Raw genomic sequence first — 224,746 nt, 5'->3', positions numbered from 1 at the left:
CGGCAACAAGCTGATCATCCGCCTGCAGCCGGACGAAGGTATTTCGCTGCGGGTGATGACCAAGGAGCAGGGCCTGGACAAGGGCATGCAACTGCGCAGCGGCCCGCTGCAACTGAATTTTTCCGACACCTGGCGCAGTGCGCGGATTCCGGATGCCTACGAGCGCTTGCTGCTGGAAGTGATGCGCGGCAACCAGAACCTGTTCGTGCGCAAGGATGAAATCGAATATGCCTGGAAGTGGTGCGATCAGCTGATCGCTGGCTGGAAAAACGCCGGTGACGCGCCCAAGCCCTATGCGGCCGGTTCATGGGGGCCGATGAGCTCGATTGCACTGATTACACGTGATGGGAGGTCATGGTATGGCGATATCTGAACTGCAACTGCCAAGCGTCGTCACGACGCACCAACTGGCTGATGCCAAGGCGTTGGCTGCACGCCTGGCGGCGGATGTCGCCGAGCGTCTGCGCCAGGCCATTGCCAGTAGAGACCAGGCCTGCCTGGTGTTGTCTGGCGGGCGTAGCCCCGTGCCGTTTCTCGAACAGCTGGCCAGCGCCGAGCTGGACTGGAGCAAAGTCACCGTCAGCCTCGCCGACGAGCGCTGGGTGCCGGTCGAGCATGCCGACAGCAATGCTGGCCTGTTGGCCCGGCACCTGTTCAAAGGCCCGGCGGCCAAGGCCCGTTTCATCGGCCTGTATCAAAACGCCGGCAACCTTGAGGCCGCCGCCGAGCAGGCCGATCAAGCCCTCGCCGAGTTGCCGCCGATCGACGTACTGGTGCTGGGCATGGGTGACGATGGCCATACCGCCTCGCTGTTCCCGGCCAGCCCGTTGTTGCGCCAGGGCCTGGCCAAGGTCGGGGAGCAGCGAGTGTTGCCGATGCTTGCGCCCAGCGTCCCGCATCAGCGCCTGAGCATGACCCGCGCCTTGCTGGCCAGCGCTGCCTTTACTGCTTTGTCTGTGCAGGGGGCCGGCAAGCTGGCGACCCTGCGCGCCGCGCTGGCGGGCGATGACCCCAGCGAAATGCCGATTCGCGCCTTTCTTCACGACCCCCTGAGCATCTACTGGTGCCCATGAGCCAAGGATCCACTGTCATGACCACCCTTGAACGCCCCCAGCCTTTGCTGTCGATGGCCGAAAAAACCGCGCGGATCGATGTGATCTGCGCCGCTGCACGGATCCTGCCGGTGATTACCATCGCCCGTGAGCAGGACATCCTGCCGCTGGCCGATGCGCTGGCCGCTGGCGGCATTCGCACGCTGGAAGTAACCCTGCGCTCGCAGCATGGCTTGAAGGCCATTGAAGTGCTGCGCGAGCAGCGCCCGGAACTGTGCATCGGCGCCGGCACTGTGCTCGATCGCGGTATGTTCACTGCTGTCCAGGCCGCAGGCGCGCAGTTTGTGGTGACCCCGGGGATCACTGCCGACATTCTCGCTGCCGGTGTAGAGAGTGACATTCCGCTGTTGCCAGGCATCAGCACGCCGTCGGAGATCATGCAGGGCTACGCCCTCGGTTACCGCCGCTTCAAGCTGTTCCCGGCCGAAATCAGCGGTGGCGTGGCAGCGATCAAGGCCTTTGGCGGGCCGTTTGGCGATATCCGCTTCTGCCCAACCGGCGGCGTCAATCCAGGCAATGTGCGCAACTACATGGCGCTGAACAACGTGATGTGCGTGGGTGGCACCTGGATGCTTGACAGCAGCTGGATCAAGAACGGCGACTGGAACCGCATTACCGAATGCAGCGCCGAGGCGCTGGCATTGTTCGACTGATTGAATTCGTTGTGTGCTGCACGGCTTATGGGGCGCTTGGTCAGCGCCCCTTTTTTTTGGGCCGAACGGCTGTGTAGGAGCGGCCTTGCGTCGCGAAAGGCGCGCGTAGCGTGCCCAGCAATCTCGCGGCGCTGCACAAATCGAGGGGCCGCTGCGCAGCCCTTTCGCGACACAAGGCCGCTCCTACAGGCGGATTGGTCAGGCCAGGCGGAAGCGGCTGACCAGTTGCTGCTGATGCTCGGCCAGGCGCGCCAGTTCCTGGCTGGTGACGGCGGTCTGCTGGGCGCCGGCGCTGACCTGGATGACCAGGTCGTTGATCTCGTTGACGTTGCGGCTGATGTCTTCCGAGACCGCACTCTGCTCTTCAGCGGCCGAGGCGATCTGGATAGTACGGTCGTTGATGGTGGCCACGCCTTCGGCGATATTGCCGAGCAATTCGCCGGCCCGACCGATACGTTCGGCGCCTGACTGCGCCTTGCTCAGGGTCTCCAGCATCGAGGCGTTGGCGCGGTCCGAGCCTGCCTGCAGGTTGCTGATCATCTGCTGGATATTGCCAGTCGACTCCTGAGTGCGCTGAGCGAGCGTGCGCACTTCCGAGGCGACGACAGCAAAGCCACGGCCATGGTCGCCGGCGCGGGCGGCCTCGATGGCGGCGTTGAGGGCGAGCAGGTTGGTTTGCTCGGCGATGCCGCGAATCACGTCCAGCACCGAGGTGATGGCGTCGCTTTCGTCCTTGAGCTCATCGATGATGGTGGCGGTCTGCTGGGCCTGGCTGGACAACTCGCGGATCAGCGTGATGGTGGTTTCGATCTCCTCGCGGCCCACCACGGTGCTGCCATGGATCTGCTGGGAAAGGTTGGCTGCATCGCTGGTGCTCTGGGCCACGTCGCGCACGGTGGCGCTCATTTCATTGATCGCGGTGGCGACCAGTTCGGTGCTCTGGCGTTGCTGTTCGACGCTGCGGCTGGTTTGCAGGGTGACGGCCGACGACTCTTCGGCAGCCGTGGCCACCTGAGCAGTCGCGCTGCCGATCTCCTGGACGATCTCGGTGATCTCCTGGGCCATGCGGTTGAGGTTGGCGGCGATCTGGCCGAATTCGTCCTGGCTGCGATAGTGGGTGCGTGCGGTCAGATCGCGGCCGGCCAGGGCATTCAGGGTGGCGTTGATGTCATGCACCGCCCGGCCCATGCTGCGGATGATCAGCGATGCCAGTAGAGCCACGCAGAATAGCGCCAGCGCTGCACCAATAGCGGTCAGCCAGAGCGCGCGGGCGGCGCCGCTGCGGGCCTGCTCGGCAAGTTGGCCGACGGTCTGCGCCAGGCTGGTTTCGACTTCGCTCATTTGGTCGATGCGTTGGGTCGCAAGTTCAAACCAGGCTTCAGGCTTGGTATTCAGAGGCTGGCCCAGCGGTACGTCGAAACCCAGTTTCTGCAGTTTTGACACTTCCAGAGCTGCCGGGCTTTGCAGAGCGTTCTGGTATTGGCTCAATACGCCGGCGGGTGCCTTGCGCATAAAACCTTCGCTATAAGCGGTGAATTCACCCAGGTTACGGCTAAAGCGCGATAACAGTGCCGCATCGAAGTGATCCTGATTGAATGCCAGGCCGAGGATAACGCGCTCACGGCCCGCGCGCTCCTTGAGTTCGATAAATTGATTGAGCGCGCTGAGCGCTTGTACCACGGCAGTATCGGTGACGCGGTTTTCCAATGAATGGGTATAGCCGATCAGCTGTTGAATAAGTTCGGTATAACGCAGACTGGATTGCGTGCTGTCGATGCTCAAACCGTCGACCTGGCCACGCAGCGCTGAAAGTTGCTCGAGGCTGCTTAGTGTCTGGCTCAACTCAGCGGATTTTTCCGGCAGGTTGCGCAGTGTTTCCAGTGCAGCGCTGCTGTCCTGGCGAAACTGACCAAGGCGATCGCCCATGTTCTTGCCCTGGCTACCGATGAACACGCCGCTGGCGCCACGCTCGCGTTGCAGGCGGGTGATCAGCTGGCTGATCGACTGGGCGGTGCCGCTGGCGCTGACCGTGGCCTGCATGTCCCGCAGGGTGCGCAGGTTGTCGTTCAGAAACAGGCCGGCTAGCACCAGAAAGCCGAGCAGGGGGAACAGCAATATCAACAACAGTTTCTGGCGTAGCGGTGCGTTGGTCAACATTGGCTTTGGCCTCGATATACTTGTGAGCAGAAGTAAATATGGCGAGTGCCGAAGCTGTTGTTGTCATTGGTGGCACGCAGCCACTATGTTAAATGTTTAATAAAATAAAGCGAAGGTAATAAGCGACGTATTTCGTCGGAGAATTTGCTGCCCAGCTTTAGTGCAATAAACAAAGTGTTGATCCATGTCAGTGCATGTTCAGTTAGTTGCGACATAAAGATAATTAGTTCGAAAATCAACGTTTGCCCCGCCGTGCGCGCATCCCCGTAGGAGCGGCCTTGTGTCGCGAAAGGCCCGCACAGCGGGCCCGGCTATGTCAGCGGCGAAGCTGAAAATATGGGGGCGCTTCGCACCCCTTTCGCGACACAAGGCCGCTCCTACCGACAGCGCTGAAATGCTCGACAAAAAAAAACCGCATCCTTGGATGCGGTTTTTTATGGGCCGGCGGTGAGTTAAGCCGCCTTGGCCTCTTCCTGGCTCAGCGAGCGGTTCAGGGCACTGAACAGCGCCTTGAAGCTTGCGGTAGTGATGTTTTCATCGATACCCACACCATGCACCGGGCGGCCACCGGCAACGCGCAGCTCGATGTAGGCGGCAGCCTTGGCGTTGGTGCCGGCACCGATGGCATGCTCGTTGTAGTCCATGATTTCTACCGCAACCGGCATGCAGGCCGCCAGCGCTTCCAGCGCGCCGTTGCCCTTGCCGTGCCAGTGCAGGTTGGTTTCGCCTTCACCGGCTACTTCCACTTCGACCTTGCTGCTGCCGTTTTCTTCCTGCAGGCGGTGGCTGACCAGGGCGTACGGGGCGTTGGCCTGGAGGTACTCCTTGTGCAGCAGCTTGTAGATCTGCTGGGCGGTCATTTCCAGGCCCAGGCGGTCGGTTTCACCCTGTACGACCTGGCTGAACTCGATCTGCATGCGGCGTGGCAGGCTGATGCCGTACTCCTGCTCGAGCAGGTAGGTGATGCCGCCTTTGCCCGACTGGCTGTTGACGCGGATCACCGCCTCGTAGCTGCGGCCAATGTCGGCCGGGTCGATCGGCAAGTACGGTACTTCCCACAGCTCGCCTTCCTGCTGCTTGCTGAAACCTTTGCGAATGGCGTCCTGGTGCGAGCCGGAGAACGCAGTGTGAACCAGGTCGCCGACGTACGGGTGACGCGGGTGCACCGGCAGCTGGTTGCACTCCTCGACGACCTTGCGTACGCCGTCGATGTCGGAGAAGTCCAGCTGTGGGTCGATACCCTGGGTGTAGAGGTTCAGCGCCAGGGTCACCAGGTCGACGTTGCCGGTGCGCTCGCCGTTGCCGAACAGGCAGCCTTCGGCGCGGTCGGCACCGGCCATCAGGCCCAGCTCGGTGGCAGCAATGCCAGTGCCACGGTCGTTGTGGCAGTGCAGGCTGATGATCACGCTGTCGCGGCGATTGACGTTGCGGCAGAACCATTCGATCTGGTCGGCGTAGATATTCGGCGTGGCCACTTCAACGGTAGCTGGCAGGTTGAAGATGATCTTGTGCTCAGGCGTCGGGTTCCACACTTCGGTCACGGCGTCGCAGACTTCCTTGGCGAACTCCAGTTCGGTGGCGCTGAAGGTCTCTGGCGAGTACTGGAAGGTCCAGTGCGTCTCGGGCTGCTGCGCTGCGTATTTGACGAACAGCTTGGCGGCGTTGACGGCGATGTCCTTGACGCCTTGCTTGTCCTGGTTGAAGACAATGCGGCGGAACGACGGGCTGGTGGCGTTGTACAGGTGGACGATGGCCTTTTTCGCCCCACGCAGCGACTCGAAGGTGCGTGCGATCAGGTCTTCGCGGGCCTGGGTCAGTACCTGGATGGTGGTGTCATCCGGGATGTGGCCGCCTTCGATCAAGGTACGCACGAAGTCGAAATCAGTCTGCGAGGCAGACGGGAACGACGCTTCGATTTCTTTCACGCCAACCTGCACCAGCGTCTTCCAGAAACGCAGCTTCTTCTCCGCGTCCATCGGCTCGATCAGCGACTGGTTGCCATCACGCAGGTCCGAGCTGCACCAGATCGGCGCTTCGGTGATGGTCTTGGACGGCCAGGTGCGGTCGGGCAAATCGATGGTGGGGAAGGCGCGATATTTCTTCGACGGGTCTTTGAGCATGGTCATGCGAATAATCCTTTTGGGTGCGGCCGAGATCGGGCCTGCCGGACGATAACGAGATGAATAGGCGAGGCGACGCGATTCACCCTGGTAGTCGGGCACTGACCAGGCAGAGGCTGCGGTGTTGGCGGAGCAAAATGAGGGTGCTAGAGGTTTTCATGGCTTCAACCCTAACCACAGCGGTGAGGGTTGGCAAGCCTTGAAAAAAAATTGAGATAAATGTTCAAGAATGTGCAGTTGGCGAGATTGAATCGCCGCGATCAAATTCAGAACCCGATTAAATTGCGCAGTACATTTCATCAGCGCAAGAGCTTCCCGGTAGCAGGGGAGCTCTTGCCTGGCCTGCGCTCAGGGTTGGAATGCCCCGATGAAAATCGCCGGATCAACCCGCGCATCGTTCAGGCTGACGTTCCAGTGCATGTGCGGGCCGGTGGCGCGACCGGTCGCGCCGACCCGGCCAACCACGTCGCCACGGCGCAGCTGCTGGCCATTCTTCACATCGATTTTCGACATGTGGCAGAACATGCTGATAAAGCCTTGGCCGTGGTCGACGAACACGGTCTGGCCATTGAAGAAGTAGTTACCGATCAGGATCACCGTACCATTGGCCGGGGTCTTGATCGGCGTCCCGGCGGGTACGGCAAAGTCCAGCCCGGCATGCGGATTGCGCTCTTCACCGTTGAAGAAGCGGCGCACGCCAAACTTGCTAGACAGCGGCCCGTTGACCGGTTTGTCGAGGATCAGGTTGCTCGGCAGGGCCGGGCTGAAGCTGCGGTAGGCCTTGATCTGCTCGGCCAGCTCGCGGTCGATGCGCTTGAGGTCGGCCGGGTCTGGGTTGACCTGGCGCTTGTTCTTCAGGGTGATGTGCTGCTCGGGGTACTTCTTGCTGCCGACGGTGAACGGCAGGCTGCGGTTGCCCTGGCTGAGGGTGGCAGTGCCGGGCTTCTGCGTCAGCGGGATGCCGACGATCGCCAGCCAGTTGTCCTGCTCCTTGACCACCAGCACCGGCTTGCCGTCAAAGCGCGCTTGTGGGGCGTTGGCAGCAGGGCCCAGGTCGACCACGGCGACGCCGCCCGGCACTGGCTTGTTGAGGGTGCGGGTGATGTAGCTGGCCTGGGCCGCAGTGGTCAGCAGCAGCAAGGACAGGGCAAGCAGCGGGGCGAGCAAACGAGGCATGTGTCAATCCAATAGCGAAAGGGTGACCGGAGTCTGGTGGTTGTCTTCGACCCGCACCTGCAGCTCACCTTCGTTGAGGCGAGCGGTCAGGCGTTGACCGTTGCGCGTCTGCGCCGCGCTGCGGATGGCCTGGCCGCGCTCATCCAGGAGGATGCTGTAGCCACGCGCCAGGGTCGCCAGCGGGCTGACCACCTGCAAGGTCTGCAACTGGGCCTGGAAGCGTTGGCGGCGGTCCTTGAGGGTTTCGCGCATGGCTCGTGGCAGGCGCTCGGCGAGGCTGTCCAGGCGCTGGCCGAGCAACTTCAGCGTGCGCCCCGGGTGCTGCGCGGCCAGGCGCGTGTCGAGGCGGCCGAGGCGCTCCTGACGTGCGCGCATGTTCAGCGCAAAGGCGCGGCGCAGGCGCATGTCCAGATCGTCCAGACGCTGCGCCTGTTGGCGCAGGCGTTCGCCGGGATGTCGCAGGCGGCGGGCCAGGCCTTCGACGCGCAGGCGGTCATGGCTCAGGCGGTTCTGCATCCGTAGCAACAGCCGCCGTTGCAGGCTCTCAAGGCGCAGTTGCAAACCGCTGCTGTCCGGGGCCAGCAGCTCGGCGGCAGCGGACGGCGTGGGTGCGCGCACGTCGGCGACGAAGTCACTGATCGAAACGTCGGTTTCATGGCCTACGGCACTGACGATGGGCGTCACGCAGGCGGCAATCGCACGCGCTACCGCTTCTTCGTTGAAGCACCAGAGGTCTTCCAGAGAACCGCCGCCACGGGCCAGGATCAGGGCGTCGAAGCCGCGGCTGTCGGCCAGGCGCAGGGCGCGCACGATCTGGTTGATCGCCTCGCGACCCTGCACGGCAGTCGGGATCAGGTTCAGCTCGACCTGCGGCGCGCGCCGGCCAAACACACTGATGATGTCGCGGATCACCGCGCCGGTCGGCGAGGTGATGATACCGATGCGTTGTGGGTGCGCCGGTAGTGGCTGCTTGCGCTCGGTGCTGAACAGGCCTTCGGCGCTGAGTTTCTCTTTCAGCGCTTCGAAGGCCAGGCGCAGGGCGCCGTCACCAGCCGGTTCGACCGTATCGAGGATCAGCTGATAGTCGCCACGCCCCTCGAACAGCGAGACCTTGCCGCGCACGCGCACTGCCAGGCCATCGCGCAGTGCCTGACGCACGCGCGTGGCGTTCTGCCGGAACAGCGCACAGCGCACCTGCGCGCCGCTGTCCTTGAGGGTGAAGTAGATGTGGCCAGAGGCGGGCCGGGCCAGGTTGGAAATCTCGCCCTCAACCCAGACGTTGCGGAACACGTCCTCGAGCAGCACGCGGGCGCGGCCGTTGAGTTGGCTGACGGTGAGGACCTCGCGGTCGAGGCCGAGTCGTTCGAAAGGGTCTTTGATCATGTTCGGCATCATAAAGGACAAGGCCAGCTTGTGCATCGCCCTCTGCACCGAGCATGCGCTGGAATGCTACCTTTGCGCATTGCCCAGGGAGGGACTTGCATGCTCGCTCAATTGCCGTTTACCGGCCTCGACTGGCTACCCGTGCTGCTCGCGGTCAGCGCGGCTTACATTGTGTTCGGCATTGCCGGCTTTGGTACGGCGTTGATTGCAGCGCCGGTGTTGATTCATTTCATGCCGCTGTCCAAGGTGGTGCCGCTGCTGGTGCTGCTCGACTTCATCGCGGCGTTCGGTAACTTGCTGCCGTCGCGCAAGGACGTCGCCCGCGCCGAGTTGCTGCGGCTGCTGCCGTTCATGGCCATCGGTTGCATTTTGGGCGTGGTGTTTTTGTTGCAGCTGAAATCAGACCTGCTGTTGCTGCTGATGGGCGTGTTTGTTACGGCCTATGCCATTTATGGCCTGGCGATCAAAACCCGGCCGACACGTCTGAATCCGCTCTGGGCGGTGCCCATGGGAACCGTCGGCGGGCTGTTCGGCGCCATGTTCGGCAGTGGTGGTTTCCTTTATGCGATCTACCTGAATGCACGGCTGGATTCCAAGGATGAGGCCCGCGCGACCCAGTGCGCCCTGATCAGCTGCAGCACCATCGTGCGCCTGTCGTTGTTCGTTATCGCCGGGGTGTATGCCGACCTAAGCCTGCTGTTGCTGGCGGCGTGCTTGCTGCCAGTGATGTTTCTGGGCACCTGGATTGGCCGTCGGTTGAGCTTCAAACTCTCCCGCGAAGCCTTCGTGCGGCTGGTGACCTGGCTGGTACTGGCCAGCGGTGTGGCCTTGATTGTTCGCTACCTGACGAGCTGAGCAGGGGGTAGAATTGGCCGATTATTGAAGTCCCAGGCCTGCCTTGTTCATGAACACCCAGAGCATCATCGTCCCCAAACTGTCCACCGTCCCGGTGCACGAGGCCCGCGCGCGGGCGATCCTGCGCTGGCTGGTCAGGGAGAAAATCGTCGAGGAGCAGTTGAGCACCTGTGGGCGCAGCGGCAACCGCATGGCCTACGCGCTGGCGCCAGGCGCGCGCAAGATCGCCCTGCGACCTGACCTGCTGCCGTTCGATCAGCCGGTCAACGGCCTGGAAGTCATGCTCAAGCGCTGCATCTATACGCCGACCGAAGGCTTTCTTGAAGAAGCCGGCTGCCCGGAGTGCCGGCGCGAAGTCGGCGAGCCGCTGTTCGACAGCCTGGAGGAGTGGATGCCGGGGGTGAGCGACAACTTCACCTGCCCGCTGTGCGCCTTCGAAGACGATATCAATGGCTTTCTATTCCTGCAGCCATGTGCCTTTTCCAACCTGGGGTTCATCTTCAACAACTGGGGCGAGGCCGGTTTTACCTCGACCTTCCTCGCCGCGTTTGCCGACTGGCTCGACCATCCGGTAGCCGTGGTGCAGGTAAAACTGCCACAGGCCTGACCGAAGGCCCTTATTTTGCATTGAGTGGCGCGCCGTGGATGAGTATAATGGCGCGCTTCCAATTTTCCCGCCCGGGAGCCCCCGCGATGCTGCGTATCAGCCAAGAAGCACTGACCTTCGACGACATTCTCCTTGTACCTGGTTATTCCGAGGTACTGCCCAATGAAGTCAGTCTCAAGACCCGTTTGACCCGTGGCATCGAGCTGAACATTCCGCTGGTATCCGCTGCCATGGACACCGTTACCGAAGCCCGCCTGGCCATCGCCATGGCGCAGGAAGGCGGTATCGGCATCATCCACAAGAACATGACCATCGAACAACAGGCCAGCGAAGTGCGCAAGGTCAAGAAGTTCGAGGCTGGCGTGGTCAAGGACCCGATCACCATCGAAGCCGACGCCACCGTGCGTGACCTGTTCGACCTGACCCGCCTGAACAACATCTCTGGTGTTCCGGTGCTGGCCAATGGCGACCTGGTCGGTATCGTCACTTCCCGTGACGTGCGCTTCGAGACCCGTCTGGACGCCAAGGTGCGTGATGTGATGACGCCAAAAGAGCGTCTGGTCACCGTCCGCGAAGGCGCCGACAAGAACGAAGTCCGCGAGCTGCTGCACAAGCACCGCCTGGAAAAAGTTTTGATCGTAGACGGCAACTTCAGCCTCAAGGGCATGATGACCGTCAAGGACATCGAAAAGGCCAAGGCCTACCCGCTGGCGAGCAAGGACGACCAGGGTCGTCTGCGCGTCGGCGCTGCGGTCGGCACCGGCAAGGACACCGGCGAGCGCGTTGCTGCGCTGGTTGCTGCCGGCGTTGACGTGGTGGTGGTCGACACCGCCCACGGTCACTCCAAAGGCGTGATCGACCGCGTTCGCTGGGTCAAGGAAACCTATCCGCACGTGCAGGTGATCGGCGGCAACATCGCCACTGGTGCTGCCGCCAAGGCCCTGGCTGACGCCGGCGCTGACGCAGTCAAGGTCGGTATCGGCCCAGGCTCGATCTGCACCACGCGTATCGTCGCTGGTGTCGGCGTGCCGCAGATCAGCGCTATCGCCAACGTTGCCGCTGCCCTCGAAGGCACCGGCGTACCACTGATCGCCGACGGCGGCATCCGCTTCTCCGGTGACCTGTCCAAGGCCATCGTCGCTGGCGCCTCGTGCGTGATGATGGGTTCGATGTTTGCCGGTACTGAAGAAGCGCCAGGCGAAGTCGAGCTGTTCCAGGGTCGTTCCTACAAGGCTTACCGCGGCATGGGTTCGCTCGGTGCAATGGCTCAGGCGCAAGGTTCGTCCGACCGTTACTTCCAGGATTCCTCGGCCGGCGCCGAGAAGCTGGTCCCGGAAGGCATCGAAGGCCGCGTACCGTACAAGGGCGCACTGGCTGCAATCATTCACCAGCTGATGGGCGGCCTGCGTTCGTCCATGGGCTACACCGGCAGTGCCACCATCGAAGAGATGCGCACCAAGCCTGAGTTTGTACGCATCACCGGTGCCGGCATGGCCGAGTCCCACGTGCATGACGTGCAGATCACCAAGGAAGCGCCAAACTACCGCGTAGGCTGAGGCTTCCAGCATCATTAGCAAGCGGGGCTGTTACGACAGCCCCGTGTTGTTTCCGATTTCCACTGACGAGATTGAGTCATGGCCCTCGACATTCACGCTCACCGCATCCTGATCCTCGACTTCGGTTCCCAGTACACCCAGCTGATCGCCCGCCGCGTGCGCGAGATCGGTGTCTACTGCGAGCTGCACCCGTTCGACATGGACGATGAAGCGATCCGCGAATTCAACCCGCGCGGCATCATCCTCGCTGGCGGCCCAGAGTCGGTCCACGAAGCCAACAGCCCGCGTGCACCGCAAGCGGTGTTCGACCTCAACGTACCAGTGCTGGGCATCTGCTACGGCATGCAGACCATGGCCGAGCAGATGGGCGGCAAGGTTGAAGGCTCCGAGCTGCGCGAATTCGGCTACGCCCGCGTTGACGTGGTCGGCAAGAGCCGCCTGCTCGACGGCATCGAAGACCATGTAGACGCCGACGGCGTATTCGGTCTCGATGTCTGGATGAGCCACGGTGACAAGGTCACCCGCATGCCAGAGAACTTCCACGTTCTGGCCAGCACCCCAAGCTGCCCGATCGCCGGCATGTTCGACGACAGCCGCGGCTACTACGGCGTGCAGTTCCACCCTGAAGTGACCCATACCAAGCAGGGCGGACGCATCCTGTCGCGCTTCATCCTCGACATCTGCGGCTGCGAAGCGCTGTGGACCTCGTCCAACATCGTTGAAGATGCCATCGCTCAGGTTCGCGCCCAGGTCGGCACTGCCAACGTTCTGCTCGGCCTGTCCGGCGGCGTCGACTCGTCGGTGGTTGCTGCGCTGCTGCACCGCGCCATTGGCGACCAGCTGACCTGCGTATTCGTCGACAACGGTCTGCTGCGCCTGCACGAAGGTGAGCAAGTGATGGCCATGTTCGCCGAGAACATGGGCGTCAAGGTGATCCGCGCCAACGCCGAAGCTCAGTTCCTGGGCAACCTGGAAGGCGAAGCCGACCCGGAGAAAAAACGCAAAATCATCGGCCGCACCTTCATCGACGTGTTCGATGCCGAAGCCAGCAAACTGGAAAACATCCAGTTCCTCGCCCAAGGCACCATCTACCCCGACGTGATTGAGTCGGCTGGCGCCAAGAGCGGCAAGGCCCACGTGATCAAGTCGCACCACAACGTCGGCGGCCTGCCAGAGGAAATGAACCTCAAGCTGGTCGAGCCACTGCGTGAGCTGTTCAAGGACGAAGTGCGCAAACTCGGCCTGGAACTCGGCCTGCCGTACGACATGGTCTACCGCCACCCGTTCCCAGGCCCGGGCCTGGGCGTACGTATCCTTGGTGAAGTGAAAAAGGAATACGCCGACATCCTCCGTCGCGCTGACCACATCTTCATCGAAGAACTGCGCAAAGCCGACTGGTACCACAAGACCAGCCAGGCCTTCGTAGTGTTCCAGCCGGTCAAGTCGGTTGGTGTGGTCGGTGACGGCCGTCGCTACGCCTGGGTCGTCGCCCTGCGCGCCGTCGAGACCGTGGACTTCATGACCGCACGTTGGGCACACCTGCCTTACGAGCTGCTGGAAACGGTCAGCGGGCGGATCATCAACGAGATCGAAGGCATCTCGCGCGTTACTTATGACGTGTCGAGCAAGCCGCCGGCGACGATTGAGTGGGAATGATCTGCTAGCGCAGCGATTGAGAAACCGGCTTAGGCCGGTTTTTCTCTATCTGCGGGCGGTAAGCGAGGGCTACGAAGCAGCCCTGGCGTCCTCAAGTCAACCACAGCCTGAAACGACAAAGCCCGCATTCGCGGGCTTTGTCGTTTCAAGCGCAGACCTCTATCAGAAGTCGTAACGCACGTTTGCGGTAAAGGTATCCGCGTCGAACCCACTGCTGGTCAGGTAGCTGTAGTTACCGCCCACGCTCCACGCGCCGACGCGGTAGTTGGCGCCCAGGCCCAGCTCGTAGCTATCACGCGCAGGTGTCGCACCGGTGGTGGTGAACGGCGTACCGCCGAGGACGAAGGTGGAAGTGGTGGCGGTCTTGTCGCCGATGAAGTCGTGCCAGGCCATCAGCTTGGCTTCTGGTTCCAGCGTGCCCACACCTACATCGAAGGCTGCTGCCAGGCGAGCGCCGAGGCCCATTTCGCCGATTTCGTAGCGTTGGCTGCCGACGTTGAGGGCGGCCGAGCTGCCTTTTTCACGGTACGAATCAATCGACACGTTGGCATAGCGTGCACCGACCTGAGGTTCCAGCAGCCATTGCTTGTCGAGCTGGAAGGTGTAGCCAGCCAGGGCGTTGACGCCGAAGATCTCACTGTCGAAGCTGGCCTTGGCGCGGGTGCCGGCAATGTAGCGTTTGGACTCGTTGTCGTTCCAGCCATACATCAGCGAGGTGTCGACGAAGAAGTTGTCGTGGGTCCAGTTGCCGTACAAGGTCAGTGCATGGCCTTCGACATCGGTTTTGCTGCCCAGGTCGGATTTGACGTCGCTGGTCAGGTAGCTGTAGGCCAGGCCCACGGTGGTGTCGGCGTTGAGCTTGCCGTCGGCACCCACGGCGATGCCGTTGGTGTTGGCGTCGTAGCCGTCGATACCGTGGCGGCGGTCCTGGTTGGCATCGCTGGTCAGCGCTTGCAGCCATACGCCTTGCTCGGCCAGCACGTCACCGGATGACAGACCGCTACGCGCCTTGCTGGCACGGCGGTTGATGGCACCGGCGACCAGGTTCTGGCTGTTGGTGGCGGCGTGGATTGCGCCACCGCTGACGTCTGGGGTCAGGGTTTCGGCCAGTTTGGCCAGCTCTTCGCTGGTGGCGGCGTTGGCGAAACGCTGGAACACCGGGTCGCTTTCGTCCAGTTGGCCCATGACGGTGTTCTTGAACGGCTTGATGGCGTTCACTGCGTTGCGCGAACCACGCGCTTCCAGCAGGTTTTCCGTGATCACCTCATCGCTGCGGGTGGCAACCAGAGCTTTCACATCCTGGCCTTCGATGCCGAAGTTCTTCACTTCAAGCAGCGCCGAGGAGGAGACCACCGAGAGGTTCTCTGGGTCTTCCCAAGTGCCGGAGTTGAGCAGGGTGTAGCGGGTGCCCTGGGCCGAAGTGCGGAAGTCGTCGGAGCGCGCCTGCAGTTCGATCTGGCTGCCGGCGGAGAAGAAGGTATTGCCGGTGACAGTCAGGATCGGCCTGTTCGGCAGGGTGTCGTTGTCCAGCAGCAGGCGCAGGCGGGCGGTGTCGCTGTCCATGTCGAGGTCGCCGTCAATCGTCGTCTGCGGGCGTAGCAGGGTCAGGCGGCCGCCGTCGATATCGACGAAGCCGGCGCGGATGGTCGAGCCATCGAACATCGCCTCGCCTTGCACCAGCACGCCACTCAAGCCCAGTACATCACCCTTTACCTGGCCGCCTTGCCAGTAAAAATACGATGGAGCTGCATCGTCATTGGCCTTGATTGCAGCCTCGCCGCCTTCGATCAGGCCAGCTGTCTGGGTGATGGCGAAGGTGTCGAAACCGGCAGCGGGATCCAGGCCGACGAAGTGAATGCCAAAGCCTTCGCCCGAGATGGTCCCGCTATTGTTGACGTCGGTCTTGAAGACGTCGGTGATCTGACCGGTGAACTGAGCGTGGTCGATCTCGATACCGGCGGAGTCGAGGCCGCGCGCGGTAATGATGCCGGTGTTGTTGATGCGTGCCTGAGTCGAGGTGATCATCATGCCGTTGGCGTTTTCACCCGTGACGTTGATGTTGCCGCTGTTGTTCACTTCACCGGCGATGACCGCTCTGTACAGATCCAAGCCCATCGCGCCGGGGCCGTCCACCGTGATGTTGCCCTGGTTTACCACGTCACCAGCGACGGTAGAACTCAGGGTCATGGAGATACCGCCCGCGTAGTCGGTCAGGCTCTTGGTTGTCAGGTTGATATTGCCCTGATTGACCAGATTGCCACCCAGGGTCACATCTTGCAGGTATACACCTGCGCCCGTCGACGTTCCGGTGAAAGTGGCGTTGCCAAAGGTCTCATCGATGCTGATGAATTGGCCGGTGCTCAGGTCGTAATTGACGTCGGCCACGGGAACGGCATTGGCTGCGGTAGTCGTGGTAGCCGCAATGGCGAGCGCGAGCAATGAGCGACGCATAGGAGAAATGTTCAAGGCAGTATCCTTACAGGGCAGAAACTGACATGGGAGGACCTACGCGTCAGCGTCTGTTTCAGGCATCCCTGCCAGCTTGTCAGTGAAGTGCTGAGTCAAGCGCGAGCGAATTTACACCAAACCATTAGAATGATTCATCCTTGATCGGGTTTTTTAAGGGGAAAAATCCAAGAAATGCGACCAGCTAGCTATTTTCTAGAGAAATACAGGATTAATCAGCAATAACCGGAACTTTGCCGTTCGTGAGATGGTCAACAGTAGTCTTTTTTTGCCAAGCCTCATTTTTCAGCGGAGTTTCAAGCCACTCAGACCATGCCGCTTCCCAGCCCTGGTCATGGCTGGCGCCGTCAATGCGGACTGTTTGGGAGAGTGGGGAATCAAGCGCTTGTTGGTATTTGTCAGCCAGAGTCGCTGGAATGATCTGGTCCGCTGTTCCAACCAGATGCCGCTGTGGAACAGAGGCGAGCTGAGACCGGTAGTCCAGTGGCTCCAGCGAACCGTCGAGTGGCGACAGGTTTTTCATTGCGACCCACAAGCGCGGGCTGAGATTGCCAGCCAGTGTCTGCACCTGGGTCACATCAGTCCGCTGGGCTGCCAACAGCAAGGCAAGCGCGGCGCCACCTGAATACCCCACCAGTTCGAATTCCTGGTTGCCATAGCGCTGTTTCAATTGGTCCAGCGCCTGGCTGAGGCGAGTGACCACGTCCTGAGAAAACCGTCTGTTGGTCCACAGTTCTGGGCGGCACGCCGCGCTCATGACGAACTGGCAAGGGCGTGCCAGGTAGGCGTTTGGTGCCGGGTCGGCCAGCGCCAGCCGGGCCACCAACAGATTGTGCGGGCTCGGATCCAGGCTGGGTTGGCTGGCCGTGGCCCAGGCATGGCCGTCGCCTTCGAGGTAGACGCGCAGGCGAGTCTGGTTGCCTGCAGCGTGCGGTGTCAGTACCAGCAGCGGGAAGGCGCGTCCCGGCAGCACCTCAACCTGGCGACCCTGTGCGTCAGCTAGGTGCTGCAACGCCTCGCGCGGCGATTGGCAGGCCACAAGCAGCGCGCTTATGACCACCAGCCAGGCTTTACCGAGGTAGACCAGTGCCTGAGAGTAGGGGGCGTATCTATTGCTCATCGGTTGTGGATTACCATGGCTGATATTTAATAGCTCGCCGGCGTCCAGATCGAGGTGGCCTCTGCAGTAGCCAAGATCTTGATACTTCTATGGTTGCTTGGAGTGGCAGTCTGGTTCGGTTGGTGCAAATTGCGCGACGTCTACCGATACTACAGAGCCAGATGATCCCTGGCACGCCAACACGCCCCGCTCAGGATTGAAATAAACAGCCCGCCACGGGCTTCAGGCTTGCTGGGAACGGTCGATAGCCTGACGATGCGCCCGCCGCGGCGATCGCAGCTCGTTCTCCCCCGTGCAGGTCCGTATATGAACTGGTTCCACGACGCCAAGATTTCAACCAAGTTGTATGTTGCATTCGCGCTATGCGCTTCCATCACGTTGATCGTTGGGATTATCGGTAGCCAGGGAATTGGCTCGTTGTCTACAAACTTGCAGTTGGTCTTCAGCAACAACCTGGTGTCGGTGGCCAAGACCGCAGAGGCGCGGTCCGATGCCATTGCCCAAAACCGCGATTTGTATCGTCTGCTGGCAGCTTCCATCGCAGGCAGCGACGCCGCTGAGCGCAGCGCCATTGTTGCTTCCATGAATGAAAACCGCCAAACCAGCGAGCGCGCCTTCGCCGTTTACCGCGCCACACCGCTGGCGGATGACGAGCGTGCCGCGGGCGATCGCATGGAAAAGGACTGGCCAGCGTATCAGGCCATCATTGAGCGTGTGGCGGCGACCATCGAGCGTGGTGATCTGGCCGCAGCCAAGCAGCTGATGGCTGGAGAAATGCACCAGGCGTATCGCACCGTGATGGACGAGATGGAGATCATGGTCAAGTCCAACAACCGGCAGATCGGTGAAGGTGCACAGGATGCTCGCGACAGCGAGGCTGCTGCCAAGCTCAACCTCTACCTTGGCATCGGTGCCTCCTTCATCACTGCGCTGCTGCTGGGTATTTTCATCAGCCGGGTGATCAGTGCGCCGATCGCATTGGCGGTTGGCAACGCGCAGCGAATTGCCGGTGGCGATCTGAGCAAAACCATTGAAAGCGGCCATCGTGACGAAGGCGGCCAGTTGCTCGCGGCGTTAGGCGCGATGCAAAGCGGGCTCAAGGGCACTATCCAGCAGATTGCCAGTGCGGCAGATCAACTGGCTTCGGCGGCCGAAGAGCTCAACGCGGTGACCGAAGAGAGCAGCCGCGGCCTGGTCCGTCAAAATGACGAAATCCAGCTGGCGGCTACCGCCGTCACCGAAATGAGCGCTGCGGTTGACGAAGTGGCGCGCAACGCCACATCGACCTCCGAGGCTTCCCGCCACACCAGCAATGAAGCAGCCAGCGGCCGCGATCAGGCGCGTGAGGCGGTCAAGGCGATCACCAGTGTGAATGCCGAGATCGGCCAGTCGACCGTGATTGTCGATGAGTTGGCAGGCAGCGTGCGCGATATCGCCAAAGTCCTTGACGTCATCCGTGGTATCGCCGAGCAGACCAACCTGCTCGCACTCAACGCGGCCATCGAGGCGGCGCGGGCAGGTGAGCAGGGCCGCGGTTTTGCTGTGGTGGCCGACGAAGTCAGAGCCCTGGCCGCGCGCACCCAAGCCTCCACCGGCGAGATCGAAGCGATGATCGCCAGCGTGCAATCGCGCGCCGACGACGCGGTCAAGGCCATGGGCAACAGCCGTGCCCTGGCCAGTAATACTCAGGAACTGGCCAAGGCCACTGGCGAATCGCTTGAGCGTATCGCTCAGAACATCGCTGGCATCAACGACCGCAACATGCTGATCGCCACCGCATCCGAAGAGCAGGCCAACGTCGCGCGGGAAGTGGATCGTAACCTGGTCAACATTCAGGATCTTTCCACCCAGACCGCAGCAGGCGCCAACCAGACCAGCGCATCCAGCCAGGAGCTGTCGCGCCTGGCGGTATCGTTCAATCAGCTGGTCAGCACCTTCAAGCTGTAAGCCGCGAACACTAGGGCTTGAGCTTTGCCAGTCACTTGCATGGAGGCATGCAGGTGACTGGCAAGCGCTTGTCGGCAGAGTTTTCAATTAAGCTTGAGCCGCCACTCCCTACCGGAACCCTCGCAATGACGCTGACAATCCGCCCTGCCGAGCGCGCCGATGCTGCGCTGATCCTGCGTTTTATCACTGAACTGGCGATCTATGAAAAGGCCGAACACGAGGTCAAGACCGACGTCGCCGGGATCGAGAGCAGCCTGTTCGGCGAGCACAGTACGACCCATGGCCTGATCTGCGAGCTGGACGGCGAGCCGATTGGTTTTGCCGTGTACTTCTTCAATTACTCGACCTGGCTGGGCAAGCACGGCTTGTATCTGGAGGACCTGTACGTGTCGCCGCAACAGCGTGGTGCAGGCGCGGGTAAAGCATTGCTGCGCCATCTGGCGAAGATGGCAGTGGCACGCGGGTGCGGACGCTTTGAATGGTCGGTGCTGGATTGGAATACCCCTGCGATCGAATTCTACGAAGCCATTGGCGCCAAGGCGCAGGATGAGTGGATTGGCTATCGCTTGAGCGGGGAGGCGTTGGTCGCGTTTGCCAGCGGTAGGCGGTCTGCGTAGCGGCCTCAGGATTTATGCAGCACCGTAAAATCGCCGGGCCCGCTTTGCGGGCCTTTCGCGACACAAGGCCGCTCCTACAGGGGACGGTGTGCAGGCATAAAATTTATTGTGGATTGTTATGTTATAACAACCGTAGAATCTCGCCTCGTCTTTAGCCGCACTTGTGCTCGATCAGGAGTTGTAATGAGAACCGCCCCGCTATCACTTGCCGCGCTGACCGCGCTGGTCATGACCGACCTTCATGCCAATCAAACCGGTAGCTCGGTCATCACCCTGGGCGAGATCAAGGTCTCGCAGGCAGCCGGCACCGCGCTGCGCACCGAGAACGTGCTGACCTCGGTCGATGTGCTGGGCGGCGATCAGGTCGAAGACAAGAACGTGATGAACAGCTGGCAGTTGCTCGGGCAGATGCCGGGCATCCAGTTGACTGAGACAGGGCAGGGCGCCGAGTCGGGCAAGGCGACTTTCCGCGCCTTCAACGGTGAGGGTTACATCAACGGCATCAAGATGCTCATCGATGGCATCCCGAGCAACGTCAACAGCGGCAACCAGCGCTTTGTCGACATGGTGTTCCCGCTCGACATCAGCTACATCGAAGTGGTCCGCGGTACCAACGACCCGCGCTACGGCCTGCACAACATCGGCGGCAACATCAACTACGTCACCCGCCAAGGTGGCAACTACATCGACAGCCGAGTCACTTACGGCAGTTTCGATACCCGTGAAGTACAGCTGGCGATCGGCCATGAAGAGGGCAACTTCGCCCAGAACTACATCCTGGCCAAGCAGGACTCGGACGGCTTTCGCGACAACAGCAACTCCAATAAATACGCCCTCGGCGGCAAATGGTTCGTTACTGATGACGAGCAGACCCTGCGCGTTGGCCTGATCGCCCGGCTGTATCACCACCAGGCCGAGGAGAGCGGGTTTCTCACCCGCGATGAGCTGCGCGCCAGCCGCACCCAGTCGCCCGCCAAGAACGCCAACGACGGCGACGACCGCGACATGAAGCAGCTGAGCCTGCACATGGACTGGCAACTCAGCGATCAATTGAGCATGAGCAACAAGCTCTACTACAACAGTTACAACGATGATCGCACCATCACCTTCACTGACTACCCGCTGGGCAACGCCCCGCGCCAGCGCCGCATGTGGGACGAGCAGCAGGCCGGCCTGCTGAGCACGCTGACCTGGCGCGCCAACGACCTGTTGACCCTGGACGGCGGTATTAACGTAGAAGAGCAGGACAACACTTATCGCCGGCAACGCTACAGCTTTGGCGTGCCGACCGATTTCGATGCAGCCCCCGCGCGCATTCAGGACGACGACCACTACACCTTGCGCAACCTCGGTGGCTATGTGCAGGCGATCATCCAGCCGACCGAGTCACTGAAGATCATCCCGGCCATGCGTGTCGACAAGTTCGACGGCAATACCACCACCCTCGGCGGCCAGAAGGCCTCGTTGCAGGACTACGGCTGGATCCAGCAGCCGAAGTTGAGCGTGGTCTACAGCGTCAGCGAAAGCGTCGACGTCTACGCCAACTGGGGCCGCACGTTCCAGATTCTTACCGGTAGCAGTTTCCCGGCCTACTTGAGCGCCGGCCAGGCCAGCTATGCCCCGTCGATCAATACCGGCAAAGAACTGGGGGTCAAGTTCCGCCCGTTCGACGGCGCTGAGGCGCGCGCTTCCGTGTGGCAGCAGGATGCTACCGATGAAGTGGCCAATATGCCGGCCACCGGCACCTCGGTGGGGCTTGGCGAAACCCGTCGGCGCGGCATCGACCTGCAGCTCAACGCGCAATTGAACGAACAGTGGACGTTGTGGGGCTCGCACTCGATTCAGGAGGCCAAGGTGGTCAAGGCCTTCGCCGCCACTGGCGAGTCGCTGGCGGGCAAGGAGGTGTTTTCGACGCCGCGTTACATCAGCAACCTCGGCGCCGACTACCAGTACAACGATGACTGGCGCTTTGGCCTGCAGGCCCGGGCCCAGGGCGACTACTACATCGATGCGCAGAATCAGCAAGGCAAGTACGGTGGCTTTGCCGTGCTGGATGCCAGCGTGCGCTACCGTATCTCCAGCGCGACCAGTGTCGATCTGCAATTGAAGAACCTTACCGATCGCGAGTACGAATACGTCTGGTACGACAACTTCTTCTGGGGCGGCGACGATCAGCCGATGTTTTCGCCAGCACCGGGCCGCTCGGCGTTTGTCTCGCTCAACATGAAGTTGTAAAGCCTGACCAGCTGGGGTTCGAAGGTTAAGACCATCAACACTTCACTTAATCTTTCGCATTTGCAGGTGTATCGTATTCGCCCTTCATTGCCAGCCCGGTGCTGGCAGACTGATCGCGTATAACGAGGTACCTGCACCGATGTCCTTTACCCGTCGACAAATGCTCAAGGGCCTGACTGGCCTGGTCGTGGTTGGCCTGGGCGCTGGAGGCGCAGCGCGCTACTGGCTGGGCAAGGTCGAGGACGACAACGCCGGACATGACTACGAGCTGATCGCCGCGCCGCTTGAAGTCGAGCTGGTAGCGGGCTTCAAGACCGAGGCCTGGGCCTTTGGCCCATCGGCGCCGGGCACCGAGCTGCGGGTCCGCCAGGGCACCTGGCTGCGGGTGCGCTTCATCAACCACCTGTCGGTCGAAACCACCATCCATTGGCACGGTATCCGCCTGCCGCTGGAAATGGACGGCGTGCCCTATGTCTCGCAACTGCCGGTCAAGCCCGGCGAGTACTTCGACTACAAGTTCCGCGTGCCGGACGCCGGCAGCTACTGGTATCACCCGCACGTGAGCAGCTCCGAGGAGCTTGGTCGGGGCCTGGTCGGCCCACTGATCGTCGAAGAGCGCGAGCCCACCGGCTTCAAGCATGAGCGCACGCTGAGCCTGAAAAACTGGCACGTCGACGAGCAGGGCGGGTGGCTGCCGTTCAGCATTCCTCGTGAAGCTGCGCGCAATGGCACCGCTGGGCGCTTGATCACCATCAACGGCCAGGCCGATTCGGTCACCGAGCTGCCGGCCGGGCAGGTCGTGCGCGTGCGCCTGCTCAACCTCGACAATACCTGGACCTACCGCATCAACCTGCGTGGCAACTGCGAGGCGATGATCTACGCCCTCGATGGCAACCCGGTCACGCCGCGGCCATTGGACGATGACTATTGGCTGGGCCCTGGCATGCGCATCTGCCTGGCGATCCGCATCCCTGAAGCCGGCGAGGAGATCTCCCTGCGCGACGGCTTTGTGCGCCTCGGCACCCTGCGCTCGGTTGCCAGCAGCGACGCCCCCGGCGAATGGCCGCCGGCATTACCGGCCAACCCGATCGCCGAACCAGACCTGGCCAACGCCGAGAAGATCAACTTCAATTTCGAGTGGGTCGGCAAGGTTTCGGTCGACACCGACAGCGGCCGCCCGCCAAGCCTGTGGCAGATCAACGGCAAGGCCTGGGACATTACCGACAAGACCTGCGCCGACCGCCCGATCGCCACATTGGAAAAGGGCAAGAGCTACATCTTCGAGCTGAAGAACATGACCCAGTACCAGCACCCGATTCACTTGCATGGCATGAGCTTCAAGGTGCTCAGTTCCAACCGGCACAAAATCACCGAGCCGTGGTTCACCGATACTTACCTGCTGGGCAAGAACGAGCGCGCCCAGGTGGCCCTGGTGGCTGATAACCCGGGTACCTGGATGTTCCATTGCCACGTCATCGACCACATGGAAACCGGCCTGATGGCCGCGATTGCGGTGGTCTGATGCGCGCGCAGATTATTGATCGCAGCCGTGATCAGGCTTTTATGCAGATGGCCCTGGAGCTGGCTGCGCAAGGTGCGGCGTTGGGCGAAGTGCCGGTTGGCGCGGTGCTGGTGCAGGGTGGCGAAGTGATCGGCAGCGGCTTCAACCGACCGATCACCGACAGCGATCCCAGCGCCCACGCCGAGATGGTCGCCATTCGCGCTGCAGCGCAGGCGGCCAGCAACTACCGGCTGCCCGGCAGCACGCTGTACGTGACCCTGGAGCCGTGCAGTATGTGCGCAGGTTTGATCGTTCATTCGCGGGTGGCGCGGGTGGTGTATGGGGCGCTGGAACCGAAAGCGGGGATCGTGCAGAGCCAGGGGCAGTTCTTTACCCAGGGCTTTCTCAACCATCGGGTGCTGTTCGAAGGTGGGGTGCTGGCGCAGGAATGCGGGCAGATACTCAGCGATTTCTTCAAGGCGCGGCGGGCAAAAGCCTCGAGCTGAGCCGGTTACATCGGCGGTGACTGTTCCGCTGGCTTGTCCTTGTTGACGCCTGGCACATGCAGGTTGCCTTCGGCGACCTGACCTTCGAGCTGCGGCTGGGTCACCCAGGTCAGGATGTCGTAGTAACGGCGGATGTTGGCGACAAAATGCACCGGCTCGCCGCCGCGGGCGTAGCCATAGCGGGTCTTGCTGTACCACTGCTTCTGCGACAGGCGCGGCAGCATCTTCTTTACGTCCAGCCATTTGTTCGGGTTCAGGCCTTCGCGCTTGGCCAGGGTGCGGGCGTCTTCCAGGTGGCCGCTGCCGACGTTGTAGCCGGCCAGGGCGAACCAGGTACGGTCCGGCTCCTTGATGCTGTCGTCGAGCTGTTCCTTGACCAGCATGAAGTACTTGGCGCCGCCGGTGATGCTCTGCTTGGCATCCAGCCGGTTGGACACGCCCATCGCCTGCGCGGTGCGCTGGGTCAGCATCATCAGCCCGCGCACGCCGGTCTTGGAGGTCACCTCAGGCTGCCACATCGACTCCTGATAGCCGATTGCCGCAAGCAGGCGCCAATCGACCTGCTCGACCTTGGCCGAGGCCTTGAAGTGCTTTTCATACTTGGGCAGGCGCTGCTGCAAATGCTGGGCGAAGGTGTAGGCGCCGACGTAACCGAGGACGTCGACGTGGCCGTAGTAACGATCCTTGAGGCGCTGCAGGGTGCCGTTCTTTTGCGCTTTGTCGAGAAACTCGTTGACCTCGTTGAGCAGGCTGTTGTCTTCGCCCGCGGCGACTGCCCAGCGCTGATCACGACTGTCGCCCAGGTCAAAGGCAACCCGTACATTGGGGAAGTACACCTGGTTCATCGCCAGCTCGTTGGAGTCGACCAGGGTCAGGTCGATCTGGCCTTCATCGACCATGCGCAGCAGGTCGACTACTTCAACGGCGTCGGATTCTTCGTATTCCAGGGTCGGGAACTGTTTTTTCAGCGCTGCCAGTTGCTCTGCATGGCTGCTGCCCTTGAGCACCATGATCTTCTTGCCGATCAGGCCCTTGGCCTGGGTCGGCCGCGAACGCCCATTGCGGTAGATGACCTGCGGGGTGACTTCGAGGTACGGATGCGAGAATTTTGCCTGGATGTTGCGCTTTTCGCTGCTGACCAGGCCCGCCGCTGCCAGCACCGGACCGGACGGTTTGCCCAGTTGATCGAACATTTCGTCGATATTGTCGGCGGTTTCGATCTCCAGCTTCACCCCCAGGTCATCGGCAAAACGCTTGACCAGCTCGTATTCGAAGCCGGTTTCGCCGTTGCGGTCCTGGAAGTAAGTGGCCGGGCTGTTGCGGGTAATCACGCGCAGCACGCCGTCTTCCTTGACGCGCTCGAGAGTGCTGGGTTTTTCAACACAGGCACCGAGCATCAGGAAGAGGCCGGTTGCGAAGAGCCATTGGGCGCAACGCTTGCGCAAAGCAGTGGGGGCGAACATAGCTTGCAGTATACGCAAAGGGCCGCAACTGCCATATCTCGACAACGCTGGGCAGGTCTGCTAGCAGATTGGCCAGGGATTTACTGATGGCCGAGCAAAACCGGCAAAAACCCCCGACTTTTCTGACCCCGGAGTCCGGTTCAGCCGCCCGGCAGCATTGCCTTGCAGCGGGTGCCCAATCGCGCGAATTACGCTAGAATGCACGGCCTCTAAGCACACCCCTTCCTGAGGCTGTCCCGACGATGTTGATCCTGCGCGGCGCTCCTGCCCTTTCTGCCTTTCGCCACGGTAAGCTACTCGAGCAACTGAGCCAGAAAGTCCCCGCTGTTACCGGCTTGTATGCCGAATTCGCCCACTTCGCCGACGTCGATGGTGAATTGACCGCCGACCAGCAGCAAGTGTTGGCCCGTCTGCTCAAGTACGGGCCGAGCGTGCCGGTACAAGAGCCGACTGGCCGCCTGTTCCTGGTAGTTCCGCGCCTGGGCACGATTTCGCCCTGGGCCAGCAAGGCCAGCGACATCGCCCACAACTGCGGCCTGCAGAGCATTCAGCGCCTGGAGCGCGGCATTGCCTTCTATGTGGCCGGCGACCTCAGTGAGGCCGACGCGCAAGAAGTTGCCGCCGCGCTGCATGACCGCATGACCCAGCGCGTGCTGACCCAACTGGAGCAGGCAGGCGATCTGTTCAGCCATGCCCAGCCCAAGCCGATGACCTCGGTCGACGTGCTCGGCGGTGGCCGTACAGCTCTGGCGCAGGCCAACATCGACCTCGGTCTGGCCCTGGCCGAAGACGAGATCGATTACCTGGTCAACGCCTTCCAGGGCCTCAAGCGTAACCCGAACGACATCGAACTGATGATGTTCGCCCAGGCCAACTCCGAGCATTGCCGACACAAGATCTTCAATGCCACCTGGGACATCGACGGCCAGGCGCAGGACAAGAGCCTGTTCGGCATGATCAAGAACACCTACCAGATGCACAGCGAAGGCGTGTTGTCGGCTTACAAGGACAACGCCTCGGTGATCGTCGGCAGCGTGGCCGGGCGCTTCTTCCCGAACCCTGAAACCCGCCAGTACGGCGCGGTGCAGGAGCCGGTGCACATCCTCATGAAGGTCGAGACGCACAACCACCCGACCGCCATTTCGCCATTCTCCGGCGCTTCCACCGGTTCTGGTGGCGAGATCCGTGACGAAGGCGCGACCGGTCGCGGCGCCAAGCCCAAGGCTGGCCTGACCGGCTTTACCGTGTCCAACCTGCGGATCCCAGGCTTCGAACAGCCGTGGGAGAAGCCATACGGCAAGCCAGAGCGCATCGTCAACGCCCTCGACATCATGGTCGAAGGCCCGCTCGGCGGCGCCGCGTTCAACAACGAATTCGGCCGTCCGGCCCTGACCGGCTATTTCCGTACCTTCGAGCAGTCGATCCAGACCCCGCACGGCGAAGAAGTGCGCGGCTACCACAAGCCGATCATGCTGGCCGGCGGCCTGGGCAACATCCGTGAAGATCACGTGCAAAAGGCCGAGATCACCGTTGGCGCCAAGCTGATCGTGCTCGGCGGCCCAGCCATGCTGATCGGCCTGGGTGGCGGCGCGGCGTCGTCGGTTGCCACCGGCGCCAGCTCGGCTGACCTCGATTTCGCTTCCGTTCAACGGGAAAACCCGGAAATGGAGCGCCGCTGCCAGGAAGTCATCGACCGCTGCTGGCAGCTGGGCGACGACAACCCGATCGCCTTCATCCATGACGTCGGCGCGGGCGGCATTTCCAACGCCTTCCCGGAACTGGTCAACGACGGTGGTCGTGGTGGCCGCTTCGAACTGCGCAACGTGCCCAACGACGAGCCGGGCATGGCCCCGCACGAAATCTGGAGCAACGAATCGCAAGAGCGTTACGTGATGGCGGTCGATGCGGCCAACTTCGAGCGTTTCAAAGCCATCTGCGAACGTGAGCGCTGCCCGTTTGCGGTGGTCGGCGAAGCCACTGCCGAACCGCACCTGACCGTTACCGACAGCCACTTCGGCAACACCCCGGTCGACATGCCGCTCGACGTCCTGCTCGGCAAGCCGCCGCGCATGCACCGTTCGGTCACTCGCGAAGAAGAGCTTGGCGATGAGTTCGACCCAAGCACGCTGGACCTGGCCGACTCGGTCGAGCGCGTGCTGCACCACCCGGCGGTGGCCAGCAAGAGCTTCCTGATCACCATCGGCGACCGCACCATCACCGGCCTGGTTGCACGCGACCAGATGGTCGGCCCATGGCAGGTTCCGGTAGCGGATTGCGCCGTGACCGCGACCAGCTTCGACGTCTACACCGGCGAAGCCATGGCGATGGGTGAGCGTACCCCGCTGGCCCTGCTGGATGCCCCGGCCTCCGGCCGCATGGCGGTCGGTGAGGCGCTGACCAACCTGGCTGCTGCGCGTATCGACAAGCTGTCCGACATCAAACTCTCGGCCAACTGGATGTCGGCAGCCGGCCACCCGGGTGAAGATGCCCGCCTGTTCGACGCCGTCCGAGCCGTAGGCATGGAACTTTGCCCTGAGCTGGGTCTGACCATTCCAGTGGGCAAGGACTCCATGTCGATGAAGACCCAGTGGAGCGAGCAGGGCGCGCAAAAAAGCGTGACTTCGCCGATGTCGCTGATCATCAGCGGCTTCGCCCCGGTGGTCGACGTACGCCAGACCCTGACCCCGCAACTGCGCATGGACAAGGGCGAAACCGACCTGATCCTGATCGACCTGGGCCGCGGCAAAAACCGCATGGGCGCGTCGATCCTGGCGCAGACCCACGGCAAGCTGGCTGCGCAAGCGCCGGACGTCGACGACGCTGAAGACCTCAAGGCCTTCTTCGCCGTGATCCAGGGCCTCAACGCCGATGGTCACCTGCTGGCCTACCACGACCGTTCCGACGGCGGCCTGCTGACCACCGTGCTGGAAATGGCCTTCGCCGGCCATTGCGGTCTGGACCTTGAACTCGACACCCTGACCAGCAAGCGCGAAAAAGTCGCGGCGATTCTCTTCAACGAAGAGCTCGGCGCGGTCATCCAGGTTCGCCAGGATGCCACCCCGGACGTGCTCGCGCAGTTCAGCGCTGCTGGCCTGGGCGAGGATTGCGTGGCCGTGATCGGTCAGCCGATCAACAACAGCGAAGTGCTGATCAAGCTCGCCGGCGAAGCGGTATTCACCGGTGATCGCGGCCAGCTGCAGCGCGAGTGGGCCAAGACCAGCTATCAGATCCAGCGCCTGCGTGACAACGTCGACTGCGCTGATCAGGAATACGCCGGCCTGCTGGTTGAAGACAACCCAGGCCTGAGCGTCAAGCTTGGTTTCGACGTCAACCATGACATCGCGGCGCCGTACATCAAAAAAGGCATCCGCCCGCAAGTGGCAGTCCTGCGTGAGCAGGGCGTCAACGGCCAGGTCGAGATGGCTGCGGCGTTCGACCGTGCCGGCTTCAACGCCGTCGACGTGCACATGAGCGATATCCTCGCCGGTCGTGTTGACCTGGAAGCGTTCAAAGGCCTGGTTGCCTGCGGCGGCTTCTCTTACGGTGACGTGCTCGGTGCCGGTGAGGGCTGGGCCAAGTCGGCGCTGTTCAACAGCCGCGCGCGGGATGCCTTCCAGGCATTCTTCGAGCGTGACGACAGCTTCACCCTGGGTGTGTGCAACGGTTGCCAGATGATGTCCAACCTGCACGAGCTGATCCCGGGCAGCGAGCTGTGGCCGCACTTCGTGCGTAACCGCTCCGAGCAGTTCGAAGCCCGTGTGGCGATGGTCGAGGTGCAGAAGTCCAACTCGATCTTCCTGCAGGGCATGGCCGGTTCGCATATGCCGATCGCCATCGCCCACGGTGAAGGCCACGCCGAGTTCGCCGACCCGGCCGCGCTGCTTGCAGCCGACCAGTCTGGCTGCGTGGCGCTGCGCTTTGTCGACAACCACGGCAAGGTCACCGAAGCCTACCCGGCCAACCCGAACGGCTCACCGCGTGGTATCACCGGTCTCACCAGCCGCGATGGCCGCGTGACGATCATGATGCCGCACCCTGAGCGGGTGTTCCGCGCAGTGCAGAACTCGTGGCGTCCAGACGACTGGCAGGAAGATGCGGCGTGGATGCGCATGTTCCGCAACGCGCGGGTGTGGGTGAACTAAGCGGTGTACAAGCTCGCCTTCTTCGTCCCGGCCAGCCATGTCGAAGTGGTCAAGGCCGCCGTGTTTGCCGCCGGTGGCGGCCGTATCGGTGGCTATGAGCACTGCGCCTGGCAGACCCTTGGCCAAGGCCAGTTCCGGCCGATGGCCGGCAGCCAGCCGTTTCTCGGGCAGGCTGGCGAGGTCGAGCAGGTCGAGGAGTGGAAGGTCGAGCTGGTGGTGGCCGACGAGCTGATTCAGCAGGTTGTCACTGCCTTGAAGCACAGCCACCCGTACGAAACGCCTGCTTATGAGGTTTGGCCGTTGGCTGACTTCTGAGCTGTTGTTGTCGCACCGTTACACGCGAAAAGCCCCGGCAGGCCACTGCCGGGGCTTTTCAATTTATAGTGACACGCTGCTGCACGTGCCTCAGTCGCCACTGCGCCTCGTGGGCAGCGAAGTGCAGGCCAACAGCCCGACTTCAAACAGGACCCACATCGGCACCGCCAGCATCGTCTGTGAGAACACATCCGGCGGCGTCAGGATCATCCCCACCACAAAGCAGCCGACGATCACGTAGGGCCGACTCTTGCGCAGCGTCGCCACATCGGTCAAACCGGCCCAGACCACGATGAAGGTCGCCACCGGGATCTCGAACGCCAGGCCAAACGCCAGGAACAGCGCCATGATGAAATCCAGATACAGGCTGATGTCGGTCATCATCGCCACGCCATCAGGCGTCACGCTGGCGAAAAAGCCGAACATCATCGGAAATACCAGAAAGAACGCGAAGGCCATGCCGCTGTAGAACAGGACGATGCTCGACAGCAGCAGTGGCAGGGCGATGCGCCGCTCGCGCTGGTACATGCCGGGCGCTATGAAGCCCCAGGCCTGATGCAGCAGCAACGGCATGGCCACGAACAACGCGCACATCGCGGTCAGCTTGAACGGCGTCAGAAACGGCGAGGTGACGCTGGTGGCAATCATGCTGGTGCCTTCCGGCAGGTACCGGCGCAGCGGCTCGGAAATCAGCGTGTACAGCGTCTGCGCAAACGGGAACAGCGCGGCGAACAGCAGGCCGATCATCAGCAGGGCGCGCAGCAGGCGTTTGCGCAGTTCGCGCAGATGCTCGGTGATCGGCATGCGAGGCTGCTCAGGCACAGCAATGCTCATGATGCATTCTCCTTGGCGATGACCGGCGCAGCGGCGTCATTGGCCGGCTGCGTGTCGAGGCGGATACCCTGGCGCAGGTCCTGTTCCAGGCGTTGCAGCGGCGCGCTGTCCAGTGCCGGCAGGTCGATCTCGCGTTCGACCTGGGTGCGCAGCGTGTGCATCGCGCGACGGGCCTGGCCCAGCACGCGGCCGACCGCGCGCGCCGCCACCGGCAGGCGCTCGGGGCCGAGCACCAGCAGGGCGACGATGCCGACCAGCATCAGCTCGGTGAAGCCGATCTCGAACATCAGGCCTGACGGTCCGTGTGCGCCTGCGGCACGCTCTGCCCGTTCAGCGTTGGCGCCTGCTCGGCCTGAACATTGGCAGCGTTGTTGGCATCGGTATCGCCGCCCATGGATTTGCGAAAGCCCTGGATCGCCTCGCCGACATCGCTGCCCAGGCCCTTGAGGCGCTTGGTGCCAAACAGCAGAAACACGATCAACAGCACGATCACCAGTTGCCAGATTCCAATACCACCCATGTCAGCGCACTCCTGTAAGGCCATGAAAAGAGAAGCAATCCTGCCTGTCCTAGATGACGCCTGGATGACGGTGGAACGGCTGCCATCTGCCTGCAACACGCACGGTGTTGACTGGCGGCTTTCGGTGATGAAAAGGCAGGCGGCAATGGGCGGTAAGCAACAGCAGGGCGCGGCACTGTTGATGGTCATGGTGGCGCTGGCGATGCTGGCTGCGGGCTTGACCTGGCTGGTCGAAGGTGGCCGTCGTCAGGTCGATGAAGTGCGCCTGCTGCAGCAGCGGGTGCAGGCGCGGGCGATGCAACAGGCCGGTCTGGCCTATGCCAAACAAGCCCTGCGCGATCCCGCTTGGCGGCTCAGCCCGCTGTTCTGGCAGGCCCTGCGCGGGCAGCCACTGAATTACGATTTTGCCGGCGGTACGGCGCAGTTGCGGGTACGCGATCAGCACACCTGCTTCAACGTCAATGCCCTGCTTGGCAACGACGCCGAGCGCGCCGAGCGCCAACTGCGCTACTTGCTGGGCGACAACATGGCGGCCGAACGGCTGGTGCACGGCCTGGCGGACTGGCTCGACAGTGACAGCGATGCCCGCCTGCAAGGCGCCGAAAGTGCCCAGTACCTGCGCCAGCAGCCACCGCGGCTGGCGGCCAATCAGCCGATGCTCGACAGCAGCGAGCTGAACCTGCTGCTGGAGCCGGACGCGACCCGCCAGCGCCGCTATCCGATGTTGTGTGCGATCGCGCAGACCAGTGGCTGGCGCTTGAACGCCAACGCCTTGGGCCTGGAACACCTGGAGCTGCTCGATGCGTTGTATGAAGGCAAGTATCCGCGTTCACTGCTCAGCCGCATTGTCAGTGGCCGGCCTGCGACCGGTTATGCCGATGCAGCGGATCTGCGCCAGGCGCTGGGTGCGGTCGATGATGAAACGTTCGAGCGCTTGAGTGAGGGCTTGCTGCTCAACAGCGGCCATTACCTGTTGCAGCTGTCGTTCGAGGAAGAGGGGCTGAGCTTGCGCAGTCAGTTGCAGGTCGAGGCTCTGGGTGTGGTGCAGTGGCATGCGCGGGTGCCGGCGCAGCAGGTGCGCGTCAGGGCGCGCGAACCGTTGTTGTGAGCCCACAATCGAGAACGCCCCGGTCGCAGTGCCAGGGCGGCGCTGCAACCGGGGCGTTGATCAGGTTTGATCAGGCAGTGCCGATCTCGCCGCCATCATTACGCTGAATGACTACCGTCGAAGCTCGCGGGCGCACCGTGGCACCTGCCGGAGTGGCGTCGGTAGCGACGTCGTTGTACGGCCAGTTGCCCGGATGCTGGATGTTGACGAACATCGACTTGTTGTCTGGGGCAAAGGCAATCCCGGTCACTTCACAGCCGTTCGGGCCGACGAAGAAACGGCGCAGGGCCGACTGGTTCTGCGCGTTCACCGGGACCTGCTTGCCGGCAGCATCGACCAGATCGGTCGGGATCACCGCCAGCAGCTGGTCGTTGGTGTAGTCGGTGAGGGTCGACTCGCCGTTGTCGGTTTCGATCCAGAGCACGCCGCGGCTGTCGAAGCTCATGCCATCGGGGCTGGCGAACTGGTTCAGTTCGGTCAAGCCGGAGCGGTTGATATCGGCAGTGCCGGCAGCGTTGGCGCCAAACACGAAGATGTCCCAGTTGAAGCTCAACTGGTCGTCGCTGTCGTGCCAGCGGATCACGTGGCCATGACGGTTCGGCCCGCGTGGGTTGGCAGCATCGACCTTGTCCGCAGTGCGCGCGCTGTTGTTGGTGAGGGTCAGGTAGACGTCACCGTTGACCGGGTGTACCGCGGTCCACTCGGGGCGGTCCATCGGCGTTGCACCAACGGCATCGGCGGCGCCGCGGGTATTGATGATGATCCCCGGCAGGTCACCGAACAGCGCGCCCAGGGTGCTGCCGCCGGTGGTGGCGGTGGCCACGTCGAGCAGCAGCCAGTTGCCGCTGCCGTCGGCATTGAAGCGAGCTACGTACAGCTTGCCTTGGTCCATGTACTTGGCACCGGTAGCCAGGCGGTCGGCCGGGGTGGCGTCCGCCGGGTCCCAGACCGCGTCGGAGACGAACTTGTACAGGTATTCGTTGTTGGAGTCGTCGCCGGTGTACCAGACCAACGGCTTGCCCGCGACCGGCAGGCCCGGGCAGCAGCCCTCGTGGCGGAAGCGGCCCAATGCGGTGCGCTTCACTGCCAGGGTGCTGGCGTTGTACGGGTCGATCTCGACGATGTAGCCGTAGGTGCTGGCTTCGTTGCGGTAGTCGTCAGTGGCGCTGGCGCCGCTTGGGGTGATGTTGAAACGGCCGAACTCATCGTCCACTTCGCTGGCATCACCGGCACAGGTTTCCCAGCGGTACTGGCCACGGGTGGCGCTGACGCCGATGCGCACTTGATCCGCCGGGCGGGTCGCAGTGTTGACGAAGATGCCTGGCCAGTTTTCTTCGCAGGTCAGGTAGGTGCCCCACGGCGTGTAGCCATTGCCGCAGTTGTTGTTGGTGCCGCGGCACTGGGTGCCGGCTGGGGAGAATTTGGTCTTGACATGGTCGCTGCCGCGCAGTGGTCCGGCGATATCCATCAGCGACACCGTGGTGAAGCGGCGGTTGAGCGGGTCGTTGTCGACCACCTGCCAGCGCCCGCTGACCTTGCTCAGGCGGACCACGCCGGCGCCGTGGGCGTTGATTTCCTTGCGTGCTTCTTCCACCGGGCGCTTGCCGCTGCCGTCGGTGGTGGGGCCGGCCGGGTGCAGTGCGGCGGCATCGATGTACTCGAAGTTGATCGCCAGCAGGCCGTCATCCGAGCTGCCGTTGATAGGGAAGAAGTGCATGCCGTCGTGGTGCATGCCCATCGCGTTGGCCTGGTCGGTGGAGGTGTTGCTGCCATCGGACTTCCACGGATTGGCGTTGCTGTTCAGCGGAGTGCCCCAGGGCGCCAGCACGTAGGCGCTGTAACCGGCAGCGACGACGCAGGCATCGGTGCGCGAGCCTGCGATGGAGTCGAAACCGAGCCTGAGCTTGACCGGCTCCGGGGTAGACGGCGAGTCGTTGTCGGAACCGCCACCACTGTCGAAACAGCCTGTCAGACCGGTGCCGGCGATCATTGCGATGGCTGCGCCAAGGCTGCCGCGCATCACGGTGCGACGGCTCAGGTAAGTGTCCATGACGCTGGCCATCGGCAGGTTGCCGCTTTGGTTGCGGTCCAGGTTGTCGCCGGTGTCTCGACTCATCAGGGTGTCCTTATAGTGGCTGAGTTGGAGGAAACCGCGACTGTAGTGCTCAAGTGTGATGATTCCTTGGCAGAAATATTAAGGTCTGCTTAAAACCAGCAGTTCTTACCAGTGCGTATTGACAGAACAGTCGGCGATTACTGTCGGATATCTGCCATGAAACTGTCATCTGAGCGCCGCAATATCCGAACCCCAACGTGAACTCGGAAAAGGATGCGGGCCTGATGGTTAGCAGTGTGGGCAGACGCGAGGTAATCAGCTGGATGGGTGTCGCGGCGTTGACGCCGTTGCTTGGCGCCTGCTCGGCGCTGCCCGGCCAGCGTGGCGGCGGTGCGCCGCTGGACCTGCTGTATCTCGCCGACACCCTGGATGCCCGCCAACCCGGCCAGGCGGTGGTGCCGGCGACGCGCCTGGGGCCGGTCAGCCACCTCGGCCGCGCGCCGTGGATGACCGGCGCCAGCGCCAGTGCCGCATCCCCGGAGCTTGCGCCTTTGCTGGATGCCAGCCAGAGCAGCCGCGCACAGCTGGGTGGGTACCCGGTGCTGGCCGCGTTGCTCGAGCAACTGCGCAACGAAGCCGGCGCAGACAACTGCCTGACCCTGGAGAACGGTCAGGGCTGGAATGGCAGCGGCCTGGCTTATCTGAGCCAGGGCGAAAGCGGCGTGCAGGGCAGCCAGCTACTGGGCAGCGATGTCCGCGTCAGCAGCGATGAACGTGTGCTCTGGCCACAGCGCTGTGCGGCGCTCTATCAGCAGTCTACCGCGGCGACACTGGGTGCAGGCCTGTCTGCCGAGCAGAGCAAGGCGCTCGGCATCGACAGCCTGCGGGTGTTCCAGCGCGCAGGTGTGCGGATTGCTGTGGTGGGGGTGACCGACCCTTATGCGCAGGATCAAAAAGCCTCTCTGAAGCAGTGGTATCAGTCACTGCAAGCGGTCTTTCAGCAGGCGCGACGCGAGGCTGATCTGGTCATTGCGCTGGCCGATGTCGGCACCGGCCCGGGCCTGTGGCTGGCCGAGCGCGTGGCTGAAATCGACGTGCTGCTATGCGCCCGTGGCCAGGACTTGTGGCCGGCGCCAGTGCTGGCCAGCCAGGCCAGCGGCCGGCAGGTGCCGGTGCTGTTCGCCGGTTGCCGTGGCAGCGGCGCGTTCCGTTTGCGTTGCCAGCAGGTGGCGGGTCAATGGCAGTTTCAGGCGCGTTTCTTTCCCGCCTTCGAGCAGCAGTTGACGCCCGCTGCCCAGGCGCGCGCCGCACAACTGCGCAGTGTGGTGCGGGCGCAGCGTGCCGGCCATGCCGCTTGGCTCGATCTACCGTTGGCGCGAGCGCCGCAAGCCCTGTGGCGGCGCGATACGCGCGGCGGCAGTTGGGATGCCTTGCTCCAGCAAGCGTTGTCTGACAGCAGCGCCATGCCGGTGTTGTTGCCGGGGCTGCGCTACGACTATCCGTTGGCAGGCGGTGAAATGATCACCCGCGAGCACCTGATAAGCCTTACCGGTGGCTACCCAGCGCCCGTGGTCGAGGCGCCGGCACGGCAGGTTGAACAGGTGCTGGAAAACGCCGCCGAGCAGTTGTTCGGCGACCCGCTGCTGCTCGACAACAGCCAGGATCTACCACGCTGGCAAGACCAGGCCTGGCGCGTCAGTTATAGCCCGCAAGGCAAGCGTATCGCTGACTTTGCGACCGTGCAGGGCCAGTGCCGCACCTTCGGCCTGCAGTTCGCCGCCGATGCCGGTGAGCCGCTGTGGCAAACCCTCGAAGCCTGGTTGCGTCGTCAGCCCAGCGACTGGCGCCTGGCACCGCTGCAGTTGCCTGAGGTGCGCTATGTACAGGGGCATCCCGGCTGGCACCCACGGCAGGCTAAGACGTGAGCTGGAGCAGTCGCCTCGGCGCCTTTTTGCTGTTGACCCTCGCCGGCTGGCTGGCGGCGCAATGTGTGCTGCAGCTTAGCCGTCAGCCGCAGCCGGCCACGACGGCGCAGCCTGAACACGCGGCCATTCCAGGGCTGATGGCGGGGCACTGGCAAGCCCCGCTCGACACCGGCGAGATCCCTCTGACCCGGCTGCCCTTGCAGTACCTCGGCGGGCTGCGTGCCCAGCCGCTGTCGGCGACGGTGGTGGTGCTGCGTTTCGGCGAGCAGATTCGCACCTTGGGCCGCGGCCAGCGGCTGGCGCCGGGGATCGTGCTGCAGGACATCGATGGCGCAGGCCTGATTATCGACAACCAGGGGCGGCGCGAACGCCTGCCCTGGCCGCCACGGCCCGCCGTGACCGGCTTCAAGCGGCAAGGATGAGTTGATGTTTGCTAGATACTGCGCAGCGGCTGCATTGAGCCTGAGCTTGTCATTGGCCTGGGCTGAAGAGCCCGAAGTGCTCGACGAAGGCGGCACGCCGATGTACGAAGTGAATTTCGTCGACACTGACCTGGTCGAGTTCATCGACAGCGTGTCGCGGATCACCGGCACTACGTTCATCGTCGACCCGCGGGTCAAAGGCAAGGTCACCGTGCGCACCGTCGACCGGCATGACGCTGACGCCATCTACGATATCTTCCTCGCCCAGCTGCGTGCGCAGGGTTACGCCGCCGTCGACCTGCCCAATGGCAGCGTCAAGATCGTCCCCGATCAAGCCGCGCGGCTCGAGCCGGTGCCGGTCGAGAACGCCGCCAGCAAGAATACCGGCAGCGATGGTGTCGCCACCCGCGTGTTCAATGTGCGCAATGCGGGCAGCGAGCAGATACTTGGCATCATCAAGCCGCTGATCGATCCCCGGGTGGGCGTGATCACGCCGTACCCTGCGGCCAATCTGCTGGTGGTAACCGACTGGCGCAGCAACCTCGAACGCATCGACAGCCTGCTGCGCGAGCTCGACCAGGTCAGCGAGGAGCCACTGCAGGTGATGAAACTGCAGCACGCCAGCGCTGCCGATACCGCCCAGTTGGTCACGCGGCTGCTGGCCAGTGAACAGGCCGCCGACCGTGCCCAGGTGGTGGCCGACCCGCGCAGCAATGCCTTGCTGGTGCGCGGCAGCGCCGACAGCCGTGAGCGCGTGCGCGCCTTGTTGGCGCAGCTGGATCGGCCCGGCGACAACCTGCACAGCAGCAATACCCAGGTGATCTACCTGCGCCACGCCAATGCCAGCGAAGTGGTCAAGGTCTTGCGCGGCCTGAGCCAGACCGGCGCGGTGCCGGCCGAAGGGCAGGGCGAGGGCAAGGATCAGCCGGTGGCGATGGCCAGTGACTCCGGTATTCGCCTGGAATACGAGGAGGGCACCAACGCTGTGGTGATGGTCGGCCCGGACAGCGAGCTGGCGGCCTATCGCAACATTGTCGAGCAGCTGGACATCCGTCGTGCGCAGGTGGTGGTCGAGGCGATCATTGCCGAGGTCTCGGACATTCAAGCCCAGGAGTTGGGTGTGCAGTGGCTGTTTGCTGACGAGAAGTTTGGCGCTGGCGTGGTCAACTTCGGCAGCAACGGAGTGAACATCGCTGGTATTGCCGGCGCGGCCGCCGAGGGCGATACCAGTGCGCTGGGCAAGCTGCTGTCGGCCACCACTGGGGTGACTGCCGGCATCGGCAACTTCGGCGGCGGCTTCAACTTCGCCATGTTGGTCAATGCACTCAAGGGCAAGAGCGGCTTCAATCTGCTGTCGACGCCAACCCTGCTGACTCTGGACAACGCCGAGGCGTCGATCCTGGTCGGTCAGGAGGTGCCATTCGTGACCGGCTCGGTAACCCAGAACAACGCCAACCCGTACCAGACCATCGAGCGCAAGGAGGTCGGGGTCAAGCTGCGGATCAAACCGCAGGTCAACGTCGACAACAGTGTGCGCCTGGATATCGTCCAGGAAGTTTCGTCGATTGCCGACAGCAGCAGCGCCAGTGACGTCATTACCAACAAGCGCGAGATCAAGACCAAGGTCATGGTCGAGGACAACGGCCTGGTGATTCTCGGTGGCCTGATCAGCGATGAATTGAGCACCAGCAACCAGCGTGTGCCGCTGCTTGGTGATGTCCCGGTGCTGGGCCGCTTGTTCCGCTCCGATGCCAGCCGCAATACCAAGCAGAACCTGATGGTGTTCATCCGCCCGCGCATCCTGCGTGACGGGCCAAGCCTCGCCGGTCTGAGCCAGGACAAGTACCGCAGCCTGCAGCAGAGCACGCCGCTGCAATTGCCAACGTTGGCCGAAGGCTCGCAGTTGTTGCAGGTGTTTCCGGCCAGCCGCGCGCGGCTCGAAGGCGGTAACTGGTGATGCTGCCCTATCGCCTGGCGCGCCAGTCCGGCCTGGCCCTGGCGCCACTCGCCGAAGGTTGGCAGCTGTGGCTGCGGGCCGACGCCGACAGCGCGCAGTTGCAGGAACTGCTGCGCGTGCACGGCCAGCCGGCAGCGGTCGAGTACCTGCCGGCGGCGGACTTCGATCAACGCCTCGGCCAGCTTTATCAAGCCGGCAGCGCGGCCAACCAGGCGTTGATCGAAGGCATCGGCGAGCAGGTCGATCTCGACAGCCTGATGAGCGAAATGCCACGCATCGAAGACCTGCTCGAAAGCGATGACGAAGCGCCGGTGATCCGCCTGATCAACGGCCTGTTCGGCCAGGCCATGCGCCTGCGTGCATCGGACATCCACATCGAAACCTTCGAGCAAAGCCTGGTGGTGCGCCTGCGCGTCGACGGCCACCTGCGCGAAGTGCTGCGCCCACCGCGGGCACTGTCGGCGATGCTGGTGTCGCGGATCAAGGTCATGGCCCGCCTCGATATCGCCGAAAAACGCCAGCCACAGGACGGCCGGATCACCCTGCGCGCAGCTGGTCGCGAGATCGATGTGCGGGTCTCGACCTTGCCTGGCATCCACGGTGAGCGGGTGGTGATGCGCGTGCTCGACAAGCAGGCCAGTCTGCTGGCGCTGGACAACCTGGGCATGCCCACCGCCGTGTTGCAGGGCTTGCGCAATTGCCTGGCGCGGCCCAATGGCATTGTCCTCAGTACCGGCCCGACCGGCTCGGGCAAGACCACCACCCTGTACGCCAGCCTCAACAGCCTCAACGACGGCAGCCGCAACATCCTCACCGTGGAAGACCCGGTCGAATATGCCATCGCCGGCATTGGCCAGACCGCGATCAACCCACGCGCCGGGCTGACCTTTGCCGCCGGCCTGCGGGCGATTCTGCGTCAGGACCCGGACGTGATCATGCTCGGCGAAATCCGCGACCAGGAGACTGCACAGATTGCCGTGCAGGCCAGCCTCACCGGCCACCTGGTGCTGTCGACCCTGCATACCAACAGCGCCGTGGGCGCCGTTACCCGTCTGCGCGACATGGGCATCGAGCCGTTTCTGATTGCCTCGTGCCTGCGTGGCGTATTGGCCCAGCGGCTGGTCCGGCAACTGTGCAGCTGTGCTGTCGCGCAGCCGCTGCAGGCCGCAGAAAAACAACTGTTCCCCGACCTGGGTGCGTTGCGCGAGACCTTTCACGCAGTCGGCTGCGAAGCCTGCCAGGGCAGCGGCTATGCCGGGCGGATGGGCCTGTACGAATTCGTTGAACTGGATGCCGGGCTGATTGCCTTGCTGTACGAGGGCGCCAGCGAAGTGGCCATGCACGCCTACCTGAGCGACCGTCGGCGCAGCCTGGTGAGCATGGCCAGTGACTGCCTGCAGCGCGGCCAGACCAGCCTTGCCGAAGTGTTGCGCGTGGTCCAGGGCTAACCTATGCCGACCTATCGCTACCAGGCCGTCGACCTTGCCGGCAAACGCCACGCCGCCACTTTGCAGGCCGACAGCGAGCGCCATGCACGGCAGTTGTTGCGCGAGCAGGGGTTGTTCGCCAAAGACCTCAAACGCCACGACAACGCGACCGGTCGCTCCCGTCACCAGCGCCTCAGCCGGGTGCAGCTGTGCGAGCTGACCCGCCAACTGGCAACCCTGACTGGCGCCGGTATCCCTCTGGTCGATGCCCTCGCCACACTGGAGCGGCAGTTGCGCCAGCCGGCGCTGCAAGCGGTATTGGTCGGTGTGCGCGGGGCGTTGGCCGAGGGCCTTGGGCTGGCCCGGAGTTTGGCAAGGCAGGGCGCGCCGTTCACTGGTCTCTACTGCGCGCTGGTCGAAGCCGGTGAGCGTTCCGGGCGGCTGGCGCAGGTGCTGACGCGGCTGGCAGATCACCTCGAACAGGTCCAGCGCCAGCAACACAAGGCGCGTACGGCGTTGATCTATCCGGCGGTGCTGATGGGTGTATCGCTGGCCGTAGTGGTCGGCCTGATGACCTTCGTGGTGCCCAAACTCACCGAACAATTTGCCCATTCCGGACAGAGCCTGCCGCTGGTGACCTCGATCCTCATCGGCCTCAGCCAAGGCCTGGTCAGCGCCGGGCCCTGGCTGTTGGCGGCGGTCCTGCTATTCAGCGTGATCAGCCGCTGGCTGCTGCGCAAAGCGCACTGGTGCCTGCGCCGGGATCAATGGCTGCTGCGCCTGCCGCGTGTCGGCGGCCTGCTGCAAGTGCTGGAAAGCGCGCGCCTGGCGCGCAGCCTGGCGATTCTCAGCAGCAGTGGCGTGGCCCTGCTCGAAGCGCTGCAGGTGGCCACCGAAACGGTTGGCAACCGGCGCATTCGCCAAGCCATGGAACAGGTCCGCCAGCAGGTCGAGGGCGGCACCAGCCTGCACCGGGCACTGGACGCCAGCCAACAGTTTCCGCCACTGCTGGTGAACATGGTCGGCAGCGGTGAGGCCAGCGGCACCCTGGCCGACATGCTCGAGCGCGTGGCCGACGACCAGGAGCGTGGCTTTGCCCGTCAGGTCGATACCGCGATGGCGCTGTTTGAACCTTTGATGATTCTGGTGATGGGCGGCGTGGTGCTGTTCATCGTACTGGCGGTCTTGCTGCCGATCATGCAACTCAACCAGGGCCTGCAACTGTGACAAGGAGAACCGGCAATGCAGCATCGACGTAAGCGCCAACAAGGCTTCACCCTGATGGAAATCATGGTGGTGATTTTCATCATCGGCCTGCTCATTGCCGTGGTCGCACCGAGCGTGCTGGGCAATCAGGACAAGGCCATGCGCCAGAAGGTCATGGCCGACCTGGCAACGCTCGAGCAGGCGCTGGACATGTATCGGCTCGACAACCTGCGCTTTCCCAGCAACGAGCAGGGCTTGGCGGCGCTGGTTACAAAACCGGTCGCCGAACCTGTCCCGCGGGCCTGGCGCAGCGACGGTTATATCCGCCGCTTGCCAGAAGACCCTTGGGGCACTCCGTACCAGTACCGCATGCCCGGCGAGCATGGTCGGGTCGACGTGTATTCGCTGGGTGCCGATGGCGTAGCGGGCGGCGAAGACCTGGATGCCGACCTGGGCAACTGGGCGCTGTGACCGATGCTCGCTCAGCGTGGCTTCAGCCTGATCGAACTGCTCGTGGTGCTGGCGATTGCCGGCTTGATGAGCGGCCTCAGTGTGGCCTGGCTCGACAGTGGCAACAGCAACGTCAGCCAGACGCTCGAGCGGCTGGCTGCACAGACCCGCGAGCAAGCTGCGCTGGCGCGCCATGCCGGGCAATTGCGCGGGCTGCGTTGGAACGGCCGGCAGCCGGAGTTTGTCCGCCGCGAGGGCGACGCCTGGGTGGTCGAACCGGTGCGCCTCGGCCAGTGGCCAAAGATGCTGCGCCCGGACTGGTCCGCCAGTGCTACGCCGCAATTGCTGTTCACTCCCGAGGGCTGGGCACAGCCCGGCACGCTGCTGTGGCGCTGGCCGCAAGGCAGCCAGCGCTGGCAGTGGGGGCGCGACGGTCGCTTGCTGACCCAGGCCGCGCCATGAAGTCGCGCCAGGTGGGCTTCACCTTGCTTGAGGTCGTGGTGGCGCTGGCCATCGCCTCGGTGCTGGCGGTGATCGCCAGTCAGGTCCTGCGCCAGCGCCTGGCGGTGCAGGAGACCGTCCAGCAGCATCGCCTCGGGCTGCTCTGCGCGCGTGAACTGCAGGCGCGCTTTGTCGTCGAGCAGTACTGGCCTGCGGCCAATCAGGGCAGCGGAGAATTGCAGCAGGGCGGGCAGACTTGCCATTGGCAACTGCAATTGCGCAGCACCGGTGTGCGTGACCTGCGCCGTGGCGAGCTGCAGTTGTTCGCAGACCGCGAGCAGCGCCTGCCGCTGGGTTTGTACAGCGTGTTTCTGGAGCGGCCATGAAGCGTCGCCAGGCAGGCTTGACCCTGATCGAGCTGATGGTCGCACTGGCCCTGACCGCCGTGCTCGGGATCATGCTCGCCGCGCTGGTCAACGGCTGGCTCAAAGTTCGCGAACGTCTCGACAGCACTAGCAACGAACGCGGTGTGCTGGAGTTTTGCCTGGCCCTGGAGCGGCGTTTCGACAGCCCGGTGCTGCGCCGGCTCTATGAGCAGCGCTTGCCCTTGGCCGTGCGCTGGCTCGATTGGCAACCGCAGGCGCAGCAGTTGCTCTGGGTGGCTGCCGCCGCCTGGCCACAGGCCGAGGGCGGCTCGCGGCTGCAACGTCAGCGCCTGCGCTTCGATCCGCGCGAGCAGCAGTTGCTGTTGGAAAGCTCGGCAGACCTGTATGCCGTCGGCATGCCGCATTGGGTCGTGCGCGAGCGGTTGCAGCGGGTCAGCAGTTGGAGCGTTGTCTATTACCAGGGCGGCCGCTGGCTGGCCTGGCCTTCCGATCAACCGGCACACCCCGGCGCCGGTGTACGGCTGCAACTGCAGCGTGATGGAGCACCTTATGTCTGCACGTTCGTCCTGCCCTGGGGGCTTTCATGAAGCGTGAATGGCGGTGGCGCTCGCCAGCGCGGCCTTGGTTGTTGGTGCGGCCTGTGGCTGATGGGCATTGGCACTGGTGCCTGCTGGACAACGGCGTGCTCCGTGACGAAGGGCAGGGGCCCCCGCCGCAGGGCCTCAACGCTCGGGTTGGCGTGGTGATACCGGGGGACGCATGCAGCCATTTTCAGGTGCCGGCGCCGCCCGGGCTCAAGCGTGAGGAATGGCCGCTGCTGTTGGAGGATCGCCTGCTGCAAGGAAGCGATGAGGTTGACTGTGCTTGCATCGGTCGCGCGACAGGGCAATTACGGCTGGTGGTGGTGGCACGTGATCGGCTCGATGACTGGTTGGCTCAGTGCGTGGAGTGGGGCCTGGAGGTGGAACGTTGCTGGTCGCAGTTTCAGCTCTTGCCGGCGCTCGAGCGGGGCTGTGGATGGCAATGGCGACAGGAGCAAGCGACCTTGTATGCGCGGGTCGATGAGGAGGGCTGCGAACACTGGCTGGCCTGGCCACAGGGGATGGGTGGTGCGCCTGCGCCATGGGGTACACAGCTATTTGCGCAGGTCGATGGACCCTGGCCGAAGCGGGTTGCGGATCTCGATGCAGCACCGGGGCTGCGGGAAATGCGCCGCCCGCGCAAATCGTTGAATGTCACGGCTCAGCACAAAGGCTTGATCGCTGCCTGCCTGGTGCTCGCCGCTGTCTGGGGCGCCCTGTGGTTAAGCCAGCAATGGCGTCAGGCCCAGCTCTATCGTGAGCAGGTACTGACGGTCACTGGCCCACAGGCCTCACCGCGTGAAGCGGCGCAGGAGCTCAAGCAGCTGCGTGCTGCCGACGGCGAGCGAGCCTTGCGCCTGCGCCGGCTCGATGGCTTGCAGGAGCAGTTGCAGGACTGGTTGCACGCGCATCCGCAGTGGCGTCTGCGCGCGGTGCGCTTCGATGGGCAGCGCTGGCATCTGCTCCTGGATGGCGAGGGCGCGCTGCCGCCGTGGGAGGAACTGGCCGCTGCGGTCGGCGCGACGGTACAGGTGCAGGCAGCGGGCGTGGTGTTCGATCTGGGGAGCAGTTCATGATCCGCGTACTTTCGCCCCGCCTGCGTATGCGCCTGGCCTTGGGGCTGATCGCGTTGTTGCTGGTCGTCATTCTGGTACGGGAGGTGAACGCACGCTGGGCCCAGATGAGCCAGTGGCGGGGGCTTGCCGAGGCGGCGGCCAGCCTTGAGCGCGGCCCTGGATTGAGCCTGGAGCGTTTGCGCCAATCCGCCCAGGCCCGGCATATCGAGCTGACCGAGGTCGAGTTGCAGGACGATGATTGGCACGTGCGCGGAGCGGTCGCCGACGAGCAGGCGCTGCTGGCGTGGTTGCAAGCGTTGCAGGCCGAGGGCGTGCAGCCGCTGCAATGGGGCATGGAGCAGGCTGGCAAGCAGTTGCGCTTCGACTTGCAGTTTCGGCCATGAGGGTGCGCGTGCTGTTGTGGCCGGCGCTGGTGTGTGCTGTAACCCTGCTTGTGGAGTTGCCCGCGAGCTGGTTGCTGCCAGGCAGGGTCGTCAGCGGCAGCCTCTGGCAGGGACAGGCCGAGCAGGTGGGCGATGTCGGGCCGCTGCGTTGGCAGTGGCGACCGTGGCGAATGCAGGCTGAGGTCCGTTTGGCTTATCAGGGGCAGGCTTGGCTGGCGCGGTTGAGCGGTTGGCCCTGGCGCTGGCGGGTGGAGGTCGAGGCGCTCGAAGCGGCGCCGAGTGTGCCGGTGGCTTATCGCCTGGCGGGGCAATGGCAGGGGCGTGTCAGTGTGACGGGTTCATGGCGACAGTGCGCCGGTACCGAGGGGCGTTTACAGGTGACCGACCTGGCGCTGGTATCGCCGTGGTCGCTGCAGTTAGGGCAGGGCTGGCTTGCAATGCACTGTGCGGGTGACTGGCGCTTGCAGGGTGCGCTGGCCCAGCAGAATCAACACCAGATTGATCTCGATGCGGACCTGCTCGCCCGCCGCGCGCGGGTCGCTTTTGAGGTTCAGCCAGAAGCCGCGCTGACGCCATTGTTACGTGGCGCCCAATGGCTGGGGCCGCAGGCTGGCAAGGGCGAGCGGCAGGTAAGGTGGTAGTTGCAGCGCACACTCGCGTAAGCCTGTTAACACCAAGTTAACAGGCTCTTACAGTTTCATTTGTTGGCGATTTTAGTGGGGACCTCAGGGTTAAGGCCCTGACTGGCTTCGTTATTGGCGGTTGGCGCGGGACAGGCCCGCGCCTGATTCATCTATCGGCGCCCGCCCTTGCCCCCGACACTCGATACCCACTCTTCACTGCGGCTATGCCCACTGGTACGCAGCAGGCCCAGGTCCAAGCCATTCTCGCCATCGGCGCGGACGCTGTTCTTGATCACGTCAAGCAAAGCCGTGCCCAGGTCGACCGGCGAATTTGACGCATCCACTGCGAAATCGCGGCGGTAGTCTCGGCCATATAGGGTCTGCTCGGTGACGGATGCAGCCTGCACCTCCACCTGGCCTTTGCCTGACTGCAGCTTGGCACCTTCCAGTTTCAGATTGCCGCCGACCTTGAGCTGGACTCCATCGCGTCCACTCAAACTCGCTTGCTCGCTGACGGTGTCGCGCTGAACCTGCGACACGTCCAGTTTCAGCGTAGGCGACAGGCTTGGGTCGACCTTGCTGACCTGCTTGCCGAACTTGCCGGTGAGCTTGTCGCCCGCGGGACCTGCCAACGCAGCCAGGGCATTGTTGAAGCCCTGCGGATTGCGCTCGCGGCTCAAGCGCGCATCAACATCGACGCTGAGGTTGTTGACTTGGTCCTTGCGGCTGGCGACCAGTAGGTCGCCACCGATGTCGGCGTCGATGCGTTCTGCATCCAGGCGCGCGCTCAGCAAGCGACTGTCGCCGCTGCTGGTCAGGACGATGTGGTCGGCGCGCAGGTTGCTGGTGTTCCAGGTCTGGTTGTCGCGTCGGTCGAGGTTGACCTTGACCCGGCCGTGCAGGCCTTGGCTGTCGAGGCTGCCGCTGGATTGGGCAAAGCCGGCGCCGGCAGTGACGGCGAGGTTGTCGCGCCGCTCGCTGTTCGATGAGCCTTCCAGCAGCAGGCCGCCGTTGTCTGCGGTAATCGCGATCTGCCCCGCCGTCGCCTGCAGCCCTTGCAGGTGCATGGCAGTTTCTTCGCGTGCGCTGCTGGCCAGGGCCAGCTTGCCGGTGGCGTCGATCTGCGCATCCACTGCCTGGCGCGAGGACTCATCCACACGACCACTGTTGAAGTGGCCGCCGACTGCGCCACCGCGGCTATCGCCTTGCTTGAGGGCCAATTCCAGGCCGCCGCCGAGGGCGTTGCCGTGGCCCTCGTGATTTGAGGTAGCGGCCTTGACCTGTAACAGCCCGGCGCTGTTCATATCGACGTTGGCGACCTTGGCCGCACGGCTGCCGATACGTGTGCCTTCCAGCAACAGGTCGCCAGCACTGCTCAGGCTGACATCGCCCTTGGCGTCGATCTGGGCCACCTGCGCAGTCGTATCGTCGAGCGAGCGTTGCTCGCTCTTGAGATAGCCGCGCACTTCACCCCCCGTGCTGCCGGGGCGGTTGCCGCCTTTGGCCCAGGCGTTGCCCTCGATGGCATTGATCTGCTCGCTGTGCCGATCAGTGGCCTGCACCAGGCTCAGTTGCCCGCCGCTGTGCAGGCTTACCCCCGCATCGCCACCGTCGAAGCGGCTGCCCTCATAGCGACCTTCGCTGCCCAACTGAACCTGAATGCCTTGCTTGCCGTAGAGGCTGCCTGGGCGGGCCGTGTCCTTGCTGACAAGACTTGCCAGTGAGTCACCCTTGGCCGAGGCGCGCACATTGATGTCTTCGCCAGTGCTGGTGTCGACTCGCAGGTCGCCGCCATAGGCCAGGCGGTCGACCTTGCTCTGCTGCTGATCAACCGCCGCCGCCATGTGATGATGGTCGGCATCGATCTGCAGGGTGCCGGTATTGGCTCGCCATGCCGTACCTTGATCATCGATGCGATCTGCCTTGACCACCACCGAGCCACCACTCAGCTCGCTGACCTGCGCATAGCCGCGGCGCTGGTTTTCCAAGCGTTTGAGGTGCTCCACAGTCATGTCGGCGCCGGCGCTCGGGGCGACCAGCGCATCCTCCACAGAGGCCTGCTGGAAGCGCTGACCCTCACCGCCTGCGATCAGTTGCTCGATCGGCCGGGTGAGCCCGCGGTATTCCAGGCTGCCACCCAGGCTGGCGCTCCAGTCGTTACGGTTGTGCTCGCGCACTTCAGTGTCATGCACCGCCCGATTGTCGATGTGCTCGGCATCGATTTGCAGAGTATCGCCGGCAGTCACCCGTGCGGCTTCGGTGACCAGTTGCTTGCTGTTGATATGAAGGTTGCCTGTGGCCGAGAGTTCGCTGCGCTGCACCTTGCTGTCCTTTTGCTGTTGCGTATCGCGGTTGTGGTGGCCTTCGAAGGCCGCACCGAGCTTGTCGATGCCGCCGCTCAACAGCAGACCGCCGCCGCTCTGGCTGGAGCTGTCGAGCGACTCGTACTGATTGTGGGTGGCGCTCAGGGTGGTTTGCTCTGCGTTGATGTTCAGGTCGCCGTGGGTGGCCTTGACCTGTGAGCCGTTGACTTGCAGGTGGGCATCGCTGCGCAGGTCGACGTTGCCGGCTTGCAGCTCACTGCCCAGCTGGGTGGTGTCTTGCTGCTCATGCTGGCTGTTGACTACCTGATAGCCCAGGCCCGCCTGGTACTGGTGCGAAGCAGGCTTGCCGTCCTCAGCCTCCTGGGTCTGCTTGGCAGATGCGGTGAGGCCGCGTTGATGAGTTGAAGCCTGCTGTCGGGATCGAGACTGGGCACTGTCGATCAGCAGATCGCCCTTGGCCTCGACCTTCAGCTGCTGGCCAGCCTTGAGCCTGGAGCCGTGAATGCGCATCTGCTCGGCGCTGGCCAGGTGCAGGTTGCTCTGGGCCTGCACTTCGCTGGCCTGGGCTTGTTCATGTTGCTCGGCGTCGTCCTTGCTCTTGCTTATGAGGCCGAACAACTTGCTGTCACGGCTGTGCGAGTTGGAGCTTGACTGCGCCTGCCCGCTGGTGACCTCAAGGCTTCCCAGGTCACTGTGCAGGACTGCCTCGCTCTGGCTATGCACTTCACTGCCGCGGACCCTGATCGCGCCGGTGGCACTGGCGCTGACCTGGCCAGCCTGAAGGCGGCTGCCGCGGGCGGTTTCCTGGTAGTCGTCGCGGTCACTGTCGCCATTCCACAGGTGCTTGCGATGGCGGATGCTCTGTTCGACCCGCTTGCTGTCGACACCGGCATCGATGTCCAGTTTGCCGCCGCTGACGAGGTTGATCTGGCCCGCGCTGGTGAGCGTTGCGGCGACCATGCGCAGGTCGCCGCCCGACTGCAACTGGACCGCTTCGTCAGCCTGCAAGGTGGTGCCTTGCAAAGTGCGCTCAGTGCTGGTGCGGTCGCGGTTGTAAGTTTCGGTGGTCACGAACCACCAGCCTTTATCCCAGTTCTCCTGCTCGCGGGCGATGGTTTCTCGGGTAGTGGTATCCAGGGTCAGCTGTTGCCCGGCCTTGGCTTCGATACGCTTGACCTGGCCATCAACAGCGCGCAGGGTCAAGTTGTCCCTGGCCTGCAGCGCCAACAGGCCCTGCTCGCTGCGTAACATGGCGGCCTGGCCGGGTTCACCGCTGATGAACAGATCGCCTGCCGAACCGATGCTGACGCCGTCGCGGCCGTTGACCTGCACCGCGCCAACGCGCACGCCGGCACCTTCGCCAGTACTGACTACCCGAATACGCCCTGCGTGCATCGCACCGAACAGCTGGGCGTCGATGCTCGAAGGCGTCGCAGCCAGGTGTTCGACGACGTTACCGGTCACCGCATCGATTCGATTGCGGCCAACGGTGATGTTGAGGTCGTCCTTGGCGCCGAGCTCGCCCGTGCTGTGAATCTGCGGTGCGATCAGGTCCAGCGCACCGCCGTCGTTGCGGTGGCCGCCGCTCAGCACCTGCAGCGAGCCGCTCGCCTGCAAGGTATCGAGCAGCTTCAACTGCTGGTCCTGGACCTCTGCAGTGCCGACCGCGAAGCCGGCCCGGGTGGTGTTGATGAAGCTGCCGCCGTTGAGGGTGATGCCGTTGGGGTTGGCGAGGATGTAGTTGGCCGCGCGACCGAAGATTTCCTGCGGGCCTTCGATCAGCGAGGCGTTGCGGCTGACCACCTCATTGAGGATGGTCGAAGCGGCCTGACCGTGAAACTGCGGGTTGGCCGCCAGGGCGCCGGCCAGTTGCGACTGGCCCGACTGCAGCGAGTTGTTGAGCACCAGCCCGGGCTTGCCGACGTTATAGTCGATGAACTGGTTGTGCGACAGGCCACTGGCATTTGGCGGGACGATTTCGATCACCGGCACGCCATGGGCCGGGTTGATTACGGGCGTTCCACCGGGGCCGCTGCTGGGCTGCAATGCGGGTTGGGCAAGGGCTGCGCCCGTGCAGAACAGGCCGACAAACACCGCCCAGCGCAGTGTGTCTGGTTGGATCAGGGGGAGTTGCGCAAGGTTTTTCATTATTGTTTTTCTCGTGGTGGTGGGTGAATCACAGGGACAGGCTCCAATCCAGCACCCAGAATCCCGGCTCGAGGGCCTGTCGAGAACGGTCACTGGCGTACAGCGGAAATTGATAGTCGAGGCGCAAACGGCTGCCCGGCAGGCTGACCTCGACGCCAGCGGCGGCGCCGGCCAGTCGTTGCCAGGGGCTGTCGCTGGTGAGGCGGGCCCAACCCAGGTCTAGGCTGAGTTGTGGGCGTAGCTGCAAGTTGAAGGGCAGGGGTATGGCCAAGGGTTGGCTAACGCTGTTGCGCCAGACCGCGCCGCTGGCGCCGGCGACGCTGTAGGCGCGAAAACCGCGTACCGCCGAGTCGTCGCTGAGCAGCAACTGTTCGATGGCCGGCAGCACATCGCGGCTGTACTGCAGATTGAGTTCGCTCTGCCAGCGCCAGGGGCTTTGCGCTGGCCCCTGACGCACATGCAGCAGATTTGCCCGGTACTTGAGAAACTGCGCTTGTGGATGCGCGGCTGCGCTAGCCGGTGGGTCTGCGCCAAACCAGGCCAAGCCGCGGGCAATGCCGAGGTAGCCGTGCCACAGGCCTGCCTCCAGCCACAGCAGATTGACCCCGGCGTCCAGCGTGGTCAGGGTCGGGCTCTGTAGTTGCAGCAGGCTGTCGTCGAGGCGGTTCTGCAGTTGCTTGTGGTCAAGCCGCGCGCTGGCGCTGAGCATGCCGTGCTGACCGCGCCAGAGCACGCGCTCGGCGCTCACGCCTTGGAAGCGGCTAGTGCCGTTACTGGTGTAACGGGTATCCGGGATCGGCGCTCGGTAGCTCAGCTGGCTGGCGTTGACGGCGAACGTCCACGGGCCGTAGGGCACGCTGTAATACAGGCTGGCGCCCTGGCTCTGCCCCGGTGCGTCGAATACGGCGGCGTTGAGGGTCAGGCGCAGGTCGTCGTTGACCTGCAGCGGGCTGTCGACGCCGAGGCCGAGGCTCAACCTGTGGCGACCGGTAAGGGGGCTGCCGCGGTTGTCCAGGCGGCTGTCCAGGTGCCAGCGCGAACCCACTGCGCGCGGCTCGATGAGTATCTGGGTGCCGCCCTGCAGGGTGCCCGGCAGCAGCGCGGCAGTCAGGTCGTAGGCGCGCAGCCGATTGAGTTGGTCGAGGCCTTGCTCCAGATCAGGCAAGTACAACGGCCGGCCCAGCAGATTGGGAAAGGCGCCGCGTAACGACAATGGCAGGTCGGGATCGGCAAGCCTGATCGACTCGACAAAGCCTTCGATGATGACCACCTCGAGTGGCTTGCCAGTCGCCGGTTGCCGGGCCAGGTACGGTCGACTGGCCGGATAACCGGCGCGTACATAGAGTTCGGTGATGGCCTTGAGTAGGCGATTGAGATCGGCCACGCCCGTGCAGGATGGCAGCAGCGGCCGCAGGTGTTGTTCAAGGTCGGCGCTGGAGATCTGTTTGTTGCCGGTGATGCGCACACCGGAGATCGCCCAGCACTGTTGATCAGGCGGGGCTGACGTGGTCGACTCGACAGTGCTGTCGACCCGCCCCCGGCGCTGCCACTGCTGCAAACGCTGGTGCTGCTCGATTTGCTGCAGCGCGCGTTGTTGATCACGTATCTGCTGGCTGGCGGGGTCGCTGGCGAGCGCCTCTACTGTGCCAAACAGGCCCAGCAAAAGGGCGCAAAGGATTAGTCGACCTACACGGGGCAGGCAAGTAGGCATGGTGAACTTCCGCAACTAGGGCACGGTTTGCGTGCTTCTTTGCGGAAATTCTAAGAAGTTGGCTATTGGAAAATATGCCGTACCTTGCTGACCGGAGCGTCAGACAAGTGCGCGAAGTGCGTAGGAAATTTCTTGTCAGGAGCCGGCCGCTTCAGGGCCGGATCTCGATCATGGTGCCATCCTTGACCATGCTCCATACCTCGCGCATATCGGCATTGCGCATGGCGATACAGCCCTCGGTCCAGTCCAGGGTATGGAAATACCACTCCGGGTATTCCTCATCCAGCGGCGTACCGTGGATCATGATCATGCTGCCGGCGGATACGCCTGCGCGGCGGGCTTTGGCGGCGTCGGTGATGTTTGGGTAGGAGATATGCATGGCCAGGTTGTAGCGGTCGCTGGCCTTGCGCCAATCGAGCCAGTAGAAACCTTCCGGGGTGCGTTTGTCGCCTTCGCGCTCCTTGGCGCCCTTGGGCTGCTTGCCCAGCGAGATGCGGTAGGTCTTGAGCGGCTCGCCGCGGCTGATCAGTTGCAGGCGGCGTTCGGACTTGAGCACCAACACCTTGTCGATCAGCGGTTGCTGGGTCTGCTGCTGTTGCTGCTGCTGCTGCTGCGCGGGCGCCTGGGTTTGCACCTGGCCCTGGGGCTTGCGAATGATGACTTCGGTAAACGCCGCTTGCGACACCGAAGCGACACCACAGCAGATAAGGGCTAGCAACCAACGCATGAAACGGTATCCCTGCAGACTAGGTAATGGGCGGCGCAACGGTCATCGGCGCCACGTATTCATGGCCTATGGGGAAGTGCTGCTCGATGCGGTCGCGATAATAGCATTCTAGTGTGCGTGCGACTGTGCGAAAAGCCAGATGGTCCCACGGGATCTCATGCTCCTCGAACAAACGCACCTCCAGGCTTTCGACGCCGACGGCATAGTCCAGATCGGCCAGTTCGGCGCGGAAGAACAGGTGTACCTGATTGATATGCGGCAGGTCGAACAGCTGATACAGCCTCATTTCGCCGACCCTGGCGCAGGCTTCTTCGACGGTTTCGCGACGAGCGGCCTGATCGATGGTCTCGCCGTTCTCCATGAAGCCTGCGGGCAGAGTCCAGAAGCCGCGGCGTGGCTCGATAGCGCGGCGGCACAGCAGCACCTGGCTGCCATGGGTCGGTAGCACCCCGGCGACGATGTTGGGGTTTTGGTAATGGATAGTCTGGCAATGATCGCAGACGTAGCGCAGGCGGCTGTCGCCGTCGGGGATGCGCTGGATGACCGGCTTGCCGCACGCGCTGCAGAAATTCATGCTTTGCTCCCTTTATATGCGCCTATCTTGGCGCGCCTTGCCGCCCGCCAGCAAGTGCCCGTCGGCCAGGGCTTGGGTGGCCCGCAGCTTTTGGTGCATCATGCACGGCAGGCCTTGCAATCGAGAGTGCGTATGCTGGACGAGCTGTTGCGCCGAATGAGCAACCATACCCCCGCGGCCATGGCGGGTGACCGTCGTTTTCCGGAAGCGGCGGTGCTGCTGCCCATCACCCGCAGCGATGAGCCCGAGCTGGTCTTGACCCTGCGGGCCAAGGGCCTGTCGACCCATGGCGGCGAAGTGGCGTTTCCCGGTGGACGGCGTGACCCGGAAGATCCGGATCTGGTGTTCACCGCGCTGCGCGAAGCCCATGAAGAGATCGGCCTGCCGCCGGGCCTGGTGGAAGTGATCGGGCCGCTCAGCCCGCTGATTTCGCTGCATGGCCTGAAGGTGACGCCGTTCGTCGGTTTGATCCCTGACTACGTCGAATATCGGCCCAACGACGCCGAGATTGCCGCGGTGTTCAGCGTGCCGCTGGAGTTCTTCCGTCAGGACCCGCGCGACCACACCCACCGCATCGATTATCAAGGCCGCAGTTGGTATGTGCCCAGCTATCGCTATGAGGGCTACAAGATCTGGGGTTTGTCGGCGATCATGATCGTCGAACTGGTCAACCTGTTGTATGACGCAGGTATCAGCCTGCATCAGCCGCCTGAGCGTTTCATCAATATCTGAGTGGGGTCGACCCCACCAAGCCGCCGACCGTGAGGAGCCAACCATGAAGTACCGCCTGGGTAACATGCACGTAGAGACCCATCCCACCAGCTGGACGGCACCGACTGCCACGCTGATCGGCAAGGTCCGCCTGCAGGCCGGGGCCAGCGTCTGGTTTGGCGCGGTGCTGCGCGGCGACAACGAGCTGATCGACATCGGCGAGGGCAGTAATGTCCAGGACGGCACCGTAATGCACACCGACATGGGCTCGCCGCTGACCATCGGCAAGGGCGTGACCATTGGCCACAACGCCATGCTGCATGGCTGCACGGTTGGCGACCACAGCCTGATCGGCATCAACGCGGTGGTGCTCAACGGCGCGCGTATCGGCAAACACTGCATCATCGGCGCCAATGCGCTGATTGCCGAAGGCAAGGAAATCCCTGACGGCTCGTTGGTGATGGGCTCGCCGGGCAAGGTCGTGCGCGAGCTTACCGATGCGCAGAAAACCATGCTCGAAGCCAGCGCCGCTCACTACGTGCACAACGCCGAGCGCTATGCCCGCGACCTGGCCGTGCAGGAAGACTGACATGAGCGAAGTCGAACGTCCGGTCAGCTCGCCCTGCGTGAACATCTGCGCGCTGGATGAGCAGGATATCTGCACCGGTTGCCAGCGCAGCGTGGCCGAGATCAGCCGCTGGGGGCGGATGGATAACGACGAACGTCGGCAGGTACTCAGGCTGTGCCATGAGCGGGCGCTGGCGTCCGGGATGATTGTTGGCCTGTGAGGCTGGCGTTGACTTGAAAATCAAGTAATCTGTGCGGCTTGCCCGAAGGTCGCTCACCATGTTCTATCTGCTCGCCTATATCAGCAGCGTAGTGCTGATCAACTACGCGTTTTCCAGCGCTCCGCATCTGGACGTGATCTGGTCCGCCTGGGGCGGGCTGGTGTTCATTCTGCGTGACATGGTGCAAACCCGCTTTGGCCACGGCGCGCTGGTGGCGATGCTGGCCGCGCTGGTGCTGTCATACATCACCTCGGAACCGGCCATCGCCCTGGCCAGCGCCACCGCGTTCTTTGTCTCCGAACTGATCGACTGGCTGGTGTTCAGCATCACCAAGCGGCCGCTGCGCGATCGCCTGTGGCTGAGTTCGGCGCTGAGCATTCCGGTGGACACCTTTATCTTCTTCGGCATGATCGGCGCGTTGACGCCGCTTGTGGTCGGCACCGCCATGGCCTCCAAGTTTGCCGGTGTCAGCGCCGTGTGGTTGGCGATGACCTGGCGCGCACGCAAGGCAGCGCTGCTGCGCTGAGCGCCGCGCCTGTTGTAGAATACCGGTCCTTTTTCAGCGGGTAGCGCTCAGCCTGACGCCGCCCCGCACGCCCACGAGGACCTGAAATGACCCGTATCGGAACTCCACTGTCGCCGACCGCGACCCGTGTACTGCTGTGCGGCTGCGGCGAGCTGGGCAAAGAAGTGGTGATCGAGCTGCAGCGCCTGGGCGTCGAAGTGATCGCCGTCGACCGCTACGCCAACGCGCCGGCCATGCAGGTCGCGCACCGTAGCCACGTCATCAACATGCTTGATGGGGTTGCGCTGCGGGCAGTGATCGAGGCAGAAAAACCGCATTACATCGTCCCTGAAATCGAAGCCATCGCCACCGCGACTCTGGTCGAGCTGGAAAACGAAGGCTTCAACGTGGTGCCAACCGCACGCGCGACTCAGCTGACCATGAACCGCGAAGGCATTCGTCGCCTGGCCGCCGAAGAGCTGGACCTGCCGACCTCGCCGTACCACTTCGCCGACACCTTTGAAGACTACGCCAGCGCCGTCAATGACCTCGGCTACCCGTGCGTGGTCAAGCCGGTGATGAGTTCGTCGGGCAAGGGCCAGAGCCTGCTGCGCAGCGCCGATGACCTGCAACAGGCCTGGGACTACGCCCAGGAAGGCGGCCGCGCCGGCAAAGGTCGGGTAATCGTCGAAGGCTTTATCGACTTTGAATACGAGATCACCCTGCTGACCGTGCGCCACGTCGGTGGCACCACCTTCCTTGCACCGGTCGGCCATCGTCAGGAGAAGGGTGACTATCAAGAGTCTTGGCAGCCACAGGCGATGAGCGCCAAGGCTTTGGCCGAGTCGCAGCGCGTCGCCCAGGCAGTCACCGATGCCCTCGGCGGGCGTGGCCTGTTTGGCGTCGAGCTGTTCGTCAAAGGCGATCAGGTGTGGTTCAGCGAAGTCTCGCCGCGCCCGCACGATACCGGCCTGGTCACCTTGATTTCCCAGGACCTGTCGCAGTTTGCCCTGCACGCACGGGCGATTCTCGGTCTGCCAATTCCACTGGTGCGTCAGTTTGGTCCGTCGGCGTCGGCGGTGATCCTGCCGCAAGGCAAGTCGCAGCAGACCAGCTTCGCCAACCTTGGCGCTGCCCTGAGCGAGCCTGACACGGCGATCCGCCTGTTCGGCAAGCCCGAAATCGACGGCCAGCGCCGCATGGGCGTGTGCCTGGCGCGTGACGAGTCGATCGAGGCCGCACGGGCCAAGGCGACCCGTTCAGCGCAGGCGGTCAAGGTCGAGTTCTGATTCAGCAATGGGGCTGCCTTGCAGCCCCAACTTCCATCAGAGGTGCGCGTTGCGCGTCTCCTTCAGGCACAGCACAGCCAGCAGGCTGATCAGCGCTGCCGCCGACACATACCCGCCAACCCAGCTCAAACCGCCCATGCTCACCAGCTTCTGGGCAAAGAACGGTGCCGCCGAGGCGCCGACAATACCGCCCAGGTTATACGCCGCCGACGCGCCGGTATAACGCACCTGAGTCGGGAACAGCTCGGGCAGCAACGCGCCCATCGGCGCGAAGGTCACGCCCATCAAGAACAGTTCGATCGCCAGAAACAGCGCCACGCCCGCGGTCGAGCCTGAGGTCAGCAGTGGCTCCATGGTAAAGCCCGATGCAATTGCCAGCAGTGCGCCGACGATCAGCACCGGTTTGCGCCCGTAGCGGTCGCTGAGCCAGGCCGACAGCGGCGTGGCCAAGGCCATGAACACCACTGCAAAGCACAGCAGGCCAAGGAAGGTCTCGCGGCTGTAGCCAAGGGTGCTCACGCCATAGCTGAGCGAGAATACCGTCGAAATGTAGAACAGCGCATAGCACACGACCATGGCCGCGGCGCCGAGCAGGGTTGGCCGCCAGTGTTTGGCAAAGACATCCACCACCGGCATCTTCACCCGCTGATTGTCGGCAATGGCCTTGGCGAACACCGGGCTCTCTTCAAGCTTGAGGCGCACATACAGACCAACCAGCACCAGTGCGGCGCTGAGCAGGAATGGGATGCGCCAGCCCCACGCGCGGAACTGCTCGTCACTCAGGCCCAGAGCGAGGCCGAGGAACAGCCCGTTGGCCGCCAGAAAACCAATCGACGGGCCAAGTTGCGGGAACATGCCGAACCAGGCGCGCTTGCCTGGCGGGGCGTTCTCTGTGGCCAGCAGTGCTGCGCCGCCCCATTCGCCACCCAGGCCCAGGCCTTGGCCAAAGCGCAGGATGCACAGGATGATCGGTGCCCACACGCCAATGCTGTCGTAGCCCGGCAGCACACCGATCAGCGTGGTCGACACGCCCATCAGCAGCAGCGAGGCAACCAGAGTCGATTTACGGCCGATGCGGTCGCCAAAATGGCCGAACAGGGCGGAACCCAGCGGCCGCGCCATGAAGGCGATGCCGAAAGTCAGAAACGCCGCGAGCATCTGCGCGGTGCCCGAGCCGGACGGGAAGAACACCGGGCCGATCACCAGCGCGGCGGCGGTGGCGTAGACATAGAAGTCGTAGAACTCGATCGCGGTGCCGATAAAGCTGGCGGTAGCCACCCTCGCTGGCGAGTTGACCGGTGCTGCCGGGGTCGAATCGGAATAGGTGCTGCTGGTGGTCATCTGTGTAGATCCCTGACAGTCGAAGCTCCATGGCCGGCGCAGGTCAGACAGGCAGCTGCGCGCGCACAGGCGCTGGAGCGAATGGTTGTGGGTCGCTCGACTGATCAAAGCCCTGGGGGTAGGCGAGGGGAGCGGGCCCTGTTCAGGATGGTGAGGCAGGCGCGCGGGGTACATCAGTGGAGCGGACTGGCCGTGTGGCGCCAAATGCGGATAGCGGGCGCGACGGCAGGGCTGGGTAAGCGTGACCCGAGTATAGCTAGCGGGTCACGGTCCAGACCAGTACCTTGCTCGCACAATTGTCTTCGGTTTCAAGGATTTCCAGCCGGTAGCGGCCAATCTTCAGGCACACGGCACTGGCCGGGATGCTTTCCAGTGCCTCGGTGACCAACCCGTTGAGGGTCTTCGGCCCGCCGTCACAGGGCAAATGCCAGCCCAGGCTGCGGTTGACCTCGCGCAGCGAGGCGGCGCCTTCGATGACGAAGCGGCCGTCGGCCTGCGGATGAATGTGCGGGTTCTGCGGGCTTTGCTCGTCCTCGAACTCGCCGACGATTTCTTCGAGGATGTCTTCCAGAGTGACGATGCCCAGCACTTCGCCGTATTCATCGACCACCACGCCAAGGCGCCGTTGCTGCTTGTGAAAGTTCAGCAGCTGCATCTGCAGTGGCGTGCTTTCGGGTACGAAGTAGGGCTCATAGCAGGCGGCGGCAATCGCCTCCAGGGTCAGCTCGGCGTGTGGCAGCAGATGGCTGATCAGCTTGGTGTTGAGGATTGCCTCGACCTGGTTGATGTCGTTGTGAAACACCGGCAGGCGGGTATGCCGGCTGACGATCAGTTGTTCGATGATGCGTTCGATAGGGTCGTCGAGATTGATCCCATCGACTTCGTTGCGTGGCACCAGAATGTCGTTGACGGTGATCTCGTCAAGTGAACGCAAACCATCGAGCAGGCCGTGGCGCTGGGCTTCGAACTCGTCCTGATCGTCATCGTCGTTATTCTGTGGGTGCAGCGCAACCGCAGTCGGCGCCGGGCGGAACGGGCGCAGGATGAGCTTGGCGATGCCGTCGAGCAGGCACGCCAGCGGTTGCAGCAGAGTCAGCGGCAACTTCAGCAGGTTGGCGCCAAGGCTGACGAACGCTTCCGGATTACGCCGTACCATTCGCCGCGGCAGGTATTCGGCCAGTACCAGCACCAAGACCGCAGCCATCAGACCGCCCAGCCAGAAGCCGTGCTCGCCGCTGTAGCGCTGACCCAACAGGCAGCCCAGGCCAAACACCAGTAGCTTGCCCAGGCTGGCGCCGAACACCAACGCCTGAGCCGGCAAGGCAGGTGCGGCAGGCTCTGTGCCACGTGGTTGCGCGTTGAGTTGTTGGCGGGCGCTATCGACCGCAGTGAACAATGCCGCCCACAGCAGCGCCAGGGCCAGGCAACCCAGCAGTGGCGCATGCAACTGGACGAACAGCGGCAGACTATCCATGGACCACCGTCAGATATGCAGGATGAATTCGCGTACCAGCTTGCTGCCGAAATAGGCCAGCATCAGCAGGCAGAAACCGGCCAGGGTCCAGCGGATCGCCTTGTGCCCGCGCCAGCCCAGGCGGGTGCGGCCCCACAGCAGCACGCTGAACACCACCCACGCCACGCAGGCGAGCAAGGTCTTGTGCACCAGGTGCTGGGCAAACAGGTTGTCGAGGAACAGCCAGCCCGAGATCAGTGACAGCGACAGCAGTGCCCAGCCGGCCCAGAGGAAGCCGAACAGCAGGCTTTCCATGGTTTGCAGCGGCGGGAAGTTGCGGATCAGCCCGGACGGGTGCTTGTGCTTGAGCTGGTAGTCCTGCAGCAACAGCAGCAGCGCCTGGAACACGGCGATGGTGAACAGCCCGTATGCCAGGATCGACAGCAGGATATGGGCAAGGATGCCCGGTTCTTCGTTGATCAGCGGCACTGTACCTGCGGGGGCGAACTGCGCCAGCAAGGCGGTGATCGCGCCGAGCGGGAACAGCAGGACCAGCAGGTTCTCCACCGGAATGCGCAGGCACGCCAGCAGGGTCAGGGCGATCACTGCGACGGCGATCAGGCTCGAGGCACTGAAGAAGTCCAGGCTCAGCCCCAACGGGGTGATCAACTGGAAGAACAGCGCGCCGGCCTGGGCGATGACCGCGATCGTGCCGAGCAGACCGAGCAGGCGCTTGTCGGCACGCGTGCCCTGGGCCAGGCGCATGCTGTGGTAGATCGCAGCGGCAATATAAAGGCCGGCGGCGAGCAGATTGGGGATGAGGCTGGGTGAAGAGAGCATAAGTCCTGATAGGCAAGCCCGGGAAGATCGCGAGTTTGGCATAGAACGCGGGTGCCAAGGAAGGCCGAAGCACGGCTCTGCCGTTGATCCAGCGCAGGCCTCGCGCTGCGGATGATTGGGCCGATGGTCCTGTACATGGTGTGCGCGGCGTCAAGTCTCCGCTATAATCGCCGGCTTGCTGTTCCCCGTGCGTGTCGATTACCGCCGGGGCGCCTGACAAATCGCGGCTTTGCCAAGCCTGAAAGGATCACCATGTTCGAAAACCTGACCGACCGCCTGTCACAGACGCTGCGCCATGTCACCGGCAAGGCCAAGCTGACCGAAGACAACATCAAGGACACGCTGCGCGAAGTGCGCATGGCGTTGCTCGAAGCCGACGTTGCGCTGCCGGTGGTCAAGGATTTCGTCAACAGCATCAAGGAACGCGCAATCGGCACCGAGGTGTCGCGCAGCCTGAGCCCGGGCCAGGCGTTCGTGAAGATCGTCCAGGCCGAACTCGAAAGCCTGATGGGCGCAGCCAACGAAGACCTTGCCCTGAACGCCGCCCCGCCCGCCGTGGTGCTGATGGCCGGCCTGCAGGGTGCGGGCAAGACCACCACCGCCGGCAAGCTGGCGCGCTTCCTTAAAGAGCGCAAGAAGAAGTCGGTAATGGTGGTGTCTGCCGACGTCTATCGTCCGGCGGCGATCAAACAGCTGGAGACCCTGGCAGGCGAAGTCGGCGTGACCTTCTTCCCGTCCGACATCAGCCAGAAGCCTGTGGCAATCGCTGAAGCGGCGATCCGCGAGGCCAAGCTCAAGTTCATCGACGTGGTCATCCTCGACACCGCCGGTCGTCTGCACATCGACAGCGACATGATGGACGAGATCAAGGCGCTGCACGCTGCGGTCAAGCCGGTCGAGACCCTGTTCGTGGTCGACGCCATGACCGGTCAGGATGCCGCCAATACCGCCAAGGCGTTTGGTGATGCGCTGCCGCTGACCGGCGTAGTGCTGACCAAAGTCGACGGTGACGCCCGTGGCGGTGCCGCGCTGTCGGTACGCTCGATCACCGGCAAGCCGATCAAGTTCATCGGTATGGGCGAGAAGAGCGACGCGCTCGAGCCGTTCCACCCTGACCGTATCGCCTCGCGCATCCTCGGCATGGGCGACGTGCTCAGCCTGATCGAGCAGGCCGAGCAGACCATCGACAAGGCCAAGGCCGACAAGCTGGCCAAGAAGCTGAAGAAGGGCAAGGGCTTCGACCTCGAAGACTTCCGCGACCAGCTGCAACAGATGAAGAACATGGGCGGCCTCGGCGGCTTGATGGACAAGCTGCCGAGCATCGGCGGGGTCAACCTGTCGCAGATGGGCAATGCCCAGGGCGCGGCCGAGAAGCAGTTCAAGCAGATGGAAGCGATGATCAACTCGATGACCCCGGCCGAGCGCCGCGATCCCGATTTGATCAGCGGTTCGCGCAAGCGCCGCATCGCCCTCGGCTCCGGCACTCAGGTGCAGGACGTCGGCCGGTTGATCAAGCAGCACAAGCAAATGCAGAAGATGATGAAGAAATTTTCCACCAAGGGCGGCATGTCGAAGATGATGCGCGGCCTTGGCGGCATGATGCCAGGTGGCGGCATGCCCAAGATGTAACCCTACTCAGGCCAGTGGCGCGAAGGCGCGGCTGGCCGGGATCCCGCTTCGGCGGGGACACCGCTGCCTTGCGAGAGGCAGCTTTATCGCAGATCGGCAGGCGGGTCTTTTTTCAGGGTGAACAACCCGGTGAAAAAAGGCATTTGCAAATGTCCGGATATTCCTTGAGAATATGCGGCCTTTCGGGCACCCGTGTGCCCGCTGTGCATCATGATTTGCAGCACCGACTACAGGAACGATGTTCAATGCTTACCATTCGTCTTGCCCGTGGCGGCTCCAAAAAGCGCCCGTTCTACCAACTGACCGTAACCGACTCGCGTAACCCGCGTGACGGCTCCCACATCGAACAGGTTGGCTTCTTCAACCCAGTCGCTCGTGGTCAGGAAGTTCGTCTGTCCGTTAAACAAGACCGCGTTGCTCACTGGTTGAGCGTTGGCGCACAGCCGTCTGAGCGTGTTGCTCAGCTGCTGAAGGAAGCTGCCAAGGCTGCTGCCTGAACAGTATGAACGCGACGCCAGAAAAGGCTGACGACCTCATCGTCGTTGGCAAGATTTTTTCGGTACACGGCGTTCGCGGCGAGGTGAAGGTTTATTCCTTTACCGATCCGATTGAAAACCTGTTGGATTACCAGAACTGGACGCTTCGGCGCGAAGGGACGGTCAAGCAGGTCGAGCTGGTCAGTGGCCGTTCCAATAAAAAGGAGCTGGTCGCCAAGCTCAAGGGCCTCGACGATCGTGACGAAGCACGTCTTCTGAGCGGTTACGAGATTTGCATCTCGCGAAGCCTTTTGCCCAACCTGACTGACGACGAGTACTACTGGTACCAGTTGCAAGGTCTGAAAGTCATCAACCAGGACGAGCATCTGTTCGGCACGGTTGATCACCTGTTGGAGACCGGCGCGAACGATGTAATGGTGGTCAAGCCTTGTGCAGGCAGCCTGGATGACCGTGAGCGTCTGTTGCCCTATACGGCGCAATGCGTGCTTGCAGTCGACCTTGAAGCCGGCGTGATGCGGGTCGAATGGGACGCGGATTTCTAACTGATGGGTAACCTTCGCGTAGAAGTCATCACGTTGTTCCCCGAGATGTTCTCGGCCATTACTGAGTACGGCATTACCAGCCGCGCGGTGAAGCAGGGCTTGTTGCAAGTCACTTGCTGGAATCCGCGGGACTACACCACAGATCGTCACCATACGGTGGATGATCGGCCGTTTGGCGGTGGTCCGGGGATGGTGATGAAGATCAAGCCTCTGGAAGATGCACTGGCTAGCGCCAGGCAAGCGACCGGAGCAACGGCGAAGGTGATCTACCTCTCGCCACAGGGCCGCAAGCTGGATCAGCAGGCGGTTCAAGGCTTGGCCGAACAGGAATCTTTGATCCTGATCGCCGGCCGATACGAAGGCATTGACGAGCGCTTTATTGAGGCTCATGTCGATGAAGAGTGGTCGATTGGTGACTATGTACTTTCCGGTGGCGAGCTGCCGGCCATGGTACTGATCGATGCGGTTACGCGGCTGCTGCCCGGAGCTTTAGGGCATGTAGGCTCGGCGGAGGAAGATTCCTTCACCGATGGCTTGCTGGATTGCCCGCACTACACCCGACCTGAGGTGTATGCGGATCAGCGTGTACCCGACGTGTTGCTAAGTGGCAACCATGCACATATCCGGCGATGGCGGATGAAGCAGTCCCTTGGTAGGACCTTCGAACGTCGCGCCGATCTTCTGGAAAGTCGCTCACTTTCTGGAGAAGAGAAAAAGCTGCTCGAGGAATACCTCCGCGAGCGGAACGATAGTTAACGTATCGATGGTGGATCACGTTTTCCACCTTAGGAGCACAGCATGACTAACAAAATCATCCAGCAGCTCGAAGCAGAGCAGATGAGCAAGGAAATCCCTACCTTCGCACCAGGCGACACCATTGTCGTCCAGGTTAAAGTGAAGGAAGGTGATCGTTCCCGTCTGCAGGCATTCGAAGGCGTTGTTATCGCCAAGCGTAACCGCGGTCTGAACAGCGCCTTCACCGTGCGCAAGATCTCCAGCGGCGTTGGCGTTGAGCGTACCTTCCAGACCTACAGCCCGCAGATCGACAGCCTGGCCGTGAAACGTCGTGGTGACGTGCGTAAAGCCAAGCTGTACTACCTGCGTGACCTGTCCGGCAAAGCCGCTCGCATCAAAGAAAAACTGTCCTGAGTACAGTTTGACTGGCGGCTGCGGCCGCCATGCGAGAAAAAAAGCAGCCTTCGGGCTGCTTTTTTGCTTTCTGCAACCTTGCCTTAGTGATGTGACATAACCATGACCAATACCCGCGAGCAGGAAATCCAGCGCCGCACCGAACTGTCGATAACCCGCGTGACCAAGGCGGTGTTCCCCAACACCACCAACCACCACAACACCTTGTTTGGCGGCACCGCGCTGGCCTGGATGGATGAAGTGTCGTTCATCGCCGCAACGCGCTTTTGCCGCTTGCCGTTGGTGACCGTGTCGACCGATCGCATCGACTTCAAACACCCGATCCCGGCCGGAACCATCGTCGAGCTGGTCGGCACTGTGATCAAGGTGGGCAATACCAGCTTGCAGGTGCAGGTCGATGTGTTCGTCGAGAACATGTATCTGGATGGCCGCGAGCGCGCCATTCATGGGGTCTTCAGCTTTGTCGCCATCGACGAGGACAAACGCCCGGTGCCGGTGCTGGCCGGGTTCTGACGGCTGCAGCGCGGAGCGCCGATGACAGCGTGTCGGTGGCTGTGAAACACTCAGCCCATCTTCCCTGGATAGCGACTGTGCATGCCCGCCCTCGACCACCCTTTGATTGACCAGTTTCTCGATGCGCTATGGCTTGAGAAAGGCCTGTCCGACAACACCCGCGTGTCCTACCGCAGTGACCTTGCGCTGTTCAACGGCTGGCTGCAGGAGCATGGCGTTGCCCTGCCAGATGCTGGTCGCACGTTGATTCTCGATCACCTGGCCTGGCGCCTCGATCAGGGTTACAAACCGCGCTCGACGGCGCGTTTCATCTCCGGCCTGCGTGGCTTCTTTCGCTACCTGCTGCGGGAGAAGCTGATCGCGGTCGATCCCACCCTGCAGATCGACATGCCGCAACTGGGCAAGCCACTGCCCAAGTCGCTGTCGGAGGCTGACGTCGAGGCGTTGCTGCAGGCGCCGGATCTCAGCGAGGCTATTGGTCAGCGTGATCGGGCCATGCTCGAGGTGTTGTATGCCTGTGGTTTGCGCGTTACCGAACTGATCAGTCTGACCCTTGATCAGGTCAATCTGCGCCAGGGCGTGGTGCGGGTAATGGGCAAGGGTAGCAAGGAACGGCTGGTGCCAATGGGTGAGGAAGCTGTGCTGTGGCTGGAGCGCTATGTGCGTCATGGCCGCCCTGAGCTGCTCAACGAGCGCCCCAGCGACGTGCTGTTCCCCAGCCTGCGCGGCGAGCAGATGACCCGGCAGACCTTCTGGCACCGGATCAAGCACCAGGCCAAGGTTGCCGGAATCGACAAGGCCCTGTCGCCGCACACCCTGCGTCATGCCTTTGCCACGCACCTGCTCAATCACGGTGCAGACCTGCGCGTGGTGCAGATGCTGCTGGGCCACAGTGACCTGTCGACCACGCAGATCTACACCCATGTAGCCAAGGCTCGGCTGCAGCAGCTGCACGCACAGCACCATCCGCGTGGATGAAGCAAATTCATGTTGCGCCGAGCGGTCGCTGAGGGCTCATTCAGCACAGCCTGATGTGGTAGGCTTGGGCGGTTTGCACCAAGGGCCGCACGGTCGCCGCGGTTTTTTACCCGCAGGTGACGTCTTCGGCCCGGTCCGTCTTCAGGAGTACCCCATGCGCGTGACCCGTATCATTGCCGCCGCCGCCTTGGCGCTGGCCAGTACCTTTGCTGTGGCTGCAACCAGCGAAACCAACAATGGCGCCGAGCAGGCAATCCGCAAGAGCCTGCAGACCCTCGAGCTGGAAGTGCCGATCGAGAGCGTCGCCAGCAGCCCGCTCAATGGCCTCTATGAAGTCAAGCTGCAGGGCGGCCGCGTGCTCTACGCCAGCGCCGACGGCCAGTTCGTCATGCAGGGTTATCTGTTCCAGATCGCCGACGGCAAGCCGGTCAACCTGACCGAGAAGACCGAGCGCCAGGGTATCGCCAAGCTCATCAACGGCATTCCAGCTGCCGAGATGGTGGTTTATCCTGCCAAGGGCGAGACCAAGTCGCATATCACCGTGTTCACCGACACCACCTGCCCGTACTGCCACAAGCTGCACGCCGAAGTACCCGAGCTCAACCGTCGCGGTATCGAAGTGCGCTATGTCGCCTTCCCGCGCCAGGGCCTGGGTTCGACCGGTGACGAGCAGTTGCAGGCCGTCTGGTGCTCCAGCGACCGCCGCGCGGCGATGGACAAGATGGCCGATGGCAAGGACGTCAAAGCGGCCAAGTGCGTCAACCCGGTGGGCAAACAGTTCCAGTTGGGCCAGTCGATCGGTGTCAACGGTACGCCAGCCATCGTGCTCGAAAGCGGGCAGGTGATTCCTGGTTACCAGCCAGCCCCGCAAGTGGCCAAGCTGGCCCTGGCTGCCGGCAGCAAGTAATCCAATTCAGTGCGCCGTCGCCATGCGGCGGCGGTAGTTTTCACGGTCGGCCGAGTGCCGGCCGTCCTATGGGGAGTTCACAGTGAAACCGGTCAAAGTAGGCATCTGTGGGTTGGGGACCGTCGGTGGCGGTACCTTCAATGTACTTCAACGCAACGCCGAGGAGATTGCCCGTCGTGCCGGGCGCGGTATTGAAGTTGCTCAGATTGCCATGCGCTCGCAGAACCCGAACTGTCAGATTACCGGTACCCCCATTACCGCTGACGTGTTCGAGGTTGCCAGCAACCCGGAAATCGACGTCGTCATCGAACTGATCGGCGGCTACACCATTGCCCGTGACCTGGTCCTCAAGGCCATCGAAAACGGCAAACATGTGGTTACCGCGAACAAGGCGCTGATCGCCGTGCATGGCAACGAGATCTTTGCCAAGGCGCGCGAGAAGGGCGTTATCGTTGCTTTCGAAGCCGCCGTTGCCGGTGGTATTCCGGTGATCAAGGCGATCCGCGAAGGGCTTTCGGCCAACCGCATCAACTGGCTGGCCGGGATCATCAACGGCACCGGTAACTTCATCCTCACCGAAATGCGCGAAAAAGGCCGGGCGTTCCCCGATGTGCTGGCCGAAGCGCAGGCGTTGGGTTACGCCGAAGCCGATCCGACCTTCGACGTCGAAGGCATCGATGCAGCGCACAAGCTGACCATCCTGGCCTCGATTGCCTTTGGTATCCCGCTGCAGTTCGACAAGGCCTACACCGAAGGCATCACTCAGCTGACCACTGCTGACGTCAACTATGCCGAAGCACTGGGCTATCGCATCAAGCACCTGGGCGTGGCTCGTAGCACCGAAGCCGGTATCGAGCTGCGCGTGCACCCGACGCTGATCCCGAGCGACCGCCTGATCGCCAACGTCAATGGCGTGATGAACGCGGTCATGGTCAATGGCGATGCCGCGGGTTCCACGCTGTACTACGGCGCTGGCGCCGGCATGGAGCCGACTGCTTCGTCGGTGATCGCCGACCTTGTCGACGTGGTACGGGCGATGACCTGCGACCCGGAAAACCGCGTGCCGCACCTGGCCTTCCAGCCGGATTCGCTGTCGGCCCACCCGATCCTGCCGATCGAAGCCTGCCAGAGCGCCTACTACCTGCGCATCCAGGCCAAGGATCACCCCGGTGTGCTGGCTCAGGTCGCGAGCATCCTCTCCGAGCGCGGGATCAACATCGAGTCGATCATGCAGAAGGAAGCCGAGGAGCAGGACGGCCTGGTGCCGATGATCCTGGTCACTCATCGCGTGGTCGAGGAGCACATCAACGACGCGATCCTGGCTCTGGAGAGCCTGCAGGATGTAGTCGGCAAGGTCGTGCGCATCCGCGTCGAGCAGCTCAACTAATTTCGCCGTCGGGCCGCGTCTGCGGCCCGGGCCCCAGCATTGAAGGTTTGCACCATGCGCTATATCAGCACTCGCGGCCAGGCACCGGCCCTGAACTTCGAAGACGTCCTGCTTGCCGGTCTCGCCAGTGATGGCGGCCTGTATGTGCCGGAGAACCTGCCGCGTTTTACCCAGGAAGAAATCGCCTCGTGGGCCGGCCTGCCATACCACGAGCTGGCCTTCCGGGTGATGCGCCCGTTCGTGGCCGGCAGCATTGCCGACGCCGACTTCAAGAAGATCCTCGAAGAAACCTACGGCGCCTTCGCCCATGCGGCAGTGGCGCCGCTGCGTCAGCTTGGCTCCAATGAATGGGTACTGGAGTTGTTCCACGGCCCGACCCTGGCGTTCAAGGACTTTGCTCTGCAACTGCTCGGCCGCCTGCTCGATCACGTATTGGCCAAGCGCAACGAGCGCGTGGTGATCGTCGGTGCTACCAGCGGCGATACCGGCTCGGCAGCTATCGAAGGCTGCCGCCGTTGCGACAACGTCGACATCTTCATCCTGCACCCGCATCAGCGCGTATCGGAAGTGCAGCGCCGGCAGATGACCACCATCTTTGGCGAAAACATCCACAACATTGCCATCGAAGGCAACTTCGACGATTGCCAGGAGATGGTCAAGGCCAGCTTCGCCGACCAGTCGTTCCTCAAAGGCACGCGCCTGGTGGCAGTCAACTCGATCAACTGGGCGCGGATCATGGCCCAGATCGTCTACTACTTCCACGCCGCCCTGCAGTTGGGCGGGCCGGCGCGTTCGGTGGCGTTCTCGGTGCCGACCGGCAACTTCGGCGACATCTTCGCCGGTTACCTGGCGCGCAACATGGGCCTGCCGATCAGCCAGCTGATCGTCGCAACCAACCGTAACGACATCCTGCACCGCTTCATGAGCGGCAATCAGTACGTCAAGGAAACCCTGCACGCGACCCTGTCGCCGTCGATGGACATCATGGTTTCGTCCAACTTCGAGCGGCTGCTGTTCGACCTGCACGGGCGCAACGGTGCGGCGATTGCCGAGTTGATGGCCAACTTCAAGCAGGGTGGTGGTTTCAGCGTCGAGCAAGACCGCTGGACCGAGGCGCGCAAGCTGTTCGATTCGCTGGCGGTCAGTGACGAGCAGACCTGCACGACCATTGCCGAGGTGTTTGCCAGCACGGGTGAGGTGCTGGATCCGCACACGGCGATTGGCGTGCATGCTGCGCGTGAGTGCCGGCGCAGTCTGGATACGCCGATGGTGGTGTTGGGGACGGCGCATCCGGTCAAGTTCCCCGAGGCGGTGGAGAAGGCTGGGGTGGGCAAGGCGTTGGAATTGCCGGCGCACCTGACTGACCTGTTTGAGCGGGAAGAGCGGTGTACGGTGTTGGCCAATGACCTGAAAGTGGTGCAGGGGTTTGTTAGCCAGCATGGCAATCGCGGTAAGCCATTGTGATGGGGTAGCTGGGGGACGGTCCCCTCGCTCCGGTCTTGCTCCCGGGGGACCGCGCTGTACGGGCCATCCTGGCCCGCAGCGCTTGCCGGCCATCCATGGGCCGTCACCTCCCTTCGCAAGACCTGCGCTCGGCCTCCTGAGTCGCCGGTGGATCAACATCAAAAGCAGATCAAGATCAAAAGCACGCCTCGCTGCGCTGGCGCAGATTAACAGCGGGGCCGCTTCGCGGGTGAACCCGCTCCCACAGAGTTCGCGTTGCCAGGAGTGGTGTGCAGTATGGAAGCGAGGTTGCTGGAGCGTCGAACCAAAGGTCTGCTGAGAGCATCGCATCCTGTGGGAGCGGGTTCACCCGCGAAGGTCTGCGAAGCAGACCCCATTCACGGATTGTCCTGTTCGCACTTTCAGCCTTTTCCTATATCCCTCGCACTTGACCCTTTCTACAGTTGGCGCTACTTCAACCCGGGCGCGCGGCGCTCAGGAGCGCCCTATGTACCGGCTCAACGTCGTCATCTATCACACTCGTCCCGCCCAGCAGATCAGCCTGCATCAGGCTTGCAATGCTCAGGGCATATTCAATGTGCGCATCGCCGACAACCTGGTCATCGCCACAACCTTGCTGGCTCGCCGGCGTGCACCTGATCTGCTGATCATCGACCACGCCATGCCCAGTGCCGACGGCAAGGCGTTGCTGCAGCACCTGAGCTTGACCTGCCCATCTACGGCGTTGCTGTTGATCGGTCAGCCCCGTCCCGCGCATCTTGATATCGCCCAGCAGGCCCGGCAAAAAGGCTTGTGGGTGGTCAACGAACTGGCCTGGCCTTTGTCGATGCCAGCATTGCAACGAACGCTGCAGCGAGTAGGTGGCAGCCGCCATAAGCCTGCTGTGAGCGATTTTCAAACTGTCATGATGCGCGCGCATGCTCACTGAACCCCGCAGCAACGAACTTTCTGCGGCCGCCAAGGGTCAGTACCCATATAGCCAAAAAACAAGTGAGTGCGCCGGATGGAAAGAATTTGCAGACTGCTCAATGATGCTCTGACCCCTTACCAAGCTCACCTTGCCGCCGCCGATGCCAATGGCAATCGGCAACTGGTTCTGCGTGACCCTCAAGGCAATGTCACCCTGCAACGGGCTGTCACCTCGCGACAATTGCAGGAACAGAGCCTGCTGATAGATCTGGTCGATGGCCTGCATCGGGATGTGCAGATTGCCGAAGGACGTCTGCAGCCTTGTGTGATCGCTGCCCTGCAGCAGCGCCAACCGATTCACGGAACCTTTGCCAGCTGATTGCGTCTTATTTGCTAATGGCAGCCCAGCGGCGCTTTGCTCCGGTGACGTTGAGCTGCCACGGAAAGTCCAGATGACTTTCGCTTGACCCCGGTCGTCTTCCCCAGCGACCGGGGTTTCTTTTTTCTGGCTCAGGGCGTGGCGTAGGCCTGATCGTCGGCCAGCTCTGCGGCCCGCTGCATATACGCTTCGCGCTGCTCTGGATCTAGCCAGCGGGCATACAGATCCGGCAATGTGTCACGGCGCAGCGCCGGCAACAGTTTGTCGATATGGCCGATCGCCTCACGCCCGAGCGGTGTGTCGGAACAGGCGACATGCATTAGCTGGTAGGGCTGCACGCTCTGGATCGGATAAAAACGGTAACTGTGCGTATCCGCGCCTTGCTGATTGAGCAGGTAGCGCAACTCTGGCCAGTAACCCAGCACCAGCTGCAAACGGCCCAACTGCTGCATCTGCAGCAAGCTGGCGGTCGCTTCGGTGCCGTAGTGACGGTTGAAAGCGCTGTCGGGCAGTTGCCTGAGCAACTTATCGACCGAGGCGCTGTAACTGCGCTCGGCAACAATCCCGAGCTTCAACGTGCTCTGGGTCAGTAGGCGTTTGAGGTCGACGCTGTCGCCTTGCAGGTAAGGTTCGATCAGCGCCTGGTCCTCGTTGCGCACCAACAGGCCGCTGCTCAACGTGGCCATGGTCGGGCTGGAGAAATAAGCGTACTTGGCCCGCTCCGGGGTCCACAGCAGGGTAGGGTCGCAGGTGAAGGAGGGCTCTTGCAGCATCTGGATGCCGCGGGCGCGGTTGACCCGGACGATGCTGTGCTCGTACTCGGGCATCTGCGCGATCAGCAGCGGCAGCATGCGGTCGAGCACGCCCTGGCCTTGTTCAGGCCCTTCAAAGATCGTGAAGGGCGGCAGATCGCGGATCAGCCACAGCAGCTTTTCCTTGGCCGTGGCTACGCCGGGCAGCAGCGCGCAGCTAACTGCAAGCGTCAGCAGCCAGCGTAACTTGAGCCTGAACACCACGGCGGCGCGGTTCAGACCGCGCCGTCCTTGCGCAGCCGGGCAATGGCTGCAGCATCGTAGCCAAGCCCGCTGAGCAGCGCCGTGGTGTGTTCGCCCAGCGCCGGGCCAACCCATTCAGTCGAGCCTGGCGTGTCGGACAGCTTCGGCACGATGCCGGGCATCTTGAACGCTTTGCCATCGGGCAAGCGGCCCTGCAGGAACATTTCGCGGGCCAGAAACTGCGGGTCGCTGAACATGTCCTCTGCCGAGTAGATCCGGCTGGCCGGCACCTGCGCGGTGTTCAAAACCTCCAGTACCTGTTCCAGCGGCAAGCCATTGACCCAGCGATCGATCACGCCGTAAAGCTCGTCACGGCGCAGGTCGCGGCCGTCGTTGCTGGCCAGGGTTGGGTCATCGGCCAGGTCGTCGCGGCCGATTGCCTGCATGAAGCGCTTGAAGATCGCATCGCCGTTGGCGCCGATCTGCACATGCTTGCCGTCGGCGCTGGTGTGGATGCATGAGGGAGTGATGCCGGGCATGATGTTGCCGGTGCGCTCGCGGATAAAACCGAACACGTCGAATTCCGGCACCATGCTTTCCATCATGGCGAAGATCGCTTCATACAGCGCCACATCGACCACTTGCCCGGCACCACCATTGACCTCGCGGTGACGCAGCGCCATCAATGCACCGATCACGCCCCACAGGGCGGCAATCGAGTCGCCGATGGAGATACCGGTACGCACGGGCGGGCGATCATCGAAGCCGGTGATGTAACGCAAGCCACCCATCGATTCGCCGACCGCACCGAAGCCTGGCTGGTCTTTCATCGGCCCGGTCTGGCCGAAGCCCGACAGGCGCACCATGACCAGGCGCGGGTTCAGCGCATGCAGCACGTCCCAGCCCAGGCCGAGTTTTTCCAGCACGCCGGGGCGGAAGTTCTCGATCAGGATGTCGGCTTCGGCCAGTAGCCGCTTGAGGATCTCGCGACCTTCCTCGTGCTTGAGGTTCAGCGTCAGCGACTGTTTGTTGCGCGCCTGGACGAACCACCACAACGACGTGCCTTCATACAGCTTGCGCCATTTGCGCAGCGGATCACCGCCGTCGGGCGATTCGACCTTGATCACCTCGGCGCCGAATTCGGCGCAGATGCGCGACGCAAAGGGGCCGGCGATCAGGGTCCCGAGCTCGATGACTTTGAGGCCGGCGAGGGGTTTGCTGGGCGTGGGCATGGGGGCATCCGTGGCGGCAGAAACAAAGCGCTGGTTTTATCACAGCTCGCCTGCGGCAGATACTGTCGCGACGCAAGCAGGGCAGGATCAGTTAGACTAGCCGACTTTCTCCAGCTAGAAGCCCGTCACCCATGGCCCAGCCGTCCACCACCTACAAGTTCGAACTGAACCTGACCGACCTCGACCGCAACGTCTACGAAAGCGTCAAGCAGACCATCGCCCGCCACCCTTCGGAAACCGAAGAGCGCATGGCCGTGCGCCTGCTCGCCTACGCGCTCTGGTACAACGAGCAACTGTCGTTCGGCCGTGGTCTGTCGGACGTCGACGAGCCTGCGCTGTGGGAAAAGAGCCTGGATGATCGCGTCCTGCACTGGATCGAAGTCGGCCAGCCCGACGCTGATCGACTGACCTGGTGCTCGCGTCGCACCGAGCGCACCAGCCTGCTCGCCTATGGCAGCCTGCGCGTGTGGGAAACCAAAGTGCTCGGCGCGATCAAGAACCTGAAAAACGTCAACATCGCTGCCGTCCCGCAAGATGTGCTGGAAGTCATCGCCAAGGACATGCCGCGGGTGATCAAGTGGGATGTGATGATCAGCGAAGGCACGGTGTTCGTCACCGACGACCGCGGCCAGCACGAAGTGCAGCTGCAGTGGCTGCTCGGCGAGCGCGGCTGATTTCAACCTTTATAGACTGCTGAAGACCCCATGCGTATCGAACCCCGCCCGTTGCCGCCCACCCTGCCTTTTCTGGGTGCCTTGCCGCCGTTGCTGACCCGCCTGTACGCCGCTCGCGGCGTGCAATCGGAGGCTGAGCTGGACAAGAGCCTGGCCCGTCTGCTGCCGTATCAGCAGCTCAAGGGCATCGATGCGGCGGTCGATCTGCTGGTCGAGGCGCTGGACCAGCGCCAGCGTATCCTCATCGTCGGCGACTTCGATGCCGATGGCGCCACCGCCAGCACCGTTGGCGTGCTGGGCCTGCGGCTGCTGGGCGCGGCGCATGTCGACTATCTGGTGCCAAACCGCTTCGAGTACGGCTATGGCCTGACCCCGGAAATCGTCGAAGTCGCGCTGCAGCGCCAGCCGCAGCTGCTGGTCACCGTCGACAACGGTATTTCCAGTGTCGAGGGCGTTGCCGCTGCCAAGGCGGCCGGGCACAAGGTGCTGGTGACCGACCACCACTTGCCCGGCCAGCACTTGCCGGACGCCGACGCCATCGTCAACCCGAACCAGCCAGGCTGCGAGTTCCCCAGCAAGTCGCTGGCCGGGGTAGGGGTGATCTTCTACGTGCTGATGGCCTTGCGCGCGCGTTTGCGCAGCCTTGGCCGTTACCAGACCCAGGCGCAACCGAACATCGGCGAGCTGCTCGACCTGGTCGCGCTGGGCAGTGTCGCCGACGTGGTGCCGCTGGATGCCAATAACCGCATCCTGGTCCATCAGGGCCTCGAGCGAATTCGTGCCGGTCGCGCCCGCGCTGGCTTGAAGGCGATCCTGGAAGTCGCTCGCCGTGACTACCAGCGCATCACCTCGACCGATCTGGGCTTTATCCTCGGCCCGCGCCTGAACGCCGCAGGCCGGCTGGACGACATGAGCCTGGGCATCGAATGCCTGCTTTGTGACGACCCGGCGCTGGCCCGCGACATGGCCGAGCAGTTGGACGGCCTCAACCAGGACCGCAAGTCGATCGAGCAGGGCATGCAGCGCGAGGCGCTGGCCCAGCTTAAGGACCTGCCGCTGGAGTCGATGCCGTATGGCCTGTGCCTGTTCGATGCCCAGTGGCACCAGGGCGTGATCGGTATCCTCGCCTCGCGCCTGAAAGAACGTTACCACCGCCCGACCATTGCCTTTGCCGATGCGGGTGAGGGCGTGCTCAAGGGCTCGGCGCGTTCGGTGCCAGGCTTTCATATCCGCGATGCGCTGGATGCCGTGGCTGCGCGTCACCCGCAACTGATCAGCAAGTTTGGTGGTCACGCCATGGCCGCCGGTTTGTCGCTGCCGGCAGAGAACTTCCCGGCGTTTGCCGCCGCGTTCGACGAAGAAACCCGGCGTCAGCTCAATGAAGACGACCTGACCGGGCGGTTGCTGACCGACGGCACCCTTGCGGTTGAAGAATTCCACTTGGACCTGGCCCGCGCCCTGCGCAACGCCGGCCCGTGGGGCCAGCATTTTCCCGAGCCGCTGTTCCATGGTGTGTTCCAGCTGGTTGAGCAGCGTGTGGTCGGCGAGCGGCATTTGAAGGTGGTGCTCAAGAGCGAGTGCGGTGCGGTCAAGCTCGACGGTATTGCCTTCGGTATCGACCGCGAAGTCTGGCCCAACCCCACCGTGCGTTGGGTCGAGCTGGCCTACAAGCTGGACGTCAACGAGTTTCGCGGCAACGAAAGCGTGCAACTGATGATCGCGCACATCGAACCACGCTAACCGGCTGCTGCAGGGATACTCCTGCGACCGGGCTGAACCCTGGTCGCAGCAAACTGGTCTAGGCTCAAGAGAACCGGTACCAGGCCACGGCTGCACATCAGTGCCCGGGCCGGTCACCCATTTGGAGTCCCAGGGAGATCCCCCATGAGCCTGCTGTTAGAGCCCTACACCCTCCGCCAGTTGACCCTGCCCAACCGCATCGCCGTGTCGCCGATGTGCCAGTATTCGGCGGCCGATGGCTTGGCCAATGACTGGCATCTCGTGCACTTGGGCAGCCGTGCCGTAGGCGGGGCCGGGCTGGTCTTCACCGAAGCCGTGGCGGTCACTGCCGATGGTCGGATTACCGCTGAAGACCTCGGTCTGTGGGATGACCAGCAGATCGCGCCGCTGCAGCGCATCACCCGCTTTATCACTGCCCAGGGTTCGGTACCCGCCATTCAGCTGGCCCATGCCGGGCGCAAGGCCAGCACTCATCGGCCCTGGCTGGGCAAGCACGGCAGCATCAAACCGGAGGACGGCGGCTGGCAGCCGGTCGGCCCGTCGAAAATAGCCTTCGACCCGGAGCACACTGCACCGCGTGAGCTGAGTACCGGCGAGATCCAGGAGATCATCGACGCCTTCGTCAAAGCCGCCGAGCGCGCGCTCACTGCGGGTTTCAAGGTGGTCGAACTGCACGCTGCCCATGGCTACCTGCTGCATCAGTTTCTCTCGCCGCTGAGCAACCAGCGCCGCGATGAATACGGCAGCAGCTTCGAAAACCGCATTCGCTTTACCCTTCAGATTACCGAGGCTGTGCGTGCGGTATGGCCCAAAGAGCTGCCGCTGTTCGTCCGGGTGTCGGCCACCGATTGGGTCGAAGACGGCTGGAACCCTGACGAAACCGTCGAGCTGGCGCGCCGCCTGCGTGCGCTAGGGGTGGACTTGATCGACGTGTCGTCGGGCGGCACTTCGGTCAACGCCGAGATTCCCACCGGCCCGGGCTATCAAACGCGCTTTGCCGAGCGCGTGCGCAAAGAGGCGGAGATTGCCACCGGCACCGTCGGCATGATCACCGAACCCGCCCAGGCCGAGCACATTCTGCGCACGGGGCAGGCTGACCTGATCTTCCTCGCCCGTGAACTGCTGCGTGATCCGTACTGGCCGCTGCATGCCGACGACGATCTGGGTGGCAACAAGGCCACGTGGCCAGCGCAATACCAACGGGCAACCCACCGCGCCAACCCGATTCACGAGTCCGACCTGCGCGACGCCTGACGTTGATGTGGCTGCCTTGTCGTCGACAGAAGACGGCGACAAGGCAGCCAACACGGCTAGTGCTTGAACATCACATGGCGGACACAGGTGTAGTCCTCCAGCCCATACATCGACATATCCTTGCCGTAGCCCGATTGCTTCTGCCCGCCGTGGGGCATCTCGCTGATCAGCATGAAGTGCGTGTTGACCCAGGTGCAGCCGTATTGCAGGCGTGCGGCAAGGCGGTGCGCGCGGCCCACGTCAGTGGTCCACACCGATGAGGCCAGGCCGTACTCGGAGTCGTTGGCCCACTCCAGCGCCTGGGCTTCGTCGGCAAAGCGAGTGACGGTGACCACCGGGCCGAACACCTCATGACGGGCGATCTCGTCGTCCTGCAGCACGTCGGCCAGCAGGGTCGGCGCGTAGAAGAAGCCTGCACCCTCCAACACCTTGCCGCCAGTGACCAGGCGGATATGCGGCTGGTCGAGGGCGCGTTGCACCATGCCTGCTACCTTGTCGCGGTGTTGCGCACTGATCAGTGGGCCGAGTTCGGTGTCGGCCGCATCCTGAGGTCCTGGCTTGATGCTGGCGACAGCCTGGCCCAGGCGCTCGACGAAGTCATCGTAGATGGCGTCCTGCACATACAGCCGGCAGGCGGCGGTGCAGTCCTGGCCGGCATTGTAGAAACCAAAGCTGCGAATGCCAGCGACGGCCGCATCGAGATCGGCGTCATCGAAGATCAGCACTGGCGCCTTGCCGCCCAACTCCATGTGCATGCGCTTCACGCTGGCGGCAGTGGCGCCGATGATGTTCGCCCCGGTCGGGATCGAGCCGGTCAGCGATACCATGCGTACGCGCGGATGAGTGACCAGCGGCGTGCCCACAGTCGCGCCACGGCCAAACAAAATGTTCAACACACCGGCCGGGAAGATCTCGCGGGCCAGCTCGGCCAGGCGCAGCGCTGTCAGCGGGGTCAGCTCGGAGGGCTTGAGCACCACGGTGTTGCCTGCGGCCAGTGCCGGCGCGATCTTCCACGCGAGCATCATCAGCGGGTAGTTCCACGGCGCAATCGAGGCGACCACGCCCAATGGGTCACGCCGCACCATCGAGGTGTGCCCCGGCAGATACTCCCCTGCCGCCGAACCGCCCAGGCAGCGCGCCGCCCCGGCGAAATAGCGAAACACGTCGACAATGGCCGGGATCTCGTCATTGAGGGCGGCGGCGAGGGGCTTGCCGCAGTTCTGCGATTCGAGGCTGGCCAGTTCTTCGCCGTGTTGCTCAATGGCATCGGCCAGCGCCAGCAGGGCCAGCGAGCGGTCTTTCGGGCTGGTCTGCGACCAACTGGCAAAGGCGCTGTCGGCGGCGCGCACGGCGCTGTCGACCTGCGCCTCGCTGGCCTCGCTGATCTGCGCCAGGGCAGTGCCTGCGGCTGGGTCGAGTACGGTCCAGACTGGGCCTTCACCGGCCACCAGTTGGCCGTTGATCAGCATCTGGGTGTGCATGGGGCAATCCTCCGAGGCATTTGCGATGGTCGATAGCGTAGACCACTCACTGCAGCTCATTGGCTACCCGGCTGGTGACCTCGACGACCTGGCGTGCGCCGCGGCTGATTTCGTCCATCGCGTTGCCGGCCTGGCTGGCCAAGTCCTGCACCGCGCAGGCATGCTCGCGGCTGTTCTGAATGCCTTTGAAGGCGCCATCGGCCAGTTCTCGGTTCAGACGCACTACCTCGAAAATGTCCCGGGTGGCCTCGGTAGTGCGCGCGGCCAGGCGCCTGACTTCATCAGCAACCACAGCAAAGCCACGGCCCTGATCGCCGGCACGGGCGGCCTCGATGGCCGCATTGAGTGCCAGCAGGTTGGTCTGCGCCGCGATCCCGCCGATGATCTCGACGATCGCACCAATGTTCAGCGACTGCGCCTGCAGCGCTTGCATGTCCTGGCCAACGCTGGCCATTTCCCCGGCGATGGATTGCATGGCCGACGCGGCCTGCATGACTACTGTCAGGCCTTGCTGTGCGCTGTGCTCGGTGGTCAGCGAAACATCATGGGCGAGGTCGGCAGCGCGGCGCACGAGGTCGGCCTTTTCCACCTGTTCGGTTACCACATTGGCGAACTTGGCCACCTTGTAGAGGCGACCGTGCTGGTCCTTGATCGGGTTGTAGGTCGCTTCAAGCCATACGCTATTGCCGCGGGCGTCGATACGACGAAAGCGCCCCGCCACGAACTGCCCGCGATTGAGCGCTTGCCAGAACTGGGTGTAGTCGGCGCAGGCGGCGTCCTCGGCAGAGCAGAACATGCGGTGGTGCTTGCCGAGAATCTGCGTCAGGCCATAGCCCATGGTGTTGAGAAAGGCTTTGTTGGCGTCGAGCACCATGCCGTTGAGGTTGAACTGGATGATGGCGGTGGAATGGTCAAGGGCGTTGTACAACTCCAGCCCGTCCCGGTCACGGCGGCTGGTGCCGGGGCTGGCGCAGCCGTAGCCGTGATGTTGGCCCAGCGCGTCGCGCAACCAGCATAGCTGAAGTAGCACCGGGCGACCGTCGGCGCCCCGGCAACTGAGCGACGGCGAGCCTGTCAGTGGTGCCGGCAAACTGCAGCCTGGTTCAAGCAGGGCTTCGAGCTTGACCCCGAGCAGTTGCGCGGCGGAAAAGCCCAGCGCGTTGGCGAACGGCGCATTGACCTCGGTGAAGCAGCCGTTGGCATCGAGGCGAGCGCTGAGCAGTTGCTGTTCCAGTTGGGCGAGCAGGGCTTGCAGGCTGTCCAGTTGTTGTTGGCAAGCGAGCAGTGCCTGCGTGCAGCGGCGGTTGAACACGGCGAACTCCAGTAATTGTCAGGATAAAGGCTCGCCTGCACCGAAATGCACCCGGTCCTTGCCGGCGCGTTTGGCCTTGTACAGGCAGCGGTCGGCGTGGATAAGGATGTCGGCTAGGGCTTGATCGTGGCTGAAGGGCACCAGCCCAGCGCTGAAGGTGAAGCGGGCGGGAGCTTCGCGGCTGTTGCGGACCGCCTCCAGCAGGCGCTCGGCGATGGCCAGGGCGATGGCTGGGCTCTGGGTATCGATGATGACGCCGAATTCCTCACCACCCAGCCGCCCGGCACAATGGCTGCCGGCCATGTTGCGCAGACGTGCAGCGAGCACGCGCAGCACTTGATCGCCGGCAGCGTGGCCGAGTTGGTCGTTGATCCGCTTGAAGTCGTCGATATCGATCATCATGAAGAAACCGCCGCCGTGGCTTTCGATGACGCGCTCGAAGCGATCCATCAATGCTCGTCGGTTGTAAAGCGAAGTCAGGTAGTCGGTCTCCGACAGGGTGCGATAGTGCTGCTCGATCTGCAGTGTGATGCTCAGTGCGCGCAGGTAGGTGCGGCTGTTGATCCAGCCCAGGCTGATCGAGAAGGCAAAAAAAATAGCCAGATACCAGCGGTAGTCGCTCACCTCATCGTGACCGATGTGGGGCATCACCAGCACCCAGCTCAACACGGCGGCCAGCAGATAATCCATTGGCCCACGGATCAGCAGCGATGCGCCGACCACCGCCAGCACGGTCATGGCCAGAGAGAACTGGCGATGCAATGGCGGGTAGTCGAGAAAGATCAGCTTGAAGCCGAGCACCACCGTCAACATGAACAGCAAGCCCGAATACCGCCATACATTGTCCGAGTTTGTCCGTGTCTGGATGATGAACAGAGCTACCATCATCAATAGCGGTCCCCAGGCGCCGAGCGTGACGATGCGTTCGTCAAGCACCAGGTGAACGGCAAGCCAGCTGGCGATAACCAACAGTTGCACGGCGATGATGCCCTCGCGCAGCAGCAGCCTGATGCGCGGGCGATGATCAGCCGAGACATCCAGCTCCAGGCTGGGGTATTTCCGATTCAAGGGCATAACTACCAAGCTCCATGCTGACCCGCGTGACGGCGAAGTAGATCGCCATGGTGTGCCTGACCAGCTCGGCGAACGCCGGGCGCATCTCGACCAGTGATCCCTGGGTGCGGAAGTAGCCTTTGCTTTCGCCTTCCTTGACCAGCCGTGCCACGTGCATGGTGGATACCCCGAGCCGGGAGGACAGCTCGGCATAGCTGGAGACCTTGTAGCCGCCGTCGTTTGAGCGAAAGCCCCGGGTATCAAGGTACAAGCTCAGCATCGGCAGATGACCACCGTCGCGGTTCATGATCCACTTGGCCCCCGGCAGCAGCCCGTCCAGCAGCACGTCGGCATCCAGCAGGTGAGCGAATCCGCTGAAGTATTGACGCAGGAACGCCGTTGGCTCGGTACGCTGCCAAGGCTGGGCATCGGGTATCAGCTTCTGGGCCGGTATGAGGTATGCGCTGATCAGTTGTGTGGCCAGATCGATAGCGGTTTTGCTGGGTCTGTAGATGCGTTGCCGAGCATCATCCGGGTGGGGCGATACGTGCATATAGCCCGATATCAGGAAGAACGAGAAATACGACTCCAGGGTGTTGCGCGTCAGGTAGCCACGCCGCTCGCAAAATGCCTTGACCCGCGATAACGGTGTCATAGGGTCGTGGAAATGAAAGGCGAACAGCGACAGCACGACCATCAGGCGGTCGTATTTGAGCAAGCTCTTGAAGAAGAACGGTTTGCGCCGGTATTGCTCAAGCATCAACTGCAGGTGGTGGTCCAGCGCGGCATCGGAATCAAGCCGGTAGAAGTTGCTGATCGTCAAATGCAGGTAGTGCAGCAGTTCGGCTCGTTTCATGGCTAGCAACATCACCTAATATCAATGGCTGCACATGGCCATTATCGTTTCAGCGCCGATTATGCGGTCTCGCGGAGCAAATTCAGGATGGCCCCAAAAATGTTGCAAGGTTGACCGCTGGGCAAGGTTTGGCCATGCATGGTCGATGGAGCTGGACCCTTGGCGGCTATTCGATGATCAGGCCGAGCGTGCCGCCTTGCCAGCGCACTTGGTCGGCTTGTGCAACATCCCGAAGCAAATACTTCCATGGCGAACGACAGGCCAAGCCTTACTCTGGGTTTTCCTTTCTGTAGCGTGGAGACGTGCGCATGAACACCCGAGGTTTGCTCGATCAACTGTTCAAGACCGGCCAGGAAATGCTCAGCAAACAAACCGGTAAAAGCGCTGGCGGCAAGCCGTCGCTCGGTGCAGGCGGTCTCGGTGGGCTGCTCTCCGGGATGGGCGGCGGCGCCCTGGCAAGTGGCGCCATGGGCTTGTTGCTCGGTAACAAGAGCGCGCGCAAGTTCGGCGGCAAGGCGCTGACCTACGGCGGCCTGGCAGCGCTTGGGGTGATCGCCTACAAGGCCTTCAATAACTGGCAGGCGCAGCAGGCCACTGGCCAGGTGCGCGAGCCGCAGACGCTCGACCGGCTGCCACCGGCTGAAGCCGAGCTGCACAGCCAGGCCGTGCTGCGTGCGCTGGTCGCGGCAGCCAAGTCCGATGGCCATATCGATGAGCGTGAGCGTGAACTGATCGAAGGTGAATTCACCCGTCTGGACAGCGACCGCGAACTGCAGCAATGGCTGCACGCCGAGCTGAACAAACCGCTCGACCCGGCAGAAGTCGCCCGCGCCGCGCAAACCCCGGAAATGGCCGGCGAGATGTACCTGGCGAGCCTGATGATGGTCGATCAGGAAAACTTCATGGAGCGCGCCTACCTCGATGAGCTGTCGCGCCAGCTGCGCCTGGATCCGGCACTGCGCCAGGAGCTTGAAGCCCAAGCCAGGCTTGCCGCCGGTCAGTAATCTGGCTATTTGCCACCTTTGCCGGCAGGGATGCCGCAAACGCCGCTCATTCAGCTGAGAAACCCGGCTCATGCCTGGGCTATACTCGAGCGATTTCCCCGCTCGTACTGAATTCTTGAGGGCTGATTTTGAAAAACTGGACCATGCGCCAACGGATCCTGGCAAGTTTTGCCGTGATCATCGCCATCATGTTGTTGATGATCGTTGCAGCCTACTCAAGGTTGGTCGCCATTTCCGCGAGCGAGGAAGCGGTCGGTTCCGATGCCATCCCCGGCGTCTACTACAGCTCGATGATCCGCAGCGCCTGGGTCGACAGCTACGTCACCAGCCAGCAGTTGGTCGGCCTGAGCAAGCATCGCGATATCGCCTCTGCGGATATCGAACTGTTCAAGAGCTTTGAAGAGCGCCTGCGCCAGCACATGGCCAGTTATCAGGCAACCATTCGTAATACGGAAGACCAGACCAGCTTCGACGCCTTCGTCGACATGGAAAAACGTTACATCGCCGACATCGAACTGGTACTCGAGGCCTACCGGCAGAAGAACTACGCCGAAGCCGAGCGCTTGATCACCGACGTGCTGACGCCCGCCTGGGTTGAAGGGCGCAAGCACCTCAACACCGTGATCGAACGCAATCGGGAAGCGGCCGACGTAGCCACCAAAGACATCGTCAGCGCCGTGGCCACCGCCAAGGGCAGCATGATCGTTTCGCTGATCCTGGCCATCATCGCTGCCGGCATTTGCGGGCTGCTGTTGATGCGTGCGATCACCACGCCCATGCAACGCATCGTACATGCCCTCGATAAGCTGCGCTCGGGTGACTTGAGCATGCGCCTGGACCTGGACCGTAAGGACGAGTTTGGCGCCATCGAAACCGGCTTCAACGAAATGGCCGAATCCCTCGCCAGCCTGGTCGCCCAGGCCCAGCGCTCGTCGGTGCAGGTGACCACCTCGGTTACCGAAATCGCCGCCACCTCCAAGCAGCAGCAAGCCACGGCCACCGAAACCGCAGCCACTACCACCGAAATCGGCGCCACCTCGCGTGAGATCGCCGCCACGTCGCGTGATCTGGTGCGGACCATGACCGAGGTCACCTCGGCTGCTGACCAGGCCTCGATCCTCGCCGGCTCCGGCCAGCAAGGCCTGGCACGCATGGAAGAAACCATGCACCAGGTGATGGGCGCGGCCGATCTGGTCAACGCCAAGCTGAGCATCCTCAACGAGAAGGCCAGCAACATCAATCAGGTGGTGGTGACCATCGTCAAGGTTGCCGACCAGACCAACCTGCTGTCGCTGAACGCTGCGATCGAGGCCGAGAAGGCCGGCGAATACGGCCGCGGCTTCGCCGTGGTGGCCACTGAAGTGCGCCGCCTGGCCGACCAGACCGCCGTGGCGACCTACGATATCGAGCAGATGGTGCGCGAGATCCAGTCGTCGGTTTCGGCCGGGGTAATGGGCATGGACAAGTTTTCCGAAGAAGTCCGCCGCGGCATGTTCGAAGTGCAGCAGGTTGGCGAGCAACTCAGCCAGATCATCCATCAGGTCCAGGCGCTGGCGCCGCGGGTATTGATGGTCAACGACGGCATGCAGGCCCAGGCCACCGGTGCCGAGCAGATCAACCAGGCGCTCTCTCAGCTCAGCGACGCCAGCACCCAGACCGTCGAATCGCTGCGCCAGGCCAGTTTCGCCATCGATGAGCTGAGCCAGGTCGCGGCTGGCCTGCGTGGCGGTGTCTCGCGTTTCAGAGTCTGATGACAATCAAGGATCTACCTCAGCGCGAACCCACAGCCGGCTCCGGCAAAGGCGTGCTGTACCTGCAGTTTCGCCTCAACGACCAGCGCTTCGCCCTGGATGTGCGTGAGGTGGTGGAAGTGCTGGCGCTGCGTACGCTCAAGCCTATCGCTCAGGCCCCGGGGTGGGTGCGCGGGATTCTCAGCCATCGTGGTGCGCTGATCCCGGTGATCGACCTGGCCGCGCTGAGCTTTGCCAGGCCGGCCGCAGCACGCACCAGCACGCGGCTGGTGGTGGTGCGTTATCACCCGGCTGCCAGCGCTATCACGCTGCACCTGGGTTTGATCCTCGAGCAGGCCACCGAGACCCTGCGCTGCCAGCCTGACGAGTTCCAGCCGTATGGGCTGGACAACGGCGAGGCGCCCTATCTGGGCCCGGTGCGCCAGGATGCCCAAGGCATGTTGCAGCGCATCGAGATCGACCAGTTGCTCAGTGACGAGGTCCGTCGCTTGCTGTTCCCGGATGCGCCAGCGCAGGTGCCGGCATGATCGAACAGCAGTTTTTTCGATTCTTGCAAGAGCGCATCGGCCTGGATGTCGAGTCGGTCGGAGTGCCCATGGTCGAGCGTGCCCTGCGTCAGCGCAGTGCTGCGCTGGCAGCCCACGACTTGAACGATTACTGGCTGCTGCTGCAGCAATCGACGGCTGAACAGCAAGCGCTGATCGAGGCGGTGATCGTCCCGGAAACCTGGTTTTTCCGTTATCCCGAGTCGTTTGCCGCGTTGGCCGGCCTCGCGCACAAGCGCTTGGCCGAACTGGCCGGTGTGCGGCCGCTGCGCATCCTCAGCCTGCCGTGCTCGACCGGCGAAGAGCCGTATTCGATTGCCATGGCGCTGCTCGACAGCGGCATGAGCGCCGCCGCGTTCAGTGTCGATGGGCTGGACATCAGCCCCAACTCGGTCGCCCGTGGACGCCAGGCGCTGTACGGGCGCAATTCCTTTCGTGGCAGTGATGTGGCCTTTCGCGAGCGGCATTTCAGCGCTACCGGTGAGGGCCATCAGTTGCATGAGCGAGTCTGCCACCAGGTCGATCTGCAGGTCGGCAACGTGCTTGATCCAGCCCTGGCTAGTCGCAACGGGCATTATGACTTCGTGTTCTGTCGCAACCTGCTGATCTACTTCGACGTGCCCACCCAGCACCGGGTGTTTGCGGTGCTCAAGCAATTGCTGCATGCCCAGGGTGTGCTGTTCATTGGCCCCGCCGAAGGCAGCCTGTTGGCGCGCCTGGGCATGCGGCCATTGGGCATCCCGCAGTCGTTCGCCTATGTGCGCCAGCCGGAACAAGCCGTGCCCGTAGTTACCCCGACGCCTGCACGGCCGGCCCTGGCGTCTGCGCCATGGAGCCAGCCGCCTGTGCCGCGTAGCGTGCCGCCAGCGCCGCGGCACGTGCGCCCAGCGCCCGCCCCGTCGCTAGTGGCCACTGCCGGGCAGGCCGGCGAGAGCGAGCTGCTGGCGCAAATCGCCCGCCAGGCCAACGCCGGCGACAGTCAGGCCGCGCTGGCCAGTTGCGAGCGCTACCTGCGCCAGTTCGAACCCAAGGCGCAGCTGTACTACTGGCTGGGCCTGCTCAGCGACACCGCAGGCGACAGCCACAACGCCATTATCCATTACCGCAAGGCCGTGTACCTTGAGCCGCAACACCCCGAGGCGCTGCTGCAACTGGCCACGCTGCTCGCCGCACAAGGCGATGAGGCCGGTGCGCGGCGTCTGCAGGAACGCGCCGCGCGTGCCGGTCGGGAGCCGCAACGATGAGCGAGATTCATGAGCTGCTGCTGGTCAGCGAAGACCACGCGCCGATCGACGACTGCTGGAATCGCATCGGCGTGCATGGCAACAAACAATGCCCTTTGCTTGAACAGCATATTCACTGCCGCAACTGCGAAGTGCATGCCGCAGCCGCCACGCGCCTGCTCGATCGCTACGCCCTGCAGCAGGACCAAGAGCCTGTCGCCGCCGCGCCGCTGACCGAATGCACCGGGCGTTCGATGCTGGTGTTCCGCCTGGGTGAAGAATGGCTGGCGCTGGCGACTGCCAGCCTCGCCGAGATCGCTCCGGTGCAATCCGTGCATTCCCTGCCGCATCAGCGCTCGCGGGTACTGCAAGGTGTAGCCAATGTGCGCGGCGCCCTGGTGCCGTGCCTGTCACTGGCCGCGCTGCTGGGGGCCGACAGCCTGCCGGCCAGCCCCATCAATGGTCGGGTAATGCCACGCATGCTGATTCTGGCCGCCGAAGGCGGGCCGGTAGTTGCTCCAGTGGATGAAGTCGATGGCATTCATCGGCTTGATATCGATGCCTGTGAAGACGGCCAGGACACTGCGCGCTTCACTGCCGCCGTGCTGCAGTGGCGCGGGCGCAGCGTGCGCGTACTGGATTCGACCCACTTGCTATCGGCTGTCAAGCGGAGCCTGTCATGACCCCTGAGCAAATGCGTGATGCGTCTTTGCTGGAGCTGTTCAGCCTGGAGGCCGAAGCCCAGACCCAGGTGCTCAACACTGGCCTGATTGCGCTCGAGCGCAACCCGACCCAGGCCGATCAGCTCGAAGCCTGCATGCGTGCCGCGCACTCGCTCAAAGGCGCGGCGCGGATCGTCGGCGTCGACGCCGGGGTGAGCGTCGCCCACGTCATGGAAGACTGCCTGGTCGCGGCCCAGGAAGGTCGGCTACGTTTGCGTGGCGAACACATCGATGCCTTGCTGCAAGGCACCGACCTGCTGATGCGCATCGCTACGCCGGGCGATGCCGCCGGTGAGCTGGCAGTGCCGGGCTTTGTCGCGCAGATGACGGCGTTGCTCGACCCCGCTGCCGCTTTCAGTGCGGCGCCGCAGTTGGTTGCTGCAGCAGTGAGTGAGGCGTTGCTGGCCGCGCCGTCGGTGGCCAGCGCCGAAGTACCCGCGCTGGCCGCCCAGGCGCAAGCCGATGTCGAGCCTGCACCGCGGCCAGGCAAACGCAGCAGCCAGACCGGCGAGCGAGTATTGCGGGTGACGGCGGATCGCTTGAACAGCCTGCTCGACCTGTCCAGCAAGTCGCTGGTGGAAACCCAGCGGCTCAAGCCCTACCTGGCCAGCCTGCAGCGGCTCAAGCGCATGCACGGGCAGGGCATGCGTGCCCTCGACGGGCTGAAGAGCCAGCTTGAGAGCAGCGGCCAGAGCCCTGAAGTACTCGATGCGCTGGCCCAGACCCAACGCCTGCTCGGCGAAACCCAGGCCATCCTGCAACAGCAAGCAGCCGAGCTCGACGAGTTCGGCTGGCAAGCCAGCCAGCGCGCGCAAAACTTGTATGACACGGCGCTGGCCTGCCGCATGCGGCCATTCGCCGACGTGCTTACCGGGCAGAGCCGGATGGTCCGCGATCTGGGCCGCTCGTTGGGCAAACAGGTGCAGTTGCAGATCGAGGGCGAGAAAACCCAGGTCGATCGCGATGTCCTGGAAAAACTCGAAGCCCCGCTGATTCACCTGCTGCGCAACGCCGTCGACCATGGCATCGAACTGCCCGAACGACGCCTGTTGGCGGGCAAGCCCAGCGATGGCGTGATCCGCCTGCGTGCATCCCACCAGGCTGGGATGCTGATTGTCGAGCTGAGTGACGATGGCGCCGGCATCGACCTTGAGCAGCTGCGCTGCAGCATTGCCGAACGGGCCTTGTCACCGGCCGAGACCGTGGCGCAGATGAGCGAAGCCGAGCTGCTGACGTTCCTGTTCCTGCCCGGTTTCAGCATGCGCGATCGGGTCACCGAGGTATCCGGTCGCGGGGTGGGGTTGGACGCAGTGCAGCATATGGTGCGCGAGCTGCGCGGCTCGATCGAGCTGACCCAGGTTGCTGGCCAAGGCTGTTGCTTCCATCTGCAGGTGCCGCTGACCTTGTCGGTGGTACGCAGCCTGGTGGTTGAGGTCGGCGGCGAGGCGTATGCCTTTCCGCTGGCGCATATCGAGCGCACCCTTGACGTGCCCGCCGAGGCCATCGTCCAGATCGAAGGGCGTCAACACTTCTGGCACGAGGAGCGCCATATCGGCCTGGTCTCGGCCAATCAGTTGCTCAATCGCCCGCAAGGGCAGGGCGATGAGCGCAGCCTGCGGGTTGTGGTCATTCGCGAGCGCGAGCAGCTCTACGGGATTGCCGTCGAGCGCCTGATCGGCGAGCGCGTGCTGGTGGTCATGCCGCTCGATGCGCGCCTGGGCAAGGTTCAGGATATCTCTGCCGGAGCGTTGCTCGACGATGGCTCGGTGGTACTGATCGTCGACGTCGAAGACCTGCTGCGCTCGGTGGAAAAGCTGCTGACTACCGGCCGCCTGGAGCGCATCGAACGCAACGGCGCCAGTGCCAAAGGCGTCAGCCGCAAGCGCGTGCTGGTGGTGGACGACTCGCTGACGGTGCGTGAGCTGCAACGCAAGCTACTAAGCAATCGCGGCTACGACGTGGCCATTGCGGTGGATGGTATGGACGGCTGGAACGCCCTGCGCGGCGATGACTTCGACCTGCTGATCACCGACATCGACATGCCGCGCATGGACGGCATCGAGCTGGTCACCCTGGTGCGCCGCGACCAGCGCCTGCAAGGCTTGCCGGTGATGGTGGTGTCGTACAAGGACCGTGAAGAAGACCGCCGGCGTGGCCTGGATGCCGGCGCCGACTACTATTTGGCAAAGGCCAGCTTCCACGATGACGCGTTGCTGGATGCAGTGGTCGAGTTGATCGGAGGTGCACAAGGATGAAAATTGCCATCGTCAACGACATGCCCCTGGCCGTCGAGGCGCTGCGCCGGGCGCTTGCGCTGGAGCCGGCGCATGAGCTGATCTGGGTCGCCGGCAATGGCCAGGAGGCGGTCGAGCGCTGCGCCGCACAGATCCCGGACCTGATCCTCATGGACCTGATCATGCCGGTGATGGACGGCGTCGAGGCAACCCGGCGAATCATGGCGGTAACGCCCTGCGCTATCGTCATCGTCACGGTCGACCGCAAGCAGAACGTGCACCGCGTGTTCGAGGCCATGGGCCACGGCGCGCTGGACGTAGTCGATACGCCGGCGCTGGGCGCGGGTGATCCGCGCGAAGCGGCCGCGCCATTGTTGCGCAAGATCCTCAATATCGGCTGGCTGATCGGTCAGCAGCGCACTTCGGCGCCAAGCAGCGTGCCCGCCGCTGTGCGCGAAGTCTCGCAGCGTACCGGCCTGGTGGCGATTGGTTCGTCTGCTGGCGGCCCGGCCGCGCTTGAAGTTTTGCTCAAGGGCCTGCCCAAGCAGTTTCCGGCGGCCATCGTGCTGGTGCAGCATGTTGACCAAGTGTTTGCCGCAGGTATGGCCGACTGGCTCAGCAGTACCTGCGGCCAGGTCGTACGGCTTGCCCGCGAAGGCGAGCCGCCGCAGGCCGGGCAGGTATTGCTGGCAGGCACCAACCACCATATCCGCTTGCTGAAAAACGGCCAGCTCGCCTACACCGCCGAGCCGGTCAATGAAATCTACCGACCCTCGATCGATGTGTTTTTCGAGAGCGTGGCACGCCATTGGAATGCGCCCGGCGTGGGCGTTCTGCTCACCGGGATGGGCCGCGATGGCGCCCAGGGTTTGAAGATGATGCGCCAGCAGGGCTTTTTGACCCTTGCCCAGGACCAGCAGAGCAGTGCTGTATATGGCATGCCCAAGGCCGCTGCGGCGATTGATGCAGCGATGGAGATCCGCCCGCTCGAGCGCATTGCCGGGCGATTGACGGAGTTTTTTACCAAATGACATCAGCAATTGAGTCACACCGCCTGGACGGTCGTGACCAGGTGAACAGGCATGATTGATCTACCAAGCGCAGGTCTTGTGACCGCCAACGAAAACTCGGCGATGGTGCTGCTGGTGGACGATCAGGCAATGATCGGCGAAGCGGTGCGGCGTGGGCTGGCCCATGAAGAGAATATCGACTTCCACTTCTGTGCCGATCCGCATCAGGCCATCGCCCAGGCCATGCGCATCAAGCCGACGGTGATCCTCCAGGACCTGATCATGCCGGGCCTGGATGGCCTCACCCTGGTGCGCGAATACCGCAACCACCCGGCCACCCAGGACATCCCGATCATCGTCCTGTCGACCAAGGAAGACCCGTTGGTCAAGAGCGCCGCGTTTGCCGCCGGGGCGAATGATTACCTGGTCAAGCTGCCGGACACCATCGAACTGGTGGCGCGAATTCGCTACCACTCGCGCTCCTACATGACCCTGTTGCAGCGCGACGAGGCGTATCGCGCACTGCGCGTCAGCCAGCAGCAACTGCTCGACACCAATTTGATGCTGCAGAGCCTGATGAACTCCGATGGCTTGACCGGCTTGTCCAATCGCCGCCACTTCGACGAGTACCTGGAACTGGAGTGGCGCCGGGCCATGCGTGAGCAGCAGCAGCTGTCGCTGTTGATGATCGACGTCGACTACTTCAAGGCCTTCAACGACAGCTTCGGCCACCTGGCCGGTGACGAGGCGCTGCGCCAGGTGGCTGCAGCGATTCGCAATTCATGCTCACGGCCAAGCGACCTGCCGGCGCGCTACGGCGGCGAAGAGTTCGCTCTGGTGCTGCCTAACACCTCGCCGGGCGGCGCCCGCCTGATTGCCGAAAAACTGCGCCAGTCGGTCTACGCCCTGGGCATTGCCCACACCGCACCCGAGGCCGATGCGCGGCTGACCGTGAGCCTGGGCATCGCTACCTTGACCCCGGCCATCGGTAGCCATTGCCGGCAACTGATCTCGGCCGCCGACAAGGGCCTGTACCTGGCCAAGAATAATGGGCGCAATCAGGCCGGTATTGCCTGATAAGCGCCTTGCGCCTGCCCGGCGGGTCTGCCGCCGTGGCTCGGACTGGTTTATACTCACCGGCTTTTCACCGAATTCGCGCGAGTAGCCTGCCCAATGGAAATCCAACCGATCCTCAACACCATCAAAGACCTCACCGAACGTTCCGAATCGATTCGGGGGTATCTTTGACTACGATCTGAAAGCTGAGCGCCTGATCGAAGTCAACCGCGAGCTGGAAGACCCGGCCGTGTGGAACAAACCCGAGTACGCCCAGGAGCTGGGCCGCGAGCGCGCCATGCTGGCGCAGATCGTCGGCACCCTGGACGAGATGTCCAGTGGCCTGGCCGATTCGCGCGAGCTGCTCGACATGGCCGTCGAAGAAAACGACGAAGCGGCGGTCAACGACGTTGTCGAAGTGCTCGAAGGACTCGAAGAGTCCCTGGCCAAGCTGGAATTCCGTCGCATGTTCAGCGGCGAGATGGACATGAACAACGCCTACCTGGATATCCAGGCCGGTTCCGGCGGTACCGAAGCACAGGACTGGGCCAACATCCTCCTGCGCATGTACCTGCGCTGGGCCTCCAAGCGTGGCTTCGACGCCACCATCATGGAGCTGTCCGAAGGTGAAGTCGCCGGCATCAAAGGCGCCACCGTGCACATCAAGGGTGAGTACGCGTTCGGCTGGTTGCGTACCGAGATTGGCGTTCATCGCCTGGTGCGCAAGAGCCCGTTCGACTCCGGCGCGCGTCGTCATACCTCCTTCTCGGCAGTGTTCGTCTCGCCCGAGATCGACGACAAGGTCGAGATCGACATCAACCCGTCCGACCTGCGTATCGACACCTACCGCTCCTCGGGTGCCGGTGGTCAGCACGTCAACACCACCGACTCGGCGGTCCGGATCACTCACGTGCCGACCAACACCGTGGTCAGCTGCCAGAACGAACGTTCTCAGCACGCCAACAAGGACACCGCCATGAAAATGCTGCGGGCCAAGTTGTACGAGCTGGAAATGCAAAAGCGCAGCGCAGCCTCGCAGGCTCTGGAAGACAGCAAGTCGGACATCGGCTGGGGTCACCAGATTCGCTCGTACGTGCTCGACGCGTCGCGAATCAAAGACCTGCGCACCAACATCGAACGCAGCGACTGTGACAAGGTGCTGGACGGCGATATCGACGAATACCTCGAAGCGAGCCTCAAGCAAGGCCTGTAACTTCTCGGCTGCTGAGCTGCAAGACCCTCGCCTGCGGGCGAGGGCAATGAATCCTTGATGGAAAATCTGACGACATGAGCGATCTCAAACTCGACCCGCAAGACCTGCAACAGGAAGAAAACACCCTGATCGCGTTGCGCAAGGAAAAACTTGCCGCCGAGCGTGCCAAGGGCCAGGCCTTCCCCAACGACTTCCGTCGCGACAGCTACTGCAGCGACCTGCAGAAGCAGTATGTCGACAAGACCAAGGAAGAGCTGGAAGCTGCAGCGATCCCGGTCAAGGTTGCCGGTCGTATCATGCTCAACCGTGGCTCGTTCATGGTTATCCAGGACATGACCGGGCGCATCCAGGTCTACGTCAACCGCAAGACCCTGCCGGAAGAGACCCTGGCTGCGGTCAAGACCTGGGACTTGGGCGACATCATTGCCGCCGAAGGCACCCTGGCGCGTTCCGGCAAGGGCGACCTGTACGTCGAGATGACCAGCGTGCGTCTGCTGACCAAATCGCTGCGTCCGTTGCCGGACAAGCACCACGGCCTGACCGACACCGAGCAGCGCTATCGCCAGCGCTACGTTGACCTGATGGTCAACGAAGAGACCCGCCACACCTTCCGTGTGCGTTCGCAGGTGATCTCGCACATCCGCAGCTTCCTTGCCAAGCGCGACTTCCTCGAAGTGGAAACGCCGATGCTGCAGACCATCCCAGGCGGCGCGGCGGCCAAGCCCTTCGAAACCCACCACAACGCGCTGGATATGCAGATGTTCCTGCGGATCGCGCCTGAGCTGTACCTCAAGCGTCTGGTCGTGGGTGGCTTCGAGAAGGTCTTCGAGATCAACCGCAACTTCCGTAACGAAGGTGTTTCGACCCGGCACAACCCCGAGTTCACCATGCTCGAGTTCTACCAGGCCTACGCCGACTACGAAGACAACATGGACCTCACCGAAGAGCTGTTCCGCGAGCTGGCGCAGCTGGTGCTGGGCAGCACCGACGTGCCTTACGGCGACAAGGTGTTCCACTTCGGAGAGCCGTTCGTGCGCCTGTCGGTGTTCGACTCGATCCTCAAGTACAACCCCGAGCTGACCGCCGCCGACCTGCAGGACGTCGACAAGGCCCGCGCGATTGCCAAGCAGGCAGGTGCCAAGGTGCTCGGCCACGAAGGCCTGGGCAAGCTGCAGGTGATGATTTTCGAAGAGCTGGTCGAGCACAAGCTGGAGCAGCCGCACTTCATTACCGAGTACCCGTTCGAAGTGTCGCCGCTGGCCCGCCGCAACGACGCCAACCCGAACGTCACCGACCGCTTCGAGCTGTTCATCGGTGGCCGCGAAATCGCCAACGCCTACTCCGAGCTCAATGATGCCGAAGACCAGGCCGAGCGCTTCCTGGCCCAAGTGGCGGAGAAGGACGCCGGTGATGACGAAGCCATGCACTACGACGCCGACTTCGTCCGTGCGCTGGAATACGGCATGCCGCCGACTGCCGGTGAAGGCATCGGTATCGACCGCCTGGTGATGTTGCTGACCAACTCGCCGTCGATCCGTGATGTGATCCTGTTCCCGCATATGCGCCCACAGGCCTGAGTGCTGTGAACAAGCCGCCTTTCGAGGCGGCTTTTTCTTGGCTGTCATCCGCGGCTCGGCCGCTGGTTGACAGCAGTGCTGTACGACGATCAATTCCACGAGGTATTCAGCGTGAACCCAGCAATCGCCGAACAAGGCGCAGCCGGCGTAGCCAGCGCCGTTGCTGAAAGCGTGCAGTACCAAGGGCGCAAGACCAGCCGCCAGGGCAGTGAACAACGCCGCCAGCTGATTCTCGATGCAGCGATGCGCATCGTCGTCCGCGACGGCGTGCGCGGCGTGCGCCACCGCGCCGTAGCCGCCGAGGCCGGTGTGCCGCTGTCGGCCACCACCTACTACTTCAAGGACATCGAAGACCTGCTCACCGATACCTTTGCCCAGTACGTCGAGCGCAGCGCCGACTACATGGCCAAGCTGTGGGCGACCAGTGAAGGGGTGTTGCGCCAGTTGCTCGCGCAGGACGATGGCAGCGCCGCATCACGGACGCGGCTGGTCGATGAAATCGCGCGGATGACCGCCGACTACGTCAGCCGGCAACTGAGCAATCGGCGTGACTTTCTCATGGCCGAGCAGGCCTTCCGCCAGGAGGCCTTGCTCTGCCCGCGGCTGGCCGAGCTTGTGCGCGCGCACGAACGGATCCTCGCGCAAGGCGCGCGGCAGATGCTCCAGGTAATCGGCTCGCATCATCCCGAGCAGGACGCACAGATGTTGACGGCGATTATCGAGCAGATGGAATATCAAGGCCTGCTTGAACAAACGAACGGGCAGGCCGATGGGCAGATGCTCGCTATTCTTACCCGCTACCTGCACCTGGTGCTGGCATCGGTCTGAGCTGCGAGCGGTTTGCGCTGTCACCGATCTATCTAGGAGAGCCTGATGAAAGCCTGGCGTATGGTGTTGTTGACGTTGTCATTCCTGATGCTGGGCGGTTGTCTGGTGACCTTTGGCGACCCGCTGCCGGCCAACCAGACCGCACCCAAGGCGTTACTGGGCAAGTGGAGCAGCAAGGATGCCTGGGGTGAGCCGCTCAAGCTGAGCATCAGCCGCGCGGCTGGCAACAGCTACAAGGCGCTGGCCACTGCCAAAGGCAAGCCGGCTGAAGACTACGTGTTTACCGTTGCCCGTCATGGCAGCCGCTGGTACCTGTCGGCCGGGGTGCCAAAGCGCCTGGGCGGCAACTTCCTGATTGGCGGCTTCGAGGTCAGCGCCGACGGCAAGGAACTGGTGGTGTACAACCTGGACGTCGATCAGGTGCACGAGGCGCTCACGCGCAAGGAACTCAGCGGGCGCAGTATCGAGGTGCCGGAAGACAACGGTCCGGGCGTGTTGATCGACAGCCCGACCGAGCGAGTGCTGGCCTATCTGGATGACCCGGCCAACTCTGACCTGTTCGTCGAAGTGGCGCGCTTCCAGCGCGTCGGCAAGTAATAGCCGCTACAAGGAATTAGCCGTGGACGAGTATCAGCAGACCATTCGCGCGTTGTCCGACCGCATTGTCGTGGCGCAGACGCCGATCCGCGTGCTCGATGCGGTGAAGTGGGACGATAACATCCGCCAGGCCTTCATCAACGGCAAGGGCAAAGAGCCGCCTGCCGTGGACCGCGCCTATTACCAGTCGCGCCCCCTGGGCTTCGATTCGAGTGCATTGAAGGCCGAGTTTCAGAGCATCGAGCGCGATATCACTCGCCAGCTTGGCCAGTTCAACCCGGTCGGGCAGATCATGCGGCGCATGTGCCGCGAGTACCGCATGGTGGTGCGCATGCTGGAAGCGCGCGGCACCGAGGACTTCGGCCTGATTTCGCAGGAGCTGTATGGTGCAGCTTCCGATGCGTTTCATGCCGGCGACCCGACCCTGGCCGACCTTGGCCTGATGCTTTCTGATTACCTGAACAACATCGATGGCCGCGGCGATCTCAAGGACGAGCCGAAGAACCTCACGGCCAAGCAAGCGGTGGATATCCTCCAGCGCCGGCTGAATACGGTGTTCGGCGAGGCCGAAGGCACCATCCGCGTGTTCGAGTCCGACGGTATCGTGGCCGATGCAGCGGCGGGCGCCGACTACATCAAGGTGCGCGCCGATGCCATGTTCAACAGCCGTGATGTGCGTGCGCTGGAGGTTCATGAAGGGCTGGTGCATGTTGGTACCACGCTCAACGGGCTTAACCAGCCGATCTGCACCTTCCTCGCCAAGGGGCCGCCGTCGTCGACTGTGACCCAGGAAGGCCTGGCCATCCTTATGGAAGTGATCGCCTTTGCCTCGTACCCGAGTCGCCTGCGCAAGCTGACCAACCGCACGCGGGCCATTCACATGGTCGAGCAGGGCGCCGATTTCATGCAGGTGTATGAGTTCTTCCGTGGCCAGGGCTTCGAGATCGGCCAGAGCTACAGCAACGCCAGCCGAGTGTTCCGCGGCTCGGTGCCGAACGGCCTGCCATTCACCAAGGACTTGTCCTACCTCAAGGGCTTCATCATGGTTTACAACTACATTCAGTTGGCGGTGAAGAAGGGCAAACTTGAGCAGATCCCGTTGTTGTTCTGCGGCAAGACCACTCTGGAGGACATGCGCACCCTGCGTCAGCTGGTCGAAGAAGGCCTGGTCGAACCGCCCAAATACCTGCCCGAGCAGTTTCGCGACCTGAATGCGCTGTCTGCCTGGATGTGCTTCTCCAACTTCCTCAATCACCTGAGCCTTGATCGCATTGAAGCCGACTACGCGAACATTCTGTAAAGGCCTGGCGCTGACACTGGCGCTGACCCTCGGCGGCTGCAGCAGCCTGCTGTTCTATCCCGAGCCGGGCCAGGCATTCACCCCCGAGCGGGCCAAGCTGGCCTATCGCGATGTGACCCTGACCACCAGTGATGGCGTGCGCTTGCACGGCTGGTGGCTGCCGGCCAAGGATGGCGTCGAGGTCAAGGGTACGGTGCTGCACCTGCACGGCAACGGCGGCAACCTGCCTGGGCACCTCGGCGGCAGCTACTGGCTGCCGGAGCAGGGCTACCAGGTGTTGATGATCGACTATCGCGGTTATGGCCTGTCTGAAGGCAAGCCAAGCCTGCCTGAGGTGTACGAAGACATAGCTGCGGCCATGAGCTGGCTTGAACGGGCGCCTGAGGTGCAGGGCAAACCACTGGTGCTGCTGGGGCAGAGCCTGGGCGGAGCGATGGCGATTCATTACCTGGCGGGCCACCCTGAGCAGCGTCAGCGCTTCAGTGCGCTGGTGTTCGATGGCGTGCCGGCCAGTTATCGCTCGGTCGGGCGATACGCGCTGGGTACCGGTTGGCTGACCTGGCCGCTGCAGGTGCCGTTGTCATGGCTGGTGCCCGACGGCGACAGCGCGATCCGTTCGATCGAGCGCCTGGACAGCCCGCCGAAGTTGTTTTTCCACAGCATCGACGATGCCCTGGTGCCGCTGGAAAACGGTCTGGACTTGTACCGTCATGCGCCACCACCACGGGTGTTGCAACTGACCCGCGGCGGCCACGTGCAGACCTTTGCCGACCCGACCTGGCGCCAGGTGATGATCCGCTTCCTGGATGATCCGACCCATTTCAACGGCCTGCGGCGCTTGGCCGAAGTGCCTAATTTCCCTGATGAGAAGAACAAGCAATGAGTGAAGAACGCAACGCCATCCCGCTGATTCTGACCGGCGTCGGTAGCATCATCGTGACGGTAGGGGCCCTCTGGTATTACGGCTACCTGCATTTTGCCAAGCCTGAGGATGCCCTGTTGCTGCAGGACTTCACCATGCTCAAGACGGTGCCGGGCGAGGATTACAAGGTCTCGCTGGAGCCTGCGGCGCAGGTGGCGCAGTGCATGGATGGGGTGTTGGTATTGATCGATATGCAGCAGAAGGGCCTGACCGGTGTGCTGGTCGACAATCGCAAGCGTGCGGTGCGCTGTGTTGGCGAGGAGACGCCGCGGCAAGTGCAGTGAATCGCATCGGGGCCGCTGCTCGGCCCCAGCAATTCTGAAACTCCCGCCAAAGCAGAACACAAAAAAACCGCGTGAGCCCAAAGGCTTCACGCGGTTTTTGTTTGTCGCGACGGGGCTGCCAGGCAGCCCCGCTGGCAACCCTTACTGGTTGGCAGCAGTACGCGGTGCAACCGGCTGGTTGTCGTTGGAAATGGTTACTTCCACACGACGGTTCTGGGCACGGCCGGAGTTGCTGGTGTTGTCAGCAACCGGGTATTCCTTGCCATAGCCCTGCGAGACGATACGCGCTGGATCTACACCGGCACGTACCAGGGCCATGCGCACAGCGCCAGCACGACGCTCGGACAGGCTCTGGTTGTAGCTGGCCGAACCGACGCTGTCGGTGTAGCCCTCGACAATCACTTTACGCTCTGGGTTTTCAGCCAGGAACTGCGCCAGCTTGGTCACGTTGGGCAGGGCGCTGCTCTTCAGTTCAGCCTTGTTGAAGTCAAACAGCACGTCGCCGAAGGTCACCAGGGTGCCACGGTCGGTCTGTTTGGCGTTCAGGCTGTCCTGCAGCTTCTTGATCTGGGCGTCACGGGCATCCAGGCGAGCCTGGGCACGTTGCGCCGAAGCGTTCTTCAGCTCGCCTTCAGCAGCGCGCAGGGCGATGGTCTGCTTGGCGACTTCAACGCGCTGGCTGGTCAGGTAGGCCAGCTGGTCGACTTTCTTGGTGTCTTCGCGATCCATGTAGGCCTTGTCGGCCTTGTTCAGCCAATCCTGCGCGTCCTTGGTCTCAAGGGCGGCCAGTTTGGTCGACTGTGGATCGCTCTGCAGCGCTGAGAAGCTGGTGCGAGCAGACTCGAGGTTGGCGTTTGGATCATGCGAGCAAGCAGCAAGGCCAACACTCAGGGCCAGCAGAGCGGGGATCATGACGTAGTTGCGCATAGTGTTCTTCCTTTAATCAGTAACGAAGGCTGGGGGAGGCGGGCAGGCTTATTCAGCGCTGCGCAGGCCTTCCTCACGCAGTTCCTGGACGCCTTGGCGGGAGTCCTGCACGGCTTTTTGCGCTTTGGCAGCCTGTGCCTTGCGCTCTGCTACGCGGGCGTCCCACTCAGCCTGCTCGGCGAGCACCTTGGCTTCTTCGTACTTTTTGTCGTGCATGGCAATTTCAGCTTTCTTGAACTTGTCCTGCGCCGCTTTCATTTCCACCGCAGCGAACTCGGTACCACCGGAGCTCACCGCCGCGTTGACCGCAGATTGGGTCACGGCGTACTGCTCGGTTGGCGGCTTGCCGGCGCAACCAGCGAGGACAAACGTGCTGCCCAGGGCCAGCGCGGCCAGTTTCAGGCCATGCATGCGGGTGGATGATGTTGGCATAGTGCGGCTCTTCATGTTGGTCAGCTCCATTGGATCACTCCTGATGACAATGTCCGTGGCAGTCCATCGCTCGTTCCCTGACAGTGCGCGCTTCAGCTGAACTGTGCACTACCACTGTGTGCAGGGTTTTAGCGTGATGGCTATTGGCTCGGACTGGAGCGTTTTTCGAATAGTTCCGAAAAAAATAGCAAGCCGTTACAAGTATTTTCTGACTGAACGGTCAGCGAGAAACTGCGGAACTTTCAGCTCGCGCAGGGGTAGGGCAGGGTAACTGCGGCGGGGCGCACGGGCCCCCCCGCGGTCGTCAGCACGTTATTTGGCAGGGTCTTGATCGGTGCTTGTGAACGTCTGCAGATGCTGCCGCGACAGCGCCAGAAAGCGCGGCGTAGAGCCTACGTCTTCATACATGGGGTCGCCTTGCTCATCGGTGGCAATGACCTGCCGGCCCTGCACATAGGGGAAGCTCGCTTCCAGCTCTTCGAGGGCCGAGGCGACCAGTTCGCCGAGCAGTTCTTCGGCGGTGCGTTTGGGGAACATATCGATCAGCGCGGCCAGGCGCGCCTCCGATTCCAGGTCCAGATGCAGGATGTGGCTGGTCGGGCTCAGGCTGCCTGCGGCGTTCTGTTCCCAGTGTTGGGCGAGTTCGCGGATTTTCATGATGACCTCTGTGCAGCTTGGATAGGGCGTGATGCCATGCACTGATTGGGAGTGGCTCTGCTCAACTTTAGTTGCTTTGGCGGTGTCAGGCTTGCCTTGAGCGCGCTGCTGTGGGCACTCTTGGGGCTGCTGGTTCCTGAATGGATGCGCGGACGAGCCGCGCTGGAGAAAGGCCTGATGACCGATATCGATGTACGCTTGCGTGAGGATGTCCATCTGTTGGGGGAACTGCTGGGTGAAACCATTCGCCAGCAGCATGGCGATGCGTTTTTGCAGAAGATCGAAGCCATCCGCCACAGCGCCAAGGCCGACCGCCGCGGCGCGGCCGAGCAGCTCAGCTCGACCCTCGACGACCTCGCCGATGACGAGCTGTTGCCGGTGGCGCGGGCATTCAACCAGTTTCTCAACCTGGCCAACATCGCCGAGCAGTATCAGCTCATCCACCGCCGCGCTGCCGACCAGCCCGAGCCGTTCGAGAGCCGGGTTTTGCCCGAGCTGCTGGCCCGCCTGAAGCAGGAAGGGCACAGCGACGATGCCCTCGCTCGGCAGTTGGCCAAGCTCGATATCCAACTGGTGCTGACCGCGCATCCAACCGAGGTCGCGCGGCGCACCCTGATCCAGAAATACGACGCCATCGCCGCGCAATTGGCCGTGCAGGATCACCGCGACCTGACCCCCGCCGAGCGCGAGCAGGTGCGCGACAAGCTGCGCCGATTGATCGCCGAGGCCTGGCACACCGAGGAAATCCGCCGCACCCGGCCGACCCCGGTGGACGAAGCCAAATGGGGCTTCGCAGTCATTGAACATTCACTGTGGCAGGCCGTGCCCAGCCATCTGCGCAAAGTCGACAAGGCGCTGTTCGAGGCAACCGGCCTGCGCCTGCCGCTAGAGTCGGCGCCGGTCCGTTTCGCCTCGTGGATGGGCGGTGATCGTGATGGCAACCCCAACGTCACCGCCGCCGTGACCCGCGAGGTGCTGCTGCTGGCGCGCTGGATGGCCGCGGACCTGTTCCTGCGTGATATCGATAGCCTGGCCGCCGAACTGTCGATGCAGCAGGCCAGTGCTGAACTGCTCGAACAGGCAGGCGAGGGCGCTGAACCCTATCGCAGTGTGCTCAAGCAGCTGCGCGAGCGCCTGCGTGCGACTCGCAGCTGGGCCCAGGCCGCACTGACCAGCAACCAACCGCCTGGTGCCCAGGTACTCAGCGACAACCGCCAGCTGCTCGACCCGCTGGAGCTGTGCTACCGCTCGCTGCACGAGTGCGGCATGGGGGTGATCGCCGATGGCCCGCTGCTCGACTGCCTGCGCCGCGCGGTCACCTTTGGCTTGTTCCTGGTGCGCCTGGACGTGCGCCAGGACGCTGCTCGCCATCGCGATGCGATGAGCGAGATCACCGACTACCTCGGCCTTGGCCGTTATGCCGACTGGGATGAAGAGCAGCGCATCGAATTCCTCCAGGCTGAACTGAAAAATCGCCGGCCGTTGCTCCCGGCCCATTTCAAACCGCAGGCCGAGACCGCCGAGGTCCTCGATACCTGCCGCGAGGTGGCCGCCGCGCCGGCGGCGTCACTTGGCTCATACGTCATCTCCATGGCCGGCGCGGCATCGGATGTGCTGGCCGTGCAACTGCTGCTCAAGGAAGCCGGCCTGACCCGGCCAATGCGCGTGGTGCCGTTGTTCGAGACCCTGGCCGACCTGGACAACGCCGGCCCGGTCATGCAACGGCTGCTCGGCCTGCCGGGTTACCGCAGCGGCCTGCGCGGCCCGCAGGAAGTGATGATCGGTTACTCCGACTCGGCCAAGGACGCCGGCACCACGGCGGCGGCTTGGGCGCAGTATCGCGCCCAGGAAACCCTGGTGCAGATCTGCCGCGAGCATCAGGTCGAACTGCTGCTGTTCCACGGCCGTGGCGGCACCGTCGGCCGCGGCGGTGGCCCGGCCCATGCGGCGATCCTGTCGCAGCCACCCGGCTCGGTCGCCGGGCGCTTCCGTACCACCGAGCAGGGCGAGATGATCCGCTTCAAGTTCGGCTTGCCGGGCATCGCCGAGCAGAACCTCAACCTGTATCTGGCCGCCGTGCTCGAAGCCACCCTGCTGCCGCCACCGCCGCCTGAGCCGGCCTGGCGCGAGGTGATGGACCAACTCGCCGCCGATGGCGTCAAGGCCTATCGCGGGGTGGTGCGCGAGAACCCTGACTTCGTCGAGTACTTCCGCCAGTCGACTCCCGAGCAGGAGCTGGGCCGCCTGCCGCTGGGCAGTCGCCCGGCCAAGCGCCGCGCGGGCGGTATCGAAAGTCTACGGGCAATTCCATGGATCTTCGGCTGGACGCAGACACGGCTGATGCTGCCGGCCTGGCTTGGTTGGGAAAGCGCCCTGAACAATGCCTTGGCGCGCGGCCAGGGTGAGCTGTTGGCGCAGATGCGCGAGCAGTGGCCGTTCTTCCGCACCCGCATCGACATGCTCGAGATGGTCCTGGCCAAGGCCGATGCGCAAATTGCCGAGGCCTACGACCAACGTCTAGTGCAACCCGAGCTGCTGCCATTGGGTGCGCACCTGCGCGACCTATTGTCGCAGTCATGCCAGGTGGTATTGGGCCTGACCGGGCAGCCGGTGCTACTCGCACACAGCCCTGAGACCCTCGAATTCATTAGCCTGCGCAACACCTATCTGGACCCGCTGCATCGCCTTCAGGCCGAGCTGCTGGCGCGCTCGCGCAGCCGTGAAGCCGCTCTGGACAGCCCGCTGGAGCAGGCGCTGCTGGTCACTGTGGCAGGGATTGCCGCCGGCCTGCGCAACACCGGTTAGGGTGCCTCCAAAGGAGGCTCAGGTGGGCGGGGGCGGGCTACGATAGTGCACGGCAGAACAGGGTTGCACCGAGGGCAACCCTTGCCACGGCAGGTCGCAAGTGGCGGTTTATCGCAACTTTGGGACGCTTGTCTGGTCGCCGGGCGCTGTGTATCTTGATCAGCCTTTTGACCGATTTTCTGGTCGACACCTGATTTTCCGGACTTGGCCCTGACGCCGACTCCGTTGATTTGCATAAAAAAATATGAGGAGCACAAGATGCGCGTAATTCTGCTGGGAGCTCCCGGGGCCGGTAAAGGTACTCAGGCAAAATTCATCACCGAAAAGTTCTCGATCCCACAGATCTCCACCGGCGACATGTTGCGTGCCGCAGTGAAGGCTGGCACCCCCCTGGGCATCGAAGCCAAGGCGATCATGGACGCTGGCAAGCTGGTTTCCGACGAGCTGATCATCAACCTGGTCAAGGACCGTATCGCCCAGCCAGACTGCGCCAACGGTTTCCTCTTCGACGGCTTCCCGCGCACTATTCCGCAGGCTGAAGCGCTGGTCACTGCCGGCGTCGAGCTGGACGCTGTGGTCGAGATCGCTGTGGAAGATGAAGAGATCGTTCAGCGCATTGCTGGCCGTCGCGTCCACGAAGGCTCGGGTCGCGTCTATCACGTGGTCTACAACCCGCCAAAGGTTGCCGGCAAAGACGACGTGACTGGCGAAGATCTGGTCCAGCGTAAAGACGACACCGAAGAAACCGTGCGTCATCGCCTGTCGGTCTATCACGACCAGACCAAGCCATTGGTCAACTTCTACCAGAAGCTTGGCGCTGCCAACGGCAAGCCGAAGTACAGCCACATCGAAGGTGTCGGCTCGGTTGAAGCAATCACTGCCAAGGTCCTCGCAGCCCTGAGCTGATCGTTACCTTGCATACGACAACGGCCCGCTTGCGGGCCGTTGTCGTTTATACTGGCGCTCTTTTTCTTGCGTCTGGAAACCCGTTCGATGACCACCTTGCTGGCCCTGGATACCGCCACCGAAGCCTGTTCCGTTGCATTGCTGCATGACGGCAAGGTCACCAGCCACTATGAGGTCATCCCGCGTCTGCACGCGCAAAAGCTGCTGCCGATGATCAAGCAGTTGCTGGCCGACGCGGGCGTGGCGCTGAGCGCTGTCGACGCCATCGCCTTCGGTCGCGGCCCTGGCGCCTTCACCGGCGTGCGCATTGCCATTGGCGTGGTCCAGGGCCTGGCCTTCGCCCTGGAGCGGCCGGTGCTACCGGTTTCCAACCTCGCCGCGCTGGCCCAAGGCGTGTTGCGTGAGCGTGGCATCGCTCAGGTTGCCGCAGCCATCGATGCGCGCATGGATGAAGTCTACTGGGGCTGCTATCAGGCCACTGCTGGCGAGATGCGCCTGGTTGGCCGCGAAGCGGTGCTGCCGCCGGAGCGGGTAGCGCTGCCGGATGGTAGCAGCGGCGACTGGTTCGGCGCCGGCACTGGCTGGGTTTACCACGAGCGCCTGGCGGTACCGGTCAGCGCCATGGACACCAGCTTGCTACCCAGCGCGCTCGATGTGCTGAGCCTGGCCGGGTTTGCCTGGGCCCGCGGTGAAGCGGTCGCCGCCGACCAGGCGCAACCGGTTTATCTGCGCGATAACGTGGCCACGCCCAAGGCGGTTTAAGCGGCTGTTCGTCGGCTGCTTACTTTTGCGCTAAACCTTTGGTGAGAACTGTGGTCCAGTTATCACAACGGCATTAGCGATGGATCTCTGATGCTGCTAAATTGCCATCATTGATCCTGAGTGTTCATTTCATGCGTATCGACGGCTTCTCACCGCAGTCCTATCCGATCAAGCGCGCTCCGCGCAAGGCACCGGTGCGTGACGAAGCAGTCGAAGATGCCGAGCTGATCGAAGAGTCCGAGGTCGCGCAGGAGACCCGCACTCGCCGCAGCGCGGGTGGCTTGCCCGCCCGCCAGCAGGACATGGTTTTTCCCCGCGCCCGCGACCGGCGCACTGCAACCGCTCTGGCCAGCTACATGGCGACTGCAGGATTCACCGATTGGGATATGGAAGTGTTGGGGCTTGATCTGTACATTTGATGGATGAAGCCATCGCCCCTGCCATACTTTCTCGGTTGCCCGTCCTGGAGCGAAAGCGCCTGGCGCGACTATCTCTACCCCGCCGATGCCCGCGTCACTGACTACCTCGCGCTGTACAGCCAGGTCTTCAACGCCGTCGAAGGCAATACCACCTTTTATGCCAGCCCGGCACCGTCCACGGTAGAACGCTGGGCGCAGATCATGCCGCCCGGCTTTCGCTTCACCGCCAAATTCCCGCGTGAAGTCAGCCATGGCGGTGATCTACGTGAGCAACTTGAGGCAGGGTTGGCCTTTACCCGGCTGATGGCGCCGCTGGGTGAGCGGGTCGCGCCGTACTGGCTGCAGTTGCCGGCCACCTTTGGCCCTTCGCGGTTGCCCGAGCTTGCGTACTTTCTGCAAGAGATCGGCGTGCCGGTTGCAGTCGAGGTGCGTAACGACGCTTTTTTCGCTCGCGGCGAAGAAGAGCGGTCGCTCAATCGTCTGCTGCATGGCATGGGTGTCGAGCGCATCTGTCTGGACTCGCGTGCGTTGTTCAGCTGCACCTCACGCGAGCCTGCCGTGTTGCATGCGCAGAGCAAGAAGCCTCGCGTACCAGCGCGTCCGGCTGCTTTCAGCCAGCACCCACAGGTGCGCTTCATCGGCCAGCCTGAAGTGATTGGCAACGAGCCGTTCCTGACGCCATGGGTGAGCAAGGTCGCCGAGTGGATCGAAGCCGGCCTGAGCCCTTATGTGTTTCTGCATACTTCCGATAACCAGCAAGCGGCGGCCCTGGCTCAGCACTTTCACCAGCGCTTGAGCGAGCGTCTGCCGGGGTTGCCAGCACTGGCGGAATTGCCACGAGCGCCTGAGGTCGAACAGCTGGGTCTACTCTGACCACTCGTCAATCTGCCGGAGCCAGTGATCATGGATGTACAAACCCTGCGAGCTGAGGCCTTCAAGGCGCTGCATGAGCGTGACGGTGCCTTTGTCATGGCCAATCCCTGGGACGCCGGCTCGGCCAAACTCCTGGCCAGCATGGGCTTCGAAGCGCTGGCGACCACCAGTGCCGGCCTTGCCTTCAGCCTCGGCCGCGCCGATGCCGAGGGTGCGCTGAGCCTGGACGATACTTTGGACAACGCCCGCGCCATCGTCGATGCGAGCGCCTTGCCAGTCGCCGCCGACCTGGAAAACGGCTTTGGCGACTTGCCTGAAGACTGCGCCCAGGCGATCCTGCGCGCGGCCGAGGCGGGCCTGGTGGGCGGCTCGATCGAGGACGCCACTACCCGCAGCGATGCCCCCATCTATGACATGGGCCTGGCCGTCGAGCGGATCCGTGCCGCCGCCCAGGCCGCGCGTAGCCTGCCGTTCACCTTCACCCTGTGCGCCCGCGCGGAAAACCTGTTGCATGAGCGGATGGACCTCGACGACACCATCCTGCGCTTGCAGGCCTACGCCGAAGCGGGGGCCGATGTGCTCTACGCACCAGGCCTGCGCAGCGCCGACGAAGTGCGCGCGGTGGTGCAGGCGCTGGCACCCAAGCCGGTCAACGTGCTGATGGGCCTGGCTGGCGTGCCATTGAACGTCAACCAGCTGCAGGACCTTGGCGTGCGCCGCATCAGCGTCGGCTCGTCACTGGCCCGCGCGGCCTTTGGCGCGCTGCAGCGGGCAGCGCTGGAAATCCGCGAGCAGGGCACCTTCAGTTACGCCGAGCAGAGCATGCCGTTTGCTCAGCTCAACGATCTGTTCCGTCGCTAAGCCTTGATGCGCTGGCTCGGTTGGCTGCTGGTCATCCTCTCTCTGGCGGCGGCGCAAGCCTGGTACCTGGGCTGGCGCCCGCCTGCCGCCTGGAACCCATGGGCAGCGCTCGACGTACGCCAGCCGCCTAACTGGTTGACCGCGTACAAGCTGTCGCGGCTGCGCCAGGATCCAGCCCTGTGCGAACAAGCCCTGCAAAGCTCCGGCCTGCGTTATCGCGCCCAGGCCGACAGCCCGGCCAGCGCGCGCTGCCCTTTGAGCAATGTGTGGCGGGTCGAGGCAGGCCAGGCCAGCCTGAGTAGCAGTTTCCTCGCCAGCTGCCCGCTGGCGGTGGCCTATGCCTTGTTCGAGACCCATGGCTTGCAGCCGGCCGCGCAGCGCGTGTTTGGCCAGCCGGTGACAAGGGTCGAGCACCTTGGCAGCTTTGCCTGTCGCAATGTGTACAACCGCAAGGAAGGGCGCCTGAGCCAGCATGCGACGGCCAACGCCCTCGATATCAGCGCTTTTCGGCTCAAGGATGGCCAGCGCATCGTGCTGGCGCAGGACTGGCAGGTTGGCGGGCAAAAGGCTGAGTTTCTGCGCGAGGTGCGCAAGGCTGCATGTGCCAGCTTCAGTACGGTGCTAGGCCCGGACTACAACGCTGCTCATCACAATCATTTTCACCTGGACATGGGCGTCTGGCAGGTCTGCCGTTAGGCATGTACGCGCACGTTGTTCAGCACCACCGGGCGTGCCCAGTGCATGTCGAACTCAAGGTCGTGCTGCTGCAGCGTCAGGGTCGGCTGATCGAACGGCTCCGGCGCCGGGTCGAGCAAGTCCATGTCGAATTCGGCAATCGGCAGGTACAGCGGGCGCGGCGCGGGGGCGGCGCCAGGCGTTGGCAGCGGCTGGCCCTGGTGCATGACGACCGGGCGTAACCAGCTGTTGGTAAGGTCCATATCGCGCTGCTGCTCGATCATCTCGGCGGCGCTGAACGGCTCTGGTGCAGGTTCGAGCAGTGCGGCTTCAAGCTCCGCCTTGGGCAGAAACAGCGGCTCGGGTGGCTTGACCTCGGTGTCGCTGACCTGACAGCTACGCTGTAGGTCGATCAATGCCAAGGCGCGGGCGCCGCCGGTGGGCTCACCACTGACCTGGTCATGTTGCTGCAGCGCCTGGCTGACCGGGTCCACTTCGACAGCACTTTGGTCGGCCATCGCTCGGGCGAAGAAATCCTGCCACAGATGGCTGACGCCACCGAGTGCCTGGGTATTCTGCCGACCGTAGTTGCCGACAGGCGACAGGTAGGTCAAGCCGATGGGAAGAGTGTCTGTCATGGCAGTCGCGGCGGTTCAGCTCTGGCACAATAGCGGATACTGCGTGTATCGGCCGTGGCCGGGGTTTCATTAATTTTTTCGGGTGCAGGATCGGATGGTAGAGCAAGAGCAGGGCACGGGCATCACAGTCGAGGCGTTGGCGCCCGAGTACCAGGCCCAGGCGCAGCAGTGGGCTGTGCAACTGGGTTTGACGCTGAACGACGACAGCGCCGCCGTGGCGCTGCAGATCGGCGCCGACGGCCTGCAACTGCAGCAGCTCGGAGCGCAGGCGCCAGGGCCGGTGCGGGTCGACTTCGTTGAAGGTCAAGCCGCGCACCGGCGCCTGTTTGGCGGCGGCAGCGGGCAGATGATCGCCAAGGCGGTCGGCGTGGCCCAGGGCGTGCGCCCGCAGGTACTGGATGCCACTGCCGGCCTGGGCAAGGACGCCTTCGTGCTGGCCAGCCTCGGTTGCCAGATGACCCTGATCGAGCGCCAGCCGCTGGTTGCCGCGTTGCTCGCCGACGGCCTGCAGCGCGCGCGTGACGACCATGAAGTCGGGCCCATCGTCGAGCGCATGCGCTTGCTGGTCGGCAACGCCATCGACACCATGCACGCCTGGCAAGGGGAGCCACCCCAGGTGATCTACCTCGACCCGATGTTCCCCCATCGAGAGAAGACCGCGCTGGTGAAAAAAGAGATGCGTGTGTTCCGCCCGCTGGTGGGCGACGACCTCGATGCTCCGGCGTTATTGGCTGCCGCGCTGGCACTGGCCAGCCATCGCGTAGTGGTCAAGCGCCCGCGCAAGGCGCCGATCATTGACGGGCCCAAGCCCAGCCACAGCCTGGAAGGCAAATCGAGTCGCTACGACATCTACCCGAAAAAAGCCCTCAAGGCCTAAGGCGCGTACGCCCGCACAAACAGCTCGACTACCTCGCGCACATGCGCCTCGGCCTCTGCGCCTACCAACGGCGGCGCGCAGCCGAGCAGCAAGCGATAATCCGGCGCGCCCTTGATCAGGCAGAAGAAGTGTTCGGCCGCTCGCCACGGGCTGTCGACGCGCAACAAGCCACGGTCAGCGGCGTTGCGTAGCAGTGCTTCCATTTCGGCAAGAATCCGTTTGGGCCCGGCCTCATAGAAATACCGGCCAAAACTTGGGTCATGGCTGCCTTGGGCCATGATCAGCCGGCTCAGCTTGACCGACTCGTCGCTGCTGATCAGCGCGTGGAAGTTTCGCGCGATGTTCAGCAGCACCTGGTCAATCGGCACACCGTCGGGCAGCTCGAATATCAGCTCCGGCAATTGGCTTTGGCAGGTCGCCATCACCGCCGAGCCGAACAGGGTCTGCTTGTCGGTGAAATGGCTGTAGACCGTCAGTTTTGAAACACCTGCCGCCGTGGCGACCGCATCCATGCTGGTGTTGGCGTAGCCAAGGCTCAGGAATAGCGCTTTGGCAGCTTCAAGGATGGCCTCGCGTTTGGCTAGGTCCTTCGGCCGGCCAGGGCCGATGGGTGCGTCGTTTGGCATCAGGGTCTGCATCTTGGTGAACAGGAAGCCATCTTACCGGTTCAAAGGCGCTACGGCTGTAGTGGTCGATCAATCGTCAAGCCGAGCCGTCAGGCTTGTAGCCCAGGCTGCGCATCAGATCAACCGAGGCAACGCCGTAAGGGATGGCGTTGACCAGGCCGAGCCGTTGGCGGCGTTGTGTAGTGTGGCTGGCATCGCGGTCCTGGTAATCGGCCGCAAACGTCAACTCGAGAAACAGGCGGGCAGTGCGGTCGTCGCCAAGTAACTTACCTCAGCTGTTCCCCGATGCCCGCGTTTCTCTCTGAGGAGCGTGGGCATCGTCGTTTCCCGGCATGCGTCATTGTGGCCGTAGCTGTAGCAGCGCCCGCGGACCAGCTGTAGATCCTGTTCTGCTAGTGAGACATAGTCATGCGCACGGGTGACAAGGAGAGCACGATGAACACAGGTTCGGCGATGACAGTTGTGGTGGTTGGGGCGGGTATTGTGGGGGCCTCCGTGGCTTATCATCTCTCACGGCTGGGTGTGCGGGTCACCATAGTGGAAGCAGGGCGGGTGGCGTCTGGTGTGACATCGACGTCCTTTGCATGGATCAATACCTGCTGCAGCGGCGCAGACCCGGCCGCACCGCTGCGAGCCGCTGCGATCGCTGACTACCGCCGCCTCGAGGCGGAGTTGCCGGGGCTGAATGTGCAGTGGACAGGGGCGCTGACCTATGGCATTTCGCCGATGCCGGCTGCTTGTGCCAAGTCTGCTGGAGTCGCAACAGTCTCTTGTGCTGAGATTCTGGCTCTGGAGCCGAATCTCAAGCATCCACCTGTTCAGGCTGTTTATGCAGCAGAGGAGGGGGCACTGAACGCGGTCGATGTTACCTGGGCGCTGATTGAAGGTGCTCGGGGTCATGGTGCCAGGCTTATGGAAGGGACCCAGGTACTGGGGTTCACCGAAAGCGCTGATCGCGTCTCGGGTGTGCGAACCAGCAGCGGGGTAATCGATGCTGATCTAGTGGTGCTTGCAGCTGGTACGGGTATTACGGCGCTGATGGGCTCTTTGGGTTACTCGCTTGCGCTGGAGGCCTCACCTGCCATCTATATCCGCTACAGGTCGCCCAGTCGGCTGGTCAGGGGGATTGTGTCCAATGCGGCGATGGAGGTGCGGCAGGGCAAGGATGGAAGCCTGCTGGCGGCGGAGGATTATCTGGATGATGCGGTCGATAACCGGCCGGGGGCGATTGCGCTCAGAGCCGCTGGGGCGATCAAGAGTGAGTTGCATGGCGTTGCTTCGCTCGACGTTGTGGAGGCTTGTGTTGGTTTGCGGCCTGTGCCGAGTGATGGTGCGCCGCTTGTTGGATATGTGCCGGGCATCGGTGGTGTGTACGTTTGTGTGATGCACCCTGGGGTTACTTTGGCTGCTACCGTGGGGCGTTTGGTGGGGGCGGAGATTGTGAGTGGCGTGGAGGCTACTGATCTGGCGGCTTGTAGGCTTGAGCGCTTTGGTTAGCTTCGGGATTTATGGTGGTTGCCTTTGGTCTGCTCTGCGGGGTTCCCTCGCTCCGGTCTTGCTCCCGGTAGGACCGCGCTGCACTGGGCCTCTTGGGCCGCTGCTTTTGACTTTCGCTCTTGATCTTGATCAACCTGCGACTTCAGGAGCAAGACCGGAGCGAGGGAATCCCGTAGCGCAGCGAAGGGGCCGGAACCATCACTTATGAATCGGATAAGTCCACCCTCTCATAGGCGCAATCCGGCCCCGCGCAGCCAGATGTCCAGCATCCACATACACTAACCACCACCCAATAATTTCTACCTTTCACCGACTTCCCGCCACCGCACAGCTGATTTAATATACTCGCCAGTATAAATATTAGAAGCGCCTTACACGGACGGTCCCCCATCATGTTGCGTCATGCCTGGTCAATTGCTTTGCCCGCCGCTGCAGCCTTGCTGCTGGCCGCCTGTGGTCAGGAGACCGCGCCGCCCGCCGCGCCGCGTCCGGCCCTGGTCGTGCAGCCGCAGCCGGCCAGCGCTGCCGCCGACAGCTACCCCGGCGAAGTACGCGCCCGCTTCGAGCCTGAGCTGGCCTTCCGCATTGGCGGCAAAGTCAGCAAGCGCCTGGTGGAAGAGGGCCAGCCGGTCAAGGCCGATCAGCCACTGGCCGAGCTCGACCCACAGGATGTACGCCTGCAATTGCAAGCCAACCGTGCCCAGCTTGCCGCCGCGCAGGCCAACCTGGCGCTGGTGCAGACCGAACGTGAGCGTTATCAGAAATTGCTCGACCGGCAGATGGTCAGCCGCTCGCAGTTCGACAACGCCGAAAACCTCTACCGCGCAGGCCTCGCCCGCCTCAAGCAAGCTCAGGCCGAAGCTGATGTGGCCGGCAACCAGGCCGACTATGCAGTGCTGCGTGCGCCGCAGGCGGGGGTGATTTCCAAGCGTCAGGTCGAGGTCGGCCAGGTCGTCGCAGCAGGGCAGACGGTGTTTACCCTGGCAGCAGATGGCGAACGTGAAGTGGTCATCGGCCTGCCTGAGCAGCAGTTCGCGCGCTTTGCCGTCGGCCAGCCCGTCAGTGTCGAACTGTGGTCGCAGCCCAATCAGCGTTACCCCGCGCGCATCCGCGAACTGTCCCCGGCAGCCGACCCGCGCTCGCGGACCTTTGCCGCACGCATCGCTTTTGACTCGAGCAAGGCCCCGGCTGAGCTGGGCCAAAGCGCCCGAGTGTTCGTCGCCCATGAAGGCCAGCCGGCATTGGCGCTGCCGTTGTCGGCGGTGACCGCCGAGCAGGGCCAGGCCTACGTGTGGCGAGTTGACAAGGACAAACGCCTGCAGCGCGTTGCGGTGCGCCTGGGTGCCTATGGCGCCGACAGCGTGCCGGTGCTTGACGGGCTGGCGCCGGGCGACTGGATCGTCGCTGCCGGTGGTCATGTATTGCGCGAGGGCCAGCAGGTGCGGCCGGTCGACCGCAGTAATCGTGATGTGGATCTGGCGGCCAAGGAGTAAGTCCCGATGGGTTTCAACCTTTCCGCCTGGGCGCTGCGCAATCGCCAGATCGTACTGTTCCTGATGATTCTGCTGGCCGCGATTGGTGCGATGTCCTACACCAAGCTGGGGCAGAGCGAGGATCCGCCGTTTACCTTCAAGGCCATGGTCATCCGTACCATCTGGCCAGGTACGAGCGCCGAAGAGGTGTCGCGCCAGGTTACCGAGCGCATCGAAAAGAAGCTGATGGAAACCGGCGAGTACGAAAAGATCGTTTCGTTCTCGCGCCCAGGCGAGTCGCAGGTCACCTTCATGGCGCGCGACTCGTTGCACTCCAAGGACATCCCCGAGCTGTGGTACCAGATCCGCAAGAAGGTCGCGGATATCCGCCATACCTTGCCGCCGGAGATCCAGGGGCCGTTCTTCAATGACGAGTTCGGCACCACCTTCGGCAATATCTATGCGTTGTCTGGCGAAGGCTTTGACTACGCCGTGCTCAAGGATTACGCCGACCGCATCCAGATCCAGCTGCAACGGGTCAAAGATGTGGGCAAGGTCGAGCTGATCGGCCTACAGGATGAAAAGATCTGGATCGAGCTGTCCAATCTCAAGCTGGCTACCCTTGGCGTGCCGCTGGCCGCCGTGCAGCAGGCGCTGCAAGAGCAGAATGCGGTGAGCAGCGCGGGCTTCTTCGAGACCCCGAGCGAGCGCCTGCAACTGCGCGTCAGTGGCCGCTTCGACAGTGTCGAGCAGATCCGCCAATTCCCGATCCGGGTCGGCGAGCGCACCTTCCGTATCGGCGATGTCGCCGAGGTGCACCGTGGCTTCAATGACCCACCGGCGCCGCGCATGCGCTTCATGGGTGAAGACGCCATCGGCCTGGCCGTGGCGATGAAGGACGGCGGCGATATCCTGGTGCTGGGCAAGGCGCTGGAGGTCGAGTTCGCCCGGCTGGTGCACAGCCTGCCGGCCGGCATGGATCTGCGCAAGGTGTCCGACCAGCCGGCGGCGGTCAAGGCCGGGGTCGGCGAGTTCGTGCAAGTGCTGGTCGAAGCGTTGGTGATCGTGCTGCTGGTGAGCTTCTTCTCGCTCGGGCTGCGTACCGGGCTGGTGGTGGCGCTGGCGATTCCGCTGGTGCTGGCGATGACCTTTGCCGCCATGCACTACTTCGGCATCGGCTTGCACAAGATTTCCCTCGGTGCGCTGGTATTGGCCCTGGGTCTGTTGGTCGACGACGCGATCATTGCCGTGGAGATGATGGCAATCAAGATGGAGCAGGGCTACGACCGGCTCAAGGCGGCCAGTTACGCCTGGACCAGCACGGCGTTCCCGATGCTCACCGGCACCCTGATTACCGCGGCGGGCTTTTTGCCAATCGCCACCGCGGCCTCCAGTACCGGCGAATACACTCGCTCGATTTTCCAGGTGGTGACCATCGCCCTGCTGACCTCCTGGGTAGCGGCGGTGCTGTTCGTGCCGTACCTGGGCGAGCGTTTGCTGCCGGATCTGGCCAAGCTGCATGCCGCTCGCGGCCACACTGACCCCTATGCGACGCCGTTTTACCAACGTGTGCGGCGAGTGGTGGAATGGTGCGTGCGCCGGCGCAAGACGGTGATCCTGCTGACCATCGCGGCGTTCGTCGGCAGCATCCTGCTGTTCCGTTTCGTGCCGCAGCAGTTCTTCCCAGCCTCGGGTCGGCCGGAGCTGATGATTGACCTCAAGCTGGCCGAAGGCGCCTCGCTGAGTAATTCCGCCGAACAGGTCAAGCGCCTCGAAGGCCTGCTCAAGAACCACGACGGCATCGACAACTATGTGGCCTACATCGGCACTGGCTCGCCGCGCTTCTACCTGCCGCTGGATCAGCAGTTGCCGGCGGCCAGTTTTGCCCAGTTCGTGGTGCTGGCCAAATCCCTGGAAGATCGCGAGGCGCTGCGTAGCTGGTTGATCGCGACCCTGGATGAGCAGTTCCCGCAATTGCGCTCCCGCGTCACGCGCCTGGAAAACGGCCCGCCGGTAGGTTACCCGGTGCAGTTCCGGGTCACCGGCGAGCACATCGAGAAGGTCCGCGCGCTGGCCCGGGAAGTGGCGAGCAAAGTGCTGGAGAACCCGCACGTAGTCAACGTGCACCTGGACTGGGAAGAGCCGAGCAAGGCGGTGTTCCTGCAAATCGATCAGGAGCGTGCGCGCGCGCTGGGGGTGAGTACTGCCCAGCTGGCGAGCTTCCTGCGCAGCTCGTTGACCGGCAGCTCGGTCAGCCAGTTCCGCGAAGACAACGAGCTGATCGAGATTCTGGTGCGGGGCACGGCCGAGGCGCGTGGCGACCTGGGTAACCTGGCTAGCCTCGCAGTGCCGACTGATAACGGCCAGAGCGTTGCGCTGTCGCAGGTGGCGACTCTTGAGTACGGCTTCGAGGAAGGCATTATCTGGCATCGCAATCGCCTGCCAACGGTGACCGTGCGCGCCGATATTTACGACAAGCAGCAGCCGGCGACGCTGGTCAAGCAGATCGAGCCATCGTTGCAACAGGTGCGTGCCAGCTTGCCGGACGGCTATCTGCTTGAGGTCGGCGGCACTGTCGAGGACTCCGAGCGCGGGCAGAAGTCGGTCAATGCCGGCATGCCGCTGTTCATCGTGGTGGTGCTGAGCCTGTTGATGATCCAGCTGCGCAGCTTCTCGCGCACGGTGATGGTGTTCCTCACCGCACCGCTGGGGTTGATCGGGGTGACCCTGTTCCTGCTGATCTTCCGCCAGCCGTTCGGCTTCGTCGCCATGCTCGGCACCATTGCCCTGGCCGGGATGATCATGCGCAATTCGGTGATCCTGATCGATCAGATCGAGCAGGACATCGCCGCGGGCATGCAGCGCTGGCAAGCCATCATCGAAGCCACGGTGCGGCGCTTCCGGCCAATCGTGCTGACTGCACTGGCCGCCGTGCTGGCGATGATTCCGCTGTCACGCAGCGTGTTCTACGGGCCGATGGCGGTGGCGATCATGGGCGGCCTGATCGTCGCCACGGTGCTGACGCTGCTGTTCCTGCCGGCGCTGTATGCGGCATGGTTCAAGGTCAGGAAGGAAGCGTAAGAGGCGCTGGGCGCACCTGCTGCCAATCTGCAGCAGGCGCGCCAGCGAAGGGCCTCAGAGGGCGCCGAAGACTTTCTTGGCCAGGCTGGTAGCGGCCTGCGCCGGGTTCTGGCGAATGCTCTGCTCTTGCTTGGCAATCATTTCGAACAGGCCATCGAGGGCCTTCTCGGTGACGTAGCTTTCGACGTTGGCGCTCTTGCTGCTGCCAAGGCCCAGGGCCGAGGCTTGACCGGCGAAGCTGTTGTACTGCTGGACGACGCCGACCTTGTCGGTGGCGGCCTTGACGATCGGCAGGAACTTGGCGCGGATCTGCTCGCGGCTGCTCTTGTTCAGGTACTGCGTGGCGGAGTCTTCACCGCCGCTGAGGATGCCCTTGGCATCGGTCACGGTCATCCTCTTCACCGCATCGACGAGGATCGCCTGAGCCTGCGGCACGGCGGCTTCGGCGGCCTTGTTCATGCTGTCTTCCAGCGCTTGCACCTGGTCGCCCTTGCCAAACATCTTCATCGCCTTGGCGGCTTTGCCGAGGTTGCCTGGCAGCTCGATGCGCACGTCGGGATTGTTGCTGAAGCCACCGGGGGTGCCGAGTTGCTTGATCGCCACTTGGGCGCCTTGGGTGAGGGCGTCTTTCAGGCCGCCGGTAGCGTCCTGCTGGCTGAGGTCGCCGAGCGACAGGGCCAGCGCACTGGCGGACAACAGCAGGCCAGCGCAGAGGCCGCCGAAGCGCAGGGAGGAGCGAATCATGGATTATTCCTTATGACAGTGAATAGGTGCAGGGCTCAGCGAGCCGGGTCGACTTTGATCCGCAGCGGCTGCTGGTCGCTGCCGTCGAGCGCGACGCTGTGCTGTTCGGTGCTGATGAACAATAGTTGGCCTTGATACTCGATGCGGGCACTGACCGCGTAGCGGTGTCCCGGTTTGACCTGAGCAGGGTCATAGCTCAGGTGGAACGGCAGCGGCACGTTGCCTTGGATCGGGCCGGCCTGGCTGGCCAGGGTCACGGCTGGGGCATCCATCAGCGATACATCCTGCAAGCTGACGCTGAGGGTAGCGGCTGGCGGCAGGGCAATGCGCTGCAGGTAGAACACTTCGCCATCAAGGCTGGCCTGTGGTGCCGGGCTGTTGCTGGAGCAGGCTGCAAGCAGAGAGGCGCAGCACAGCATAAAGAGCTTTTTCATGGATTCTCCGTAGTCCTGGGGTCGGCTTGTGACCAACCCCGGGGACTGTAGCGGATTTTCCTGCCAAGGTCGCGGCAGTCGCGGCCAAGGGTTTGCACTCAGGTGGGGATTTGCTCCACACCTTCTATTTCGCGGTGCAGCGCCACCTGGCGAATTGACAGGCGAAGCTCGGCCGACAGCACGCGCTTGGCCACACCCTCGGCCAGCTCGCCGAGCTTGTCGTGATGGCTGAGCTTGCCGTTGCCGGCGGGCCGCAGCACGCCTTGCTGGAGCAAGGTCTGGATGAAGTGGCGGAACAGGCTCTTGTCGAAGAACTCCGGTGCATTCAGGCCATGCAGGATCGACAGCCGCTGGGCCATCATCACGCAGAGGTCTTCCAGTTCTTCGGCGGTCAGGGTCTGCTGGCCGTTGTTGACCAACAGTGAGGTCGCCATGTAATAGCGCTGCAGGGCCTGGGTGATGGTCCGCGAGAGCAGCGTCAGCAATACGAACGCACGCGAACTCGGTGCCGGGCGCAGGTAGACGCCGTTTTCCACCCGCAGCAGGCCTTGGGCAACCAGCGCGTCGAGCCAGTGATCGATGGTTTCGTCGAGTTGCTCGGGCGTCCAGCGCAGGAACAGCTCGGCTTGCAGGTACGGATACAGCGCCTTGACGTACTGGCCGATCAGCTCGCGGCTGATCCGTGAGCTGCTCTGGAAGAAGCTCGCCAGCAGCGCCGGCAGGGCAAAGATGTGCAGTACGTTGTTGCGGTAATAGGTCATCAGCACCGCGTTGGCTTCATCCAGATAGAGGATGCGGCCCATGGCATCGTTCTGCTCGGACAGCAGGTTCATGCCTTTGACGTGGCTGATCAAGGCCATGCCATCGCCCTCAGGCAGGGTGGTATGCGCCGAATAGGGCACTTCACGCAGCAAGCTCAGGTATAGGTCGAGCACCCGCACCAGGGCGCTTTCGTCGAGCGCGTGACGGCTGGTCGAGAGCAATGCCAGTGCGACCAGGTTGACCGGATTGACCGCCGCGGCTTCGTTGAGGTGGCGGGCCACGGTTTCGCCCAAGCGGTGGGTGGTGTCGTTCAACCAGGCCGGACGAAACTGCTCGCCGTGATCCTCTTCGCGCCAGCCTGGGCGTTGCTCATCGAGGAAGCTGGCCAGGCGGATCGGCTCGCCGAAGTTGACCGACACCTGGCCGTAGCGCTGTTTGAGCGCGCCGATGACCTTGAAGATGTCGAAGATGGATTCTTTTTTCTTGCTCGCCCCACGCAGCTCGCCCAGGTAGGTGCGGCCTTCGAGCACCCGCTCATAGCCGATGTACACCGGCACGAACACGATCGGTGTGCGCGACGAGCGCAGGAAACTGCGCAGGGTAATCGCCAGCATGCCGGTACGTGGCTGCAGCATGCGCCCGGTGCGCGAGCGGCCGCCTTCGACGAAGTATTCGACCGGGAAGCCCTTGGTGAACAGCGTGTGCAAGTATTCGTTGAACACCGCGGTGTACAGCGGGTTGCCCTTGAACGTACGGCGCATGAAGAACGCCCCGCCACGGCGCAGCAGGCTGCCGATGACCGGCATGTTGAGGTTGATGCCCGCGGCTACGTGCGGTGGCGTCAGGCCGTTGCGAAACAGCAGGTAGGACAGCAGCAGGTAGTCGATGTGGCTGCGGTGGCAGGGCACATAGATCACCTCGTGACCGGGAGCGATGCCTTGCACCTGCTCGATGTTGTTGACCTTGATGCCGTCGTAGATCTTGTTCCAGAACCAGCTCAGCACCACTTCAAGAAAGCGGATCGCGGTGTAGGTGTAGTCCGAGGCAATTTCGTTGCCGTAGCGCAGCGCTCGCGCCTCGGCTTTCGCCAGCGGAATCTGCTCGCGTTCTGCCTCCTCGGCGATGGCCTGACGCACCTGCTGGTCGTGGATCAGGCCTTTGACCAGGTTGCGCCGGTGCGAAATGTCCGGGCCGATGACCGCGCTCTTGAGGTTGCGAAAGTGCACGCGCATCAGGCGCTGGGCCATACGCACGGTACGCGCATGGCCCTTGTTGTGCTCGACCAGCTCGCGCAGGTGGATCGGCGCCGAGAACTGCACGCGGGTCTTGCGCCCGAGCATGATGATGGTGAGCAAGCGACGCAGGCGTCCGGTTACCGCCCAGCTGTCGGCAAACAGCAGCTTCCATGGGCTCGATTCACTGGCCGGGGTCTGCCCCCAGAACACGCTGACCGGGATGATCTGTGCGTCTTCTTCGGCATGCTGGCTGACTGCTTCGACCAGCCGCTCCAGGGTCGGCGGCGCGCCGCGTTTGTCGTGGCGGCCGAGCCAGTCCGGCTCAGGGGTCAGATAGAAAAACGCCGCAGGCTCGTGCAGCGGGCCAACCACAACGGGCAACACTGGCCGCGGCAGCCCCGCTTTGGTGCACTCGCGGTCGAGCACCGCCAGGTCGGTCAGCGACGGCGAGGGCAGGGCATAGAACACCGGGCGGCTGCGGTCGAGCTTTAGGGTCAGCGATGACTGATTGATGGTCTCGGAGCGTACCCACAGGTAAAGCACGCGGCGCAGGGCGCCGAAGATCAAGCGGCGCAGGGGGGAACGGGTCATGTGATGTGTGGGCCCTGGGAAGAATTTCGGATCGATTTGCAGTCAGTGAGTCTGCCGTATCTGCGCAAGTTCAGCAAAAAACTGCATTGAACAGGCCTGTCATGAATTTTCTTTGTTCTCTGTCATATACTCGGTCCGCCCCTTGCAGGATATTTCAGCAAGCGGCGTCGGCACGGGGAAACCCAGTGCCTGCAAGGCGATCTTCACAATAAAAAAACTGGAGTAGTTCAGATGTCGTCTCGTGAGACTGGGAATGTAAAGTGGTTCAACGATGCCAAGGGTTATGGCTTCATTCAGCGCGAAGATGGGGCCGATGTATTCGTCCACTATCGGGCGATTCGTGGTGAAGGGCATCGCTCGCTGGTTGAAGGGCAGCAGGTTGAATACAACCTCACCCAAGGCCAGAAAGGTCTCCAGGCCGAGGATGTAGTGGGCCTGTAAGCGCTGGTTGGCAAGCCTCAAGCTGCAAGTTGTCCGTGGAACTTGCAGCCTGATGCGATTGCTCGTGTTACATCCCTCTCGCAGTATTACTGCGTGCGCCAGGTGATTTCCTCTTCACCATCGGCGCTGATGCGGACCCAACGGTCGGCATCCTCTTCCCCGTGTTCTTCGCTCCAGCTGCCCGGTGCACAACGCACTTCGACGTTGAGTGCGGCAAAGGCTGCGCGTGCGCAGGCAATGTCGTCCTCCCACGGGGTCTGGTCGCTTTCCAGGTAGAGGCTGTTCCATTTCCCTACAGCCTTCGGTAACCAGGTCACCGGGATGTTACCGGCCTGGCATTTCCAGGTCAGGCCTTTCTGGGTCCATTCGGTGCACGGGCCCAAGGCCTCGACCAACCACTGGGCAATCTGCTTGTGGTCGACGTCGGTGTCCTTCAGGTAAATCTCGATATCAGGTTGACGCATAAAGGGCTCCGGTGTGCTCAGGATTGGCGCAGGAAATAGTCATAACGCATGGAAACGGTTACCTCGAACGGCGCGGCCTGGTCGATCACCAGCGCGCGCTTTTCAGCGCTTGCTCGCCAGCCGTGCGGGGTCATCGCCAGCAGGTCGGCGCGAGCCTTGGGTGCGGCCAGGCTGAGGCGAAACTCGAGGGTTTCACTGTGAGCATGGACCATTCCCACTGGCACCAGTGCCAGGTGCTTGTCGTCAGCATACGGACGCACTTCATCGTAAAGCACCTCGCGCAGCTCCATCAGGTGACCGCTGGTCGGGCCGACCCGCATCAGGCCGCCGCCGGGGCTGAGCAGGCGCAAGGCCTCCTGCCAGTCGAGCGGGCTGAAAACGCTGGCGATGAACTGGCAGCTGGCATCGGCCAGGGGCACGCGGGCCATGCTGGCGACCATCCAGGTCACCTGCGGCGCGCGCTTGCAGGCGCGTTTAACCGCTTCACGGGAAATATCCAGGGCGTAACCCTGGGCCGCCGGCAGGGCATTGGCGAGCTGCGCGGTGTAATAGCCTTCGCCGCAGCCGATATCCAGCCAGGCGCCGGGCTGGCGCTCAGCAGCCAGCTGCGCCAGGCGCTCGGCGACCGGGGCATAGTGGCCACCGTCGAGAAAGTCCCGGCGGGCCTCGACCATCGCCTGATTGTCACCTGGATCACGGCTGTTCTTGTGCTGCACCGGCAACAGGTTCAGATAACCCTGGCGAGCACGGTCGAAGCGATGGCCGGCGCTGCACGCGACACCGTTGTCCAGCGCTGCCAAGGCCGCCTGGCAAAGAGGGCAGATGAGCATCAGGCGAGCAACCGCACCAGGGTCTGGTAGTAGATCTCGGTCAGCAGGTCGAGATCGCTGGCCAGGATGCGCTCGTCGACCTGGTGGATAGTGGCGTTGACCGGGCCGAGCTCGACCACCTGAGTACCCATGGTGGCGATGAAGCGGCCGTCGGAGGTGCCGCCGCTGGTCGATGGCTGGGTATCGCGGTCGGTGACGGCCTTGATGCTGGCCGCTACCGCGTCGAGCAGTTCACCTGGCTCGGTGAGGAACGGCAGGCCCGACAGCGCCCAATCGATCGACCAGTCCAGCTGATGCTTGTCGAGAATCGCCGCCACCCGCGCCTGCAGGCCCTCGACGGTCGACTCGGTGGAGAAACGGAAGTTGAATAGCGCAGTCAGGTCGCCAGGCACGACGTTGGTCGCGCCGGTACCGGAATTGAGGTTGGAGATCTGGAAGCTGGTCGGCGGGAAGAACGCATTGCCTTCGTCCCAATGCTCTGCTGCCAGTTCGGCCAGCGCTGGCGCGGCCAGGTGGATCGGGTTGCGCGCCAGGTGCGGATAGGCAACGTGGCCCTGCTTGCCGCGTACGGTCAGCTTGGCACCGAGCGAACCGCGGCGGCCGTTCTTGACCACGTCACCGAGCAAATTGGTGCTCGATGGCTCGCCGACGATGCACCAGTCGAGGCGCTCGTTGCGTGCGACCAGGCGCTCGACGACGGCCTTGGTGCCGTGATGGGCGGGGCCTTCTTCGTCGCTGGTGATGAGGAAGGCGACCTTGCCGCGGTGGTTGGGGTAGTCGTGCACAAAGCGCTCGCTGGCCACCACCATCGATGCCAGGCTGCCCTTCATGTCGGCAGCGCCGCGGCCGCAGAGCATGCCGTCGGCATCGATCAGTGCCTGGAACGGCTCATGTTGCCACTGCTGCACCGGGCCGGTCGGGACCACGTCGGTGTGGCCGGCAAAACACAACACCGGGCCGTCCTTACTGCCATGGGTGGCCCAGAAGTTGTCGACGTCTTCGATGCGCATCGGTTCAAGCTGGAAGCCGACAGCGCCCAGGCGGTTCATCATCTGGGTCTGGCAGTCGGCATCGACCGGGGTCACCGAGGGACGACGGATCAGGTCGCAGGCCAGTTGAAGGGTAGGCGAGAGCTCGGCGGGGGCCGTCATGGGGAACTCCGGGGGCAAGGCAAGGACGAAAAAACAGGCGCGTTATCTTATATCAAATGCGCCCGCCGGGCACCTTCAGGGTGCCAGCGGGTGGCCTTTATGGTCAGGCAGTCGAGGCTTGTGCTGCATCGCTTGCCGGTTTGGGCAGCGACGACAGGAAGGCCATGATCAGCGCGGCCAGGTACGGCAGCGATTGCACCAGCAGCATGGCTACCCAGAAGCGCATGTCCGAACTGGGCAAGCCCTGCACCAGGTAGATGCCACCGGCAGCGCCCCACAGCAAGAGCATGATGAACAGCTCTTCGCGCGCTTCGGAAATCGCCACCAGCAAACCATGGCTGTCGGCGTTCTTCGGTGTGCGAAAGAACGGCATGCTGCTGGTGAAGAAACCGTACAGCACGGCCTTGGCAATCGTATGCGACAGCGCCAGCCCGGCCAGGGCGGCAGCGAAGGCGTCCTTGAGGTTGACGCCGACCGCACGACGGTAGAGGAACAGGATCTTGCCGACCTTGAAGAAGAACAGCGCCAACGGCGGGATGGCAAAGATCATCAGCGGTGGATCGACCCGGTGCGGGACGATGATCATCGCCGCCGACCACAGCAGCGCACCGACGGTGAAGAAGATGTTCATGCCATCGGCGACCCACGGCAACCAGCCGGCGAGGAAGTGATAGCGCTGGCCGCGGGTCAGTTCACTGCCCTTGCCCTGCAGCAGGGCGCGGGCGTGGTGCTTGATGATCTGGATCGCGCCGTAGGCCCAGCGGAAGCGCTGCTTCTTGAAGTCGATGAAGGTGTCGGGCATCAGGCCCTTGCCGTAGCTGTTGTGCGCGTAGGCGGCAGACAAGCCTTTTTCGAACACGCGCAAGCCCAGCTCGGCGTCTTCGCAGATGCACCAGTCGGCCCAGCCGAGTTCTTCCAGCACCGAGCGCCGGGTCATGGTCATGGTGCCGTGCTGGATGATCGCGTCACGGTCGTTGCGGGTGACCATGCCGATGTGGAAGAAGCCTTTGTATTCGCTGTAGCAGAGCTTCTTGAAGGCGCTTTCGTGCTGGTCGCGGTAGTCCTGCGGCGACTGCACCACAGCGATCTTCGGGTCGGCGAAGTGCGGCACCATGTGCTTGAGCCAGTTGCGGTCGACGCAGTAGTCCGAGTCGATCACGGCGATCACTTCGGCGTCCTTGGCCGTGTGCGGCAACAGGTAGTTGAGTGCGCCACCCTTGAAGCCGGCCAGGGGCGCAACGTGGAAGAACTTGAAGCGCTCACCGAGCAGCTCGCAGTGGGCCTTGAGCGGCTCCCACACGGCCGGGTCCTTGGTGTTGTTGTCGATCACCAGCACTTCATAGTCGGGGTAGTCGAGCGCGGCGAGGGCGTCGAGGGTCTGTTTGACCATCTCCGGTGGCTCGTTGTAGCAGGGCACGTGCACCGACACTTTCGGCCGGTAGGCGCTGTCGCCCTGCACCGGCAGGAATTCGCGACGGCGCTTGGCCGTCCACACCGTTTCGGCCAGTTCATGGGCTTCGGTCATCAACACGATGAACACACCAATCGCCCCCAGCGCCAGCAGGAAACCGACGATCAGGCTGAACCAGGTGCTGTATTGCTGGCTGTAGTCGTAGGCGATCCACACCAGCACCGAGCCACAGAGGAAGGTAATGAAGGTGAGGAAGGTGCGCCCGCGTTGGCGTAGCGCCGAGCCATCGATCAGCAGGATGGTCAGGGCAAGCATCGCCAGCACCACCGAAGCGACCGCAAGGGCGCGCCACTGCGGAATCGCCACCACCGGCCCTTCGAAGTTGAATTTCTGCTGGCGCTCGGCGTTGAACACGCCCCAGTAGGCGCCCACCGAACCTTCGTCGCTGGCCTTCCACGGTTGGTCGTAGGCCTCGATGACGAAGTAGTTGTAGCCGCGTCGGTTCAGCGTATTGACCAGCGTGCGCAGGTAGATGGCCTGGTCGGCCTGGGTGGCATCGGCGCCGCCGCGCATGCGGCCGTTGCTCGGCCAGCCAACCTCCGACAGCAGCAGCGGTTTGCGCGGGAACTGCTGCTTGAGCTCACGGGCGCGATCAAGCACGAACTCGACCGAATCCTGCATCGGCACAAACTCCCAGTACGGCAGGATGTGCGCGGCGATCAGGTCGACGTGGGGTGCAAGCTCCGGGTTTTCTTTCCAGATATGCCACTGTTCACTGGTGGTCACCGGCACCTTGACCGCCGCGCGGACCCGATCCAGGTACTGGATCAGCGCCTCGGGGGTGACCTCCTTGCGGAACAACGCCTCGTTGCCAACCACCACCCGCACCACGCTGCGCGAGCTGTTGGCCAGCTCGATGGCCTTGCTGATCTCGCGCTCGTTGCGCTCAAGGTCCGGGCTGATCCAGATACCCAGGGTGACGCGCAGGCCGAATTCCTCAGCCAGCCGCGGGACTTCGGCCTGGGTGCCTTCGACGGTATAGATACGGATACTGTCGGTCAGTTTGCTCAACTGCTCGAGGTCCTGGCGCATCTCCTCCTCGCTCGGGTACTGGCCCTTTTGCGGGCTTTCACCCAGGCGAAACGGCGAGTAGGAGAAGCCGGAAATCTGCTCCGGCCAGGCCGGCGCGGACACCGGGCGGTTGATCAGCGCCCAGAACCCGGTGAACAGCGCGGCGATGACCAGCACCACTACCAGGTTGAGGCCGAATTTGCGTGATGACATAAGCGATTGTAGGTTCCGAAGAGGGGAGTGGGCGTGTGCCAGCTGGGGCTGCGTTCTACGCTTGGACAAGAAAGCAGCAGTGCCATTCGGCGCAGAGGGTGAAGCTCTGCTCCCACTCGGTTGTCGTCCAAGTCTGACTCTCTGATCGGATATTAAAGCAGGATTGGTAGGTTTTTTACCAACTAACAGCGCCGTGCGGCCCGGCGACCCGCCAGCTGGCATATAATGCGCGCCGGTTTTTTGCGGATAGCGAGCATGAGCACAGAAGATCCACGCTTCGCCGGCGTTGCCCGTTTGTACGGCGACCAAGGCCTGCAACGCCTGCGCGACGCCCATGTGGCGGTGGTCGGCATCGGCGGGGTCGGCTCATGGGTGGCCGAGGCGCTGGCGCGCAGCGGTGTTGGCGAAATCAGCCTGTTTGACCTCGATGATGTCTGCGTGAGCAACACCAACCGCCAGGCGCATGCGCTGGAAGGCCAGGTAGGGCGGGCTAAAGTCGAGGTCATGGCCGAGCGTCTGCTGGCAATCAACCCGGCCTGCACAGTCCATGCAGTGGCAGACTTCGTCACCCGTGACAGCATGGCCGAGCACATCACCGAGCAGATGGACTGCGTCATCGATTGCATCGACAGCGTGATGGCCAAGGCGGCGTTGATTGCCTGGTGCCGGCGGCGCAAGATCGCCGTGGTCACCACCGGTGGCGCTGGTGGCCAGATCGACCCCACGCAGATCCAGATCGGCGACCTGAACAAGACCTTCAACGACCCGTTGGCCTCACGCGTGCGCTCGACCCTGCGCCGCGACTACAACTTCTCGCGCAACACCTCGCGCAATTACGGCGTGCCGTGCGTGTTCTCCAGCGAGCAGCTGCGTTATCCCAAGGGTGACGGCAGCGTTTGCCTGCAAAAGAGCTTTGTCGGTGAGGGCGTGCGCCTGGATTGCTCCGGCGGCTTTGGCGCGGTGATGATGGTCACCGCCACGTTCGGCATGGTGGCGGCGAGCAAAGCCATCGAAAAACTGGTTGCCGGTGCGCGCCGGCCGTCGGAACGGGTGGTCGCGCCGGCGGCTGATCTGTAAGCAGCGGTCAGCGCTTCAGGCTTCGCTGGCGAGCTGCGCCATACGCTGCAGTACCGCATGCAGGCCGTTGCTGCGCGACGGCGACAGTTGGCGTTCAAGCCCCAGCTCGCTGAACCAGCCGCGCAGGTCGAGCTGGGCCAGCTCGGCGCTGGCCAGCCCTTGTACCCGCGCCAGCAACAGCGCCAGCAAACCGCGTAACAGACGCGCATCGCTGGTGGCCTTGAAACGCCATTGGCCATCATCGACTACGGCCACCAACCAGACCAGGCTTTCACAGCCGTGGACACGGTTGCTTTCGGTTTTCTCGGTGTCATCCAGTGGCGCCAGGCGCTCGCCCCACTGCATCAGCAAGCGTGCGCGCTGTTCCCAGCCACGGGCTTCGGTGAAGCACGCCAATGCCTCGCGAGCTTGTTCGGGCAGGCTCATCGCAGCAGCTCCAGGCCTTGATCCAGCGCTTCGAAAAGGCGCGCCAGATCGTCACTGTCGTTATACAGCCCCAGCGACACGCGGATCGCGCCCTCAAGGCCGAGGCCTTTGAGCAGGGGCATTGCACAGTGATGACCGGCGCGCACGGCGATGCCTTGCTCGGTCAGTACATGGGCGATGTCGGCGTTGTGTACGCCGTCGACGACAAAGCTGACCAGCGCGGTCTGTGGTGCGCCCAGTACGCGAACGCCCTCGCGATCGGCCAGACCGCGCAGCAGGTGCTGGTGCAGGCTTGCTTCGTGGCGCTCGACCGCGTTGGCATCAAGGCTGGCCAGATAGTCCAGCGTGGCGCCCAGGCCAATCACGCCGGCAATCGGTGGCGTGCCGGCTTCGAAGCCGAGCGGCGCAGGACGAAAACTGGCGCTGTGGTAATCCGCCAGTTGGACCATCTCGCCGCCAAACTGCCAATGGCGCAACTGCTGCAGCGCGCGATGCCGGCCGTAGAGCACGCCGACGCCTTCCGGGCCGTACAGTTTGTGGCTGGAGAACACGTAGAAGTCGCAGCCCAGCTGTTGCACGTCGTGGCGTCCATGCACCACGCCCTGAGCGCCATCGACAACGGTCAACGCGCCTTGGGCGCGGGCGTGGGCGAGCAGGGCTGGCAGCGGTTGCCAGGTGCCGAGCACATTCGACAGCTGGCTGACCGCCAGCAAGCGTGTACGTGGGCCGATCAGCTGCAGTGCCTGGTCAAGGTCAATCTGGCCTTGCGAGTTCACCGGCAATATCACCAGGCGCAGATTGCGCCGCTGCGCCAGTTGCTGCCAGGGCAACAGGTTGGCGTGGTGCTCCAGCGCACTGATGGCGATCTCGTCGCCGGCATTGAAGCCGTGCTCAAGGCCATAGGCGAGCAGGTTCAGCGCTGAGGTCGCGCCGTGGGTGAAGATGATCTGTTGCGCATCAGCGGCATTCAGCCAGGCAGCCACTTTGTCGCGGCTGGCCTCGAACGCTTGAGTGGCCAGTGCTCCCGGCAGGTGTTGCGCGCGGTGCACATTGGCGGCGCCATGGCTGTAGTAATGGCTCAGTGCATCCAGCAGGGCCTGTGGCTTCTGGGTAGTGGCGGCGCTGTCCAGGTAAGTCTGGTGCTGGCGTTGCAACGCGGCGATCGCGGGGAAGTCGGCGCGCCAGGGGGAGGGCTGAAACATGTTTGCGGGACCTGCAATGAAAATCGGGCCTGGCTTTACGCCAGACCCGATCTTATCACTTCGAACCTGATGGTTCTCAGTTGTGCGCGTGCAGCGCCTCGTTCAGCTCGATTGCCGACTTGTGCGTCTTGCACTCGACTGCGCCGTTGAGCGAGTTGCGACGGAACAGCAGGTCGGTCTGGCCGGCCAGATCACGGGCCTTGACCACCTTGACCAGTTCGTTGTTCTCGTCGAGCAGGTTCACCTTGGTGCCGGCCGTGATGTACAGGCCAGCTTCAACGGTGTTGCGGTCGCCCAGCGGGATACCGATACCGGCGTTGGCGCCGATCAGGCAGCCTTCGCCGACCTTGATGACGATGTTGCCGCCACCGGACAAGGTGCCCATGGTCGAACAACCGCCGCCCAGGTCCGAACCCTTGCCGACGAAGACGCCCGCCGAGACGCGGCCTTCGATCATGCCTGGGCCTTCGGTGCCGGCGTTAAAGTTGACGAAGCCTTCGTGCATGATGGTGGTGCTTTCGCCAACATAGGCGCCCAGACGCACGCGCGCCGCATCGGCGATACGCACGCCGGCCGGGACCACGTAGTCGGTCATTTTCGGGAACTTGTCGACCGAGAACACTTCCAGCAGCTCGCCCTTCAGACGTGCTTCCAGTTGCAGTTCGGCAAGCTCAGCCAGGTCGACCGCGCCACGGTTGGTCCAGGCTACGTTCGGCAGCAGCGGGAAAATGCCGGCCAGGCTCAGGCCGTGCGGCTTGACCAGGCGGTGCGAGAGCAGGTGCAGCTTGAGGTAGGCCTCAGGCGTCGAGGTCAGTGCGCTGTCTTCGGCCAGCAGGGTGGCGACCAGCGGCTTGTGGCTTTCTGCCAGGCGGGTCAGCAGCGCGTACTGGGTAGCGTCGACCGACTTGACCGCATCGGCCAGCTGGCCGGCCTGGGCATTGCTGAACGCGATGGCCTGGTTGCCGCCTTCATAGCCCAGCACCGGGGCGATGGCAGCGATCAGTTCGGCGCTCGGGTTGAGCAGTGGTTGTGCGTAGAACACTTCCAGCCAAGTGCCCTGACGGTTTTGGGTGCCGACACCGAAGGCCAGGCTGAACAGAGTAGTGGACATGCGATTACCTCTTGCGAATAGGGGGGTGGCAGCGCTGTTGGGCTCAGCCCAGCGCAGCGGCGTACAGATCCGGCTTGAAGCCGACCAGGGTGCGTTCGCCAAGGTCGAGCACCGGGCGCTTGATCATCGACGGCTGGGCCAGCATCAATTCGACGGCCTTGGCCTGGTCAATGTCGGCTTTGCTGGCATCGTCGAGTTTGCGGAACGTGGTGCCGGCACGGTTGAGCACAACCTGCCAGCCGTGCTCGTTGCACCAGCGGATCAGGCTGTCACGGTCGATGCCTTGGCTTTTATAGTCGTGAAAGGCGTAGTCGATGGCGTGTTCTTCAAGCCAGCTACGCGCCTTTTTCATGGTGTCGCAGGCCTTGATGCCGTAGAGAGTGTAAGCCATTGAATTCAAAGGGTCCGGCGGGTTCACCCAAAACCTCCCCAATATCTCCCGTTGTTTAGTCGGCGGATTATGCGACATCGCTGGGGCTGGCGCCACGGCTGGCTGCCGAATGCCCGCGGTTAAGCGCGTTGAGTAGCACGCTGTTACACATTCTGCGGCAGCCTGCGACTATCGTGCAGCGGCAGATGCCCTTAACTCCCCGCTAACATATTGTTTCAATTGCGGTCCTAGCGCTGTAAGCGTTTCTCCAATTTGACAGGATTTTTACCGATGCAGTCAGCCTATACCGTCCTCATCCTGCTGACGCTGGTAAGCGTGTCCAAGCTGGTCGGGCGCTTGATCCCACTGCCGTTGCCGTTGGTACAGATCGCGGCAGGCGCACTATTGGCGTGGCCCAGCCTGGGCTTGCATGTGGCATTGGAGCCGGAGCTGTTCCTGTTTCTGTTCCTGCCGCCGCTGCTGTTCGCCGATGGCTGGCGTATCCCCAAGCGGGAGCTGTGGCGCATGCGCGGCCCGGTCATCGCCCTGGCCGTTGGGCTGGTGCTGTTTACCGTGGTCGGCGCGGGTTACTTCATTCATTGGCTGCTGCCGAGCATTCCGCTGCCGGTGGCGTTTGCCCTCGCCGCCGTGCTGTCGCCGACCGATGCAGTGGCCGTCTCGGCCATTGCCCAGGACCGACTGCCGACGCCGTTGATGCACATGCTTCAGGGCGAAGCCTTGCTCAATGATGCCTCGGGCCTGGTGACCTTCAAGTTCGCCTTGGCTGCGGCGATTACCGGGGTGTTTTCGCTCACCGACGCGAGCTTGTCGTTCGTGCTGGTGGCCTTGGGAGGGCTGGCCGTCGGCGTGGCGTTGAGCTGGCTGGTCGGGCGGCTACGCGCGTGGATGATCACCCGCGGCTGGGATGATCCGGCCACCCATGTGGTGTTCATGCTGTTGCTGCCGTTCGCGGCCTATGTGCTGGCCGAGCGTCTTGGTGTGTCGGGCATCCTTTCGGCGGTAGCCGCAGGCATGATGCAGAGCTGGCTGGATCTGCTGCCGCGCCAGACCAGCACCCGGCTACTCAATCGCAGCGTCTGGTCGTTGCTTGAGTTCGCCTTCAACGGTTTGATCTTCTTGCTGCTGGGCCTGCAGTTGCCGGACATCATCAAGGCAGTGGTCAGCCACGAAACCTCGCTGTGGCCGGCGCTCGCCTACCGCTGCCTGGAAGTGCTGGCGATCTTTGCGGCGCTGATCGTGCTCCGTTTCATCTGGGTGCAGAGCATCTGGCGGGCGATTGGCGTGGTACGCCGCTGGCGCGGCAAGCCTGAACTGGTATTGGTGCCGACTGCACGTTCCTGCTGGCTGTTGACCCTGGGCGGCGTGCGCGGGGCGGTGACCTTGGCAGGCGTGATGTCGGTGCCGTTGTTGATCAGTGCCGGGGAGGCGTTCCCGCAACGCGACTTGCTGATCTTTATTGCCGCCGGGGTGATTCTGTTGTCGTTGATCAGTGCATGCATTGCCTTGCCGCTGCTCTTGCGCGGCATTACCCAGAGCCCGGACGAGCGCTTGCAGCAGGAAGTGCGGGAGGCGTGGCGGCTGACCGCAGAGGCAGCGATCCATGCCCTCGAAGCCGAGGAAGTGGTCGATGCCAACGCTGCTCAGGATGCGGCTCAGGCAACCTTGGCGGTCGAGCTCAAGGCGCGGCTGATGGCCGAGTATCGCGATGAACTGGCCAGCTACAACGACAGCGCCGAAGCCCGTGAGCTGGCGCACCAGATGGACTTGCTCGAGCGTCGCCTGCGTTTGCGTGCGCTGCGTGCCCAGCGCCTGGAGCTCTATAGCCTGCATCGCCAGCACCTGGTAGGTGATGAGGTCGTGCGCCAGGTGTTGGGCGATCTGGACATGAGCGAGGCCAACCTTGGACAGGTTCGCTAGGTTCAGTCGTGCGGGTAGGCCAGGCGCATCAGCTCAAGGTCCTTTTCGCTGAGCTGGTGGTTACGTGCGATCTCAAAATCGCCGATGGTCTGCCATTGCGCGACGGCATAATGCATGATCGACAACGGGTCGTAAGCGGTTTTTATCATGGCTGTATCAGCCTGCACGTCCAGATACTGCTGGTGCACATCCTGTGCAGTCCAGCCAGCGGCTTGGAGCGTGGCGATAAGCGCCTGTTCGTTCCACGGGATATTGGCATCAGGGTGGGTGTGTTCGTGCTGTAGTCCGAGGGCGTGGCCGAACTCATGCAGCACTGTACATTCAAACCACTCTTCGCCGGGAGCGACGTTCAGGCACATGGTCTCATCGGTATAGGCCAGCGCATCGGTGCCGAGGTCTGATTGATTGTGCAGGACATCCTTGCCGGTCAGAACCCTGATCTGGGCCTTGGCATCGTTGTCTTCGGCCAGATCCAATTCCAGATTCGCCTCGGACAAGTCAGTCCACTGGCTCGCCAGTTCGAAAATTGCCATTTTCAGGCTTCGATCAGGTGAGCCCATGAACGAGATCCACAGCGTGCGGCCCGGCTCCCACAAGTGCGTGTGTTTGACGAGGCCGCGTTTGTGTCGCCCGCCACTACTTACGCCTCTGTTGCGTGGGTTTTCGGCGATCGCCAGGTCGTAGGAGAGCTGCTCTGGGATGCGGTTGCGGCAACAAGGCCGGGAATCGATGATCATCGGGAAAGCTCCTGGTCAATTGATGGACCACGAGCTTCGCCGATCGGCTATGCAGCTGTGCCTTACATATATCAGCTTGTAACTGGCTCAGCGGCGTTCAAGGAAGCGCTGGATACGCGACGCCGCCTCGATGCACTCCTCCAATGGTGCGACCAGGGCCATGCGCACACGGCCTGCGCCTGGGTTGACGCCGTCGACTTCGCGGGACAGGTATGAACCCGGCACGACGGTGACATGCTCAGCTTCGAACAGATCGCGGGTGAAGTCAGCATCGCAACCCGGCACCTTGGCCCACAGGTAGAAGCTGCCATCGGGCCGCTGCACGTTCATAACAGGCTGGAGAATTTCCAGCACCGCGTCGTACTTGGCCCGGTACTGGTCGCGGTTGGCCCGCACGTGGGCTTCGTCCTGCCAGGCGGCCACGCTGGCCAGCTGGGTTTGCACGGGCATGGCGCAGCCGTGATAGGTGCGATACAGCAAAAACGGCTTGATGATCTGCGCATCGCCTGCGACAAAACCTGAGCGCAGGCCGGGCAGGTTGGAGCGCTTGGACAGGCTGTGGAACACCACGCAGCGCTTGAAGTCGCTGCGACCCAGCTCGGCGCACGCGGTGAGCAGGCCCGGCGGCGGATTTTCTTCGTCGAAGTACAGCTCGCTGTAGCATTCGTCGGAGGCAATCACGAAGTCGTGCTCGTCGGCCAGGGCGATCAGCTTTTTCAGCGTGTCCAGCGGCACCAGCGCGCCGGTCGGGTTGCCTGGCGAGCACAGGAACAGGATCTGGCAGCGTTGCCAGGTCTCGGCCGACACTGCGTCGAAGTCAGGGTTGAAACCGTTGTCTTCCAGGCACGGCAGGTAGTGCGGGGTGGCACCGGCCAGCAGTGCTGCACCTTCGTAGATCTGGTAGAACGGGTTGGGGCTGATCACCAGGCCATCGTCGGCGCGGTTGACCACCGCCTGGGTGAATGCAAACAGGGCCTCGCGGGTACCGTTGACCGGCAGGATGTGACGGTCAGCGTCAAGCCAGCCGCCGGGCACATTGAAGCGGCGTTCGCACCACTGGCCAATCGCCTGACGCAGGGCCGGCAAACCCAGCGTGCTGGGATACACCGCCAGCTTGTCGAGGTTGTCTGCCAGGGCCTTGGCTACAAAGGCCGGCGACTCGTGCTTGGGTTCGCCGATCGACAGGGCAATGGCACGTTTGTCAGCGGCGGGCTGCACGCTGCCGAGCAGGGCGCGCAGCTTCTCGAACGGGTAGGGCTGCAGCTGGGTCATGGCTTGGTTCATCGGCACGAGGTCTCGTCAATCATCTAGATAGTCAGGCGGGCAGGGCTGTTGTCGCTGCCTTGGCTGGGCTGCAACTGCTGGACCAGCGCTTCTTGCAGGCGGCTGCACAGTTGCGGGTCGGACAGCGGCTGGTTGTTGGCGTCGGTAATGAAGAACACGTCTTCGACCCGCTCGCCGAGAGTGGCGATCTTGGCGTTTTGCAGCGACAGGTCGAACTCGAGGAAGATCCGCCCGATCCGTGCCAGCAGGCCAGGCCGGTCGGGAGCCGTGATCTCGAGAATGGTCACCGCGCGCTGGGCATCATTGAGGATGGTCACCTGCGGCGCAAAGGTGAAGTGCTTGAGCTGACGCGGGACTCGCCGCTGGATGATGGTCGGGTAGTCTTCCGGGTTGCGCAAGGCTTCGGTCAAACCGTCGCGAATCTGCTTGACCCGCTGCGGATTGTCGCCGATCGAGCCGCCGTCGTTGTCCAGCACGATGTAGGTGTCGAGGGTGAACTGGCTGCTCGAAGTGATGATGCGCGCGTCGTGGATGTTCAGGTTCAGCTGCGACATCGCCGCCACCGTCACCGCAAAGAAGTCGTGCTGGTCGGGCGCATAGATGAAGATCTGCGTGCCACCTTCGAACTCGCGCTGGGTGGTTTCCTTGATCAGCACCAGCGGGCCGCCGTCAGCCGGCTGCTGCAGGATTGCATCGCTGTGCCAGGCGACGTCGGCGGCGGTGTGCTTGAGGAAGTAGTCGTCACCCAGTTGCGACCAGAGCTGCTCGACGTCGTCCGGGTCGGTGCCTTCGCGGATCAGGATGTCCAGCGCAGCGCTTTGTGTCTGGCGGATCTGCTCTTCGCGGTCGAGCGGGTTTTCCAGGCCGCGGCGCAGGGCACGCTTGGTCTCGCTGTAAAGCTGGCGCAGCAGGCTGGCGCGCCAGGAGTTCCACAGCGTCGGGTTGGTCGCGTTGATGTCGGCAACGGTCAGTACGTAGAGATAGTCGAGGCGCGTTTCATCGCCGACGTGCAGGGCAAAATCATTGATCACCTGCGGGTCGGAGAGGTCCTTGCGCTGGGCCGTGGTCGACATCATCAGGTGGTTGCGCACCAGCCAGACGATCAGCCGAGTGTCCCAGGTCGGCAGCTGGTGGCGTTCGCCGAACGCCTGCGCATCGACTGCGCCGAGCTCGGAGTGGTCGCCCTGACGGCCCTTGCCGATGTCGTGATAGAGCCCGGCCAGGTAGATCAGCTCGGGTTTGGGCAGACGGCCCATGAGCTTGCTGGCCAGCGGGAATTTCTCTGAAACCGGGGTGTACTGCAATTTGCGCAGGTGCTTGATCAGGTTGAGCGTATGCGCATCGACCGTATAGATGTGGAACAGGTCATGCTGCATCTGCCCGACGATCAGGCCGAACTCGGGCAGGTAACGGCCAAGAATGCCATAGCGGTTCATCCGGCGCAGGTTGCGGTGGATGCCGATCTCGCACTTGAACAGCTCGATGAACAGGCTGGTGTTGCGGATATCGTTGCGAAAGTCATCGTCGATCAAGTGTCGATGGGCGCGCAGCAGGCGCACGGTGTCGGCGCGCACGCCCTTGATTTCGGGGTGCTGGGCCATCAGCACGAACATCTCGAGCATGGCAAACGGGGTGCGCTTGAACACGTTCTGATGGGCGGCCTCGATGTAGCCATCATGCAGCCGGAAGCGGGCGTTGAGCGGCTGGGTGGTGCCGCTGTCTTCGTCCGCCAGAATCACTTCTTCGAAATGCTGGATGATCAGGTCGCAGAGCTGGCTGATGCTCATCACCACCCGATAGTACTGCTGCATGAACTGCTCGATGGCACGCTTGGGGTTTTCGTCGCTGAAGCCGAGCAAGGCGGCGATGCTGCGCTGGTGATCGAACAGCAGGCGGTCTTCGGCGCGGCCGGCGAGCATGTGCAGGGCATAGCGCACCCGCCAGACAAACGCCTGGGACGATGCCAGCAGTTCGTTTTCGCTTTCCAACAGGAAGCCTTCGCCGGCCAGGGCGTGCAGGTTCAAGGTGCCGTACTGGCGGCGCGCGACCCAAAGCACGGTCTGGATATCACGCAGGCCCCCGGGCGAGCCCTTGACGTTGGGTTCGAGGTTGTATTCGGTGTCGTTGTACTTGTGGTGGCGGGCCTTGAGTTCGGCGCGCTTGGCCAGGAAGAACTCCTTGCTCGGCCACAGGTGCGAGGTACTGGTGGCCTCGAGCATGCGCTGGCGCAGGGCTTCGGGGCCGCAAATGGTGCGGCTTTCCATCAGGTTGGTGATCACCGTCAGGTCGGCGCGGGCCTGCTCGACGCACTCGTCGACACTGCGCACGCTCTGGCCGACTTCAAGGCCGATGTCCCAGAGCAGGGTCAGTAGCTGTTCGATGGCGTCGCGATACTGCTCGTGCTGGGCGCCGTCGAGCAGAATCAGCAGGTCGATGTCCGAGTACGGGTGCAGTTCGCCGCGGCCATAGCCGCCCACGGCGATCAGGGCGATCGCTTCGGGTGGTTGCCAGTCGAACTGGCTCCAGGCCTGTTGCAGGATGTTGTCGACGAACCAGGCGCGATCTTCGATCAGCCGGCGGATGTCACGGCCTTCGCGAAAGCGCCGATCGAGCACCTCGCGGGCCAGGCGGATAGCCTTCTTGAAGGCAGCGATGGGGCTTGCCTTGAGCGCCAGTTCCGCCTGGAACTGGCCGCGGTCGAACAGCTCGGGATCCACCTGGGGCATCGAGTCGCTTTCCTGAAAGTGTTAGGCCGACGTGCGGGGGATGGTGTCGTCTTTGCGCAGGGTGAAGATCTCGTAACCGGTCGCGGTAACCACCAGGGTGTGCTCCCACTGCGCCGACAGCTTGCGGTCCTTGGTGATGGCCGTCCAGCCGTCGCCCAGTACTTTGGTGTCGGCCTTGCCCTGATTGATCATCGGCTCGATGGTGAAGGTCATGCCTTCCTTGAGTTCCATGCCAGTGCCGGCACGGCCGTAGTGCAGGATCTGCGGTTCTTCATGGAAAACCTTGCCAATGCCGTGACCGCAGAACTCGCGCACCACCGAAAAACCGTTCTTCTCGGCGTGCTTCTGGATCACTTCGCCGATGTCGCCCAGACGGCAGCCCGGCTTGACCAGCTCGATCGCCTTGTACATGCATTCCTGGGTGACCTGGGACAGGCGCTCGGCCCACACCGGCACGGTGCCGACATGGAACATGCGGCTGGTATCGCCGTGGTAGCCGTCCTTGATCACGGTCACGTCGATGTTCAGCGTGTCGCCATCCTTCAACGGCTTGTCGTTGGGGATGCCATGGCAGACCACGTGATTGATCGAGGTGCAGATCGACTTCGGGTAGCCTTTGTAGTTGAGCGGGGCCGGGATGGCCTGCTGAATGTTGACGATGTAGTCGTGGCACAGGCGGTCGAGCGCTTCGGTGGTAACGCCGGGCTTGACGTGTGGCTCGATCATCTCCAGCACTTCAGCGGCCAGGCGGCCGGCGATGCGCATCTTTTCGATGTCTTCTGCAGTCTTGATGGTAACGGTCATTGACAGGCTCTCTACGGCGCCGTGCAGGGCGCGAACAAACGGGAAAGGCCAGATTCTACCAGAGCGAGGCGCCCATCTGTCGGCAGAAAGGCCCGCTGGCGGCTCTCTATATGAGGCATTTTGGCGCGATTGCGGGCCCGCTGCAAAAAGCACTGACGGACGCGACAGGATTGCAGTTCCGTCAGCGCCGAGTCTGTGGTATAAAGTGCGCCGCTTTCGGGGACGACCTCGACTGCCTTAACCCACACACGTGTCGACACGATGACCTGGGTGCCCCGACCGCTTCGGCGACGTGGGTTGGTCATTGGGATACGTGGAGGCCCAACCCGACTTATCAAGGAACAATCATGTCCCAAGTCAATATGCGCGATATGCTGAAGGCCGGTGTGCACTTCGGTCACCAGACCCGTTACTGGAACCCGAAAATGGGTAAATACATTTTCGGCGCGCGTAACAAGATTCACATCATCAACCTGGAAAAAACCCTGCCGATGTTCAACGACGCTCTGTCGTTCGTCGAGCGCCTGGCCCAGGGCAAAAACAAGATCCTGTTCGTCGGCACCAAGCGTTCCGCCGGCAAACTGGTCGCCGAGCACGCTGCTCGCAGTGGTTCGCCATACGTCGACCACCGCTGGTTGGGCGGCATGCTGACCAACTACAAGACCATCCGCGCTTCGATCAAGCGTCTGCGTGATCTTGAAGTCCAGGCTGAAGACGGTACCTTCGCCAAGCTGACCAAGAAAGAAGCTCTGATGCGTTCGCGCGATCTGGAGAAACTGGACCGCAGCCTGGGTGGTATCAAGGACATGGGCGGTCTGCCTGACGCACTGTTCGTCATCGACGTTGATCACGAGCGCATCGCGATCACCGAAGCCAACAAGCTGGGCATCCCGGTTATCGGCGTTGTCGATACCAACAGCAGCCCGGAAGGTGTTGATTACATCATCCCAGGCAACGATGACGCCATCCGCGCAATCGAGCTGTACATGGCTTCGATGGCTGACGCCATCATCCGCGGCCGCAACCATGTTGCTGGCGGCACCGAAGTCTATGTTGAAGAAGCAGCGGCACCAGCTGCTGAGTAATTGACGCCTGGCGTCTACTTGGCACGCAAAAAGGGGGCTTGGCCCCCTTTTTGCCACCTGAAATCCTCCTGTCAGCAATACCGCCGCATGATGACCTCCTGCTGGCAACAAGACAGTGGATTAGCAGAATTGAACGCCCGTGACGAGCGGGTGGAATGGTTGAAAAACTTTCCAAGAGGATTTTGAAATGGCAGCAATTACTGCAGCGCTGGTCAAAGAACTGCGCGAGCGTACCGGCGAAGGCATGATGGATTGCAAGAAAGCCTTGGAAAAGGCTGACGGCGATATCGAAAAAGCCATTGACGACATGCGTGCCTCCGGCGCCATCAAGGCCGCCAAAAAGGCTGGCAACGTTGCCGCTGAAGGCGCTATCGCCATCAAGGCCGACGACAAGTCCGCCGTCCTGCTGGAAGTGAACTCGCAGACCGACTTCCTGGCTCTGCAAGACGACTTCAAAAACTTCGTTGCTGAAAGCGTGGAACAGGCTTTCAACGACAAGCTGACCGACGCTGCCCCGCTGATCGCTGCGCGCGAATCGGCGCGTGAAGCACTGGTCGCCAAGGTTGGTGAGAACGTCAACATCCGTCGCCTGGTGCGCGTTGAGGGTGACGTTGTTGGTGCCTACCTGCACGGCAACAAGATCGGTGTTGCGGTTGTTCTGAAGGGCGGCGATGTTCAGCTGGCCAAAGAAATCGCCATGCACGTTGCTGCGTCGAACCCTGAGTTCCTCGATTCGTCGGAAATCTCCGCCGAGGCCATCGAGCGCGAGAAGGCTGTGTTCCTGCAGCTGAACGCTGACAAGATCGCCGGCAAGCCGGAAAACATCGTTGAGAACATGATCAACGGTCGTATCACCAAGTTCAAAGCCGAAGCCTCGCTGAAAGAGCAAGCTTTCGTCATGAACCCGGAGATCAAAGTCGGCGAACTGGCCAAGAAAGCCGGTGCTGAAATCGTTTCCTTCACCTACTTCAAAGTAGGCGAAGGCATCGAGAAGCCGGTCGACAACTTCGCTGAAGAAGTTGCCGCCCAGCTGGCTGCTGCCAAGCAGTAAGACAGCCTCGTCTGTCGCCCCAAAGAGGCTGCCCGCTCACGCGCGCAGCCTCTTTGTCAAACCGGCACCAGGTTTATCCGGCCTGGTACCGCTGGCGCTGAAGCAGCGCCACGCTACAGTTAGCTGGCTGTAACCCAGCCCGCGCAGAATTTTCTTAAAAACGCCGCAGGAGAGACTCGCAATGGCTCAGCAGGTGAGTGGTCGCCAACCTCGCTATAAACGCATTTTGCTCAAACTTAGCGGCGAGGCCCTGATGGGCTCGGAAGAGTTCGGGATCGACCCGAAAGTGTTGGACCGCATGGCCCTCGAAGTGGGTCAGCTGGTCGGCATCGGTGTCCAGGTGGGCCTGGTCATCGGCGGCGGCAACCTGTTCCGCGGTGCAGCGCTCAGCGCCGCCGGCATGGATCGGGTTACCGGCGACCACATGGGCATGCTCGCCACGGTGATGAATGGCCTGGCCATGCGCGACGCCCTTGAGCGTTCGAACATCCCGGCACTGGTCATGTCGGCCATCTCCATGGTCGGCGTCACCGACCATTACGATCGTCGCAAAGCTATTCGCCACCTCAACTCCGGGGATGTGGTAATTTTCTCCGCCGGTACCGGCAACCCGTTCTTCACCACCGACTCCGCAGCCTGCCTGCGCGGCATCGAAATCGATGCAGATGTGGTGCTGAAGGCGACCAAGGTCGACGGTGTGTACACTGCCGATCCATTCAAGGACCCGCACGCCGAGAAGTTCGATCGCCTCACCTATGATGAGGTTCTGGATCGTAAGCTGGGTGTGATGGACCTGACCGCAATCTGTCTGTGCCGCGACCACAAGATGCCATTGCGTGTATTCAACATGAACAAGCCTGGCGCCCTGCTGAATATCGTGGTGGGTGGCGCTGAAGGTACTTTGATCGAGGAAGGCCAAGCATGATCAACGAAATCAAGAAAGATGCTCAGGAACGTATGACCAAGTCGCTGGAATCGCTCCAGCATGCGTTCAGCCGCATCCGCACCGGTGTTGCTCACCCAAGCATTCTCGAAGGCGTGATGGTGCCGTACTACGGTGCGGATACGCCGATCAAGCAAGTGGCCAGCATCACCGTCAAGGATTCGCGCACCCTGCAGGTCGTTGCTTTCGAGCGCAACATGCTCAGCGCGGTCGACAAGGCTATCGGTAGCGCAGGCCTCAACCTGAACCCGACCAACCTGGGCGAGCTGCTGCTGATCACCATGCCAGCCCTTACCGAAGAAACCCGCAGGGGCTTCACCAAGCAGGCTCGTGAAGCTGCCGAAGATGGCCGTGTCGCCGTGCGCAACATCCGTCGTGATGCGCTCAGCCAGCTCAAGGACCTGGTCAAGGAAAAGGAAATCAGCGAAGACGAAGAGCGTCGTGCGGCTGATGACATCCAGAAACTGACCGACAAGTTCGTCGCGGATATCGAGACTGCCGTGAAGGCGAAGGAAAAGGACCTGATGGCCGTCTGAGGCCAGGGTTCTCTTCATGGAAAAGACCAAGCAAGCGGCGCCGTCAGGGGTGCCGCGTCACGTCGCGATCATCATGGACGGCAACAATCGCTGGGCGAAGAAGCGTCTGCTGCCCGGTGTTGCCGGGCATAAAGCTGGCGTGGATGCTGTGCGCGCGGTGATTGAAGTATGTGCCGAGGCGGGTGTCGAAGTCCTGACCCTGTTCGCCTTCTCCAGTGAAAACTGGCAACGCCCGGCCGATGAAGTCGGCGCATTGATGGAGTTGTTTTTCACGGCCTTGCGCCGCGAAGCCCGGCGCCTCAATGACAACAACATCAGCCTGCGCATCATCGGTGATCGCAGCCGCTTTCATCCGGAGCTGCAGGCCGCCATGCGCGAGGCCGAAGCGGCAACCGCCGGCAGCAATCGCTTCATCCTGCAGGTCGCTGCCAATTATGGTGGTCAGTGGGATATCGCCCAGGCAGCGCAACGGCTGGCCCGTGAGGTTCAGGCTGGGCATCTGCGCCCGGACGACATAACTCCGGGGTTGTTGCAGGCCTGTCTGTCGACCGGCGACCTGCCGCTGCCTGACTTGTGTATTCGTACCGGCGGCGAGCATCGCATCAGTAACTTCCTGTTGTGGCAGCTGGCCTACGCCGAGCTGTATTTCTCCGACCTGTTCTGGCCGGACTTCAAACACGAGGCCATGCGTACCGCGCTGGCCGATTTCGCTTCGCGCCAACGCCGCTTCGGGAAAACCAGCGAGCAGGTCGAGGCTGGAGCTCGTGCTTAATGCTTAAACAACGCATCATTACTGCGCTGATCCTGCTGCCGATTGCACTGGCTGGATTCTTTCTTCTGCAGGGCGGCGACTTCGCCCTGTTCATCGGCTGTGTAGTCACCTTGGGCGCCTGGGAATGGGCGCGTCTGGCCGGCTTGATGGCTCAACCAATGCGCATCGCTTATGCCGCTGTGGTGGCTGCGGCGTTGATGCTGCTGTACCTGTTGCCCGAACTGGCGCCTTGGGTGCTCGGCGCAGCGGTGATCTGGTGGGGGTTGGCGACCTGGCTGGTGCTGACCTACCCGCGCAGCAGCGAACTGTGGTCGAGTGCCGCCTGCCGCCTGCTGATCGGCTTGCTGGTGCTGCTGCCGGCCTGGCAAGGCCTGGTGTTGCTCAAGCACTGGCCGCTGGGCAACTTCCTGATTCTCTCGGTGATGGTGCTGGTGTGGTCTGCCGACATCGGTGCGTACTTTTCCGGTCGCGCGTTCGGCAAGCGCAAGCTGGCCCCTCACGTCAGCCCCGGCAAGAGCTGGGAAGGCGTGTATGGCGGCCTTGCCGTCAGCCTGCTGATCGCCTTGGGCGTAGGCCTGGTGCGTGACTGGAGCATCGGCCAGCTGCTGTTGGGGCTGCTGGGTGCGGTAGTGGTGGTGATGGCTTCGGTGGTGGGTGATCTCACTGAAAGCATGTTCAAGCGCCGCGAAGGCATCAAGGACAGCAGCAACCTGCTGCCGGGCCATGGTGGTGTGCTTGACCGCATTGACAGCCTGACCGCTGCCATCCCGATGTTCGCCGTGCTGCTGTGGGCCGCTGAATGGGGTGTCATGTGAGCCGTAGGCAACGGATCACGGTGCTTGGCGCTACCGGTTCGATTGGTCTGAGCACGCTTGACGTGATTGGCCGTCACTCAGAGCGCTACCAGGTATTTGCGCTCAGCGGCTATTCCCAGGTCGAGCAGCTGCTGGCGCTGTGTTTGCGCCATAGCCCAGCGTTTGCTGTGGTACCAAGCGCTGACGCTGCGCTGCGCCTGCGTGCGGATCTGGCGGCGGCGGGCAGTGCTACCGAGGTGCTCGAAGGCGAGGCCGGCCTGTGTCAGGTGGCTGCAGCCAGCGAAGTCGACGCGGTAATGGCTGCGATCGTCGGTGCTGCTGGCTTGCGTCCAACCCTGGCGGCGGTTGAGGCCGGCAAGAAGGTCCTGCTCGCCAACAAGGAAGCGCTGGTTATGTCCGGCGCGTTGTTCATGGACGCAGTGCGGCGCAGTGGCGCGGTGTTGCTGCCGATCGACAGCGAGCACAATGCCATTTTCCAATGCTTGCCCGGCGATTATGCGCGTGGTCTGGGTGCAGTTGGCGTGCGCCGCATCTTGCTGACGGCCTCCGGCGGGCCGTTCCGCGAAACGCCATCGGCGCAGCTTGAAGCAGTCACGCCCGAGCAGGCCTGTGCCCATCCCAACTGGTCGATGGGGCGCAAGATTTCGGTCGACTCGGCGAGCATGATGAACAAGGGCCTCGAGTTGATCGAGGCGTGCTGGTTGTTCGATGCTGCGCCAGCTCAGGTCGAAGTTGTGGTGCATCCGCAAAGCGTGATCCACTCATTGGTGGATTACGTCGATGGTTCGGTGCTCGCCCAATTGGGTAATCCCGACATGCGCACGCCGATTGCCAATGCGCTGGCCTGGCCAGAGCGGATCGACTCCGGCGTTGCCCCGCTTGACCTGTTTGCCATCGCCCGGCTGGATTTCCAGGCGCCCGATCCGCATCGCTTCCCTTGCCTGCGCCTGGCGCGTCAGGCGGCAGAAGCCGGCCACAGTGCACCTGCGGTACTCAATGCGGCCAATGAAGTGGCAGTTGAGGCATTTTTGCAGCGGCGTATCCGCTTCCCGGAGATCGCGGGTATGATCGAGCAGGTGCTCGAACAGGAGCCAGTTGTGCCACTGACGTCGCTGGATGCGGTGTTTGCTGCCGACCAGCGCGCGCGGGAGCTGTCCCGGGAATGGCTGCGGCGGAACGGCCGCTGATGCGTGCTCGCTCCAGGGTTGTCCTGAACGTCTTTCGGAGATGGATATGACTGCGCTCTACATGATCATCGGTACCCTGGTTGCGTTGGGCGTGCTGGTCACCTTCCATGAATTTGGTCATTTCTGGGTTGCGCGCCGTTGCGGGGTCAAGGTGCTGCGTTTCTCGGTAGGCTTCGGCACCCCGCTGCTGCGCTGGCACGACCGGCATGGCACGGAATTCGTGGTTGCGGCCATTCCGCTGGGCGGTTACGTGAAGATGCTCGACGAGCGCGAGGGCGAAGTGCCGCCGGCGCTGATCGAGCAGTCGTTCAATCGCAAGCCGGTCGGCCAGCGCATCGCCATTGTCGCCGCTGGGCCGATCGCCAACTTCCTCCTGGCAATCGTGTTCTTCTGGCTGCTAGCCATGCTTGGCACCCAGCAGGTACGGCCGGTCATCGGTGCGGTCGAGGCGGGTAGCCTGGCCGCCAGTGCCGGCCTCGCTGCTGGCCAGGAAATCGTCTCGGTGGACGGCAAGGCGACCAATGGCTGGTCTGCGGTCAACCTGCAACTGGTGCGCCGCCTTGGCGAGAGCGGCACCCTGCGCGTGGGTGTGCTGGACGAGGGCAGCACTGCCGAGAAGCAACACGAGATCAACTTGAACCAGTGGCTGCGCGGGGCGGATGAACCCGATCCGATCCAGTCGCTGGGTCTGCGCCCGTGGCGCCCGGTGATTGCCCCGGTACTGGCCGAAATCGACCCGAACGGGCCGGCGGCGGCTGCGGGGCTGAAAACCGGTGACAAGCTGCTGAGCCTGGATGGCATTGCCCTCAACGACTGGCAACAAGTGGTCGACAGCGTGCGTGCCCGCCCAGAGGCCAAGGTGCAGCTGCGGATCGAGCGCGATGCTGCGGTGCTGGATATCGCGGTAACCCTGGCGCGCAAAGGCGAAGGCCAGGCCTCCGGTGGTTACCTCGGGGCAGGGGTCAAAGGTGGCGAATGGCCGGCGACGATGCTGCGCGAAGTCAGCTATGGGCCGCTGGCCGCGATGGGCGAAGGCCTGACGCGGACCTGGAACATGAGCATTCTGACCCTTGAGTCGTTGAAGAAAATGCTGTTCGGCGAGCTCTCGGTAAAAAACTTGAGCGGACCGATAACCATTGCTAAAGTGGCGGGCGCTTCAGCCCAGTCGGGCGTTGGGGATTTCCTGAATTTCCTGGCCTACCTGAGCATAAGCCTGGGGGTTCTGAACCTGCTGCCCATTCCAGTACTGGATGGGGGGCATCTGTTGTTCTACCTGATCGAGTTGGCACGCGGCCGTCCGCTGTCGGATCGGGTGCAAGGTTGGGGGGTCCAGATCGGTATAAGTTTGGTCATAGGGGTGATGTTGCTCGCCCTGATCAACGATCTGGGTCGACTATAAAGCTTCGCTCAATTGCAAACCTGCCGCCTTTTTGCGGCGGGTTGTTTATTGCCAGTTGGAATAAAAGGACTTCATGAAACGTCTGCTGCTAACTGCGGTCCTCTCCGCACTGATGATCGCTGAAGTTCACGCTGAGTCCTTCACCATCTCCGATATCCGCGTCAACGGCCTGCAGCGGGTTTCCGCCGGCAGCGTGTTCGGCGCACTGCCTCTGAACGTGGGCGATCAGGCTGACGACCGTCGCCTGGTGGATTCCACCCGCTCGCTGTTCAAGACTGGCTTCTTCCAGGATATCCAGCTGAGCCGCGACGGCAACGTCTTGATCATCAATGTGGTCGAACGTCCGTCGGTAGCCAGCATCGAGATCGAAGGCAACAAGGCGATCAGCACTGAAGACCTGATGAAAGGTCTGAAGCAGTCTGGTCTGGCCGAAGGCGAGATCTTCCAGCGCGCCACCCTCGAGGGTGTGCGTAACGAACTGCAACGTCAGTACGTGGCCCAGGGCCGCTACTCGGCCGAGGTCGAAGCTGAAGTCGTGCCACAGCCGCGTAACCGGGTTGGCCTGAAGATCAACATCAACGAAGGCACGGTTGCCGCGATCCAGCACATCAACGTGGTGGGCAACACCGTGTTCGATGATGACGAACTCGGCCAGCTGTTCGAGCTGAAAACCACCAACTGGTTGTCGTTCTTCAAGAACGACGACAAGTATGCCCGCGAAAAACTCTCCGGTGACCTCGAGCGTCTGCGCTCCTACTACCTGGACCGCGGCTACATCAACATGGACATCGCTTCTACCCAGGTGTCGATCACTCCGGACAAGAAGCACGTCTACATCACCGTCAACATCAACGAAGGTGAGAAGTACACCGTTCGTGACGTGAAGCTGTCCGGTGACCTCAAGGTTCCGGAAGACCAGGTCCAGTCGCTGCTGCTGGTGCAGCCAGGCCAGGTCTTCTCGCGCAAGGTGATGACCACCACGTCTGACCTGATCACCCGTCGTCTGGGTAACGAAGGCTATACCTTCGCCAACGTCAACGGCGTGCCGCAGCCGCACGATGAAGACCACACCGTCGACATCATGTTCGTGGTCGACCCGGGCAAGCGTGCCTACGTCAACCGCATCAACTACCGCGGCAACACCAAGACCGAAGATGAAGTGTTGCGTCGAGAAATGCGCCAGATGGAAGGCGGCTGGGCTTCGACCTACCTGATCGACCAGTCCAAGACTCGCCTTGAGCGTCTGGGCTTCTTCAAGGAAGTCAACGTCGAGACCCCGCCTGTGCCGGGTACCGATGACCAGGTCGACGTCAACTACAGCGTTGAAGAGCAGGCCTCCGGTTCGATCACCGCCAGCGTCGGTTTCGCCCAGAGCGCCGGTTTGATCCTCGGTGGTTCGATCAGCCAGACCAACTTCCTCGGTACCGGTAACAAGGTTTCGATCGGCCTGACCCGCAGCGAATACCAGACCCGCTACAACTTTGGCTTCGTTGACCCCTACTGGACTGCCGATGGCGTCAGCCTGGGTTACAACGCCTTCTACCGCAGCACCGACTACGACGACCTCGACGTCGACGTGGCCAGCTACGCAGTAGACAGCCTGGGTGCCGGTGTCAGCGTCGGTTACCCGATCAGCGAGACATCGCGTCTGACCTACGGCCTGAGCGTGCAGCAGGACAAGCTGAAGACCGGTCGCTACACCGTTGACGAGATCTTCGACTTCGTCGACAAAGAGGGCGACAACTTCCTCAACTTCAAGGCGTCTGTCGGCTGGTCCGAATCGACCCTGAACAAAGGTGTACTGGCTACCCGTGGTCACTCCCAGAGCCTGACCCTGGAAAGCACCGTGCCGGGCAGCGACCTGTCGTTCTACAAACTGGACTACCGTGGCCAGCTGTTCAAGCCGCTGTCCAACGATTACACCCTGCGTCTGCACACTGAGCTGGGTTACGGTGACGGTTATGGCAGTACCTCTGGTCTGCCGTTCTACGAGAACTACTACGCCGGTGGTTTCAACTCGGTACGTGGCTTCAAGGACAACACCCTCGGCCCGCGCAGTACGCCGAGCAAGGGTAACCGTCCGGGTACCGCGGCTGACCCCGATCAGGATCCGTTGGCCTTCGGTGGCAACGTGCTGGTCCAGGGTGGTGTCGAGTTGCTGTTCCCGCTGCCGTTCGTCAAGGACCAGCGCTCGCTGCGCACCTCCGTGTTCTGGGACGTGGGTAACGTGTTCGACACCAACTGCGGTTCCAAGCCTGATTGCACCAAGGTCGGCTTCTCGGACATGGCCAGTTCGGTTGGCCTGGGCGTAACCTGGATCACTGCGCTGGGCCCGTTGAGCTTCAGTTTGGCAATGCCGATCAAGAAGCCGGCAGAAGCCGAAACCCAGGTGTTCCAATTCTCTCTGGGGCAGACCTTCTAAGGTCGGCCCCGTGCTTAACGACAACGGATTCTCCAGGAGTGCATCGTGCGTAAGTTGACCCAACTGGCCTTCGTGGCTGCGGCGCTGGTCGCCACCCCCGCTTTCGCCGAAATGAAAGTGGCTGTGCTGAACTATCAGATGGCACTGCTCGAGTCGGACGCCGCCAAGCGTTACGCCGTCGATGCCGAGAAGAAGTTCGGCCCGCAACTGACCAAGCTCAAGGGCCTGGAAAGCAGCGCCAAAGGCATCCAGGACCGTCTGCTCAAAGGCGGCGACAAGATGCAGCAGCAAGAGCGTGAGCGTCTTGAGCTCGAGTTCAAGCAAAAAGCCCGTGACTTCCAGTTCCAGTCCAAGGAACTCAACGAAGCCAAGGCCGTTGCCGACCGTGACATGCTCAAGCAGCTCAAGCCGAAGCTGGACGGTGCTGTTGAAGAAGTGATCAAGAAAGGCGGCTTTGACCTGGTACTCGAGCGCGGCGCAGTGATCGATGTCAAACCGCAGTACGACATCACTCGCCAAGTCATCGAGCGCATGAACCAAGCCCGTTGATATGACCGTGACCATGACGCTCGGCCAATTGGCCGAGGCGCTCGGCGCTACCCTCAAGGGGCCCGAGGCGCTGCAGATTACCGGGCTGGCCACCTTGCAGGAGGCCGGTCCCGGGCAATTGAGCTTTCTCGCCAACCCGCAGTACCGCAAGTACCTGGACAATTCCCAGGCTTCTGCGGTTCTGCTCAAGGCAGCAGACGCCGAAGGCTTCGCCGGCAACGCCGTGATCGTCGCCGACCCGTATCTGGCTTACGCGCGCATCTCTCACCTGTTCGACCCAAAGCCCAAGGCTGTAGCGGGGATTCACCCCAGCGCCGTGGTTGCTGATGACGCTCAGGTCGATGCCAGTGCCAGCATTGGGCCGTTTGCGGTGATCGAGAGCGGTGCGCGCATCGCTGCCAATGTCACCGTGGGTGCGCACTGCTTCATTGGTGCGCGCTGTGTGATTGGCGAAGGCGGCTGGCTGGCCCCGCGGGTCACGCTGTATCACGACGTGACCATTGGTGCGCGGGTGACGATTCAGTCCGGTGCGGTGATCGGCGGCGAGGGCTTCGGCTTTGCCAATGAGAAGGGCGTCTGGCGCAAGATTGCCCAGATCGGCGGTGTGAGCATCGGTGATGATGTCGAGATCGGCGTCAATACTGCGGTAGACCGCGGTGCATTGGCGGATACCCAGATCGGCAACGGGGTCAAGCTCGACAACCAGATCCAGATCGCGCACAACGTGCAGATTGGCGATCACACGGCCATGGCCGCGTGTGTCGGCATCTCTGGCAGCACCCGCATTGGCAAGCATTGCACCATTGCTGGCGGTGTCGGCATGGTTGGCCATATCGATGTCTGCGACAACGTGTTCGTCTCCGGCATGACCATGGTTACCCGTTCGATCACCGAGCCGGGTGCCTATTCTTCCGGCACGGCCATGCAGCCGCTGGGTGATTGGCGCAAGAGTGCGGCGCGGATTCGCCAGCTCGACGATATGGCCAAACGCCTGCAGCAGATGGAAAAACGCTTCGAGACCGTGACCTCAGGTGGCCAGCCGACATCAGAAGGCTGATACCATTTCCTGAGCCAAGAGTGATCCGTTGCTAGCTGGCTCCTCTATTGGATTGCTAAAGGAGCGTGTGGTCAGCACCTGCGCTCCCTATTCTTACTACAGGCTTCCCCCCGAAATGATGGACATCAACGAGATTCGCGAATACCTGCCTCACCGTTACCCGTTCCTGCTGGTGGACCGGGTCACGGAGCTGGACTTCGAGGCCCAGAGCATTCGTGCCTACAAGAATGTCAGCATCAACGAGCCGTTCTTCAATGGCCACTTCCCGGCCCACCCGATCATGCCAGGCGTGCTGATCATCGAAGCCATGGCCCAGGCAGCCGGGATTCTCGGGTTCAAGATGCTCGATGCCAAGCCGGCAGACGGCACGCTGTACTACTTCGTTGGCTCCGACAAGCTACGCTTCCGTCAGCCAGTGTTGCCAGGCGACCAGTTGGTCCTGGAAGCCAAGTTCCTCAGCCGCAAGAGCATGATCTGGAAGTTTGAGTGCCGTGCCCTGGTTGACGGCAAGCCGGTATGCTCGGCGCAGATTACCTGTGCGGAACGCTCCCTATGAATTCAATTGATCCGCGGGCTATCGTCGATCCTTCTGCCAGGCTGGCGGACGGTGTCGAGGTGGGCCCCTGGTCGATCATTGGTCCCGATGTCGAAATCGGGGAGGGCACAGTAATCGGCCCACATGTGGTACTCAAAGGGCCGACCCGGATCGGCAAGAACAACCGTATCTACCAGTTTTCCTCGATTGGCGAAGACACCCCTGACCTCAAGTACAAGGGTGAAGCGACGCGTCTGGTGATCGGCGACCACAACGTGATCCGCGAAGGCGTGACCATTCACCGCGGAACCGTTCAGGACCGTGCTGAAACCACCCTCGGCGATCACAATTTGATCATGGCCTATGCCCACATTGGCCATGACAGCGTGATCGGCAACAATTGCATTCTGGTCAACAACACTGCGCTGGCTGGCCATGTGCATGTGGGCGACTGGGCAATTCTGTCTGGTTACACCCTGGTTCATCAGTACTGCCATATCGGCGCTCACGCGTTTTCCGGCATGGGCACCGCGATCGGCAAGGACGTACCCGCGTTCGTCACTGTATTTGGCAGCCCGGCCGAAGCCCGCAGCATGAACTTCGAAGGCATGCGTCGGCGTGGATTCAGCGATGAAGTCATCCTCGCGCTGCGCAAGGCCTACAAAATGGTCTATCGCCAGGGCTTGACGGCTGACGAGGCTATCAACGAGTTGCAGGAGTTGGCTGCATTGCACCCTGAGGTCGAGCTGTTCCGTGCCTCCATCCAGAGCTCCGCTCGCGGCATCACCCGCTGATATGAGGGAGCTTTGTGTAGCGTTGGTCGCAGGTGAGGCCAGCGGCGATATCCTTGGCTCCGGTTTGATGCGCGCACTCAAGGCGCGCCACCCTGGTGTGCGCTTTATCGGTGTCGGCGGCCCGTTGATGGAGGCCGAGGGCATGCAGTCCTACTTCCCCATGGAGCGCCTGGCAGTGATGGGTCTGGTTGAGGTGCTCGGGCGTCTGCGTGAGCTGCTCAAGCGACGCAAACTGCTGATCGAGACCCTGCTTGACGCGAAGCCCGATGTGTTCATCGGCATCGATGCACCCGACTTCACCCTCAATATTGAACTGAAACTGCGCCAGCACGGCATCAAGACCGTGCACTACGTCAGCCCGTCGGTCTGGGCCTGGCGGCAGAAGCGGGTGCTGAAGATCCGCGAAGGCTGCGACCTGATGCTGACCCTGCTGCCATTCGAGGCGCGCTTCTATGAAGAGCAGGGTGTACCGGTGCGCTTTGTCGGCCATCCGCTGGCCGATACGATTCCGCTGGAAGCTGACCGTCAAGCCGCTCGTGCCGAGCTGGGCCTGCCCGCCGGGCCGCTGGTGGCATTGATGCCCGGCAGCCGCGGCGGCGAAGTCGGCCGGCTGGGTGCGCTGTTCCTGGAGGCCGCCGAGCGTTTGCAGCAGTTGATCCCGGGTGTGCGGTTTGTCTTGCCCTGCGCCAACCAGACCCGCCGTGAGCAGATCGAGCAGATGCTGGCAGGTCGCGACCTGCCGTTGACTCTGCTCGATGGTCAGTCGCATCAGGCACTGGCCGCCTGCGATGCAGTGCTGATTGCGTCGGGTACCGCTACGCTGGAAGCGATGCTGTACAAGCGGCCAATGGTTGTCGCCTATCGCCTGGCGCCGCTGACCTACTGGATTCTCAAACGCATGGTCAAAAGCCCCTACGTGTCGCTGCCTAATCTGTTGGCGCAGCGCATGTTGGTGCCGGAACTGCTGCAGGACGCCGCCACCAGCGAGGCCCTGGCGCAGACCCTGGCACCGTTACTTGCCGATGGTCAGCATCAGACTGACAGCTTTGATCAGATTCACCGCACCCTCCGCCGTGACGCCTCGAACCAGGCGGCGGACGCAGTGCTGGCCTTGTTGGAGCGACGCTAGATGCAGCTGGGACTGGATTTCAACCTGGTCGAAGAACTCGTTGCAGGCGTCGACGAAGTTGGCCGCGGGCCACTCTGCGGTGCGGTGGTCACGGCAGCGGTGATCCTCGATCCACGGCGGCCGATCCTCGGCTTGAACGACTCCAAGAAGCTTACCGAAGCCAAGCGTGAAGCGTTGTTCGATGAAATCTGCGAAAAAGCCCTGAGCTTTTGCATTGCGCGGGCTGAGGTTGATGAAATCGACCGGCTGAACATTCTCCATGCCACCATGCTGGCCATGCAGCGCGCGGTCGAGGGCTTGAGCATCACGCCCAAGCTTGCCTTGATCGATGGCAATCGCTGCCCGGTGCTGGCTGTGCCATCCGCCCCAGTGGTGCAGGGCGACGCCAAGGTGCCTGCGATCGCTGCCGCGTCGATCCTGGCCAAGGTCACCCGCGACCGTGAGATGAGTGCCTTCGAGTTGATCTACCCCGGCTACGGAATGGGTGGTCACAAAGGCTATCCGACCCCCGTGCACCTTGAGGCGCTGGCCCGGCTTGGGCCTACGCCGATCCACCGGCGCTCCTTCGCGCCGGTGCGGGTGGCCTGGGAAGCCCGCGCGGGTGTGCCTACCTCACTGATCTGATTGCCTGCGCGGGTCGCGCTGCGACCCTGCAGGCGGTCACGTGGCAGCGCAGCCGTTCACATTTGCGGTACAATCCCGCGCTTGTCCGCTGCTCTGCTATAGGCCCCCTTACATGTCGGTTTCTTTCGTTCACCTTCGTGTGCACTCCGAATTCTCCCTGGTCGATGGCCTGGTGCGGATCAAGCCGCTGGCCAAGGCCTTGGCCGGACTGAACATGCCGGCAGTGGCGATTACCGACCAGAGCAACATGTGCTCGTTGGTGAAGTTCTACAAGAGCGCGATGGGCAACGGCATCAAGCCGATTTGCGGCGCCGATTTGTGGCTGGCCGGGGCTGATCCGGAAGCGCCATTGTCGCGTATCTGCTTCCTGGCGATGAACCCCAAGGGTTATCGCAACCTCACCGAATTGATTTCGCGCGGCTGGGTCGACGGCCAGCGCAATGGCTTGGTGGTCATCCAGCGCGACTGGATAGCCCCGGCCAGCGAAGGCTTGATCGCACTGTCTGCCGCCCGCGAAGGGGATATCGGCATGGCCCTGCTCAGCGGCCGCAGCGCAGAGGCCGAAGCCTTGCTGCGCGACTGGCTGGGCATGTTCCCCGGGCGCTTCTACGTCGAGCTGCAGCGCACCAATCGCCCTGGCGATGAAGACTACCTGCACGCCGCTGTAGCCCTGGCTGACCGGGTTGGCGCGCCGCTGGTCGCGACCAACGATGTGCGCTTCATCAAACAGACTGATTTTGACGCCCACGAAACCCGCGTCTGCATCGGCGAGGGCTGGACCCTCGACGACCCGCGCCGACCGCGCCTGTACAGCGATCAGCAATACCTGAAAAGCCAGGAAGAGATGGTCGAGCTGTTCAGCGACCTGCCCGACGCCGTGGCCAACACGGTGGAAATCGCCAAGCGCTGCAACATCGAGGTGCAACTGGGCAAGCACTTCCTGCCCGACTTCCCGACGCCCAATGGCATGGGCATCGATGACTACCTGCGCCACGTTTCCCACGAGGGCCTGGAAGAACGGCTGACGGTGATCCTGCCCAAGGACACTACCGAGGACTACGAAGCCAAGCGTCAGGTCTATCTGGACCGGCTCAAGTTCGAGCTGGATATCATCATCCAAATGGGCTTCCCCGGTTACTTCCTGATCGTTATGGACTTCATCAAGTGGGCCAAGAACAACGGCGTACCGGTCGGCCCTGGCCGGGGTTCGGGTGCCGGTTCGCTGGTCGCCTACGTGTTGAAGATCACCGACCTGGACCCGCTGGCCTACGACCTGCTGTTCGAGCGCTTCCTCAACCCTGAGCGGGTATCGATGCCCGACTTCGACGTCGACTTCTGCATGGATGGCCGCGACCGAGTCATCGAGTACGTCGCCGACGCCTATGGGCGTAACGCGGTAAGCCAGATCATCACCTTTGGCACCATGGCTGCGAAAGCGGTGGTGCGCGATGTGGCGCGGGTGCAGGGCAAGTCCTACGGGCTGGCTGATCGTCTGTCGAAGATGATCCCGTTCGAAGTCGGCATGACCCTGGAAAAGGCCTACGAGCAGGAGGAGGTGCTGCGCGACTTCCTCAAGAGCGACGAGGATGGCCGCGAGATCTGGGACATGGCCCTCAAGCTCGAGGGCGTCTGCCGCGGTACCGGCAAGCACGCGGGTGGTGTGGTTATCGCGCCGACCAAGCTCACCGACTTTTCGCCGATCGCCTGTGACGAAGAGGGCGGCGGCCTGGTAACCCAGTTCGACAAGGACGACGTCGAGGCGGCGGGGCTGGTCAAGTTCGACTTCCTCGGCCTGCGCACCCTGACCATCATCAAGTGGGCGATGGAGACGATCAATCGCGAGCAGGCCAAGGAAGGCTTGCCCGATCTGAACATCGACTTCATCCCGCTGGACGACAAGAAAACCTACGAGCTGCTGCAAAAGGCCGAGACCACTGCGGTATTCCAGCTCGAGTCGCGCGGCATGAAAGAGCTGATCAAGAAGCTCAAGCCCGACTGCCTGGAAGACCTTATCGCATTGGTGGCGTTGTTCCGCCCAGGCCCACTGCAGTCGGGCATGGTTGATGACTTCATCAACCGTAAACACGGTCGCGCCGAGCTGGCCTACCCACACCCGGACTACCAGTACGAAGGCCTGCAGCCTGTATTGGCACCGACCTACGGCATCATCCTGTATCAGGAACAGGTGATGCAGATCGCGCAGGTCATGGCCGGCTACACCCTCGGCGGCGCTGACATGCTGCGCCGGGCGATGGGTAAGAAAAAGCCCGAAGAGATGGCCAAGCAGCGTGGCGGCTTCATCGAGGGTTGTGCCAACAACGGCATCAGTGCGGATCTGGCCGGTAATATCTTCGACCTGGTAGAAAAATTCGCCGGCTACGGCTTCAACAAGTCGCACTCGGCCGCCTACGGCCTGGTTTCTTATCAGACCGCCTGGCTCAAGACGCACTACCCGGCGCCGTTCATGGCAGCCGTACTTTCTGCGGATATGCACAACACCGACAAGGTGGTGGTGCTGATCGAAGAAGTGCGCACCATGAAACTGCGCCTTGACGCCCCGGATGTGAACGCCTCCGAGTTCAAGTTCACAGTCGACGACGATGGCCGCATCATTTATGGCCTGGGCGCGATCAAAGGTGTAGGTGAAGGGCCGGTGGAGGCCATTGTCGAGGCGCGCAGTGCCGGTGGGCCGTTCAAGGATCTGTTCGACTTCTGTGAGCGCATCGATCTCAAGCGGGTCAACAAGCGTACTCTCGATGCACTGATCCGCAGCGGTGCGCTGGATCGCCTCGGGCCGCACTTTCACGACGAGATCAAGGCCTACCAGGCCAACATCGACCGCAACCGGGCAGCGCTGATGTCGGCGCTCGAAGAGGCGGTGAAGTCGGCCGAGCAGACCGCGCGGACCGCCGATAGCGGCCACATCGACCTGTTTGGCGGACTGTTCGTCGAAGCCGATGTCGACGTTTATGCCAACCACCGCAAGGCGCGCGAGCTGACCCTCAAAGAGCGCTTGAAAGGTGAAAAGGACACGCTGGGGCTGTACCTGACCGGCCACCCGATCGACGAGTACGAAGGCGAAATCCGCCGCTTCGCCCGCCAGCGGATCATCGACCTGAAACCGTCGCGCGAAGTGCAGACGGTGGCCGGGATGATCATTGCCTTGCGCGTGATGAAGAACAAGAAGGGTGACAAGATGGGCTTCGTCACCCTCGATGACCGCTCCGGACGCATCGAAGCCTCGCTGTTCGCAGACTCGTTCATGGCCGCCCAGGCACTGTTGCAGAACGATGCCATGGTCGTGGTCGAGGGCGAGGTCAGTAACGATGATTTCTCTGGCGGTCTGCGCCTGCGCGTCAAGCAGGTGATGACCATGGAAGACGCGCGCACGCGGCTGGCCGAGAGCCTGCGCCTGAAGGTCGCCCATGATGCACTCAAAGGTGACCGCCTGCGCTGGCTGGGTGAACTGATCACCCGCCATCGTGGCGGTTGCCCGATCACCCTTGAATACACCGGTAGCGACGCCAAGGCCATGCTGCAGTTTGGTAATGACTGGGCGATCGACCCGGCGGACGGGCTGATTCAAGCCCTGCGTGACCAGTTCGGGCGTGAGAACGTCTTCCTGCAATACCGCTAATGCGATGAATTTTTAATCTCGACCTGAATGCGCCTGATCCTTTAAGGTAGGGCGCCAAACGGATCAACCGGCCGGCCGCCTGGCCGTAGACCCAAGACGGATGCCTATGAACCCGAATTTCCTCGATTTCGAACAGCCGATTGCCGACCTGCAAGCCAAGATTGAAGAGCTGCGTCTGGTTGGCAATGACAACTCGCTGAACATCAGCGATGAGATTGCCCGTCTGCAAGACAAGAGCAGCACCCTCACCGAAAGCATCTTCAGCAATCTGACCAGCTGGCAGATTGCGCGCCTGGCTCGTCACCCGCGCCGGCCGTACACACTGGACTACCTGCAGCACATCTTCACCGAGTTCGAAGAGCTGCACGGCGACCGCCACTTCTCCGACGACGCTGCCATTGTTGGTGGTACTGCGCGTCTGGACGGCAAGCCGGTGATGGTCATCGGTCACCAGAAGGGCCGTGAAGTGCGCGAGAAGGTGCGTCGCAACTTCGGTATGCCGCGTCCGGAAGGCTACCGCAAGGCCTGCCGCCTGATGGAAATGGCCGAGCGCTTCAAGATGCCGATCCTGACCTTCATCGATACTCCGGGTGCCTACCCAGGCATCGACGCCGAAGAGCGCAACCAGAGCGAGGCTATTGCCTGGAACCTGCGTGTCATGGCGCGGCTGAAAACTCCGATTATCGCCACCGTGATTGGCGAAGGTGGTTCGGGCGGTGCGCTGGCCATTGGTGTCTGTGACCAGTTGAACATGCTGCAGTACTCCACCTATGCGGTGATCTCGCCGGAAGGTTGCGCTTCGATCCTGTGGAAAACCGCCGACAAGGCTGCCGATGCAGCCGAAGCGATGGGTATCACTGCCGAGCGCCTGAAGAGCTTGAATATCGTCGACCAAGTGATCGAGGAGCCGCTGGGCGGCGCCCATCGTGATCCAGTCAAGGTTTCGCAAACCATTCGTGGCGAGCTGATTCAGCAGCTGGATATGCTCAGTGGACTGGACCATGACACGCTGCTCAAGCGTCGTTATGACCGCCTGATGAGCTACGGTCTCTGATCTGAGTTGATGCCGTCGGGGTCGCGCAGCGACCCCAGCTTCTCAGTGAGGCACACATGATCGACCTCACCCACAGCCTTTCCCCCTGGCAGCACGCTCCCGCCTGGTATGTCGCCCTCTCCGGCGGCCTCGACTCCAGCGTCCTTCTGCACCTTCTCGCTGACTATACCCGCCGCCACCGCGCGCCCCCCCTGCGTGCCATCCACATCCACCACGGCCTGCAAGCCGCCGCCGACAGCTGGCCAGCCCATTGCCAATCCCTGTGCGACAAGCTCGCCATCGAACTGCAGGTCATCCACGTCACGGTCGCGCCCGGCGCCAGCCTCGAGCAAGCCGCGCGCAATGCTCGCTATCACGCCTTTGCCGACATTCTGCGCCCCGGTGAAGTCCTGTTCACCGGCCAGCACCGCGACGATCAGGCTGAAACCCTGCTGTTCAGGCTATTGCGCGGCGCCGGCTTGCGTGGCCTGGCGGCAATGCCAGCAGCCAGGCCGCTTGGCCAGGGGCAACTGGTCAGGCCATTGCTGGCCCTGTCGCGGCAACAATTGCACAGCTATGCCGAGCAGTCCCAACTGCGCTGGATAGAAGACCCGAGCAATGCCGACACCCACTACGCCCGTAATTTTCTGCGCGGCGAGGCTTTACCGCTGCTGCACCAGCGCTGGCCGCAAGCCAGCCAGAGCCTGGCGCGCAGTGCCGATCATCTGGGCGAGGCGCTGAGCCTGCTCAACGAACTCGCCGCTGACGACCTGGCGCTGGCAGGGCAGGGCGCTCCGAGCGCATGGCCTGGGCTGGACTCACTCGCTCTGGAAGCGCTCAAGGCACTCTCGCCCGCCCGTCAGCGCAATGCTTTGCAGTACTGGTTAAGCACTCGCACGCGGTTGCCGGATAGCCGCCATTGGGTCGGTTGGGAAGCGTTGCGCGACGCCGCCGATGACGCGCAACCCATCTGGCGCCTGGCCGACGGCCAGTTGCAACGCAGCCACGGCCGCATCTGGTGGCTCAGCGGCGATTGGCTGGCCGCCCCTTCAGGCGAGCTCGCCTGGCCGGATCATGGCCGGCCGCTAGAGTTGCCGGGCAACGGCCGCGTACGCCTGTGCGGTACGTTGCCGCAGGCAGCGCTGCGGATTGCCTATCGTCAGGGCGGCGAACGGCTGGCGCTACCCGGCCGCGGCCACCGCGACCTCAAGCGCTTGCTCAACGAACATCAGGTGCCACACTTCATTCGGCCAAGGCTGCCGCTGCTGTGGCAGGGCGAGCGCCTGCTGGCAGTGGCCAACCTGCCGCAACTGGCCCAGGGCGACTGTACCTTGGAGTGGCGGATGCCGAGCAACGCGCAAGGTTTGAGCTGAGGATTAGATTCCGGTAGACTACCCTCCCTTCTTGATACAACTTCTGTGGCTTCATCGAAAACACAGCAGTTGCCGATTACCAAGCAGTTTTTTGCTGGGCTGATTTCCTAAAATGACGAGCGAGCTCCATGCCGGGTATGCACCTGGTCTGTACAGACGCGGCAGTTTTTCGAGATGCACTGTGATTGACGCAGGTGATCGGGGGCTTCGGCCTTCCTTCGCTTTCTCCGGCGGCGCTAGCCGCTTTAACGCAGACTTCTAGGGTTTTTCATGACGCGCTACATATTCGTCACGGGCGGTGTTGTTTCTTCATTGGGGAAAGGCATTGCCTCGGCTTCCCTGGCGGCCATCCTGGAAGCGCGGGGGCTTAAGGTCACCATGCTCAAACTGGATCCGTACATCAACGTCGATCCAGGCACCATGAGCCCGTTCCAGCATGGTGAGGTGTTCGTCACCCATGACGGCGCCGAGACCGACCTTGACTTGGGCCACTATGAGCGGTTCATCCGCACCACTATGACCCAGAACAACAACTTCACCACTGGCCGTGTCTACGAGCACGTGCTGCGCAAAGAGCGCCGTGGTGATTACCTGGGCGCGACCATTCAGGTCATCCCGCACATCACCGACGAAATCAAGCGCCGCATCATCAAGGGTGCTGGCGACGCTGACGTGGCCCTGGTCGAAATCGGCGGCACGGTCGGCGACATCGAGTCGCAACCGTTCCTCGAGGCGATCCGCCAGTTGCGCTTCGAAGTCGGCGCCAAGCGCGCGATGCTGATGCACCTGACGCTGGTGCCGTACATCGCCACTGCTGGCGAGACCAAGACCAAGCCGACTCAGCACTCGGTCAAGGAACTGCGCTCGATCGGCCTGCAGCCTGACGTGCTGGTATGCCGTTCCGATCACCCGATCGACAACTCGTCGCGCCGCAAGATCGCCCAGTTCACCAACGTTGAAGAACGTGCGGTGATCGCGCTGGAAGATGCCGACACCATCTACAAGATCCCGGGCATCCTGCATGCACAGGGTCTGGACGACTTCGTCACCGAGCGCTTTGGCCTGCAGTGCGACAGCGCTGACCTGTCCGAGTGGGACAAGGTGGTCGACGCCAAGCTCAACCCTGAGCATGAAGTCACCATCGCCATGGTCGGCAAGTACATGGAGCTGCTGGATGCGTACAAGTCGCTGATCGAAGCGATGAGCCACGCCGGTATCCAGAATCGCACCAAGGTCAACCTGCGTTACATCGACTCCGAAGACATCGAGAACCAGGGCACCAGCCTGCTCGAAGGTGCTGATGCCATTCTGGTCCCGGGCGGCTTCGGTCTGCGCGGTGTCGAAGGCAAGATCAAGGCGGTCCAGTTCGCTCGCGAGAACAAGGTGCCGTACCTGGGTATCTGCCTGGGCATGCAGGTTGCCGTGATCGAGTTCGCCCGTAACGTAATGGGCTGGGCTGACGCCAACTCCACCGAGTTCGACCGCAACAGCGAGCACCCGGTGGTGGGTCTGATTACCGAGTGGGCCGACAACACCGGTTCCGTCGAAACCCGTACCGAAGCCTCCGATCTGGGCGGCACCATGCGTCTGGGCGCCCAGGAATGCCAGCTGATCGGCAACTCCAAGGTCCACGATTGCTATGGCAAGGACGTCATCGTCGAGCGTCACCGCCACCGCTACGAGGTCAACAACAACCTGCTGCCGCAGATGATTGAAGCTGGCCTGCAGATTTCCGGGCGTTCCGGTGACGGCGCGTTGGTCGAAGTGGTCGAGTCGAAGGACCATCCGTGGTTCGTTGCTTGCCAGTTCCACCCCGAGTTCACATCCACCCCGCGTGACGGTCATCCGCTGTTCAGCGGCTTCGTCAAGGCGGCACTGGTCCAGAAGAACAAGGCCTGATCCATGACCCAGAAGATCATTCGCGTCGGTAACATCGAGATCGCCAACGACAAGCCGTTCGTTCTGTTCGGTGGCATGAACGTGCTTGAGTCGCGTGATCTGGCCATGAAGGTTTGCGAAGAGTACGTGCGGGTTACCGAAAAGCTCGGTATCCCTTACGTGTTCAAGGCCAGTTTCGACAAGGCCAACCGCTCTTCGGTCAGCTCCTACCGCGGCCCGGGCATGGAAGCAGGGCTGAAGATCTTCGAAGAGATCAAACAGACCTTCAACGTGCCGGTCATCACCGACGTGCACGAGCCGTATCAGGCTGCACCGGTTGCCGAAGTCTGCGACATCATCCAGTTGCCGGCCTTCCTCTCGCGTCAGACCGATCTGGTCGTGGCGATGGCCAAGACCGGCGCAGTGATCAACATCAAGAAAGCCCAGTTCCTTGCACCTCAGGAGATGAAACACATCCTGGCCAAGTGCGTCGAGGCGGGTAACGATCAGTTGATCCTGTGCGAACGTGGCTCGAGCTTCGGCTACAACAACCTGGTTGTGGACATGCTCGGCTTTGGCCTGATGAAGCAGTTCGAGTACCCGGTGTTCTTCGACGTGACCCATGCCCTGCAGATGCCGGGTGGTCGCTCGGACTCTGCCGGCGGCCGCCGCGGCCAGGTCACCGACCTGGCCAAGGCTGGCATGAGCCAGGGTCTGGCCGGGTTGTTCCTGGAAGCACACCCGGACCCGGACAACGCCAAGTGCGATGGTCCATGCGCGCTGCGCCTGGACAAACTGGAGCCATTCCTGGCCCAGCTCAAGCAATTGGACGACCTGGTGAAAAGTTTTCCGACGGTAGAAACCGCGTAACACTCATTTCTCGGGTAAAGTACCGCCCGTTCTACCCCTGACCCTCGGGTCAGGGGCTCCCCTTCGCCAGGTCTGCCCTCTGCATATTCGCCTGGTGAAAGGCTCGAATTCCCTAAGCTGCGTTGTTTTCGTCAATTCTGGAGTGCTTACAACAATGGCAAAGATCGTCGACATCAAAGGTCGTGAAGTTCTCGATTCGCGTGGCAACCCCACCGTGGAAGCCGATGTACTGCTCGACAACGGCATCATCGGCAGCGCGTGCGCGCCGTCCGGTGCTTCCACCGGCTCGCGCGAAGCGCTGGAGCTGCGTGATGGCGACAAGAGCCGTTACATGGGCAAGGGCGTACTCAAAGCCGTTGCCAACATCAACGGCCCGATCCGCGACCTGCTGCTGGGCAAGGACCCGGTTGACCAGAAAGCCCTCGACCGCGCCATGATCGAACTGGACGGCACCGAGAACAAGGCCAAGCTGGGCGCCAACGCTATCCTCGCCGTGTCGCTGGCAGCTGCCAAAGCCGCCGCACAGGACCAGGACCTGCCGCTGTACGCGCACATTGCCAACCTCAATGGCACTCCAGGCCAGTATTCGATGCCGGTACCGATGATGAACATCATCAACGGCGGCGAGCACGCCGACAACAACGTCGACATTCAAGAGTTCATGGTCCAGCCGGTTGGCGCCAAGACCTTCTCCGACGGCCTGCGCATGGGCACCGAAATCTTCCATCACCTCAAAGCAGTGCTCAAGGCCCGTGGCCTGAACACCGCAGTCGGTGACGAAGGTGGTTTCGCACCAAACCTGGCCTCCAACGAAGACGCTCTGGCAGCCATCGCCGAAGCCGTTGCCAACGCTGGCTACAAGCTGGGCACCGATGTCACCCTGGCCCTGGACTGCGCTGCCAGCGAATTCTACGAAGACGGCAAGTACAACTTGTCCGGTGAAGGCAAGTCGTTCGACTCCGAAGGCTTTGCCGAGTACCTCAAAGGCCTGACCGAACGCTTCCCGATCATCTCCATCGAAGACGGTCTGGACGAGTCCGACTGGGCTGGCTGGAAGATCCTCACCGACAAGATCGGCGAGAAGATCCAGCTGGTTGGCGATGACCTGTTCGTCACCAACACCAAGATCCTCAAGGAAGGCATCGACAAGAGCATCGGTAACTCGATCCTGATCAAGTTCAACCAGATCGGCTCGCTGACCGAAACCCTCGAAGCCATCCAGATGGCCAAGGCTGCCGGCTACACCGCAGTGATTTCGCATCGCTCCGGCGAAACCGAAGACTCGACCATCGCTGACCTGGCTGTCGGCACTGCCGCTGGCCAGATCAAGACCGGCTCGCTGTGCCGTTCCGACCGCGTCTCCAAGTACAACCAGCTGCTGCGCATCGAAGAGCAACTGGGCGCCAAGGCGGTGTACCGTGGTCGCGACGAGTTTCGCGGCTAAGCAAGAGATGGTAAAAAGGCAGCTGCCGAGGCTGTCTGAGCGTTCTTACTGAGCTTTCAGACACCTCCTACGGGTTTCTGTCAACGAAGCCTGGCCTCGGCCAGGCTTCGTGCTATCGGAAGCCCCGCAGCGGCGGCCTTTTAATCCTGGATACTTTGATGCGCAGTCCTTATTGGTTGTTTCTCATCTTGCTCCTGTTGCTGGGTGGCCTGCAGTACCGCCTTTGGGTGGGCAGTGGCAGCCTGGCGCAAGTGACCGAGCTCAAGCAGCAGATCGACGAACAGCACGCCGAAAACGAACGGCTGCTGGAGCGTAATCGCGTGCTCGACGCAGAAGTCATGGAGTTGAAGAAAGGTATGGAGACCGTCGAGGAACGGGCCCGTCACGAATTGGGCATGGTCAAAGAGGGCGAAACCCTCTTCCAGTTGCCACAGAAATGACCTCGCCACTGCCGGCCTTCTGGGCCGTGATCCCCGCTGCCGGGGTCGGTGCGCGAATGGCTGCCGACCGTCCCAAGCAGTACCTGCAGTTGGGCGGGCGGACGATTATCGAGCACAGCCTCGACTGTTTTCTAGGCCATCCCTCGCTCAAAGGGGTGGTGGTCAGCATTGCTGGCGACGATCCGTACTGGCCAGGCCTGGCCTGCGCCAACGATGCGCGTATCCAGCGTGCTGCCGGGGGGCGCGAGCGGGCCGACTCCGTGCTCAATGCCTTGTTGTTGCTGCACGCTCAAGGCGCGGCAGATGGCGACTGGGTGCTGGTACACGACGCCGCACGGCCGAACCTGGCTCGTAGTGACCTCGACCGGTTGCTGGCGGAACTGGCTGACGATGCGGTGGGCGGCTTGCTTGCAGTGCCGGCCCGCGACACCCTCAAGCGCGCCGACAGCAATGGCCGGGTCAGCGCCACGGTTGACCGCAGCACCATCTGGCAAGCCTTCACGCCGCAGATGTTCCGCCTCGGTGCCCTGCACCGGGCACTGGCCGAATGCTTGGTATCCGATGTGACGGTGACCGACGAGGCGTCGGCGATGGAGTGGTCGGGATTGGCCCCGCGCCTGGTGGAAGGGCGCAGCGACAACATCAAGGTTACCCGCCCCGAAGATCTGGAGTGGTTACGCCAGCGTTGGTCGGCACGCGGTTGACACCTCAGGCACTGCCTGCGTATTCCGGCAACTGTCCAAGCTCCGCCTTCAAGTAATCCACCAGCCTTCTGACCTTGGGCGAGAGATGCCGTTGCTGCGGATACAGCGCCCACACCGCGGTATTGGGCGGCTGATGCGCTTCGAGCAGCGATACCAGTGCGCCGCTACGCAAATGCTCCTGCACGTAATAGTCCGGCAACTGACACAATCCAATCCCCTGCAGTGCGGCATCCAGCACTGCCTGACCACTGTTGCAGCGCCAGTTGCCCTGCACCCGCTGACTCAGTTCACGACCTTCCTGTTTCAACGCCCAGACATCACTGCTGCCAATCAGGCAGTTGTGCCGAGCCAGTTCCGATAGGCTGTGCGGCCGGCCGTAGCGCTCCAGATAAGCCGGCGAGGCGCACAGGTACATCTGTCGCGGTGCCAGGCGTGTGGCGACCAGACGTGAGTCCTGCAGGCGGCCCAGGCGGATCGCCAGGTCCATGCCCTCGTGGAGCAGGTCCAGGGTGCGATTGCTCAACTCGACCTCGACCCGCAGCTGCGGGTACTGGGTCATGAAGCGCGTCACCAGTGGCACGATGAAACGCTCGCCATAGGCCACGGCGCAGGTCATGCGCAACAGCCCCTTTGGCTCGCTGGCAAGATCGCCCATCGCCCGCAGAGCCTCATCGTGGCCATCCTGCAAGCGCTGGCAGTGCTGCAGGAAAGTCTGCCCGGCCTCGCTCAAGGTTACCCGGCGGGTGCTGCGGTAGAGCAAGCGGGTCTGCAAGCGTTCTTCGAGGCGAGCGATTTGGCGGCTGACATGCGAGGACGATACGCCCAGGCGCTCCGCCGCGGCGGTGAACTGGCCAAGCTCGGCCACGGCCACGAATTCATCGATGCCTTCCCAGCGATTGATCATTGATTATCCCTGTATGGCAATAATGTTTTGTCTTGGTCAGGATTATTAATCAAAGTGCGCTGAATTACACTGGATGGATTGCCCACCACTCGCTGGAGATCCCTGATGATCAAGTCCCGTGCCGCCGTAGCCTTCGAGGCCAACAAACCGCTGGAAATCGTTGAAGTCGATGTCGCCATGCCCAAGGCCGGTGAAGTGCTGGTGCGCATCGTTGCCAGCGGTGTCTGCCATACCGACGCCTACACCCTGTCGGGCGCTGACCCGGAAGGCATCTTTCCGTCGATTCTCGGCCATGAAGGTGGCGGTATTGTCGAGGCAGTAGGCGAGGGCGTGACCTCGGTTGCCGTAGGCGATCATGTGATCCCGCTGTACACCCCGGAGTGTGGCCAGTGCAAGTTCTGCCGTTCTGGCAAGACCAACCTGTGCCAGGCAATCCGTGCGACCCAGGGTAAAGGCCTGATGCCTGATGGCACTACGCGCTTCTCCTACAAGGGCCAGCAACTGTTCCACTACATGGGCACCTCGACGTTCTCCGAGTACACCGTGTTGCCGGAAATATCCGTGGCCAAGATCCAGAAAGAAGCGCCATTGGAAAAAGTCTGCCTGCTCGGCTGTGGCGTGACCACCGGCATCGGCGCCGTGCTCAATACCGCCAAGGTCAAAGAAGGCGACACCGTGGCCATCTTCGGCCTGGGCGGTATCGGCCTGTCGGCGATCATCGGTGCGGCCAAGGCCAAGGCCGGGCGCATCATCGCCGTCGATATCAATCCGAGCAAATTCGAGATCGCCCGCCAGTTGGGTGCCACCGACTGCATCAATCCGAAGGACTATGACCGGCCTATCCAGGAGGTCATCGTCGACCTCACCGATGGCGGTGTGGATTACTCGTTCGAGTGCGTCGGCAACGTGCAACTGATGCGAGCGGCGCTGGAATGCTGCCACAAGGGCTGGGGCGAGTCGGTGATCATCGGCGTGGCCGGTGCCGGCCAGGAAATCGCCACCCGTCCGTTCCAGCTGGTGACCGGGCGCGTCTGGCGCGGTTCGGCGTTCGGTGGCGTGCGTGGTCGCAGCGAACTGCCAAGCTACGTCGAGATGTCGCAGCAGGGCGAGATCCCGCTGGATACCTTCATCACCCACACCATGGGCCTGGAAGACATCAACAAAGCCTTCGACCTGATGCACGAAGGTAAAAGCATCCGCAGCGTGATCCACTTCTGAGGTCAGCCATGAGCCTGGAAAACATCTCCTGCCAGAAAAGCTTCGGCGGCTGGCACAAGCGTTACCGGCATCAGTCCAAGGTGCTCGGCTGCGACATGGTGTTTGCCGTGTACCTGCCGCCGCAGGCCGAACAAGGTGCCAAGCTGCCGGTGCTGTACTGGCTGAGCGGCCTGACGTGCAACGACGAGAACTTCATGCAGAAGGCTGGCGCCCAGCGCCTGGCTGCCGAGCTGGGGCTGATCATCGTTGCACCCGACACCAGCCCGCGGGGCGAGCAGGTGCCGGCTGATCCCGATGGCGCTTGGGATTTCGGCCTCGGCGCAGGTTTCTACCTGAATGCCACTCAGCAGCCCTGGGCGCAGCACTACCGCATGCATGATTACGTGGTCGAGGAACTGCCCGCGCTGGTCGAGGCGCACTTCCCGGCGTCGGATCAACGCAGCATCAGCGGCCACTCCATGGGCGGCCACGGTGCGCTGGTGTGCGCCCTGCGCAACCCTGGCCGCTATCAGTCGGTGTCGGCGTTTTCGCCGATCTGCAACCCGATGGACTGCCCGTGGGGCGAGAAGGCGTTCTCCCGTTATCTGGGCGAAGACCGCGCCCGCTGGCGCGAGTGGGATGCCAGCGTGCTGTTGGCCGAAGCCCCGGCCGGGCAATGCCCGCCGTTGCTGATCGAGCAGGGGGATCGGGATGATTTTCTCGCCACCCAGCTCAAACCCGAGGCGCTCGAGCAGGCCGCCCGCAAGGCTGGTCATACGCTGACCTTGCGCCTGCAGCCTGGCTACGATCACAGCTACTACTTCATCGCCAGCTTCATCGATGACCACCTGCGCCACCATGCCGCTGCGCTGGGTCGCCTGTAACTGCTACGTGGGCCGCACTGCGGCCCAACAACTGCGCCCAAGCCTGTGCAAAGCAGGTAGAATCCCGCCCTGACTTTATCAGGGCGTTTTTCTATGCGTATTGGCCATGGCTACGATGTGCACCGGTTTACCGACGGTGATTTCATTACCTTGGGTGGGGTGCAGATTCCTCACAAATACGGCCTGCTGGCCCATTCCGATGGCGACGTAGTGCTGCATGCACTGAGCGACGCCTTGCTCGGCGCCGCTGCGCTGGGTGACATCGGCAAGCACTTTCCGGATACCGACCCGCAGTTCAAGGGCGCCGACAGCCGCGTGCTGTTGCGTCACGTGCTGGCCGTGGTCCAGGCCAAAGGCTGGAAGGTCGGCAACGTCGACGCCACCATTGTTGCCCAGGCGCCGAAAATGGCCCCGCATATCGAAACCATGCGCCAGTTGATCGCCGCCGACCTGCAAGTCGAGCTCGACCAGGTCAACGTCAAGGCCACCACCACCGAGAAGCTCGGTTTCACTGGCCGTGAGGAAGGGATCGCCGTGCATGCGGTAGCCCTGCTGCTGGCGCTATGACCGAATTGGAACTGCTCGGGCCACGCGCTTCGGGTAAAGCGCTGGGCAGCGCTGTGCTCAAGGCAGTCGCGGAAGACTTCCAGGTCGATGAAGTGCTCGACATTCCGCTGACCGGGCAGGGTGAACACCTCTGGCTGTGGGTCGAGAAACGCGACCTCAACACCGAAGAAGCCGCTCGCCGCTTGGCCCGCGCCGCCGGTGTGCCGCTGCGCGCGATCAGCTATGCCGGCCTCAAGGACCGTCAGGCCTTGACCCGCCAGTGGTTCAGCCTGCACCTGCCGGGCAAGGCCGACCCTGACCTGAGCCGCGCCGAAGACGACACCCTGCGCATCCTCAAGCGCGACCGGCACCTGCGCAAGCTGCAGCGCGGCGCGCATTCGGCCAACGGTTTCACTCTGCGCCTGACAGCGTTGACGGCTGACCATGCCGCACTGGATGCGCGCTTGCACCAGCTCAAGGCCCAGGGCGTGCCCAACTACTTCGGTAGCCAGCGCTTCGGCCATGGCGGCGGTAATGTCCAGGATGCGCAGAGCTGGGCCGAGCGTGCCGCCCTGCCCGAGCAGCGCAATGTGCGTTCGCGGCTGCTCTCGGCCGGACGCAGCTACCTGTTCAACCAGGTGCTGGCAGCGCGGGTCGCCGACGGCAGCTGGCAGCGGGCACAGGTGGGCGACCTGCTGGCGTTCACTGATAGCCGCAGCTTCTTCCCGGCGGGCGAGGCCGAGTGCGCCGATCCGCGTCTGGCCATTCTCGACCTGCACCCGACCGGTCCGCTGTGGGGGGAGGGGCCTACGCCAACCACCGGCGCCACCGCCGAACTGGAGTCCGCTGTCGGTGCACAACATGCTGCATTGGGACATTGGCTGGCGCGGGCGGGCATGAGTCACGAACGGCGCATCCTGCGGCTCCCTATTGGCGGCCTGACGTGGCATTATCCCGAGCTTGATATCCTGCAACTGGAATTCGTCCTGCCGGCCGGATGCTTCGCCACCGTCGTGGTGCGCGAGCTAGTCGATCTGGTGCCGGTAGGGCAGACGGACAGCCCATGCGTATTCTGATTTCCAACGACGACGGTGTTACCGCCCCGGGCCTCGCCGCGCTGCATGCAGCGCTGGCGGACTATGCCGAGTGCGCGGTGATCGCCCCGGACCAAGACAAGAGCGGCGCCGGCAGTTCGCTGACGCTGGACCGGCCACTGCATCCGCAGGTTCTGGCCAATGGCTTCATCAGCCTCAATGGCACGCCCACCGATTGTGTCCACCTGGGGCTCAACGGGCTGTTGCCGCAAACGCCGGAGATGGTCGTCTCGGGGATCAACCTGGGCGCCAATCTGGGCGATGACGTGCTGTATTCCGGCACCGTCGCCGCTGCGCTGGAAGGGCGTTTTCTCGGTGGCACCTCGCTGGCGTTCTCGCTGGTGTCGCGCCAGCCCGACAACCTGCCCGCTGCCGCCCATATTGCCCGGCGCCTGGTCGAGGCGCAGTCGCGCCTGCAGTTGCCGCCGCGCACCGTGCTCAACATCAATATCCCCAACCTGCCGCTGGAGCATATCCGCGGTATTCAGGTCACCCGGCTGGGCCATCGTGCACGTGCGGCGGCGCCCACCAAGGTGGTCAACCCGCGCGGCAAGGAAGGCTACTGGATCGCCGTGGCCGGGGACGCCGAGGATGGCGGCCCGGGTACCGACTTCCATGCCGTTATGCAGGGCTATGTGTCGATCACCCCGCTGCAGCTCGACCGCACCTTCAACGATGCCTTCGACCAGCTCAGCGGCTGGCTGGAGGGCGTGCTCTGATGCGCGAACAGGACGATCTGCAACGCCGCGGAATTGGCATGACCTCGCAACGTACCCGCGAACGGCTGATCCAGCGTCTGACCGAAGAGGGCGTATCCAACCCCAAGGTGCTTGACGTGATCCGCCGTACGCCGCGTCATCTGTTCGTTGATGAAGCACTGGCGCACCGCGCCTACGAAGACACGGCGCTGCCGATCGGGCACAACCAGACCATCTCCCAGCCGTTCATGGTTGCGCACATGAGCGAGCTGCTGCTCGAGGCCGGCCCCTTGGACAAGGTGCTGGAAATCGGCACCGGCTCGGGATACCAGACGGCGGTGCTGGCGCAGTTGGTCGAGCGAGTGTTCTCGGTAGAGCGGATCAAGGTCCTGCAGGACCGGGCCAAGGAGCGGCTGCTCGAACTCAACCTGCGCAATGTCGTGTTCCGCTGGGGCGACGGCTGCGATGGCTGGCAGGCGCTGGCGCCTTACAACGGCATTATCGTGACGGCCGTGGCGCCTGAGGTGCCGCAAGCGCTGCTCGATCAACTGGCACCTGGCGGGCGCCTGGTGATCCCGGTTGGCCCCGCTGGCGAGCAACAGCAGCTGTTGATGATCGTCCGTGAAGAGCACGGCTTCTCTCGACGAGTCATGGGTACGGTGCGCTTTGTGCCGCTGCTCAATGGCCCGCTGGCCTGAGTCACAGGGAATATTTGCAGCCGCAACGAATTCCTGTGGCGTGTACCTGTCTATGTGGCGGGCGAGTGCTGAAAAAACCAAGCACGTCCTGAAAGACTTTTGATGTTTTGCCTGCGCGCCCACACTTCAGTGGGCTCGGTTATAATTGCAACATTATTGCATTTTGTTTAGTCGGTTTTCGGCACCATGAGGGGAGCGCGGGTGGGTCACACAATCAGTCTGCAGCGCAAGGATCGGTCGTTTTTCAAGCTCCTGGTGGTGGCACTGGCCATGGGCACGCTGCTGACGGGCTGTTCCAGTACCGGCTCGAGCAGCGCCCGGGTGGTGGACCGCAACAACGCAGCGCCCAAGCGGCCGACCGTGACCACTGGTCAATACATCGTCAAACCGGGCGACACGATGTTCTCGATCGCCTTCCGTTACGGCTGGGACTACAAGGAGCTGGCAGCGCGCAACAACATTCCGGCGCCTTACACCATTCGCCCAGGTCAGCCGATCCGCTTCAACAGTGGTTCGACCGGTAGTACCACCGTGGTTTCCAGCCCTTCGTCCTCGAGCAAGACCACCGTTACTCGGCGCCCGGTGGGCACACCTGTACCGTCCGTCAGTGGTGGCAAGGTGATAACCAGCGCCCCATCGAGCACCACCACGACCGTTACCACAGTCCCCGCCGCAGAGCGTACGGCTGGCGGCTGGACATGGCCCGCCAACGGCGTATTAATTGGAAAATTTGCTTCAAACGGTAGTTTGAATAAAGGCATTGATATCGCCGGTGATTTGGGACAGCCTGTTTTTGCTGCGTCTGGTGGTGCAGTGGTATACGCCGGGAGTGGATTAAGGGGCTACGGCGAACTGATCATCATCAAACACAGCGATACCTACGTCAGTGCCTACGGTCACAACCGCAGGCTGTTGGTACGGGAAGGGCAGCAGGTCAAGGCAGGGCAGGCTATTGCTGAAATGGGGTCCACGGGCACTGACCGGGTGAAACTGCATTTTGAAATCCGCCGTCAGGGCAAACCCGTCGATCCGCTCCAGTTCTTGCCACGTCGTTGAATGTTGCACCCGGCCTGTTCCTTGGATGTAGAGGGGACAGGCTCCAGCGCTGCCACGGAATCAGGTGCCGCTAGAGTCTGAGTTCGAACTCAGCAAAGGACTATAACAATGGCTCTCAGCAAAGAAGTGCCGGAGTTTGACATCGACGATGACCTTCTCCTGATGGAGACCGGCATCGTTTTGGAAACGGATGTGGTGTCAGACGAACCTGCTGTATCTGCGGTTCGGACCAAGGCCAAATCGGCCTCATCGCTCAAACAGCACAAGTACATCGACTACACTCGGGCACTCGATGCGACTCAGCTGTACCTCAATGAGATCGGCTTCTCGCCGTTGCTCTCTCCCGAAGAAGAAGTGCATTTCGCACGGCTTTCGCAAAAAGGCGACCCTGCAGGTCGCAAGCGCATGATCGAAAGCAACCTGCGTCTGGTTGTGAAAATCGCCCGTCGTTACGTCAATCGCGGCTTGTCACTGCTCGATTTGATCGAAGAAGGCAACCTTGGCCTGATTCGCGCGGTAGAGAAATTCGACCCAGAGCGTGGCTTCCGTTTCTCCACCTACGCCACTTGGTGGATACGTCAGACCATCGAACGCGCCATCATGAACCAGACGCGCACCATTCGCCTGCCGATCCATGTGGTCAAGGAACTCAACGTCTACCTGCGCGCTGCGCGTGAGCTGACGCAAAAGCTCGATCACGAGCCGTCCCCCGAAGAAATCGCCAACCTGCTCGAGAAGCCGGTTGCAGAGGTCAAGCGCATGCTCGGGCTCAACGAGCGGGTGTCTTCGGTCGATGTTTCCCTGGGGCCTGACTCCGACAAGACCCTGCTCGATACCCTCACCGATGATCGCCCGACCGACCCTTGCGAACTGCTGCAGGACGATGATCTGTCGCAGAGCATCGATCAGTGGCTGGGTGAGCTGACCGACAAGCAGCGTGAAGTGGTGGTACGCCGCTTTGGTCTGCGCGGCCATGAAAGCAGCACCCTTGAAGATGTCGGCCTGGAGATTGGCCTGACCCGTGAGCGGGTTCGGCAGATTCAGGTCGAGGGGCTCAAGCGTCTGCGCGAGATTCTCGAGAAGAACGGTCTGTCCAGCGAGTCGCTGTTCCAGTAGCGCTGACTGCGTCGAACAACGCCCCGATTTCTCGGGGCGTTTTTTTTTAGCCTTGAGAATGTTGTAGTTGCCACCCTTGTTGCAGCTAGCGTACGAGATTGCTTACGGCCAGCGTAGGAGATTGGCCTATGGGTAAGTAAATCATTGTCGTTTTCAGTAGTTATGAATTCGTAAGTAGCTGATAAATAAAGAATTATTAGGCATGTGGAAATATGTCCGCTGTAACAATCAGAGAAATCTCCACGTTGTCTGTTCCGCTGAAATCGCTAGTATCTGAACTGTGCCAACGGACAGGCACAGGCTTTCAGGATGAAGGCCAAGGACATCGCAGGACGCGATTCATCAGGATGATGTACAGGGACAAGCAGGGACTACGGAAAAAAATGTGGGCGGTTAATACCGCCCCTTTTTTTGCCTGCGATTTGAGCTCGCGGTTCTTGCCGGGCACAAAAAAGCGACCCGAGGGCCGCTTTGTTCGAACCAGATGCGCCAAGCGTATCAGCGTTCCAGATCAGCAATCTTGCCAGGCTTGCCATCCCACTCTTCAGCGTCGGCCATGGCATCTTTGCGCTCGGTGATGTTCGGCCAGATCTCCGCCAGCTCGGCGTTCAACTCGATGAAGTTCTCCATGCCGGCAGGCACTTCGTCTTCCGAGAAAATCGCCTGTGCCGGGCACTCTGGCTCGCACAGCGCGCAGTCAATGCACTCGTCCGGATGAATGACCAGGAAGTTCGGGCCTTCATAGAAGCAGTCCACCGGACACACTTCCACACAGTCGGTGTATTTGCACTTGATGCAGTTGTCGGTGACGACGAAGGTCATTCTAATTTTCTCCTCAGGCAACGGCTGCATGCCCTTCCTTGCAGGGCAGCACGGTTCACAGGTATGTGGCTGCAGGCCAGGCTAATAACCTGCAGCACCAGCAAACCGCGCGGGATTCTACCAGCTTGCGCAGGCAGCCGTTATAACAGGTTCTTCAGTTGATATAGCATTTCGATAGCTTGACGCGGGGTCATGTCATCCAGGTCGAGCTTGCCCAACTTTTCGATGGCAGGATGCGGCAGGCTGGCAAACAGGTCGCTCTGGTGCGGGACATGCGGGTCATGCACAGCTTTGCCTGGGCTGGTTACAGCCTCGCCAGGCAGGCTGGCAGTTTCCAGTCGGCTCAGGTGCTCGCGTGCACGTTGAATCACCGGGCCGGGTACGCCGGCCAGTTGCGCCACCGCCAGGCCGTAACTCTGGCTGGCAGGGCCTGGCAGGACGTGGTGCAGGAAGACAATGCGTTCGTTGTGCTCGGTGGCGTTCAGATGCACGTTGGCCACCAGCGGCTGGCTCTCGGGCAGTACCGTCAATTCGAAGTAATGCGTGGCGAACAGGGTATAGGCGCGCAGTTGCGCCAGGCGCTCGGCGGCGGCCCAGGCCAGCGACAGGCCGTCGAAGGTGCTGGTGCCACGGCCGACTTCATCCATCAGCACCAGGCTGCGGTCGGTCGCGTTATGCAGGATGTTGGCAGTCTCGCTCATCTCGACCATGAAGGTCGAACGGCCGCCGGCCAGATCATCACTGGAGCCGATACGGGTGAAGATGCGGTCGACCAGCGACAGCTCGCAGCGCGCCGCCGGGACGAAACTGCCAATGTGCGCCATCAGCACGATCAGTGCGGTCTGGCGCATGTAGGTCGATTTACCGCCCATGTTCGGGCCGGTGATGATCAGCATGCGCGTGCTGTCGTCCAGGCCCAGGTCGTTGGCCACGAACGGCGTGGTCAACACCTGCTCGACCACGGGGTGGCGGCCTTGCTCGATCCGCAGGCAGGGCTCGTCAACAAAGCTTGGGCAGTTCAGGTCGAGGGTCAGAGCGCGCTCGGCGAGGTTGCTCAGCACGTCCAGCTCGGCCAGTGCTGCGGCGCTGTCCTGCAGCGGCGCAAGGTGGCCGATCAAGTTTTCCAGCAGCGCATCGTAGAGCATCTTCTCGCGCGCCAGGGCCCGGCTCTTGGCCGACAGCGCCTTGTCTTCGAAGGCTTTCAGTTCTGGCGTGATGAAGCGCTCGGCGCCCTTGAGGGTCTGCCGACGGATGTAGTCGGCAGGCGCTTGTTCGGCCTGCTTGCTGGGCAGCTCGATGAAGTAACCATGCACCCGGTTGTAGCCCACCTTGAGGTTGGGCAGGCCGGTGCGGGCTTTTTCTCGCACTTCCAGGTCGATCAGGAACTGGCCGGCGTTTTCGCTCATGGCCAGCAACTCGTCGAGCTCGCTGTCGTAGCCGGTCTTGAGCACACCACCGTCGCGGATAACTGCGGGCGGGTTGTCGATAATGGCTCGCTCGAGCAGGCTGGCCAGCTCCGGGTAAGTGCCGGTGATGGCCGCCAGGCGGGCCAGGTGCGGCGCCTCCAGGTCTGCCATGGCATTTTGCAGCTCAGGCAGGGCGGCGAGGGCGTCGCGCAGTCGCGCCAGGTCGCGCGGACGGGCGTTACGCAGGCCGATCCGGGCCAGGATCCGCTCCAGGTCGCCAATCTCTTTGAGTTGCGGCTGCAGCTTTTCATAGCGATAGCCGTCGAGCAGGCAGCGGATCGATTCCTGACGCGCTTGCAGCACCTTCTGGTCGCGCAGCGGGCGGTTCAGCCAACGGCTCAGCAGGCGGCTGGCCATGGCGGTCTGGCAACGGTCGATGACCGATTGCAGAGTGTTGTCGCGGCCACCGGCCAGGTTGATGTCCAGCTCCAGATTGCGCCGGCTGGCGCCATCGAGGATCACCGTGTCGTCCATGCGCTCGTGGCGCAGGCTGCGCAAGTGCGGCAGGGTGGTGCGCTGGGTTTCCTTGGCGTAGGTCAGCAGGCAGCCTGCGGCACCGATCGCCAGGGTCAGCTTGTCGCAACCAAAGCCCTTGAGGTCCTTGGTCGCGAACTGCTGGCACAGGCCCTTACGCGCCGAATCGCGGTCGAAGTCCCACGGGGCACGGCGCCGGCAACCGCGGCGCTTCTCAGCCGGCAGGTCGCGTGGCCAGTCATCCGGGATCAGCAGCTCGACCGGGTTGATCCGCTCAAGCTCGGCCAGCAGATTTTCCCAGCCTTTGATTTCCTGCACGCTGAAGTTGCCGCTGGTAATGTCCAGCACGGCCAAGCCGAACAGCCGCTCATCGCCGAGCACGGCGGCAATCAGGTTGTCGCGGCGCTCATCGAGCAGCGCCTCGTCGCTCACCGTGCCAGGAGTGATGATACGCACCACCTGACGCTCGACCGGGCCCTTGCTGGTGGCCGGATCACCGATCTGCTCGCAGATCACCACCGACTCGCCGAGCTTGACCAGCTTGGCCAGGTAGCCCTCTGCCGAATGGAACGGTATCCCGCACATCGGGATCGACTGGCCGGCCGACTGGCCGCGCGCGGTCAAGGTGATGTCCAGCAGCTTGGCGGCTTTCTTCGCGTCTTCGTAGAAGATCTCGTAGAAATCGCCCATGCGGTAGAACATCAACTGGTCCGGGTGCTGATTTTTCAGCCGCCAGTACTGTTGCATCATTGGGGTGTGTTCAGAAATGCTGGACATTCAAGGCCTTACAGCTGCTTGTCTATTAGACATATGGGATTCGTCTAAAACTGAGGCGGGTATTCTGCCAAGATTCCCCCGCTTGCGGGGCAAAGAATTGCTCATCAGCTACGTGATTGCATATTGGCACTGGTCATGCGGCAATGTACTATTCGCGTCCAAATCAAGGGTTGGTAGGCGAAAGCATTGGAAGCTGCAGCAAATGATCAGCTGGACGCAATCGTAAGGGTTCCTGTCAAAATTAGGCTGGAGCTTCCTAACGAGATATCGCGGGCATCGGTTCAGCCTGTAATCGATCAACTGCACGCTGCACAGGCTGGCAGTAGCTTTGAGCTACACCTTCGCCACAATGGCGGCGGTTGCGTCAACACGATGATTGATCTGATTGTGGCGCTGAACGAGACCAAAGGCATGGTCGAAATCACGTTCGGTCGTTATGTGATGAGTGCAGCAGCTACTATCTGGCTATGGTTTATGGTCAGAGGCACGCCTAATGTTCAATCTTTGCCTCCCCTGAAGCCTGGCGTGGTCATGTACCACAGGCCTAGGAGGGTTCAAGCGGGTGAGTACATCTGTTTCGCTGATGAGGTTGAGCCTGGGCATCCGCTCAAGGAACCCTTGGAGCAGCAGTTCAAGTTGTTCGATGATCTGTTTAACGATGTGCACAGAGCGCTGCTGTTGCAGGGGCTCGACGGTAAAGAAAGAGATGCGCCGGCCGAAAGCTTGATTTGTGAGGAGGACGGGCTAACGTATCGTCATTGGTTGGCCCGACTTCAAGAAGCATATCTAGGGAACCAGGACGTACTGATTCCCGTCTGAAAACATGATAGAACTGAAAGAAAGTGAGAAAAGGAATGGGAGATATGCAGATGGTTGGGAAATCGTTGCGAAATCTTAAGCCCATGTCGCAGGGTGCGCGAAATGAAAACCTTGAGAAATCTCGAAAGTCGGTTGCGGATTTCAAGCAGGCTTCGCGTGATATCCATCAGATCTGTGCAGCCAACGGTTTGGCTGAGCCAGTCCTAGTCGCTTGACTGGCGGATTGGAGAAAAAGCCCCTCATTCGAGGGGCTTTTTCATTTCCCGCATTTGCCTTGCAGACCCCTCGTCCCCCAGCGTAGGCCCGATAGCGACCTTCATTTCCCGAAGCCGAAGATAGCGCTGAGTCATCCTAGCATCTGTATGCCCACCCAGCTTTTGTGCGTCATTGCCCTGCTTGTCAGTGTCTGTCAACGACTTCGCCCTAAGGTCATGAATTGTCGCGCTGGCTACACCGATTTCTTCGCAAGCCTTTCTGAAGGCGTCTTTCACTGTCGAGTAGGACACCGGACGGCCGCCACCACGCGTGCAGAATAGGGTGACGCCGCGCACCTTCCTCGGCAGTGAATTCGCCCTAGCTATCAGCTTTTTCAGATCTGGCGTCATTGCCACTACCAGCTTTGCGCCAGTTTTTTGCTGTTCGAAAGCGATGCCATTGTCGCTGATGTCAGCAAGCTTGATTGCCAGCACGTCGCCGATGCGCTGGCCGGTCAGGTAGCACATCTGAAGGATGGATCGGATGTAAGGGGAGCAGGCGCCGCAGATCGCGGCAAACTCTTCGTCCGTGATATAGCGGTCGCGCTTCTTTTCTGTGTGTCTCTTGATGCCTGTGCAAGGATTGGAATCAACAAGCTGCTGCTCCAGGGCATATGCAAAGACCATCCGAAGGAACGAGATCACACGGTTTGCCATGTTCGGCGTATCGGCCATGTGCATCTTCAAAGCCGCCACATGCCTCGGCAGCACCTGGCGCGGCTCGAACTCGGCCAAGTGGTGCTTCAGCTTGGCTGACGCAGCCTCGTACTGCTTGACCGTGTTCTCCGCCAGCCGCTTGCGCATTGAGTCAAGAGCGTCGTCGATTAGCTTGGGCATCGCGCCCTGGCCTTTTCCGCCCATGATCTTTGCGTAGGCGAGGAGCGCGCCTTGGTAATCCTTGTCGAGGCGCTCCCACTTTCCCTTCCTCACCAGGTAATAGGCGCCGTGCTTGATGTACATGCACGGCGGCAGATGCCTGTCCTTCTTTCGCGGCCTCATCGGTCGTCCCTTCTATCAAAACCGGAGTTCCGGTCCTTTCTTCTCGGCCTGCCCGCCCAAGCGGGCGAGCACTACCTGCCTGAGCACCTTCGGCTTGCCGTCGGCGCCTATCACATACCCGAAATTCCATTCCTTCAACCAGCGTACTTGGTCTCTGGGCCGGAGGTAGCCCGTCATGTCGGCTACCTCATCCGGTGTCATGAACATGGTTACTCTCCACGCCGCCGGTGGCGGCAGGTTGGTGATCAGGCCAGCTCCGCCAGCGCGAACACGATCCCGCGGCAGTAGGGCTGTCCGTCTTCAACGACTTCGAAGGTCGCGTGTGGGATGTCGGTCTTGTAGGTCCAGCTATAGCCGTCCTCCTTACACCACAGCGCCTCGATCGCCTTGGCTGATTTCTGGCGCTGCACGTACTCGGCAATTTCTTCATCACCATCCAAGCAGTCCCGGTCGGGCAGTACGCCATCTGCGTCAACGAAGGCAGTACCGCCGTCGTAGCAGCCGATCTCCTCGCGGCGGGCGCCGTAGAACTCCATCAGGTCGTCACTGGCCCCGCAGAGAATCACCAGGCCGGCGCTCTGTGCCGCGACGATCAGCGAGCCAGGTATGCGGGTGGGGTACTCGAGACCGGTCAGTTGGGCGGCCAATTCTTCTTTCGTCATGGGAATAGCTCTCCATGCCCGCGCATGTCGGCGGGCTTGAGTTATAGGGTGATGGGAGGAGTTCGGTTAGAGCAGGTGGGCGCCGGCTTCGAGCATGGCATCGCGGTCTTCGCGGAGATTGTCTCGCTCCTTGGCCAGGCTCTGGATCTCTCGGTGCAGGTACTGGGCGATGGATTCGCCGCAGCGCAGGTCGCCCGGGATGGCTCGGCCCTTCAGCGCTGCCTCCAGCTCGATCAGGGTGAATTGCTCAATCATTTTTGGGGTCCTCGGGCGGATGAACCGGGCACGGCCAGCGCAGCGAGCCGTCGCCAGTAGGGCAGGAACACACTTTCTCGTCGTGGGGCTGCGGAGACTTCCTGCGGTACCCATCAGCGTGGAGGTCCTCGGCGATGCCGAGAAGCCCTTGCTCGCTGTCTCTGTTAACCATCCAGTTGAAGATCGTTTCTATTTCATTGGCCGCAATTTGCTCGGGTGTGATGAAGGGGCGGAAACGCTTTGCCTCGAAAATCGATGCCATTCCGCACAGCTCTGTGAGTTCTCCAGCTACTTGGTCTTCACGTCGTACCACGTAGGTGCAATCGGATAAGAAGACGACGCGCACCTTGTGCCAGCTCTCGAAGTTCGCCGCGTGCGCCCAGTTTGAGTTGTACTCACAAACGGTACCTTCGGGCGGGATGGCTTTACCGTGCCAACTATCGTTCACAGCTCATACCTCTCATCAATCCAGCGCCCAGGCGCCAGTGCGGGTGTAGGTCCTGAATCTTTTTCGTGCGGGGAGAGCTGGCGCTCGTTGCCGGTCTGCAGCTGGCTGTCGGGGATGCAGAAAATCGCCTGCGGTGTGCCATAGCCGTTGTACGGCACCCAGCAGGTGGCGCCGCGCTTCTGGTCGTGCACCACCACGATGTCGTCGGTAAGTTGTTCTGCGCTGGCGCCGGTGGCCAGCAGCAGGAGGCAGAGGGCGAGGCGGGTCATTTGCGCAGGTCCTCGTTGGGATCAACGCCGAACCGCCGGCACAGCGCATGTGCGACGCCAGAACCGCAGAGGAAGACATCGGTCATCAGTGCCCAGCGCGGTCTCTTCTGCCTTCCAGTGCCACTCACACCACGAACCGCGCGGGCGAGTAGATCGTCTTCGGTGAACTCGCATCCAGATAGCGTGATGACTCGGCTCTGGCCCTTCAGCCGTTCAATCTCAGCCTGTAGCTCGGCAACCTGGCCGTGCTCGCATTCGTCGCTTTGGTCGTCAATCAGCTTGAGGCCCACCATTTCGTCATCGCGCCAACCACCGTAATCGTGGTCGTACCGCTCGCAGCAGAAGCCTTCGTCGCCGTCGCGGGTCGGGATTGTGTAGCTGTCGAAAGGACCGCCATAGGTCGGCACCATCCCGCCATCGGGATGCTCGATCCACATGAAGAACTTGCGGCCGGTGATCGGGCATTCGTCCGGGCACCATCGTGCGGCCGTTTGTGCGCTGGGCATACGGATTCCTTGGCCGCCATATCGCGGCAATAAGTTGTACAAATTATTTATTCGGTATAAGAAAAGTTGCCGGTTGTCAGACGCAGTCCGCATATCGGCCATAAAAGGTTGTCTGTCGTCGTTTGTTAGATAAAGTTGCTGAGGGGCACAACCATTAAGCGAGTCGAAGGAGGGCGACATGAGGATTCGAGGGAATGTATTTTGGACTTGGGCTGATCCGAACCTCCACCATCGAGTGCACGATGAAATACTCGATGACGGGACGGTCATTGACGTCCAGGTTCGCTTGTCTCGTACCGGTAATACGCAGTTGTTTGTTGGCGTGTACGCGGCTTCTGGCATGCCAATCTACGAAGAGGCATACGAATCAAGGCCCCACGAGTCGATGACTCGGGCCCTTGTTTGGGGAGTAGGCCGAGCCCGTCAGATAGCCTTGGACGGTGCACCGACTGCCAAGCTTAGCGCTGCAGCGAGATAGTGGTCTGGATCGCAGGCGATTCGGACGGGGGCGTTTCGATTACGCTCCCAGCGATCACGGGTCTCGGCTCTGCGCTGGCGGATAGGGCTTCGACCAGCTTCATCAGGTCGGCTATCGCTGCGTCGTACCAGGCGTAACTGGCGCTCTCGTTCAGCTCGTCTTGGAATGCTTCAAGCACGGCTGCCCGGGTTTCGGTGGTCCAGCCTGCAATTGCGCCGAGCAGCGCATCACGCTCGGCCAGCTGGGCGCGAAGCTTGTCCTCGATTCCCTGGTTTACACCGTCTAGAAACTCGCCAGCTTCGTGCAGCCTCCGGTTTTCATCGCGCAGCCGCTCAACCTCGGCAGGGTCGGCGTGGGTGTAGAGCGGGATGCTGTAAGCGCTGGCGTCCCAGCCGTTCCTCTCGCTCAAGGCCTTTGCCTTTGCGTGCATGACGCTCAGTCCGCTCTCGATCATGTACCAGACCGGCTCACCATGCGCCGGGCGGGTATAGAGCTTGTCGCCACGGCGCAGCGGGTTGCCGTTGTCGCCATAGATCAACTCGACGAACAGGCCATCGTCGGCCTCATTCACAACCGCCACCGGATCGCCCTGGGGCTGCTCGGCTGGCAATATGTCTGCCAGGGTGATATCTGGCGCTTTGCACTGAGCCGCGTCCATCGCTGCCATGGCCAAATCGCGGTCAGTCATGCCTGGCACGCCCTTCAGGAGCGTGATGCACGCGGCAGCAGAGTCGACCTGCTGCTCCGTCCAAATACTGCGCTCAGCCAGCATGAACCCTTCGGGCACGCTGATCATCTGGTTATTGCTCATGCAAGATTCTCCGATTGATACCTTGCCTGTCGCTTCTTCGAGCAGGCCTTGTGGTTGCCGTGGGCGCGACTACCGCCGCACTCGTCGCACGTATTTGAGAGCTGGAACTGGGGCATGCCGACTCGGGGCCGGGAGTAGGAACGGCGGATGGGCTTCATGCGGCCTCCATCAATGCTTCAATCACTCTCTGGCCGGCCAGTGGCGGCACCGCGTTACCGGCCATGTGCATGGTCAATCGGTGGTTATCCGGGCGCAGGGTTTCAGCCGGGAACGACATTGCTGCCAGGGCCTCGCTGGCGCTGAGCATCCGCATGCGGTCGCCGTCGACCAGGGCCCATCGATCCAAGGTGGTAATGGTGCCGATCGGCCGGTTGATGTCGCGCCCGGTGGTGCCAGAGCCTTTGCCGTAGTAGGGCATGATGAATCGGTCGCCGAAGCGCTGGCGGCCGTTGCGTACCCGGTCGAGCGTGGCCTGGGCCCGGCCGGGCTTGTCGATGGTCGACCAGCGGCCAGCGTCGAAGTCGAGGAAGCTAGCGGCCGGCACGTGCCGCTCGCGGGGCAGCTGCAACATCAGTGGCGCCTTGCTGCGCGTCAGCACCATGAACAGGCGCACCCGGTGCTGCGGCACTCCGAGGTCGGCACAGTCGACGATGTGCGGCGCCGCCTGATACCCCAGAGCCTGAACCGCTTGCAGCCAGGCCGGATAGAGCACCCAGTCGGTGAACTCTGGAACGTTTTCGATCACTGCCGCCTGCGGCCGGTGGAACTCGAGGGCCGACACCGGCGCCCAGGCCGTCGAGCGCGATGCGTCGTGTTCAGGGTTGCCCGACTTCTTGCCGCGCGCCTTGGCGTGGCCCTGGCAGCAGGGGGAGGCAAGCAAGATGTCATGCGCTGGCACTTGCTCCCAGCGGGCCTGGTGCAGGTCCTGGCAAACGTGCTGCGTGTCGGGGTGGTTGGCGCTGTGCCATTCAACGGCTACCGGCCAATGGTTTGCCGCCCAGAGAACCTGGACGCCTGCGGCGCGCGCGCCGGTGCTCCATCCGCCGAGGCCGGCGAACAGGTCGATTGCTGTGGTCACGTCGTTATCCTTGCGTGCAGGCGCCGCCCTCGCCGGGGAGGCGTTATCGTTGAATAGGGGAAGGCGCTGGCGGGCAGCGCGGGTGGCAAACTGTCTGGCTTTGGGCTATTACAGATGACCGGCATAGGGCCGGCCGAAGGAGGAAGCGTGAAGAAAATCGATGTCGAAGGACTAGACCCCCAGGTCGAACCCCTAGGAGAGAAGGCGCACCGGGGTACTCGTATCGCTTTATCGCTGATTCCTGTAGCGGGTGGCGCCCTAGTGGAGGTGTTCAATTCGGTAGTTGAATCCCCTCTGACTAAGCGGCGCTGGGACACCGTCCGGGACATCGGTGAGGTCATTAATGACCTGCTGGACCAAGGCATAGTTACTGAGGAAAACCTACAGCAGAATGAAGCGTTCATCAGTACAGTGGCTGAGGTCTGCTCAATCTCTCTGAGGAATCATCAGACAGAAAAACTTGAAGCACTGAAAAACGCTGTCAAAAACTCAGCGCTACCATCATGCCCTGCAGACGATTACCGTCAGCTTTTCCTAAACTTTGTCGATGTGTGCACTGTCTCCCATATCAAGCTGCTCACGGTTTTCAATCATCCGAGGGCCTGGCTCGATAAGGTAGGCATAAAGACCCCTAACTGGATGTCTGGATCACTTTCCTCAGTCATCGATCTAGCGCTACCAGAACTGAAGGGACATAAAGAAATTCGTGAATCGATTTGGAAGGATATGTACCAGCGAGGCTTAGTAAGTACCGATAGCCTGAATTCCAGCTTAAGCTCTGATGGGATGCTAGCTAAAAGGACAACAGCCCTCGGCGAGCAACTGATCACATTCCTCTCTTGATTCAGCACGGACGGCTGCCCTTTGATAAGCCACTTCAAGCCTCCGCGCCACATCAGGTGACACAGTGATTTCGTGGCGCGGAGGCTCAAGTAGCGGCAATGCTCCGCCCGGGCCAAGCGCATGCAGGTGATGAATCATCAGCGTCAGCGCCTCGCCCTGTTCTTCGATACCGGCCCACTCCATCAGTTCCAGCAGGGCCTGCTTAGTCCCTGGTCGAACCTTTAGGCGAAGGTCTTCTTCCTGCAGCTTGGCTGCCTTGGTCCGGCGTTTCTCGTCCCGCACTTGCTGTGTCATAGCCATACGGCAACTCCTTCAAACCTCTCCACGTCCTGCTCTGGATGCTGTCGTCTGACGCTCCGATCTTTTGAACCCTGTATCCGGCACGCTGCCAACCCTTTATCAAACGAGGAGGAAGCAGTCATGTCAGATCCTGTCAGCTATTTCTGGATTGCCGTTGCGGTGATCGTCATTTTGGTAGACCTGTGGGCCATCGTGAGTGTTTTCCGAAGCGACAAGTCCGATGGCGTCAAGGTAGCCTGGTTCTTGGGTATCGTGGTTTTCCCCGTAGTCGGGCTGGTTGTATGGGGGATCGCCGGACCACGTGGCATCAAGCCTGGTGCAGGGCCTACATCCCCAGAGCACAGCAAAGGTTGAAGCTTCTTTGGGTTCTGAAATAAGTCCGCTGGACGGCAGGTGCAACTGTTCTTGCCGGCGGCGCTGGCGAACCTTCAGATTGGTCCGTCGCATCGCTTGCCCTCAACCTTGGGGTAGTCGACGCCGAACAGATGGATGACGCGGCAGAACTTGCGGTCGGAGATTCCGAGCTTGGCCTTGGCCTGGGTCCGGTTTAGCCCGGCGTCGCGCAGCTCGGTGATCTGCTGGGCCAGTGCCTTGTCGGCTTCGGGGCTGGCGTACTGTCGTTCACCTGTTGAGCGCGAAGTGCGCGGCTCGGGCTGGAATGAGAAACCACCTTCGACGGCTGCCAGGTACAGAGTGGTCCGGCATAGCCCGGTTCGCTCACGCGCCTCTGCGCAGGTCATGGTCTTGGCCAGCGAACGCAGGTAGACAAGCTGCTTGTGGCGCCGCTTCTTCTTTGCGCTCTGTGGCTTTGGCTTGGGGGGCTGCACCTTTTCGACATCGCGGTGCGGGCGAGGCGGCACATACTGGAAGCCCTCAAGCACAACAATGCTTCCCCCAGATGAGAGAAAGGCAGCTTTCGCTGCCTCCAAGTCGATTGATGGGTTCATGCTGCCTCACTTGATTCGAATCGAGCTTTCGCCGCGCTCAAGGTGAGCCCAGGGCGCGTTAGGGATCAGTTCGTGTTCGCAGTCTTCGCCGGCGGCCATGCGCTTGCGCACTGCTTCGTTGTGCTCGCGGTCGGCCTTGAGCTTGGCGGCGATCGCCTTTTTGTCTGGGTCCTGGGTTACAACCACGCGGACCAGATCGATCGGTACGTCTTCCAGGTTGTCTACGATCACCTTCTCTGGCGCGGCGGCCAGGGTGATATTGAACAGTGGACGCTTGATCGACTTTAGGTTGGCTGCCTCCATGTTGCGGCGCAGGTAATCGCCGATCTGCGTTACCGCGTTCTTCTTGACGCGCTTGAGCTCGTTCAGCCGCTCAATTTCGGCGTCGATCGCCAGTACCTCGCCGTCGATGTTGCGGCGCAGCATGACGATGTTGTCGGCCTTGTCGCCGAACTCGCCCGCGATGCCATCCATGGTGTCTTGGATGGCCTGCTTGAGGCCTTCGTCGTCGGTGTCGGCCATCGCGGCCAACTCCATCATCTGCTTCGTGAGCGGGTAGAGGCTGCTCATGCGGCGGTCTCCTGGGTGAATTTTGGAGAGAGGTCGGCAAGCTCTTTGGCCACGCGCTGAACGCCGGCGGGATCATTGCGAGCGCCAAGCCTGCGGACTGCGGCGTCATGGATCTTCTTCAGCTCACGCAAGCTCTGGGCGCCCTTCATCGCATCAACTGTTCCTTTGATGAAGCCCAAGCGTTCCTGCTTCTGGCGCTCGATCTCTGCCTCTCTATCTTCGGCCTGCTCGATTGCCTGCTCGGCCTGCAGCTGCTGGACGTAGTTCTGGTCGTCGAACATCCCCAGGAACACGTCGGCGCTGAAGCCCAGCATCGACAGGGCCTTCTTGATGGCGTCGGTCAGCGACTTCTTCGGCGCCTCGCCATCAGTGGTGGTGCCGTACTTCGACTTGTAGAGGTACTGCGTGCACCCATACTGCTCGATCTCGCCGCGCTTACCGTCCAGCATGAACCAGAAGGTGATCTTGATGGTGTGGTTCAGCTCGAAGCCAAGGCTGACGCGCTTGTCACCTTCGCCTGAGAACATTTCGGCGCCCTTGTCGAATCGCTCCTCGACCACGTTCCAGCCAAACCCGATGCCGGCCGGACCGAATACCTCGGTGGCCTTCATGATCATGGCCGTGCCGTTCAGGCTGGTGATCTGCTGGCCGCCGACCTTGGCGTCCTTGGTGTAGCGGGTGTCGGTCGTCTGGACCTTCTCCCAGATGCTCATGTTGTTGGTCATTTCAGGCTCCAGCAGCTTATGCCGTCAGCTTCTTGAGAATGGCCTCGCCGACCTGAGTTTCGATCAGGTTGCGCAGGGCGCTATGGTCGTAGTCGGCGATGATGTCGCTGACGCGCTGGTGGATCATTGGCTTTAGGTCTTCAATCGCCTGCTGCACCTGCTGCCAGCCTTTGCTGGCTTCTCGATCCCAAGCGTTGGGCGGGCTGAACACGGTAGTCGAAGACAGGTTGTTGATGACGCTTATGGCCTTGTCTTTGAGCGTGGCCACCATGTTGCCGTCGAAGTGCTGGTCGACGATCTCGCCAACCAGGTAGTAGGCTGAGTTGCTGATGATGCGCTCGAAGTCTTTCTGAGCATGGGCGGCTGCGGCAGCGCTGAAGGCGTCGGTCACGATCCGACGCTTATCAGACTCGCTCAGGTAGTCGTCGACGTTGATGGTTAATTCGGACATTGGGATACACCTCGCGCCAGGCCGGCGCCGTCAGTTGAAATAGGAAATGCCAGGTCACCCGAGCACGGAGGTAAGACCCAGGCCCTGGCTGCGGTGGATGGTTGCGCGCTCTCGCCGCTTACGCTCCCGAAGGGGTACGGTTATCCCGAAGGTCCGCCGTGCGCCGGATGTGTGATCAGGAAGTGATGGAGCCAGCCAGTGCGCTGGCCAGCATGAATACGGTGCAGGTGAAGAGGGCAGAGAAGGAGCCGCGCCAGATGACCAGGCGGCGGGCGCGCTGGTAGCGGGTCATCGCGTGCCCCTTGCCTCAAGCCACTGGCGCTTGGTGCACACGACCCAGAGGTTGGGCGACAGCGACTTATGGTGTTCGCGCCAATCGATGTTTTTGCGCCACCATTTGTTCTTGCTGCCAATGAACCTTGCGCAACTCACGTACTGCTCTGGCCATTCGAGAATGTGCTCAGCGCACCAGCGGATGAACTGCCGTGCCCGATCGCTCGGCGCTGGATCGTGCATGTGGCTCACGCCCGCACCTCATACCCGACCGTCCACTCCCCGCAGATGCAGGCGCGGCACTTCCAGGCAGCGGGGTTCTCGATGCTGGCAAGCGCCGCCTCATTCACTGCGGCGGCGAATGTCGGCCCCTTGAACAGCATCAGCACACGGTCGGCCGGCATGGCCTGAGCCTCGGGCAATTCAGCGATCTGCTCGTCGATGAGCGTTGTGATCAGTGGCGTGGTCATGCTGGCTCCCTCAATTGCTCAACGCGTTGAGTGGTGGTGTCGACGACCTTTGTCCGGATGCGGGTCAGGGTCTGAAGATCGAATAGGCCGATCTTCTCGAAGCCCTCAAGCATGCCGAAGACGAAGGTCTGATCAGGTACAGGGGTGGGCGACTTGGCGAGCTGTTCAAGCTGGGACATCACCTCGCCGATCGCCAGGGCGTGCATCTGGGCAGCGGTCTTCAAAATCCGCACTCCTGCTCATCGCGCTCGCGTTCGCGCTCAGCGGCCACTGCTTTGGCGGCGTGCGGTCGCAGCAGGTCGGCTGCGATCTCAGTGAGCGCATTCGGTCCGCCGAGAAGGTAAGTGCACAGGCCCAAAATTAAGCCAGCGCTGCCGGTACCGGTGCCCGCCATTACCAGCTGGCCGAATGCGTCTTTTGTATCCAGGCCCTCAATCTGGCGGTTGTTCAGGTGATCTTGAACAGACCTCGCCATATCGGCCTGAGTGACCTCGCCGAGTTCGCCGCGATAACCCCAGATGATGCGGTAGCCAAGAACCAGCCGAGCCGCGTTCGTTTCGATCCACTCCGCCTGGGCGGCGTCATCGTCGCTCACCGCCGGCGGCATCCGGTTGTCGTACTCAAACTGTGCTGCTCGAAGTGCGCCCATGGTCGCCTCCAGGTATCGGTTAGTTTTGGCCGTGACCTTCGAAACCAGAGGCCAGCGGATGGCCCCAGTCGTCGTTTTCGAGAAGGCGATTGGCGTATTTCTTGATCGGGGAAATGCGGTTGTTGGGGTTGAACTTTTCCCACTCAGCCTTGGTGCCGCCGAACTCTTGCTTGCTCGCCTTGCATGACTTGGAGCAGAAGCGCGCCCAACCGCGCTTGCGGTCGGCCGTCCTTGCCGTGAATCTTCCTGCGCACCAGGCGCAACTGACCTCCACAGTCGAAGCCATGGCGTCCTCCAGGTTGGTTGTGCGGCCGCATTGGCCAGGAGCCAGGCTAAGGTGACCAAACCCACCGTGAAAGGTGGCCTGGCGCCTGCCAATGCGGTCGTATGTGAAGGGAAGGGGATGCGGGACGCATCGAGGTGTGATCTGGCCGGTGCTGATCTCCGGCACAGCATGCGTACATGCGTAGACTGCCTTTCGGTCGCCGTAGGCCCGGGGCAAGCCCGGAGTCTTTTCGCCTCAGCCTGCGTATTCAGATCACACTCCGATGCAGCCTGCGATGGGGAGCAGGGCATCGGGCAGTTAACGTCAGGCTGACGTGGCGCTGGCTGTCTACTTGGCGCGAGCCTCTGCCATCCAGTCGTCGCGGCTGATTCGGCTATGAAGGACCAGGCTCCACTGGCCGCTCTTTCGAGCCCGAACCAGCTCCCGGTTTTGATAGCGGGCGTGGTGCACGCAGCCCTGTTTGGATACTCCAGTCATCGTCTTGCCCTCCAGGGCGGTTGATTCAGTGGATTCCCCCTGATGCGCCCGCTTGAGGCGCACCGGGGAATCGTCTGCTCATGCCCGCTGTTCTTCGATCCAGGCGGCCACTTTCTCCGCAGCGTCACGCTGGCCTGCATTTTCCAGCTCTTGCACATAGGTGCGGGCTTCGTGGATGAACAGAGGCCTGTCCTTTATGACGTCCATCGAATGCTTCAGCGAGTGCAGAACTCCACCTACCAGCCAATCAACTTGGCTCATGGTCGAGTAACGCTCCCGGCAGATTCGGGCCGTACGGATGTGGCTTTCAACAACCATCTTCACGCTCATGGTCTTTCTCCAGTGGATTCCCAAAGCACCCGGTCGCCCAGGTGCTTCAGTGAATCGTCAGGCACAAAAAAGCCCGAAGTTATCGGGCTGTGTTTTCAGCGATGAGCTTTATCGCCTGCTGCTGGGGATATCCAGGTAACTGACAAAAACATACCTGTCGTCGCCCATTGCGAAGTAAAGCCAGCCTGCCTTGAGGCCTGGATCATCGTCTGAGTTGCGCACCTCGTTCCAGCAGAAGCCTGGTACGACCTCAGTGCCGCGATGCTCTTCAACAATCCGCACAATCTGCCACTGGCCAAACTCGCCAGCCGTGGCGATCAGGCGCTCCATGAATTCGCTGGCTTCCACCTTTACCTCCTACCTGTTTTCGATGTGCGCAGTATTGCATGCTCGATTCCCAATGCCGCCTCGTCGAAGCGGCATCAGTGAATCGTTATGTCCCATTACCGCCGGGGTGGCGGGGCGCATTGCATGCCCGGGTCGTTCTCTCGGTTTAGGCGTTTCACCTTCGTCAGCCGTACAGGGTGGTCCCTGTCGTGGGCAGCCTTTCGGGGCTGTCTGATCGCCGGTCGCCGGTAGAGGCAATGCGGTCTGTTCACCAGTTCCAGAGCTGGCATGGGGATCGAATTTATTGCTCGCGCTGTACCGTTGCCGGGATCGATCCGCGAGGTTCCCATCAATGTGAAAGAGCGGTGAGGCTTGAGGGCCTCCCGAGGGGCTGTGTAGCGCCTCGATGGAGTGAACAATACCGCCGGTATTTCATATGGTCAATACCTCCGGTCATATTTTTCCGTCGTCCACAAAAAAGCCCGCTCAGTGGCGGGCTCTATGGAGCGTGCAGATCTAGAACAAAGGCATCATCATGCCACCAGGACTCATCTTGAGCCCCTTAACGAGCGCTCCATTCTGGAACAGGAACTGATAGCCCTGGTTACCGGTGTATCCGCCGTAACTGTTCTTGGCATTCACGTTGGCAGTAATCAGGTAGCCGGCGTAGAGCTGCTTACCCTCGATGGCGCTACCAATGACGTAACCTTTCTGGATGGCGCCGAACTGGTACTGAGCCGAATAGGGGTCTTTGAGCGTCCCGTTGAAATATTGCTTGATGCGCTCCTCGGCCTGATCCTGGTCAATGGCAGTGCCGTAGTCAGCAGCGGCAATCTGCTGAGGCGTGGGCCCTGACGCGCACCCGGCCAAAAATGCGAACGATATGACCGCTATGAAGCGATAGAGCTGAGTGAACATGGTATCCCTCCCGATAGAAGAGCGAATTCTACCACTCTGGCCATCAACCATCATGCAGGCATGAAAAAGCCCGCCGAGGCGGGCTTTTCGAAGCGGTAGCTTTGTTACTTTGGCAAGCCTGCAACCAGCGGCGCCAGGTACTGCTGGACAACCCACCAACCGGCACCAAAGACTGCGATACCAGCAACCAGCGCATAGGCAGCCGTCTGACCCTTAGTCAGCATGTGCCTTTCAATATGCTCGATGCGTGTCTCTACCTTACCGATAGCCACCTTCACATCGGTCATGTCCCGCTCGAGGTTCGTTAGCCTAGTATCCAAGTCTCCGCCTCCTGGTGGTCCTCCAGCAGGATTATGGAGATCTTTTAGGTTCCTGTCATGCCGATCCAGAGCTTCGGCAAGCTCAATTGCATTCCATCTGTCTTGGAGGTTGCTGATGGAGTCAATCATCAACCGAACCCTCATCTTCAGGTGGGGCGCCCTTCAGTAGCCCGATCTCGAACTTTAGTTCATTAAGGCTCTTCAGCGCGTCTCCGACACAACTGAAAGCCTTTAGAGACGCTCGTTTTATGTCTTGATCTTCCGATTGCCTGCCGGCAATGGAAAGTTCCATAACGGCTTTTGTGAGAGCAACCATGGTTTCCATTACTGGCTCAATCGCGTGAATAAGATCTGACAGATGAGCAGGAGCAGGGTGCTCATCACGTACAACGGTAGCTTCTTCGTCGGACACGGGCCTATTCCATGATTGAGGGTAAATGGTTTGGCTTAGTTAGGGGCATGGCTACAGGTCTCCACCTCGCCAGATCACTTGACCGATGATCCGGTGCTCATTGTCCTCGCTACGGAAGAAGAAGCGATCCGGATGCTGGCCCTTGTCCTCATTGTCGCTGCGCAATAGCCACTGCCCAACCGGGCCCTGAACAAGCCTCTTCACGATGGCGCCGTCGCCGCCAGCCAGCACGAATACCTGGCCATCGACAGGCTCAAACCGAGAGCGATCGATGAGCAGGACGTCTCTGTCATTGATGGTCGGCCACATGCTCTGACCCTCGGCATAGATGACGATCAGTTGATCATCCTTGGCCCCTTTGGCTCTCAGCCATTCGCGCTTGAAGGCGAGGGTGGAGCGGATCTCCACATGCGGGTTTTCGCTGCCAAGTCCTGCTGCTGCTCTGGCATCGTACTGAGGGATGTAGGCGTATTTACCATCCAGAGCGTCTTCGTCTGAGCCCTCCGGAAGAGGAGTTTCGGCGGAAACATGATCGTTGCCTCGCTGCGCTGCAGTGATCGCCGCAGCTGCGCCAATGACGGCAGCGCCAACGCCCGGCACAGCGCGCATCAGATCAAGCTCGCTCGCCAGCCTGGGACTGAACTCAGAGACAGGAACCTGGAGGGCCTTTGCGAATACGACGGCGGCGCGAAGGCTTAAGGCGGTCCGCCCATTCATGAAATGGCTAACTGCGCCTTGAGTGACGCCCTCGCCAAGCTCTGCAGCGATACGGTCCTGAGTCAGACCGAGCTCTGCACGCTTCGCATTGTATAGCGCCTTCAAGCGCTGGCTGTCCTCCACCTGCCAATCAGCAAGCGGGACCTTTCGAGAGTTTTTCGTCATGTGCGAATGATATGACCACCGGTATTGGCGCTACCAATAGCGGCGGTATTGACGAGCAACAATACCGCCGGTCATACTGGGCGCGTAGAACCACTGTTGAGGACGTCGCTATGCGCCGAATCCCGCTTTCCGAATTTGCCAAAGAGCACGGCCATACGAAGGCCGCTCAGATACTTGGCTGCACGCAGGGTGGCCTTAGCAAGGCAATCCGCGTCGGTCGTGACGTTTACGTGACCGTTGATGAAGACGGAACGGTGAGTGCCCAAGAGCAGCGCCCATTCCCGTCGCAAAAGTCCGCCGCTTAACCACTTTCAATCACAAGGAGCCGTCCCCGCATGTACGCCAACCCCAAGCACCTGCATGACCGTGAGATCAAGGTCCGGGTCGATGAGGACACTTTCAACCTGATACAGGCCTTGGCCGCGTATCACCGCACCCAGCGCGCCGTGCTGTGCCGCGAACTGCTGGAAGCGCAGCTGGCTGCCCTGGCCTCGGAGAATACCGGCGATCAAACCGCAGCCTGAAGGCCGCGAGGAGGCCCTATGCCGACCGAACAATTCGGTCTGGACCCGGGATCGATGGATTTGCTTGAGCGAGAGGCGCGAAAGCGGGGGATTACCCCGGAAGCGCTAGCAGCCGAGTTGATTGATCGAGAGCTGGCCAGCCGAACGAAACCTCGAAACGCGAGGGGGGCGGTTCTTCCGTTCCAGCGCAAGGCCTGAACAGGCCCTGATAAGCCCGAATTGCGGGCACAAAAAAGCCGGGGGTGAAGGCCCGGCTCTCTGCAACACAAAACTCTGTAAGGGAATTATGCATATGCAGACCCAAAGTGTACAGGCCCTCAAACGGCCCGCGCCACAAAATGCGAGCCACGATTTCGTGGCGCGCACGATGTCTTCTCGCGAAATCGCCAGCCTGACTGGCAAGCGTCACAACAACGTGAAGCGAGACATCGCCACCATGCTCGCTGACCTCAAAGAAGATGTGCTCAGTTTTGAGCACATCTACCTGGACGGGCAGAACCGCGAGCAAGTTCAGTACTTGCTCGACCGCGAGCACACCGACTGCCTGTTAACCGGCTACAGCCCGGCATTGCGCATGAAGGTTATCCGCCGCTGGCGAGAGCTCGAAGGCCAGTCCGAGGCGCGCCAGGCTGTCATGGCAAACGGCACCAAGGTCATTGGCGAGATCGCCATCATGGAGTGCTTCACGCGCCTCCTGAAGCCTGCCGCGTCCTGCCAGATGCAGATGCTCGCCAGGATCGCCGAGAACAACGGCCTCGATCCGAAATTTCTGCCCAGCTATGCCGTGGATGCTCCGGCGGACGCAGCTGGTGGCAGCTCGCTGCCGACCAAGGCCCTGACCGCCTTGCTCAAGGACAACGGAATCCGTATGTCGCCCGCTTCGTTCAACAAGTCCCTGCAACAGGCTGGGCTGATCAAGGTCATGCAGCGTAAGAACTCCAAGCAGGAGACCGTCACGTTCTGGGCCATCACCGACAAGGGTCTGTGCTTCGGCAAGAACCTCACCAGTCCCCAATCCCCCCGCGAAACCCAGCCTCATTGGTATGTTGAGCGGTTCGCTGAGCTTGCCGAGCTTATCGGCAAAGGACGTCAATGATGGCCAGGTCAAGAAACATCAAGCCAGGGTTCTTCTCGAACGAACACCTGGCAGAGCTGGACTTCGCCACTCGCCTGCTGTTCATCGGCATGTGGACCGAGGCTGACCGGGAAGGGCGCTTAGAGGATCGTCCGCGCCGCCTGAAAATGGCCCTGTTCCCGGCTGACAACGTCGACATCAATCGCATGCTGGATGACTTGGATCATTTGGGGTTCATCAAGCGCTACACCGTGGGCGATGTGAAAGCGATCCAGGTGATCAACTGGGCCAAACACCAGAACCCGCACGTCAAAGAGGCGAAGAGCACCATCCCTGAAATGCCCGGGTTAGAGGGGTCGCAGGTTGAGTCTGGTGCAAGCACGGTGCAAGCACCAGACTCGCATGGTTCTTTCCCGGCTGATTCCCTCTCTTTTGATTCCGGATTCCTGATTCCTGATTCCCTCACTCCGTCGCCTGCGGCTCCTGACTCTGCCGAGCTGTTTTCGAGGTTCTGGAAGCTGTACCCCCGCAAGGTTGGCAAGGACAAAGCCGAGAAGGCCTGGGCGAAGATCAAGCTCACCCAGCCACTGTTCGACGAGATCATCGCTGCGCTGGCCAAGCACTCTGTCACCCCGGGCTGGACCAAGGACAACGGCCAGTTCATCCCGCATGCGTCGACTTGGCTCAACGGGAAGCGCTGGGAGGACGAAGTGCCAGAGGTCGCGGCCAACGTCCACCAGTTGCCAGTGCGCCGCAACGAGCCTGATTTCAACGACACCGAGTGGGCTCGAAACCTGGTGGTGCGCCCATGAAATCAGCCAACCAACTGATGGCCGCTATGGCCAACCGTCCGCCAGAGCTTCACGGCGGCCCCGTGGTTGTCTCGCTGGAGACTGCCGAGGTGGTCAACGACCTGTTCCGCCGCCTGCGCGGGATCTTCCCAGCCTGGCGTCAGGCTTGGCCGTCCACCGAAGCCCTGGCCGCAGCCAAGGAGGAGTGGATCAAGGAGTTCGCCTCCGAGGGCATCCGCACGCTCGAGCAGATTGAGTTCGGCATCGAGAAGTGCCGCAAGCTCAAGAAGCCTTTCGCGCCGAGCGTGGGCGAGTTCATTGCGATGTGCCAGCCGACGCCCGAGGACTTCGGCATGCCTGCACCTGCAGATGCCTGGATCGAGGCGCTGATGGGCGTGTACAGCCACGAGGGCGTGAAGATCGCCGCCGTGGCCACCGGCCTGTTCGACCTTCGCTCAGCCCAGCAGAACGACAAGGGCCTGCAGGCTCGTTTCGACCGTGCCTACCAGATCGTCCTGCGCCGCGCTCAGGAGGGCGAACCGCTCGACGGGAGGATTGCCACCGGCATCGGCCACGACAGCCAGAAAAGCCTGCTGGAGCTCGCAGACGAGCACGCCAAACAGCGCCAGGCCCGCCTGCTTGAGATCCAGCAGATCCCAACCACCGCCGCAGCCTGCCGTGCGCAGCTGATGGCCAAGTTGAACATCAAGCGCGCCGGGCAGCCGGCCGGGGAGGGGGTGTGATGCGTACGTTCAATCCGCGCGGCATTAAGCCGTGGATGCTGCGTCGACCATGGCTGGCGCGCCTGTTCCTGCTGTCGCTCCTGCCTGTTATGCCGCTGATCTTCGCTGTAGCCGTGCTCTGGCAGAACCGCAGCGAATTTTCGGAGATTGCGCGCGCCTGCGAAGCGATCTTCCTGCCTTGGGAGAAGCACTGATGGACACCAACAAGATGCGCGACATCAGCCGCGAGCAGTTCGAGGCGAGATTCCCAACCCCTGCCGGTATTGATTGGAATGAGAGCATAGGTATGTATGAGGTGGTTGATGTTTGGAAGCTGGTTAGCACTCTCCAGATAGGTGAGCGCAACTGGCGGTGGGAGGGCTGGCAGGCCTCCCGCGAGGCCGTGTTGGTGGAACTGCCTGAAGGATTCGATCTCCATGATTGGGCGCCAGAGCGGTGCTCGGTAATCAATCGCCGGGAAGCGGCTGAGGCAATCGAGGTCCAGGGCCTGAAGGTGGCGCCATGACCGAGTTACTGTTCGCCGCCGCCGGCCTGCTCGCCTCAATCATTATTCTTTTGGTTCTGGTTGGGGTGCCTATCGCCGCCTACCAGATCCAGTCCGCCAGTTTTGAAATTTCTCGGCTTCTCTGGGAAGAGTTCCGCCGCCTGCACTGCGAGGAGGACGATCATGACTGACTTCGTGATGCACAGCATGGCAGACGTCAATCGTCTCTTCGGCATCCTGCAGGCCCAGGACTTCACCCGGCCCAAGAAGATCGTCATCAAGGACCAGGACCGCAGCGGCGAGCAGAACAAGAAGCTCCACGCCTGCCTGAGCGATATCGCGAAGCAGGTCGAGCACGCTGGCAAGAAGTGGGACGTCCTGATCTGGAAGCGCCTCCTGACGGCCGCCTGGCTGCGTGAGAGCGGCGAACAGCCTCGGCTGATACCAGCGCTCGACGGCAACGGCTTCGACGTCGTGTACGAGCGCACAAGCCAGCTCAGCGTGAAGCAGTGCGCAAGCTTGCTGGAGTGGATTCAGGCGTTCGGCGCGGAGCACCAGGTGCGCTGGAGCCAGAAGGATCTGTGGGAGGGGCGTTACTGATGAGCCATCAATTCAAGCCAGGCGACCTGGCTATGACTCTGGTCGGAATTCCTGGACACATCGAGTCTGGCGCCGCCGTCGAGGTTGAGTCAATTCTTCGCCCCGGTGACATCGTGCGCTATCGCGGGGAGCGTCGAGAAATCGCCAAGCCCCAGGTGTTAGTCATGCGCGACGGCTCTAAGTACAGCTACCACCCGCATCAGCTGATACCCCTGCGCGGAGACTTAGCCCCCGAGCAGCAGAAAGCCAAGGAGGCCGAGCCATGCGCGTAGTCAGCAAGAAGGTCCGCGACAGCGCCCGGGACCAGGACTGCACAGTCCGCATCCCCGGCACCTGCAATTTCAACCCAGACACGACCGTTCTGGCGCACCTGCCATGCGGGCAGAAGGGCATGGGCATGAAGGGCTTCGACACCGTGGCGGTATACGCCTGCAGTGCCTGCCACGACGTGCTCGACGGGCGCGGTAAGGGTGAAGTGGACTGGTCCGATATGCCTCGGGCGATCGCCGAGACGCACGAGGCCCTGATCCGGGCTGGGCTGATGACCGTGAAAGGAGCCGCCTGATGGACTTAATCCTACCGTGGCCACCGGCCGCATGCAGCCCAAATGCCCGTGTGCACTGGACCAAGAAGAGCAGGGCGGCCAAGTCCTACCGGGCAGCCTGCCACCTGCTGGCGAAGCAGGCCGGCATCACTGCGCCGGAAGGTGAAGCGCTGCTCATGCTCGAGTTCGTGCCGCCCGACCGTCGCCGGCGCGATGACGACAACCTGCTGGCGATGTTCAAGGCGGGCCGTGACGGTCTGGCGGACGCCCTCGGCATCGACGACAACGTGTTCGCCACTCAGATCAGGGTGAGCAAGGAAACCACCAAGGGCGGCGCCGTGCTCGTCCGCGTAGAGCCACGATGGGAGGCAGCATGAACTGGACACCAACCGACACCGGCCAGCTCCTGCTGTTGGCCATGGCCATCTTTGGCGCCTACTGCATCGTGCGGGGCATGCGTATCTCGAGTCGCTTGAAAAAGGAGCAGGGCCTGTGAACTATCAGAACGTGGTATCAGCGGTAGTCCGCGCCCTGGCGGCAGAGACGATCAACAGCGCTGGCGGGTGCGACTTCGAGCCGAAGGTTCAGGCCACCAAGCAGAAGGGCGCCATTGTGGGCAAGGAAGCCGCATTCCTGATCGATTGCATGGTGCACGCCAGGCTGCGCACCCAGCTGGCCGCCGAGCACTGGCTGGTGCTGGTTGCGCAGTACTCCACGCACGCCGAGCGCAAACACGAAGCGATCATCGCAATTGCCAAGGCCATCCGCTCACCGGCTCCGGAGCGATTCCGTCACGCCGCGGTGGTGACCTGGGCCATGCCGAAGCTGCCAGGACAAGATGGGAAGCGATCGACCAACGTTCTGCCTGCCGCCTGGTACTGCATGGATAACTGGCTGGATGAGCCGGTCGCCGAGCGCACTCAGTACCGGTGGAAGGCAGGCCTCTGCAAGGAGCTGCGTCGCCGCGTAGATCTGGCGCTCACAGAGGCTCAGGAGATTCTTGATGCGGAGGGCTTGATTCAGAAAATTGCCGCTTGACGATTAGTGGCAGAGTGGCATACATTTACCTCTATCTTGTCCTTCTTGCGTGTTAAGAATGACGAACCAAAGCCCGGCCACTGTGCCGGGTTTTTTATTGCCCGCAAGAGGGCCTCAAGAGTGCCCGCCACTGAGCGCGCCTCGTTCATGCACAGCAAGAGGTCGAGCATGGATCTATTCCACCGCCTGCTCGAGAAGTTCGACTGGATGATCGCGGGCCTATTGGGGGCCCTGGTCGCTACGCGCTGGCACAAGGACGACCTGACCGACCGCAAGGCCTGGTTGCTCTTCCTGTTCACCGGCATGGCCTGCGCCCACTACCTTACCGGCATGGTCAGCGCCTATTTCGGGATCACTGAGCCGCGTAGCGTCGCAGGCGTAGGCTTTCTTCTCGGCACATTCGGCGGCTCACTCATTGCCGCCATCAACCGGGCGATCAAGGCTGCCGATCTCTGGTCTGTCATCAGGTCCAAGTTCGGAGGGCCTAGCTCATGATCCTCGAATACATCAACGCGTTCTCCGCAGGGGGCATCGCCTTCTGGGCGACGTGGTCGATCTTCAGCGGGAAGGTCCGAGACGGCGTTATTGGCAAGTTCCTGTACGCGGTCATCGCCATGAGCGGCTACGCCATCCTTGCCAGGTCGGATCGGATGTTCTTCACGCCGAACACTGCTGGCGTGACCATGCATGTTGCCCTGTTCCTGGCAGGTCTCCGGCACATGTTCATGCTGACCTACTGGCCGCGGGTGAAGCGCTGGATCTGCCGGCGCCTGGACTGCGACCTGTGCAAGCGGTCGAGCTGAGCGCTCCACAAAACAGAAGTACGCCGTTTCGTGGCGCACAACCGTGAGATGGATTTGGCGCAAATTTTTTCAAGCATTGGTTGAAATGATGGCGAAACGATCTCATCTATGTGGTGCACTCAACAACATAGGAGACATGAGATGCCCAACTTTGTAAAAGGTGATGTGGTCACGCTGAAAAGCGGCGGCCCAGCAATGACCGTTGAACGTCTGCATAACGACTTCCAGACTGGCGAGCCGCTGGTTCGTTGCGCATGGTTCGACAAGGCAGAAACCACGCAGTACCACAATTTCGGCCCGGAGATGCTTGAAAAGGTAGAGTGATTGCTAGGGTTTTCCAGTGAAAGCCTCAGTGCTACAAGCTCGGCGCCTCTCCTGGATATCAGCCAGGGAGGCGTTTTTTTTGATTTCCGCATAACCGTACCTGAGGGGGATGTATGAGCAGACTGAACCCCCCTGCCGACCTGCTCGATGCACTGTGGCTCACTCTTCGACCTGCTCCTGAGGTCTGGGATTGGATACAGGCAGAGATCCTCGCCACGACCGGTAGCATCTACAACGAAGAGCACACTCATCTAGTTGACGCCAATGTCGGCGTGCTGTGGGCGTCCTCTGCGTTCGAGAAGAAGGGCAGGACAGTACTGGGCCAGGCCGAGCAACTGATGATTCGCGCCGGTGGCTGGCAGAAAGCCCGGCAAGAGCAGCAGATGCGGGACTGGTTCGGTGAAGAGCCTGAGTTCCTCATCACCCTTGCCGCCGACTACTGCGCCCAGTGCACCGAGGCTGAGTTCTGCGCCCTGGTCGAGCACGAGCTCTACCACATAGCGCACAAGCTCGATAAGTACGGCGCCCCGGCATTCACCCAAGACGGGCTGCCCAAGCTTGAGATGCGCGGCCATGACGTCGAAGAGTTCGTCGGAGTGGTACGCCGCTATGGTGCGAGCAACGACGTACAGCAGCTCATCGACGCTGCAAGCCGGCCGCCTGAGGTGGCCAAGATCAATATTGCGAGGGCCTGTGGTACCTGCCTGCTTAAGTCGGCTTGATATTTGACAGGCGCTTGACGGAACCCAATTTATGGCAGCCCTGAGCAACGAGGTGAAGGCCTTTATCGTTCAGGCGCTGGCCTGCTTCGATACACCGTCTCAGGTGGCCGAGGCCGTCAACAAAGAGTTCGGCATTGAGATCAGTCGCCAGACGGCTGAAAGTCACGACCCCACCAAGCGGCAGGGACGCAACCTGGCCAGGCGTTGGGTGGTGCTGTTCGAGGACACCCGCAAGCGTTTCCGCGAGGAGACTGCCGAGATCCCGATTGCCAACCGCGCCTACAGACTCCGCGCCTTGGGGAGGATGGCTGAGAAGGCGGAATCCATGAAGAACATGGCTTTGACCGCTCAGCTGCTGGAGCAGGCCGCCAAGGAAGTCGGCGACGTGTACGTGAATCGCAAGGTCGAGCCTGACAAGTCGCTGGACGACGAGATCAAGCGGCTGAACATCCAAAAGCTGCAGCGTGAACTGGAGGACCCGAATCAGGGCCTGCCCGAGCCGAAGCAAGTAATAATCGGGGTAGAAGATGCGTCCTGTCCTGATGCTGAACAAGCCGCAGTTTGAGTTCATCAAGTCGCACAACAAGTTCATGGCGTTCGTGGGCGGCTACCGCAGCGGAAAGACCTTCGTGGGCTGCGTGCGGATGTGCATCAACGCCTTGGAGTTCCCTGGCATTCCTCAGGGCTACTTCGCGCCGACCTACCCGCAGATCACGGACATCTTCTACGACACGCTGCCGGGCGTTGCTGAGGCGTTTGGCTTGTTCGCTGACATCGTTGCCAGCAACAAGCGCGTTTACCTGCGAGACAGCAAGGGACGCTGCCTGAGCACCATTGTCTGCAAGAGCATGGAGCACCCGCACCGGATCGTCGGCTTCAACATCGCGCACGCCCTGGTCGATGAGATCGACTGCATGCCGATCAAGAAGGCGGACAGTGCCTGGAAGAAGATCATTGCGCGTATGTCGACGGTATGGCCTGGCCGTGACACGAACACCATCGACGTGACGACAACGCCTGAGGGCTTCAACTGGGTCTACCGCAAGTTCGTCAAGGAGCTGGCCGCCGATCCAACGCAGCGCCAGTTCTACGGCATCGTGCATGCGTCCACGCGGCAGAACGCCAAGAACCTGCCAAAGGACTACATTCCCTCTCTGCGCAAGTCATACCCGGCCAACCTGGTGGATGCCTACATCGACGGCCTGTTCGTCAACCTGACGTCGGGCAGCGTCTACCCGAACTTCTGCCGGCACAAGAACCACACCAACGCCACGATTCGCCCAGGCGAACAGCTCCATGTCGGCATGGACTTCAACATCAACCGGATGGCGGCAACTATTCACGTCATCCGCGACGGGTTGCCCATGCTGCTCGAGGAGGCCACAAGCCTGTTCGATACGCCGGCGATGATCAAAGAGCTTAAGCGGCGCTTCCCCGGACACAGCATCACCGTCTATCCCGACGCCAGCGGAAAGAACCGCAAGAGCGTCAACGGTAGCGAGTCCGACCACACGTTGCTCCGGGCCGCAGGATTCCCTGTGATGGTCAACCCGTCGAACCCTGAGGTTCGGGACAGGGTGCTGGCAGTCAACGCAATGCTCCTCAACGGAGAGGCTCACAGGCGCTATCTGGTGAACACCGACAATTGCCCGGTCACTACCGGGGTGCTCGAGCAGCAGGCCTACACCGACAAGGGCGAACCAAACAAAGACGGCACTGAAGACCCGGTCGACGCACTCGGCTACTTCATTGTTCAGCGCTTCCCGATTGCGGGCGGCTACACACTCGCAAACGTGAGCAATCCATGAGCGCATACACCTTCATCAAGGACAGCCTGCAGAACCTTGTCGCTGGACTGGGTACTGCGCGCGACAAGTCATCCCACTCGCACTACACCGTGCCGGAGATGGACGACCAGCAACTGCTGAACGCATTCCGAGGTTCGTGGACTGCGCAGAAAGGTGTGAGTATTCCAGCGATCGATGCGTGCCGGAACTGGCGCAGCTGGCAGGCCAACAAAGAGCAGATTGAGCTCATCGAGGCCGAGGAAGAGCGGCTGAATGTAAAGGGCAAGATCCTTGAGGCTCTGCTGAAGTCTCGCTTGTTCGGCGGCGCTGCGTTATTCATCGGTACCGGCGACCGAAACACTTCAACCGAGCTAAAGCCTGACTCAATCCGTCAAGGTGGTATCAAGTACTTGACCGTGATGACTCGCCGACAGCTATCGGCTACTGAGATCGAGCAAGACCCGCAAAGCCCACGATACGGAAAGCCCAAGGCTTACCGGCTGCCAGGCTCTGAGCTTGAGATTCACCCATCCCGGCTGGTCATCTTCGTAGGCGTGCCACACCCCGATCCAGAGCTAGCCATGGGTGCCGGCTTCGGCTGGGGTGATTCGGTGCTGCTGGCTGCGCTGCCTGCCGTGCGTCGCTACGACGAGACCGTGGCCAACGTGGTCAGCCTGGTCTACGAGGCAAAGATCGACGTCATCAATATCCCGAACCTGATGACGAGCATGCAGGACAAGAATTACGAGCGTCAGCTGCTCGAGCGTCTGCGCTTGGCGGCAACTGCCAAGGGCATCAACGGCACGCTGATACTGGACGGGCAGGAGACCCACACCTCCAAGTCGGCCAGCTTCAGCACGCTTCCTGATGTCATCGCCAAGACAGAGCAGGGCGTGGCCGGGGCGTTCGATGTCCCGATCACCCGTATGTTTGGACAGTCGTCGACCGGATTGGGCTCGAACGGAGAAGAGAACACCCGAAATTACTACGACAACGTCGCCTCCCGGCAGAAGCTGGACATCAAGCCTGCCATGGGTGTGCTTGACGAGTGCCTCATCCGCTCGGCTCTGGGTGATCGCCCGAAAGAGATCCATTACACCTGGGCGCCGCTCTGGCAACCGACCGCCAAAGAGCGCGCCGATATCGGCAAGACCACGGCGGACACGATCAAGGTGCTCAAGGATGCGGGGCTCTTCCCTGAGGATGCCCTGTCGCAAGCCTCGGTCAACTTGCTTGTCGAGCAGAGCGTCATGCCCGGGCTGGAGGCGGCCATCAAGAAGTTCGGCGCCGAACTGCCGGATGAGGAGGATCCGGAAATCGACGAGGAGGGCAACAAGCTCCCGTCGCGCACCGCCTCCCTCGGCGACGCAGCCCCGCGGCCGTTGTACGTGCAGCGCAAGGTCACCAACGGCGCCGACATCCTGGCATGGGCAAAGTCCCAAGGCTTCGACACCACCGTCCCGGCCGAAGACTTGCACGTCACCATCGCATACAGCCGGCAGGCGCTGGACTGGATGAAGGTTGGCGGTGACTGGGGCAGTCGGCAGGACGGCGGGTTAACCGTCGCCCCTGGCGGCGCACGCCTGGTCGAGCCGCTGGGCAGCGACGGCGCTGTCGTGCTGCTGTTCAACTCGTCCGAACTGGCCTGGCGACACATGCAGATCCGCGAGGCTGGGGCGTCTTGGGACTTCGAAGAGTACCAGCCGCACGTAACCATCACCTACCAGGCCGGCGAGCTGGACCTGAGCAAAGTCGAGCCGTACCGCGGCAAGATCGAGTTCGGGCCGGAGATCTTCGAAGACCTGCAGTAACCGCTCGAGGCAAACATGATCCTTCAAGACTCTGTCACCGCTTCCAATGTGCGGCGGACGGCTGACGGTTACCTGGTGGCCGAGGCCAGGGTCGCCCGCACCGGCATTCAGGACTACCTGGGCACCGAGATCGACCCGGACAACGAGCACGGCCTGCGCGACAAGCCCATCGTCAAGGTGTACCGGCCGGAGAGCTCGGTTTTCCACAAGGACGCCATGCAGTCCTACGCCTACCGGCCCATGACCAACGGCCACCCTGGCGGCGAGGGCGTCAACGCCAAGAACTGGAAAGACCACGCCATCGGCCAGACCGGCGGCGAAGTCGTCCGCGATGGCGAGTTCGTCAAGGTGCCGCTGGTGCTGATGGACGCCAAGGCCATCGAGGACTACGAGGCCGGCAAACGCGAGCTCTCCATGGGGTACGGCGCTGAAGTCGTGTTCCAGGATGGGCAAACCCCCGAGGGCGAGCACTTCGATGTCTACCTCGGGCCCATGAAAATGAATCACCTCAGCCTGGAGCATCGCGCTCGAGGCGGCGAAAAGCTTCGCATCGGTGACAACGACCCCAAACCCCCAAAAGGAGGCCATCAAATGGCTGATTCCCTGCGCACGGTCATTGTTGATGGCCTGTCCGTTCAAACCACCGACCAGGGCGCCCAGGCGATCGACAAGCTGACCAAGCAGCTGGCCGACGCGGGCGTCAACATCAAAACCCTGACCGACGCGCACGCTGTGGCCCTGGCGGCCAAGGACAGCGAGCTGGCCAAGAAGGACGACGAGATCACCAAGCTGAAAGCAGCTGTTCTCAGCGATGCGGATCTCGACAAGCGCGTTCAGGCGCGCGCTGACCTGGTCACCAAGGCCAAGTCCATCGCTGACGCTGACTACACCGGCAAGGGCGATGCCGAGATCCGCAAGGCCGTGGTCATCGCCAAGCTGGGCGACGCCGCCATTGCTGGCAAGACCGAGGCCTACATCGACGCTCGCTTCGACCTTCTGGTCGAGGACGCCGCGAAGAACCCGGCCGGCGACCCTTTCCGCCAGCACATGATCCAGCAGGACAGCAAGACCACCGGCGACGACGCTGAAAAGGCTCGCCTGCAGATGATCGCTGACATGCAAACCGCCCACCGCCCGGCCCAGGCCTAAGGAGAACCAGCGATGGCTACCTACCAAAACACTTATACCAATGCCCCGGCCAAGGGCCTGGTCGGCCAGATCGCCAGCGAGGAGAAGTGCAACAAGATCTCCCGCACCGTCGAGAACGCTGAGGGCATCCGCTTTGGTGCGCCGGTCCAGCGCGGCTCGGGCGACCATGGCGTCGTGCCGTTCTCCGCTGGCGTGTTCATCGGCTTCGCGGTGCTGAACCCAGCCGTTCCTCCGGTTGCCCAGGGCTCCCAGCTGGTCGACGGTTACCCGCAGTACTTCACCGGCGCCTTCATGACCATGGGTCCGATGAAGGTCCAGGCTGGCGGCGCTGTCGTGGATGGCGGCGAGGTGTTCTACAACCCGACCACCAACCGCTACGTCGCTGCCACCGGCGCTGGCATCGTCGGCCCGCTGCCTGATGTCGTGTTCGACACCTCCGGCGCGAACGGCGACATCGTCGAAATCTCCATGGGCCTGCGCCCAATTGCTTCCGCCTAAGGCCGAGGGAACTACCACATGACTCGCTTCGAAGACGCTCAGGCGGCGCTCCCGTTCGTTATCGCCCAAGGCCGTAACATCGAGACCCGCGTCTACCAACGCCGCTACCCAGCCTTCAACTACGCCGCGCACGTGCCGGTCGTGACCGAAGGCCAGCCGTGGGCTATCGGCACCACCTTCTTCACCGTCGATACCGCCGGCGAGGCCAAGTTCCTCAGCGGCGCCGGTACCGACATGCCGTTCAACCAGGTGACCCGCGATCAGGCGTCGCACGACTTCGCCATGATCGGCTCCGGCTGGGAGTGGAACCTGGAAGAAATCAACCAAGCCGCTCTGTATGGCGTCAACCTGAACGACACCAAGGCCATGAGCGCCGCGGACAAGGTTGAGCGCCTGCTGAACGACATCGCCATGCGCGGCTCGACCGAGAAGAACTGGACCGGCCTCCTGAACAGCACCATCGTTGCCCGCACTGATGCGGCCGCAACCGGCACCGGAAGTTCGACTTTCTGGGCGAGCAAGACCGTTGACCAGATCCTGGCTGACATCAACGGCGTGCTGAGCAGCGTCCGCACCAATACCGGCGAGGTGGAATGGGCGGACACCCTGCGCATGCCGCCAGACGCCTTCCGTGACTTGGCCACCCGCCGCATGGGGGCTGGTGACGGCTTCATGACAGTGCTGGAGTTCATCCGCCGCAACAACATCTACACCGCCGAGACCGGCCAGGCGCTGGACATTCAGCCGCTGCGCGAGGCCCGCAACGCCTCCCAGGACGGCGGTGGTCGTCTGGTTGCCTACCGCAAGGACCCGGAGGTGGTTCGCTTCCACCTGCCGATGCCTCGCCGCGTCCTGGCGCCGCGCCAGAAGTCCATCATGGGCTTCGAGACCGGCATCATCGCCCGCACTGGCGGTACCGAGATTCGCCTGCCCGGCGCTTTCGCGTACCTCGATGAAATCACCGCCCCGGCTGCCTGACAGGAGATCACCATGAAAGTGACCAACAACTCCAAGGCGCCGCAGGGTGTGCACACCGCAACCGGCGTGGTTTTCGTCGGTCCGGGCGAGTCTCGCGAGGTAGAGCTGAGCGAGTCCGGCCACAAGCTGGCATCGCGCCTGGACTTCCTGAAGGTCTCCGGCACTGCGCCGAAGGCCGACGAAGGCGACAAGGAGGCGCTGTTCGCCAAGCTGAAGGCGCTGGGTGTCGAGGCTGGCAAGAACTCCAGCCTGAAAACTCTGCAAGAGCGCCTGGTCGAGGCTGAATCCAAGGCCAAGGAAGAGGCCATCGCCAAGCTCAAGGAAAAGGGCGTTGAAGTCGGCGACGACGTCACCCTGGAAGAGCTGCAGGCCGAACTGGCCAAGCACCCGTAACAACCCCGGGCGGTTCGCCGCCCACTTATTCGAGACATCCCGATGCCAGAATTCTACGGATCCGTCGCAGGCGCCGACGCCTACCACTCTGCCCGGGCGAATGCTGCCTGGGCCGGCAGTGACGAAGCGAAGCAGGCGGCGCTGATCAGGGCATCGGCCTACATCGACGGCAAGTACCAGCAGCAGAACAGCTGCGGGCGTTGGGAGTCGATGTTCTCCGGCGTGAAGACCGGTGGACGGGCGCAGGAACTCCAGTGGCCCCGCACCGGCGCAACGGACAACGAAGGCGCGGCCATCCCGCCTGACGAGGTGCCAGCGGAGATTGAGCGGGCCACCTACGAGGCGGCTCTGCGCGAACTGGTGAACCCTGGCAGCCTGAGCCCTGACTACGTAGCCGCCGAGGCCATAAAGCGGCAGAAGGTCGACGTGCTGGAGATCGAATACCAGGCCACGGCCACGCCTGATGGCGGCGTCCCGACGCGCCCGGTGTTGACCGTAGTGGATGAGTTGGTGGCCCCGCTCCTGCGCAGTAACAGGTTGTGCGGTGTGGCGGTGTTCGTCGTATGAAGGCCTCCGAGGTAGAGGACGAGATCAAGCGGCTGGAGGGCGAGGCCAAGCAGGCCTACCTCGAGCAGGTAGCCCAGACCGTTCGCTACATCAGCCTCGCGCAGCTTGAGCAGGCCGTAGACGACAATGACGAGGATCGCATCGCTGAAATCCTATCGCTGGGCCTGCTGGCCGTGCTGCTGGAACGCCTGCGCGCCGCGTATGCCCGCGGGGCCAGCAAGGAACTGGTGGCGATCATCATCCCTGTTGTTCGCCGCGAGATCGACATGAGCGATCGCAGCGTGAGTGAATTCCTGAGCGCCCAAGCTTCTGCGCTGCGGGAACAGGTGGCTCGTGACCAGGCGGATGCGGTGCGTGTAGTGTTGTCGATGGGTCGCGACCGTGGCGACTCGGCGCGCACCGTAGCGCTGAACTTGGCAGGACGGCTGAGCCGGCAGACCGGGCGCCGCACTGGCGGGGTCGTTGGTCTCAGCGGCGCTTCTGCCGAAGCAATCGAGCGTGCGCGCGACCAGCTCGCCAGTGGCGACCCGGGCAATATGCGCAACTACCTGACCAGGGTGCGCCGCGACCCAGCGTTTGATGCAGCGGTTCGCGAGGCGATAGAGGCGGGAAAGTCGCTCGCCAAGACAACCATCGACCGCGCCACCACGGCATATGCGCAGCGCCTGCTCAGCACCTACGCCGATGCTTTGGCACAGACCAACACTGCCGAGGCCTACAACAAGGGCCGAGAGGAGGGGTGGCAGCAGCTCACGGCGCGCAGCAATGGGCAATACACCTTCGCCAAGAAGTGGAAGACCACGATGGATGGCCGAGAGCGGCGCACCCACGGCGAGATGAACGGACAGACCGTAATGGCAGGCCAGGCATTCATCTCTCCGGCCGGCGCCATGCTGATGTTTCCGTGTGACACATCGCTTGGCGCTCCGCTCAGTGAGCGTATCCGCTGCAGGTGTGTTGCCGAATATACCCTCCGGAAGACCAGTCAGGCGGTGTGACATGCCGATCAAGAGCACCATGCAGTCGTCGTTCGGGCGCCTGTTCGATAAAGCGTTTGCTGAGGCGGTTCACGACTTCACCGGCACCTACCCGGGCGAAGGTGTCTGGGATCCGGTTGAGGAAGTGACCACCGCCCAGCCGGTCGCCTATACCGGCCGCGGCGTTCTGACTCGCTACAAGTCTGAGCAGATCGACGGGCTGCGCATACTGGCGACCGACGTGAAGCTGATCGCCTTGGTCAATGAGGTGAGCGACAAGCCAACCCCTGGACACAGGATAATTGCTCCAGATCTGATCACCGGCGAGCTCAAAGAACACCTGGTGATCCATCCGGTAACCATCGACCCCGTGGGCGTGCACTATCAAATCCAGTTGAGGGCCACCTGATGGCTGGCTGGTCTCTGTCGCCGGCGCTGTTCGCTGATCAGGTGGAAAAAGACCTGGTCGAGATGCAGCGACACATCGTCATCGAGTTGGTCGGCGAGATCATCAGTAATGCGCCAGTCGACAGCGGCGCGTACATGGCGAACAACATCGTCACCATAGGATCTCCTTCGTACGACATCAGTCAGGCCGTCGACATCTCAGGGCAGCCAACATTCGCAGCGGCTACCTCAGCGCTTTCGGACCTCAAGCCTTTCAGTACCGTGTACGTGCAGAACAACGAGCCATACGGTGAGCTGCTTGAGTTCGGCGGATACAACGGGCCGTCCGAGAAGGTCACCTTCGCGGGATACAGCCGAATGTCGCCCATGGGCGTCTACGGCATTTCCTTCATCGCAGTTACCGAGAAGTGGACATGACCGTACCTTTTGAGACAGTCCGCAAGACGCTCACTGCCCGGATGGCGTCATTCACTGGTATTGAGCAGGCGCGGATTGAGTATGCCAACAGTCCGAACCCAGGCGGTGGTGTCTTCAAGCCGCCCGCCGCCGGAGTCTGGTGTGCATTCGAGATCCTGTATGCCACGGCGTCGTTCGCTGGCATGGCAGACAAGCCGCACTATCGCCGGCCTGGCCAGGTAGTGATCCAGTGCTTCTGCCGTCGATCAACCGGGCTGTCCGCCATCAACAAGCTGGCTGATGCCCTGTCCGACCACTTCCAGTCCTGGCAGGACGGCCATATCGAATGCCTAGAGGTTTCCCAGCAGGTGGTGGGCGACTTCGAGGACTACTACCAGATCAACGTGAACGTCCGGTTCCGCGCCGGCTGACCTGCAAGACCCTGATCCTGCCCGCCTTGAGCGGGTTTTTTTATGCCCGCATAAAGGAGACATTCGCATGTCGTCTGGCGCCCGCGTTACCAGTTACCTCATCCCCGAGGTCACCCCCGGCATCACCCCGACCACAGGCAACTGGGATACCCTGCGCCTGACCAGCAACACCTTGTCTCCGACCGTGAGCACTCAGGTCAGCGACGAAATCACCGAATCACGCATCAGCCAGGGCTCGGTGGCCACCAGTGCCGATATTCAAGGCGATCTGGTTGGCGAGCTTTCCTTCGGCTCGTTCGACAAGTTGCTGGAGGCTGCCTTCTACGGTACCTGGGCCGGCAACATTCTGACGGTTGGCGACACCCGCCGAACCTTCACCATCGCCAAGAACTTCAACGACGTGAGCGTGTTCACCCTCTTCAAGGGAATGCATGCGTCGGTTTTTGCCTTGGACATCCCGTCCGATGGCAAGATCACCACCACCTTCACCATGGTGGGCCTGGATTACGCGGACGGCGACACCAATAGCGTCACCCCGGTGAACCCGCCGACCACTACACCATTCATGTCGAACATCAACGTCGGCACCCTGACCGTCGACGGTCAGTCGCTGGAGGGCGTGGCGTGCGTCTCGGCGCTTACCGTCAACCTGGACAACAGCCTGCAAGCTCAGCGCTGCATCGGCAATAGCAAGCTCGGTCCGGGCGCCCAGATCGCCACCGAGGCGGCCATCACCGGCACCATCACTATGGCCTGGTCGAACCGCGCTTGGCAGATCTGGAAGAACACTTTCACCCGCCTGCCGATCGCGCTTTCGTTCCCGATCGAGGACAGCCTGGGCAACCAGTACGTCTTCGACTTCCCGGCCATTGAGATTGACGGTGATCTGCCGAACGGCGGCAAGCGTGATCTGATCGAGGTGACGCTGAACTACACAGTGGCCAAGGTCGCTCCGACCGTGACCCGCGTTCCTGTGGTTGCCGTAGCCGCTGTCGATGTCTCGCCGGCCACCGCCACGCTGGATGTGGGTGATACCCAGCAGATGACCAAGACCGTCACCCCATCTGGCGCTCCGCAGAACGTCACCTGGACATCCAGTGCGCCTGGCGTAGCGTCCGTGAGCATCGGCGGCCTGGTCACCGGTATCAGCGCTGGCACTGCGACCATCACGGCGGCCAGTGTTGCCGACGGCACCAAGACCGACACCGCGGTTATCACCGTCTCCTGACTCTTTTTGGTCGCTCCGGCAATGACGCCGGCCGGCGCGGCCTTTTTTTATGGCGTGGCGTGAGGATTATTCATGGCTCTTAAGCTGAAAAAAACTGAATCCAGCAAGAATGGCGAAGCGCGCTGGGAAGAGTTCGACAAAGACACCAAGGTATTGCTGATGCCCTTGGATAATCAGCAGTACCAGATCGCCCTGGAGCGGATGCGACGTCGCTTGGCTCGAAATGATGCCCAGTTTTTAGAAGGCCAGGTTGGCGTGCTTGAGGGCGAGAAGTCTGAACACGACAATCATTGCCAGCTCCTGGCCTCGTTCATCATCAAGGACTGGCAAGGCGCCGAAGACGAAAACGGAAAGGCACTGGCCTACAACGAAGCTATCGGCGCTGAAATGCTGCGAGGCGATTCAGATTTCTTCTACTTTGCCCTGCGCCGAGCCTCGACCATCGCCGCTGAAAATCGGCAGGAGCTGGACGAAATCAAGGGAAAGTCCTTGCCCGATTCCAGTGGGAAGCCGAGTGGGGGCAGGGGACGCAAAAGCGTAGCCTGATTTATCAGAAGCTGCGCATTGCCGTCCCTGACGAGCCGTCCTTAGATGTCGTAACAGGCAGCCTGCTGAATGCCTTCCGTAATGCTGCGAGAGGTCGTAGATACCTCGTTGGTATGGCGGCAGTGCAGCCTTTAAGGCTTTCTGCCAGGGAGATCACCGACTGGCTGGATGCTCATCCCCTGCCGCTGCCTAGATCGATGGTCGACGAGGTTCTGTTTGCACTCGACGAGCTTGCACTTGCGTCGGATGAGGAGGGCGAATAGGCACTCGCAGTGGATGGTTCCGGGGTGTTAGATTCACCTCAGCACAAGGAGGGTCAACGTGAAGAGCCTATTTATTGCAGCCCTCATGGCTGTCGTTTTGCCTGTACATGCCGATGATAGCCAGAGCAAGTGCAAGAAGATCTCAGCTATGGCCGGAGAAGCCATGGCAGCACGCCAGAAAGGTGATCTTCTGGAAGACGCGATGGCATCGGTAGGCGACCAGAGCAAGCTTTCAAACGCCATCGTCCTCAGGGCCTACGGAGCGCCAGTGGCTCCGGTTACGAGGCTGAAAGACAAAGCTGTATCAGATTTCAGGAACGAGGCGTTCGCCGAGTGCTACCAAGCGTTCAATTGACACCTACAGAACAACGACCCGCTTCGGCGGGTTTTTTTATGCCCGGAGAAAGCCATGGCGCTGAAATCTCGGCTCGAGCTTGAAGTCGACGGACGAAGTGCCGAGCAGCAAGTCAATGACATTCGGGCAGCTCTTGAGGCCCTTGAACAGGCTGGCGTGCGAGCAAGCTCGACGCTTAGAAAGTCTGGAGGCGACTACGCCAACCTGGCTATGGCTCTGTCCAAGGTCCAGGCCGCTAACGACAAGGTCACCTCATCCAACGACGCTGCCGCCAAAAGCGCAGACGCAGCCGCCAAAGCCGCAGCCTCCCAGCGAAAGGAGCTGGATAGCCTGCTTGGCAAGATTGATCCCTTGACCAAGAAGCTGAACGACTTGGCCGCGCAGGAAGCTGCGCTGGTCCAGGCCCGCAACTCTGGGCAGATCAATGCCACGGCTTTCGACTCCTACAGCCGAAAGTTGCAGGAGTCACTTACCTCGTTGACAGGTGTATCAACCGCTCAAAAGGCTGTTGGCGAGAGCGCTGAGCAGGCTCGCGTGAGAATCCTCGCAGTTGCTGAGGCGTCCGTAAAAGCCGCACAAGATCAGCGCAACCTTGCCAGCGCAGCGATTGGGCTGTCCGAAGCAGAGCAAGGCCTGCTTTCGGGGAACATGATCCTTGCCTCCAATCAGGGCCGCGTAGCCGAGACAACGCAGAAAGTTGCAGTTGCTGCCCGGCAGGCAGAATCAGCCACAAGGAAGCAGTCGGATGGCCTGCAGGATCTGCTGGAGAGCATCGACCCGACCACGCGGGCTCTGAACCGGCTGGATGAGCAAGAGCGCAAGCTCGCTCAGAAAAAGAAAATCGGTGCCATCGATGCCGACACATTCGCCCAGTACCAGGGAAAGATCGATCAGGCGCGGGCCGCACTGGCTGGCTTCGATGACGGTCTCAAGCGTACCGGTATTTCCGCCAAGCAGAACGCGCAAGCACTACGAATGGTGCCAATGCAGTTCACGGACATTTTCACGTCCATAGCTGCCGGGCAACCAATTATGATGGTCGCGCTTCAGCAGGGTGGGCAGCTGAAAGACTCGTTTGGAGGAATTGTTCCTGCTGCGAAAGCCTTGAGTGGATACGTTCTTGGGCTGGTCAATCCATTCACTGTGGCTGCGGCTGCAGCTGCAGTTCTCGCCTTGGCGTACAAGCAGGGGAGCGATGAGTCCAGCGCATTCAATGCCTCTCTAGCTATGACTGGAAACACTGCAGGAACAACCACGGCGCAGCTTGCTGGGATGGCTCAGCAAGTCTCTGCGGCTGGCGGCACGGTCGGCAAGGCTGCTGCAGTGCTTGCTCAGCTCGCTGCATCTGCACGCATTCCGGTATCCGCGTTCGAGTCGATCACCCGCGCGGCGATTGACTTCGAATCGGCAACCGGCCAGGCCGCAGAGGAAACGGTAAGCAACTTCAAGAAGATCGCGAAGGATCCAGTTGCCGAGATCCTCAGGCTCAATGAGTCGATGAACTTCCTGACCGCGTCTACCTATGAGCAAATCAAAGCACTTCAGGAGCAGGGCAATACTCAGGCGGCGGCGCAGATTGCCAACGACGCATACGAGCAGGGCCTCAACCGTACCTCTAAAGGCGTACGTGACAACCTCGGCTATATCGAGTCGAGCTGGAAAGCGGTCGCTGGTGCTGCAAAGGCGGCATGGGACGCGGCCCTGAATGTCGGTCGCGAGAAGAGCCTTGATGATCAGTTGCGCGCTCTTGATGAGCAGCTGAATGCCATCGCGGAAAGCGCATCCAGAAAGAAGCAGCGCAACCCGAGAGGGGCCCAAGCTGACCCTCTCAGTAATTTGACACCCAGTGATACCTTTCGCCAAGAGTCACTTGAGGCCCAAAAAACTCAGCTTTTAATCAAAAAAGCCGAGGACGATCGCCGAGCAGCAGCCAAAGGATTTGCTCAGCAACAACAGCAGCAGGCGCTTGATGATCAGGTTTCTCTTGATCGGATGCGCAAGGAGACCGAGAGCAACGCCGACAAGCGTGCCAGAGAGCTTGCCGAATACAGGCTTTTGGTTGAGCGGCGCGTTACCCAGGCGCGCGCTTCTGGTGACAATTCGATCCTGATAACTGCAGAGCAGCAGGCCAAAGACATTGCTGCCATTAACGAGAAGTACAAGGATGCGCGCACTCCAAAAGGCCCGCAGTATCGCGAGGATGCAGGCCAGCGCATGCTGGATGAGGCTCGCCAGCGATATGCCGTTCTGCAGCAGCAGAGCAGCGTAATTGCTGGTGAGGTTGAGCAAACCCAGAAGCTCGGCGCCGAGGCCCGGAAGTTGATCGAACTCGAGACTGAGATCGCCAACCTCAAGGAGAAAAAGACCCTCACCACCTCGCAGAAGCAAGTCCTGGCGATGGCTGAGCTGAATTTGGCACAGCAGAAGCAGAACGCCGAGCTTGAGAAAGCGAATCAGCTGACCAAGGAACGGTACGAAAACGAAGCCAAGCTGAAGGCATTCCGGGAAAATCTGACATCGCAGAACGATTTGGCGAAGGAGGGGTTGGACAGCTCCCTGGCTGGTGTAGGTCTCGGGGATAAAGGCAGACAGCGGCTGCAGGACGATCTGAAAATTCGTCAGGACTACCAAAAGCAGCTCGACAAGCTGAGCCGCGACTACAACAAGATCCAGAACCCTACCGACAACGACACATCTCTCTACGAGAGCGAGACCGCTGCATTGCAGGCCGCGCTCGCAGTTCGCATTGGATACCAGCAGGACTATTACACCCAGCAAGACGAAATGCGCGGGCAGTGGCTGCTTGGGGTGTCCGGCTCATGGCAGAACTACGTCGACATGGCGACTGACTATAACCAGCAGGCGCGGGATGCAACGGCGTCAATCCTGAGCGACACAACTTCATCTATATCCAGCAGCATCCAGGGCGTGATCACTCAGACCATGAGCCTGGGCGATGCCTTCGTCAATCTCGGCACCACGATGGCAGGGTCCGTACTCGGGGCGCTGTCCGATATAACTGCGCAGTGGCTTGTAACGCAGGCCCTAAAAATGGCCGGTATCACCGCTGAAACAACTGCCGTTGTGTCGGCCGAGGGGACCAAGGCTGCCGCAAAAGTTGCAGCGGACGGCATCGCCGAGGCTTCATCGCTATCGACGATTGCAACCACGCTGGCCGCAAATGTGGCGGCCGCTGTCGAGACATTGGCCTCCTGGGCTCCTGCTGCGCTGGTTGCTTCTATCGGTTCGTTTGGCGCCGCCGCCGCGGTTGGCGGCACCGCACTGATTGCCGCATACGCTCTGATCCGCGGCATCAGCGGCGGCTTCTCTGAGGGTGGCTACACCGGCTCGGGCGGCAAGTACGAGCCCGCCGGCGTCGTCCACAAGGGTGAAGTGGTCTGGAGTCAGGCTGACATCAGTCGTTTCGGTGGAGTCGCTTCAGTCGAGGCGCTGCGCAAGGGAAATGTCACCCCAATCCGGGGATCGAACAGCAGTGCCTCTGCGCAGAATACCAGTGGCACCCAGGTCGGCAGCCAGATGCCCCAACCGATCGTGCAGATATTCGAAGACGCTTCGAAGGCTGGCACATCCCAGACGACCCGCCAAGGTAATCAGGATTTCATCAAGGTCTGGGTTGCGAGCGTCATGGGTGACGATGAGGCGCATCAGGCTCTGCAAGCTAAATACGGACTTCAGGCGGTGGGATCATGATCGAATATCCAGCAGAGCTGCCTCTGCCACTACAAAACGGTTACGAGCTGCGCACCCCGGTAGATCCCATGATTCGAACACCCATGGAGTCCGGACGGGCGCGGCAGAGGCTGAACTTCGAGAGCGCTCCAGAAACTGTGAGCTTCACCTGGAACTTCGACACGAACCAGGCGGCATTCTTCAGGGGCTGGTATGCGCGGAATCTGAACTACGGCGTCGAGTGGTTCAGCATGCCGCTGCAGCTTCCGGAAGGATTTCAGAATTTCGAGTGCCGATTCACTGGTAAGCCGGATGGGCCACGGCTAGTGCAAATCACCAGATGGGAGATGTCGGCGACTCTCGAGCTGCGCGAGCCTTCGCTGATCCAGCCTGGCTGGGAGGACTTCCCGCAGTTCTGGTTCATGATGAACATCATCGACATGGCTGTTAACAGGGAGTGGCCCGAAGCATGACCGACTCAGCCATTCTTGAGCAGATCTATCGGGAGGCGGTTGCGTCTGGAGGCAAGGAAGCCTTTGTGCGGACGCTTGAGATCACCTGCCCCGCGTGGTCGGCGCCTGTTCTCATCTGCAACGGATTCAAGGATCGGATCTGCGGGACCGAGGATGGCAGGCTGGTGACATTCGAGGCGGCCAACATCGGCATTGCGCTGGCCGCCAAGAACAATAAGGGCAACCAGGCATTGGCCTTTGGAGTGGATAACACTACCGGCAGGGTGAGGCATTATGCCGACCAAGCCCTTGATGCCAGCGCCCGGGTGACCGCCGTCTACAGGGTTTACCTGGCCAGCGACTTGTCTGCGCCCTGCGAGAAGCCATGCCGCATGACCGTGCAGAGTGACTCATTCGAAAGCAACAACGCCAATTTGCCATGTGGTTTCTTCGACCTGATCGGCACCGGATTCCCCCGCGACGTTGCAAATACCAAGCGTTTCCCTGCCCTGAAATACCTCTGAGGCATCACCTATGGAATGGATCAACAGATACCTGTCCTGCAGGTATGAGGACGGCGCTCGCGGTCCAGAAAGGTATGACTGCTGGGGGCTCTGCAGGGAGGCGCGTCACCTGCACCTAGGACAACGGCTGCTGCCGAACTGGGGCCATGTTCGCAACAACGAGCCGAAGGAGTTCACCCGGGCATACCGGGCCGAGGCAGAGCACATGGAGGTGTGCGGGCCAGAGCCTGGGGCCATTGCTGCCGTAATGCGCGGCGCTCTCTGCGTTCATGTTGCCCTGGTGGTTAATGCTGGCGGGCGGCTCAAGGTACTTGAGATCAACCCCGCCCGTGGTGCTCGCTGCCTACCGCTGCACCAGTGGGAGCGCGACCACAACACCATCATCTACTACCGAGATCGGCAATGATCGAAATCTACCCCAACAAGCTCGCTGCCGGGCCAGCGGAGTTCTGCGCGGTCAAAAAACGCCAGAGCCTGCTGGCATGGTTCCGCGCGGACGGTTTGCCGGAAGAGGTCGAGCCTGCAGCGCTGCCGATGAGCGTGTTCGTCAACGGTGAGCGGGCTCTGCCGACGCAGTGGGCGTCTATTGAGTTCGGACCCGAAGATAGCGTCCAAATATACCGAGAGCCAAAGGGTACAGATCCGTTCTCGATCACCTTCGCGCTCGTGTTCGGAGCCAAGGCGGTCATGAGCGCTCTCATGCCGAAGATGCCTTCCCTGAACAGTGGCGGCAACACCAAGCGTGGGAACGACCTTGGCTTGGCCACCGTGAAGGGCAACCAGGTGAAGCTGAACGCGGTCATTCGCGAGATCGCCGGCCGTCAGCGCCCATACCCGGACTATGCGCTCCCGCCAAACCGCTACTTTGAAGACCCGCGCTCTCAGTGGATCGAGATGCTGCTGGTGGTGGGCAAGGGCAGCTATGACATTCCAGTCAGCAGCATCCTGATTGGCGAAACCCCTGTGATCTCGCTGGGTGCCGATGCCGAATTTACAATCTACGAGCCTGGTGCCGACCTTTCCAATGAGCCGGCTGCGCAGTGGTGGCATTCGGCGCCGGAAGTGGGCGCAACCTCCACCGGTACAGCTGGTATCGAACTGAAGGCGACCTACGCCGTAACGCCTGTTCCTGACGCACAGTCATACCAATTCGCCAGCAAGACAATCACGGTGCCTACCGGTGCCGGGCAGTTTCCTGCTGGTTGGGCCGCCGGCATGATCGTGAGGATTGAGGTGGGCTACCCATTGGACGTCATTGACGGCGGGTCCGGGCGCGACATCATTCGGGGAAGCCTCGACCAGTTCGCTCTGACTGCAGGGATGCAAATTGAGATCGTCGGGGCGAACGCGGGTAACTACACGGTCGCCACCTATACACCTGGTGTCGGTTCCGCGCCGGATGAGATGACCCTGGACTGGGCAGCCGGTGGCGCTGCCACCGGCTTGGCAGTCGGAACTGGTCTGGTCATGGGCATTGGATTCCGCGGCCTGCGATACCGCATCACGGCAGCCAGCACGGCCGCGATATCGGTTGAGCGCATGAACGCCGCAGGCGACAACGACACCACATGGCCTGGGTTTGACACATTGACCACCTCGGCGGCCGTATTGACTCTGGACGGTTCTACGCAAGAGGGTGACTGGTCCGGGCCATTCCCAGCCTGCCCAGCGGGCACCACTACTTCGCGTATCGCCTGGGACATCTTCTTCCCGCAAGGCCTTGTGCATGTGGGTGGGAAGGGTGACCTGAACAACCTGTCGGTGACCGTCGAGATGCAGTATCGAGACATAACCCTGGCTGGCGCCTGGACCTCGTTCAAGAAGACCTACACCCAGAAGACCTTGGATCAGCTCGGGTTCACTGAATTCATGGTTGATATTCCAGGGAGCATCCGGCCAGAGGTGCGGATGCGCCGCATCGGCGCCAAGTCCACCAGCACCCAGGACGCCAACACCGTCCAGTGGTACGGCCTGCGCGCCAACCTCCCCGCGCCGACCAGCTATGCCGGTGTCACGCTGCTGGCCCTGCGGGTAAAGGGCGGCAACCGGATCGCATCCCAGTCTGAAAGCCAGGTATCGGTCATCGCCACGCGCAAGCTGCGCACCAGGCGCGGTGGGGCATGGACTTCGCCCGAGCCAACCAGAGATATCGCAGCCTGGATCGGCTACATTGCGCAAAGCGTTGGCTATTCGGTCGAGGACGGCAACTCAGATCTCGACTTGGACGAACTGGATCGCCTGCAAGCGCTGTGGACGGCCCGCGGCGACTTCTACGACCGCACCATCGAGTCGGCCAGCACTGTCAAGGCCTGCATGATCGAGGCGCTGCAAGCCGGATTCTCGGAACTGACCATCGATAGAGGTCTGATCCGACCGGTTCGTGACGAGCCGCGCGGGCCGGACTTTGACCACATGTACAACCCGCAAATCATGACCAAGCCCCTCAAACGAGAGGCCGAGCACGTCACCGAGGATGACTTCGATGGCGTGGACGTCGAATACCTCAGCTCCGCAACCTGGCAGGTTGAGACCGTCGAGTGCCGACTGCCCGGGGATCTGGGTCTGCGCACCGAGAAGGTGAAGATCGATGGCGTTGGTGATGAGCATCGAGCATGGCGTATCGGCATGCGTCGCCGGCGGCAGCAGGTCTACCAGCGCAAGCGCTACAGCTTCTCGACAGAGTTGGATGCGCTCAACAGCGGCTACCTCGATTACGCGCTACTGGGTGATACCACGCCAGGCTATGGGCAGAGCGCGATGCTCAAAGGCTACGCGAAGCTGGGAAGCCTGCACATGTTGGTTTCTACCGAGCCGCTCAACTGGTCTGCCGGGGGCGAACACTGGATTGCCCTGCGCCGGCGGGATGGCAGCGCCTCTGGCCCCTATGTCGCCACCCGCATCGATGACTACCGCCTGACCATCCCTGAGCTGGACTTCGTGCCGGTTCTGGATAGCGCAATGGACGCGCCTGTTATCCAGTTCGGGCCTAAGGCCAAGTTCTGCTACCCGGCCCTGATCAAAGAGGTCAATCCGAGCGGGACCGTGAGCTGCAACGTCACCGCTGTGAACTACGACGAGCGCGTCTACCTGGACGACGACAACTTCCCACCGGCTTGACCGGACCCTTAACGAGCATGCCCGCCTTGAGCGGGCTTTTTCATGCCCGGAGAAAATATGCGCTACAACACTGGCAACCCGGTTGGAACCGATGGCTCGAGCGATCCGCGCGACCTTTACGATAATACTGCCATCATCGATCTGCTGCTCACGGGGCAACTTGGGGAATATCTGAACCGCCTTGGTGTGCCTCTCAAGTCCTGGGTCGGCATCATGCAGCAGGTAACGGACTACCTGATCGCACAGGGCTATGAGTCGGTCTACCTTACCTATGGCGCTGGCGTCGTTGTCGATCGCCAGACCCAGCTCGTGCAGCGCGCTGGCGAGCTGTACCGGGTTACGAACGCAGCTGATATACCGCTTACCCTCACCGGAACCTGGGCCACTGACGCGCCCAAGCTGCAGGCCGTAGGGGATGCTGCGCTACGACAGGCTCTTGCTTCTTCTGCTGGCGCAAAAATGGTTGGTTACGGGGACATAACTGTCGCGCAAGCTCTCAGTGGAGTTCCTGTGAGTATCACCGCCCACGGCGCCGAGCCAACTCCAGGGATCGATAACACCGGCGCCATTCAGGCCGCTGTCGAAGCTGCCAGAGCAGTTGGCGGATACGTAGTATTTCCTCCGGGCGTATACGAGCAGGCGGGGAAAGTGGACATCCGCAACGGGCTTAGGGGGTTCCAGTGGAATGGCGGCTCGATCAAGTTTACCTCGCCCTCGGCTGGCTTTAGGCTTCGCGGGATTCGTAGCGGGGAAACCGAAAACGTCAAGAACTTTGTCTGCAATTTTGGTAGGTTCGATGCCAACAATCTTGAGGGCGGTAGCGGTCTGCGCGTTTTCGAGGGGGAGAACTGCCAAGATTGTAAGTTCATTGGCAACCGAATCATCAACATGGTTCATGGCTACGGCATTCTTCTGTTTGCTTTCGCTACCGGCGTTGAGCAGGTGTCGGGCAACACTATCGCATTCAACAATATTCGCGGTATTCCAGGCATCACAAAGGACAACACTGGTATCCGCTGGTATCCGATCTCTATCGCCTGCGACCTGAATATCGCCCCTTATGCGGATGCGGTTGCCTACTACGTTGCGCTTGGCGTTGCACCATCTGGAACAATTCTTGCCACCCGGAACACCATAGCATTCAACGAACTAGATGGTGGCTATTACGGAATTACCAACATCAGTGCGCTATATTCGGAGATCGTGGGCAACTGGTGCCGCAATAACATCCGTGGCATTGCTATGGAGTGGACCTCCAGCGAAGGCTTGTTAGCTATGAATCAGATTCGCCGCAACGTATCGGCCGGCATCTTGGCTGGCTATGGCTGCCGCGAGCTGACCATCGACAACAACCGAATATACCCAGAGGACCAGTGGATCGGCGAAGCGTTGATCAAGGTCGGCCTCAGTTCGCCGAACTGCAAGATCACCAACAACAAGACCAAGACGTCGAACAACGTTGTCACTGGCGATTATCACATTTATGTTCACTGCGACTCATCTGACTGCCTGATCGAAGACAACGACCTCGTCGGAGACTGCTACCGTGCCTTTATCGGCGTGGAAAGCGCATGGAACTCGACGCAAACAGCAGTTGAGCACTTCGCTCAAGGCAAGGGATCGTCCCTGAACGATCTTTCCGTTGCAAACATGAACAACGTCACCGTGCGAAACAATGATATTCGTGCGGTATCGACCAAGGCCACTGTCCCTACGGCTATGTACTTCGGTCAGATCAACGACAATAAAGGCGTTCACTCGCTCACCGGCCTAGTAGTTGACGGCAATACTGTCTATTCCAGCAAGCATGCTTGGCAGATGAAGGTAATAGAGATGAACAGCGGGTCGTTCGCAAATAACGTTCTTAAAAAGCAGGTATTTGAGCGCACCTCTACAGCTGCAAGCTTCTCCCTGCCGCGCTTCCTCAACCACTTCATCGAGGTGGAAGGAAACATGCCGTTCGATAGTGGCTGGTCAGTTAACTCTTTGCCGACAGGTGACACAACCCCTAGCGTAGGCCTGTGGAAGGAGAACAATCTGGCGAACACTTCGGCGGTATCCGTTACCACATTCGACGATGCAACTGACAGGAGGGACATTCGGGTTAGGCTCGACGGATTCACCACCCTGGTCCACAACTCAGCCGTAATGCGGCTCAAGGGTAATGCCAACGTAGTGCCGTCCAGCACTAACAACTTTATTACGCTGCGTAGGGAGAATGGCGTCTGGCTTGAGGTGGGGCGAAACTTTTAGAATTCGGCGCGCTTCAGTGCGCGCCATTTTCTATCATTTATCGGATACTGCTTTTGTGAATGGGAAATCTACAGATTTTTCCCACTCGAGCGCCAAGTATTTTGCTCCTTCAACCGTGAAATGTGTTTCGTCCTGGAAAAGTCGGTATCCGTCATACGAGGTAATGCAGTTAGGCTCACTGCTTTTGCAGAATAATTCGGTTGGTATCACCGCGTGAATCCTGTTGCTTTGTTGTGCTACAGTGCGTATCACGCTATTGGTGAATTGCTGTCTCTTCAGGATTAATCCTTTGTCGATGGTTTTGCATCTTTCGATTACTTGCTCTTCCGAGAGGATATATCGAGGAACGTTGTCGCAGCCATCTAGCGACTTTCCTATGTTTGGTGACTGAGCAAAAAGAATCACCTGTCCAGATGCTTGTAGTGCCGCTTTCACTGTCCTGTCTAGGCTTTGTGCAAATACCTTCCTTGACTCCTCCAAGGTTTTTATTGGGTTGCTCACATCAACTATATACTGCTGAGGGACCTTGTACTGTCCATACTCGCTTGGCTCAACTGCCCACGCCCAGCGTGATGAAATTACGATGTAGTCGTACCTGTTCGACTTTAGGTGGTTCTCCCATGCATTGTTCTGGATCTTGCACCCTTCCTCTCTCGGGTCGGGAGCGGCGAACACATGAGTTGTTCCGAACAGAGGATTGCAACCAACGTAATACCATAGAGTGACGCGAATATTATATTTTTTGCCTATGTAGTCGAATGCGCTACGTATATGGGCAGCGTGACTATCGCCGATGATTAGCGCGGTTTTTGCGTCCAACTTTCGGGAGCCAACGTCCTGAGCATTCGCATACGTTGAAATTAGCGATGTTTGCCATTCATTGCGACGAAGGTCGATGCTCTGTGTGACTGGGGAATCAGTCTTTCCATAGCTGGCAATTCGCCATTTCCAGCCGTCCTGTACGTATGCCATTGTCCCGACATATACCAACAGGCAAACTGGAATAGCCAGGTATGCGGCGAATTTACGGTTGCTAAAATTTTTCGCGACGGCGTGGTTTAGCCGGAAAGGGACCTCAATATATTTGTATTGAAATTGGGCCGTGGCCAGAGTGATTAGGCCGATTATGGCAAGGTCTAACGCCGTAGGCTGAGAAAGCACGTAGTATGTGTAAAAAACAATAGCCGGCCAGTGCGTCAGGTATAGTGAGTAGGAGCGCTCGCCAACCCATGTCATAGCCCTGTTTCGCAGAAGTAAGCCTGAGAACCTCGCCTCGCCAGAGTAAATGATCATGGCTGTGCCCAGGCATGGAAGCAGAGCATAGTATGATGGGAAGGGCGTGTTCTCGGTGTAGGTCAGCATGCACCACCCGACGATCACAAGACCTGATAGCAGAATTAACTCATTCAGGAAGTTCTTCAGCCCGTTGCGCGGAGCCCAGGTCATTAACGCACCGATCGCAAATTCGTAGATGCGGAACGGCATCAAGAAGAATGGCGATGTTGGGTCTAGTCTAATCCATGCCCAGGCAAAGTATAGACTCACACAGCCGGCGGCGAATAACATCAGTGGAGCAACGAGACGACTCCTTGCTGATAATAAGAAAACCAATGCGGCTGGCCATACGAAATAGAACTGCTCTTCAACGCTGAGCGTCCAGGTATGTAAAAGCGGCTTGGTCAGTGCGGACGAGTCGAAGTACCCGCTCTCCAGCCAAAACCAGACATTCGATAATGAAAACAGTGCGGCGATTGAAGAGGCTGCTGAGCTCTTAAGGTGCTCACTGGAGAATAACAGCGTGGAAAAAACGAAAGATACTGTGATTGTGCAGGCTGCTGCCGGGATCAGTCTTCTGATTCTTCGGATGTAGAAGTTAGAGAGGCTGAACCTGTCTTTATCAACGGCATCCTTGATCAAGCCGGTGATTAGAAATCCAGAAATAACAAAGAAAACGTCTACTCCTACAAAGCCGCCCGGGATGAACGATAAGCTCATGTGGAATAGGATTACGCCCATAACGGCTATTGTGCGGAGTCCGTCGATGTCCGGCCTATACTTTGTAGCGTTCACTGTAGTTCCTTAAGTTTTTGCTTTGCTGCTTCTATCCCTGAATTTGCAGATTCTGTCAGCAGCTCTTTTGCTGTCTTTGGGTCTTTTTTTGGGTTGTCATTGTCTAGCAGAATCTCAGCCAAGTAGAACTTGGATATTGGGACGTTTTTCAGTGTTGGGCTTGAAAAAATGATAGTCGCTTTTTCAAGGTTTCTTGGAACAAATCTACCAATTTTGTACTCTAGGGCGGCCCGATTAGAGAGCAATATGTCGCCTTTGGCGATAAATCCTTGTTCAGCTATGTATACTGCCAGCTTCTTGGCTTCACTGTTTTGTGTTTTGTATATGAGTTCATTTGTGATTGCTTGAGAAAACTTTATCTCTCTGGAGCTGACGATGGTTCTTGCTAGATTAGAAAGCTCGGCATCAGTTAGTAATCTTGACTCTTTCGCCATAAATACGGCTGCTCTTTGTGCATCCAATGGCGAATTCTCAGCTATTTCGTCCCAAATGCTTTTCTTGTTTAGCTTCCATTCACCAAGCAGCACAACAAATGCTATCGCGGTTACAGAAGCCAGTAGAACAAATAGGTTGCTTCTCTTTGTCACGCTGGCAATCCTTGTATGCGTTGCAATGCTCAAAAGTTTTCAAAATCTCGGAATCATAGCATTTTGAAATTTCCGCCTCAATTCACCTGAAAGAACCAAGGATTTTTTGGCATGATTCCTACACCCTAGCGCTAGGAAGTGCGGAATGTTCGCCTTGGAGAAAGCATGGGTGGGTCCACCGAAACCCAGTACGGAGGCGTAATCATGCTCCGATCTGTGGGTTTATCGCCTCATTCGACAGCTTGGGCGCTGAGGGGCAGCGCCTAGACCATCACGCATACCGCCGCCTGGAGGTATTTTTTGCCTGGAGAACGATCTCATGCCCATCACCGAGCAGCAGCTGCTGCAGGTTCTGCCAAAAGCCCGCACCGTAGCGGGCATTTTTTTGCCTGCGCTAAACCGAGCCATGGTCCGCTGGAAGATCGACAGCCGGTTGCGCGCCGCCGCCTTCTTGGCGCAGATCGGCCACGAATCTGGGCAGCTGCGCGTTTTGGTCGAGAACCTCAACTACAGCGCCGACGCGCTGGTTCGTACCTGGCCCAGCAGGTTCACCGCCCAGACTGCGCCGGCATATGCCCGCCAGCCGGAGAAAATCGCCAATCGTGTCTACAGCGGGCGCATGGGTAATGGTCCCGAATCATCGGGGGATGGCTGGCGGTACCGGGGTCGCGGGCTGATCCAGCTCACCGGGCGCGACAACTACCAGGCAGCCGGCGCCGCGCTGGGGCTGCCGCTAGAGGATCAGCCGGAACTGCTCGAGCAGGCCGAGCACGCTGCGCAGTCCGCTGCGTGGTGGTGGGCGAAGCACGGGCTTAACGAGCTGGCAGACGCCGGCCGCATCCAGGACATCGGCAGCATCATCAATACCGGCAAGCCTGGGCGCGTGCCGCATGGCGCTGCTGAGCGAAAAGCGCTGTACGACATCGCCGTGCGGGTGCTGGCATGACCTGGCTCGGCTCGGCGCCGGCCTGGTGCTGGTGGCTGATCGCGCTGGTGCTGGTTGCCGGTGGCCAGCAGTACCGGGTGGTGATTGCCGAGGGAGCGGCGGCAGATGCCCGGGCCGCGACCGCCGAAGCAGAGCAGGGCCTGGCCAGTTACCGGCTGGAGGTCTCCGAGCGCGACCGGCGTGCCGCGGCGCAGGCCAGAACCGAAGAGCAGCGCCGGCAAGCGCTGGCAGACGAAAAGGGAAGGGAAAGTGACGAGCTTATCGCGAAACTCAAAGACCGCGCTGCTACTGCTGAGTCTGGCTCTGTCGGCCTGCGCGGGGAAATCGCCCGACTGCGCGACGGTCGAGCAGCAACCTGCAGTACCATCGCTGCCCAGCAGCGCGCGACAGGAACCTCTCCCGTCATGGTGCTCGGGGGATTGCTTGAAGACGCTGACCGAATGGCGGGAAGCCTCGCGGAAGCGCTTGAGCGAAGTCGAATAGCTGGGCTGGCGTGCGAGTCGATCATGGGCGGGATGAGCGCGCCCGCTGACCGGTAATTGTCGTAAGCCACAATCTGCCATAAGATACTGTATCTATATACAGTATTGAGCCAAGCATGACAGCCGCCAACCCATTCGAATACGTCGAAGACCTGCAGGCCATATCCCTCGACGAACTGATGCAGGTGCATGCGCCCAATGTGTATCTGGTCAGGATCGACGGCGACAGCATGCAGGGTGCGGGGATCTTCGACGAGGACGTGGCGATCGTCGACAAGGCGATTGATGCGCGGGCCGGCCACATCGTCATCGCGGCGGTGAACGGCGAGCCAGTCTGCAAGCGGCTCGACTATGTTGGCCGGCAGATCGTGCTGCGCTCGGAGAATCCTCGGTACGCGCCGCGGTTCATCATGGAGGGTGACGAGTTCTCTGTCTGGGGCGTGGTTACCTACAGCCTGCGCAGCCACGGGCCGATGTCATGTACTTCCTGATCGTCCGGCGGCGCAAGCTGGGCGTGGCCATCCCGACTGATCAGCTGGGGAAGATCCAGGCCCTAAAGGCAGACATCCACATCGGCGATCACCACAGCGCGCCGTTGGGCAGGGTGTCCACGCAGGCCTGGGTCTTCACCCATTCGCCCGGCGCCGACGTCATCCCGCGTCTGCACGATGCGAAGGTGAATGGCATGGCCCAGCTCGGCATCAACATCAATGGTGTGGAGGAGGTTGACGGCGTGCTGTATGCGCAGTCGTGGTGGTGTCGGACGTTGTAGTTTTGGTTGGGGATTCGGTCGGCAGGACGCCGGAGGAGGGGGGTTTAGCTGTCTAATACTGCTCGATAGCTTCGCGACTTTACTGGTCGAAACTCGCGGAAAGCTCGCAATCTGTATTAGACAGCATGGCCGCGCAGCCCAGTAACGGCGCGCCCTATGCACTGATCAAGCATCTACTGTTGCATCATTGGAGTGTGCGCGGAGAGGTCAGACATTCGGGGCCTTACAGCGTGATTCGGTGGGCGATTTTGAAACCGGCAATGTTACAGACTTTTGCCCGGCGATGCAGGGACGATACGCCATTGGATTGCCGCGCTCTGCCAAGCGCAGGCTGGCCGGTGCGCTGCCGCATCAATTGCATTTGCGCACAACTCGTTGCATTATGCGGCTTATGCAAAAACGCAACGTAGCCTCCGTACTCAAGACCTTGCTCGACCGCCACGGCCTGTCTCCGACGGAGCTGCACCGGCGCACGGGCGTTCCTCAATCCACGCTTTCGCGGATTCTCAGCGAAAAGATCGTTGATCCGTCAGACAAACACGTCTCCAAAATCGCCGAGTATTTCGCCGTCAGCACCGACCAGTTACGTGGCCGCGCCGAACTCGGCGAGTCGCGTGAAGCGGCGCAGCCGGCTCATGGTCATGCCGACATGAGCGATATCAGCCTGTGGGACGATGAAACACCCGTCGAGGACGACGAGGTTAGCGTGCCCTTTCTTCGCGAGGTCGAGTTGGCAGCAGGATCAGGAAGATTCGTCATCGAAGAGAGCGAGCGTGCGCGCCTGCGTTTCGGCAAGCGCAGCCTGCGCCACAATGGCGTCCAGTTCGACAACGCCAAGTGCGTGACCGTGCGCGGCAACAGCATGCTGCCGGTGCTGCGTGATGGCGCCACGGTAGGGGTCAATACCGGTAAATGTGCGATCGGCGATATCGTCGATGGCGACCTCTATGCCATCAATCACAACGGCCAGTTGCGTGTAAAGCAGGTGTATCGCTTGCCAACCGGCATCCGCCTGCGCAGCTTCAACCGCGATGAGCACCCCGACGAGGACTACACTTTCCAGCAGATGCAGGATGAGCAGATCAGCCTGCTGGGCCACGTCTTCTGGTGGGGGATGTACGCCCGCTGAGTGAACATCGTCAGAACAAACCCGCTTCGGCGGGTTTTTTTTCGCCTGCAGAAAAATCCTACAGCCAGCGTGATGCATGGCCTTCATGCATATCCGCAAATCCTCATGTGAAATTCTATGAATAAATGCATTGACTGCATATGCATATGCGCATAACGTGTTTCTCAAGCCGGGTAGAAACCGGTTGTTGCAAAGGCAGCGATGAACAGGCCTCAACTGTTCAGAGGGTTGGCAACTGGCCCGGGTGTGCAGCGTAAAGCACCACGAACAGTTTTCCGGCGGGCAGGCGGCCGCGGTCGGAGTTAACAGTTTTGGACATGACCGCAGGTGTCACCAGTAGTGGCCTGCGGTTGACCACGCATTACTGAAAAGCCGGCGATG

At 61.9% G+C, this 224,746-nt stretch carries 228 protein-coding genes and 3 pseudogenes (1 of these 231 only partly in view); 154 read left to right on the top strand and 77 right to left on the bottom strand.

The genetic code is table 11. The annotated features are described in order from the left end of the window. The 3 genes in view from zwf to M2396_RS14530 are tightly spaced (at most 17 nt apart) and all read left to right on the top strand, a layout consistent with a single transcriptional unit that may run on beyond the window. A protein-coding gene (zwf, locus tag M2396_RS14540; RefSeq protein WP_101316985.1) for a glucose-6-phosphate dehydrogenase crosses the window boundary here: on the top strand, positions 1 to 373 show its end. 1,097 nt of this gene lie to the left of the window's left edge; the window shows 373 of its 1,470 coding nt (coding positions 1,098–1,470); its start codon lies off the left edge, out of view; its stop codon occupies positions 371 to 373. Continuing rightward, positions 360 to 1,073, top strand: a complete 714-nt coding sequence (gene pgl / locus M2396_RS14535; RefSeq protein WP_181108803.1) for a 6-phosphogluconolactonase — start codon at positions 360 to 362, stop codon at positions 1,071 to 1,073. Before zwf ends, pgl begins: the two co-directional genes overlap by 14 nt. A gap of 17 nt (positions 1,074 to 1,090) precedes the next feature. Then, the gene (locus M2396_RS14530; RefSeq protein WP_188035479.1) at positions 1,091 to 1,765 is read left to right on the top strand and encodes a bifunctional 4-hydroxy-2-oxoglutarate aldolase/2-dehydro-3-deoxy-phosphogluconate aldolase; all 675 of its coding nucleotides are present in this window, start codon (positions 1,091 to 1,093) and stop codon (positions 1,763 to 1,765) included. 198 nt (positions 1,766 to 1,963) lie between these two features. Here the strand turns inward: M2396_RS14530 and M2396_RS24385 are convergent, their stop codons facing one another. From M2396_RS24385 to xseA, 5 genes and pseudogenes are all read right to left on the bottom strand, one after another. Further along, entirely contained in the window at positions 1,964 to 2,830 is an 867-nt protein-coding gene (locus M2396_RS24385; protein WP_409035103.1) for a methyl-accepting chemotaxis protein, read from the bottom strand. Then, positions 2,825 to 3,805: pseudogene (locus tag M2396_RS24380) on the bottom strand (nitrate- and nitrite sensing domain-containing protein); the annotation flags it as partial. The gene M2396_RS24385 and the pseudogene M2396_RS24380, both read right to left, overlap by 6 nt. 569 nt (positions 3,806 to 4,374) lie before the next feature. Beyond that, positions 4,375 to 6,048: a 2-isopropylmalate synthase gene (gene leuA / locus M2396_RS14520; RefSeq protein WP_181108798.1), complete on the bottom strand. Its 1,674-nt coding sequence runs from the start codon at positions 6,046 to 6,048 to the stop codon at positions 4,375 to 4,377. A 342-nt stretch (positions 6,049 to 6,390) separates the two neighbouring features. Beyond that, a complete protein-coding gene (locus M2396_RS14515) occupies positions 6,391 to 7,218 on the bottom strand; it encodes a M23 family metallopeptidase (RefSeq protein WP_150571055.1) in 828 nt (275 codons plus the stop codon). A 3-nt stretch (positions 7,219 to 7,221) separates the two neighbouring features. After that, on the bottom strand, positions 7,222 to 8,601 hold the full coding sequence (gene xseA / locus M2396_RS14510; protein ID WP_150571054.1) for an exodeoxyribonuclease VII large subunit: 1,380 nt from the start codon (positions 8,599 to 8,601) through the stop codon (positions 7,222 to 7,224). 99 nt (positions 8,602 to 8,700) lie between these two features. Here xseA and M2396_RS14505 point away from each other — a divergent pair, with 99 nt between their 5' ends. The 4 genes from M2396_RS14505 to guaA all read left to right on the top strand — a co-directional run bounded on the left by M2396_RS14505 (position 8,701) and on the right by guaA (position 13,275). Beyond that, on the top strand, positions 8,701 to 9,456 hold the full coding sequence (locus M2396_RS14505) for a sulfite exporter TauE/SafE family protein (RefSeq protein ID WP_150571053.1): 756 nt from the start codon (positions 8,701 to 8,703) through the stop codon (positions 9,454 to 9,456). A gap of 49 nt (positions 9,457 to 9,505) precedes the next feature. Then, positions 9,506 to 10,063: a sugar ABC transporter ATPase gene (locus M2396_RS14500; protein ID WP_188035486.1), complete on the top strand. Its 558-nt coding sequence runs from the start codon at positions 9,506 to 9,508 to the stop codon at positions 10,061 to 10,063. An 86-nt stretch (positions 10,064 to 10,149) separates the two neighbouring features. Continuing rightward, positions 10,150 to 11,619, top strand: coding sequence for an IMP dehydrogenase (gene guaB / locus M2396_RS14495; protein ID WP_101317008.1), 1,470 nt, complete (start codon positions 10,150 to 10,152; stop codon positions 11,617 to 11,619). A 78-nt stretch (positions 11,620 to 11,697) separates the two neighbouring features. Next, positions 11,698 to 13,275, top strand: a complete 1,578-nt coding sequence (gene guaA, locus M2396_RS14490; RefSeq protein WP_103436237.1) for a glutamine-hydrolyzing GMP synthase — start codon at positions 11,698 to 11,700, stop codon at positions 13,273 to 13,275. 162 nt (positions 13,276 to 13,437) lie between these two features. Here the strand turns inward: guaA and M2396_RS14485 are convergent, their stop codons facing one another. Beyond that, complete coding sequence (locus tag M2396_RS14485) at positions 13,438 to 15,741, bottom strand: autotransporter outer membrane beta-barrel domain-containing protein (protein ID WP_259075667.1); 2,304 nt, start codon at positions 15,739 to 15,741, stop codon at positions 13,438 to 13,440. Positions 15,742 to 15,952: 211 nt separating this feature from the next. Then, on the bottom strand, positions 15,953 to 16,861 hold the full coding sequence (locus M2396_RS14480; protein WP_259075665.1) for an alpha/beta hydrolase: 909 nt from the start codon (positions 16,859 to 16,861) through the stop codon (positions 15,953 to 15,955). Positions 16,862 to 17,167: 306 nt separating this feature from the next. On the opposite strand from M2396_RS14480, the gene M2396_RS14475 reads away from it, so the two are divergent. The 5 genes from M2396_RS14475 (at position 17,168) to tadA (ending at position 23,667) form a co-directional block, all read left to right on the top strand. After that, on the top strand, positions 17,168 to 18,808 hold the full coding sequence (locus tag M2396_RS14475; protein ID WP_150571051.1) for a methyl-accepting chemotaxis protein: 1,641 nt from the start codon (positions 17,168 to 17,170) through the stop codon (positions 18,806 to 18,808). Positions 18,809 to 18,933: 125 nt separating this feature from the next. Further along, positions 18,934 to 19,425, top strand: a complete 492-nt coding sequence (locus M2396_RS14470; protein ID WP_259075663.1) for a GNAT family N-acetyltransferase — start codon at positions 18,934 to 18,936, stop codon at positions 19,423 to 19,425. A 183-nt stretch (positions 19,426 to 19,608) separates the two neighbouring features. Next, positions 19,609 to 21,660: a TonB-dependent receptor gene (locus M2396_RS14465; protein ID WP_259075661.1), complete on the top strand. Its 2,052-nt coding sequence runs from the start codon at positions 19,609 to 19,611 to the stop codon at positions 21,658 to 21,660. 139 nt (positions 21,661 to 21,799) lie between these two features. Beyond that, positions 21,800 to 23,182: a multicopper oxidase family protein gene (locus M2396_RS14460; protein ID WP_150573586.1), complete on the top strand. Its 1,383-nt coding sequence runs from the start codon at positions 21,800 to 21,802 to the stop codon at positions 23,180 to 23,182. Beyond that, positions 23,182 to 23,667, top strand: coding sequence for a tRNA adenosine(34) deaminase TadA (gene tadA, locus M2396_RS14455; RefSeq protein ID WP_101317025.1), 486 nt, complete (start codon positions 23,182 to 23,184; stop codon positions 23,665 to 23,667). The genes M2396_RS14460 and tadA overlap by 1 nt, the downstream gene beginning before the upstream one ends. A gap of 5 nt (positions 23,668 to 23,672) precedes the next feature. Here tadA and mltF read toward each other — a convergent pair whose 3' ends face one another. Continuing rightward, positions 23,673 to 25,130, bottom strand: a complete 1,458-nt coding sequence (gene mltF / locus M2396_RS14450; RefSeq protein WP_101317027.1) for a membrane-bound lytic murein transglycosylase MltF — start codon at positions 25,128 to 25,130, stop codon at positions 23,673 to 23,675. 242 nt (positions 25,131 to 25,372) lie between these two features. Here mltF and purL point away from each other — a divergent pair, with 242 nt between their 5' ends. Next, positions 25,373 to 29,272, top strand: a complete 3,900-nt coding sequence (gene purL, locus M2396_RS14445) for a phosphoribosylformylglycinamidine synthase (RefSeq protein WP_259075657.1) — start codon at positions 25,373 to 25,375, stop codon at positions 29,270 to 29,272. 3 nt (positions 29,273 to 29,275) lie between these two features. Beyond that, complete coding sequence (gene cutA, locus M2396_RS14440) at positions 29,276 to 29,587, top strand: YqfO family protein (protein ID WP_103436248.1); 312 nt, start codon at positions 29,276 to 29,278, stop codon at positions 29,585 to 29,587. A gap of 90 nt (positions 29,588 to 29,677) precedes the next feature. Here the strand turns inward: cutA and tatC are convergent, their stop codons facing one another. Genes tatC through tatA form a run of 3 tightly spaced genes read right to left on the bottom strand, consistent with a single transcriptional unit; the run spans position 29,678 to position 30,941 of the window. Next, positions 29,678 to 30,421 carry a twin-arginine translocase subunit TatC gene (gene tatC, locus M2396_RS14435; RefSeq protein ID WP_150571047.1) on the bottom strand — a complete coding sequence of 248 codons (744 nt, stop codon included), beginning with the start codon at positions 30,419 to 30,421 and terminating at the stop codon, positions 29,678 to 29,680. Next, complete coding sequence (tatB, locus tag M2396_RS14430; RefSeq protein WP_101317037.1) at positions 30,418 to 30,708, bottom strand: Sec-independent protein translocase protein TatB; 291 nt, start codon at positions 30,706 to 30,708, stop codon at positions 30,418 to 30,420. The genes tatC and tatB overlap by 4 nt, the downstream gene beginning before the upstream one ends. Then, complete coding sequence (tatA, locus tag M2396_RS24190; RefSeq protein ID WP_101317039.1) at positions 30,708 to 30,941, bottom strand: twin-arginine translocase TatA/TatE family subunit; 234 nt, start codon at positions 30,939 to 30,941, stop codon at positions 30,708 to 30,710. Before tatA ends, tatB begins: the two co-directional genes overlap by 1 nt. A gap of 145 nt (positions 30,942 to 31,086) precedes the next feature. On the opposite strand from tatA, the gene gspK reads away from it, so the two are divergent. Further along, positions 31,087 to 32,049, top strand: coding sequence for a type II secretion system minor pseudopilin GspK (gene gspK, locus M2396_RS14420; RefSeq protein ID WP_101317041.1), 963 nt, complete (start codon positions 31,087 to 31,089; stop codon positions 32,047 to 32,049). Positions 32,050 to 32,119: 70 nt separating this feature from the next. On the opposite strand, the gene M2396_RS14415 is transcribed toward gspK, so the two are convergent. After that, positions 32,120 to 34,165, bottom strand: a complete 2,046-nt coding sequence (locus tag M2396_RS14415) for a PhoX family phosphatase (protein WP_259075651.1) — start codon at positions 34,163 to 34,165, stop codon at positions 32,120 to 32,122. Between the two features lie 224 nt (positions 34,166 to 34,389). Between M2396_RS14415 and M2396_RS14410 the strand changes: the two genes are divergently transcribed. The 12 genes from M2396_RS14410 to M2396_RS14355 are packed head-to-tail and all read left to right on the top strand — an operon-like array spanning position 34,390 to position 45,000. Beyond that, positions 34,390 to 36,030, top strand: a complete 1,641-nt coding sequence (locus M2396_RS14410) for a lipoprotein UxpA (RefSeq protein ID WP_259075649.1) — start codon at positions 34,390 to 34,392, stop codon at positions 36,028 to 36,030. Continuing rightward, complete coding sequence (locus tag M2396_RS14405) at positions 36,027 to 36,452, top strand: pilus assembly protein PilZ (RefSeq protein ID WP_259075647.1); 426 nt, start codon at positions 36,027 to 36,029, stop codon at positions 36,450 to 36,452. Before M2396_RS14410 ends, M2396_RS14405 begins: the two co-directional genes overlap by 4 nt. A gap of 4 nt (positions 36,453 to 36,456) precedes the next feature. Beyond that, complete coding sequence (gene gspD / locus M2396_RS14400; protein WP_259075645.1) at positions 36,457 to 38,409, top strand: type II secretion system secretin GspD; 1,953 nt, start codon at positions 36,457 to 36,459, stop codon at positions 38,407 to 38,409. After that, a complete protein-coding gene (locus M2396_RS14395) occupies positions 38,409 to 39,857 on the top strand; it encodes a GspE/PulE family protein (protein ID WP_259075840.1) in 1,449 nt (482 codons plus the stop codon). Before gspD ends, M2396_RS14395 begins: the two co-directional genes overlap by 1 nt. Before the next feature lie 3 nt (positions 39,858 to 39,860). Beyond that, on the top strand, positions 39,861 to 41,063 hold the full coding sequence (gspF, locus tag M2396_RS14390) for a type II secretion system inner membrane protein GspF (RefSeq protein ID WP_259075643.1): 1,203 nt from the start codon (positions 39,861 to 39,863) through the stop codon (positions 41,061 to 41,063). A gap of 15 nt (positions 41,064 to 41,078) precedes the next feature. Then, on the top strand, positions 41,079 to 41,513 hold the full coding sequence (gene gspG, locus M2396_RS14385; protein WP_259075641.1) for a type II secretion system major pseudopilin GspG: 435 nt from the start codon (positions 41,079 to 41,081) through the stop codon (positions 41,511 to 41,513). 3 nt (positions 41,514 to 41,516) lie between these two features. Then, positions 41,517 to 41,954 carry a type II secretion system minor pseudopilin GspH gene (gspH, locus tag M2396_RS14380; protein WP_259075639.1) on the top strand — a complete coding sequence of 146 codons (438 nt, stop codon included), beginning with the start codon at positions 41,517 to 41,519 and terminating at the stop codon, positions 41,952 to 41,954. Continuing rightward, a complete protein-coding gene (locus M2396_RS14375) occupies positions 41,951 to 42,319 on the top strand; it encodes a type II secretion system protein (protein ID WP_101317060.1) in 369 nt (122 codons plus the stop codon). Before gspH ends, M2396_RS14375 begins: the two co-directional genes overlap by 4 nt. Continuing rightward, positions 42,316 to 42,906, top strand: coding sequence for a type II secretion system protein (locus M2396_RS14370; protein WP_150573298.1), 591 nt, complete (start codon positions 42,316 to 42,318; stop codon positions 42,904 to 42,906). Before M2396_RS14375 ends, M2396_RS14370 begins: the two co-directional genes overlap by 4 nt. After that, complete coding sequence (locus tag M2396_RS14365; protein ID WP_259075637.1) at positions 42,903 to 43,976, top strand: GspL/Epsl periplasmic domain-containing protein; 1,074 nt, start codon at positions 42,903 to 42,905, stop codon at positions 43,974 to 43,976. The genes M2396_RS14370 and M2396_RS14365 overlap by 4 nt, the downstream gene beginning before the upstream one ends. Then, positions 43,973 to 44,359: a type II secretion system protein GspM gene (gene gspM, locus M2396_RS14360; RefSeq protein ID WP_259075635.1), complete on the top strand. Its 387-nt coding sequence runs from the start codon at positions 43,973 to 43,975 to the stop codon at positions 44,357 to 44,359. Before M2396_RS14365 ends, gspM begins: the two co-directional genes overlap by 4 nt. Positions 44,360 to 44,367: 8 nt before the next feature. Continuing rightward, positions 44,368 to 45,000: a type II secretion system protein N gene (locus M2396_RS14355; protein ID WP_224785578.1), complete on the top strand. Its 633-nt coding sequence runs from the start codon at positions 44,368 to 44,370 to the stop codon at positions 44,998 to 45,000. 152 nt (positions 45,001 to 45,152) lie between these two features. Here M2396_RS14355 and M2396_RS14350 read toward each other — a convergent pair whose 3' ends face one another. The 4 genes from M2396_RS14350 to M2396_RS14335 all read right to left on the bottom strand — a co-directional run bounded on the left by M2396_RS14350 (position 45,153) and on the right by M2396_RS14335 (position 52,466). Further along, the gene (locus M2396_RS14350) at positions 45,153 to 49,454 is read right to left on the bottom strand and encodes a hemagglutinin repeat-containing protein (RefSeq protein ID WP_259075632.1); all 4,302 of its coding nucleotides are present in this window, start codon (positions 49,452 to 49,454) and stop codon (positions 45,153 to 45,155) included. A 28-nt stretch (positions 49,455 to 49,482) separates the two neighbouring features. Continuing rightward, the gene (locus M2396_RS14345) at positions 49,483 to 51,165 is read right to left on the bottom strand and encodes a ShlB/FhaC/HecB family hemolysin secretion/activation protein (RefSeq protein ID WP_188035499.1); all 1,683 of its coding nucleotides are present in this window, start codon (positions 51,163 to 51,165) and stop codon (positions 49,483 to 49,485) included. A 151-nt stretch (positions 51,166 to 51,316) separates the two neighbouring features. Then, complete coding sequence (locus tag M2396_RS14340; protein ID WP_181088594.1) at positions 51,317 to 51,892, bottom strand: murein L,D-transpeptidase family protein; 576 nt, start codon at positions 51,890 to 51,892, stop codon at positions 51,317 to 51,319. A 19-nt stretch (positions 51,893 to 51,911) separates the two neighbouring features. Further along, positions 51,912 to 52,466 carry an NUDIX hydrolase gene (locus tag M2396_RS14335; protein WP_101317077.1) on the bottom strand — a complete coding sequence of 185 codons (555 nt, stop codon included), beginning with the start codon at positions 52,464 to 52,466 and terminating at the stop codon, positions 51,912 to 51,914. 132 nt (positions 52,467 to 52,598) lie between these two features. Between M2396_RS14335 and M2396_RS14330 the strand changes: the two genes are divergently transcribed. The 5 genes from M2396_RS14330 (at position 52,599) to purT (ending at position 55,759) form a co-directional block, all read left to right on the top strand. Beyond that, on the top strand, positions 52,599 to 53,198 hold the full coding sequence (locus tag M2396_RS14330) for a CoA pyrophosphatase (protein WP_101317079.1): 600 nt from the start codon (positions 52,599 to 52,601) through the stop codon (positions 53,196 to 53,198). A gap of 43 nt (positions 53,199 to 53,241) precedes the next feature. Beyond that, complete coding sequence (locus M2396_RS14325) at positions 53,242 to 53,766, top strand: gamma carbonic anhydrase family protein (RefSeq protein WP_188035501.1); 525 nt, start codon at positions 53,242 to 53,244, stop codon at positions 53,764 to 53,766. Position 53,767: 1 nt separating this feature from the next. Then, positions 53,768 to 53,965, top strand: a complete 198-nt coding sequence (locus tag M2396_RS14320) for a DUF1289 domain-containing protein (protein WP_101317083.1) — start codon at positions 53,768 to 53,770, stop codon at positions 53,963 to 53,965. Between the two features lie 58 nt (positions 53,966 to 54,023). Next, entirely contained in the window at positions 54,024 to 54,491 is a 468-nt protein-coding gene (locus M2396_RS14315) for a VUT family protein (protein WP_101317085.1), read from the top strand. 86 nt (positions 54,492 to 54,577) lie between these two features. Then, the gene (gene purT / locus M2396_RS14310) at positions 54,578 to 55,759 is read left to right on the top strand and encodes a formate-dependent phosphoribosylglycinamide formyltransferase (protein WP_101317087.1); all 1,182 of its coding nucleotides are present in this window, start codon (positions 54,578 to 54,580) and stop codon (positions 55,757 to 55,759) included. Positions 55,760 to 55,795: 36 nt separating this feature from the next. On the opposite strand, the gene M2396_RS14305 is transcribed toward purT, so the two are convergent. The 3 genes from M2396_RS14305 to M2396_RS14295 form a co-directional block, all read right to left on the bottom strand. Continuing rightward, positions 55,796 to 57,100, bottom strand: coding sequence for an MFS transporter (locus M2396_RS14305; RefSeq protein ID WP_101317089.1), 1,305 nt, complete (start codon positions 57,098 to 57,100; stop codon positions 55,796 to 55,798). Between the two features lie 256 nt (positions 57,101 to 57,356). Further along, positions 57,357 to 58,574 carry a transporter associated domain-containing protein gene (locus tag M2396_RS14300; RefSeq protein ID WP_150573305.1) on the bottom strand — a complete coding sequence of 406 codons (1,218 nt, stop codon included), beginning with the start codon at positions 58,572 to 58,574 and terminating at the stop codon, positions 57,357 to 57,359. 9 nt (positions 58,575 to 58,583) lie between these two features. After that, positions 58,584 to 59,393 (bottom strand): inner membrane protein YpjD, encoded by an 810-nt coding sequence (locus M2396_RS14295; protein WP_101317093.1) that lies wholly within the window; start codon positions 59,391 to 59,393, stop codon positions 58,584 to 58,586. A gap of 252 nt (positions 59,394 to 59,645) precedes the next feature. Here M2396_RS14295 and ffh point away from each other — a divergent pair, with 252 nt between their 5' ends. From ffh to M2396_RS14235, 12 genes are all read left to right on the top strand, one after another. Continuing rightward, positions 59,646 to 61,022 (top strand): signal recognition particle protein, encoded by a 1,377-nt coding sequence (gene ffh / locus M2396_RS14290; RefSeq protein ID WP_101317095.1) that lies wholly within the window; start codon positions 59,646 to 59,648, stop codon positions 61,020 to 61,022. A gap of 245 nt (positions 61,023 to 61,267) precedes the next feature. Then, the gene (rpsP, locus tag M2396_RS14285; protein ID WP_101317097.1) at positions 61,268 to 61,519 is read left to right on the top strand and encodes a 30S ribosomal protein S16; all 252 of its coding nucleotides are present in this window, start codon (positions 61,268 to 61,270) and stop codon (positions 61,517 to 61,519) included. A 5-nt stretch (positions 61,520 to 61,524) separates the two neighbouring features. Further along, entirely contained in the window at positions 61,525 to 62,061 is a 537-nt protein-coding gene (gene rimM, locus M2396_RS14280) for a ribosome maturation factor RimM (protein WP_101317099.1), read from the top strand. A gap of 3 nt (positions 62,062 to 62,064) precedes the next feature. Further along, on the top strand, positions 62,065 to 62,817 hold the full coding sequence (gene trmD, locus M2396_RS14275; protein ID WP_103436271.1) for a tRNA (guanosine(37)-N1)-methyltransferase TrmD: 753 nt from the start codon (positions 62,065 to 62,067) through the stop codon (positions 62,815 to 62,817). A gap of 42 nt (positions 62,818 to 62,859) precedes the next feature. Beyond that, a complete protein-coding gene (gene rplS / locus M2396_RS14270) occupies positions 62,860 to 63,210 on the top strand; it encodes a 50S ribosomal protein L19 (protein ID WP_023629812.1) in 351 nt (116 codons plus the stop codon). A gap of 102 nt (positions 63,211 to 63,312) precedes the next feature. Then, the gene (locus M2396_RS14265; protein WP_188035502.1) at positions 63,313 to 63,723 is read left to right on the top strand and encodes an acyl-CoA thioesterase; all 411 of its coding nucleotides are present in this window, start codon (positions 63,313 to 63,315) and stop codon (positions 63,721 to 63,723) included. Between the two features lie 81 nt (positions 63,724 to 63,804). Beyond that, positions 63,805 to 64,701, top strand: a complete 897-nt coding sequence (gene xerD / locus M2396_RS14260) for a site-specific tyrosine recombinase XerD (protein WP_101317105.1) — start codon at positions 63,805 to 63,807, stop codon at positions 64,699 to 64,701. A gap of 154 nt (positions 64,702 to 64,855) precedes the next feature. Continuing rightward, positions 64,856 to 65,608, top strand: a complete 753-nt coding sequence (locus M2396_RS14255; RefSeq protein WP_103436272.1) for a thioredoxin fold domain-containing protein — start codon at positions 64,856 to 64,858, stop codon at positions 65,606 to 65,608. An 82-nt stretch (positions 65,609 to 65,690) separates the two neighbouring features. Next, positions 65,691 to 66,995 (top strand): homoserine dehydrogenase, encoded by a 1,305-nt coding sequence (locus tag M2396_RS14250; protein ID WP_101317109.1) that lies wholly within the window; start codon positions 65,691 to 65,693, stop codon positions 66,993 to 66,995. Between the two features lie 54 nt (positions 66,996 to 67,049). Beyond that, positions 67,050 to 68,459: a threonine synthase gene (gene thrC, locus M2396_RS14245; RefSeq protein WP_101317111.1), complete on the top strand. Its 1,410-nt coding sequence runs from the start codon at positions 67,050 to 67,052 to the stop codon at positions 68,457 to 68,459. Positions 68,460 to 68,946: 487 nt separating this feature from the next. Beyond that, positions 68,947 to 69,387 (top strand): response regulator, encoded by a 441-nt coding sequence (locus tag M2396_RS14240; protein ID WP_181088589.1) that lies wholly within the window; start codon positions 68,947 to 68,949, stop codon positions 69,385 to 69,387. A 75-nt stretch (positions 69,388 to 69,462) separates the two neighbouring features. Next, positions 69,463 to 69,747 (top strand): DUF3509 domain-containing protein, encoded by a 285-nt coding sequence (locus M2396_RS14235; protein WP_101317115.1) that lies wholly within the window; start codon positions 69,463 to 69,465, stop codon positions 69,745 to 69,747. 131 nt (positions 69,748 to 69,878) lie between these two features. On the opposite strand, the gene M2396_RS14230 is transcribed toward M2396_RS14235, so the two are convergent. After that, the gene (locus tag M2396_RS14230; RefSeq protein ID WP_409035102.1) at positions 69,879 to 70,760 is read right to left on the bottom strand and encodes a TIGR02285 family protein; all 882 of its coding nucleotides are present in this window, start codon (positions 70,758 to 70,760) and stop codon (positions 69,879 to 69,881) included. Positions 70,761 to 70,774: 14 nt separating this feature from the next. After that, positions 70,775 to 71,974 carry a CaiB/BaiF CoA-transferase family protein gene (locus tag M2396_RS14225; RefSeq protein ID WP_101317120.1) on the bottom strand — a complete coding sequence of 400 codons (1,200 nt, stop codon included), beginning with the start codon at positions 71,972 to 71,974 and terminating at the stop codon, positions 70,775 to 70,777. A gap of 131 nt (positions 71,975 to 72,105) precedes the next feature. Here M2396_RS14225 and M2396_RS14220 point away from each other — a divergent pair, with 131 nt between their 5' ends. The 3 genes from M2396_RS14220 (at position 72,106) to M2396_RS14210 (ending at position 75,642) form a co-directional block, all read left to right on the top strand. Next, positions 72,106 to 72,648 carry a YaeQ family protein gene (locus M2396_RS14220; RefSeq protein WP_103436278.1) on the top strand — a complete coding sequence of 181 codons (543 nt, stop codon included), beginning with the start codon at positions 72,106 to 72,108 and terminating at the stop codon, positions 72,646 to 72,648. Positions 72,649 to 72,678: 30 nt separating this feature from the next. Then, positions 72,679 to 74,388: a single-stranded-DNA-specific exonuclease RecJ gene (recJ, locus tag M2396_RS14215; protein WP_259075612.1), complete on the top strand. Its 1,710-nt coding sequence runs from the start codon at positions 72,679 to 72,681 to the stop codon at positions 74,386 to 74,388. A 144-nt stretch (positions 74,389 to 74,532) separates the two neighbouring features. After that, the gene (locus tag M2396_RS14210; RefSeq protein ID WP_259075611.1) at positions 74,533 to 75,642 is read left to right on the top strand and encodes an NADH:flavin oxidoreductase/NADH oxidase; all 1,110 of its coding nucleotides are present in this window, start codon (positions 74,533 to 74,535) and stop codon (positions 75,640 to 75,642) included. 56 nt (positions 75,643 to 75,698) lie between these two features. Here the strand turns inward: M2396_RS14210 and M2396_RS14205 are convergent, their stop codons facing one another. From M2396_RS14205 to M2396_RS14190, 5 genes and pseudogenes are all read right to left on the bottom strand, one after another. Then, the gene (locus M2396_RS14205) at positions 75,699 to 77,123 is read right to left on the bottom strand and encodes a gamma-aminobutyraldehyde dehydrogenase (RefSeq protein ID WP_259075609.1); all 1,425 of its coding nucleotides are present in this window, start codon (positions 77,121 to 77,123) and stop codon (positions 75,699 to 75,701) included. Positions 77,124 to 77,169: 46 nt separating this feature from the next. Next, positions 77,170 to 77,601 (bottom strand): annotated as a pseudogene (locus M2396_RS24375) (methyl-accepting chemotaxis protein); the annotation flags it as partial. Between the two features lie 120 nt (positions 77,602 to 77,721). Further along, a pseudogene (locus M2396_RS24370) lies at positions 77,722 to 78,153 on the bottom strand (PAS domain-containing protein); the annotation flags it as partial. A gap of 300 nt (positions 78,154 to 78,453) precedes the next feature. Continuing rightward, the gene (locus M2396_RS14195) at positions 78,454 to 79,509 is read right to left on the bottom strand and encodes a diguanylate cyclase (protein ID WP_259075607.1); all 1,056 of its coding nucleotides are present in this window, start codon (positions 79,507 to 79,509) and stop codon (positions 78,454 to 78,456) included. Beyond that, the gene (locus tag M2396_RS14190; protein ID WP_259075605.1) at positions 79,460 to 80,344 is read right to left on the bottom strand and encodes a hypothetical protein; all 885 of its coding nucleotides are present in this window, start codon (positions 80,342 to 80,344) and stop codon (positions 79,460 to 79,462) included. The genes M2396_RS14195 and M2396_RS14190 overlap by 50 nt, the downstream gene beginning before the upstream one ends. Positions 80,345 to 80,652: 308 nt before the next feature. Here M2396_RS14190 and M2396_RS14185 point away from each other — a divergent pair, with 308 nt between their 5' ends. The 15 genes from M2396_RS14185 (at position 80,653) to M2396_RS14115 (ending at position 96,610) form a co-directional block, all read left to right on the top strand. Next, positions 80,653 to 81,348: a tellurite resistance TerB family protein gene (locus M2396_RS14185; protein WP_101317133.1), complete on the top strand. Its 696-nt coding sequence runs from the start codon at positions 80,653 to 80,655 to the stop codon at positions 81,346 to 81,348. Between the two features lie 128 nt (positions 81,349 to 81,476). Further along, on the top strand, positions 81,477 to 83,099 hold the full coding sequence (locus M2396_RS14180; protein ID WP_259075603.1) for a methyl-accepting chemotaxis protein: 1,623 nt from the start codon (positions 81,477 to 81,479) through the stop codon (positions 83,097 to 83,099). 5 nt (positions 83,100 to 83,104) lie between these two features. After that, positions 83,105 to 83,626, top strand: a complete 522-nt coding sequence (locus M2396_RS14175; protein ID WP_375139946.1) for a chemotaxis protein CheW — start codon at positions 83,105 to 83,107, stop codon at positions 83,624 to 83,626. Beyond that, complete coding sequence (locus tag M2396_RS14170; RefSeq protein ID WP_188035507.1) at positions 83,623 to 84,888, top strand: protein-glutamate O-methyltransferase CheR; 1,266 nt, start codon at positions 83,623 to 83,625, stop codon at positions 84,886 to 84,888. The genes M2396_RS14175 and M2396_RS14170 overlap by 4 nt, the downstream gene beginning before the upstream one ends. Then, positions 84,885 to 85,550 carry a chemotaxis protein CheW gene (locus tag M2396_RS14165; RefSeq protein WP_150571530.1) on the top strand — a complete coding sequence of 222 codons (666 nt, stop codon included), beginning with the start codon at positions 84,885 to 84,887 and terminating at the stop codon, positions 85,548 to 85,550. The genes M2396_RS14170 and M2396_RS14165 overlap by 4 nt, the downstream gene beginning before the upstream one ends. Next, positions 85,547 to 87,844 carry a hybrid sensor histidine kinase/response regulator gene (locus tag M2396_RS14160; protein ID WP_259075600.1) on the top strand — a complete coding sequence of 766 codons (2,298 nt, stop codon included), beginning with the start codon at positions 85,547 to 85,549 and terminating at the stop codon, positions 87,842 to 87,844. The genes M2396_RS14165 and M2396_RS14160 overlap by 4 nt, the downstream gene beginning before the upstream one ends. Further along, positions 87,841 to 88,854 (top strand): chemotaxis response regulator protein-glutamate methylesterase, encoded by a 1,014-nt coding sequence (locus M2396_RS14155; RefSeq protein ID WP_150571532.1) that lies wholly within the window; start codon positions 87,841 to 87,843, stop codon positions 88,852 to 88,854. The genes M2396_RS14160 and M2396_RS14155 overlap by 4 nt, the downstream gene beginning before the upstream one ends. Before the next feature lie 51 nt (positions 88,855 to 88,905). Then, on the top strand, positions 88,906 to 89,910 hold the full coding sequence (locus M2396_RS14150) for a PleD family two-component system response regulator (protein ID WP_188035508.1): 1,005 nt from the start codon (positions 88,906 to 88,908) through the stop codon (positions 89,908 to 89,910). Between the two features lie 96 nt (positions 89,911 to 90,006). Continuing rightward, positions 90,007 to 91,102, top strand: a protein-coding gene (prfB, locus tag M2396_RS14145) for a peptide chain release factor 2 (protein WP_101317151.1) whose coding sequence is annotated in 2 segments (ribosomal slippage) — positions 90,007 to 90,078 and positions 90,080 to 91,102 — 1,095 coding nt in all. Because the reading frame shifts where the segments join, the coding sequence is not laid out codon by codon here. Positions 91,103 to 91,176: 74 nt separating this feature from the next. After that, a complete protein-coding gene (gene lysS, locus M2396_RS14140) occupies positions 91,177 to 92,679 on the top strand; it encodes a lysine--tRNA ligase (RefSeq protein ID WP_101317154.1) in 1,503 nt (500 codons plus the stop codon). A 123-nt stretch (positions 92,680 to 92,802) separates the two neighbouring features. Further along, on the top strand, positions 92,803 to 93,507 hold the full coding sequence (locus tag M2396_RS14135) for a TetR/AcrR family transcriptional regulator (RefSeq protein WP_101322957.1): 705 nt from the start codon (positions 92,803 to 92,805) through the stop codon (positions 93,505 to 93,507). A 45-nt stretch (positions 93,508 to 93,552) separates the two neighbouring features. Next, positions 93,553 to 94,104 (top strand): hypothetical protein, encoded by a 552-nt coding sequence (locus tag M2396_RS14130; protein WP_101317156.1) that lies wholly within the window; start codon positions 93,553 to 93,555, stop codon positions 94,102 to 94,104. Positions 94,105 to 94,126: 22 nt separating this feature from the next. After that, positions 94,127 to 95,404 carry a flavohemoglobin expression-modulating QEGLA motif protein gene (locus M2396_RS14125; protein ID WP_101317158.1) on the top strand — a complete coding sequence of 426 codons (1,278 nt, stop codon included), beginning with the start codon at positions 94,127 to 94,129 and terminating at the stop codon, positions 95,402 to 95,404. Next, entirely contained in the window at positions 95,376 to 96,287 is a 912-nt protein-coding gene (locus M2396_RS14120; RefSeq protein WP_181106149.1) for an alpha/beta hydrolase, read from the top strand. Before M2396_RS14125 ends, M2396_RS14120 begins: the two co-directional genes overlap by 29 nt. After that, positions 96,284 to 96,610, top strand: coding sequence for a hypothetical protein (locus tag M2396_RS14115; protein ID WP_101317164.1), 327 nt, complete (start codon positions 96,284 to 96,286; stop codon positions 96,608 to 96,610). Before M2396_RS14120 ends, M2396_RS14115 begins: the two co-directional genes overlap by 4 nt. Before the next feature lie 141 nt (positions 96,611 to 96,751). Here the strand turns inward: M2396_RS14115 and M2396_RS14110 are convergent, their stop codons facing one another. From M2396_RS14110 to M2396_RS14100, 3 genes are all read right to left on the bottom strand, one after another. Next, entirely contained in the window at positions 96,752 to 97,537 is a 786-nt protein-coding gene (locus M2396_RS14110; RefSeq protein WP_101317166.1) for an OmpA family protein, read from the bottom strand. A 48-nt stretch (positions 97,538 to 97,585) separates the two neighbouring features. After that, entirely contained in the window at positions 97,586 to 97,999 is a 414-nt protein-coding gene (locus tag M2396_RS14105; protein ID WP_101317168.1) for a DUF4398 domain-containing protein, read from the bottom strand. Between the two features lie 282 nt (positions 98,000 to 98,281). After that, positions 98,282 to 98,626, bottom strand: a complete 345-nt coding sequence (locus M2396_RS14100) for a pilin assembly protein (RefSeq protein WP_101317170.1) — start codon at positions 98,624 to 98,626, stop codon at positions 98,282 to 98,284. Between the two features lie 177 nt (positions 98,627 to 98,803). Here M2396_RS14100 and ppc point away from each other — a divergent pair, with 177 nt between their 5' ends. From ppc to M2396_RS14065, 7 genes are all read left to right on the top strand, one after another. Then, on the top strand, positions 98,804 to 101,431 hold the full coding sequence (gene ppc, locus M2396_RS14095; RefSeq protein ID WP_101317173.1) for a phosphoenolpyruvate carboxylase: 2,628 nt from the start codon (positions 98,804 to 98,806) through the stop codon (positions 101,429 to 101,431). A 258-nt stretch (positions 101,432 to 101,689) separates the two neighbouring features. Then, positions 101,690 to 102,337, top strand: a complete 648-nt coding sequence (gene adk, locus M2396_RS14090; protein ID WP_101317175.1) for an adenylate kinase — start codon at positions 101,690 to 101,692, stop codon at positions 102,335 to 102,337. Positions 102,338 to 102,424: 87 nt separating this feature from the next. After that, positions 102,425 to 103,099, top strand: coding sequence for a tRNA (adenosine(37)-N6)-threonylcarbamoyltransferase complex dimerization subunit type 1 TsaB (gene tsaB / locus M2396_RS14085; protein WP_181088571.1), 675 nt, complete (start codon positions 102,425 to 102,427; stop codon positions 103,097 to 103,099). Between the two features lie 131 nt (positions 103,100 to 103,230). Further along, a complete protein-coding gene (locus M2396_RS14080) occupies positions 103,231 to 103,518 on the top strand; it encodes a hypothetical protein (RefSeq protein WP_101317179.1) in 288 nt (95 codons plus the stop codon). Positions 103,519 to 103,521: 3 nt separating this feature from the next. Continuing rightward, entirely contained in the window at positions 103,522 to 104,391 is an 870-nt protein-coding gene (locus tag M2396_RS14075; protein WP_188035510.1) for a DUF72 domain-containing protein, read from the top strand. Between the two features lie 30 nt (positions 104,392 to 104,421). After that, positions 104,422 to 105,252, top strand: a complete 831-nt coding sequence (locus tag M2396_RS14070) for an oxaloacetate decarboxylase (RefSeq protein ID WP_101317183.1) — start codon at positions 104,422 to 104,424, stop codon at positions 105,250 to 105,252. 6 nt (positions 105,253 to 105,258) lie between these two features. Further along, complete coding sequence (locus M2396_RS14065; protein ID WP_188035511.1) at positions 105,259 to 105,948, top strand: extensin family protein; 690 nt, start codon at positions 105,259 to 105,261, stop codon at positions 105,946 to 105,948. Here M2396_RS14065 and M2396_RS14060 read toward each other — a convergent pair. Then, the gene (locus M2396_RS14060; protein WP_188035512.1) at positions 105,945 to 106,565 is read right to left on the bottom strand and encodes an energy transducer TonB; all 621 of its coding nucleotides are present in this window, start codon (positions 106,563 to 106,565) and stop codon (positions 105,945 to 105,947) included. The genes M2396_RS14065 and M2396_RS14060 overlap by 4 nt on opposite strands. Before the next feature lie 94 nt (positions 106,566 to 106,659). On the opposite strand from M2396_RS14060, the gene M2396_RS14055 reads away from it, so the two are divergent. Next, complete coding sequence (locus tag M2396_RS14055; RefSeq protein WP_259075593.1) at positions 106,660 to 107,442, top strand: class I SAM-dependent methyltransferase; 783 nt, start codon at positions 106,660 to 106,662, stop codon at positions 107,440 to 107,442. On the opposite strand, the gene M2396_RS14050 is transcribed toward M2396_RS14055, so the two are convergent. Then, positions 107,439 to 108,080 (bottom strand): TetR/AcrR family transcriptional regulator, encoded by a 642-nt coding sequence (locus M2396_RS14050; RefSeq protein WP_150571539.1) that lies wholly within the window; start codon positions 108,078 to 108,080, stop codon positions 107,439 to 107,441. The genes M2396_RS14055 and M2396_RS14050 overlap by 4 nt on opposite strands. A 64-nt stretch (positions 108,081 to 108,144) precedes the next feature. Further along, positions 108,145 to 108,294, bottom strand: a complete 150-nt coding sequence (locus M2396_RS14045) for a hypothetical protein (protein ID WP_220633197.1) — start codon at positions 108,292 to 108,294, stop codon at positions 108,145 to 108,147. 209 nt (positions 108,295 to 108,503) lie between these two features. Here M2396_RS14045 and M2396_RS14040 point away from each other — a divergent pair, with 209 nt between their 5' ends. From M2396_RS14040 to M2396_RS14030, 3 genes are all read left to right on the top strand, one after another. After that, positions 108,504 to 109,565 (top strand): FAD-binding oxidoreductase, encoded by a 1,062-nt coding sequence (locus M2396_RS14040; protein WP_259075592.1) that lies wholly within the window; start codon positions 108,504 to 108,506, stop codon positions 109,563 to 109,565. Between the two features lie 392 nt (positions 109,566 to 109,957). Beyond that, complete coding sequence (locus M2396_RS14035; protein ID WP_259075590.1) at positions 109,958 to 111,058, top strand: efflux RND transporter periplasmic adaptor subunit; 1,101 nt, start codon at positions 109,958 to 109,960, stop codon at positions 111,056 to 111,058. Positions 111,059 to 111,064: 6 nt separating this feature from the next. Continuing rightward, a complete protein-coding gene (locus tag M2396_RS14030) occupies positions 111,065 to 114,118 on the top strand; it encodes an efflux RND transporter permease subunit (RefSeq protein WP_259075589.1) in 3,054 nt (1,017 codons plus the stop codon). 54 nt (positions 114,119 to 114,172) lie between these two features. On the opposite strand, the gene M2396_RS14025 is transcribed toward M2396_RS14030, so the two are convergent. From M2396_RS14025 to plsB, 3 genes are all read right to left on the bottom strand, one after another. Next, the gene (locus M2396_RS14025; RefSeq protein WP_259075587.1) at positions 114,173 to 114,862 is read right to left on the bottom strand and encodes a DUF4197 domain-containing protein; all 690 of its coding nucleotides are present in this window, start codon (positions 114,860 to 114,862) and stop codon (positions 114,173 to 114,175) included. Between the two features lie 35 nt (positions 114,863 to 114,897). Next, the gene (locus tag M2396_RS14020; RefSeq protein ID WP_101317201.1) at positions 114,898 to 115,296 is read right to left on the bottom strand and encodes a YbaY family lipoprotein; all 399 of its coding nucleotides are present in this window, start codon (positions 115,294 to 115,296) and stop codon (positions 114,898 to 114,900) included. A gap of 98 nt (positions 115,297 to 115,394) precedes the next feature. After that, a complete protein-coding gene (gene plsB / locus M2396_RS14015) occupies positions 115,395 to 117,884 on the bottom strand; it encodes a glycerol-3-phosphate 1-O-acyltransferase PlsB (RefSeq protein ID WP_101317203.1) in 2,490 nt (829 codons plus the stop codon). A gap of 231 nt (positions 117,885 to 118,115) precedes the next feature. Here plsB and M2396_RS14010 point away from each other — a divergent pair, with 231 nt between their 5' ends. Next, complete coding sequence (locus M2396_RS14010) at positions 118,116 to 118,325, top strand: cold-shock protein (protein WP_101317205.1); 210 nt, start codon at positions 118,116 to 118,118, stop codon at positions 118,323 to 118,325. A gap of 86 nt (positions 118,326 to 118,411) precedes the next feature. Here M2396_RS14010 and M2396_RS14005 read toward each other — a convergent pair whose 3' ends face one another. The 4 genes from M2396_RS14005 to M2396_RS13990 form a co-directional block, all read right to left on the bottom strand. Further along, the gene (locus M2396_RS14005; RefSeq protein WP_101317207.1) at positions 118,412 to 118,789 is read right to left on the bottom strand and encodes a hypothetical protein; all 378 of its coding nucleotides are present in this window, start codon (positions 118,787 to 118,789) and stop codon (positions 118,412 to 118,414) included. 17 nt (positions 118,790 to 118,806) lie between these two features. Beyond that, positions 118,807 to 119,619, bottom strand: coding sequence for a putative RNA methyltransferase (locus M2396_RS14000; protein ID WP_259075585.1), 813 nt, complete (start codon positions 119,617 to 119,619; stop codon positions 118,807 to 118,809). Then, positions 119,619 to 120,770, bottom strand: a complete 1,152-nt coding sequence (gene dapE, locus M2396_RS13995) for a succinyl-diaminopimelate desuccinylase (protein ID WP_150570838.1) — start codon at positions 120,768 to 120,770, stop codon at positions 119,619 to 119,621. The genes M2396_RS14000 and dapE overlap by 1 nt, the downstream gene beginning before the upstream one ends. A gap of 103 nt (positions 120,771 to 120,873) precedes the next feature. Further along, on the bottom strand, positions 120,874 to 123,465 hold the full coding sequence (locus M2396_RS13990; RefSeq protein WP_101317213.1) for a glycosyltransferase: 2,592 nt from the start codon (positions 123,463 to 123,465) through the stop codon (positions 120,874 to 120,876). A gap of 255 nt (positions 123,466 to 123,720) precedes the next feature. On the opposite strand from M2396_RS13990, the gene tcdA reads away from it, so the two are divergent. Continuing rightward, a complete protein-coding gene (gene tcdA / locus M2396_RS13985; protein ID WP_150570840.1) occupies positions 123,721 to 124,542 on the top strand; it encodes a tRNA cyclic N6-threonylcarbamoyladenosine(37) synthase TcdA in 822 nt (273 codons plus the stop codon). A gap of 15 nt (positions 124,543 to 124,557) precedes the next feature. On the opposite strand, the gene M2396_RS13980 is transcribed toward tcdA, so the two are convergent. From M2396_RS13980 to M2396_RS13965, 4 genes are all read right to left on the bottom strand, one after another. After that, positions 124,558 to 124,968, bottom strand: coding sequence for a SufE family protein (locus M2396_RS13980; RefSeq protein ID WP_150570841.1), 411 nt, complete (start codon positions 124,966 to 124,968; stop codon positions 124,558 to 124,560). After that, positions 124,965 to 126,170 carry a cysteine desulfurase gene (locus M2396_RS13975; RefSeq protein WP_150572030.1) on the bottom strand — a complete coding sequence of 402 codons (1,206 nt, stop codon included), beginning with the start codon at positions 126,168 to 126,170 and terminating at the stop codon, positions 124,965 to 124,967. The genes M2396_RS13980 and M2396_RS13975 overlap by 4 nt, the downstream gene beginning before the upstream one ends. A 76-nt stretch (positions 126,171 to 126,246) precedes the next feature. Continuing rightward, positions 126,247 to 127,281 carry a 2,3,4,5-tetrahydropyridine-2,6-dicarboxylate N-succinyltransferase gene (gene dapD / locus M2396_RS13970; protein ID WP_101317221.1) on the bottom strand — a complete coding sequence of 345 codons (1,035 nt, stop codon included), beginning with the start codon at positions 127,279 to 127,281 and terminating at the stop codon, positions 126,247 to 126,249. A 43-nt stretch (positions 127,282 to 127,324) separates the two neighbouring features. Beyond that, on the bottom strand, positions 127,325 to 127,672 hold the full coding sequence (locus tag M2396_RS13965; protein ID WP_101317223.1) for an ArsC family reductase: 348 nt from the start codon (positions 127,670 to 127,672) through the stop codon (positions 127,325 to 127,327). Between the two features lie 270 nt (positions 127,673 to 127,942). Here M2396_RS13965 and M2396_RS13960 point away from each other — a divergent pair, with 270 nt between their 5' ends. Continuing rightward, on the top strand, positions 127,943 to 129,589 hold the full coding sequence (locus tag M2396_RS13960; protein ID WP_150570843.1) for a Na+/H+ antiporter: 1,647 nt from the start codon (positions 127,943 to 127,945) through the stop codon (positions 129,587 to 129,589). 2 nt (positions 129,590 to 129,591) lie between these two features. Here the strand turns inward: M2396_RS13960 and M2396_RS13955 are convergent, their stop codons facing one another. The 4 genes from M2396_RS13955 to map form a co-directional block, all read right to left on the bottom strand. Next, on the bottom strand, positions 129,592 to 130,326 hold the full coding sequence (locus tag M2396_RS13955; protein WP_150572029.1) for a M12 family metallopeptidase: 735 nt from the start codon (positions 130,324 to 130,326) through the stop codon (positions 129,592 to 129,594). An 87-nt stretch (positions 130,327 to 130,413) separates the two neighbouring features. Continuing rightward, positions 130,414 to 131,610 (bottom strand): succinyldiaminopimelate transaminase, encoded by a 1,197-nt coding sequence (dapC, locus tag M2396_RS13950; RefSeq protein WP_259075579.1) that lies wholly within the window; start codon positions 131,608 to 131,610, stop codon positions 130,414 to 130,416. Between the two features lie 23 nt (positions 131,611 to 131,633). After that, positions 131,634 to 134,336, bottom strand: a complete 2,703-nt coding sequence (locus tag M2396_RS13945) for a [protein-PII] uridylyltransferase (protein ID WP_101317232.1) — start codon at positions 134,334 to 134,336, stop codon at positions 131,634 to 131,636. Positions 134,337 to 134,357: 21 nt separating this feature from the next. Then, complete coding sequence (gene map, locus M2396_RS13940) at positions 134,358 to 135,140, bottom strand: type I methionyl aminopeptidase (protein ID WP_101317234.1); 783 nt, start codon at positions 135,138 to 135,140, stop codon at positions 134,358 to 134,360. A 347-nt stretch (positions 135,141 to 135,487) separates the two neighbouring features. On the opposite strand from map, the gene rpsB reads away from it, so the two are divergent. From rpsB to ispD, 23 genes are all read left to right on the top strand, one after another. Next, positions 135,488 to 136,225: a 30S ribosomal protein S2 gene (rpsB, locus tag M2396_RS13935; protein ID WP_101317236.1), complete on the top strand. Its 738-nt coding sequence runs from the start codon at positions 135,488 to 135,490 to the stop codon at positions 136,223 to 136,225. 187 nt (positions 136,226 to 136,412) lie between these two features. Further along, a complete protein-coding gene (tsf, locus tag M2396_RS13930; protein WP_101317239.1) occupies positions 136,413 to 137,276 on the top strand; it encodes a translation elongation factor Ts in 864 nt (287 codons plus the stop codon). 181 nt (positions 137,277 to 137,457) lie between these two features. Beyond that, entirely contained in the window at positions 137,458 to 138,201 is a 744-nt protein-coding gene (gene pyrH, locus M2396_RS13925) for a UMP kinase (protein ID WP_101317241.1), read from the top strand. Further along, positions 138,198 to 138,755 carry a ribosome recycling factor gene (gene frr / locus M2396_RS13920; RefSeq protein ID WP_150572028.1) on the top strand — a complete coding sequence of 186 codons (558 nt, stop codon included), beginning with the start codon at positions 138,198 to 138,200 and terminating at the stop codon, positions 138,753 to 138,755. Before pyrH ends, frr begins: the two co-directional genes overlap by 4 nt. Positions 138,756 to 138,771: 16 nt before the next feature. Further along, on the top strand, positions 138,772 to 139,527 hold the full coding sequence (gene uppS / locus M2396_RS13915; protein WP_103436325.1) for a polyprenyl diphosphate synthase: 756 nt from the start codon (positions 138,772 to 138,774) through the stop codon (positions 139,525 to 139,527). Further along, a complete protein-coding gene (locus M2396_RS13910) occupies positions 139,527 to 140,342 on the top strand; it encodes a phosphatidate cytidylyltransferase (RefSeq protein ID WP_101317247.1) in 816 nt (271 codons plus the stop codon). The genes uppS and M2396_RS13910 overlap by 1 nt, the downstream gene beginning before the upstream one ends. Further along, entirely contained in the window at positions 140,339 to 141,529 is a 1,191-nt protein-coding gene (gene ispC / locus M2396_RS13905) for a 1-deoxy-D-xylulose-5-phosphate reductoisomerase (RefSeq protein WP_259075570.1), read from the top strand. The genes M2396_RS13910 and ispC overlap by 4 nt, the downstream gene beginning before the upstream one ends. 46 nt (positions 141,530 to 141,575) lie before the next feature. Beyond that, complete coding sequence (gene rseP, locus M2396_RS13900; RefSeq protein WP_259075568.1) at positions 141,576 to 142,928, top strand: sigma E protease regulator RseP; 1,353 nt, start codon at positions 141,576 to 141,578, stop codon at positions 142,926 to 142,928. Positions 142,929 to 143,001: 73 nt separating this feature from the next. After that, a complete protein-coding gene (gene bamA / locus M2396_RS13895) occupies positions 143,002 to 145,350 on the top strand; it encodes an outer membrane protein assembly factor BamA (RefSeq protein ID WP_259075566.1) in 2,349 nt (782 codons plus the stop codon). A gap of 45 nt (positions 145,351 to 145,395) precedes the next feature. Continuing rightward, complete coding sequence (locus tag M2396_RS13890) at positions 145,396 to 145,899, top strand: OmpH family outer membrane protein (protein WP_101317254.1); 504 nt, start codon at positions 145,396 to 145,398, stop codon at positions 145,897 to 145,899. Between the two features lies 1 nt (position 145,900). Continuing rightward, on the top strand, positions 145,901 to 146,956 hold the full coding sequence (lpxD, locus tag M2396_RS13885; RefSeq protein WP_220633205.1) for a UDP-3-O-(3-hydroxymyristoyl)glucosamine N-acyltransferase: 1,056 nt from the start codon (positions 145,901 to 145,903) through the stop codon (positions 146,954 to 146,956). Between the two features lie 115 nt (positions 146,957 to 147,071). Continuing rightward, positions 147,072 to 147,512: a 3-hydroxyacyl-ACP dehydratase FabZ gene (gene fabZ / locus M2396_RS13880; protein ID WP_101317259.1), complete on the top strand. Its 441-nt coding sequence runs from the start codon at positions 147,072 to 147,074 to the stop codon at positions 147,510 to 147,512. Next, positions 147,509 to 148,285, top strand: a complete 777-nt coding sequence (lpxA, locus tag M2396_RS13875) for an acyl-ACP--UDP-N-acetylglucosamine O-acyltransferase (protein WP_101317262.1) — start codon at positions 147,509 to 147,511, stop codon at positions 148,283 to 148,285. The genes fabZ and lpxA overlap by 4 nt, the downstream gene beginning before the upstream one ends. A 1-nt stretch (position 148,286) precedes the next feature. Beyond that, positions 148,287 to 149,414 carry a lipid-A-disaccharide synthase gene (gene lpxB / locus M2396_RS13870; protein ID WP_150570848.1) on the top strand — a complete coding sequence of 376 codons (1,128 nt, stop codon included), beginning with the start codon at positions 148,287 to 148,289 and terminating at the stop codon, positions 149,412 to 149,414. Further along, positions 149,415 to 150,038 (top strand): ribonuclease HII, encoded by a 624-nt coding sequence (gene rnhB / locus M2396_RS13865; protein ID WP_150570849.1) that lies wholly within the window; start codon positions 149,415 to 149,417, stop codon positions 150,036 to 150,038. A gap of 112 nt (positions 150,039 to 150,150) precedes the next feature. Further along, the gene (dnaE, locus tag M2396_RS13860) at positions 150,151 to 153,675 is read left to right on the top strand and encodes a DNA polymerase III subunit alpha (protein ID WP_259075556.1); all 3,525 of its coding nucleotides are present in this window, start codon (positions 150,151 to 150,153) and stop codon (positions 153,673 to 153,675) included. A 106-nt stretch (positions 153,676 to 153,781) separates the two neighbouring features. Next, positions 153,782 to 154,729, top strand: a complete 948-nt coding sequence (locus tag M2396_RS13855; RefSeq protein ID WP_101317270.1) for an acetyl-CoA carboxylase carboxyltransferase subunit alpha — start codon at positions 153,782 to 153,784, stop codon at positions 154,727 to 154,729. Positions 154,730 to 154,785: 56 nt separating this feature from the next. Next, on the top strand, positions 154,786 to 156,081 hold the full coding sequence (tilS, locus tag M2396_RS13850) for a tRNA lysidine(34) synthetase TilS (RefSeq protein WP_150570851.1): 1,296 nt from the start codon (positions 154,786 to 154,788) through the stop codon (positions 156,079 to 156,081). 270 nt (positions 156,082 to 156,351) lie between these two features. Beyond that, on the top strand, positions 156,352 to 157,980 hold the full coding sequence (locus M2396_RS13845; protein WP_101317274.1) for a CTP synthase: 1,629 nt from the start codon (positions 156,352 to 156,354) through the stop codon (positions 157,978 to 157,980). Positions 157,981 to 157,983: 3 nt separating this feature from the next. Beyond that, positions 157,984 to 158,829 carry a 3-deoxy-8-phosphooctulonate synthase gene (gene kdsA / locus M2396_RS13840; protein ID WP_101317276.1) on the top strand — a complete coding sequence of 282 codons (846 nt, stop codon included), beginning with the start codon at positions 157,984 to 157,986 and terminating at the stop codon, positions 158,827 to 158,829. 154 nt (positions 158,830 to 158,983) lie between these two features. After that, positions 158,984 to 160,273 (top strand): phosphopyruvate hydratase, encoded by a 1,290-nt coding sequence (eno, locus tag M2396_RS13835; RefSeq protein ID WP_101317278.1) that lies wholly within the window; start codon positions 158,984 to 158,986, stop codon positions 160,271 to 160,273. Positions 160,274 to 160,431: 158 nt separating this feature from the next. Continuing rightward, positions 160,432 to 160,713, top strand: coding sequence for a cell division protein FtsB (gene ftsB, locus M2396_RS13830; RefSeq protein WP_101317280.1), 282 nt, complete (start codon positions 160,432 to 160,434; stop codon positions 160,711 to 160,713). Continuing rightward, complete coding sequence (ispD, locus tag M2396_RS13825; protein WP_259075548.1) at positions 160,710 to 161,417, top strand: 2-C-methyl-D-erythritol 4-phosphate cytidylyltransferase; 708 nt, start codon at positions 160,710 to 160,712, stop codon at positions 161,415 to 161,417. Before ftsB ends, ispD begins: the two co-directional genes overlap by 4 nt. A gap of 4 nt (positions 161,418 to 161,421) precedes the next feature. Here ispD and M2396_RS13820 read toward each other — a convergent pair whose 3' ends face one another. Beyond that, the gene (locus M2396_RS13820) at positions 161,422 to 162,318 is read right to left on the bottom strand and encodes a LysR substrate-binding domain-containing protein (RefSeq protein ID WP_259075835.1); all 897 of its coding nucleotides are present in this window, start codon (positions 162,316 to 162,318) and stop codon (positions 161,422 to 161,424) included. A gap of 108 nt (positions 162,319 to 162,426) precedes the next feature. Between M2396_RS13820 and M2396_RS13815 the strand changes: the two genes are divergently transcribed. The 8 genes from M2396_RS13815 to rpoS all read left to right on the top strand — a co-directional run bounded on the left by M2396_RS13815 (position 162,427) and on the right by rpoS (position 169,610). Further along, on the top strand, positions 162,427 to 163,539 hold the full coding sequence (locus tag M2396_RS13815; RefSeq protein WP_103436338.1) for an S-(hydroxymethyl)glutathione dehydrogenase/class III alcohol dehydrogenase: 1,113 nt from the start codon (positions 162,427 to 162,429) through the stop codon (positions 163,537 to 163,539). An 8-nt stretch (positions 163,540 to 163,547) separates the two neighbouring features. Beyond that, entirely contained in the window at positions 163,548 to 164,402 is an 855-nt protein-coding gene (gene fghA / locus M2396_RS13810; RefSeq protein ID WP_150572019.1) for an S-formylglutathione hydrolase, read from the top strand. 93 nt (positions 164,403 to 164,495) lie between these two features. Continuing rightward, positions 164,496 to 164,969: a 2-C-methyl-D-erythritol 2,4-cyclodiphosphate synthase gene (gene ispF, locus M2396_RS13805; protein ID WP_101317291.1), complete on the top strand. Its 474-nt coding sequence runs from the start codon at positions 164,496 to 164,498 to the stop codon at positions 164,967 to 164,969. Further along, entirely contained in the window at positions 164,966 to 166,024 is a 1,059-nt protein-coding gene (gene truD / locus M2396_RS13800) for a tRNA pseudouridine(13) synthase TruD (protein WP_259075545.1), read from the top strand. Before ispF ends, truD begins: the two co-directional genes overlap by 4 nt. Beyond that, positions 166,012 to 166,761 (top strand): 5'/3'-nucleotidase SurE, encoded by a 750-nt coding sequence (gene surE / locus M2396_RS13795; protein WP_150570857.1) that lies wholly within the window; start codon positions 166,012 to 166,014, stop codon positions 166,759 to 166,761. Before truD ends, surE begins: the two co-directional genes overlap by 13 nt. Positions 166,762 to 166,799: 38 nt before the next feature. After that, positions 166,800 to 167,438: a protein-L-isoaspartate(D-aspartate) O-methyltransferase gene (locus M2396_RS13790; protein ID WP_178080818.1), complete on the top strand. Its 639-nt coding sequence runs from the start codon at positions 166,800 to 166,802 to the stop codon at positions 167,436 to 167,438. 201 nt (positions 167,439 to 167,639) lie between these two features. Then, positions 167,640 to 168,494: a peptidoglycan DD-metalloendopeptidase family protein gene (locus M2396_RS13785; protein WP_103436343.1), complete on the top strand. Its 855-nt coding sequence runs from the start codon at positions 167,640 to 167,642 to the stop codon at positions 168,492 to 168,494. 108 nt (positions 168,495 to 168,602) lie between these two features. Then, complete coding sequence (rpoS, locus tag M2396_RS13780; RefSeq protein WP_101317301.1) at positions 168,603 to 169,610, top strand: RNA polymerase sigma factor RpoS; 1,008 nt, start codon at positions 168,603 to 168,605, stop codon at positions 169,608 to 169,610. 498 nt (positions 169,611 to 170,108) lie between these two features. Here the strand turns inward: rpoS and fdxA are convergent, their stop codons facing one another. Further along, a complete protein-coding gene (fdxA, locus tag M2396_RS13775) occupies positions 170,109 to 170,432 on the bottom strand; it encodes a ferredoxin FdxA (RefSeq protein WP_101317303.1) in 324 nt (107 codons plus the stop codon). A 140-nt stretch (positions 170,433 to 170,572) separates the two neighbouring features. Further along, positions 170,573 to 173,149, bottom strand: coding sequence for a DNA mismatch repair protein MutS (gene mutS, locus M2396_RS13770; RefSeq protein WP_259075538.1), 2,577 nt, complete (start codon positions 173,147 to 173,149; stop codon positions 170,573 to 170,575). Positions 173,150 to 173,335: 186 nt separating this feature from the next. On the opposite strand from mutS, the gene M2396_RS13765 reads away from it, so the two are divergent. Next, positions 173,336 to 173,968, top strand: coding sequence for a hypothetical protein (locus tag M2396_RS13765; RefSeq protein WP_259075536.1), 633 nt, complete (start codon positions 173,336 to 173,338; stop codon positions 173,966 to 173,968). Between the two features lie 239 nt (positions 173,969 to 174,207). On the opposite strand, the gene M2396_RS13760 is transcribed toward M2396_RS13765, so the two are convergent. From M2396_RS13760 to M2396_RS13730, 7 genes are all read right to left on the bottom strand, one after another. Next, positions 174,208 to 175,221, bottom strand: coding sequence for a tyrosine-type recombinase/integrase (locus M2396_RS13760; RefSeq protein ID WP_259075534.1), 1,014 nt, complete (start codon positions 175,219 to 175,221; stop codon positions 174,208 to 174,210). 15 nt (positions 175,222 to 175,236) lie between these two features. Then, positions 175,237 to 175,428, bottom strand: coding sequence for a DUF4224 domain-containing protein (locus M2396_RS13755; RefSeq protein ID WP_259075532.1), 192 nt, complete (start codon positions 175,426 to 175,428; stop codon positions 175,237 to 175,239). A gap of 38 nt (positions 175,429 to 175,466) precedes the next feature. Beyond that, positions 175,467 to 175,883 (bottom strand): hypothetical protein, encoded by a 417-nt coding sequence (locus tag M2396_RS13750; RefSeq protein WP_259075530.1) that lies wholly within the window; start codon positions 175,881 to 175,883, stop codon positions 175,467 to 175,469. 66 nt (positions 175,884 to 175,949) lie between these two features. Next, positions 175,950 to 176,138 carry a hypothetical protein gene (locus tag M2396_RS13745; RefSeq protein WP_181087401.1) on the bottom strand — a complete coding sequence of 63 codons (189 nt, stop codon included), beginning with the start codon at positions 176,136 to 176,138 and terminating at the stop codon, positions 175,950 to 175,952. Further along, a complete protein-coding gene (locus M2396_RS13740; protein ID WP_259075526.1) occupies positions 176,131 to 176,586 on the bottom strand; it encodes a hypothetical protein in 456 nt (151 codons plus the stop codon). The genes M2396_RS13745 and M2396_RS13740 overlap by 8 nt, the downstream gene beginning before the upstream one ends. Further along, a complete protein-coding gene (locus M2396_RS13735) occupies positions 176,583 to 176,855 on the bottom strand; it encodes a hypothetical protein (protein ID WP_259075525.1) in 273 nt (90 codons plus the stop codon). Before M2396_RS13735 ends, M2396_RS13740 begins: the two co-directional genes overlap by 4 nt. Continuing rightward, on the bottom strand, positions 176,852 to 177,361 hold the full coding sequence (locus tag M2396_RS13730) for a hypothetical protein (RefSeq protein ID WP_259075523.1): 510 nt from the start codon (positions 177,359 to 177,361) through the stop codon (positions 176,852 to 176,854). Before M2396_RS13730 ends, M2396_RS13735 begins: the two co-directional genes overlap by 4 nt. A gap of 178 nt (positions 177,362 to 177,539) precedes the next feature. On the opposite strand from M2396_RS13730, the gene M2396_RS13725 reads away from it, so the two are divergent. Further along, positions 177,540 to 177,839 carry a hypothetical protein gene (locus tag M2396_RS13725; RefSeq protein WP_259075521.1) on the top strand — a complete coding sequence of 100 codons (300 nt, stop codon included), beginning with the start codon at positions 177,540 to 177,542 and terminating at the stop codon, positions 177,837 to 177,839. Here the strand turns inward: M2396_RS13725 and M2396_RS13720 are convergent. Next, positions 177,820 to 178,650 carry a hypothetical protein gene (locus M2396_RS13720; RefSeq protein ID WP_259075520.1) on the bottom strand — a complete coding sequence of 277 codons (831 nt, stop codon included), beginning with the start codon at positions 178,648 to 178,650 and terminating at the stop codon, positions 177,820 to 177,822. The genes M2396_RS13725 and M2396_RS13720 overlap by 20 nt on opposite strands. A 154-nt stretch (positions 178,651 to 178,804) precedes the next feature. Beyond that, positions 178,805 to 179,728, bottom strand: coding sequence for a DNA cytosine methyltransferase (locus tag M2396_RS13715; RefSeq protein WP_259075518.1), 924 nt, complete (start codon positions 179,726 to 179,728; stop codon positions 178,805 to 178,807). 147 nt (positions 179,729 to 179,875) lie between these two features. On the opposite strand from M2396_RS13715, the gene M2396_RS13710 reads away from it, so the two are divergent. Further along, positions 179,876 to 180,571, top strand: a complete 696-nt coding sequence (locus M2396_RS13710; protein ID WP_259075516.1) for a hypothetical protein — start codon at positions 179,876 to 179,878, stop codon at positions 180,569 to 180,571. On the opposite strand, the gene M2396_RS13705 is transcribed toward M2396_RS13710, so the two are convergent. Then, positions 180,518 to 180,871: a hypothetical protein gene (locus M2396_RS13705; protein ID WP_259075514.1), complete on the bottom strand. Its 354-nt coding sequence runs from the start codon at positions 180,869 to 180,871 to the stop codon at positions 180,518 to 180,520. The genes M2396_RS13710 and M2396_RS13705 overlap by 54 nt on opposite strands. Before the next feature lie 120 nt (positions 180,872 to 180,991). Here M2396_RS13705 and M2396_RS13700 point away from each other — a divergent pair, with 120 nt between their 5' ends. Continuing rightward, entirely contained in the window at positions 180,992 to 181,225 is a 234-nt protein-coding gene (locus M2396_RS13700; protein WP_259075512.1) for a PLDc N-terminal domain-containing protein, read from the top strand. Between the two features lie 74 nt (positions 181,226 to 181,299). On the opposite strand, the gene M2396_RS13695 is transcribed toward M2396_RS13700, so the two are convergent. From M2396_RS13695 to M2396_RS13630, 14 genes are all read right to left on the bottom strand, one after another. Continuing rightward, complete coding sequence (locus tag M2396_RS13695; protein ID WP_259075510.1) at positions 181,300 to 181,818, bottom strand: hypothetical protein; 519 nt, start codon at positions 181,816 to 181,818, stop codon at positions 181,300 to 181,302. 6 nt (positions 181,819 to 181,824) lie between these two features. Continuing rightward, on the bottom strand, positions 181,825 to 182,388 hold the full coding sequence (locus M2396_RS13690) for a siphovirus Gp157 family protein (RefSeq protein ID WP_259075508.1): 564 nt from the start codon (positions 182,386 to 182,388) through the stop codon (positions 181,825 to 181,827). Continuing rightward, a complete protein-coding gene (locus M2396_RS13685; RefSeq protein ID WP_259075506.1) occupies positions 182,385 to 183,113 on the bottom strand; it encodes a hypothetical protein in 729 nt (242 codons plus the stop codon). Before M2396_RS13685 ends, M2396_RS13690 begins: the two co-directional genes overlap by 4 nt. A gap of 16 nt (positions 183,114 to 183,129) precedes the next feature. Continuing rightward, entirely contained in the window at positions 183,130 to 183,564 is a 435-nt protein-coding gene (locus M2396_RS13680) for a hypothetical protein (RefSeq protein ID WP_259075504.1), read from the bottom strand. Positions 183,565 to 184,085: 521 nt separating this feature from the next. Continuing rightward, positions 184,086 to 184,307, bottom strand: coding sequence for a hypothetical protein (locus tag M2396_RS13675; protein ID WP_232881033.1), 222 nt, complete (start codon positions 184,305 to 184,307; stop codon positions 184,086 to 184,088). Continuing rightward, on the bottom strand, positions 184,304 to 184,531 hold the full coding sequence (locus tag M2396_RS13670; RefSeq protein ID WP_259075500.1) for a hypothetical protein: 228 nt from the start codon (positions 184,529 to 184,531) through the stop codon (positions 184,304 to 184,306). Before M2396_RS13670 ends, M2396_RS13675 begins: the two co-directional genes overlap by 4 nt. After that, positions 184,528 to 184,956 carry a hypothetical protein gene (locus M2396_RS13665; protein ID WP_259075498.1) on the bottom strand — a complete coding sequence of 143 codons (429 nt, stop codon included), beginning with the start codon at positions 184,954 to 184,956 and terminating at the stop codon, positions 184,528 to 184,530. The genes M2396_RS13670 and M2396_RS13665 overlap by 4 nt, the downstream gene beginning before the upstream one ends. 19 nt (positions 184,957 to 184,975) lie before the next feature. Next, positions 184,976 to 185,242, bottom strand: a complete 267-nt coding sequence (locus tag M2396_RS13660; protein ID WP_259075496.1) for a hypothetical protein — start codon at positions 185,240 to 185,242, stop codon at positions 184,976 to 184,978. 555 nt (positions 185,243 to 185,797) lie between these two features. Further along, the gene (locus M2396_RS13655; RefSeq protein ID WP_259075494.1) at positions 185,798 to 186,049 is read right to left on the bottom strand and encodes a hypothetical protein; all 252 of its coding nucleotides are present in this window, start codon (positions 186,047 to 186,049) and stop codon (positions 185,798 to 185,800) included. A 108-nt stretch (positions 186,050 to 186,157) separates the two neighbouring features. After that, entirely contained in the window at positions 186,158 to 186,379 is a 222-nt protein-coding gene (locus tag M2396_RS13650; RefSeq protein ID WP_259075492.1) for a hypothetical protein, read from the bottom strand. A 513-nt stretch (positions 186,380 to 186,892) separates the two neighbouring features. After that, positions 186,893 to 187,294, bottom strand: coding sequence for a hypothetical protein (locus M2396_RS13645; RefSeq protein WP_259075490.1), 402 nt, complete (start codon positions 187,292 to 187,294; stop codon positions 186,893 to 186,895). Positions 187,295 to 187,398: 104 nt separating this feature from the next. Then, complete coding sequence (locus tag M2396_RS13640; protein WP_259075488.1) at positions 187,399 to 187,581, bottom strand: hypothetical protein; 183 nt, start codon at positions 187,579 to 187,581, stop codon at positions 187,399 to 187,401. A 154-nt stretch (positions 187,582 to 187,735) separates the two neighbouring features. Further along, positions 187,736 to 188,026, bottom strand: coding sequence for a hypothetical protein (locus M2396_RS13635; RefSeq protein WP_259075486.1), 291 nt, complete (start codon positions 188,024 to 188,026; stop codon positions 187,736 to 187,738). 51 nt (positions 188,027 to 188,077) lie between these two features. Then, positions 188,078 to 188,908 (bottom strand): LexA family transcriptional regulator, encoded by an 831-nt coding sequence (locus M2396_RS13630; protein WP_259075484.1) that lies wholly within the window; start codon positions 188,906 to 188,908, stop codon positions 188,078 to 188,080. A gap of 11 nt (positions 188,909 to 188,919) precedes the next feature. On the opposite strand from M2396_RS13630, the gene M2396_RS13625 reads away from it, so the two are divergent. From M2396_RS13625 to M2396_RS13560, 14 genes are all read left to right on the top strand, one after another. Further along, on the top strand, positions 188,920 to 189,213 hold the full coding sequence (locus M2396_RS13625) for a Cro/CI family transcriptional regulator (protein WP_401183130.1): 294 nt from the start codon (positions 188,920 to 188,922) through the stop codon (positions 189,211 to 189,213). Positions 189,214 to 189,243: 30 nt separating this feature from the next. Further along, complete coding sequence (locus M2396_RS13620; RefSeq protein ID WP_004573832.1) at positions 189,244 to 189,432, top strand: hypothetical protein; 189 nt, start codon at positions 189,244 to 189,246, stop codon at positions 189,430 to 189,432. A gap of 292 nt (positions 189,433 to 189,724) precedes the next feature. Then, on the top strand, positions 189,725 to 190,528 hold the full coding sequence (locus M2396_RS13615; RefSeq protein WP_409035101.1) for a Rha family transcriptional regulator: 804 nt from the start codon (positions 189,725 to 189,727) through the stop codon (positions 190,526 to 190,528). After that, positions 190,528 to 191,319 (top strand): hypothetical protein, encoded by a 792-nt coding sequence (locus M2396_RS13610; protein ID WP_259075478.1) that lies wholly within the window; start codon positions 190,528 to 190,530, stop codon positions 191,317 to 191,319. The genes M2396_RS13615 and M2396_RS13610 overlap by 1 nt, the downstream gene beginning before the upstream one ends. Beyond that, positions 191,316 to 192,041, top strand: a complete 726-nt coding sequence (locus M2396_RS13605; protein ID WP_259075476.1) for a replication protein P — start codon at positions 191,316 to 191,318, stop codon at positions 192,039 to 192,041. Before M2396_RS13610 ends, M2396_RS13605 begins: the two co-directional genes overlap by 4 nt. Further along, positions 192,041 to 192,235, top strand: a complete 195-nt coding sequence (locus M2396_RS13600) for a hypothetical protein (protein WP_259075474.1) — start codon at positions 192,041 to 192,043, stop codon at positions 192,233 to 192,235. The genes M2396_RS13605 and M2396_RS13600 overlap by 1 nt, the downstream gene beginning before the upstream one ends. Further along, positions 192,235 to 192,546, top strand: a complete 312-nt coding sequence (locus M2396_RS13595) for a hypothetical protein (RefSeq protein ID WP_259075472.1) — start codon at positions 192,235 to 192,237, stop codon at positions 192,544 to 192,546. The genes M2396_RS13600 and M2396_RS13595 overlap by 1 nt, the downstream gene beginning before the upstream one ends. Continuing rightward, complete coding sequence (locus tag M2396_RS13590; protein WP_259075470.1) at positions 192,543 to 192,716, top strand: hypothetical protein; 174 nt, start codon at positions 192,543 to 192,545, stop codon at positions 192,714 to 192,716. The genes M2396_RS13595 and M2396_RS13590 overlap by 4 nt, the downstream gene beginning before the upstream one ends. Further along, positions 192,709 to 193,125 (top strand): recombination protein NinB, encoded by a 417-nt coding sequence (locus tag M2396_RS13585; protein WP_259075468.1) that lies wholly within the window; start codon positions 192,709 to 192,711, stop codon positions 193,123 to 193,125. The genes M2396_RS13590 and M2396_RS13585 overlap by 8 nt, the downstream gene beginning before the upstream one ends. Next, positions 193,125 to 193,397, top strand: a complete 273-nt coding sequence (locus M2396_RS13580) for a hypothetical protein (RefSeq protein ID WP_259075466.1) — start codon at positions 193,125 to 193,127, stop codon at positions 193,395 to 193,397. The genes M2396_RS13585 and M2396_RS13580 overlap by 1 nt, the downstream gene beginning before the upstream one ends. Continuing rightward, on the top strand, positions 193,388 to 193,690 hold the full coding sequence (locus tag M2396_RS13575) for a DUF1364 domain-containing protein (protein ID WP_259075464.1): 303 nt from the start codon (positions 193,388 to 193,390) through the stop codon (positions 193,688 to 193,690). Before M2396_RS13580 ends, M2396_RS13575 begins: the two co-directional genes overlap by 10 nt. Continuing rightward, complete coding sequence (locus M2396_RS13570) at positions 193,687 to 194,046, top strand: endodeoxyribonuclease RusA (RefSeq protein WP_259075830.1); 360 nt, start codon at positions 193,687 to 193,689, stop codon at positions 194,044 to 194,046. The genes M2396_RS13575 and M2396_RS13570 overlap by 4 nt, the downstream gene beginning before the upstream one ends. Beyond that, entirely contained in the window at positions 194,043 to 194,165 is a 123-nt protein-coding gene (locus tag M2396_RS13565) for a hypothetical protein (protein WP_259075463.1), read from the top strand. The genes M2396_RS13570 and M2396_RS13565 overlap by 4 nt, the downstream gene beginning before the upstream one ends. After that, on the top strand, positions 194,162 to 194,707 hold the full coding sequence (locus M2396_RS13560) for a hypothetical protein (RefSeq protein ID WP_259075461.1): 546 nt from the start codon (positions 194,162 to 194,164) through the stop codon (positions 194,705 to 194,707). The genes M2396_RS13565 and M2396_RS13560 overlap by 4 nt, the downstream gene beginning before the upstream one ends. Here the strand turns inward: M2396_RS13560 and M2396_RS13555 are convergent. Then, on the bottom strand, positions 194,689 to 194,877 hold the full coding sequence (locus M2396_RS13555; protein ID WP_259075459.1) for a hypothetical protein: 189 nt from the start codon (positions 194,875 to 194,877) through the stop codon (positions 194,689 to 194,691). The two genes, M2396_RS13560 and M2396_RS13555, sit on opposite strands and share 19 nt — an antisense overlap. Here M2396_RS13555 and M2396_RS13550 point away from each other — a divergent pair. The 24 genes from M2396_RS13550 to M2396_RS13430 all read left to right on the top strand — a co-directional run bounded on the left by M2396_RS13550 (position 194,876) and on the right by M2396_RS13430 (position 218,379). Then, the gene (locus tag M2396_RS13550) at positions 194,876 to 195,202 is read left to right on the top strand and encodes an MFS transporter (protein ID WP_259075457.1); all 327 of its coding nucleotides are present in this window, start codon (positions 194,876 to 194,878) and stop codon (positions 195,200 to 195,202) included. The two genes, M2396_RS13555 and M2396_RS13550, sit on opposite strands and share 2 nt — an antisense overlap. Next, the gene (locus M2396_RS13545; RefSeq protein ID WP_259075455.1) at positions 195,199 to 195,510 is read left to right on the top strand and encodes a hypothetical protein; all 312 of its coding nucleotides are present in this window, start codon (positions 195,199 to 195,201) and stop codon (positions 195,508 to 195,510) included. Before M2396_RS13550 ends, M2396_RS13545 begins: the two co-directional genes overlap by 4 nt. A 141-nt stretch (positions 195,511 to 195,651) precedes the next feature. Next, positions 195,652 to 195,834, top strand: a complete 183-nt coding sequence (locus M2396_RS13540) for a YodC family protein (protein ID WP_259075453.1) — start codon at positions 195,652 to 195,654, stop codon at positions 195,832 to 195,834. A gap of 113 nt (positions 195,835 to 195,947) precedes the next feature. After that, positions 195,948 to 196,556 carry a putative metallopeptidase gene (locus tag M2396_RS13535; RefSeq protein WP_259075451.1) on the top strand — a complete coding sequence of 203 codons (609 nt, stop codon included), beginning with the start codon at positions 195,948 to 195,950 and terminating at the stop codon, positions 196,554 to 196,556. Between the two features lie 31 nt (positions 196,557 to 196,587). Then, positions 196,588 to 197,121 (top strand): DUF2280 domain-containing protein, encoded by a 534-nt coding sequence (locus M2396_RS13530; RefSeq protein ID WP_259075449.1) that lies wholly within the window; start codon positions 196,588 to 196,590, stop codon positions 197,119 to 197,121. Then, positions 197,084 to 198,364: a terminase large subunit gene (locus M2396_RS13525; RefSeq protein ID WP_259075447.1), complete on the top strand. Its 1,281-nt coding sequence runs from the start codon at positions 197,084 to 197,086 to the stop codon at positions 198,362 to 198,364. The genes M2396_RS13530 and M2396_RS13525 overlap by 38 nt, the downstream gene beginning before the upstream one ends. Further along, a complete protein-coding gene (locus tag M2396_RS13520) occupies positions 198,361 to 200,154 on the top strand; it encodes an anti-CBASS protein Acb1 family protein (protein WP_259075446.1) in 1,794 nt (597 codons plus the stop codon). The genes M2396_RS13525 and M2396_RS13520 overlap by 4 nt, the downstream gene beginning before the upstream one ends. Positions 200,155 to 200,169: 15 nt before the next feature. Beyond that, positions 200,170 to 201,303, top strand: coding sequence for a DUF2213 domain-containing protein (locus M2396_RS13515; protein WP_259075445.1), 1,134 nt, complete (start codon positions 200,170 to 200,172; stop codon positions 201,301 to 201,303). Between the two features lie 12 nt (positions 201,304 to 201,315). Continuing rightward, positions 201,316 to 201,801 (top strand): hypothetical protein, encoded by a 486-nt coding sequence (locus M2396_RS13510; protein ID WP_259075444.1) that lies wholly within the window; start codon positions 201,316 to 201,318, stop codon positions 201,799 to 201,801. Between the two features lie 18 nt (positions 201,802 to 201,819). Beyond that, a complete protein-coding gene (locus M2396_RS13505; RefSeq protein ID WP_259075443.1) occupies positions 201,820 to 202,779 on the top strand; it encodes a DUF2184 domain-containing protein in 960 nt (319 codons plus the stop codon). Between the two features lie 12 nt (positions 202,780 to 202,791). After that, the gene (locus tag M2396_RS13500) at positions 202,792 to 203,172 is read left to right on the top strand and encodes a hypothetical protein (protein ID WP_259075442.1); all 381 of its coding nucleotides are present in this window, start codon (positions 202,792 to 202,794) and stop codon (positions 203,170 to 203,172) included. A gap of 42 nt (positions 203,173 to 203,214) precedes the next feature. Further along, entirely contained in the window at positions 203,215 to 203,739 is a 525-nt protein-coding gene (locus M2396_RS13495; RefSeq protein WP_259075440.1) for a DnaT-like ssDNA-binding protein, read from the top strand. Next, entirely contained in the window at positions 203,736 to 204,737 is a 1,002-nt protein-coding gene (locus tag M2396_RS13490; protein WP_259075438.1) for a phage head morphogenesis protein, read from the top strand. The genes M2396_RS13495 and M2396_RS13490 overlap by 4 nt, the downstream gene beginning before the upstream one ends. A 1-nt stretch (position 204,738) precedes the next feature. Continuing rightward, the gene (locus M2396_RS13485) at positions 204,739 to 205,125 is read left to right on the top strand and encodes a hypothetical protein (RefSeq protein ID WP_259075436.1); all 387 of its coding nucleotides are present in this window, start codon (positions 204,739 to 204,741) and stop codon (positions 205,123 to 205,125) included. Then, positions 205,125 to 205,541, top strand: coding sequence for an HK97 gp10 family phage protein (locus M2396_RS13480; RefSeq protein ID WP_259075434.1), 417 nt, complete (start codon positions 205,125 to 205,127; stop codon positions 205,539 to 205,541). The genes M2396_RS13485 and M2396_RS13480 overlap by 1 nt, the downstream gene beginning before the upstream one ends. After that, positions 205,538 to 205,951 carry a DUF4128 domain-containing protein gene (locus M2396_RS13475; protein ID WP_259075432.1) on the top strand — a complete coding sequence of 138 codons (414 nt, stop codon included), beginning with the start codon at positions 205,538 to 205,540 and terminating at the stop codon, positions 205,949 to 205,951. Before M2396_RS13480 ends, M2396_RS13475 begins: the two co-directional genes overlap by 4 nt. 67 nt (positions 205,952 to 206,018) lie before the next feature. After that, positions 206,019 to 207,179, top strand: a complete 1,161-nt coding sequence (locus M2396_RS13470) for a phage tail tube protein (protein ID WP_259075430.1) — start codon at positions 206,019 to 206,021, stop codon at positions 207,177 to 207,179. Between the two features lie 72 nt (positions 207,180 to 207,251). Further along, positions 207,252 to 207,725: a hypothetical protein gene (locus M2396_RS13465; RefSeq protein WP_259075428.1), complete on the top strand. Its 474-nt coding sequence runs from the start codon at positions 207,252 to 207,254 to the stop codon at positions 207,723 to 207,725. Positions 207,726 to 208,046: 321 nt separating this feature from the next. Further along, the gene (locus M2396_RS13455) at positions 208,047 to 208,343 is read left to right on the top strand and encodes a hypothetical protein (protein ID WP_259075427.1); all 297 of its coding nucleotides are present in this window, start codon (positions 208,047 to 208,049) and stop codon (positions 208,341 to 208,343) included. A gap of 54 nt (positions 208,344 to 208,397) precedes the next feature. Then, on the top strand, positions 208,398 to 212,054 hold the full coding sequence (locus M2396_RS13450; protein WP_259075425.1) for a phage tail length tape measure family protein: 3,657 nt from the start codon (positions 208,398 to 208,400) through the stop codon (positions 212,052 to 212,054). After that, positions 212,051 to 212,506, top strand: a complete 456-nt coding sequence (locus tag M2396_RS13445; RefSeq protein ID WP_259075423.1) for a transposase — start codon at positions 212,051 to 212,053, stop codon at positions 212,504 to 212,506. The genes M2396_RS13450 and M2396_RS13445 overlap by 4 nt, the downstream gene beginning before the upstream one ends. Beyond that, the gene (locus tag M2396_RS13440; protein WP_259075421.1) at positions 212,503 to 213,009 is read left to right on the top strand and encodes a DUF1833 domain-containing protein; all 507 of its coding nucleotides are present in this window, start codon (positions 212,503 to 212,505) and stop codon (positions 213,007 to 213,009) included. Before M2396_RS13445 ends, M2396_RS13440 begins: the two co-directional genes overlap by 4 nt. Before the next feature lie 402 nt (positions 213,010 to 213,411). Next, positions 213,412 to 216,126, top strand: a complete 2,715-nt coding sequence (locus M2396_RS13435; protein WP_259075420.1) for a host specificity factor TipJ family phage tail protein — start codon at positions 213,412 to 213,414, stop codon at positions 216,124 to 216,126. A gap of 57 nt (positions 216,127 to 216,183) precedes the next feature. Further along, entirely contained in the window at positions 216,184 to 218,379 is a 2,196-nt protein-coding gene (locus M2396_RS13430) for a NosD domain-containing protein (RefSeq protein WP_259075419.1), read from the top strand. Positions 218,380 to 218,412: 33 nt separating this feature from the next. On the opposite strand, the gene M2396_RS13425 is transcribed toward M2396_RS13430, so the two are convergent. Continuing rightward, positions 218,413 to 220,449 (bottom strand): acyltransferase family protein, encoded by a 2,037-nt coding sequence (locus M2396_RS13425; protein ID WP_259075417.1) that lies wholly within the window; start codon positions 220,447 to 220,449, stop codon positions 218,413 to 218,415. Next, positions 220,446 to 221,036, bottom strand: a complete 591-nt coding sequence (locus tag M2396_RS13420; RefSeq protein ID WP_259075415.1) for a hypothetical protein — start codon at positions 221,034 to 221,036, stop codon at positions 220,446 to 220,448. Before M2396_RS13420 ends, M2396_RS13425 begins: the two co-directional genes overlap by 4 nt. A gap of 319 nt (positions 221,037 to 221,355) precedes the next feature. On the opposite strand from M2396_RS13420, the gene M2396_RS13415 reads away from it, so the two are divergent. From M2396_RS13415 to M2396_RS13395, 5 genes are all read left to right on the top strand, one after another. Further along, complete coding sequence (locus M2396_RS13415) at positions 221,356 to 221,982, top strand: glycoside hydrolase family 19 protein (protein WP_259075413.1); 627 nt, start codon at positions 221,356 to 221,358, stop codon at positions 221,980 to 221,982. Then, positions 221,979 to 222,521: a DUF2514 domain-containing protein gene (locus tag M2396_RS13410; RefSeq protein ID WP_259075411.1), complete on the top strand. Its 543-nt coding sequence runs from the start codon at positions 221,979 to 221,981 to the stop codon at positions 222,519 to 222,521. The genes M2396_RS13415 and M2396_RS13410 overlap by 4 nt, the downstream gene beginning before the upstream one ends. A 59-nt stretch (positions 222,522 to 222,580) precedes the next feature. Continuing rightward, positions 222,581 to 222,955: a LexA family transcriptional regulator gene (locus tag M2396_RS13405; protein ID WP_259075409.1), complete on the top strand. Its 375-nt coding sequence runs from the start codon at positions 222,581 to 222,583 to the stop codon at positions 222,953 to 222,955. Further along, positions 222,943 to 223,236 carry a hypothetical protein gene (locus tag M2396_RS13400; protein WP_259075407.1) on the top strand — a complete coding sequence of 98 codons (294 nt, stop codon included), beginning with the start codon at positions 222,943 to 222,945 and terminating at the stop codon, positions 223,234 to 223,236. The genes M2396_RS13405 and M2396_RS13400 overlap by 13 nt, the downstream gene beginning before the upstream one ends. A gap of 391 nt (positions 223,237 to 223,627) precedes the next feature. Next, positions 223,628 to 224,365, top strand: a complete 738-nt coding sequence (locus M2396_RS13395; protein ID WP_150572037.1) for an XRE family transcriptional regulator — start codon at positions 223,628 to 223,630, stop codon at positions 224,363 to 224,365. The last annotated feature ends 381 nt before the right edge of the window (positions 224,366 to 224,746 follow it).

Source organism: Pseudomonas sp. BIGb0278, from assembly GCF_024809895.1.
Lineage (GTDB): Bacteria > Pseudomonadota > Gammaproteobacteria > Pseudomonadales > Pseudomonadaceae > Aquipseudomonas > Aquipseudomonas shirazensis.
The sequence above is the reverse complement of the archived record's forward strand: the minus strand, read 5'-3'. Positions and strand labels throughout refer to the sequence as shown.

Coding starts and splice junctions, on each gene's coding strand:
- M2396_RS14010 (WP_101317205.1), top strand. CDS start 118,116: ATGTCGTCTCGTGAGACTGGGAATGTAAAGTGGTTCAACGATGCCAAG.
- M2396_RS13640 (WP_259075488.1), bottom strand. CDS start 187,581: ATGACCGATGTGAAGGTGGCTATCGGTAAGGTAGAGACACGCATCGAG.
- M2396_RS14335 (WP_101317077.1), bottom strand. CDS start 52,466: ATGAATTTCTGCAGCGCGTGCGGCAAGCCGGTCATCCAGCGCATCCCC.
- M2396_RS14185 (WP_101317133.1), top strand. CDS start 80,653: ATGAACACCCGAGGTTTGCTCGATCAACTGTTCAAGACCGGCCAGGAA.
- M2396_RS13580 (WP_259075466.1), top strand. CDS start 193,125: ATGAGCCATCAATTCAAGCCAGGCGACCTGGCTATGACTCTGGTCGGA.
- M2396_RS13550 (WP_259075457.1), top strand. CDS start 194,876: ATGGATCTATTCCACCGCCTGCTCGAGAAGTTCGACTGGATGATCGCG.
- M2396_RS13515 (WP_259075445.1), top strand. CDS start 200,170: ATGATCCTTCAAGACTCTGTCACCGCTTCCAATGTGCGGCGGACGGCT.
- tatB (WP_101317037.1), bottom strand. CDS start 30,708: ATGTTCGAGATCGGCTTCACCGAGCTGATGCTGGTCGGCATCGTCGCC.
- M2396_RS13755 (WP_259075532.1), bottom strand. CDS start 175,428: ATGTTCATGACACCGGATGAGGTAGCCGACATGACGGGCTACCTCCGG.
- M2396_RS14115 (WP_101317164.1), top strand. CDS start 96,284: ATGAGTGAAGAACGCAACGCCATCCCGCTGATTCTGACCGGCGTCGGT.
- M2396_RS13575 (WP_259075464.1), top strand. CDS start 193,388: ATGCGCGTAGTCAGCAAGAAGGTCCGCGACAGCGCCCGGGACCAGGAC.
- fghA (WP_150572019.1), top strand. CDS start 163,548: ATGAGCCTGGAAAACATCTCCTGCCAGAAAAGCTTCGGCGGCTGGCAC.
- M2396_RS13630 (WP_259075484.1), bottom strand. CDS start 188,908: ATGACGAAAAACTCTCGAAAGGTCCCGCTTGCTGATTGGCAGGTGGAG.
- M2396_RS13695 (WP_259075510.1), bottom strand. CDS start 181,818: ATGAACCCATCAATCGACTTGGAGGCAGCGAAAGCTGCCTTTCTCTCA.
- tcdA (WP_150570840.1), top strand. CDS start 123,721: ATGAGCACAGAAGATCCACGCTTCGCCGGCGTTGCCCGTTTGTACGGC.
- pgl (WP_181108803.1), top strand. CDS start 360: ATGGCGATATCTGAACTGCAACTGCCAAGCGTCGTCACGACGCACCAA.
- M2396_RS14255 (WP_103436272.1), top strand. CDS start 64,856: ATGCGCGTGACCCGTATCATTGCCGCCGCCGCCTTGGCGCTGGCCAGT.
- M2396_RS13595 (WP_259075472.1), top strand. CDS start 192,235: ATGGACACCAACAAGATGCGCGACATCAGCCGCGAGCAGTTCGAGGCG.
- gspK (WP_101317041.1), top strand. CDS start 31,087: ATGGGCGGTAAGCAACAGCAGGGCGCGGCACTGTTGATGGTCATGGTG.
- M2396_RS14500 (WP_188035486.1), top strand. CDS start 9,506: ATGAACACCCAGAGCATCATCGTCCCCAAACTGTCCACCGTCCCGGTG.
- plsB (WP_101317203.1), bottom strand. CDS start 117,884: ATGACCCGTTCCCCCCTGCGCCGCTTGATCTTCGGCGCCCTGCGCCGC.
- M2396_RS14415 (WP_259075651.1), bottom strand. CDS start 34,165: ATGAGTCGAGACACCGGCGACAACCTGGACCGCAACCAAAGCGGCAAC.
- M2396_RS13450 (WP_259075425.1), top strand. CDS start 208,398: ATGGCGCTGAAATCTCGGCTCGAGCTTGAAGTCGACGGACGAAGTGCC.
- M2396_RS14065 (WP_188035511.1), top strand. CDS start 105,259: ATGCGCTGGCTCGGTTGGCTGCTGGTCATCCTCTCTCTGGCGGCGGCG.
- guaA (WP_103436237.1), top strand. CDS start 11,698: ATGGCCCTCGACATTCACGCTCACCGCATCCTGATCCTCGACTTCGGT.
- M2396_RS13730 (WP_259075523.1), bottom strand. CDS start 177,361: ATGCCCAGCGCACAAACGGCCGCACGATGGTGCCCGGACGAATGCCCG.
- M2396_RS13705 (WP_259075514.1), bottom strand. CDS start 180,871: ATGGCTATGACACAGCAAGTGCGGGACGAGAAACGCCGGACCAAGGCA.
- M2396_RS13660 (WP_259075496.1), bottom strand. CDS start 185,242: ATGGCTTCGACTGTGGAGGTCAGTTGCGCCTGGTGCGCAGGAAGATTC.
- M2396_RS14345 (WP_188035499.1), bottom strand. CDS start 51,165: ATGCCTACTTGCCTGCCCCGTGTAGGTCGACTAATCCTTTGCGCCCTT.
- M2396_RS14075 (WP_188035510.1), top strand. CDS start 103,522: ATGAAGCCATCGCCCCTGCCATACTTTCTCGGTTGCCCGTCCTGGAGC.
- adk (WP_101317175.1), top strand. CDS start 101,690: ATGCGCGTAATTCTGCTGGGAGCTCCCGGGGCCGGTAAAGGTACTCAG.
- M2396_RS14395 (WP_259075840.1), top strand. CDS start 38,409: ATGCTGCCCTATCGCCTGGCGCGCCAGTCCGGCCTGGCCCTGGCGCCA.
- M2396_RS13485 (WP_259075436.1), top strand. CDS start 204,739: ATGCCGATCAAGAGCACCATGCAGTCGTCGTTCGGGCGCCTGTTCGAT.
- gspH (WP_259075639.1), top strand. CDS start 41,517: ATGCTCGCTCAGCGTGGCTTCAGCCTGATCGAACTGCTCGTGGTGCTG.
- M2396_RS13620 (WP_004573832.1), top strand. CDS start 189,244: ATGTACGCCAACCCCAAGCACCTGCATGACCGTGAGATCAAGGTCCGG.
- M2396_RS14515 (WP_150571055.1), bottom strand. CDS start 7,218: ATGCCTCGTTTGCTCGCCCCGCTGCTTGCCCTGTCCTTGCTGCTGCTG.
- M2396_RS13645 (WP_259075490.1), bottom strand. CDS start 187,294: ATGTTCACTCAGCTCTATCGCTTCATAGCGGTCATATCGTTCGCATTT.
- gspF (WP_259075643.1), top strand. CDS start 39,861: ATGCCGACCTATCGCTACCAGGCCGTCGACCTTGCCGGCAAACGCCAC.
- M2396_RS14030 (WP_259075589.1), top strand. CDS start 111,065: ATGGGTTTCAACCTTTCCGCCTGGGCGCTGCGCAATCGCCAGATCGTA.
- M2396_RS13405 (WP_259075409.1), top strand. CDS start 222,581: ATGACAGCCGCCAACCCATTCGAATACGTCGAAGACCTGCAGGCCATA.
- rpsB (WP_101317236.1), top strand. CDS start 135,488: ATGTCCCAAGTCAATATGCGCGATATGCTGAAGGCCGGTGTGCACTTC.
- M2396_RS24385 (WP_409035103.1), bottom strand. CDS start 2,830: ATGGCCCAGGAGATCACCGAGATCGTCCAGGAGATCGGCAGCGCGACT.
- dapC (WP_259075579.1), bottom strand. CDS start 131,610: ATGAACCAAGCCATGACCCAGCTGCAGCCCTACCCGTTCGAGAAGCTG.
- M2396_RS13700 (WP_259075512.1), top strand. CDS start 180,992: ATGTCAGATCCTGTCAGCTATTTCTGGATTGCCGTTGCGGTGATCGTC.
- M2396_RS13530 (WP_259075449.1), top strand. CDS start 196,588: ATGGCAGCCCTGAGCAACGAGGTGAAGGCCTTTATCGTTCAGGCGCTG.
- M2396_RS14410 (WP_259075649.1), top strand. CDS start 34,390: ATGGTTAGCAGTGTGGGCAGACGCGAGGTAATCAGCTGGATGGGTGTC.
- M2396_RS13815 (WP_103436338.1), top strand. CDS start 162,427: ATGATCAAGTCCCGTGCCGCCGTAGCCTTCGAGGCCAACAAACCGCTG.
- M2396_RS13525 (WP_259075447.1), top strand. CDS start 197,084: ATGCGTCCTGTCCTGATGCTGAACAAGCCGCAGTTTGAGTTCATCAAG.
- M2396_RS13475 (WP_259075432.1), top strand. CDS start 205,538: ATGACCGTACCTTTTGAGACAGTCCGCAAGACGCTCACTGCCCGGATG.
- eno (WP_101317278.1), top strand. CDS start 158,984: ATGGCAAAGATCGTCGACATCAAAGGTCGTGAAGTTCTCGATTCGCGT.
- M2396_RS13445 (WP_259075423.1), top strand. CDS start 212,051: ATGATCGAATATCCAGCAGAGCTGCCTCTGCCACTACAAAACGGTTAC.
- M2396_RS13615 (WP_409035101.1), top strand. CDS start 189,725: ATGCAGACCCAAAGTGTACAGGCCCTCAAACGGCCCGCGCCACAAAAT.
- ffh (WP_101317095.1), top strand. CDS start 59,646: ATGTTCGAAAACCTGACCGACCGCCTGTCACAGACGCTGCGCCATGTC.
- M2396_RS14020 (WP_101317201.1), bottom strand. CDS start 115,296: ATGAAAAAGCTCTTTATGCTGTGCTGCGCCTCTCTGCTTGCAGCCTGC.
- lpxB (WP_150570848.1), top strand. CDS start 148,287: ATGAGGGAGCTTTGTGTAGCGTTGGTCGCAGGTGAGGCCAGCGGCGAT.
- M2396_RS13410 (WP_259075411.1), top strand. CDS start 221,979: ATGACCTGGCTCGGCTCGGCGCCGGCCTGGTGCTGGTGGCTGATCGCG.
- ftsB (WP_101317280.1), top strand. CDS start 160,432: ATGCGCAGTCCTTATTGGTTGTTTCTCATCTTGCTCCTGTTGCTGGGT.
- M2396_RS14070 (WP_101317183.1), top strand. CDS start 104,422: ATGGATGTACAAACCCTGCGAGCTGAGGCCTTCAAGGCGCTGCATGAG.
- M2396_RS14375 (WP_101317060.1), top strand. CDS start 41,951: ATGAAGTCGCGCCAGGTGGGCTTCACCTTGCTTGAGGTCGTGGTGGCG.
- M2396_RS13400 (WP_259075407.1), top strand. CDS start 222,943: ATGTACTTCCTGATCGTCCGGCGGCGCAAGCTGGGCGTGGCCATCCCG.
- M2396_RS13955 (WP_150572029.1), bottom strand. CDS start 130,326: ATGATCATCGATTCCCGGCCTTGTTGCCGCAACCGCATCCCAGAGCAG.
- purT (WP_101317087.1), top strand. CDS start 54,578: ATGACCCGTATCGGAACTCCACTGTCGCCGACCGCGACCCGTGTACTG.
- M2396_RS14050 (WP_150571539.1), bottom strand. CDS start 108,080: ATGCAGACCCTGATGCCAAACGACGCACCCATCGGCCCTGGCCGGCCG.
- M2396_RS13540 (WP_259075453.1), top strand. CDS start 195,652: ATGCCCAACTTTGTAAAAGGTGATGTGGTCACGCTGAAAAGCGGCGGC.
- M2396_RS13510 (WP_259075444.1), top strand. CDS start 201,316: ATGGCTACCTACCAAAACACTTATACCAATGCCCCGGCCAAGGGCCTG.
- rpoS (WP_101317301.1), top strand. CDS start 168,603: ATGGCTCTCAGCAAAGAAGTGCCGGAGTTTGACATCGACGATGACCTT.
- dapE (WP_150570838.1), bottom strand. CDS start 120,770: ATGACGGCCCCCGCCGAGCTCTCGCCTACCCTTCAACTGGCCTGCGAC.
- M2396_RS13495 (WP_259075440.1), top strand. CDS start 203,215: ATGCCAGAATTCTACGGATCCGTCGCAGGCGCCGACGCCTACCACTCT.
- bamA (WP_259075566.1), top strand. CDS start 143,002: ATGAAACGTCTGCTGCTAACTGCGGTCCTCTCCGCACTGATGATCGCT.
- M2396_RS14160 (WP_259075600.1), top strand. CDS start 85,547: ATGACCCCTGAGCAAATGCGTGATGCGTCTTTGCTGGAGCTGTTCAGC.
- M2396_RS14205 (WP_259075609.1), bottom strand. CDS start 77,123: ATGCACACCCAGATGCTGATCAACGGCCAACTGGTGGCCGGTGAAGGC.
- M2396_RS13430 (WP_259075419.1), top strand. CDS start 216,184: ATGCGCTACAACACTGGCAACCCGGTTGGAACCGATGGCTCGAGCGAT.
- M2396_RS13845 (WP_101317274.1), top strand. CDS start 156,352: ATGACGCGCTACATATTCGTCACGGGCGGTGTTGTTTCTTCATTGGGG.
- lysS (WP_101317154.1), top strand. CDS start 91,177: ATGAGCGATCTCAAACTCGACCCGCAAGACCTGCAACAGGAAGAAAAC.
- mltF (WP_101317027.1), bottom strand. CDS start 25,130: ATGTTCGCCCCCACTGCTTTGCGCAAGCGTTGCGCCCAATGGCTCTTC.
- M2396_RS13760 (WP_259075534.1), bottom strand. CDS start 175,221: ATGAGGCCGCGAAAGAAGGACAGGCATCTGCCGCCGTGCATGTACATC.
- M2396_RS14365 (WP_259075637.1), top strand. CDS start 42,903: ATGAAGCGTGAATGGCGGTGGCGCTCGCCAGCGCGGCCTTGGTTGTTG.
- M2396_RS13470 (WP_259075430.1), top strand. CDS start 206,019: ATGTCGTCTGGCGCCCGCGTTACCAGTTACCTCATCCCCGAGGTCACC.
- M2396_RS14235 (WP_101317115.1), top strand. CDS start 69,463: ATGGAAAGAATTTGCAGACTGCTCAATGATGCTCTGACCCCTTACCAA.
- ispD (WP_259075548.1), top strand. CDS start 160,710: ATGACCTCGCCACTGCCGGCCTTCTGGGCCGTGATCCCCGCTGCCGGG.
- tsf (WP_101317239.1), top strand. CDS start 136,413: ATGGCAGCAATTACTGCAGCGCTGGTCAAAGAACTGCGCGAGCGTACC.
- M2396_RS14320 (WP_101317083.1), top strand. CDS start 53,768: ATGAGCGAAGTCGAACGTCCGGTCAGCTCGCCCTGCGTGAACATCTGC.
- ispF (WP_101317291.1), top strand. CDS start 164,496: ATGCGTATTGGCCATGGCTACGATGTGCACCGGTTTACCGACGGTGAT.
- M2396_RS14225 (WP_101317120.1), bottom strand. CDS start 71,974: ATGCCCACGCCCAGCAAACCCCTCGCCGGCCTCAAAGTCATCGAGCTC.
- gspM (WP_259075635.1), top strand. CDS start 43,973: ATGATCCGCGTACTTTCGCCCCGCCTGCGTATGCGCCTGGCCTTGGGG.
- truD (WP_259075545.1), top strand. CDS start 164,966: ATGACCGAATTGGAACTGCTCGGGCCACGCGCTTCGGGTAAAGCGCTG.
- lpxA (WP_101317262.1), top strand. CDS start 147,509: ATGAATTCAATTGATCCGCGGGCTATCGTCGATCCTTCTGCCAGGCTG.
- M2396_RS13675 (WP_232881033.1), bottom strand. CDS start 184,307: ATGACCACGCCACTGATCACAACGCTCATCGACGAGCAGATCGCTGAA.
- M2396_RS14000 (WP_259075585.1), bottom strand. CDS start 119,619: ATGCTCATCTGCCCTCTTTGCCAGGCGGCCTTGGCAGCGCTGGACAAC.
- M2396_RS14330 (WP_101317079.1), top strand. CDS start 52,599: ATGCTGGACGAGCTGTTGCGCCGAATGAGCAACCATACCCCCGCGGCC.
- M2396_RS13500 (WP_259075442.1), top strand. CDS start 202,792: ATGAAAGTGACCAACAACTCCAAGGCGCCGCAGGGTGTGCACACCGCA.
- M2396_RS13585 (WP_259075468.1), top strand. CDS start 192,709: ATGACTGACTTCGTGATGCACAGCATGGCAGACGTCAATCGTCTCTTC.
- tilS (WP_150570851.1), top strand. CDS start 154,786: ATGATCGACCTCACCCACAGCCTTTCCCCCTGGCAGCACGCTCCCGCC.
- kdsA (WP_101317276.1), top strand. CDS start 157,984: ATGACCCAGAAGATCATTCGCGTCGGTAACATCGAGATCGCCAACGAC.
- M2396_RS13625 (WP_401183130.1), top strand. CDS start 188,920: ATGACCACCGGTATTGGCGCTACCAATAGCGGCGGTATTGACGAGCAA.
- M2396_RS13690 (WP_259075508.1), bottom strand. CDS start 182,388: ATGAGCAGCCTCTACCCGCTCACGAAGCAGATGATGGAGTTGGCCGCG.
- M2396_RS13910 (WP_101317247.1), top strand. CDS start 139,527: ATGCTTAAACAACGCATCATTACTGCGCTGATCCTGCTGCCGATTGCA.
- M2396_RS13435 (WP_259075420.1), top strand. CDS start 213,412: ATGATCGAAATCTACCCCAACAAGCTCGCTGCCGGGCCAGCGGAGTTC.
- M2396_RS14035 (WP_259075590.1), top strand. CDS start 109,958: ATGTTGCGTCATGCCTGGTCAATTGCTTTGCCCGCCGCTGCAGCCTTG.
- M2396_RS13545 (WP_259075455.1), top strand. CDS start 195,199: ATGATCCTCGAATACATCAACGCGTTCTCCGCAGGGGGCATCGCCTTC.
- M2396_RS13590 (WP_259075470.1), top strand. CDS start 192,543: ATGACCGAGTTACTGTTCGCCGCCGCCGGCCTGCTCGCCTCAATCATT.
- rimM (WP_101317099.1), top strand. CDS start 61,525: ATGAACGCGACGCCAGAAAAGGCTGACGACCTCATCGTCGTTGGCAAG.
- M2396_RS14370 (WP_150573298.1), top strand. CDS start 42,316: ATGAAGCGTCGCCAGGCAGGCTTGACCCTGATCGAGCTGATGGTCGCA.
- ppc (WP_101317173.1), top strand. CDS start 98,804: ATGACCGATATCGATGTACGCTTGCGTGAGGATGTCCATCTGTTGGGG.
- M2396_RS14190 (WP_259075605.1), bottom strand. CDS start 80,344: ATGAAACGAGCCGAACTGCTGCACTACCTGCATTTGACGATCAGCAAC.
- M2396_RS13415 (WP_259075413.1), top strand. CDS start 221,356: ATGCCCATCACCGAGCAGCAGCTGCTGCAGGTTCTGCCAAAAGCCCGC.
- gspD (WP_259075645.1), top strand. CDS start 36,457: ATGTTTGCTAGATACTGCGCAGCGGCTGCATTGAGCCTGAGCTTGTCA.
- uppS (WP_103436325.1), top strand. CDS start 138,772: ATGGAAAAGACCAAGCAAGCGGCGCCGTCAGGGGTGCCGCGTCACGTC.
- M2396_RS14040 (WP_259075592.1), top strand. CDS start 108,504: ATGAACACAGGTTCGGCGATGACAGTTGTGGTGGTTGGGGCGGGTATT.
- pyrH (WP_101317241.1), top strand. CDS start 137,458: ATGGCTCAGCAGGTGAGTGGTCGCCAACCTCGCTATAAACGCATTTTG.
- M2396_RS14300 (WP_150573305.1), bottom strand. CDS start 58,574: ATGGATAGTCTGCCGCTGTTCGTCCAGTTGCATGCGCCACTGCTGGGT.
- thrC (WP_101317111.1), top strand. CDS start 67,050: ATGCGCTATATCAGCACTCGCGGCCAGGCACCGGCCCTGAACTTCGAA.
- guaB (WP_101317008.1), top strand. CDS start 10,150: ATGCTGCGTATCAGCCAAGAAGCACTGACCTTCGACGACATTCTCCTT.
- leuA (WP_181108798.1), bottom strand. CDS start 6,048: ATGACCATGCTCAAAGACCCGTCGAAGAAATATCGCGCCTTCCCCACC.
- M2396_RS13750 (WP_259075530.1), bottom strand. CDS start 175,883: ATGACGAAAGAAGAATTGGCCGCCCAACTGACCGGTCTCGAGTACCCC.
- M2396_RS14080 (WP_101317179.1), top strand. CDS start 103,231: ATGCGTATCGACGGCTTCTCACCGCAGTCCTATCCGATCAAGCGCGCT.
- M2396_RS14210 (WP_259075611.1), top strand. CDS start 74,533: ATGAGCCTGCTGTTAGAGCCCTACACCCTCCGCCAGTTGACCCTGCCC.
- M2396_RS13790 (WP_178080818.1), top strand. CDS start 166,800: ATGACCTCGCAACGTACCCGCGAACGGCTGATCCAGCGTCTGACCGAA.
- M2396_RS14195 (WP_259075607.1), bottom strand. CDS start 79,509: ATGCCCTTGAATCGGAAATACCCCAGCCTGGAGCTGGATGTCTCGGCT.
- M2396_RS14165 (WP_150571530.1), top strand. CDS start 84,885: ATGAGCGAGATTCATGAGCTGCTGCTGGTCAGCGAAGACCACGCGCCG.
- M2396_RS14470 (WP_259075663.1), top strand. CDS start 18,934: ATGACGCTGACAATCCGCCCTGCCGAGCGCGCCGATGCTGCGCTGATC.
- M2396_RS13685 (WP_259075506.1), bottom strand. CDS start 183,113: ATGACCAACAACATGAGCATCTGGGAGAAGGTCCAGACGACCGACACC.
- trmD (WP_103436271.1), top strand. CDS start 62,065: ATGGGTAACCTTCGCGTAGAAGTCATCACGTTGTTCCCCGAGATGTTC.
- M2396_RS13945 (WP_101317232.1), bottom strand. CDS start 134,336: ATGCCCCAGGTGGATCCCGAGCTGTTCGACCGCGGCCAGTTCCAGGCG.
- rplS (WP_023629812.1), top strand. CDS start 62,860: ATGACTAACAAAATCATCCAGCAGCTCGAAGCAGAGCAGATGAGCAAG.
- M2396_RS13725 (WP_259075521.1), top strand. CDS start 177,540: ATGAGGATTCGAGGGAATGTATTTTGGACTTGGGCTGATCCGAACCTC.
- M2396_RS13465 (WP_259075428.1), top strand. CDS start 207,252: ATGGCTCTTAAGCTGAAAAAAACTGAATCCAGCAAGAATGGCGAAGCG.
- M2396_RS14150 (WP_188035508.1), top strand. CDS start 88,906: ATGATTGATCTACCAAGCGCAGGTCTTGTGACCGCCAACGAAAACTCG.
- lpxD (WP_220633205.1), top strand. CDS start 145,901: ATGACCGTGACCATGACGCTCGGCCAATTGGCCGAGGCGCTCGGCGCT.
- M2396_RS13960 (WP_150570843.1), top strand. CDS start 127,943: ATGCAGTCAGCCTATACCGTCCTCATCCTGCTGACGCTGGTAAGCGTG.
- rseP (WP_259075568.1), top strand. CDS start 141,576: ATGACTGCGCTCTACATGATCATCGGTACCCTGGTTGCGTTGGGCGTG.
- mutS (WP_259075538.1), bottom strand. CDS start 173,149: ATGTCCAGCATTTCTGAACACACCCCAATGATGCAACAGTACTGGCGG.
- M2396_RS14060 (WP_188035512.1), bottom strand. CDS start 106,565: ATGACAGACACTCTTCCCATCGGCTTGACCTACCTGTCGCCTGTCGGC.
- M2396_RS14240 (WP_181088589.1), top strand. CDS start 68,947: ATGTACCGGCTCAACGTCGTCATCTATCACACTCGTCCCGCCCAGCAG.
- M2396_RS14110 (WP_101317166.1), bottom strand. CDS start 97,537: ATGCGCAACTACGTCATGATCCCCGCTCTGCTGGCCCTGAGTGTTGGC.
- M2396_RS13395 (WP_150572037.1), top strand. CDS start 223,628: ATGCAAAAACGCAACGTAGCCTCCGTACTCAAGACCTTGCTCGACCGC.
- M2396_RS14265 (WP_188035502.1), top strand. CDS start 63,313: ATGACCAATACCCGCGAGCAGGAAATCCAGCGCCGCACCGAACTGTCG.
- M2396_RS14530 (WP_188035479.1), top strand. CDS start 1,091: ATGACCACCCTTGAACGCCCCCAGCCTTTGCTGTCGATGGCCGAAAAA.
- M2396_RS14505 (WP_150571053.1), top strand. CDS start 8,701: ATGCTCGCTCAATTGCCGTTTACCGGCCTCGACTGGCTACCCGTGCTG.
- M2396_RS14100 (WP_101317170.1), bottom strand. CDS start 98,626: ATGAAAATCCGCGAACTCGCCCAACACTGGGAACAGAACGCCGCAGGC.
- M2396_RS13665 (WP_259075498.1), bottom strand. CDS start 184,956: ATGGGCGCACTTCGAGCAGCACAGTTTGAGTACGACAACCGGATGCCG.
- xerD (WP_101317105.1), top strand. CDS start 63,805: ATGCCCGCCCTCGACCACCCTTTGATTGACCAGTTTCTCGATGCGCTA.
- M2396_RS13650 (WP_259075492.1), bottom strand. CDS start 186,379: ATGGAGCGCCTGATCGCCACGGCTGGCGAGTTTGGCCAGTGGCAGATT.
- tatC (WP_150571047.1), bottom strand. CDS start 30,421: ATGAGCATTGCTGTGCCTGAGCAGCCTCGCATGCCGATCACCGAGCAT.
- M2396_RS14295 (WP_101317093.1), bottom strand. CDS start 59,393: ATGCTCTCTTCACCCAGCCTCATCCCCAATCTGCTCGCCGCCGGCCTT.
- rpsP (WP_101317097.1), top strand. CDS start 61,268: ATGCTTACCATTCGTCTTGCCCGTGGCGGCTCCAAAAAGCGCCCGTTC.
- M2396_RS14025 (WP_259075587.1), bottom strand. CDS start 114,862: ATGATTCGCTCCTCCCTGCGCTTCGGCGGCCTCTGCGCTGGCCTGCTG.
- M2396_RS14480 (WP_259075665.1), bottom strand. CDS start 16,861: ATGAGCAATAGATACGCCCCCTACTCTCAGGCACTGGTCTACCTCGGT.
- M2396_RS13490 (WP_259075438.1), top strand. CDS start 203,736: ATGAAGGCCTCCGAGGTAGAGGACGAGATCAAGCGGCTGGAGGGCGAG.
- M2396_RS13505 (WP_259075443.1), top strand. CDS start 201,820: ATGACTCGCTTCGAAGACGCTCAGGCGGCGCTCCCGTTCGTTATCGCC.
- fdxA (WP_101317303.1), bottom strand. CDS start 170,432: ATGACCTTCGTCGTCACCGACAACTGCATCAAGTGCAAATACACCGAC.
- M2396_RS13600 (WP_259075474.1), top strand. CDS start 192,041: ATGCGTACGTTCAATCCGCGCGGCATTAAGCCGTGGATGCTGCGTCGA.
- M2396_RS13855 (WP_101317270.1), top strand. CDS start 153,782: ATGAACCCGAATTTCCTCGATTTCGAACAGCCGATTGCCGACCTGCAA.
- M2396_RS13565 (WP_259075463.1), top strand. CDS start 194,043: ATGAACTGGACACCAACCGACACCGGCCAGCTCCTGCTGTTGGCCATG.
- M2396_RS13480 (WP_259075434.1), top strand. CDS start 205,125: ATGGCTGGCTGGTCTCTGTCGCCGGCGCTGTTCGCTGATCAGGTGGAA.
- M2396_RS13655 (WP_259075494.1), bottom strand. CDS start 186,049: ATGAGCGTGAAGATGGTTGTTGAAAGCCACATCCGTACGGCCCGAATC.
- frr (WP_150572028.1), top strand. CDS start 138,198: ATGATCAACGAAATCAAGAAAGATGCTCAGGAACGTATGACCAAGTCG.
- M2396_RS14220 (WP_103436278.1), top strand. CDS start 72,106: ATGGCCCAGCCGTCCACCACCTACAAGTTCGAACTGAACCTGACCGAC.
- M2396_RS14325 (WP_188035501.1), top strand. CDS start 53,242: ATGAAGTACCGCCTGGGTAACATGCACGTAGAGACCCATCCCACCAGC.
- rnhB (WP_150570849.1), top strand. CDS start 149,415: ATGCAGCTGGGACTGGATTTCAACCTGGTCGAAGAACTCGTTGCAGGC.
- M2396_RS13610 (WP_259075478.1), top strand. CDS start 190,528: ATGGCCAGGTCAAGAAACATCAAGCCAGGGTTCTTCTCGAACGAACAC.
- tatA (WP_101317039.1), bottom strand. CDS start 30,941: ATGGGTGGTATTGGAATCTGGCAACTGGTGATCGTGCTGTTGATCGTG.
- dapD (WP_101317221.1), bottom strand. CDS start 127,281: ATGTCCACTACTCTGTTCAGCCTGGCCTTCGGTGTCGGCACCCAAAAC.
- M2396_RS13990 (WP_101317213.1), bottom strand. CDS start 123,465: ATGTCATCACGCAAATTCGGCCTCAACCTGGTAGTGGTGCTGGTCATC.
- M2396_RS13520 (WP_259075446.1), top strand. CDS start 198,361: ATGAGCGCATACACCTTCATCAAGGACAGCCTGCAGAACCTTGTCGCT.
- M2396_RS14475 (WP_150571051.1), top strand. CDS start 17,168: ATGAACTGGTTCCACGACGCCAAGATTTCAACCAAGTTGTATGTTGCA.
- M2396_RS14155 (WP_150571532.1), top strand. CDS start 87,841: ATGAAAATTGCCATCGTCAACGACATGCCCCTGGCCGTCGAGGCGCTG.
- M2396_RS14130 (WP_101317156.1), top strand. CDS start 93,553: ATGAAAGCCTGGCGTATGGTGTTGTTGACGTTGTCATTCCTGATGCTG.
- recJ (WP_259075612.1), top strand. CDS start 72,679: ATGCGTATCGAACCCCGCCCGTTGCCGCCCACCCTGCCTTTTCTGGGT.
- M2396_RS13965 (WP_101317223.1), bottom strand. CDS start 127,672: ATGGCTTACACTCTCTACGGCATCAAGGCCTGCGACACCATGAAAAAG.
- M2396_RS13535 (WP_259075451.1), top strand. CDS start 195,948: ATGAGCAGACTGAACCCCCCTGCCGACCTGCTCGATGCACTGTGGCTC.
- M2396_RS13605 (WP_259075476.1), top strand. CDS start 191,316: ATGAAATCAGCCAACCAACTGATGGCCGCTATGGCCAACCGTCCGCCA.
- M2396_RS14465 (WP_259075661.1), top strand. CDS start 19,609: ATGAGAACCGCCCCGCTATCACTTGCCGCGCTGACCGCGCTGGTCATG.
- M2396_RS14460 (WP_150573586.1), top strand. CDS start 21,800: ATGTCCTTTACCCGTCGACAAATGCTCAAGGGCCTGACTGGCCTGGTC.
- M2396_RS14315 (WP_101317085.1), top strand. CDS start 54,024: ATGTTCTATCTGCTCGCCTATATCAGCAGCGTAGTGCTGATCAACTAC.
- M2396_RS14350 (WP_259075632.1), bottom strand. CDS start 49,454: ATGAAAAACCTTGCGCAACTCCCCCTGATCCAACCAGACACACTGCGC.
- M2396_RS13975 (WP_150572030.1), bottom strand. CDS start 126,170: ATGTTTCAGCCCTCCCCCTGGCGCGCCGACTTCCCCGCGATCGCCGCG.
- M2396_RS14005 (WP_101317207.1), bottom strand. CDS start 118,789: ATGCGTCAACCTGATATCGAGATTTACCTGAAGGACACCGACGTCGAC.
- purL (WP_259075657.1), top strand. CDS start 25,373: ATGTTGATCCTGCGCGGCGCTCCTGCCCTTTCTGCCTTTCGCCACGGT.
- M2396_RS13745 (WP_181087401.1), bottom strand. CDS start 176,138: ATGATTGAGCAATTCACCCTGATCGAGCTGGAGGCAGCGCTGAAGGGC.
- M2396_RS13555 (WP_259075459.1), bottom strand. CDS start 194,877: ATGCTCGACCTCTTGCTGTGCATGAACGAGGCGCGCTCAGTGGCGGGC.
- M2396_RS13440 (WP_259075421.1), top strand. CDS start 212,503: ATGACCGACTCAGCCATTCTTGAGCAGATCTATCGGGAGGCGGTTGCG.
- dnaE (WP_259075556.1), top strand. CDS start 150,151: ATGTCGGTTTCTTTCGTTCACCTTCGTGTGCACTCCGAATTCTCCCTG.
- M2396_RS14055 (WP_259075593.1), top strand. CDS start 106,660: ATGGTAGAGCAAGAGCAGGGCACGGGCATCACAGTCGAGGCGTTGGCG.
- M2396_RS13980 (WP_150570841.1), bottom strand. CDS start 124,968: ATGAGCCTGCCCGAACAAGCTCGCGAGGCATTGGCGTGCTTCACCGAA.
- tadA (WP_101317025.1), top strand. CDS start 23,182: ATGCGCGCGCAGATTATTGATCGCAGCCGTGATCAGGCTTTTATGCAG.
- surE (WP_150570857.1), top strand. CDS start 166,012: ATGCGTATTCTGATTTCCAACGACGACGGTGTTACCGCCCCGGGCCTC.
- M2396_RS14170 (WP_188035507.1), top strand. CDS start 83,623: ATGATCGAACAGCAGTTTTTTCGATTCTTGCAAGAGCGCATCGGCCTG.
- M2396_RS14340 (WP_181088594.1), bottom strand. CDS start 51,892: ATGCGTTGGTTGCTAGCCCTTATCTGCTGTGGTGTCGCTTCGGTGTCG.
- M2396_RS13680 (WP_259075504.1), bottom strand. CDS start 183,564: ATGTCCGAATTAACCATCAACGTCGACGACTACCTGAGCGAGTCTGAT.
- fabZ (WP_101317259.1), top strand. CDS start 147,072: ATGATGGACATCAACGAGATTCGCGAATACCTGCCTCACCGTTACCCG.
- M2396_RS13735 (WP_259075525.1), bottom strand. CDS start 176,855: ATGACCCGCCTCGCCCTCTGCCTCCTGCTGCTGGCCACCGGCGCCAGC.
- map (WP_101317234.1), bottom strand. CDS start 135,140: ATGACCGTTACCATCAAGACTGCAGAAGACATCGAAAAGATGCGCATC.
- M2396_RS13720 (WP_259075520.1), bottom strand. CDS start 178,650: ATGAGCAATAACCAGATGATCAGCGTGCCCGAAGGGTTCATGCTGGCT.
- M2396_RS14305 (WP_101317089.1), bottom strand. CDS start 57,100: ATGACCACCAGCAGCACCTATTCCGATTCGACCCCGGCAGCACCGGTC.
- gspG (WP_259075641.1), top strand. CDS start 41,079: ATGCAGCATCGACGTAAGCGCCAACAAGGCTTCACCCTGATGGAAATC.
- M2396_RS14105 (WP_101317168.1), bottom strand. CDS start 97,999: ATGGAGCTGACCAACATGAAGAGCCGCACTATGCCAACATCATCCACC.
- xseA (WP_150571054.1), bottom strand. CDS start 8,601: ATGATCAAAGACCCTTTCGAACGACTCGGCCTCGACCGCGAGGTCCTC.
- tsaB (WP_181088571.1), top strand. CDS start 102,425: ATGACCACCTTGCTGGCCCTGGATACCGCCACCGAAGCCTGTTCCGTT.